We start from the raw sequence: 226,169 nt of genomic DNA on the forward strand, positions 1-226,169 counted from the left end.
GCATCGGCCGGACCACCGCCGCCGTGATCACCGAGGCGGCGCGCGGCGAGTCCCCCGCGTACCTGCAGCGACTCCTGGCAGGCGGGCTGACGCCCGTGGCGGGCGGCGAGGCCATGCGTGCGGAGCTGCGGGGCGACTGCCACACCCACTCGGACTGGTCGGACGGCGGCAGCCCGATCAGGGAAATGGCGGAGACCGCCATCCTTCTGGGGCACGACTGGATGGTCCTGACGGACCACTCCCCCCGCCTGACGGTCGCGAACGGGTTGAGCGCCGAGCGGTTGCGCAAGCAGTTGGACGTCGTCGCGGGCCTCAACGAGGAGCTGGCGCCGTTCCGGATCCTGACCGGGATCGAGGTCGACATCCTCGACGACGGCGCCCTCGACCAGCTGCCGGAGCTGCTGGCCAGGCTGGACGTGGTGGTCGGCAGCGTGCACTCGAAGCTGCGGATGGCCCGTGCCGAGATGACCGCCCGGATGCTGGCCGCGATCGCCAACCCGCACCTGGACGTCCTCGGTCACTGCACCGGAAGGAGGGTCAAGGGCAGGCAGCGGCCGGAGTCGGAGTTCGAAGCGGAAGCCGTGTTCGCGGCCTGCCAGGCAGGCGACGTGGCCGTGGAGATCAACTCGCGACCCGACCGGCTCGACCCGCCGAGGCGGCTGCTGAGCCTCGCGCTCGAGATCGGCTGCGTGTTCACGATCGACAGCGACGCCCACGCGCCGGGCCAGCTCGACTGGCTGCCGTACGGCTGTGAGCGGGCCGAAGAGTGCGGAATACCACCCGAACGGGTGATCAACACGAGGTCGGCGGACGACGTCCTGGCGTGGGCGGCCGCTCACTAGAGTTCGCGGGCGGCGATACTCGGATGGTGGGGTACTCCCGCGGCGGTGGTGTCTGCGGGGCCGTGGCGGAGAGGTGGCAGCTGGTGAGGGAGCCGGACGAGCTGGCGGACGGCATCGCCGTGGTGTCCGGGGCGCAGCGGATCACGGTGCTGTCCGGCGCCGGCATCTCCACGGACTCGGGGATCCCGGACTTCCGGGGACCCAACGGGCTGTGGACCCGCGACCCGAAGGCGGAGCGGCTGTCGAGCTTCCAGGCCTACCGCGACGACCCGGAGGTGCGGCGCACGTCGTGGCAGGCGCGGCTGACGCACCCGGTGTGGCAGGCGCGGCCCAACGACGCGCACCGGGCGCTGGTGAAGCTGGAACGGGCCGGGCGGCTGGTGTCGCTGGTGACGCAGAACATCGACGGGCTGCACCAGAGCGCGGGTTCGACGTCGGTGCTGGAGCTGCACGGCACGATGCACGAGACCGTGTGCCTGCAGTGCAACGAGCGCAGGCCGATGAGCGAGGCGCTCGAGCGGGTCGCGGACGGCAACCCGGACCCGACGTGCCGGGTGTGCGGCGGGATCCTCAAGTCGGCGACGATCTCGTTCGGCCAGCCGCTGGAGATGACGGTGCTCGAGGCGGCCAGGGACGCCGTGCTGGCGAGCGACCTGATGCTGGCGGTCGGCAGCTCGCTTTCGGTGCAGCCCGCCGCCGGGCTGGTCGGTCTCGCGGCGCGGGCAGGGGCGACCGTGATGATCTGCAACGCGTCGGAGACGCCGTACGACGAGATGGCGGCGATCGTGCTGCGCGAGTCGCTGGGCGACGTACTGCCTGCGCTGGTCGGCTGACGCGGCCCTCTCAGCCGACGCGGACGCCCGCGGAGCGCAGCGCCTCCTCGACGCGGAGGCGTTCGACCTCGCGGTCCACGCCCTCGCCGAGACAGTGGAGCCGGTGCGGCACGTCGACCGCGGCGCATGCCTGCACCAGCAGCGCGTCGTAGGCCGCCCTGGTCGCGCGGCGCCGGACCGCGGGTGTACCCGGCGGGAACTCGGCGAGCGTCCGGTGGACCCTGCGCAGGTCGGCGGCGAGCCGTTCGATGGGCGGGCAGGCTGGTTCCGGTCCCCGGCGGCGCCTGCGGAGGTACGCGCCGACGGCGTCGACGGTCCTCGGCACCCGCGACAGGACCCAGAACAGCAGCGTGGGGGCGATCACCACGACCACCAGCAGGACCAGGTTGCCGACGGGCACCATAACTGGGAATGCTACTCCGTGGAGGATTGACGAAAACTCGATACTGTTGGTGAGTATGCGTCGAGTTCTCGTCATCCTGTTCGTCGTGCTCGCCGGGTTCTGTTCCGGCACCCCGGCACTCGCCTACCCGAACGCGTTCTTCCACACCCAGAGCACCGGCAACCGCGGCGCGGACGTGCTCGCGATCCAGCACCTGCTGACCCACGACGGCCACGCGGTCACGGCCGACGGCGTGTTCGGCCCGGCGACCACCACCGCGGTCCGCGCGTTCCAGTCCGCCAGGGGGCTCGCGGTCGACGGCATCGTCGGCCCGGCCACCTGGGGCGCGCTGGTGCCCCTCCTCCGCGAGGGCGCGAGCGGCGCGGCCGTCCGCGCGCTGCAGGTGGAGCTGAACGAGAAGCGCAGGCTGTCGTTGCCGGTGAACGGCGTGTTCGACGCGTCGGTGACGACGGCGGTCCGCGGCTTCCAGTCCCACGCGGGCATCGGCGTCGACGGCGTGGCCGGTCCGACGACGTGGCGGAACCTCGTGTGGCACTACGGCTATCCCGACCTGGCGGCCGGGCTCTGCGACAAGGACCCGGACGGCAACGGCACCGCGAACTGGGCGACGGCGGCGGCGGTCGCCCAGCTGGAGCGCGCGGCCCGCACGTTCGCCGCGACCGGTCAGGGCCAGGTCCCGTTGGGCGACGCGGGTTTCGAGCACGGCGGCTCGATCCCCGGCCACGGCAGCCACGCGGTCGGCCTGGACGTCGACCTGTGGCCGGTCCGCACCGACAACGCCCAGTGCACGGCGGGCCGGATCACGTGGCAGTCCGCGACCTACGACCGCGCCGCCACCCGCGCACTGGTGCAGGCCATCCGCTCGTCCGCGTCCGGGCACGTACGCCTGATCTTCTTCAACGACCCGGTCCTGATCGGCGAGGGCCTGACCACGCAGTACGCCAACCACGACAACCACCTGCACGTCCGCTACTGCGAACGCGTGCACCCCAACAGCCTCTACACCTGCTGACCGAGCCAGGCGAGCACGCCGGACGCTGCGCCCTTCCCCATCGGTCGCAGGCCGCACGGCGGCGTCACCGCTCGCGGCGGGTCGGCTCGACCGGCTTCTCGCCGCGTGGGGTCAGCAGCGTCGCCGGGCGGATGGCGGCGCCGCCGAACTTGGCACGGGCCTGGTCGGCGGCCTGGTCCGCGTCGCGCCAGCCGCGTTCCGGGGCGTCCAGGAACAGCTGCTGACCACCCGCCGCACCCTCCTCCAGTTGTTCCACCCGCACGCCGATCAGGCGGACCGCACCCGGCGGGGTCTGTTCGTCGAGCAGGCGGCAGGCGGCGCGGTAGAGCTCCTGCGTGACGTCCATGGCCACCGGCAGCGTCCGGGAGCGGGTGATGGTGGTGAAGTCGCCGAAGCGGACCTTGATCGACACCGTGCGGCCGCGCAGACCGCGGCGCCGCAGCGTCGCCGCGGTGCGTTCCGACAGGCGTAGCAGCTCCTGTCTGAGCACCTCGCGGTCGGTCTGGTCGACCTCGAACGTCTCCTCCGCGCCCACCGACTTGTCGACCGACTCGGGCACCACGGCGCGGTCGTCGTGCCCGTTGGCCAGCGCGTGCAGGTGCTCGGCCGCCGCGACGCCGACCGCCCGGCGCAGCCGCGGCAGCGGCATCGCGGCCACGTCGGCCACCCGGTTCAGCCCGATCGCCGACAGCCGCTCCGCCGTCTTCCTGCCCACCCCCCACAGCGCGGACACCGGCAGCGGGTGCAGGAAGTCGAGGAGGTCGGCGTGCGGCACCACGAGCATCCCGTCCGGCTTCGCGAAACCGGACGCGAGCTTCGCGACGAACTTCGTCGACGACACCCCCACCGAGCAGGTGATGCCCCACTCGGCCGCCACCCGCGCACGGACCTGCTCGCCGATCTCCCCCGGCGTCATCCGCAGCCGCCGCAGCGCACCGGCGACGTCGAGGAACGCCTCGTCGAGGCTGAGCGGCTCCACCAGCGGCGTGATCTCCCGGAAGATCGCCATCACACCGGAGGACGCCGCCGTGTACAGCGCGAACGTGGGCGGCAGGAACACCGCGTGCGGGCACAGCCTGCGCGCGTGCGCCGTCGGCATGGCCGACCGCACCCCGTACGTGCGCGCGAGGTAGTTGGCCGAGCTGACCACCCCGCGCCCGCCCGTGCCGCCCACCACGACCGGCTTGTCGGCCAGCTCCGGCCGCTCCCTGATCTCCACGGACGCGAAGAACGCGTCCATGTCCACGTGCAGCACCGGACAGCCGGTGTCGTCCGGCCACCGCCCGTCCCGCGCCTTGTAGCGATCCACCAGCCCCCGTGGCAGATCCCCGCTCCGACCCATGCGGAAAGCTAATCAGAGCCCACCGACAACGGGCGACCGCGCGCCGGCACGAGTCCGGACGAATGTCCCATCCGTTCGGCCCGGTGCTCAGGCGCGGCGGGCGATGACGTGCAGCCGGGCCGCGATGTCCCGCAGTGGCGCCGCCGGGGCCAGCTTCAGCTCCAGCGCCGCCAGCGCGTCCTGCGCCGAGGTGTCCTGCTGCAGCACAGAGCCCGGCACCAGCTCGCTGAGTACCCCGTGCCCCTGCACCAGCTCCACCGTCAGCCCGGCGTCGGTCAGCAGCGAGACCAGGCCGTCGGTGTCGAAGCGGCGCAGCAGCGACTCCTCCGGCAGCCTGCCCGCCGGGTCGTCGGCCAGTGCCGCCGCCTCCCCCAGCCTGCCCGCGATGGCGCGGTGCAGCAGCGCGGCGGTCCGGTTGGCGGCGAGCACCGAGACGATCCCGCCCGGCGCGACCGCGTCGGCCATCGCCGCGACCGTGTTCTTCGGGTCGTCCACCACCTCGAGGAGGCCGTGCGCGAGCACGACGTCCGCCGAGCCCGCCGACACCACCTGCCCGAGGGCGTCGCTGTCGGCCTGTACCGCCGTGATGCGATCGTGCACACCCGCGTCGGCCGCGCGACGGGACAGCGTCGCGAGCGCGTTCGGGTTGGGTTCGACGACGGTCACGGCGCAGCCGGCGGCCGCGAACGGCACCGCGAGCACGCCGCTGCCGCCGCCGACGTCGAGGACACGCGGTGGCTCGCCGTCGCGGCGCCGCCGCGCGGCGGCCAGCTCGGTGTCGAGCGCGAGTCGAACTGCATCCGGTCGCATGAAGCGAAAGGGTAGGCCCCGTAGGGTGCATAGCGTGCAAACGGTGGCGGTGCTCAGCCTCAAGGGTGGTGTCGGCAAGACGACCATCGTGCTCGGCCTTGCCTCGGCGGCGCAGCGCCGCGGCGCGCGCACCCTGGTCGTGGACCTCGACCCGCAGTGCAACGCGACGGCGACCCTCGACCCGGACGACACGGACGCGACCCTCGCCGACGTGCTCGAGACGCCGAGGGCCGCGGTGCTGCGGGACGCGATCGCGCGCAGCGGCTGGGGCGACGAGGTCGACGTCCTGGTCGGCTCGGAGGACCTCGAGCTGCTCAACGACCAGGACCCCGACCCCCGGCGCCTCGAGAAGCTCAGCAGAGCCCTCGAGGAGCTCGGGCACCTGCTGACCGACGACGAGCTGCCCTACCAGCTGGTGCTGCTCGACTGTCCCCCGTCACTGGGCAGGCTGACGAAGTCGGCGTTGATCGCCGCGCACGGTGCCCTGCTGGTCACCGAGCCGACGCTGTTCGCGGTGTCCGGCGCGCAGCGCGCGTTCGAGGCGGTCGAGCAGGTCGCGGCGGAGCACAACCCGGGCCTGTCGCCGCTCGGGGTGGTGGTGAACCGGGTGCGGCCGCAGTCCTACGAGCACCAGTACCGGATCCAGGAGCTGCGGGAGCACTTCGGGAACCTCGTCATGCCGGTCGCGCTGCCCGACCGGCTCGCGGTGCAGCAGGCGCAGGGCGCGTGCCTGCCGATCCACGCGTGGGGAACGCCGGGGTCGCGCGAGGTGGCGCTGGCGCTGAACCTGCTGCTGGCGCGGGTGCTGCGCAGTGTCGGCAGGCCGAGACCACGTCCGGTGATCCGGACCGACGAGGACATCGACGAGGACACCGACACCGAAGTCGACACCGACGAGCGGGTCGTCCAGGACGGCTGAGGACCGGCTCAGTCGACGCAGATCACCCACCGGCAGGTGGTGGTGGTCGTCGGCGGCGGCGGAGCCGTGGTGGTCGTCGTGGTCGTCGTCGTGGTGGTGGTCTGCTCGGGCGTTTCGGCCGTGGTCGTGGTCGTCGTGGTCGTCGTCGTGCTGGTGGTCGTCGTGGTGGTCGTGGTGGTGCTCCGGGCCGACGACGAGGACGAGGACCTGGACACCTTCGTCGTGGTCGCGGTGGAGCCTGCCGACTGCGAGGTGGGCGGGATCGGCTCCACCGCGCCCAACTCGGACGGGTCCTGCTCCGGGCGGTCCGCGTCGTCGAGCGCGCCGAACGTGAAGAGCGTGCAGGTGATCGCCCCCACGACGGCCCCGACGGCCAGCCGACCGTGACCGCTTTGCGGGGTCGACCCCATCTGTGTCCTTTGGGTGAGCGTCCGGCGACCACTGGTAGTTGGCTGACGAATCTACCTCACCCGAACGGGGGAGACGCCGTCGCACCTCGTGCCATTGTTCCCTCGTTCGCCGTGAGTTGAATCGCCGGAAATCTCTTTGCCGGTCCGTGCGAACGGCCGTAATGTCGGCTGTACACGAGAGAGGAGGTGGTCCAACGGTGAATTCCCATAGGACGCGTGAGGTGGCTGTCCGCTAAGGACCACCCAACCGGACATGGTTTGGCCGGCCGCGCTACACGGCATTGACACCGGTTCGCCCGGTGCCGGAGACGCGCGGTGTGGTCGGCGAATACCAGGCAGTCACCCAGCCCCCGGTGCTCTCAGGGACCTCGTCCGCCCCTGGGCCTGCGCGAGCAGGAGAAAGCCCGGGGGCTGTTTTATTTCCCCAGTTCGTCCAGTTTCTGCTCGGCCTGCTGCACGAGCCGCCACGCCTGCCCGGCCCTGCGCTCGGCGTCCTTCACCGACCGGCTCGCCGACCCGACACGGCGCCGCGCCTCCTTCTCCTCGGCCTCCGCGGCGTCCAGCTCCTCGTAGATCCGCCGCACCCGCTCGGTCGCCGCGTCGGCGGCCTTCTGCGTCTCGGCGAGGATCCGTTCCTCCTCCTTGCGGTCGGCCTCGGCCTCCTTGACCGCGGCCCGCGCGTCGTCCAGCGCCTGCTTCGCGGCCGCCCGCCCGCGCTCCAGCTCGGCGTCCTCGCGGGGGGTGCGTTCCTTCTTCTGCTGCTTGGGCGGGCGCCGGGGCACCACCCCTGTCGGCGTCGCGGCCGGGTCGGCCGACGGCCACGCCGCGGCGGCCGCGGCCAGGTCCTTCGCCGACGTCAGCCTGCCCGCGATCAGCACGCGCGCGACCTCGGCGTCGGCGATCGCGGTCGTGAAGATCTCCTCCAGCTCACGGGTGACGCCCTCGGTCAGCGGCGCTCCGTTGAGCTTGCCCGCCCCCTGGACCAGCGAGTTGACGAGCTTGGTGCGCCGCTGCGACAACGTCCGCAGGTCGGCGCCCGCCAGGTTCGCGTGCGCCTCCCGGAACTCGTCGCCCAGCCTGGCGACCTCGTCGACGTCCGCGTCCGGGTCACGGGCGAGCTGGTTCGCGAGGTACGCGGATGTGGTCGGCTTCGCGAGCTTCTCGATGGCGGCCGCCAGCTTCGCGTCCCCGGCGGCCTTGGCTTCCTTCGCCAGCTCCTTGCGACGCGGCGTGAAGTCCTCGCGGGCACCGGCGTACAACTCGTCGGCGGCGGCATCCAGGTCGGCTGGCACACCCCCATCCTGCCGCGTGCCGGGCGGTGAAACGATGTCCGGGTGGTCTACCAGCGGGTTGTGCGGCGGGCGTTGTTCCGGATGGGTGGCGGCGACGCCGAGGTGGCGCACGAGCGCACGGTGCGGATGGCCGCCCGGCTCGGTGCCGTGCCACCGGTCGTGGCGGGGCTGCGCCGGTACTTCGGCGGGGGCGCGCGCAGGACCGTGTTCGGCATCCCGTTCCCCGGCCCGGTCGGCCTGGCGGCGGGGGTGGACAAGGACGGCCGGGCGCTGAAGGCGTGGCCCGCGTTCGGGTTCGGGTTCGTCGAGGTGGGCACGGTGACGTGGCACCCCCAGCCGGGCAACGAGAAGCCGAGGCTGTTCCGGCTGCCGGCGAGCGAGGCCGTGATCAACCGGATGGGCTTCAACAACGACGGCGCGGCGGCGCTCGCGGCGCGGCTGAAGGCGCTGGGGCCGTTGCCGGTGCCGCTGGGCGTGAGCATCGGCAAGTCGAAGGCCACGCCGGTCGAGGACGCCGTCGAGGACTACCGGCGGTCGCTGCGGACACTGGAGCCCTACGCCGACTACTTCGCGGTGAACGTCAGCTCCCCCAACACGCCCGGTCTGCGCGGCCTGCAGGACAAGGCGGCGCTCGACACGCTGCTCGGCGAGCTGACGACGTCGGTGCCGCTGCTGGTGAAGATCGCCCCGGACCTGACGGACGAGGCCATCGGCGAGGTACTGGAGGTGTGCGCGGCGCACCGGGTGGCCGGCCTGATCGCGACGAACACGACGCTGTCCCGCGACGGCCTGGCACCCCGGGACGAGGCCCGCGGCGCCGAGACCGGCGGACTGAGCGGCCGCCCGCTGACCGCGCGTGCGCTGGAGGTGGTGACGTTCGTGGCGAAGGAGACGGGCGGCGACCTGCCGATCATCGGCGTCGGCGGCATCCACACCGCGGCCGACGCGCTCCGCATGCTGGACGCGGGCGCGGCACTGGTACAGGTCTACACGGGCTTCATCTACCGCGGCCCCGGCCTGGTCCGGGAGATCAACCGCCGGACCCGGTGAGTACGGGTCAGCGGGGCTCTGACAACTCGCGGAGTGCGACCGCCAGGCCTGCGAGGTGGTCGGTGGCGTCGGCCAGTTCCTGCTTCGGGCCCGCCGACGAGCTGGCGGCCACGACCCGGCCTGCCGCGGCCACGAGGCTGCGGAAGCCGTTGAGGCCCTCCTCGAGCTGCTCGCGCAGGCTCCGGACGCCCTCGATCAGCGGACCGCGTTCCATCGGCGGTGCGTGGTCACGGGCCAGTTCGACGGCAGCGAGCTGGGCCGCGACGGCCCGCAGCGCCTGCGCGGCCTCGGCACCGGTCTGTTCCGCGTGTGCCACCGACTCGAGCGGGACCGACGCGGGAGTGCCGTCGGTGCCCGCGAGCTGGCGGACCAGCTGGTTCAGTGCGTCCTCCGCCTCACCCAGCCGCTGCATCGGCTCGTAGGCGGCGGAGTCGCGGGGCGGCATCGGCGGTCGCGCCGGTGCCACGGCCGGGGGCCGGTGCTTCCGGTCGAACTCCTCGCGGGCCCGCTTGAGCAGGACCATGCGGCGGGTGGAGCGGACCGACAGCGCGCCGGTCGCGGCCACGGCGGCGACGCCACCGGCGATCATCGCCGCGTCCGGACCGGGGCCGACCATGCCGGTGAACGCCATCGCGACGTACACGACGAGGAACAGGCAGACGAGCGCCCAGGCGAGCGCCCACCGGGACGCCCACATGCGCTTGCGTTCCAGCCTGCGGCGCTGCCGCTCGATGCGGACGGACTCGTCCTGTCGCCGCGCGAGTGCCTCCTGCACCTGCGCGACGACGGACGTCCGCATCTGGTTGTTGTTGAGGTACTTCCCGACCATCTGGGTCAGCTGGTAGATGTCCCGGCCACGCGGCGCCATCGGCGGCCTCCCCTGCTAGTCGAGCACGAACCCTGTCCAGGACGTCAGTTGCCCTGCGGGTTCGCCTTCTGCTCCTGCGCGACCCGCTGCGCGATCTCCGCCTGGATGTTCTGGGGAGCCGGCGTTGCCGCCGACGAGCCACTGGTGACCTGCGGCGTGGCCGCGCCACCACCCATCGAGGCCCGGATCTGGTCGAGGCGCGACTTGCCCGCCATCTCCGTGGTGGAGGCCTGGACCTCCATCATGCGGCCCTGAACCGAGTTCGACGCGAGCTCCGCCGAGCCGAGCGCGGTGGTGTACCGCTTCTCGATCTTGTCGCGGACCTCCTCGAGCGACGGCGTGTTGCCGGGGGCGGCCAGCTCGCTCATCTGGTTGAGCGACTTGGACACCTGCTCCTGCATCTTCGCCTGCTCGAGCTGGCTCAGCAGCTTCGTACGCTCGGCCAGCTTGTTCTGCAGCATCATCGCGTTGCGCTCGACCGCGCTCTTGGCCTGGGTCGCGGCCTGCAGCGCCTGGTCGTGCAGCGTCTTCAGGTCCTCGATGTCCTGCTCGGCGGTGACGAGCTGGGCCGCGAACGACTCGGCGGCCTGCTCGTACTGGGTCGCCTTCGCCTCGTCACCGTTCGCGCGCGCCTCGTCGGCGAGCACCAGCGCCTGCCGTGCGGAGGACTGCAGCTTCTCGACGTTGCCGAGCTGCCGGTTGAGCTTCATCTCCAGCTGGCGCTGGTTGCCGATCACGGCCGCGGCCTGCTGGGAGAGCGCCTGGTGCTGCCGCTGGGCCTCCTCGATGGCCTGCTGGATCTGTACCTTGGGATCGGCGTGCTCGTCGATCTTCGACGAGAAGGCCGCCATGAGGTACTTCCAGAACTTCACGAACGGGTTGGCCATCTCCTCCGCCTGCCTTACTCCGCGCTGGTCGCAGTTCGTAACTCGTATCCCCGGCTGCCGCTCCCACCGTTCACCGGTTGGTATGGCAACGCCCCGTCATCACTGTGGGTTCCATCGTGTCAGGTGCCCGGCGCTCCCCACCACTCAACCCGGCATAAATCAGGAACTGATCAGGGATGGCCCTGACCTTCCGGACCGATCTCGGGGTCGGTGGCCCGTCGCACCTCGACCAGACCCTCCCGCAGGCCGTCGAGCCTACCCGTGAGGTCGGCCGCCGCGTCGGTGTTCACCGACAACGCGCTGGTCGTGCCCGTGATCAGCTCCGCGAGCTCGTCCCTGGCCCGCTCGAACTCCATGACGGTCGCCTGCATCTTCGCGAGCAACGCGTCCCTGGTCTCCCGCTGCCGCGCCGCGGCGGCCAGCCGAGCGGAAACCGCCTGGTGCGCCCGCACCAGATCGGCCTCGGCGAGAGCCCCGTTCGCCTCGGCGATCGAGCCCGCCAGCGAGGCCTGCTCCTCCTCGAGCGACGGCACCGGGATCCGCGCGATGACGTGGTCGAGGTCGGCCACCTGCCCGGCTGTGATCCGCAACTCCATGACCACCTGCTCGGCGTCCGAGGCAAGCGTGGCGAAGCCGGGCTGTTCCCCGAGCGAGGCGGTCAGCTCACGCAACACCCGCTCCCCACGGGACACCCACACCTGGGCGGCGCTCCCGAGCAACGGCTGTCGCCCACCGACGGCAGGCGGGACAGCCAGTCGCTGCTTTCGGGTGCTGACGATCATCAACGGCACCGTGACCAGCGCGAGCAGACCGATCACGACGAGCACGAACACCAGGGCGGCCACCCCCTGAGCCTAGCCACCCAAAGCCAGTGCCCTGAAAGGCGCTTGCGGGACACCCGACGCCCCGTAAGCGTCTCTCAGGGCACGAGAGCCCCTTCGGGCACTGAGTACCTGCGCGGAGATCACGCGGCGAAGATCGCTCCAGCCCCGTGCAACGAGGACTCCATCCGGTGGCTGAGCACCGGCTGCAGCCGCAGGTCCGCGAGGTTCTCCCCGACGACGGCGGGCACGAGCCGTCCGCCTTCCACCGAGCCGACGGACGCGCGCGGAGCCGAGTTGTCCGCCTCTGCCCGCTCCGCGGTCTCCGGCAGCTCCACCGACTCGAGCGCGCCGATGTCGGTCGCCACGTTGGCCAGCAGCACCGACAGCGGCAGGTCCAACGCCTCGCAGATCGCGGCGAGCAGCTCGCTCGACGCCTCCTTGCGGCCGCGTTCGACCTCCGACAGGTAACCCAGGCTCACCCGGGCGGCTCGGGAGACCTCACGCAGCGTGCGTCGCTGGTTGGTGCGGGCGTGCCGGAGCCGATCACCGATCGCCTCGCGCAACAGCACGGTCATCGCGCGCCTCCCTTCAAGATCAATCCGCCGGACCGGGAAGGTCCGGCATGGTGACCACGTTACCGAGACCTCGCGATCATCGGCAGCGACATCACCGTCCGTACGCCAAGGGCGAACGAGTGAACCCGCCCCGGGGTTCCCTCCATTATGACGGCAACACTTGAGCGCCGCCCTAGTCCCGCTGGTCCGCCAGCCTGCTGAGCAGGTCCAACGCGGCCACGACGGCCCCCGCACGGACCTGGTGGCGGTTGCCGTCGATCCCGATCGTGCGCACCTGCGCGACCGCCGGTCCCGACACGCCGATGTGCACCACCCCCGGCTCGATCCCGTCCTGTGGGTCCGGTCCGGCCACGCCGGTGAGCCCGACGCCCCAGGTCGCGCCACACGCGATGCGCGCGCCGTCGGCCAGCTGGGCGGCCACGTCCTGGTGCACCGCGCCCTGTTCGGCGAGCAGCTCGTCGTCCACACCGGCCAGCCCGTGCTTGAGCGAGGTGGCGTACACCACGAGCCCACCGCGGACCACGGCCGACGATCCGGGCACGCTGGTCAGCACCGCGGCGACCAGCCCACCGGTGAGGGACTCGGCGGTGGCCACCGTCTCGTGCCTCTCTTTCAACGCCGCGACCAGGCCCGCCAATTCCACCGGATCGACACCGACGTGCTCGGCGAGGGGATTTCTCGGGCTCGGGGGTCCGGGGGTCGCTCCCCGGAGGTCACTGGCCACGGGCGGCCCGCAGGCGCAGCGCACGCACCACGTAGTCGACGCCGGTCACCACGGTGAGCGCGAGCGCGATGCCCATGCCCGCCCACAGCAGCGGGTCGAGCGCGGCGGGCAGCGGCAGCAGGTACAGCCCGATGGCGATGATCTGCGCGAACGTCTTGACCTTGCCGCCGTAGCTGGCCGCGATCACGCCGTGGCGGATCACCCAGAACCGCAGCAGCGTCACCAGGAGCTCCCGGCCCGCGATCGTCAGCGTCACCCACCACGGCAGCTCGCCGAGCACGGAGAGACCGACGAGCGCGGCACCGGTGAACGCCTTGTCGGCGATGGGGTCGACGACCTTGCCGAAGTCGGTGACGAGCCCGTACTTGCGGGCCAGGTGGCCGTCGACGTAGTCGGTGAGCGAGCCGACGGCGAACACGACGAACGCCACCATCCGCCACCCGTCGGAACCGCCGCCGTCGGCGAACAGCGCCAGCAGGAACACCGGCACCAGTACGAGCCTGGTGACGGTCAGGATGTTCGCGATGTTGACCAGCGGCACCTGCGCGACGGCCGGGCCGAGCGCCTCCGACGGCGTCGTGCCGTCGGCGGGCGTGGCACTCATCGGAGCACCTCTAACGGCCGCACCACCAGGTCGACGCCTTCCGACTCGACGACCTTGCCGACCACGAAGTCACCGACCGCCACGTCCGCGTCGTCGGAGCCGGCGTCGAGCACCAGGCACTCGCCGTCGACCTCGGGCCCCTGGTGCGCGGCCCGGCCGGCGACTCCGTCCTCGTCGTTCCGTTCGACGAGCACCCGCACCTCGTCCCCGATGCGGTCCTCCGCGCGCTGCGCGGTCAGCTGTTCGACCAGGTCGGACACCCGCGCGACCCGGGCGGCGACCTCCTCGGGGGCCAGCTTGCCGCCGAGCCGCTCGGCCTCGGTGCCGTCCTCGTCGGAATAGCCGAACACGCCGACCACGTCCATCCGTGCCTCGGTGAGGAACTGCTCCAGCTCGGCCAGCTCCTCCTCGGTCTCGCCGGGGAAGCCGACGATCACGTTGCTGCGGATGCCCGCGCCGGGGGCGAGCGCGCGGATCTGGTCGATCAGCGCGAGGAACGACTCGGTGCCGCCGAAGCGGCGCATCCTGCGCAGCACGGTCGAGCTGGCGTGCTGGAAGGACATGTCGAAGTAGTCGGCGACGCCGTCCGTGCCCGCGATGGCCTGGAGCAGCGCGGGGCGGGTCTCGGCGGGCTGCAGGTAGGACACGCGCACGCGGGCGATGCCGGGCAGCGCGGCGAGGCGCGGCAGCAGCAGGGACAGCGCGTCCGGGCCGCCGTGCTCGCGGCCGAGGTCCTTGCCGTAGGACGTCGAGTTCTCGCTGACGAGGAACAGCTCACGCACGCCCTGCTCGGCGAGCCACGCGCCCTCGGCGACGATCTCGTCCGGGGTGCGGGACACGAACGCGCCGCGGAAGGAGGGGATCGCGCAGAACGAGCAGCGCCGGTCGCAGCCGGACGCGATCTTCAGCGACGCGACCGGGGCGTCGTCGAGCCGCTTGCGCAGCACGCGCGGGCCCCAGCCGTGCCCGGGCACCGACAGGTCGGCGGGTTTGCGCTCCACCGGGGTGATGGGCAGCAGCGTGCGCCGGTCCACCGGGGCGTGGGATGCGATCGCGCGGCCGGCGACCACGTCGTCGAGCCGCTCCCCCAGGTTCGGGTAGTGGTCGAAGCCGAGCACCGCGGCCGCCTCCGGCAGGCTCTCGGCCAGCTCGGTGCCGTACCGCTGCGCCATGCAGCCGACGGCGACCACCTTCGCGCCGGTCTCGGCGGCGTCGAGCAGCACGTCGACCGAGTCCTTCTTGGCCGACTCGACGAAGCCGCAGGTGTTCACCACGACCACGTCGGCGCCCTCGCTGTCGTCGGTGACCTCCCAGCCGCCCGCCGTGAGACGCCCGGCGAGTTCCTCGGAGTCGACCTCGTTGCGGGCGCACCCGAGGGTGAGCAGGGCGGCACGACGCGACGGTGGTGGTGTTGACACGTGCTTCAGGGTAACCGGCAACCGCGCCACCAGGGCCCGATGTGTCCGCGATGGGTCTCACGTGGCAGGTTGGGTGCTTGTGAGTGAAGACGCGGTGGTGGTGCGCCGGGCGCGGATCAGCGACGTGCGAGGGATCAAGTCCATCATCGACACGTACGTCGGCAAGGTGCTCCTGGCCAAGGAGCTGGTCACCCTGTACGAGGACGTGCAGGAGTTCTGGGTGGCCGAGGTGGACGGCGAGCTGGTCGGCTGCGGCGGCCTGCACGTGCTCTGGGAGGACCTCGCCGAGATCCGGTCGATCGCGGTGCTGCCGAACGTGGCACGGCTGGGCATCGGCGGGCTGCTCGTCGAGCGGCTGGTGGCGGTGGCGAGGGACCTTGGCCTGCAGCGGGTGTTCGTGCTGACCTTCGAGACGAAGTTCTTCGCGCGGTTCGGGTTCGTCGAGATCGACGGCACCCCGGTGAACGCCGAGGTGTACGAGGAGATGCGGCGCTCGGCGGACGAGGGTGTCGCCGAGTTCCTCGACCTGCCCTACGTCAAGCCGAACACCCTCGGGAACACGCGGATGCTCCTCGAACTCCAGACGAGCGATTCCGCGAAGATCATGTGAAGAGGTTCCGGCACACGGGCACGTCCTTCAGGCGTTGAGCGCCGCCAAAGCGCCGTTGACGGCATCGCGGGTACCGCACAGCAAGCCCCGCGCGGCGGGACTTCAACCCCACGCAACCCCGATGGTGGCCCGAGCCCACCCCCAAGGGGCTCCCTGCCCGAACCGGGGCCAAACAGCCCTTCGCCACCCCCCGAGACCTGCCCGCCCAGCGGGGAAACCCACACCAACCTCGCGGATCAATCACCCAGGTGTTCCCCGATCGATACCAGGATTTGAACCGATCAGGGGTTTCCCGATCATCTGGGAACAGGCGTAATTGATCAGACCCTGTTCACAGAACCGCGAGGGAGATCATCCGTGGCCACGTCAACCCTGCGCCGTGCCGCCCGGGCAGCTGTCACCACCGCCGTCGTCGCCGGCACCGTGTTCGCCGGCAGCGCCACCGCGTCCGCCGCGCTCGACCCGGCGAAACTGCGCCAGGTCACCGACAGCTACCTGTACTCCTACAGCCTCAACGGCTTCCAGAACGTGCGTGCGCAGCAGCCGTACGCGAGCCAGCTCGACTGGAGCTCCGACGGCTGCTCCAGCTCGCCGGACAACCCGTTCGGCTTCAACTTCGTGAAGGCCTGCTACCGGCACGACTTCGGGTACCGCAACTACAAGCGGCAGAGCCGGTTCAACGAGTCGACGCGGCTGACGGTCGACAACAACTTCAAGGAAGACCTGTACGAGATCTGTGCCGGCAACTGGTCGTGCAACCGGACCGCGGACGTGTACTACGCCGCCGTCCGGCAGTTCGGCGCCAGCTCGGTCTCGACCGCCCAGGCCCTGGCCAAGGCGAGCTGACCCGCCGGATGCCCTGAAAGACGCTTTCGGGACGTCGAACGTCCCGAAAGCGTCTTTCGGGGCGGTTCAGCAGTTGCCGGTCGTGGCGCGGCCCGCCAGGCGGTCGGCGACCCAGCTCGTCACGCTGGGACTCATGACCGCCGCCGTGACGAAGTGCGGGCCGGTGTTGGTGCGATGGAAGGTCACGTTGCCACCGCCGGCGCACCACGCGGACCGCAGGCTCACGCTGACCCGCACTGGCAGGATCTCGTCGCCGTTCGAGTGGTACAGCAGCACGGGCGCCCTCGGGGTGGTGGCGCCGAGCTTCTGCTCGTCCACCCTCGCCGACCACTCGGGACGGCTGAGCACGTCCTCGGTCGTGTAGTCGGCCATCGAACTGCCCGAGTACTTGGTCTGCAGCTCGTCGGTGCAGTCGTCGCGGATGTCGGTGATCGCCGCACGACCGGTGTCGTTGAGGAACGGTGTGATGTCCAGCTCCGGGTAGGTGACGTCGAGGCCGTAGCCCGCGGCCAGCACCAGGCCCGCGTTGTCGCCGCCGTCGTTGTGGTCGGCGACCACCTTCAGGTCAGCGGGCGGGGCGCCGACGGCGTACGCGGCGATGTTCAGGCCCGGCGCGTACGTCGGCGCGAGCTGCGCGGCCCACCCCGCGGCGTGCCCGCCCTGGGAGTAGCCGACGATCGCGACCTTGGTGTTCGCGGACAGGCCCGTGCCGGGCAGCCGGAGCGCGGCGCGGACGGCGTCGAGCGTGGCGTTGCCCTCGGCGCGGCCGGCCATGTAGGTGTGCTCGCCGGGAGTGCCGATGCCCTCGTAGTCGGTCACCGCGACCGCGAAGCCACGGGTGGCGTACTGGTGGATCAGCAAGCCCTCGGTCTCGTCGCCCGCCTCGAGGTGGCGGGACGGCGCGCACTGGTCGCCGAGGCCGTGGGTGCCGGGCGCGTAGCCGACGACCGGGGTGCTGGCGTTCGCTCCCTTCGGGACGATCACCGTGCCGCTGACCGTGATCGGGGCGCCGGTCGCGGACGTGGACCGGTAGGTGATCGTCCAGACGTTGGCGTAGAAGAAGCCCGGCGCACCGACGGCACGGGCGGAGAGCACGTCACCCGGCGCGGCGACCGCGGCGGGTTCGGCGACTGCTTGTGGGGCAACGGAAAGCGCGGCCGCGAGCAGGGCTCCCGCGAGGGCGCGGCGAAGAAGCATCTTTGCCTCCATTGGTATGGACCTATCCCAATGTAACCGGCCAGTAACCTGTTGTGAAGCCGTACTATCTCGTGGATGCGGCTGCTCGTGGTGCTTCTGGTCCTGGTACTGGCCGGGTGCTCGGCGGCGCCTGCGCCTCCGGCGCCCTCCGGTCCGCCGCCCGACACCACGTCGCTGCGCCAGCTGGACGACCACCCGCTGTGGACCATGCGGTACGACGGCGACTACGACCGGATGAAGAACGTCACCCAGCCGACGCCCACCACCCCGTTCGGCTGCTCGCTGTTCGCCACCAACGACGCGAACGACCCGCTGTTCGCCCGCAACTTCGACTGGGACCCCGCGCCCGCGATGCTGCTGTTCACCGACCCGGACGACGGCTACGCGTCGGCGTCCATGGTCGACCTGTCCTACCTGGGCGTCACCGACCCGGCCGAGGAAGCCGGCAAGCTGGCGGACGCCCCGCTGCTGCCGTTCGACGGCATGAACGAGAAGGGCCTCGCGATCGGACTGGCCGCGGTGGACGACGCGCAGGCGGGCACCCGGCCGGACCGCCCGACGGTCGGCAGCATCCGGATCATCCGGCTGGTGCTGGACACGGCGGCGACGGTCGAGGAGGCCAAGCGCGTGTTCGAGGAGCACAACGTCGACTTCGACGGCGGCCCGCCGCTGCACTACCTGGTGGCCGACGCGACCGGCAAGTCCGTCGCGATCGAGTTCGTCGACGGCGAGGTGGTCGCGCTGCCGACGCGGACGGCGGTCAACTTCACGCTGTCCGGCACGGACGAGGCCACCCGCCGCGCGGACAACCGCTACCGCACCGCGACCGACGGCCTCGCTCCCGGCATGGACTGGCGCGCCGCGATGGACCTGCTGAGCGAGGTGCAGCAGGGGCAAACGCAGTGGTCGGTGGTCTACGGGCTCAAGGACCGCTCAGTGCACGTGGCGACCGGCAAACGGTTCGACCAGGTGCACGAACTGAAGCTCCAGTAGATGATCGGTTCCGTGACGCTCATGTGAAGTAACTCTGGCGTGTGAACACACCATTGAGGACATGACACCCGCCCCGCGCAGCCGGGCGCCGGGCACGCACCCACAGGCCGACCCGGCGCTGTGTATGGCGCGTCGACGGCATAACCAGTGCCGTGAACGGGCCATTCAGGGCGCTCAGCGCCCTGAACGCGCCTTTCAGGGCATTGCCACGCCGTCAACGCGCCTAAGCACCAAAGCCCCGGGCGCTACGTGCCCGACCAGCAGACACCCGACACCAACGACCTCGCGAATCGATCGTCGTGTCCGGTGCTAGTCCTCGTCGAAGTCGTCGTCCGACGGGGCGGGCCCGCCGCCGCGGATCGTGTAGAGGACCGAGTCCAGCTCGTCCGGCTTCACCAGCACGTCGCGGGCCTTCGAGCCCTCCGACGGGCCGACGACGCCCCGGCTCTCGAGGAGGTCCATGAGCCGGCCGGCCTTCGCGAAGCCGACCCGCAGCTTGCGTTGCAGCATCGACGTCGACCCGAACTGCGAGGTCACGATCAGCTCGGCGGCCTGCAGGAGCACGTCGAGGTCGTCGCCGATCTCCTCGTCGATGTCCTTCTTGTCCGCCGCCTTCGCCGCCGTGACACCGTCGGTGTACTCGGGCTGCGCCTGCTCCTTCACGAACGAGACGATCGCGTTGATCTCCTCGTCGGTGATGAACGCGCCCTGGATGCGGATCGGCTTCGACGCGCCCATCGGCAGGTAGAGCCCGTCACCCATGCCGATCAGCTTCTCCGCGCCCGGCTGGTCGAGGATGACCCGCGAGTCGGTGAGCGACGACGTGGCGAACGCGAGCCGCGACGGCACGTTGGTCTTGATCAGGCCGGTGACCACGTCGACCGACGGGCGCTGGGTCGCCAGCACCAGGTGGATGCCCGCGGCACGTGCCTTCTGCGTGATGCGGACGATCGCGTCCTCGACATCGCGCGGCGCGGTCATCATCAGGTCGGCCAGCTCGTCGACGATCGCGAGGATGTACGGGTAGGGCCGGTACTCGCGTTCCGACCCCGGCGGCGCGGTGATCTCGCCGGAGCGCACCTTCTTGTTGAAGTCATCGACGTGCCGGACCCGGTTGGCCTGCATGTCCTGGTAGCGCTGCTCCATCTCCTCGACCAGCCACGTCAGCGCGGCCGCGGCCTTCTTCGGCTGCGTGATGATCGGGGTGATCAGGTGCGGGATGCCCTCGTAGGGCGTCAGCTCCACCATCTTCGGGTCGATCAGGATCATCCTGACCTCGTCCGGGGTGGCCCGCGCCAGCAGTGACACCAGCATCGAGTTGACGAAGCTGGACTTGCCGGAGCCGGTGGAGCCCGCGCACAGCAGGTGCGGCATCTTGGCGAGGTTCGCGGTGACCATGTGGCCCTCGATGTCCTTGCCGAGGCCGATCACCATCGGGTGGGTGTCCTTGACGGCGGTGGCCGAGCGCAGCACGTCGCCGAGGAGGACCATCTCGCGGTCGGAGTTGGGCACCTCGATGCCGACCGCGGACTTGCCGGGGATCGGCGCGAGGAGCCGCACGTTGTCGGTGGCCACCGCGTACGCGATGTTCTTGGTCAGCGCGGTGATCTTCTCGACCTTCACGGCGGGACCGAGCTCGATCTCGTAGCGCGTGACGGTCGGGCCCCTGGTGAAGCCGGTGACCTGCGCGTCGATGGAGAACTGGTCGAGCACCCCGGTGATCGCCTCGATCATGGCGTCGTTGGCGCGGCTGCGGGTCTTGGGCGCGTCGCCTGCCTCGAGGATGTTCGGGTCGGGCAGCGTGTAGTCGCCGTCGACGACCCTCGGGGTGAGCGCGAGCTGGCCCTGGCCGCCCGAGTCCTTGGCCTGCGGGATCTCGGCGACCTCGGCGGGCTTCTTGCGCTTGCGCGGCGGCGTGGCGACGGCGGGGGAGGCGGGCGAGGGCTCCGGCGGGGGCGGGATCGCCTCGCCGACGCCGGTCTCGGCGAGTGGCTCGGCGTCGCCCTCGGACATCGCGGCCTGACGGCGGCGCGACGGGCGGCGCAGCCGGACGGGCTCCGGTTCGGCCGCCTGCTCCTCCTCCTGGCCGGGCAGGTCGAGGCCGTCGTCCTCGTAGCCTTCGCGGTCCTCCGGGTCCATGCCCAGCTCACGCAGCCGGTTCGGGATGTCGCGGAAGCGGGTGCCGGTGAACACCAGCACGCCGAAGCCGAGCACGAGCGCCAGTAGCGGCAGCGCGACCCACGCGGTGACGCCCTTGGCGAGCAGCCCGCCGGAGGTGTACCCGAGCGCACCGCCCGCGTACATGCGGCCGAGGTTGTCGGCAGGCTGGTCGGCGAAGATGTGCAGCACGCCGAGGATCGCGAGTACGAACAGCAGCGAGCCGATGACCAGGCGGGGCCGTTTCTCCGGCTGCGGGTCGGACCGCATGAGCGTGATGCCGACGACGAGCAGCGTCAGCGGCAGCGCCATGGCGGCGGCGCCGACCACGGACCGCGCGCCGACCTCCAGGTAGTGGCCGACCGGGCCCGCGGCGCGCCACCAGATGCCCGCGCCCGCGATGACGCCGACGGCGAGGAGCCCGAACGCGAGGCCGTCCCTGCGGTGCGCCGGGTCGAGCTCCTTGGTGCGGCCGACGGTGCGTGCGATGCCGCCGACGCCCTTGGCCAGCAGGTTCCAGCCGCCGCGCAGGCCACGGCCGAGCGCGTGGGTGACCGAACCCTTGCTCGCCGGTTTGCGTGCCGGTGGGCGGCGGCCCGCGGGCCGGGTGGCCGGTTTGGCCGAGGACCTGGTGGCGGGTTTGGCCGAGGACTTGGCTGGTGGCCGCGACGACCGGGCCGCCGTGCCCTTCGAGCGGGCAGCGCTTCCGGAGCCGCCACTGGAGGCGCGGCCCTTCGGGCTTCTGGAAGCTGATGTCCGGTTCGCCACAACCCCCCAAGGTAGTCGCATCAGCCACAGGAGTCACTCTCGGCACACGGACACCGTCATCGTGAGATCCGCTGCCCGACCCCGGCGGAGGCCGTGCGATGCTCCGCTCATGGTCGCGCTGTCACGCCGTTCTTCCGAGTCGACACGCCGGTGGCCCCGCCGCGGGCCGTTCGCACGACGACCGGGGCCGCAGCGGGTCTCGCCGCTCTGGCGGGCGATGACGTGGTTGGACGTGCGGCTCGTCCGGCTGGTCGGGAAGATCGAGATCACCGGCTCGCTGCCCGCGGAACTGCGCCACCGGCCCATGCTGATCGCGGCGAACCACATCGGCATGTTCGACCCGTTCGTGCTCACTGCCGCGCTGCGGCTGGCCGGGGTGAACCCCAGGTTCATGCTCACCGGCGGGCTGCTGGACGCGCCGGTGGTCGGGTGGGGGCTCCGTCAGGGCGGCAGCCTGCGGGTGGACCGGGGCAAGGCGAACGTCATCGAGGCGTTCGACCGGGCCACGACCGCTCTGCGCGAGAACCCCGGCCCCGTGCTGGTCTACCCGGAGGGCCGGGTGAGCCGGGACCCGGGGCTGTGGCCGGAGCGCGGGAAGAGCGGCGTGGCGCGGATGGCGCTGACCGGTGACGTGCCGGTGCTGACGATCAGCCAGTGGGGCGCGCACGAGGCCGTGTACTGGGGCACCGAGGTCGTGACCGGCTGGCGGGACCTCGTGCCGGGGCTGACGTCGTTGCTGCGCGCGATCCGCGACCGGCCGACGTTCAAGGTCCACTTCGGGCCGGTCGTGGACCTGTCCGACCTGTCGGCCGCGAAGCCGGGCGACGCGATCCGCGCCCACAAGCGGATCATGCAGACCATCTCGGACAACCTCGTGCCGCTGCGCGCCGACGAGCTGGACGAGCCGAGGTTCCACGACCCGACCCGGCCGACGGACAGCAAGAGCCCATGGAAACCCACGTCGTAGCTACAGCTTCAGCGCGCGGGTCGGGATGGCCGAGCCCGTGCGGATGGGGTCGAGCACGAACAGCGTCGAGTACCGGCGGACGTTGGGCGCGCCGGTGAGCAGCCGCGCGGCCACCTCGTTGTGGTGGGCCATGCCCGAGGTGGCCAGGACCACCACGTAGTCCCACTCGCCGTACACCGAGTAGAGCTGTTGCACCTCGGGCGCGGCGAGCAGCCTGCGCTGGAACGCGTCGTGCAGGCGGACCGACTCGCGTTCCACCGCGACCAGGCACACGGCGAACACCAGGTCGTGGCTGACCTTCGGGTCCAGCACGGCGGCGGTGCGGGCCAGCAGCCCGCTCGCGCGGTAGCGCTCCATCCGCCGCTGCACCGCGCTCGGCGACAGCCCGACGACCTCCCCGAGCTCGCGGAGGGTGCGGTTCGCGTCGGTCTGCAGCTCGTCCAGCAGGAGGTGATCGATCTCGTCCAGCTTCACGCAAAAATATTGCGTGATCGCGGGAAAGAATTCAATTGCGGTCCGCGCCCCCTGACATACCGTGCAGGCAGTGCCAGGGAAGGGAAAGAGCCACGATGACGAGTACCGCCGCGACCGGGTCGACCGGGTCGGTCACCGGTGAACCGAACACGATGGTTACGCGCGGCACGGTGCTCATCGTGCTGGCGTCGTTCTGCTTCGGCACGTCCGGTCCGCTGGTGAAGCCGACGATGGACGCCGGGTTGTCGCCACAGCAGGTGGCGAGCTTCCGCATCGGGCTCGCCGCGGTGCTGCTGCTGGTGTTCGTGGCGGCCACCCGGCCGCGGCTGCTGCGCGTGCGCCGCTCGGACCTGCCGCTGCTCGTCGGTTACGGCCTGGTCGGGGTCGCGGCGGTGCAGTTGCTGTACTTCGCCGCGGTGTCCCGCATCCCGATCGGTGTCGCGATGCTGCTGGAGTTCACCTCGCCGGTGCTGGTGGCGCTGTGGGTGCGGTTCGTGCGGCGGGTCGTCCTGCCCGCCCGCATGTGGGTCGGCACCGCGCTGGCGATGCTGGGCCTGGCGATGGTCGCGCAGGTGTGGCAGGGGCTGCGGCTCGACGCGCTCGGCATGCTGTTCGGCGTGGCGGCGGCGCTGTGCGCGGCCGCCTACTTCCTCATCGGCGAGCGCGGGGTCCACACGCTGCCCGCGCTGGGCCTCGTCACGTGGGGCATGGTCATCGGCGCGGTGGCGATCGCCGTGATCGCGCCGCCGTGGGGCCTGCCCGGCGAGATCATGGCGAGTGGCGCGGAGTTCGGCGGGCTGATCGTGCCGGTGTGGACACTGCTGGTCACGTGCGCGGTGGTCAGCACCGCCATGGCGTACCTCCTGTCGATCAGCGCCATGCGGTACCTGCCCGCGAACGTCGTCAGCGTGATCGCGGTGTGCGAGCCGATCGTGGCGACCACACTCGCGTGGCTGGCGCTGGGCCAGGTGCTCACCGTCGCGCAGGTGATCGGCGCGGCGGTGCTGCTCGCCGGGGCGACCGTCGTGCAGCTCGCGTCCCGCCGGCCCAAGGTCGTACCGACAGGGGACCTGGTTCACCCTCAGGTCTGATGACGTGGCACCCGTCACAGCGAGACGCTTCTGGCGATACAACAGCCAAACGAGCGGGTGGAGCGGGTGAGCGACATGAGGCCGACGAGGCGAGAACAACGACAGGCGCGGCGGGCACTGCTGCGGCAGGTCTTCACCGTGGGCTGCGCCCTGGTCGTCGCGCTCGCGAAGCGCTGACTCACGCACCGAGCGCGGCGACCTCGCGGACCGCGGGCGGGATGCCCTTGGCCGGAGTGAACACGCCGTCGGGGTCGTGTTCCGCCTTGACCGCGCGCAGCCGCGCGTAGTCGGCGGCGGTGTACGCGGTGTGGGTGCGGGCCGGGTCGTGCAGCCAGTTGAGGAACGAGCCGCCGGTGGCGTGCGCGACGACCGGTGCGGCGGCCTCGCCCGCGCCGTCGACGACCACGGAGAACGGCACGTCGCGGTGGCCTGCCGGTCCTGCGTCGGCGGCGGGCCGGGCGATGGCGCCGCCCCACCTGCGCACCTCGACGGTGTTCGCACCGAGGCGCACCGCGTCGAGCACGGCCCCGACGGGCAGGTCGCGCTGCAGGGTGAAGTGGCGGGGCGCGGTGCCGCCGACCGTGCCGCTCCCGGTGTAGGACATCGTGCGCCAGCCGTCGGTGAGCGGCTCGCCCGCCGCCCGCCACAGCGGCGCCAGCGCACGCCGGGCGTCCTGTGCGGCACCGGCGTACATGCCGCGGATCGCGAGCGAGTCGCCGGTGAGCACGATGTTCGCGGTCAGCTCGTCCGGCAGGTCGGTGTCGCGGTAGGCGGCGAGCACGTCGGCGGCCCTGGCGGGGTCGAACGTGGCGGTGCCCGCGTGGACCGAGGCGACCGGGTGCAGCCGGAACTCGAGGCCGGTCACGACACCGAAGCTCGCGCCGCCGCCGCGGATGGCCCAGAACAGGTCCGGTTCCCGGTCGGCCGACACGGCGCGCGGCTCGCCGTCGGCGGTGACGATCTCGGCCCGCAGCACACTGTCCGCGGCGAGACCGAACCGGCGGGACAACCAGCCCATGCCGCCGCCGAGCGTGTAGCCGACGACCCCGACCGTCGGCGAGGTGCCGGACAGCGGCGCCAGCCCGAACGGCGCCGCCGCGGCGATGACCTCACCCCAGCGAACCCCGGCCCCGACGCGGGCGACGCGCCGCTCCGGGTCGACCAGCACCCCGGTCATCCCGGCGGTCGTGATGACGACGGAGTCGTCGCCGGCGGGCATCGGCCCGCCGTGCCCGGTCGCGTACACCGCGACCGGCAGGTTCGTCTCCCGCGCGCTGCACACGGCGGCACGCACGTCGGCGGGGGTGGCGGCGTTCACGATCATCGCCGGGCTCCTTCTGTGGTTTCCGTAGCGGTCAACCACACGTCGGACGCGCCTGCGCGAAATCGACACGGAGCCGAAAAGAATCCTGGACCTGTCTCCAGGCGGCGGCTCAGACCGGGATCACCGTCGGGACGATCATCGGGCGACGGCGGTAGGTGTCGGCCACCCAGCGGCCGACTACCCGGCGCACGGACTGTGCGATGCGGTGGGTGTCGGTGATGCCCTCCGACTCGGTGTGCGACAGCTCCATCTCCACCAGCGACACGACCTCGTCGAGCGCCTTCGGGTCGTCGGAGAAGCCGCGGCCCGAGACGGTCGGCGGCGCCACGGCCCGGCCCGTGGTCGAGTCGACGGCGACCGTGATCGCGATGAAGCCGCCCTCGCCAAGGATGAGGCGGTCGGACAGGGTGGACTCGCCGACGTCGCCGACGGACAGGCCATCCACGTAGACGTGACCGACCTCGACGCGGCCGCTGATCGTCGCGCGCCCGTCGACCAGGTCGACGACGACGCCGTCCTCGGCGATCACCACGTGGTCGGCGGGCACCCCGGTCGCCACGGCCAGCGCCGCGTTGGCCCGCAGGTGCCGCCACTCGCCGTGCACCGGCATGACGTTCGACGGGCGGACCGCGTTGTACAGGAACAACAGCTCCCCCGCCGACGCGTGCCCGGACACGTGCACGCGCGCGTTCCCCTGGTGCACGACGGAAGCACCGAGCCGCGCGAGCCCGTTCACGACCCCGAACACGGCGGTCTCGTTGCCGGGGATCAGGGAGCTGGCCAGCACCACCGTGTCACCCGCGAGGATCTGGATCTGCCGGTGCTCGCCCCGCGCCATCCGCGACAACGCCGACAGCGGCTCGCCCTGCGACCCCGTCGACACGAACAGCACCTCGTGCTCGGGCAGCTCCAGCGCCTCGTTCAGGTCCACGAGCAGACCCGCCGGCACGTGCAGCAGGCCGAGGTCGACCGCGATGCCCATGTTCCGCACCATCGACCGGCCGACCAGCGCGACCCGCCGTCCGGACCGGGCGGCCACGTCGAACACCTGCTGCACGCGGTGCACGTGGCTCGCGAAGCACGCCACGATCACCCGCTGCCTCGCCCGCGAGATCACGCCCTCGAGCACCGGCCCGATCTCGCGCTCGGCCATCACGAACCCGGGGACCTCCGCGTTCGTCGAGTCCACGAGGAACAGGTCCACACCCTCGTCGCCGAGCCGGGAGAACCCGGCCAGGTCGGTGAGCCGCCCGTCGAGCGGCAGCTGGTCCAGCTTGATGTCACCGGTGTGCAGCACCAGCCCCGCCGGGGTGCGGATGCCGACCGCCAGCGCGTCCGGAATGGAGTGGTTGACCGCGAAGAACTCGCACTCGAAGTCGCCGTATGAGACCCGGCCGCCCTCGGCGACCTCGGCGAGCTTCGGGTTGAGCCGGTGCTCCTTGCACTTCGCGGCGACCAGCGCGAGCGTGAACCGCGAGCCGACCACCGGCAGGTCCGGCCGGTGGCGCAGCAGGAACGGCACCGCCCCGATGTGGTCCTCGTGGCCGTGCGTCAGCACGACCGCCTCGATGTCGTCCATCCGGGACTCGATCGCACGGAAGTCCGGCAGGATCAGGTCCACGCCGGGTTGCTGGTCCTCGGGGAAGAGCACGCCGCAGTCGACGACGAGCAGGCGGCCGCCGTACTCGAAGACCGTCATGTTGCGGCCGACTTCGCCGATCCCGCCCAGCGCGACGACGCGCAGCCCCCCGTCGGCGAGCGGGCCTGGTGCGGCCAATGGCTTCACTGATGAACCTGCCCGGCGCTGGTGTGGGTGGTGGTGGCGATGTAGGCGGCGGCCGCGTCGGCCTGCGCCACCCGCGCGGCGGCGACGTCCGATGGCGCGGCGTCGGACAGCGGCACCCCGGCGTCGCCGAGGTCGGAGGCGATCAGCGCGACCTGTTCCCGCGTCGCGGGCGGCAGCGGAAGCCTGGGGTTACCGGCCTCGTAGCCGCGCAGCCGCAGCGCGGCCTTCGAGAAGATCACGCCGCCGACCCGGCCCATGGCCCGGTAGACCGGCAGCAGTCCACGGTGGACGGTACGGGCGGTGCTGACGTCGCCGTTCTCGTACGTCTCGACCATGCGGCGCAGCCTGCCCGCCACTACGTGCCCGATGACGGAGACGAAGCCGACGCCGCCGACCGACAGCCACGGCAGGTTCAGCGCGTCGTCGCCCGAGTAGTAGGCGAGGTCCGTGCTCGCGATGACCTCACTGCCCGCGAGCAGGTCGCCCTTGGCGTCCTTCACCGCGGCGATCCTGGGATGCTCCGCGAGCCTGCGCAGCGTGTCGACCTCGATCGGCACGACCGAGCGCGGCGGGATGTCGTAGAGCATGTTCGGCAGGCCGGACGCGTCGGCGACGGCCGTGAAGTGGGCGATCAGGCCGGCCTGCGGCGGCCGCGAGTAGTACGGGGTGACCACGAGGAGCCCGTGTGCGCCCGCCTGCTCGGCCTGCTGCGCCAGGTGCACGGAGTGCGCGGTGTCGTACGTGCCGACCGACGCCACCACCGTGGCCCGGTCCCCCACCGCGTCCACGACCGCGCGCACCAGCTCGGCCTTCTCGGTGTCCGAGGTGGTCGGTGACTCGCCGGTGGTCCCGCTGACCACCAGACCGTCGTTGCCGAGGTCGACGAGGTGGTTCGCGAGGCTCTGCGCGGCGACGAGGTCGAGCTTGCCGCTCGAGTCGAATGGGGTCACCATCGCGGTGAGCACCTGGCCGAACGGCCGTCCTGGCTTGGCGGTCGGGCACGCGTTCATGACGAAGACGCTACTCCACGACGCGGTACGACTTGTCGAGCTGGTGGTTGTCCGCGGAGTAGAGCACACAATGGGAGGCACGGTGTTCCCGCCATGTGTCCTCTGTGGGCACCACGGCGCGGTAGCGCAGCCCGGACGTGGTGGTCTCCGGCAGCATCGCCGCCGACTCGAAGATCATCCGGCAGACCGCCTCGGTGTACTGGACCAGCCCGTCGTGGCCGGGGTAGTCGATGTCCGGCCACGTCTCGTGGTCGGCGGGCGGGCTGTAGAAGGTGCGGCTCTGGAAGACCTCGAACACGTGCGGCTGGTCGCACTCGACGTGCGCGCTCTGCGTGATGCGCCTGCCCTCGGTCAGGTCGCTGGTCATGCAGCCGCCCTCGGGGTAGCGGTCCCAGGACAGCTCGGGGAAGTAGCCGCCCTCGCCGTAGGTGAGCGCAGACGCCATGTTCGCGGGGCGGTCGTCCCCCGGCGCGGGCTCGGTGGCGACGCGGGTGCCGAAACCGGCCGCGAACAGGCCGGCCGCGAGCACCAGTACGACCGCCGTGACCGCGCCCCACCGTCTGCGGGGCGCGGCCGGGGGTGCGTGGTGCGCGGTCGCATGGGACGCCAGGTGCGCGGTCTGTGCCGCGAAGCCGTTCGCGGGGGTCATGGTGACCTGCGAGAGCAGCCCGGCGACCTGGTCCGCCCTCGGCCTGGCCTCGGGGTGCGCGTTGAGCAGGCCCATGATCACCGACGCGAGCGGGCCCTGGCAGCGGGTGAGGAACGGGACCTCGTTGAGGATCGCGTGCATGGTCGCGGCGGTGGACGCCCGCTCGAACGCCGCGTACCCCTCGACCGCGAAGAACAGGACCGCGCCGAGCGACCACAGGTCCGAACCCGCGTCGGCGTCCTGGCCGCGCAGCCGCTCCGGTGCCATGTAGACCGGTGAGCCGACGAGGACACCGCTCGTGGTCAGGCGCGGGTCGTCGGTGGACTGCGCGATGCCGAAGTCGGTCAGCTTCACCCGCCCGTTGGCCTGCACCATGATGTTCGACGGCTTCACGTCCCGGTGCACCACGCCCGCCGCGTGCGCGGCGCGCAGCGCCGACAGCAGCTGCTCGGCCAGCCTGGCGACGACCTCCTGCGGCAGCGGCCCCCGGTCGCGGACCAGGTCGGTCAGCGTGGTGGCCTCGATCAGCTCCATCACGATGAACGTGGTGTCCTGGTCGCGGACCACGTCGTAGACGGTGACGACGCCGGGGTCGTTCAGCCGTCCGGCCGCGCGGGCCTCGCGGAGCACCCGCTCCTCGAACACCTCGCGCTCGGCCGGCGCCACCCCGTCCGGCAGGTGCAGCTCCTTGATCGCGACCCGGCGCCCGATCGTGCGGTCCTCCGACAGCCACACGACACCCATGCCGCCGCGGCCGATCTCCCGCAGCAGGGCGTACCGGCCGGCGACCACCCGTTCGAGTTGCTCTGTCACCTCGGTCTCCTCCCACCCCTGCCCGGTCACTCGGACCGGTGGAGAGGATCCCAGGTTCCGTCGAAAGGGAGACGGGCGGTCAGAGACCGCGGTTGAGACCGCGCACGGCGGCGATCGCGGGCTGGTCGCCATCGAACTCGACCACGGCCGCGTCCCGGCCGAACGCGAAGAGCAGCAGCTCGCCGGGCTCACCGGTGATCGTCACGGTGTCCGGGCCGCGTTTGACCACGACCGAGTCGCCGCCGGGCGGGCCATGCGAAGCGGGCGTCGACTCGGGCCGCCGCAGGACCAGCCCGACGGGTGAGCGGCGCAGCGTCATCCGCCCGGCCCGCTTCAGCCCGGTCCACACGGCGGCGTCCCGCTTCGCGTCCGGGTCGCGCGGGGCCCAGCCCTCCTGGCCGCGGCGCACGTCCTCGTGGTGGACGAACATCTCGACGCTGTTGACCAGCTCGCCCACCGCCGGGACGCGGGTCGGCCACCACACCGGTGGGCCGCCGCGGACCTGGGCCACCAGCTCGGGCCACGGCCTGCGCGCGTAGCTGTCCTGCACGCGCTTGGTGTGCCCGGCGAACACGGGGAGCAGGATGCCGGGCGCCGCGTCCGGCCGGTGCTCCCGCACGACGAGGTGCGCGGCGAGGTCCCGCGTGCGCCAGCCCGCGCACAGCGTCGGCTGGTCGGGGCCCAGTTCCTCGAGCAGGTCGCACAGCGCGGCGCGCTCGTCAGCGGCAACAGACATGCCCAGAGCCTACCGACGAGTAGCTCATTCCTCCGGGCCAACCGGGGCGGTCAACTGCCTGCGGTCGGCGTCGCGGACCGCGCAGAGCGTGCTCTGCACCGGGTTCTCGGAGTCGGTCCACGCCGCCGGGGAGGGGATGAGCGTGACGTAGACCAGGCCGGCGCGCTCCTCGTCGAGGACGTAGGCGGGGTCGTTGAACGCGGTCGCGCACGTGGCCTCACCCACCGCGGCGAGCCGCTCGACACCCGGGTACGCCATGGCGTCCGACTGGTACAGGTCGCTGCCGTAGACGACCTCGAAGTCGTGGGTCTCGTCGCAGCCGACGCTCGACGGGACACTCCGGCCCTTCTGGAGCGGCGACCCACCGCAGGTGCCGGCGCGGACCTCGAACTCCTCGATGTCGCCGCCGTCGCCGTAGGTGAACGTCTCGCCCTTCGCCGGGTCGACGACCGGCTCGACCAGACCGGCGCGGCCGGAGAACCAGCCACCCGCGAACGCGCAGGCCAACACCAGCGCGGCCACGGCGACGAACGGCCAGACCTTGCGCCTGGGCCGTGGCCCGGGTGCGAGCCGGGTCGCGTGCGGGCCCGGGTACATCGCGGTCGCGGCGTGGGCCACGGTGTGTTCCCCGGTCGGCGTCCCGACCTGCGCGAGCAGCCCGCGCACCTGCTGCGCGGACAGCCTCGCCTGCGGTGTCGCGTTGAGCAGGCCCATGATCGCCGACGCCAGGGGGCCGTGGCCGCGGGTCAGGTACGGCACCTCGCTGATGATCGCGTGCATGGTGGCCGCCGTGGACGAACGCCCGAACGCCGCGTTGCCCTCGACCGCGAAGAACAGCGACGCGCCGAGCGCCCACAGGTCGGAACCCGCGTCGGCCTGCTGGCCGCGGATCACCTCGGGCGCGAGGTAGGTCGGCGAGCCCAGCAGCACTCCGCTGCTGGTCAGGCGCGGGTCGTCGGTGGTCTGCGCGATGCCGAAGTCGGTCAGCTTCACCCGCCCGTTGGCCTGCACCATGATGTTCGACGGCTTCACGTCCCGGTGCACCACGCCCGCCGCGTGCGCGGCCTCCAGCGCGGAAAGCAGCTGCTCGGCGATCCGCGCGACCGCCTCCTGGGGCAGCGGGCCCTGGCGGGCGACGATGTCGGACAGCGTCGGCGCCTGGATCAGCTCCATGACGATGTAGGTCGTGCCCGCTTCCTGCAGCACGTCGAACACCGTGACCACGCCGGGGTCGTTGAGCCGCCCGGCCGCCCGCGCCTCGCGGAGCACCCGCTCCTCCAGCACCCGCCGCTCCTCGGTCGGCACGCCGGCCGGCAGGTGCAGCTCCTTGATGGCGACCCGCCTGCCGATCGTGCGGTCCTCGGCGAGCCACACGACGCCCATGCCACCCCGGCCTATCTCGTCGAGGATGGCGTACCGGCCTGCGATCACCCGCCGGTGGGTCAGTTCGGGCTGCTGTGTCACCCGCAGGATGTTAGATGGCGGTATGGCGGCATGGGTGCTCCACGTCGACCTCGACCAGTTCATCGCGGCGGTCGAGGTCCTGCGGGACCCGTCGCTGGCCGGGAAACCGGTGGTCGTCGGCGGGCGTGGCGACCCGGCCGAGCGCGCGGTCGTGGCCACCGCGTCGTACGAGGCGCGGGAGTTCGGCGTGCATTCGGGCATCCCGCTGCGGCTGGCGGCCAAACGCTGCCCCGACGCGATCTTCCTGCCGCACGACCCACCCGCGTACGACGCGGCGTCGGCCGAGGTCTACGCGGTGCTGCGGTCCTTCGACGACGTCGTGGTCGAGGCGCTCGGGTGGGACGAGGCGTTCCTCGGTGTCACCACCGACGACCCGGTCGCGTTGGCCCGCACCGTGCAGGGCGCGGTCAGCGAACACACCCGGCTGTCCTGCTCGGTCGGGATCGGGGACAACAAGCTGCGCGCCAAGCTCGCCACCGGCTTCGCGAAACCGGCCGGGGTGTTCCAGTTGACCAGGGACAACTGGTTCGCGGTGATGGCGGACCGGCCGACCACCGCGCTGTGGGGAATCGGCACCAAGACCGCCCGCAAGCTCGCCGAGCTGGGGTGCACGACCGTCGCCGAACTGGCCCGCGCCGAACCGGAGGTGCTGGCCTCGCGGCTGGGTCCGAGGATGGGCCCGTGGTACCGGGGGCTGGCGCGCGGCGCGGGCAGCGCGGAGGTCACCGCGACGCCGTGGGTGGCGAAGTCCCGCAGCCGCGAGACCACGTTCCAGTCGGACCTGACCGACGGCACGGAGATCGCGGCGGAGGTGGCGGCACTGGCCGGACGGGTCGCGGCGGACGTGGTCGACGAGGGCCGCCCCGCCGCGAGGGTGGCGGTGAAGGTGCGGTTCGCGCCGTTCTTCACCCACACCCACAGCATGACGCTGCCGTCACCGACCGACGACGCCGCGGCGCTGACGGCGGCCGCGCTCGAGGTGCTGGCGATGTTCGAGCTGGACCGCCCGATCCGCCTACTGGGGGTGCGGGCGGAGTTCTAGATGATTGATTCCGTGAAGTCGGTGTGAGTGGGTGGCCGGTCGTCGTGTGCCGGTCGCGTCGGACCGGCCCGGGTTCGGTTCGCGTTGTGGCCCAGCCTGGGCCCGCTGCCCGGGTCCGGGGCGCGTAGCGCCCGGGCTTTGGCGCTAAGGCGCGTTGACGGCGTGGCAATGCCCTGAAAGGCGCGTTCAGGGCGCTGGGCGCCCTGAACGGCCCATTCACGGCATTCGTCTAGCCGGTTTCGTGCCCCGCCTCGCGGAGCGCCTGCACCGCACGTTGCAGGTCGGTCGCCTTCACGAGTACGTGATCGGTGTCGTAGGCGGAGACCGCGAACAGGCTGACCCCCGCCGCGGCCAGCTCACCCGCGAGGGCCGCCATCACACCGGTCAGGTCGAACTCGAGCGGACCGCGGACGGTGAGGAGGCGCCAGCCGGGGTGGGCGTGCTCGGTCTCCGGCGCGACGTCGCTCGGGCAGACGACCGACACCCCGGTCGGCGTGCTGGTCACCGACACCAGCCCCGCCCCCTCGATGCGGGGCGGCTCGGTGCCGGCGGGCAGACGGCAGACGGTGTAGTCCCCCGGCACGATGTCGATGGTGAGCCGCTTCACCCGCGTCAGCCCTCGGTGACGAACGGGCTCGACGCGACCTCGGTGCCGTCCGGCAGCGTGGAGATGACGAAGTCGTCGAACACGTTCGTGGCCGCCTTCTGCAGCTGGCGCAGGCATTCGACGGCCAGCTCGCGGATCTCGACGTCGGCGTGCTCGCTCGCGCGCATGGCGACGAAGTGCCGCCACGCGCGGTAGTTGCCGGTGACGACGATGCGGGTCTCGGTCGCGTTGGGCAGGACCGCGCGGGCGGCCTGGCGGGCCTGCTTGCGGCGCAGGGTCGCGTTCGGCACGTCGGCGAAGCGCTCCTCGAGGCCCTCGAGCAGCTCGGTGTACGCGGCGACGCTCGCCTCGGCGGCCTTGAGGAACTTCTCGTGCAGCACCGGGTCGTCCGCGATGACGGCCGGCTCGACCATGGCGGCCGTGCGCTCCGGCACGTAACGCTGCGAGAGCTGCGAGTACGAGAAGTGCCGGTGGCGGATCAGCTCGTGGGTCAGCGAGCGGGAGATGCCGGAGATGTAGAAGCTCACGGAGCCGTGCTCCAGCACCGAGAGGTGGCCAACCTCGAGGATGTGACGCAGGTAGCCGGCGTTGGTCGCGGTGGCCGGGTTGGGCTTCTTCCACGACTGGTAGCAGGCGCGCCCCGCGAACTCGGCCAGCGCCTCACCGCCCTCGGCATCGGTCGACCACGGGACGTCTTCCGGCGAGAAGAACTCCGTCTTCGCGATGAGCTGAACCTTGGGCGACACCGTCTCCGTCATGCCGAAAAGAGTAACCGCCGCCCGTCGCGGGCCAGCGCATCGACGCGTGCTGTCAGCGGTGACACTTGCTTGATGTCATATGTGGTGTCATAGTGACATCATGGATCTCACACCGTATATCGCCTCGCTGCGGGAGGACCTCGCCACGGCCGCGTCGGCCGGCGACGAGTCCACCCGGCGCACGGCGGAGGTGCTGGCGGCGGCGCTGGAGCCGGCGGCACGCCTCGCGATCATGAACGCGCTGTCCGACCTGGCCGCCGAGGTGACCGCCGCGCAGGAGGACCACGTCGTCGACGTGCGCCTGTCCGGCCGCGACGTCCAGGTCGTGGTCACGTCGAGGGCGCAGCCGCACGACGACCCGCGCGCGGACAACGTCCCGCCGGTCGACGACACGGCCGGCGGCGACATGAGCCGCATGACGCTGCGGCTCTTCGAACAGCTGAAGTCGAAGGCCGAGCAGGCGGCGGCGGCGCAGGGGGTGTCGCTGAACACGTTCGTGCAGCAGGCGGTGCAAGGGGCACTGCACGGCAGGAACAAGGCGTTCGGCGGCAAGGAGTGGGGCGGCGGCCAGCGTGGCTTCGGCGGCCCCGAGCGCGGGCAGAGCGGCTCCCGCGTACACGGCTGGTACGAGGGGTGACGGGGATGACTGACGAGAACGTGGTGCGCAGACAGAGTTTCGACGCCGAGGGCCCGGTCGAGCTGGACCTGGGCACCGGAGGCGGCGGGGTCACCGTGCGCCTGGCCGACGAGCCGGGCGTGCACGTGGAGATCCGCCACGACCCGAATGCCGCGAGCCCGTGGGCCCAGGGCGTGACGAACCTGATGAGCTGGGTCAGCACCCAGTTCGGCAGCCAGCTTGGTGGCCAGTTCGGCGAGACGGTGCCCGAGGGCTCGAACGCCGAGGCCGAGGCGGTGCGCCAGACCCGGGTCGACTTCACCGCGGGCCGCCTGGTGGTGCGCACGCCGAAGGAGATCCAGCTGAGGAACGTGCCGATCCTGGTGTCGGTCCAGGCACCGGCCGGCTCCCACGTCGAGGCCCGCACCGGTTCCGGGGACGTCACGGTCACCGGCGCCGCGGGCAGGCTGAACCTCAACACGGGTTCGGGCCGGATCAGCGCCGACCAGGCCGAGGGCACCGTCCACATCGACACCGGCTCCGGCACGGTCCGCCTCGGCCCGATGGCCGCCGGCCTGCGCGCGAAGACCGGCAGCGGCGATGTCGAGGTGACCGCCATCGGCGCCGCGAGCACGGTGGTGACCGGCAGCGGTGACGTCTGGCTCGGCGCGGTGGCCGGCGACGTCCTGGCCCGCACCGGCAGCGGCCGGGTCACCGTCGCGAACGCCGCGGCTGGCGAGCTGGAACTCCACACCGGTTCCGGCGCCATCCACGTCGGGGTCCGCAAGGGCAGCCCGGCGGAGGTCGACCTGTCCTCCGGCTCCGGCGAGGCCCGCAGCGACCTGGACCTGACGACGAACCCGCCGGAGTCCAAGCCACCGCTGCGCATCCGCGGCCGCACCGGCTCGGGCAACGCACTGGTCACCCCCGCCGCGACGGAGTAGGCCACTTCCACAGGGGGAAGAAACCTGAGCGGCGCCTCCGCTCCCGCACAAGAGGCGCCGCTCAGGCCTGCCCGGTCCGACTCGGCTCGGCCTGATCTCGCCGGCCGCCAGGCTCAGGACTTCAACGCCCTCGCCAGGGGCCTGGCCAGGTTTCCCCTGTCGCCCACCGCGACCGAGTCCAGGCCAAGCCACCCGGCCATCGTGCGCAGTTCGGCTGCCAACTCGCCCGCCACGCGGGCCTGGTCCGTGCCTGGTTCCGCGTACACGCCCCGTGCCCGCAGGACGCCCGCGACGCGGTCGGTCTTCAGGTCCACCCGGCCCACCAACTCGCCGTCCAGCAGGAACGGGAAGACGTAGTAGCCGTAGATCCGTTTCGGTTCTGGGACGTAGATCTCGATGCGGTAGTGGAAGCCGAAGATCCGTTCCGTGCGTTCGCGGCGCCAGATCAGCGGGTCGAACGGGCACAGCAGCGCGCGGCCGGTCACCTTGCGCGGGGTCCTCGCCGCCGTGTGCCGGTACGCGGGGTGCGACCAGCCCGGTACCGCCACCCGTTCCACCAGGCCGTCGGCCACCAGCCCGGCCAGCGCGGCCTGGCTGCGGGCCGGTTTCAGGCGGTAGTAGTCACGCAGGTCGGGCTCGGTGCCGATGCCGTGCGCCGTGGCCGCGCGCAGCATCAGCTCGCGGGCCGCTTCCTCGTCCGGCACCGGCGGGGCCGCCAGCACCTCCGGGGGCAGCACCCGTTCCGGCAGGTCGTACAGCCGCTGGAAACCGCGGCGGGTCCCCGTCGTCAGCTCGCCGGTCGCGAACAGCCACTCGCACGCGTGTTTCACCGACGAGCGGTTCCACCAGCCACCCGGCGCCTTCTTCGCGCGGCCCTCCCCCAGGCCCAGCTCGTCCTCCAGCGGGCCGGCGCCGATCGGGCCCAGTTCCTTCACCGCCGCGAGGACGTCGTCGAACAGGCCCGGCGCGTTCTTCAGCAGGGCGGCGTAGCGGGTGGCGTACTTCGCCTCGTACTCGCGCATGCGCCAGCGGAACAGGGGCCAGTCCGCGACCGGCAACAGGCTCGCCTCGTGTGCCCAGTACTCCACCAGCAGCCGAGGCCTGCGGGCGTGGTGCGTCCACGCCGCGTCGTCGACGAGGTCCATCGGGTAGGCCCCCAGCCGGGAGAACAACGGCATGTAGTGCGCGCGCACGGCCACGTTCACCGAGTCGAGCTGGATCAGCCGTACCCGGTCCAGCACCCGTTTCAGGTGCCGCCGCGACACCGCGCCACTGGCGCCGTCCCCCGCCCTGGGCTCGGTGAAACCCTGCGCTCCCAACGCGATCCGCCGCGCGGCGTCCGCACCGAGCACGGTCATCGTGGACTTCCCTCCGTCACGCTCGACAACTCCTCCTTCACCCGCTGTTCGCCGCGCACCACCAGCACCACCGCGCACAGCACCACCAGACCGCCCGCGAACTGCGCCGGGCCGAACCGCTCCGCGGCGAACAGCACCCCGAGCAGCACGGCGATCACCGGGTTCACGTACGCGTACGTGGCCACGGTGGACACCGGCAGCCGCCCGAGCGCGTACACGTACGAGCTGAACGCCAGCGCCCCGAACAGCACGCAGTACCCCCACGCGAGCCACGACGCCGTCGACACCTCGGCGAACACGACCTGCTCGGCACGCACCGCGCCGAGGGCCGTCAGCACCGCGCCGCCGACGAGCATGCCCACCGCGGAGAACGTCACCGGGTTCGGCGGTGTCGGCAGCCGCGACCCCGCGACCGTGCCCGCCGCCCAGCCCAGCGCCGCGAGCACCACCAGCCACGGCCCCCACCACGCCGTGCCGTGGGCGCCCGCGACCGGACCGCCGAGCAGCAGCACCGCCAGCCCGACCAGCCCGAGCGCCACCCCGGCGACCGTCACGAGCGGCGGCCGCTGCCCGGTCAACCGCCGGAACACCACCACGAACAGCGGCACGCACGCGACCAGCAGCGCCGCGAGCCCGGACGCCACCTGCTGCTCCGCCACCACGACCAGCCCGTTGCCCCACGCGGGCAGCAGCAGCCCCACCAGCGCCGCCGTGCCGAACTGCGGCCGCGTCATCCGGAACGCGGCCGGGCCCGCGAACGCCAGCACGGCGAGGCACAGCAGCGCACCGGACACCAGGAACCGCGAACCGGCGGACAGCAGCGGCGGCATGGTCTCGACGCTGACCCGGATCGCCAGGTAGGTCGAGCCCCACACCACGTAGACCACGCCGAGCGCGGCCCAGGCCAGCCAGGCCCGGGCACGGGGCGGCGCCGTCACACCGGTCGCGGAAGTGGTCACGGCGACACCATGGCACGGACCACCGACAGAACCGGCGCGGAGTGTCCGGCGGCACGGGACTCAGCGCGGGCGGAAGGCCGACCCCGTGGTGCCGGTGATGTCGGCGATCCTGCCCACACACCGGTAGACGCCCAGGTCACGGGACACGTCGTCGCTCGAGGGCGGCAGCACCTCGAACTCCCAGCGCTCCGGCCCGTACCGCAGCGCGTCCCCGAACCGCGACGCCAGCAGGGTGTCCATCGAGCACACCTGCTTGACGACCGGGTGCTCGGCCAGCACGTCCTGGTAGGGGTCCGCCACGTCGCCGGGCACCACCGCGATCGCGAAGACCTCCCAGATGTGTCCCTGCTCACAAGGGAGCTTCCGGATGCTGTTGATCTCCCCGTTGATCATGACCCACCCGGACCAGCACTCGGCCTTCCGCACGCACTGGGCCTGCCCGTCCGGCACCGCGGCCGCCGGGCAGTCCGCCGTCACGGTCGCGACGCCGTAGATGTCGGTCGACGACGGCGCCGGACTGGTCGTCGTCCCGGCACCGCCGGGCGACCCGGCCGCCTGCTGTGCGCCGTCGGTGTCCCGCAGCGCGAAGTACCAGACCCCGGCCAGCACCAGCACGGCGGCGAGCGCGGCGCCCAGCCAGATCGCGGCCCGGTTCCGCTCCGGCGGCGCGGTCGGCTGCCCGAACGGCGGCGGCCCCGACCGCGGCCCGGGCGGCCCGGGTTGCGGGAAGCCGGGCGGCGGCGTCGAACGGGGGTTGGCGACCGTGACCACCGGTGTGGTCGCCACGTGGCGGGGCCCGCTGAAGCCGGCCACGGTGAGCTGTGACAGGTCCGCCCGCAGCGCGGCCGCCTCCGGGTACCGGTGCGCCGGGTCCCTCGCCAGCCCGCGCCGCAGCACCGCCATGAACTCCGGCGGCACGTCCGGGATGTCCTCGACCGGAAGGTCGTGGCGGCGGATGATCTCCGGCACGCTCAGCTCGCCGTCGTCGGGGTACCGCGGCGGCCGCCCGGCGAGCAGCGTGTAGAGCGTGGCGCACAGCGCGTACACGTCCGACTGCGGCGTCGGCGGCGCGAGGTGGAACTGCTCCGGCGCCGCGTAGGCGGGTGTCAGCGCGGCGAGGGTGACCGACGTGTCCCGGCCGGTCTCCATCAGCGCGGCGAGCCCGAAGTCGGCCAGCCCGACCGTCCCGTACCGCTTGACCAGGATGTTCGCCGGTTTGATGTCGCGGTGCAGCACACCGAGGTCGTGCGCAGCGGCGAGCGCGTCGGCGATCTTCTGGCCGATCTCGGCGACCTCGCGGGGTGCCGCCGGTGCGCGCCGGTCGGCGAGCGAGCCGCCGGGACACAGCTCCATCACCAGGTAGGGCCGGTGGTCGGGCAGCACACCGGCGTCGTAGATCTCGACCACGTGCGGGTGCCCGGACAGCCGTCCCGCGGCACGCACCTCGCGCAGGAACCGGCGCTGGTCACGGTCGTCGAGGATGACGCGGGTGTCGACCTTGAGGGCGACCTCGCGGTCGATCGTGAGCTGCCGGGCGCGGTACACCACGCCGAAACCGCCGCGTCCCACCGCGTCGACGATCTCGTACCCGGGGACGGAGACGGTCACGGTCGGAGAGCGTAGCCGAGCACTGTCCGGGAACGGTGCCTGCCGGAGCACCCCGGCAGGACACCGTCTAGTTTTCTGTGCATGGCCGAAGCCACCGTCCGCCCAGCCGAGCCGTCCGACGCGGCCGGGATCGCCGGGATCCAGCTCGCCACGTGGCGCGCCGCGTACACCGGCCTGCTGCCTGCGGAGGTCCTCGACGGACTGGACGCCGACGAGGCCGCCGCGACCTGGCTGCACACCATCGAACAGGGCCCGGCCAGGGTGTTCGTGGCGTTCGAGGGCCAGTGGTGCGTGGGGTTCTGCGCTGCCGGGCTCGCGCCGCAGGACGATTCCGCCGACGCGAACGGCGTGCCGGTGCCCGACGCCGAGCGGGTCGCGCTGGTCAGCACGCTGCTCGTGGAACCGCGATGGGGCCGCAGGGGCCACGGCGGACGGCTGCTCGCCACGGCGGGCAGTGCGATGCTGGCGGCGGGTCTGGCCCGCGGGATCACGTGGGTCGCCGAGGCGGACAAGGCGTCGCTGGGGTTCTGGGAGCGAGCGGGATGGGTCGTCGACGGAACTGTGCGTACATTGGACGCAGGTGGCACACCGTTGCGTGAGGTGCGCCTGACGGGCACGCTCCGCTTCGAACTGGAGGACTGAGCGTCACCGCCGGAAGAAATCCGATACAACCGTCCGGGCTCGCGCGACGTCTCAGTGGTGGGCGACCGTTCGCCCCGAGTCCGCTCCGGATCCCCCGGCGGCTCAGGTACGCTGCATGCCGTTTCTCGACCTCGGCTGGAGGTTTGCTGGTGATCGCTTGGCTCGGACTGGCGCTCGGCGTCGCCTTCGGGTCCGCGCTCCTGCCGCTCGTGAGCATCGAGATCTTCCTGGTCGGGCTTGCCATGCAGCAGCCGCACATCCCGTGGCTGTGCCTCGGCGCGACCGTCGCGGTCGGCCAGGTCGCGGGCAAGCTGCTGTACTACTACGCGGCGAAGGGCACGCTGCGGCTGCCCGCGTTCATGCACCGCAAGGACAAGGTGGAGACCCCGCGCAAGGTCGCTTGGCGGCGGCGCACGAAGCGGTTCCGCATGTGGGTCGAGTTCCTGCGGGAGAAGTGCCACCGCCACCCGCGCTGGATGGTCGGGACCTACGGGATCAGCTCGGTGATCGGCCTGCCGCCGTTCATGGCCACCTCGGTGCTGGCCGGCATGGTGCGGATGAGCCTGTCCGCCTTCCTGAGCGCGGGCCTGATCGGGCGCTTCATCCGGTTCAGCATCGTCGCCGCGTCACCGGCCGTGTGCGCGAACTGGATCCTCTGACGGGATGGGGCGACGAGGTCTCCCCCGCCGCCCCACCGTTCACACCAGTGCCTCCTGTTCCTCCGGCACCATCGCCAGCCGCACGTCGTCGGGCCGGTAGTCCAGGCGCGGCACCGCGAACACCGCGGTCGCCGGCCCGGACGGGGTGCGGGCCGCGTACACCAGGAGCCGCCACTCGCCCTCGTCCCAGTGGTCCAGCAGGTCCGAACTGAGCTGCTTGACCACCGACTGGTGGACGGCGCTCTTCAACAGCTGCTGCACGGTCGACTCCAGCGGGACCACGACCTCACCACCCGCCAGCGGGTGGCTCATCCGCAGCCGCCAGCGCCGCAGCGGGAACAGCCAGCGGTGGTCCAGTTCCGGTGACAACGCCGCGAAGACGGCCAGCTCGGCGACGACCAACCCGGCCGTCGCGAGTGGACGTTCGGTCGGCCACCACACGGCACCCGCCGCGGCCGACAGGGAAAGCGCCACCAGCAGCCCGGCACGGACGAAACCGCGGGCCGTGATCGGCGCCTCCTTGTCCCCGAGGCAACCGCACGAGGCGTCCGGCACCTTCACCTTCCCGTAGGCCAGATAACCGAGCATGCCAACGGAAAGCGCCGCCGCCGCGTACGCCTCGACGGCCAGCACGGGCGGCGCCAGCAGGAGCAACCCGATGAGCCCCTCCACCGCGCCGACCGCACGGTACGCGCCGACGGCCCGTTCCTTGCCGGTGAGCCGCGCCAGCACCGACCGCCGCGCCGCGGCGGAAGCGTTGCGGTGCACCAGTTTGAACGCACTCGCCCACAGCAGCACGCCGCCGACCACGGCCTGTTGCGCACTCGCCAACCACTCGATCACGATGTCGGTCCCTTCTAGGCGGCCGCGTAGACCGTGGCGAGGTCGACCTCGTTCGTGTCCGGCCGCCACGCACCGATCACCTGCGCGTGCCTGCCCACCTGCAGCAGCGACAGGTCGCTGACCGCGGGCGTGCTGTTGTAGACGGCAGCGGTGGTGCCGGACACGACGTGGCCGACGATCCGGTCGCCGCGGTGGTCCATGTGCAGCACGCTCCGGCCGATGGAGGTGATGTGCACCTGCAGGTTCACGATGTTCAGCCAGATCGCGTCGGCCGCGAGGGTGCCGTCGGGCATCCGCACGCCGCGCGCGTAGAGGCCGTCACCGACCGTCGCCGCGTCCGATGTGGTCGGTCGCAGCTTCCACACGCTCGTCGCCTTGGTCAGGTGGATCTGGTTGATCGCGCGGTCGGAGTCGGTCACGATCAGCAGCCCGCCCGCGATGCCGGTGATGCGGCCCTCGACGAAGTTCGGGTCGGGGGCACCTGCCTCCACGTCGAGTTTCGTGCTGAGCAGCGGATCGGCGACGGCCTCGGGGGCGACCGTGCCGATCGTCGTCGCGGTGATCACCGTCGCGGTGGTGCCGAGCACCGCACCGGACAGGAAACGCCTACGTCCCAGGATGTCTGACACGGCTCAGCTCCGAATCGTCACGGGCATGACGCCACTGGACAGGTTGCCGATCGCGCTGTACGCCGCGGGCGTCAGGTCGATCAGCCGGTTGGTGGCGCAGTTGCCGCTGCAGCAGGAGCGCTCGCCGCACCACAGGTCGGTCTGCGGCCCGCAGTCGGTGATCCGCACGCCGATCTCCGTGTTGCCGCACAGGTTCTTGACGTAGAACGTGTGCCCGCACGTCCTGCGCAACAGCGTGTCGCCACACTTGTCGGGGCGCGTGATGGCGAAGCAGTTGTCGGACGTGTTCGGCCACGCGCAGTGGCGGCTGCCGGAGCGGCAGTCGCCGCACGCGCCACCGCCGGCGGAGCCACACGGGCCCCAGGCGGCGCCGCAGCAGAACCACGACGCCTCGGCGGTCGTAGGTGCCCTCGGCTCCAGCTGAGCTGAGCTTGCGTAGCGAACATCTGGTTGTGCCATGGTCATTCCCTTCGGGGGATGCCCTGGCCTCCCAGCGATCCGCACACGATGTCGGACCAGTAGGCGAGCAGGGGTGAGCTCGCGCGGGAGCGCGAGCTCACCCTCGTCTCTCGTCTGGCCCTCATCGCGCGACGATCCCGGCAGGGAAGGCAGGGTGGGACTTTCGCACGAACAGACAAGAGTTGGTTAGCTACTGACAGCTCTCGACGCTACTGCGTGATTCCTTGATCACGTACCGGCCAACCGGAGCAGACTCGTGGAGCAAGTGGACCAATCCGGTCACAGTTGGCGTCCACAAGACTGTGATCTGGGACAACACGACGCGACGCGACCGGTTCGCGCAACATTGGTTGATCTTGCTGCGCGAACGGCCGGTGCTCAGAGCGTCAGCACGTTCTCCAGGCCCACCGTCAGGCCGGTGCGGTCGACGACCGCACGCACGCCGAGCAGCACGCCGGGCATGAACGACTTCCGGTCCAGCGAGTCGTGGCGGATGGTCAGCGTCTCACCCTCGCCACCGAACAGGACCTCCTGGTGCGCCACCAGGCCCGCGAGCCGCACCGAGTGCACGCGCACGTCGTCGACCAACGCCCCGCGGGCGCCATCGAGTGCCGACGTGGTCGCGTCCGGGGCTTTGTCCAGCCCCGCCGACGTACGTGCCCCGGCGATCAGCGACGCCGTGTGCGCCGCGGTGCCCGACGGCGCGTCCGCCTTGCCGGGGTGGTGCAGCTCGATGATCTCGGCCGACGGGTAGTACCGCGCCGCGAGCTGCGCGAACTTCATCGACAGGACCGCGCCGAGCGCGAAGTTCGGGGCGATCAGCACACCGGCGGACGGCCTGTCCGCCAGCCACCCGCGCACCGTGTCCTGGCGCTCCGGCGTGAAGCCCGACGTGCCGACCACGCTGCGGATGTCGTGCTCGACGCAGAACCGCAGGTTGTCCATGACGACGTCGGGGTGGGTGAAGTCCACGACCACCTCGGCGCCGACCTGCGTGAGGTCGTGCACCGACTCGTCGGCGTCGATCCGCGCGACGATCTCCATGTCCGGCGCCGCCTCGACGGCCTGGCACACCTCGGCACCCATGCGCCCGCGCGCGCCGAGCACACCCACCCGGATCGTCACAAGATCACCTTACCTCTGAGCGGAGCTTGCGGAGCGCACATCCCTCTGAGCGGAGCTTGCGGAGCGCGCATCGAGCACTTCGGCAGGCACGTCGTCCGGGCCCTCGTAGGGACCCACGAGCGCGGTCGCGACGGGCCGGTCCAGCAGCACGGCCGCGAGCGACGCCACCTCGTCGGCGGTCACCGACTCGATCTTCTCGAGGGTCTGCTCGACGGTCAGGTACTCGCCGAAGCTCAGCTCGCCCTTCCCGATCCGGGACATGCGCGAGCTGGTGTCCTCCAGGCCCAGCACGAGACTCCCCCGCAGCTGACCCTTCGCCCGCGCCACCTCGGCGTCCGAGAAACCTTCCTTGGCCACATCCGCCAGCACCGTGTGCACGACCTCCGCGACCGAACCAAGCCGGTCCGGTTGACAGCCCGCGTACACCGAGAGGTGCCCGGTGTCCGCATAGGACGCGACCGACGAGTACACCTGGTAGGCCAGGCCCCGCCGCTCCCGCACCTCCTGGAACAGCCGCGAGCTCATCCCGCCACCCAGCGCGGCGTTGAGGACTCCGAGCGTCCACCGGCGCGGGTCGTGCCGGTCCAGCGCACGGACACCCAGCATCAGGTGCGCCTGCTCGGTGTCGTCGGTGTGCAGCGCCAGCTCCTGCGGCGCCGCCACCCGCGCCCGGCCCGACCGGGGCGGGACGGGCGTGTGCTCACCGGTGAGCCGGTTTCGCAGCAGACGCCGCGCGTGCCGCAGCACGGTCGCGTGGTCGATGTTGCCCGCCGCGGCCAGCACCATCCTCGGCATCGAGTACCGGCGCCGGTAGAACCCGTTCAGCGCGGTACGGCTCATGCCGGTGATCGACTCCTCGGTGCCGAGCACCGGCCGCCCGAGCGGGTGGTCGTTCAGCAGCGCCGCGCAGAAGTTGTCGTGCAGCAGGTCCTCGGGGTCGTCGTCGCGCATGGCGATCTCCTCGAGGACCACGCTGCGCTCGATCTCCATGTCGCGCTCGGCGAGCCGCGCGTCGAAGACCACGTCGCACACCAGGTCCATGGCCAGCGGCAGGTCGCTGTCCAGGACGTGCGCGTAGTAGCAGGTGTGCTCCTTGGCGGTGAACGCGTTGAGCTCACCGCCGACCGCGTCGATCTCCTCGGCGATCGACACGGCGGAACGTTTCGCGGTGCCCTTGAACAGCAGGTGTTCGAGGTAGTGGGCGGCCCCCGCGACGGACTGCTGTTCGTCGCGGGAACCCACACCCACCCAGATGCCGACCGAGGCCGACCGCACACCCGGCACGTGCTCGGTGATCACCCGGAGGCCACCCGGCAGCACGGTGCGCTTGACCTCGCACCCGCTGTCGGTCCGTTCGAGAACCCGGGTGCCGGAGCTAGCAGCCAACGTGCTTACGCCTCGGCCGGTGCGTCGGTCTTCGGCGCGTCGGCGGACTCGTCCGCCGGCTTCTCGGCGCCCTTGTCGGCGTCCTCCTTGACCGGCACGAGGCTGATCTTGCCGCGCTGGTCGATGTCGGCGATCTCCACGCGGAGCTTGTCACCGACCTTGACGACGTCCTCGACCTTGCCGATGCGCTTGCCGTTGCCCAGCTTCGAGATGTGGACGAGGCCGTCCTTGCCCGGCAGCAGCGAGACGAACGCGCCGAACGCGGCCGTCTTCACCACGGTGCCGAGGAAGCGCTCGCCGATCTTCGGCAGCTGCGGGTTGGCGATGGCGTTGATCAGGTCGATCGCGGCCTCCGCGGACGGGCCGTCCGAGGCGCCGACGTAGATGGTGCCGTCGTCCTCGATGGAGATGTCGGCACCGGTCTGCTCGGTGATCGAGTTGATCATCTTGCCCTTGGGGCCGATGACCTCGCCGATCTTGTCGACCGGGATCTTCACGCTGGTGACGCGCGGCGAGTACGGGCTCATCTCGTCCGGCGTGGCGATGGCCTCGGCCATCACCTCGAGGATCGTGAACCGCGCGTCCTTCGCCTGGTTCAGGGCAGCGCCCAGCACCTCGGACGGGATGCCGTCGAGCTTCGTGTCCAGCTGCAGCGCGGTCACGAACTCCTTGGTGCCCGCCACCTTGAAGTCCATGTCGCCGAACGCGTCCTCGGCGCCGAGGATGTCGGTCAGCGCGACGTAGCGGGTCTCGCCGTCGACCTCGTCGGACACCAGGCCCATGGCGATGCCCGAGACCGGTGCCTTCAGCGGCACACCGGCGTTGAGCAGCGACATGGTGGAGGCGCACACCGAGCCCATGGACGTCGAGCCGTTGGAGCCCAGCGCCTCGGAGACCTGGCGGATCGCGTACGGGAACTCGTCCCGCTTCGGCAGCACCGGCACCAGCGCCCGCTCGGCGAGCGCGCCGTGGCCGATCTCGCGCCGCTTCGGCGAGCCGACGCGGCCGGTCTCACCGGTGGAGAACGGCGGGAAGTTGTAGTGGTGCAGGTAGCGCTTGTGCGTCTCCGGCGACAGCGAGTCGATCTGCTGCTCCATGCGCAGCATGTTCAGCGTGGTGACACCCAGGATCTGGGTCTCGCCGCGCTCGAACAGCGCCGAGCCGTGTGCCCTCGGGATCAGCGCGACCTCGGCGGACAGCTGCCGGATGTCGGTAAGGCCGCGGCCGTCGATGCGCACCTTGTCGCGGAGGATCCGCTGGCGGACCAGGTTCTTGTTCAGCGACCGGAACGCGGCACCGATCTCCTTCTCGCGGCCTTCGAACGTGCCGCCCTCGACCGCGCCCACCTTCTCCAGGGTGGCGGCCTTGAGCTCGTCGATCTTCGCCTCGCGCTCCTGCTTGCCCGCGATGGTCAGCGCCTGGGCGAGCTCGGCGGACACGGCGGCCGTGACGGCCTCCATCGCGTCCGGCTGGTAGGCGGGGTAGGTCGGGTACTCGCGGGTCTCCTTCGCGGCGACCTCCGCCAGGCGCGACTGCGCCTCGCACAGCACCTTGATGAACGGCTTCGCGGCTTCGAGACCGGCCGCGACGACCTCCTCGGTCGGTGCCTTCTGGCCCTCGGCGATCAGGTCGAGCACGTTCTCGGTGGCCTCGGCCTCGACCATCATGATCGCGACGTCGCCGGAGGCGACCACGCGGCCGGCGACGACCATGTCGAAGGCGGCCTTCTCGAGCTGCTCGTGGGTCGGGAACGCGACCCACTGCTCACCGATGAGCGCGACGCGCACGCCACCGACCGGGCCGGAGAACGGCAGGCCGGCGAGCTGGGTCGACGCGGACGCGGCGTTGATCGCCACCACGTCGTACAGGTCCTGCGGGTTGAGCGACTGGACGGTGATGACGACCTGGATCTCGTTGCGCAGGCCGTCCACGAAGGACGGGCGCAGCGGCCGGTCGATCAGGCGGCAGGTCAGGATCGCGTCGGTCGACGGGCGACCCTCACGGCGGAAGAACGAGCCGGGGATCCGGCCCGCCGCGTACATGCGCTCCTCGACGTCCACGGTCAGCGGGAAGAAGTCGAAGTGCTCCTTCGGGTGCTTGGACGCCGTGGTGGCGGACAGCAGCATGGTCTCCTCGTCGAGGTAGGCCACGACGCTGCCGGCGGCCTGCCGGGCGAACCGGCCGGTCTCGAAGCGGATGCTCCGCTTGCCGAAGTTGCCGTTGTCGATCACGGCTGTCGTCTCGTGCACTCCAGCTTGGCTGAAGTCGGTCATGTAGTTGACTCCTCGTTACTCACGGGCGCGTGCACACCCCAGCGGGGGCGACAGGGCACGGAATCGCGGCTACGACGATGCGCGCTCCGCAAGCTCCGCTCATACGAGGCCGGTCTTCGATCGAAGCCCCCGGGGTTCGTATCACCCGGGAACCACTACCGAGGACCGGCGATCTGATCCCCGCACGTGGCGAGCGTCCGCCCTCTTTGTTGTTTCTGTCCGAACAGACGCGGGGGGAGCGGTCAGGTGACCACTCCCCCACGGGGTCCTATCGGCGCAGGCCGAGTCGCTGGATCAGCGACCGGTAGCGTTCGATGTCCACCTTCGTCAGGTAGTTGAGCAGCCGGCGGCGACGGCCGACCAGCAGCAACAGGCCACGACGAGAGTGGTGGTCGTGCTTGTGCACCTTCAGGTGCTCGGTCAGGTCACTGATGCGCTTGGTCAGCATCGCGACCTGGGCCTCCGGCGACCCGGTGTCCTTCTCGTGGACGCCGTAGTCGGCCAGGATGGTCTTCTTCTGCTCGGTGGACAGCGCCACGCGTCGTTCTCCTCGGGTTTGAGATGTGCCGTGTTCGGTGTTCCCCGCTGAGCGGGAGACGGGTGCCGGCCACCACGGACCGCAGCCGGACCCAAAGGACGAGGTTAGCAGGTGGTTCGTTAGCGCTGCGTACCGGGCGCGCCGGACAGCACGACCCGGTCGAGGGCCGTGTACACCGGGCCGTCCGGTGTCGGGTCGCTCCGGTACAGCACCACCTCGCTGGTCAGCCACCACTGACCACGATACCCGTCGAGTGCGGCGGCGGCCCTGGTCGCGACCTCGTTGCCGGCGCGGCCCCGCCGCCACCGCGCGACCGTGACGTGCGGGACGAACGCCAACTGGTCGAGCTGTTGGTCACCGAGCGTGCCGGCCAGCCTGCGCAGCACCGCCGCGTTGTCGCCGTCGAGCGCGTTGACGCCGACCCACAGCACGCCGGGGAACCGGCCCGCCGCCCGCAGCCGCACCCGCGCGGACCGCAGCGACCGCGCGCGTTCCCGGAACCAGGCACCACGCCGGTCGGCGTGCTCGCGGTCGCCGTAGAAGCCGAGGGTGATGTGCCACTGCTCCGGCGGGATCCACCGCAGGTCGGAGTTGGCGGCGCGAACCGCCGCGAGCCGGTCCGCCAGGTCGGCGCGGACCGGGTCCGGCAGTTCGATGGCCGAGAAGAGCCGCACCATGTCTTCTACTGCGGTTGGCCCGCCCTCCGCAGCAGGTCGGCCAGTTCGGGGAACCGCCCGTTCAGCATGGTCGCGGCCGCGGTCAGGTCGTTGGCCTCCGCCACCCGCCGCAGCGCGGCGACGGCCACCCGGTCGTTGCGCCCGATGTCGACGGGCAGATTGTCCCTGGTCACGGACGGACGCGAGGACCGCACCTCCTCCAGGGCACGCATGAGGGCTTCCTTCTTGCCCGCCGCCACGTCCGGCACGAGGATCTTGCGCTCGAGCATGATCAGCCGGGCCAGCACGGCCGGGTTGCCGATCTTCGCCCGGCGACCGCTCATGACCTGGCTCAACATGGGCGCGCTGATGCCCAGCACGTCGGCGAGGAAAGCCTGGGAGATGTCGAAGGCGACGACGAGACGACGGACCCGGTCGCCGAGCGGCTCTCCGTACCACTCCCGCTGCAGCGCGAGGTTGCGCTGGACGATCTTGTGGTCCTCCACGTTGGCTCTCCCCTGGTCCCGCTCACCCTTGACGCTCCGTGGTCGATCCCCGACCTCAGAGCATCTTGCCAGCCAGGAACGCCAAGCGCGGCAAATCCGGACAGCTGTTCGCATCTGCACGGATCACAGGGGGATCACGAGAGCAGGTCGCGAGTCCTCGCCACGTCCCGGTGCATTTCCTCGACCAGGGCCTCGGTCGTGTCGAACCGCGCCATGTCCCGCAGCTTCGCGACGAAGTCGACCGCGACCCGCTGGCCGTAGAAGTCCTCGTCGACGTCCAGGACGAAGGCCTCGACCCGCCGCTCCCGCCCCGAGAAGGTCGGGTTGGTCCCCACGCTGACCGCCGCGACCAACGGTGCCCGCCCCGGTGAGTTCAGCAGGGAGAAGCGCGCCGCGTACACCCCGTCGGCCGGGATGGCCGCGTACCGCGGCGTAGACAGGTTCGCGGTGGGAAAGCCCAGCTCATGGCCTCGCCGGTCACCCCGGACCACGATGCCTTCGAGCCGGTGCGGCCGCCCGAGGGCGGCCTCGGCGGCGGTCACGTCCCCGGCGTTGATGCAGGCGCGGATGTAGGTGGAGGAGAACGTGATCTCCTCCCCCGCGGCGTGGTTGGGCACCGTGACGAGCTTGGCGCCCTCGACGGAGAACCCGAACCGCTGCCCGAGGTGGTGCAGTGTCTCCACCTTGCCCGCGGCCTTGTGCCCGAACCGGAAGTTCTCCCCCACGACCACAGCGGCGACGTGCAGCTTCTCGACGAGGATCTCGTGCACGAACTCGTCGGGTGGCATCTTCGACAGCTCCGGCGTGAACGGCAACACACAGAACGCGTCCACGCCCAGTCTCTCGACCAGCTCGGCCTTGCGCCGAAGCGTGGTCAGCTGCGCCGGATGGCTCCCGGGCCGCACGACTTCGGACGGATGCGGGTCGAAGGTGACCACCACGCTCTTCACACCGCGTTCCTCGGCGAGCGTCACAGTCCGGTGGATGAGTTCCTGATGGCCGAGATGCACCCCGTCAAAGGTCCCGATGGTGACGACACACCGTCCCCACCCACCCGGCAGGTCCTCCAGCCCACGCCAGCGTTGCACAGCCCCAGCCTACGCAGCCGCGAACACCAGCCGACGGCAACTCACCCACCTGTGAGCGCGGCACACCACCACGATCCGCACCACCGCGCCACCCGGCGACACACCACCCGATCCCTGGAAGCCCGGACCCACTGATCAGCAGGATCTGAGCACCAAACGACCACCTCCCATCGGTCTTCCCCCTCGGCCCCACCGCTGGAAGCCGCGGGACGCTACCCGAACCAGGGCAAGGCAACAGCAGTCCCCTCGGCGCCCCGGCCCACCTCACTCCATCCCGGCCCCGGCCGACGGCCCCGACCCGCCGACCTGCCCCTGCCCGGCCTGGCCCCGTGCACCGACCCGCTCACCCGCGATGACAAGCGCAACCAGCAGCCACCGCCTCCCCCTCCGCAGCCGCCGCCGTCCTCTTCACCTCGGCAAGAACCCGCACCCGTTCCTCCGCGTCGATGTAACGTCCGCGAACCACCACGCCGGACAACCTCTGGGTGTTGCGGATCTCGTGCAGCGGGTTGGCGTCGAGAATCGCCAGGTCGGCCGCGTAGCCAGGAGCGACCCGCCCCGTTCGGGCCCCGAGGAAGGCCGCCGGTTCCGCTGTCGAGGCATATAACGCGGCCATCGGCGGGATGCCAGCCGCCACGAACAGTGCCAGCTCGTCGTGCACCGAGAACCCGGGCCACAGCGCCACGGCGCCGGTGTCCGTGCCGGTCATCAGCGGCACCCCGGCCTCGTGCAGGCGGCGCACGGTCCGCAGCCGGTGGTCGAACATCGCGGCCCATGCCGCGTCCTCGGCCGGGGCACGGTCCTTCAGGTAGAACTCCTGCCTCGCCATCTCCTGGCTCGCCAGTGCGGAGGCGGGCAGGTACTTGTTGCGTGGGTCGTTCATGTCGATCGTGCGCGCGAAGTCCAGCCCGCGGTGCATCGCCAGCGTCGGGACCTGGCGGACGCGGCGGCGGGCGAGCTTGCTGTGGAGGTGGCGGCCCTTCACCGGGCTGTAGGTGTGCGCCGCGGCCCACTCCAGCGGATGCAACGCGGCGAACCAGCCCGAATACTCCCCGAGCCCCAGGCGGATCCTCCGGATCTCCGCGCGGATCCACGCCTCCTTCGTGGACGTCTCGAACGGGGTCCAGAACAGGTGCTCGACGCTCGCCTGCCCCAGGTCCGCGGCTTCCTCCAGCGGCACCACGTCCGGGCAGTGGCCCACGAACGGCGCGTCGTGGCGGCGCGCTTCCGCCGCCAGCGCGCGGTAGGCGTCTCGCGGCACCCGCGAGTACACCTTGATGAAGTCGGCACCGCGGGCAATCTCCTCGCGCACCGCCGCGCGGGCCGCCACCGGGTCGCCCACCTGCACGATGTCGACCCAGTCGGGGTTCCAGATGGTCGGTGCGCCGTCGATCATCCTGCTGCCGACCGTGTACCGCGGGCCCAGCAAGGTGCCCGCCTCGATGCGGGTCCGCCATTCACGGGCCAGCGGCGAGCCCGCCATCTCGCGGACGGTCGTCACGCCGTTCGCGACGTACAGACCGCAGTCGATGCCTTCCGCCAGTGCGTGCGTGTGCATGTCCGCCAGGCCCGGGATGACGAACCGGCCGCGCAGATCCACCGCCCGCGCGCCATCGAGCCGCACGTGCCTGCCCACGTCGACGATCGTGTCGCCGTGGACCAGCACCGTCACGTCCGGGAGGACGCGACCCGAGGCCGGGTCGATCACGGTCACGTGCGTGAAAGCGGTGCCGCCTCCACGTCGTTCCGCCATCGCGGGCCGGGCCATGACCACCGTGGCGCCCGCGATGCCGGTGGCGCCCGCGACGAGCATGCCGCGTCGGGAGATGTTCCTTGTCATGCCGGAAATGCTGCCGAAATCCGGCGGCTCGCACACTGCGGAGCACCACCCAGTTCAGGTGGGGATTACCCCACCCTCGAACGGGTTACGAGGTGATCAGGACCACTACCGAGCGTGCCGCGGGGCCCTCGTCGATGGCGAGTGCGATCGCCCTGCCCCCGGGGTCGAAGACCCCGTACGTGCCCTCGATGCCCGCGGCGGGCAGGCGCTGGCCCATCAGCAGCGACTTGGCCTGCCGGTAGGGCACGTCGTGGCGCGGGAAGGCGGCGGCCACCGCCTCGTCGAGCGGCAGCGACAGCACCGGGTTCTCGGCGAGTTTCTCCAGCGTCGTCACCACCCGCAGGTCGAACGGGCCGACGCGGGTGCGGCGCAACGCGGCCAGGTGACCGCCGACGCCGAGGTCCGCGCCCAGGTCCCTCGCCAGGGCGCGCACGTAGGTGCCGGAACTGCACTCGACCATCACGTCCAGCTCCAGACCGTCCTCGCGGCGGGCCGAGAGCAGGTCGAACCGGGACACCTCCACCGGCCGTGCGGCGAGCTCAACCTGCTCGCCCGCGCGGACCCGCGCATAGGCCCGCTTGCCGTCCACCTTGACCGCGCTGACCGCACTGGGCACCTGCTGGATGTGCCCGGTCAGCTTCGCGATGCCGGCCAGCACCGCCTCGTCGGCGACCGCGGACACGTCCGAGGTGGACAGCGTCTCGCCCTGCGCGTCGTCGGTCGTCGTGGCCGAGCCGAGACGGATGGTCGCGAGGTACGCCTTGGTGTCCAGGGCCAGGTGCCCCAGCAGCTTCGTGGCGCGCTCGATGCCGAGCACCAGCACACCCGTCGCCATCGGGTCGAGGGTGCCCGCGTGGCCGACCTTCCTCGTGCCCATGATCCGCCGCACCTTCGCGACGACGTCATGGGAGGTCATCCCGTCCGGCTTGTCGACGACGACGAGCCCTGGCGGGACGGTGACACGTTGTTTGGCGGCTGCGGGTGACACGGTCGAACATCCTGACACGCCGCCACCACCGGCAGTCCGCCCACCCGGCAGTGCTTTCGCCCACCCCTGGCGGTCCGTGTACCTTGTACACATTGATGTACTACGTACACATCTTGATAATCTGCGTCCAACATGAACATGGATGTGGTGTGGTCCGAGGAACCCGCGTCGCGACACCGGGAGCCGCTGAGCCGCGAGCGGATCGTGGCGGCGGCGACCGAGCTCGCGGACGAGGAAGCGAGCGGCGAGGTCACCATGCGCACGCTCGCCAGCAGGCTTGGCGTGCGCAGCCCGATGGCGCTGTACCGCTATGTCGGCAGCAAGGACGGCTTGGCCGACCTCATGGCCGACCACGTGTACGGCCTGTTCGCGGTGACCCGCGGTGAGGGCTGGCGGCCGGCACTGCGCTCACTGGGCGGCTCCGGCTGGGCCGCGGTGCGCAGGCACCCGTGGTTCGCGCGGCTCGCGTTCAGCCGCCCGCCGCTGGGCCCGAACGCGCTGACGGTCCAGGACGCGGCCCTGGCCGAACTGGCGCCACTGGGCCTCCCGGCCGCGACCCGGATGGGCTTCGTCAACACCGTGCTGGGCCACGTACTGGGCTCCGGGCTCACACTGCTCGAGGAGCAGACGATGCGGGTGCGCGCGGGCATCACATCCGAGGCGGACATGGCGGTCACAACAGAGCCCTATCTGCCGCGGATCGCGGAGTCGGGCAAGTACCCGCACTTCAGCGAGTGGGCCGCCGACCCGGACCGGCTCGCCGCACAGCCCCAGGACTTCGACACCATTCTCGAGTGGCTGTTGTCGGGTCTTGCGACGATGACGAATGGCTGACCTGGCCTACCCGGCCGACCTCACGGACGGCACGGTCCGCCTGCGCCCATGGACACCCGGCGACCTCCCCTGTATCGAGCAGGCGGCGACGGATCCGCGCATCCCCGAGAACACCTCGGTGCCCGCCCGCTACTCGCCAGAGGAAGGGCTGGCGTTCATCCACCGGCAGCACCAACGGCTCACGTCTGGACAAGGCGTGTCTTTGGCCATCTCGCACCACGCCACGGGTGAAGCGCTCGGGCTGGTGATCCTCCAACCCCGTCCGCAATCGGGAGTGGCGGGGCTCGGCTACTGGGTCGTACCCGCGGCCCGGCGGCACGGCCTGGCAAGCCGCGCGGTCGGGCTCATGACGGAATGGGCGCTGGGCCGGTACGCGCGGATCGAGGCGTGGGTCGAGCCGGGCAACGACGCCTCGCGGTACGTGTTGGCGGAGAACGGCTTCCAGTGCGAGGGGGTGTTGCGCAGCTTCCTGGTGATCGGCCCACGGCGAGCCGACATGCTGGTCTACTCGAGGATTCGCGACTAGTTGGTGTTGGTGGGCGACTCACCTTCGCGGCACCACGCTCCGTGAAGCCAGTCAACACAGACTCTGCCGGACCCTGACTCGCGGATTGGCTGCCTTGCCGGAGTTTGCGGATCAATCACCTAGGCCGACGCCAGGTCCCACGAACGGCGGCGGATCTGCACGGGAACCTCCTCGCCGCGGGACGCCGCGTCGAAGACCGCCGCGCGGGCGCGGCGCCACCAGACCGACGTCCGCCACAGGCCCAGCACCAGCACCGCCACCACGGACAGGAACGCGATCCGGAACGCGGTCGCCGGGGCGGCCGTCCCGGCCACGTCCAGCAGCAGGCCGACGGCCAGCGCCGACACCGTGATCGCCACGAAACCGCCGACGTTCACCACACCCGTCGCGGTGCTCACGCGGCGCAGCGGGTTGTAGTCGCGGGCCAGCGCGAACCCGATGGTCGACGCCGGTCCGCCAACGGAAAGGAGACCGAAGCCCGCCACCAGCAACCACAGCGGCACCTGCCCACCGGGCCAGCCCAGCAGGACCGCCCACACCCCGAGCGCGGCGACGAGGTAGCCGACCACCATCGGGATGCGCCACTCCGGGTGGCTGCTGACCACCGTGCCCACCACGGGTCCGGTCAGGATCGCGCCCACCACCAGCAGCGACAGCAGCAGGCCCGCCGTCGCCGCGCCAAGGCCCTGTGCCCGCACCAGGTACGGGAAACCCCAGAGGAGGCCGAGCATCGCGGGAGCGAACATGGTCGAGAAGTGCACCCAGAATCCCAGGCGGGTGCCCGGGGTCCGCCACGCCTGGCTCACCTGGGTGAGCACCGTGCGGAGCGACTCGGTGCGGTCGACCGGTTCGGGGACGACGCCGACCGGGTTGTCGCGCACGCGCAGCACCAGCACGACCGAGTACAGGGCGGTCGCCGCGCCCGCGACGGCGAACGTGGCGGTCCAGCCCGCGTTCGCGAGCAGCAGCGACAGCGGGACGGTCGAGATCAGGTTGCCGAGCGCGCCGAGCGCGGTGGTGAACGAGGCGACCGCGGCGTACCGCCGTGCCGGGAAGTGCGCGGCGACCAGGCGGAGCACGCTGACGAACGTCATCGCGTCGCCGACGCCGAGCACGGCGCGGGCGACCAGACCGAGTGGATAGGAGGCGGCGAACGCGAACAACAGCTGCCCGAGACCCATCAGCACCGCGGCGACCGTGAGCACGCGGCGCGCACCGTAGCGGTCGACCAGCATGCCGGTCGGCACCTGCATCAGCGCGTACACCCCGACCTGCAGCACCGTGAACGTGCCAAGCGCGGCCGGGCCGAGACCGAACCGCTGGCTCGCCTCCAGGCTCGCGACGCCGAGCGAGGTGCGGTGGAACACCGCGGCCAGGTAGACCAGGACCGCGGTCCCCCAGATGATCATTGCCCTTCGGTGGTGCTGCGGGGCCAAAACTCTCCGTTCGCGTGGTCGGCGGGGTGTGTCCACCCAGGTACAGCGCCGCCGGCCAGGAAATCGTTAGCCAGGCTAAGCGTGCCCTTCACCACACCGTTACACGCGGACGGCACCCACCACTGCCCACCGGCCGGACCGGGCCCGCCAAACCACGGTGCCCAACCGCACCACCATGAACACCGACAGTCCGGTCCAGATGCCGGCGAGGCCCCAGTCGAACGCGAACGAGAGCCACACGAACGGCAGGAACCCCGTGACAGCGGCGAAAATCGTCGCCGTGCGCAGGAACGCCGCGTCGCCCGCGCCCAGCAGCACACCGTCCAAAGCGAACACGACGCCCGCGATCGGTTGCAGCGCGACGAAGAACCACCACGCGTGCGGTATCTCGCCGAGCACTGCGGCGTCCGAGGTGAACACGTGCGGCAGCACGCCGGCGAGTGCGGCGAACACCACGCCGAGGGCGCACCCGAACACCAGCCCGTACCCGGTGACCTGCCAGGCGAGGCCACGGGCCCGCCGGTCGTCTGCCGCGCCGAGCGCCGCGCCGACGAGCGACTGCGCCGCGATCGCCAGCGAGTCGAGCACCAGCGCGAGGAACGTCCACAGCTGCAGCACGATCTGGTGCGCCCCGACGGCGGCCGTCGAGTGGTGCGCCGCGACGGTGGTCGCGGACACGAAGCACGCCTGGAACGCGAGGCTGCGCAGGACGAGGTCCCGGCCGAGCGCGAGCTGCGCGCGCATCTTCGCCGGTTCCGGCCGCAGCGGCACGCGTTCGGCCCGCAACGCGCCGAGGAACAGCGAGGCGCTGATCACCTGTGCGGTGACGTTGGCGATCGCGGAACCCTCGAGCCCCCAGCCGAACTCGTACACGAAGAGTGGACACAGCAACGCCGAGATCCCGTTGCCCGCCAGCACATAACGCAATGGGCGACGGGCGTCCTGTACGCCGCGCATCCACCCGTTGCCCGCCATCGTGACGAGGATGAACGGCGTGCCGAACAAGGCGATGCGCAGCCAGCTCACCGCGGCGTCGGCCACCTCCCCCTGCCCGGCGAGGAGCTCCGCGATCGGTATCGCGAGCGCCTGGCCGGCGGCCACGAGCACGAGCCCTACCGCGAGCGCGAGCCAGGTCGCCTGCACACCCTCGGCCACCGCCTCTGCTCGGCGGCCCGCGCCGTGCAGGCGGGCGGTACGGGCCGTGGTGCCGTAGGACAGGAAGGTCAGCTGCGTCGAGACCTGCGCAAGCACGATCGCACCGACGGACAGCGCACCGAGCGGCACCGCCCCGAGGTGACCGACGACGGCGGTGTCGACCAGCAGGTACAGCGGCTCGGCCGCGAGCACCCCGAGAGCGGGCACGGCGAGGCCGAGCACCTGCCGCGGGCTCGCCCGATCCACCACCACAACTCCAGTAAGGTGTGCTTCAGATTTTCGCCCCTGACGGTAGCCGTAAGGACCGCCGATGGACAACGCCGATTACCTGGATGTGGCGCTCAGGTTGACCAACGCCACACTCGACGACGTGGCGGACCTGCGTGCGGCCCTGCACGAGGAGCCGTGGTGGTCCTCCCGCGCGGGTGAGGACGACCTCGTCGCGCTGCGCCCGGTCGCCGAAAGGCTGCGCAGAACGCTGGCGTGCGCGGTGGCGGGCGACAACGACGGCGTGCTGACCGAGATCAACGCGCTGCTGGTCACCCACCCGCCGGGCCCCCGCCTGTCGGCGGGACACACGGCCGAGCCGAACTGGCACATCCACATGGCCGACCCGGACGCCTCCCCGGCGACAGAGGTGGCGGCCGCGGCGGCGTGGGGCATCGCACACGGCGTCGTCCACCACGGGCTGAGCCGGTGGGGCCACTGCGGCGCGGCGGACTGCGACAACTACTACCTGGACACGTCGACCAACCGCGCCAAGCGGTTCTGCTCGCCGCGCTGCGCGAACCGCGTGCACGTGGCCGCGTTCCGCTCCCGCAGGAAGGCGGACTAGCGACCGGCCCCGGACACGGCGCGTGCCCATGAGGCGCGCGCCTGCCGGACACCCGACTGCGCCGCCCGACCGCCGCTCGACCCGAGACCGATGCCCTGAAAGGCGCGTTCAGGACGCTGAGCGCCCTGAACGGCCCATTCGCGACACCCCCTGACGGTGGCGCAAGCCCGGCCCCAAAGGGGCTCCCCGCCACCCCCGAGACCTGCCCGTCCGGCGAGGACAACCCACAACGCGAACCGGAGCCAGGCAACGCACCCGACCGAAAACCGGGTGGATCGGCAACGCGGCCAGCGGGAAGCTGGGCCGTCGAATCATGTGCCGGATTTCCGGCGCGGGACATTAGGTCAGGATGACCGAGCGGTCCAGGTTGCGTGGCCGGTCCGGGTTCAGGCCGCGGGCCGCCGCGACCGCCTCGGCCACGCGGTGGGCGCGGACCAGGGACACCAGTGGGTCGCCGTTCGACAGTTCCATGTGGGCTCCGGTGCGCCGCACCTCGTCGACCAGGCCCGGCGGCGGGGCGCCGAAGACCCACACGACCCGGCCGGGGGCGGCGATGGAGATCGGGCCGTGGCGGTACTCCATCGCGTAGTACGACTCGGTCCACGACTGGGTGGCTTCGCGCAGCTTCAGTGCTGCCTCGTTGGCCAGGCCGATGGTCCAGCCGGTGCCCAGGAACGTCCACTGGGTCGCGGCGGGCAACTCCTGCGGCAGCGGCGTCGCCAGTTCGGTGGTCGCCTCGGCGGGCAGGCCGTTGAGCTGCTCCCCCAGCGCCGTGCGCAGCAGGACCAGCGCCGCCGTGGCGAAGCGGGTCTGCACCACCGACTTCTCGTCGGCGAACTCCAGCGCCACCACCTCGTCGGCGGCGTCGGAGATCGGGGTCGCCGGGTCGGCGGTCACCGCCACCGTCGGCGCCTGCGTGCTGGCCAGCGCGGCCAGGACCTCAGTCGTCGTGCCGGACCTGGTCAGTGCGACCACCCGGTCGTACCCGCGGGCGGCGGGGAACTCGGAGGCCGCGAACGCGTCGGTTTCGCCGTGGCCCGCCGCCTCGCGCAGCGCCGCGTACGCCTGTGCCATGTAGTACGACGTCCCACAGCCGATGACCGCCACCCGCTCCCCCGAGGCCGGCAGCGCCGTGGTGGACACGGTCAGTGCGCGCTCCCACACGGAGGGCTGGCTGGCGATCTCGTCCCGCAGGTACGTCATGAACCACTCCCCTGTTGCGTGAATTTGCTCGTTTCATCATATCTTCGCGCATCTTCACGCAACGCCTTGTGGCGGCAAAAGCCCGGGACCAGCGATGGCCCCGGGCTTTCGCGGAAGACTGGCTCAGTCAGGCAGCCGGTCGCCGGTCTCGGCGTCGAACAGGTGCACCGCACCCGACTCCGGGACCAGGCCGACCTTGTCGCCGCGCTGGAACGCGGACATGCCCGGCGCGCGGACGGTGATCGAGGGCGGCGCGGTGTCGGTGTCGGCGGTCTCGTCCGTCGCCAGCTGCGGCGCCGAGGTGGAGCAGTACAGGAACTGCTCGGAGCCCAGCTCCTCGACGACCTCGATCGTCGCGGAGACGCCCTCGCCCGCCGGCTTCAGCGTCCAGCCTTCCGGACGGATGCCGACGACCACGTTCTTGCTGGTCAGCGCGGACCGCTGTGCCGGGGTCAGCGGGATGGCCTGCCCGCCGATGACCGCGCCGTCGCCTTCGACGGTCGCCGCGATCAGGTTCATGGCAGGCGAGCCGATGAAGCCAGCGACGAACAGGTTCTTCGGCTTGCCGAACAAGCCCATCGGGGTGTCGCACTGCTGCAGGAGGCCGTCCTTCAGCACCGCGACCCGGTCGCCCATGGTCATGGCCTCGATCTGGTCGTGCGTCACGTAGATCGTGGTGACGCCGAGCCGCCGCTGCAGCGAGGCGATCTGGGTACGGGTCTGCACCCGCAGCTTCGCGTCGAGGTTCGACAGCGGCTCGTCCATGCAGAACACCTGCGGGCGGCGCACGATCGCGCGGCCCATCGCGACGCGCTGGCGCTGACCACCGGAGAGCTTGGCCGGCTTGCGGTCCAGGTACGGCTCCAGGTCCAGCAGCTTCGCGGCCTCGAGCACGCGCTCCGCCCGCTCCGCCTTCGGCATCTTCTTGATCTTGAGGTGGAAGCCGATGTTGTCGGCCACCGTCATGTGCGGGTACAGCGCGTAGTTCTGGAACACCATGGCGATGTCCCGGTCCTTCGGCGGGAGGTCGGTGACCTCGCGCTCACCGATGCGGATCGCGCCCTCGTCGACGCCCTCCAGGCCGGCGAGCATGCGCAGCGTGGTCGACTTGCCGCAGCCGGAGGGTCCGACCAGCACGAGGAACTCGCCGTCCTCCACCTCGAGGTCGAGCTGGTCGACCGCGGGCCGCTCCGTGCCCGCGTAGTAACGGCTCGCGCCGTCGAAGGTCACTGTCGCCATGGTGATCCTTTCCATCCGCCGGTCAAGAGACCGCACCACGTTGTCGGCCCGGTCGACTGTGTCTGATGCTCGCTCCGCGAGCTCCGCGAAACCGGCGCGCGAGCATAATCTAGAGCAACAAACAACTGAACACCACGATTCAGAATCACGAATTCACTTCACCCCGCCCGCGGTGAGGCCGGAGACGAGATGCTTCTCGATCATCGCGAACAACGCGACGACCGGGAGGATCCCGATGATCGAGACGGCGAACACGTACTGCCACGCCGACTCGTACTGCCCGATGAACCTGGTCAGCGCCACGGTGAGTGGCTGGTTGGTGTCCGTCGGCAACAGGATCAGGCTCGCCGCGAACTCGTTCCAGCACGCGATGAACGTGAAGATGATCGCCGTGACGATGCCCGGCCACACCAGCGGCAGCATGATCTGCCGCATGGACTGGCCGCGCGAGCAGCCGTCCAGCCAGGCCGCCTCCTCGATCTCCTTCGGCACGGTCGCGAAGAAGCTGTGCATGATCCACACCGCGAACGACAGGTTGAACGCCGCGTTCACGAGGATCATCGCGAGCCACGTGTCGTTGATCTCCAGCGAGACGAACTCGCGGAAGAGTCCCGACGCGAGGACGGTCGGCTGCAGCATCTGCGTGACCAGCACGAGCAGCATGAACGGCAGCTTGAGCCGGAAGTTGTGCCGCGCGGTGTAGTAGGCGGCCGGCAGGGCGGCCAGCAACGCGAGCACGGTGCCGCAGAGCGAGATCACGACCGTGGACAGCAGGTTGTGCGGCAGCGGCGTCTCCGGCGTGCCCCACATGGTGACGAAGTTGTCGAACTTCCAGTCCGTCGGCAGGTACTCCGGAGGCACCTTCAGGATCTCCTGGCGCGACTTGAACGCACCGGAGAGCATGATCAGATACGGGGCGAGGAACACCAGCGCGACGATCCCGCCGACGATCGTGAGCCCCCAGCGCCTGCGGTCCCGCTTGCGTGGCGCGGTGGCGCGCCCGGTGCCCGCGATCGTCGTGGGCGGATCGAGCACCGCGCCCTTCGTGGCGACCTCACCCCGCGTCGATGGTTCGCTCGCGAGCTCACTCACGCCGACACCTCCCGCATGGGTTTGACCACCTTGAGGTAGACACCGATCACCACGATGATCACGGCGAAGTTGACCACCGACAGAGCGCTGGCCGTGTCGATCTGCCGGTCGTTCTGGATGAGCTTGAACATGAACGTGGTGGTGGTGTCCGCGTCGTTGCCGGGTATCGAGCCGGTCATCGTCTTGAGGATCGGCAGCGAGTTGAACACGTTGATGATGTTGATGATCGCGGCGACCGCGAGCGCGGGCCGCAGCATCGGGAACACCACCCGCCAGTACGTCTGGACCTTGCCCGCGCCGTCGATGGCGGCGGCCTCCAGCACGTCGTGCGGGATGGTCTGCAGCCCGGAGAGCACCACGAACGTCGTGAACGGCACCGAGACGAACACCGCGACCGCCATGGCGGACAGGAAACCGGACGTCGCGTTCTTGAGGAACCCGTACGGTTCGTCGATCAACCCGACGTCCACGAGAAGGCGGTTGATGATCCCGTAGAACGGGTCGAGGCCGTAGACGAACACCGTCGAGGTCATCACGACCGACGCGGCCCACGGCACGATGATGACCATCCGCAGGACTTTGCGGCCGGGGAAGCGCTTGTTCAGGAACTGGGCGAGGACCAGCGAGACCAGCACGGTCGCCAGGACCACCCCGACGGTCCACACCACGGTGTTCGTGAGCACCGTCGACAGCGGGTCGAGCCCGAACACGCGGACGTAGTTGTCGAGCCCGGCCCACCCGCGGTCCTTGCCGAACCGGGACAGGTCGCGGAACGACGTGTAGATCATGTAGCCGGCGGGGAAGATCACCACCCCGACGATCAGGACCAGCGCAGGCGCCAGCCAGGGAAGTGCCTGCAGCGTCGACTGCTTGCGCGCCTGCCGCCGCAACGCCTTGTTACGTGCTGTTGCCACCCGAGCGTCCTCCTGGGTACCGGTGCGGGGCCCTGATCAGCAGGGCCCCGCGCCGGGCGTTTCTTCGTGGTACGCCGCTCAGCCCTCGGCGTCCGCCTTGGCCTGGATCGACTTGATGACCTCGTCCACCGACTTGGTCTCGATCTGGCCGACATCGGACTTGAACGCACCGGAGGTCTGGCCCCACGCCGGGTTGGTGGCCGGGTAGAACTTCGCGTCCGGCAGCGACTCGAGGAAGATCTTCAGCTCCGGCTTGGCCGCGGCCGCCTCGGCACCCGACTTGGTGGCCGGGATGAAGCCCTCGTTGTCGTTGAACTTGACGTAGTTCTCCTGCTGGTAGAAGAAGTCCAGGAACTTGGCGATCGACTCCTGCTTGTCCTCGTCCTTGTCGAAGCCGACGAAGTAGTCCGCGACACCTAGGGTGACCGGCTCACCGTCCTTGGTGGGGCTCGGCGCGATCTCCCAGTCCAGGTCCGGGTTCTTCTCGTTGATCTGGCCGACGATCGGCGGCAGGCCCTCGATCATGCCGATCTTGCCCTGGATGAACACGTCCAGCAGCGGGGTGCGGTCGGTCGCGCCGGGGTTCGGCTGGGTGGCACCCTCGTCGATCATCTTCTTCATGAAGGTGAGGGCTTCCCTGGCCTCCGGCGTGTCGATCGTCATCTTGCCGTCCTGCTCCCAGGACGCGCCCGCGCCGTAGGCCCAGATGGACGTCTCGGCCTGCGCCTCCTCGGAGCCGAGCGGCATGCCGTAGCCGTAGACGCCACCGCCGAGCGCGGAGATCTTCTTGGCGGCTTCGAGCAACTCGTCCCACGTCTTCGGCGGCTCGCTGATGCCTGCCTGCTGGAAGAGCGTCTTGTTGTAGAACAGCGCGCGTGTGGAGGCGACCGTCGGCACGCCGTAGGCCTGACCGTCGATCTTGGCGCTGTCGATGAACGCCGGCTCGATGTCGTCGTAGGTCTCCGGGGAGACGATCTCCTCGGCCTTGTACAGCAGGTCGTCGGAGGCATACGCCGGGCCCGCGGCATCCAGCTCCAGGATGTCCGGCGCCTTGTTGTTCTGGATCTTCGTCGTCATGACGGTATAGATGTCGTCCCAGCTCTGGGTCTCGAGCTTGACGTCGATGTTCGAGTTCTCCGCCTCGAAGTCCTCGACCAACTGCTCCCAGTACGGCTTGGTCTTGTCGCCGTAGATGGGTACCAGCAGCTCCAGGCTGACGTTCTCGCCGTCGCCGCCGCCGGAGTCGCTGCCGCAGCCGGCGAGTCCGAGTGCCGCCGCGGTCGCCACCGCGACTGCCATTGTGACGCGCCTCAAGATGTCCTCCGTTTCCGCCTGGCCGGTCCGGTCCGCCTGGCTGGGTCGCTGTCCCGGTCGTTGGGACCCGGAACAGCGATTGGTTTATACCACTTGTTCACCCGAACGCCGCTCATCGTCCCCAAGTGGTTACGAGCGGGATCGGGTCCGCGGAGCTTGCGAAGCGATCACCGGCGGCTGTCGCAACATCTCCCGCACCCGGTTCACGACGTCCTCCGCCGTCCCGGTCGTCGTGAACCCGGCCGCGAGCCGGTGCCCGCCACCACCCATGCCGGCCGCGACGACCCGCACGTCGACCGCGCTCTTCGCCCGCAGCGACCCAGACCACTCGCCGGGTGCCATCTCCTTGATGACGAGCGCGACCTCGGCCTCGCTCGTCGCTCGCAGTATGTCCACGACGGACTCGACCTCCTCCAGCCGCACTCCGGTCATGTCGGCCATGGTCACCGCGGTGTGCACGAGCCCGCGCCCACCCACGGCGGCCTGTTCCAGCTCGGCCCGGCCGAGTACCCGTGCGAGCATCGGCAGCCACGCGAACGGGTGCGCGTCCATCAACTCCCGTGCGAGTACGGCGGGCTCGGCGCCCGCCTCGACCAGGCGGGCCGCGGTCCGGTGGGTGGCCGATGTGGCGCGGCGGAACGAACCGGTGTCGGTCATCAGTCCCGCGTACAGGCAGCGGGCGATGTCCGGATCGAGCGGAATGCCCAGTTCGTCGATCAACGCGAGCACGAGCACGGCCGTCGCCTCCGCCGTGTCGTCGACGACGTGGTGCGTGCCGTACCGGGTGTTGGAGGCGTGGTGGTCGACGACCAGCACCTGCCCGCTCGTGCCGACGCGGTCCGCGAGCCACCCCAGCCGGGCCGCGCTGCCTGCGTCGAGCGCGACCAGCAGCTCCGGGGCAGCCGGCACGTCGGCAGCGGGCACGACCAGCCCGGCGGGGTCGAGGCAGCGCAGCGAGTCGGGCACCTCGGCGGGCGGCCCGAACGACACCCGCACGGTCGCGCCCCGCTTCCGCAGCGCCAGCCCGAGCGCGAGCGCACTGCCCAGGGCGTCCGCGTCCGGGTTGACATGTCCCAGCAGGGTCACGTCGGCCGCGGTCCTGAGCAGGTCCGCGGCCGCGTGAAGATCGGCGGTCAGCACCCGCACAGCCTCACGCAACCTGGCGGTGACGTAAAGAGGTGATGTCATGGCGCTGCGCGGCGAGGAAGTCGACAACCGCACGCGTCACATGCAGGTGGTAGGCGGCCGCCCGCGCGACCTCCCCGCTCCGCAACCCGGTCACGATCCCACCCGCGCCGCGAGCGCGGTCAGGACCTCGATGTGCGGCTCCGCCACCGACACCGCGAGCGTCAGCTCCTCGGCCGACACGGTGCGGGTGAACGTGAAGAACGAGCAGCACGCGGTCTCCCGCGCGGCCAGCGTCGCCGCGGCGCCCGCCAGCTCGGGGGACGCGGGGAACGCGAACGCCAGCTCGCCGTCGGCGGGCCGCTCCACGCGCACGGCCTTCGCGAACAGGTCGTCGAACTCGGCCACCCGCAGCGGCTGTTCCACCGTCGGCAGTGTGCACGCCGAGGGCACCCACTCCAGCTCCATGACGCCACGGTAAGCCCGTACCCGGGTACCGGATGCAAGTCTCAGTCGCCGAACAGGGTGCGTGCCACGCCGCGGGCCGACGCCGTCAGGTCGTCGCCGAGGCGGGCGGGCAGCGCACCGGTCAGCCACAACGTCGCGAACCCGTGCATCAGCGACCACGCCGCCACGTCCGCGTACTCGCCGGCACGCTGCCGCGCGCCCTGCGCGAGGACCGCCCCGGCCCGCCCGCGCGCGGCGGCCAGCGCCGGGTCGTCGCGGTGGTGGGTGTCGGGGCGGAACATCACCTCGAAGTGCGCCGGGTGCGTGACCGCGAACCGGACGTACGCGACGCCCACCTCCGCGAAGTCGTCACCGGCCGAGGACAGCTCCCGCGCGAGCAGGTCGAAGCCTTCCTCGGCGAGCGCGGTCAGCACTCCAGCCTTGTCCCCGAAGTGGTGGACCGGCGCGGCGTGCGAGACCCCGGCACGACGAGCGACGTCTCGCAGGCTCAGGTTGGCCGATCCGACGGCCGTGATCGCCTCGACCGCCGCGGTCAGGATCGCGCGCCGCAGATCTCCGTGGTGGTAGGGCATACCGACGATCTTAACGCCGACAAGATCAGCGGCTCTGGTCGTCGTCTTCCTCGGCGTCGTCCTCGTCGTCGCGCGGTGCCCGGTACGGGTCCGGGTCACCCGCGGGCTTCGCGCCGTTGGCGAGCCGCGCCACCTCGGCGTCGGCGGCCGCCGCGCGGGCCAGCAGGTCCTCGATGTTCTTGGCGTCCTCCGGCACGGTGTCGGCCACGAACGTGAGCGTCGGCGTGAACCGGACACCGGTGCCCGCGCCGACCATCGACCGCAGCACACCCTTCGCGGACTCCAGCGCCGCTGCCGCGCCCTGCATGTCCGGCGTCGCGTCCAGCTTGTCGCCGAGCACGGTGTAGTACACCGTCGCGTCGTGCAGGTCCGCGGTCACCTTGGTGTCCGTGATCGTCACGCGGGCGAGCCGAGGGTCCTTCACCTCGTGCTCCAGTGCGGACGCGACGATCTGCGCGATCCGCTTGGCGAGCTTGCGGGCGCGTGGTGCGTCAGCCACGACGGTCTCCTTCTACAAGTCAGTCCTCGGGACCCAGCCACCGGCGGCGCGCCGACAGCAGGTCCAGCTCCGGCCGTCCCGCGACCATCCGCTCGCACGCGTCCAGCACGTCGTCCACGTGCGACGCCTCGGCGGCGACCACAGCGACGCCGATCAGCGTTCGCCGGTGCTTGTCCAGATGCCCGGCCTCGGCCACGGTCACCTCGAACCGCTTGCGCAGTTCGGCGATGACCGGACGGACGGCCGAACGCTTCTCCTTCAACGAGCGGATGTCACCGAGCAGCACATCCAGCTCGAGAGCCCCCACATACAAGGGAAATCCTCGAAAAGAGTAGGTCCCGGCGCCGCCGCACTCGACGGCGCCGGGAACGTCGACTCAGTCGCGCGGCTTCTCGCGCAGCTCGTAGGTCTCGATGATGTCCTCGACCTTGATGTCACCGTACGAGCCGAGCGTCAGACCACACTCGAAGCCCTCGCGGACCTCGACGGCGTCGTCCTTGAACCGCCGCAGCGAGCTGATCGGCAGGCCCTCCTGGATGACCGTGCCGTCGCGCATGAGCCGCGCCTTGGCGTTGCGCCGGATCTCGCCGGAGAGCACCATGCAGCCCGCGATCGTGCCGACCTTCGAGGACTTGAACACGTCGCGCACCTCGGCGCGGCCGAGCTCGACCTCTTCGTAGACCGGCTTGAGCATGCCCTTCAGGGCCTGCTCGATCTCGTCGATCGCCTGGTAGATGACCGAGTAGTACCGGACGTCGATGCCTTCGCGGTTCGCCTGCTCGGTGACCTTGCCCTCGGCGCGGACGTTGAACCCGAGGATGATCGCGTCGGACGCGATCGCCAGGTCCACGTTGGCCTTGGTGATGCCACCGACACCGCGGTCGATGACCCGCAGCTCGACCTCTTCGCCCACGTCGATCTTCGTGAGCGCGTCCTCGAGTGCCTCGACGGTACCCGAGTTGTCGCCCTTGATGATCAGGTTGAGCTGGCTGGTCTCCTTGAGCGCGGAGTCCAGGTCCTCGAGGCTGATCCGCTTGCGCCGCGAGGCGTTCGCCGCGTTGCGCATCCTGGCCGCCCGGCGTTCGGCGATCTGCCGGGCCGTGCGGTCCTCGTCGACCACCAGGAAGGTGTCGCCCGCGCCGGGCACCGACGTGAAGCCGATGACCTGGACGGGCCGCGACGGGGTCGCCTCGGTGATGTCCTCGTTGAACTCGTCGACCATCCGGCGCACGCGACCGTAGGCGTCGCCCGCCACGATCGAGTCGCCGACGCGGAGCGTGCCGCGCTGCACCAGCACCGTGGCGACCGGGCCGCGACCGCGGTCCAGGTGCGCCTCGATGGCGACGCCCTGCGCCTCCATCTCCGGGTTGGCCCGCAGGTCGAGCGCCGCGTCCGCGGTGAGCACGACCGCCTCGAGCAGCCCGCCGATGTTGATGTTCTGGCGCGCGGAGATGTCGACGAACATGGTCTCGCCGCCGTACTCCTCGGCCACGAGCCCGTACTCGGTGAGCTGCTGGCGCACCTTCTGCGGGTTCGCGCCCTCCTTGTCGATCTTGTTCACCGCAACCACGATCGGCAGCTCGGCGGCCTGCGCGTGGTTGATGGCCTCCACCGTCTGCGGCATGACGCCGTCGTCGGCGGCGACCACGATGATCGCGATGTCCGTGGAGTTCGCACCACGGGCACGCATGGCGGTGAACGCCTCGTGACCGGGGGTGTCGATGAAGGTGATCAGCCGCTCGTTGCCGTCGACGTCGACCGCGACCTGGTAGGCGCCGATGTGCTGGGTGATGCCGCCGGCCTCGCCCTCGTGCACGGTCGTCTTCCGGATGGTGTCCAGAAGTCGCGTCTTACCGTGGTCGACGTGACCCATGACGGTCACGACCGGCGGCCGTGCCTGCAGCTCCTCCTCGCCACCGGCGTTCTCGCCGTAGGAGATGTCGAAGGAGTCGAGCAGCTCGCGGTCCTCCTCCTCCGGGGAGACGACCTGCACCTTGTAGTTCATCTCGGTGCCGAGCAGCTCGAGCACGTCGTCGGAGACCGACTGCGTCGCGGTGACCATCTCACCGAGGTGGAACAGCACCTGCACCAGCGAGGCCGGGTTGGCGTTGATCTTCTCGGCGAAGTCGGTCAGCGAGGCGCCACGCGGGAGACGGATCGACTCGCCGTTGCCCTTGGGCAGGCGAACACCGCCGACGCTGGGCGCCTGCATGTTCTCCATGTACTCCTGGCGCTTCTGCCGCTTCGACTTGCGGCCACGCCGGGAAGGCCCACCGGGCCTGCCGAACGCACCCGCGGCGCCACCGCGACCGCCACCGGAGCCGGGACGGCCACCGCCGCCACCGCGGAAACCACCGCCGCCACCGGCCGGGGCACCACCGCCACCGCCGGGGCGGTAGCCACCGCCGCCGCCACCGCCGCCACCGGGACCGCCGCGGAAACCGCCGCCACCACCACCGGGACCGCCGCGTGCGCCGCCACCGGGACCGCCACGCGCGCCGCCACCAGGGCCGCCGCGTGCGCCGCCACCGGGACCGCCACGGCCGCCACCGGCCGGACGAGCCGGCCGAGGAGGCATCATGCCCGGGTTCGGGCGCGGCGGCATCGAGCCGGGCGAGGGCCGGGGACCGGCGGGTGCGTTGCCGCCACCGCCGCCACGCGGGCCGGGCGCGGGCCGGTCACCACCGGGCCGGGCGGCACGCTCGCCGCCAGGGGCGCCCTGGTTGCCGGGCCGGGGGCCGGGAGCAGGCCGGGCCGGAGGCGCACCGGCGCCGACACCGAACGGGTTGTTGCCCACCCTCGGCGCGCGCGGGCCGGGCTTGGGCGACTGCCGCTTGGGCGGCACGACCTGGCCACCCTGGTTGCCCTGGTTGCCGCCGGGCTGGTTGTTCTGCGCCGCCGCGGGCTGCTGCTGGGCGGGCTGCTGCGGTGCGGGTTGCTGCTGCGCAGGCTGCTGCTGCTCCTGCTTCGGAGCAGGCTTCGGAGCCGGACGCGGCGCCTCGGTCTCCACGTTCGCCGCCGGTGCGGGCGCGGGTGCGGGCGGCTTCGGCGCCGCCGGACCCGGCTTGGCCGCCGGCTTCGGGACAACGGTCTGTGCCACCGGTTCGGTGACCTCCGGCTTGCTCGGCCTCGGCGCCGGCTTGGGCTGCGCTGGGGTTGGGCCTGGGGTGGATGTCCTGCGCGAGTCGGACTTCCCCGACCCACCTGCCTTGGGGTACGCGTCCCGCAACCTGCGTGCGACCGGAGCCTCCACGGTGGAGGACGCGGACTTCACGAACTCGCCGAGCTCCTTGAGCTTCGCGAGAACGTCCTTGCTGGTGACACCGAGCTCCTTGGCGAGCTCATGTACTCGGGCCTTGCCTGCCACTGCTCTCCTCGTCTGAGTGAGGCCGGCGGCACTAGACCCGCGCGACCTCGTCCTATCGTCTGACGTTCATGGCTTCAGCTTCACGGCTGACTCATGACGGGTCGACCTGCTTTCGTTCGTCCAGCCCGGCCCGGGAATGTCCCGTGCCGGTCGTGCGGTGAACCAGTGCCTCCAGCTGGCCTCGGAGGCCACCGGTGTCGGGCGGCTGCCGCACGCGTAGCGCTCTCGCGAACGCGCGCCGCCGCTCGGCCTTGCTCAGACAACCGAGATCGGGATGTATCCACGCCCCGCGACCCGGAAGTGATCTTCGCAGATCGAGGGCGAGTTCCCCATCCGAAATCACGATCCGGAGCAACTCACCGGACAACGCCCTGGTCCGGCAGCCGATACAGGTGCGCACCGGGCCAGTGGCCAGTGCGGACGCGTGCGAGGTCGCCGGTCCAGATCGATGAACCACTGATGAGTCTATCCCGTCCGTGTCAGTCCGCCGAACCCGACGCCGGTGCGACCTGTCCCACTCCGCCGGGAGCGTCGTCGGGATCGGCCGGTGCGGCGTCGCTACGGATGTCGATCCGCCAGCCCGTCAGACGTGCGGCGAGGCGGGCGTTCTGGCCCTCCTTGCCGATCGCCAGCGACAGCTGGAAGTCCGGCACGACGACCCGAGCGGTCTTCGCTCGTTCGTCGACCACGCGGACAGAGATCACCTTCGCGGGTGACAGCGCGTTGCCGACGAAGGTGGCCGGGTCGTCCGAGTGGTCGATGATGTCGATCTTCTCACCGAGCAGCTCGCTCATCACGTTGCGCACCCGCGCACCCATCGGCCCGATGCACGCGCCCTTGGCGTTCACGCCGGGGACCGTGGACCGGACCGCGATCTTGGAGCGGTGACCGGCCTCACGCGCGACGGCCGGGATCTCGACGGTGCCGTCGGCGATCTCCGGGACCTCAAGCGCGAACAGCCGCCGCACCAGGTTCGGGTGCGACCTGGACAACGTGATCTGGGGTCCCCTTGTTCCCCTGCTCACCCCGAGCACGTAGCACTTGATGCGCGTGCCGTGCTCGTAGCGCTCGCCGGGCACCTGTTCGACCTGCGGCAGGACACCCTCGGTGTCGCCGACCTGGACCACGACCATGTTGCGGGCGTTGGCGCGCGCGTCCCGCTGCACCACGCCTGCGACGATCTCGCCCTCCTTGGCGGAGAACTCGCCGAACGTCTTCTCGTTCTCGGCGTCCCGCAGGCGCTGCAGGATGACCTGGCGTGCGGTGGTGGCGGCGATCCGGCCGAAGCCCTCCGGCGTGTCGTCCCACTCGGCGCCGGGCTCGCCGTCCTGGCCGACCTCGAACGCGATCACGCGGACGAGGCCCGTGCGCCGGTCGATGTCGATGCGGGCGTGCGGCTGGTGGCCGTCGGTGTGCTTGTACGCGGTGAGCAGCGCCGTCTCGATCGCCTCGATCACCGTGTCGAAGGGGATGTCCTTGTCACGCTCGATGGCACGCAGTGCCGCGATGTCGACATTCACCTCGACCCCTCCTCTTCATGTGTCAGTTTGGCGATCTCGGCCGCTGGTGGCTCTTTGAACTCCACCTCGATGACGGCGTGTTCGATCTCGGTGTATGGCACGTGGCGTAACCGTCCGTCGACCAGCAGCTCGACGCCGTCGTCACCGGCGTCGCCGACACGGGCGAGGAAGTTCACGTCCGCCTGCTTCACCGCGACCCTGCGCAGCCGTGCGCGGCGCCAGTGTCTCGGCTTGGTCAGCGGGCGGTCCAGGCCCGGCGAGGTGACCTCGAGGGTGTAGGCCCCGGCCAGGACGTCGTCGCGCGCGTCCAGTGCCGCCGACACCGCCCTGGACACCTCGGCGGTCTCGTCGAGGCTGATACCCCGGCCGTCCGCTCCCTCGCCGTCGACGACGACCTTGACGAGCTGTTTGCGGCCCGCCTGCTGGACGACCAGTTCCTCGAGCTCGAACCCGGCTCGTGCCACGGCGTCCGCGACGACCGGCTCCAGCTCCTCGCCGGCGCCGCCTGCGCGTTGTCGCTCACTTGGCACGTGCCGCTCCCTGCTGTTGTGGACGTTCACCTTGCGTGGTTGCCAAGCGTATCTCGTCTGCCCGGACGCCCTGGCCCCGAGCAGGCATGGTGCGTCCGACCGGGTGGCGGGACGGCCTGGCAGTATGACCGCCCGTGATGTTCACCCGTCGTGCCGCGCTGCGGTTGGGCACGCTGGCCGCCGTGGCGCCGCTGGTGGCGGCGTGTACGGAGGAGCCGTCCGCCCCGCCGCCACCCGACCCGCTCGCCGACCTCGCGGCGAAGGCCCGCGCCGACGCCGCGCTGGCGGAGGCGATCGCGACCGCGCAGCCCGCGCTGGCCGCCGCGGCGGGCGAGATCGCCAAGGCGCGGACCGAGCACGCGACGGCCCTGCAGGCGGAGGTGGACCGGGAGCGGCCGCCCGCGTCCTCGTCGTCGACCCGCCCGCCCTCGGCACCGGACGTGCCCTCGGACGCGGTCGCCGCGCTCGCCGACGCCCTCACGACGGCCGAGAAGCAGGCCGCCGACCTGGTCCCGTCCGTGTCGCGCTACCGGGCCGGGCTGCTCGGCTCGGTCGCCGCGTGCTGCGCGAGCCTGCGGGTGGTGCTCTCATGACCTCGCCGACGCCACCGCCTTCCCGGGGCCCGTCTTCGCTGCCGGACGAGGCGGCGCGGGCCACGCAGGACGCGCTGAGTGCCGAGCACGCCGCGCTGTGGGTGTACGGGCTGGTCAGCGCGTTCCTGCCCGACGACTACGGTGCCGCGCTGCGGGAGGGCTCGAACGCGCACCGCGCACGCAGGGACGCGACCGAGCTGCTGCTCAACGGCGCCGGGCAGGACCCGAGGTCCGCGGAGGCCGCGTACGTGCTGCCGCAGGAGGTGACCGACCAGCCATCGGCGCTCGCCGTGCTGGTGGTGGCGGAGACCGACGTGACCGTCGCCTGGCGCGCGGTCCTGGAACGCACGGACGACAGGACGCTGCGCGCCGGTGCGCTCGGCGGGCTCACCGACGCGGCCGTGCGGGCCACGCGGTGGCGGCGTGCCGCGGGTCAGACGCCCGCGACGCCACCGCTCCCGGGTACACCGGCCTGAGGCTCAACCGCTCTTGGTGTCGACCTGCTTCGCGAGCCGCAGCGCGTCATCGCAGACGGGGTCGAGGATCTCGTCCTCGTCCTTCTTCTTGGCCGCCTCGCCCTCGCTCTGGTCCTTCGGGTCCAGGTCGGCCTCGACGATGACGACCTCGCGGCCGTTCTGCTTCGCGGCGTAGCCGCCGCCAGCGCTGAGCCGGTCCATGCCCTCGACCGTGACGCCGCCGTCCCGCAGCACGTCGTTGACGTTGCCGGAGCCGTCCTCGTCGGTGAGGAGCCGCAGCTCGGCGGCCTTGTCCTCGTCGGGCATGGTGACCACCGAGACCGACGCGTACACGGTGCGCCCGTCGACCTCCGTGACGAACAGCTGCTGCGACAGGTGGTCGCACGGGTTGGCCTGCAGGTGCTCCTCGATACGGCCGTACGCGTGCTTCGCGCAGTTCTCGTCGGTCGCGGGCGAGGTCATGTCGGGGTGCGGCGAGAAGTCGAACCTGCCCTCGGTCTCCTGCTCGGTGCCGCTCTCGTCCGCCGCCGTGTTCGGCTGCTGACCGTCGTCGGTGATGTAGTACCAGACCACACCGGAGATGACCGCGACCGCGACGAGCCCGACTATCCGCAGTGCCCACTGCAGGGCGGGGTTGCCGGGCGGCCGGGGCGGCTCGTCCTGGCGGAACTGGATCGGCGGCGGCCGGTCGGGCCGCTGCGGGCCGTTGGCGGGCCACTGGGGTTGCCCTGGGCGGTAAGGAGCCGACACGGGAGGCACCGTAACCGGACATACGTTTGCCAACCAGGGCGAGGTGCCATTCCGGGCGCCGTCAGGATCTGGTAGCCAGTGCGCCGAGTACCCGGTCGACGTCGTCCTCGGTGTTGTAGAGGTGGAACGAGAGCCGGGTCCTGCCCGCCCGCTCCGCGCTCACGACGTCGGCCGCCGCGAGCCGTCCCCGCTGGTCAGCGGTGAGTTCGAGGGAGATGATCGCGGAACCGGCCGGTTCGCGGCCCACCTGCGCGAGCACGGTGTCGGCGAGGTGCGTGCAGTGGTCGCGGACGCTGGCCATGTCCAGTGCGGCGAGCCACTCCGTGGAAACGGCCGCGCCCAGTTGCGCGAACCAGACCGGCGAGAGGTCGAGGGCCCGCGCGCCGTCCGCGAGCCGCAGCGGCAGGCCGTAGACGCCGTCCCACGGGTCCTGTGCGGCGTACCAGTTGGCGGCCTGCGGGACCAGCGGCCGCGCGTCCGGGTGGACGGCGAGCCAGGCCGCGCCGCGGGGCGCGAACAGCCATTTGTAGCTGCCGCCGACCACGTAGTCGGCCCAGTCCAGCCGCAACGGCAGCCAGCCGGCCGCCTGTGTCGCGTCGAGGAGGACGGGGGTGCCCGCCGCCCGGAGCGCGGCCAGGTCGGCGAGCGCGCCGTCGGCGGACTGCACCACGCTCACTGCCACCAGGTCGGCGTCTGCGGCGGCCTCCGCGAGGTGGTCCGGCGGCACCTCGGTGACGGTCACGCCCCGCTTGTCCTGCGCCGCGAACGGGAAGGTGACGCTGGTGAACTCGCTGGCCACGGTCACGACCCGGGTGCGATCCGGCACGCTCGCGGCGACCAGGCCGACCAGCTGCGACACGCTCGCGCCGCTCGCCACGTGCTCCGGCGCGACCCCGGTGAGCCGGGCCCACGCCCGCCGCGCCGCGGCGACGTACCGGTCGTAGTGCGGTGGCCGCGCCGCGCCGGTGCGCCAGCCGGTGACCGCGTCGGCCACCGCGTCGGCGACCGCCGCCGACGGGATGCCGATGCTCGCGGTGTTCACATACCCGGCCGGCACCTCGAAGTGTGCCCCGAAAGCCTCTCGCACCGTTTCGAACCTACCGCGCCTCGGGATCGTGGCGGTCGGCGTGGCGTGAGGTAATGGGCGGCATGGAGACCACCGAGATCGAGGTGCGGACCGGCGGCAGCGAGGTCGTGCGCGACCTCACCGGGGAGTGCGCCGACTTCCTGTCGTCCGTCGGCGCAGAGGACGGGTTGCTGAACGTGTGGGTGCCGCACGCCACCGCGGGCATCGCGGTCATCGAGACCGGCGCGGGCAGCGACGACGACCTGCTCGCCGCGCTGCGTGACCTGCTCCCCGCCGACGACCGCTGGCGCCACAAGCACGGCTCGCACGGCCATGGGCGGGACCACGTGCTGCCCGCACTGGTCCCGCCGTCGACCACGGTCCCGGTCGTCGGCGGCAGGCTCGCGCTCGGCACCTGGCAGTCGATCTGCCTGGTGGACACGAACGTCGACAACCACACGCGGAAGGTGCGGCTCAGCTACCTGAGCTGACCAGCTCCCGCGTCCCGGCGGGGGCTTCCTGTTCCGGCCGCCGCCCCGGCCAGACCATCACGACGAGACCGGCGACCGCCATCGACGTGAGGACGATCAGCCCGGTCCGCACGTCCGGCGCGTCCGGCACGCCCTGCATGAGGCTGCGGAGTCCCTCCGTGGAGAAGCGGAACGGGGTCCAGGACCACAGCAGTGTGCGGTACGCCGGGTCGAGCATCTCCGGGACGGTGCCCGCGACCGCGGGGGCGAGCAGGTACAGCGGGCCCAGGATCGCGGCGGCACGCAGGTGGAGCAGGCGCAGCAGCGCGCCCTGGACGGACGCGAACGCGACGGCGGTCAGCAGCAGGAAGCCGAGGACGTCCCATCCGAGGTCCAGTGAGGAGTCCCACAGCTTCGTCAGCCCGGCGACCGCGCCGGTGGCGAGCACGCTGACCGACACGACCAGCGTCAGGCGCGCGCCGGTACGGGTACGCGTGCCGGGCTTGGCGACGAGCAGGCCGAACGCCATGGCCGCGACGAGGCCGCCGACCCACAGGAGCGCGCTGGCGGCCAGCGGCGCCGTCCGGCCCGCGGTGCTGGCGGCGTGCAGTGTCTCCACCTCCGGCGGTGCCACCCGCACGTTCTGCTGGGCGAGCGCGCCGGCGAGGCCCTGCGCGGCTCCGGTGAGCACCTGCTGGGCGACCTGTGTGCCCTGCGGGTTGACGGCGCCGGAGGTGACGATCGTGAGCGCGGGGCCCCCACCGAGCTCCAGGATCCCGTAGATCTCCTTGTCCGCCAGGAGCTCCCTGGCGTGCGCGGGGTCGGTGACCTGCCAGTCGACGGTGTCGCCGCCCTGGCTCGCGATCCGGTCGGCGGCCGCGCCGAGCTGGGGCGGGCCGTCCCGCGGGACGGCGATCGCCACCGGCAGGTGGTCGGGCGCGACTGTCGCCTGCACGCCGAAGGTGAGGAAGCCGAGCACCGTGGCGACCACCGCCCCCACAAGGCCCAGCCCCACCGCGACAGTGGTCGGGTTGCGCATCTCTCCTCGATTCATCGGACGTTGAATTCAAGGAGGAAGGTACGCCCGCTCCGGAAGATTGGTCAACTGGTGTTGAATTTCTTTTCACTGTCGGTGGTCCGTGTCACGATGGCCGGGTGAGGACGCTCGTGCTGTGGGACATCGACCTGACCCTCGTCGACTACTCGGGGGTCGGCAGGCGCTGGTACGCGGACGCGCTGGCCGAGGTGGCCGGCGTGCCGATCGCGCACCTGCCGTCGTTCCCCGGCCGGACCGAACGCTCACTCGCGCGCGAGTTCCTGGCGGCACACGGCTTCGAGCACTCGGACGAGCGGGTCGAGCAGTTCTTCGCCGCGCTCACCGCGCTGGCGGAGCAGGACCGCGCGGCACTGCCCACCCTCGGCCGCGCGCTGGCAGGCGCGCGGGAGATCCTGGCGGAGCTGTCGACCCGCGAGCACGTGGTGCAGTCGCTGGTGACGGGCAACCTGCCGGTGCTGGCGTCGTACAAGCTGGAGGCGTTCGACCTGCACCACCACATCGACTTCGAGATCGGTGGCTACGGTTCGCTGTCCGAGCACCGCCACGACCTGGTCGCGGCCGCGATCACGCAGGCGCAGACCAAGCACGGCACCGGTTTCGACTCGGTGGTCGTCATCGGCGACACGCCACACGACGTGGCCGCGGGCCTGCACCACGGCACGACGACCGTCGGCGTGGCCACGGGCCGCCACACGATGGCGGAGCTGACGGAGTCCGGCGCACACGTGACACTGCCGGACCTGTCCGACACGCCTGCGGTAGTCAAAACCCTTCTGACGTAAGGGTTCTCTGGCCTCCGGCCCCCCGATTCCCAGCCTACCGGAGACCACCGACGACGACGCGCGGCGCACAGCGAGTTGTCCACAGGGGAGCCGGTTGTCCCCAACCTGCCCGCACACCAACGGTTCCTGCCGACCCTGCCCCGTAGGCCGGCAGCCGGGGGCCGGAGGCCAAGCCGTGGAACGCGAACGGCCGCCGGACGCGGAACGTCCGGCGGCCGAACCCCAGCTCCGTCAGCCACGAACCAGCTCGGTCAGGTGCGCCACGATGTCGCCGACGGCGACCTCGGTCCGCTCCCCCGACCTGCGGTCCTTGACCTCGACGACCCCGTTCGCGAGCCCGCGCCCGACCACCACGATCGTCGGCACCCCGACGAGGTCCGCGTCCGCGAACTTCACCCCGGGCATCGCCGTCCGGTCGTCCAGCAGCACCGTCAGGCCCGCCGCGTCGAGGTCCGCCGCGACCTGCTCGCCGCCGGCGCGGATCTCCTCGCTCTTGCCCGCGATCACGACGTGGACGTCCGCCGGCGCGACCCCACGCGGCCACACCAGCCCGTGCTCGTCGTGCGACTGCTCGGCGATCACGGCGACGAGCCGCGAAACCCCGATGCCGTAGGACCCCATGGTGATCCGGATCGGCTTGCTGTCGGCACCGAGCGCGTCCAGCGAGAACGCGTTCGTGTACTTGCGGCCCAGCTGGAAGATGTGCCCGATCTCGATGCCCCGCGCGGCGACCAGCGTGCCGTGCCCGTCGGGCGACGCGTCGCCCGCACGCACCTCGGCGGCCTCGATCGTCCCGTCTGGGGTGAAGTCCCGCCCGCACACCAGGTCCACCACGTGGTGGTCGGTCTTGTCCGCGCCCGTCACCCACGCGGTGCCGGTGACGACGCGGGGGTCCACGAGGTAGCGAACCCCGTTGTCCTGCAGTGCCTTCGGCCCGATGTACCCCTTGACGAGGAAGGGGTTGGCGGCGAAGTCGGCCTCGTCGAGGATCTCGACCGCCCGCGGCTCCAGCGCGGCCTCGAGACGCTTCATGTCGACCTCGCGGTCACCCGGCAGGCCGACGGCGAGCAGCTCCCACTTGTCCTCACCGGGCGCACGCGTCTTCAGCAGGACGTTCTTGAGCGTGTCCGCCGCGGTGAACTCCCGGCCGAGCCCCGCCTTGTCGAGGAACGCGACGAGCGTCTCGATCGTGGGCGTGTCCGGCGTGTGGTGCACCTGCGCCGCGGGCTTGTCGTCGATCGGCTGCGCGGGCGGCGCGGGCGTCACCACGGCCTCGACGTTGGCCGCGTAGCCGGACCCGGTGCTGCGCACGAACGTGTCCTCACCGGTCTCCGCCTCGGCGAGGAACTCCTCGGACGCCGACCCGCCCATCGCGCCGGACATGGCCGACACGATCACGTACTTGAGGCCGAGCCGGTCGAAGATCCTGATGTAGGCGTCCCGGTGCTTGCGGTAGCTCGCCGCGAGGCCGTCGTCGTCCAGGTCGAACGAGTAGGAGTCCTTCATGAGGAACTCGCGGCCACGCAGGATGCCCGCCCTGGGCCGCGCCTCGTCCCGGTACTTCGTCTGCACCTGGTACAGCACGACCGGGTAGTCCTTGTACGAGCTGTACTCACCCTTCACGGTGAGCGTGAACAGCTCCTCGTGGGTGGGGCCGAGCAGGTAGTCCGCCTTCTTGCGGTCCTTGAGCCGGAACAGGTTGTCGCCGTACTCGGTCCAGCGGCCGGAGGTCTCGTAGGGCTCGCGGGGCAACAGGGCGGGGAACTGGATCTCCTGCCCGCCCATCGCGTCCATCTCCTCGCGGACGACGCGCTCGATGTTCCGCAGCACCCTCAGGCCGAGCGGCAGCCAGGAGTAGCCGCCCGGTGCCACGCGGCGGACGTACCCGGCGCGCACCAGCAGCTTGTGGCTGGGCACCTCGGCGTCCGCCGGATCCTCACGCAGCGTGCGCAGGAACAGCGACGACATCCTGGTGATCACGGCAGTTCTCCTTGTGCTGGAAACGTGCGGCAAAGGGTAGTGAACGACCCCCTGCCAGCGCAGGCGGGTTACGCGGGCCGTTCACCGGCCGCCGGCGCCACGAGCCGGTCCTCGGTCACGATCGCGGTGACGAGGTCGGCCGGGGTGACGTCGAACGCGAGGTTGAGCGTCGGGGTGTCCGGCAGGCCACCCAGTATCTCCCTGCCGTCCCGCACCTCGATCTCCACCTCCGCGCCGGACGCCAGCGCCGGGTCGATCGTCGACTCCGGCGCCGCCACGAGGAACGGCACACCGGCCCGTGCGGCCGCCAGTGCCAACGGGTAGGTGCCGATCTTGTTGACCACGTCGCCGTTCGCCGTGATGCGGTCCGCACCGACCACCACCGCCTGCGCGAGCCCCCTGGCCAGCACCGTCGCCCCGGCCGAGTCGACGACGAGCGTGTGGTCGACGCCCATCTCGGCCAGCTCCCAGGCGGTGAGCCGCGCGCCCTGCAGCAGCGGGCGGGTCTCGTCGACATAGACGTGGCGCAGGCGGTTCCTCAGGTGCAGGGACCGGACGACGCCGAGGGCGGTGCCCCATTCGACACAGGCGAGCGCACCCGCGTTGCAGTGCGTCTGCACCGCGATGGGGCCCTCGACCCGCGTGGTCAGCCAGTCCGCGCCGCGCTCCCCCAGCGCACGGTTGCGTGCGGCGTCGGACTCGAGGAGGGCCAGCGCGGCGGCGAGCACGGCCTCCTCGCCGTCCGGCAGCCGCGCCAGGACGTGGCCGACGCCCCACGCGAGGTTCACCGCGGTCGGCCGGGCGGCGCGGAGGGCGGCGAGGTCGCGGTCCCGGTGACGGGGCGCGCCGACGACCGCCATGGCCGCCCCCAGCGCACCGGCTACTCCCAGTGCCGGCGCGCCCCGGATCGCGAGTCGCTGGATCGCGTCAACCAGGTCCTCGACGGTGAAGATCTCCAGGACCACGACTTCACCGGGTAGCTTCGTCTGGTCGATCGCCACGATGTGGTCATCCTGCCAGTCAATGGTTCGCACGAGCCCCATTTTGTCGGTGGTCGCCCGTACCGTCCGCGCCATGAACCTCGATCTCGGCGGCATCACCATCGACAGCACCGACCCGCGCAAGCTCGCGGAGTTCTGGACACAGGCGCTCGGCCTGGCGGTCGTGTTCGACGCGGACGGCGAGTTCCTGCAGCTCTCCTCCTCCGGCAACCCGCGGCAGCCCTACCTCGGCCTGCAGAAGGTGCCGGAGAGGCGCACCGGCAAGAACCGCGTGCACGTCGACCTCGCGACCGACGACAGGGAAGGCGAACTCAAGCGCCTGGAGTCCCTCGGCGCGACGATCGGCGAGACACACGAGATGCCCGGCCTCACCTGGACGGTCTTACAGGACCCGGAAGGCAACGAGTTCTGCGTGGGTTCGGCGCACGACTGAAAACCGGTTGCGACACGGCCGCGGGGCCTGAGATCCTGTGAGCCGTCGTTGAAGCGCGCCGGTCGGTGACCGGTGGACGAGAAGGAGGTGCCCGATGACCAGCAAGGTCGCCTGGACGCGGCACGCCCTCGTCCGCCCGTCCCACTGAGAGTCGTCGCGACGCGCGCCTTGGTGGGGCGCTCACACCCTTTCCCAAGGAGAACCCACCAGTGCGCACGCACGACTTCGAAGACTTCCTGGACGACGAGAACCCCTACGAGGAACGCCGGTCCCGCCCACGCAGGGCCAGGCGCGACGACGCCGAGTTCGACCCGGTGCAGGCCCGAGCGGGCCGCCTGACCGAACAGGAACGCGTCCGGCTGGCCGCGGTACGCGAGAGCGCACTGGCAGGCCCGCCCCTGCCCGACGGCGCCGACCGCTGGTCCACCTGGGGCGACGGCGAACAGGGTCCACTGCCGAGGCCGGACTGGGTGGTGACGGAACTGGCCGCTGCCGACAGCGAGTTGGGAGTACTGAAGACAGGCAAGGAAGCGGATGTCCACCTGATACAGCGGGCGGTGCCGGACACCGGGCGAGGCTGTCTCATGGCCGCGAAACGCTACCGCTCGAACGAACACCGCATGTTCCACCGCGACGCGGGCTACCTGGAAGGACGCAGAATGCGCCGCAGCCGCGAAATGCGCGCGATGGCCAACAGGACGGCCTTCGGCCGCAACCTGATCGCGGAACAGTGGGCGGTGGCCGAGTTCGCGGCACTGTCACGCCTGTGGTCCATCGGTGCTCCGGTCCCGTACCCGGTACAACGCAGCGGCACCGAACTGCTGATGGAGTACCTGGGCGACGAGGACGGCACGGCGGCTCCGCGCCTGGCGGAGCTACGCCCGACAGGCGCGGAGCTGGAAGACCTGTGGCACCAGCTGACAGACGTGCTGACCCTGCTGGCGTCGGAAGGCGTGGCCCACGGCGACCTGTCGTCCTACAACCTCCTGGTCCACGACGGCAGGCTCATGCTGATCGACCTACCGCAGATCGTCGACCTGGTGGCGAACCCGCGAGGCCTGGAGTTCCTGGCAAGGGACGTGGCGAACGTGTCGGACTGGTTCAGGTCGAAGGGCCTCCCGGAAGACAAGGCAGACCCCACGGCGATGACAGAACACCTGACAGAGGCGGCGGGCCTGGACTGACCCCTGCCCTGGGGTGTCCCGCCGACACGGGCCGGCGGGACACCCCAGCACGCAGTCCCGCCCGCGCTGCTTGACCTCGCCCCTTGCCCGTCGCACCGGTTCCCGGTCCACGCGTGTGGCGAACCTCATGCTCCGGATCTCGACACGCGTCCCGGGAATCAAATCGGCGGTATGACGGTTCGTTCAGGAGGCGGGCCGCCAGATCCCATGGCCCGTCCAGGCAGGCGGTACGTCATGCCGCGTGCCGCGCGACAACGGGATCGAGTAGACTGAAGATCGCACCGCGAGCGGACCCTGTGCCGCTCCCCTAGCCCGGCGAGATGCGCCGGTTCGGCAAGCGGTGAACAGCACCCACTTTGGCGCAACGTGCGCCGGGCTCGTCCGTGCCCCTGAACACCAGGGTTCTCTGGGACGCGCCAAGTCCCGAGAGGACCTTTGTGACCGCAATGCACAACCGGTCGGCGTCTGCCGGCCGTAGCTCACGCAAGCCGCGCAGCCGAGTGAGCAAGACCCAGTTCGACCGCCGACCGCGGGTGAGTCACGCGCAGGCACTCGACGAGATCCCCCTCAGCCCCATCGCCGACGTCGACACGTTCGACGAGCTGGGCGTGTCCGCGAAGCTCTCCGCGGAGCTGGGACGTGCAGGGATCACCAAGCCCTTCCCCATCCAGATCGCGACGCTTCCCGACGCACTCGCCGGCCGCGACGTGCTCGGCCGCGCCCAGACCGGTTCCGGCAAGACGCTCGCGTTCGGGCTCGCGCTCCTATCCCGTCTCGACGGTGGCAAGGCCCGCCCGAAGCACCCCCGCGCGATCGTCCTCGTGCCGACGCGTGAGCTCGCGATGCAGGTCAGCGACGCGTTGACGCCGCTCGCGAAGGCACTCGGCCTGTGGTGCCGGACGGTCGTCGGCGGCATGTCGTTCTCGAAGCAGTCGGACGCGCTGCGCCGCGGTGTCGACCTGCTGATCGCCACGCCCGGCCGGTTGTCCGACCACGTCCGCCAGGGCACGTGCGTCCTGGACGAGGTCGCGTTCACCGCGCTCGACGAGGCCGACCAGATGGCGGACATGGGCTTCATGCCGCAGGTCCGCGCGATCCTCGACCTGACGCCCGTCGGCCAGCGCATGCTGTTCTCGGCCACCCTGGACGGTGACGTGCAGCAACTCGTCACCCGCTACCTGCACGACCCGGTGACGCACTCGGTGCAGTCCGCGAAGGCCAGCGTGACCACGATGGACCACCACGTGCTGCTGGTGTCCAAGGAGGACAAGGCGGCGGTGGTCGCGGAGATGGCCGCCCGTGAGGGCCGCACCATCATGTTCCTGCGCACCAAGCACCACGTGGACCGCCTGACCGCGAAGCTCCGTTCGATGGGCGTCCGCGCGGGCGCACTCCACGGCGGCAAGACCCAGGGCGCCCGCAACCGTGTCCTCGGCGACTTCAAGGAGGGCTCGCTCCCGGTGCTGGTCGCGACGGACGTCGCGGCCCGGGGCATCCACGTCGACGGCGTGAGCCTCGTCGTGCACGTCGACCCGCCCGCGGACTCGAAGGCGTACCTGCACCGCGCGGGCCGCACCGCCCGCGCAGGCGAGTCGGGCACGGTCGTCACGGTGGTGACACACCAGGAGCGCCGGACGGTGTCCCGCATGACCGATCAGGCAGGCGTCAGCCCGACGAGCACCAAGGTGACCCCGGGCGACGACGACCTGGTCCGCATCACGGGCGCCCGGGTTCCGACCGGTGAGCCGATCATCGAGCAGGAGCAGGCGAAGCGCCCGCCGCGTGCCCGCCATGCAGGCGCAGGCGGCTACCGCGGACAGGGCAACCGCAACCGCGAGCGCTTCAACCCGCGCCGCAGCCGCTCGGACCGCAACCGAGACCGCTGACCTAGTGTCCCGCGCCGGAAATTCGGTGCGTGAGTCGGCGGATCCAGGTTTCTGATCGCAAGGCACTCGCTGGGCCGTCGAATCATGTGCCGGATTTCCGGCGCGGGGCACTAGCACACCTTCGGCCCCCGGCATCCCAGCCGGGGGCCGAAGGTGTCTCAGCACCCTTGCGCCGAGGCCGCGGCCTCCGGCCCCCGTGCACCATTTTGCTCGGTGGGACCGACAGTTCCGGTGCGTGCGCGGGGGCGCTGTGGACAACTGGGGTCTGTGGACAGAAACTCCGGAACTGTCGGTCCTCGTCGGTACGCCCGAAATCGGGGGCCGGAGGCCACCGTCCTCAGTCGCCCAGTGCGGTCACCTCGCCGATCACCACGATCGCCGGGGGGCGGATGGCTTGCGCGGCAACGTCGTCCGCCAGCTTGTCCAAAGTAGACTTCAGGACGCGCTGGCCGGCTGTCGTGCCTTCCTGGATCACCGTTGCCGGTGTGTCCGGGGCCCGGCCGCCCTCGCGCAGGGCCTTGGTGATCGGGGTGATGCGTTCCACCGCCATCAGGAGGACCAGTGTTCCCCTGAGAGCAGCCAGTGCGGGCCAGTCGACCAGGGACGTGGGGTGTCCTGGCGGGACGTGGCCCGACACGACCACCACCTCGTGCGCGACCCCTCGGTGTGTCACCGGGACGCCGGCCATGGCGGGTACGCCGAAGGCCGAGGTGACGCCCGGGACCACCGTCACCGGGATGTCGGCCGCCGCGCAGGCCAGCAGCTCCTCGAAGCCCCGGCCGAAGACGTAGGGGTCGCCACCCTTCAGGCGGACCACGAAACGGCCGTCGCGGGCGTGTGTGACGAGCAGGTCGTTGATCGCTTCCTGGGCCGCCGCCCTGCCGTACGGGAGCTTGGCCGCGTCGATCACCGTCACCGAGGGGTCCAGTTCCTCCAGCAGCGCCGCCGGGGCCAGGTGGTCGGCCACGACGACGTCCGCCAGGCCCAGGAGCCTTCTGCCGCGGACGGTGATCAGGTCGGGGTCACCTGGGCCACCACCCACCAGGGCGACGCCGTGGGGGCGGGAGCCCGCCACCGGGACCGTGCCCGCCCGCAACGCCGACAGGAGGCCGTCGCGGACCGTTGCCGATCGGCGGAACACACCACCCGCGAGGACGCCCACCAGCAGGCCGTCGTGGTTGCCGGTCGCGGGCGTGACCGCGGTGCCCGCGGCGCCGTCGTCGGCCCGGACACAGAAGACCCCGCGTCGTTCGGCTTCCGCCGACACCGCCTCGTTCACCTGCCGGGACGAGGTGCAGCACAGCACGTACCAGGCACCATCGAGGTCACCGTCGGCGTAGGGGCGTTCGTGCCACACGACGGCACCGGAGGTCGCCATGGCCTCCACCGACGGGGTGACCGACGGGGAGATCACCTCCACCCGCGCCCCGGACGACACCAGCCTCGGCAGCCTGCGCTGCGCCACCGTCCCGCCGCCGACGACCACGACGCGGCGGCCTGCCAGGTCCAGTCCGGCCAGGTAGTGCGACTCACTCATGGCCGACAGCATGCCCGACGCACGTCGGTATCGTCGGGTCATGGTCGCCACACCCTCGACGATGGTCCCGCTCGGCACCACCGCCCCCGCGTTCGAACTCGCCGAGCCGGACGGCACGACCTGGACCTTCGACCGGATCGCCGGGCAGCGCGGCACGCTGGTCGCGTTCGTCTGCAACCACTGCCCGTACGTGCGGCTCATCGCACCCCGCCTTGGGGCGCTCGCGGCGCGGTGGCGGCAGCAGGGCCTCGGTGTCGTCGGTATCAACCCCAACCCGGACCGCGCGGACGAGGCGCCGGAGCACATGTCGGCGTACGCGAGCGCCTGGCGGTGGACCTTCCCGTACGTCATCGACACCGAACAGACCGCCGCGCGGGACTACCACGCCGCCTGCACACCCGACTTCTTCCTGTACGACGCCGCGAGACGGCTCGTCTACCGGGGACGGTTCGACGCCGCGCGGCCCGGCAACGGGGTGCCGGTGACCGGGGACGAGCTGGACGCGGCAGTCGGCTCGGTGCTCGCCGGCGAGGAGATCGAGATCGGGCAGCTGCCGAGCATCGGCTGCTCCATCAAGTGGAAGGACCGCCCCTGACCAGCAGGAGCGGCCCTCTCCGGCAGTAAAAGGTGACTCAGCGAAGCTGCCCCGACAGCTCGTCGTGGAACGCGGAGACGCGGCCGTAGACGCCGTAGTAACCCGGCTCGGCGCACCCCTGGCCCCACGACACGATGCCGATCAGCTTGCGGGTGCCGTCGGCGGCGACACCGACCAGCGGGCCACCGGAGTCGCCCTGGCAGCTGTCCTTGCCACCCTCGGCCAGGCCGGCGCACACCATGGAGGCGGCGTCGTACTGGTCGGCGTAGGAGCCGGTGCACGTCGCGTCCGACACGACCGGGACGTCGACCTTGCGCAGCGTGTCCGAAGTGGACCCGCTCTCGGTCGTGCCCCAGCCGAGCACCGTGCTGTTGGCGCCCTCGGCGTACAGGTCCGCGTCGTCCGGCGACGCCGGCGCGAGCGGTGCCTCGGTGAGCTCCACGTCGAGCGTGAGCACCGACGCGTCGTTCCGCAACGCGCTGGAGTTCCACTCGGGGTGGATCCAGACGTCCGTGACGCCCGCGGTGGTGCCGCCACCGGCGGACAGCGCGGTCCGGCCCGCGACCACCTGGATGTCCGATGGCGCGGTGCCCTCGGTGCAGTGGGCGGCGGTCAGAACCTTGTCCGGCGCGACGATCGTGCCGCCGCAGAACTGGAAGCCGTCCGGCGTGGTCAGCGCCACCGCGAACGGGTTCTCCTCGATGGTGGTCTCCTCGCCACCAATGATCATCGGTGTGACGTCGTCGGCGGCCGCGGTGGCCGTGCCCGCGACACCGACGGTTGCGAGAGCCGCTGCGGCAACCCCGATCAGGCGTAGCAGGCGCCTTGCCTCAGCCATGCCTCTTCTCCCTTGTTCAGGCTCGTTGTGCCCACGAGCTGACTCATGGCTACAAGGCGATCACCGTCGGCCACAACGGGAGAAGGTCGTAGGCCGGATGGGTGAACAAGCCCGAAAACTGGGCACTGACCAGTGGATTCGTCGCGCGAGATGGCGACCCGACGATCGGATGGACTTACCGCCGGGCCCGCTGCCTGCCCGCTGTCAGAGATCGGCCTTCTTGAACTCGAACTCCTTCGCGGCGTCGGACGAGAAGTTGTACTTGACCTTCTTCAGGCCGAACGGCTTGCTCGGGTCGACCCCGAAGATCGTGCTCGACCTTGGTGGGTTCCGGTCCTCGGGAGCGCCGTACCGGTAGTCGCCGGTGAGCCCGTCGAACGTCACGGTGCCCACTTCCCGCGACGCGCGCAGAATCCCCTCACGGGACAGGTCGCCCAGTTCCACCGCCTTCTCCAGGACGGCGGTCATCGCCCGCGCCTGGTTGTAGCCGAACGCGAAGTAGTAGTCCGGTTCCTGGTCGGCCGCGTACTCCTCCGCGTCGGCCACCATCTGCGTCATGCCGGACACCGACGAGTCACCCCATTCGGTGCCTTCGGACACGATCAGCACCGACTGCTGCATGTACGGGGCCACCGCGGACTTCGCGAGCGCGCCGGTGTAGCTCGGCGACTGCCCGAACCACTGCGGCGCGAACCTGGCCTGCGCAGCGGTGCCCCAGATCTTCGCCGCGTCCGACGGCGTGGCCACGAGGAACACCACCTGGCAGCTCGCACCCGCGAGCGCGCCGATCTGGCCCGCGTAGTTCTCGGTGCCCACCTTGAACTTCTGCGTGTTGGTGACCGTGAAACCGTACTTCTCGGCCGCGAAGTCGATGCCCTGCTGGCCCGCCTCGCCGTACACGTCGTCCTGGATCATCGTGCAGATCCGGTCGCTCGTGGTGCCGCCGCCGTCGTTGAAGTAGTACTCCATCGCGTTGATGGCCTGCACCTGGTACGGGCCGCCGACCGGAAGCAGGTTCTCCTCCCGCACCCACAGCGCGTCCAGCGACGCGGGCGCCGCGAGGATCTTGTCGGTCCGCAGCTGCGGCAGCACGGCCAGCGTCGGCGCGGTGCCCAGCACCTGGGTGAACGCGACGACGTCGCCCTTGACCTTGTTGTACTTCTGTACCGCGATGTCCGTCTTGTACTGGGTGTCCTCCTGGACCAGCTCGACCGGGTACTTGCCCGCGACGCCGCCCTCGGCGTTGAGCGCCTCGAACCACACCTCGTTGCCCGCGGTCAGCGGCTGCCCGATCACCGCGACCGTGCCCGACAACGGCGTGAGCACGCCGAGTTTGATGGTCTTGCCGTCGAATCCGGCGGTGTTGCCCGGCGCGCCTGCCGAGCCGCCGCCACCGTCGTCGTCCTCCCCCGCACCACCGCAGGCCGTGAGGACCAGTGTCAGGCCCAGTGCCAGCGCGGCAACCTTGCGTGTCATGACGCCTCCTTGCGTCAGTAGGAAAAGGGCCAGGCCTTGAAGTACGCCTTGACCCGGAACCAGATGCCCGCCAGGCCTCTGGGTTCGAAGACGAGGAACAACACGATCAACAGGCCGAAGATGGCCTGGTTGAGCGCGAACACGGAGATGAACCCGTCACCGCCCGCCTCGGTGGCGACACCGGGGATGGCCGACGAGTACTGGTCGATGAGCGCGGGCAGCGCCCCGACGAAGACCGCGCCGAGGATCGACCCGAAGATCGTGCCGAGACCGCCGACGATGATGATCGCGATGTACTGGATGGACAGCAGCAACGTCCAGTCGTCGGGACTGACGTGCTGCTGGTAGGACCCGAAGAGCGCACCCGCCATCGCGGCGATCGCGCTCGACACCACGAACGCGCCGATCTTGTAGCGGCCCGCGCGCACGCCGATGACCTCGGCGGCCTGGTCGTGGTCGCGGACCGCGCGCAGTGCCCGGCCCGGCCGGGTGCGCACGAGGTTCTTCGCCAGCAACGCGATGATCGCGACCAGTGCCCACACGAGCCAGAAGTAGCCCTGGTTGCGGGAGTAGTTCTCGCCTGCCAGCTCGAGCGCGCCGAGGTCGACGGGCCCGATCGTGGGCTGCGCACCGACGGACGTGCCGTTGTTGCCGCCGGTGACGTCCCGCAGGTTCCGCCACAGGTGCTCGCCGATGAAGATCAGCCCGAGGGTGACGATCGCGAGGTAGTGGCCGCGCAGCCGCAGCGTGAACGGGCCGATGAGCCCGCCGAGCACGGCGCCGACCGCCGCGGAGACCAGCAGCCACACGGGCAGCGGCAGCCCGAGGTCGCCACCGACGACGGCGGCCGCGTAAGCGCCCGCACCGATGAAGAACGCGTGGCCGAGCGAGATCTGACCGCAGTAGCCGGTGAGGAGGTTGAGGCCGATCGCACCGATCGCGGTGACGCCGGAGTAGATGAGCACCGACAGCCAGAAGTCGTCCCGCACCACGGTCGGCAGCACCAGCAGCGTCACGAGCATGAGCGCGAGACCGGCTTTGGACAGCGGTGAACCGAACAGGCGCAGGTCCTGCTCGTAGCTGCGGACGAGGTTGCGGTGCGGCCTGCTCATATGCGCCTCACGTCCTTGGTGCCGAGCAGCCCGTAGGGCCGGATCAGCAGGATCACGATCATGAGCAGGTACGGGACGATCAGCGACACGTTCGCGCCCGCCCACGAGAACAGCTGGTCCTGGTAGCCGCGGGTGAGCGCCTCGGCGAGGCCGATGATCACGCCGCCGAGCACGGCACCCGCCGGTGAGTCGAGACCGCCGAGGATCATCGCCGGGAACGCGGCGAGCGCGATGAAGCTGATCGACGGCGACAGCCCGCCCGGCCCGGCGGCGAGGGTGATGCCCGCGAGCGCCGCCAACGCGGCCGCGATGGCCCAGGAGGTCGCGTACACGCGGCGCGCGCTGATCCCCTGCGCGAGCGCGGCTTCCGGGTCGAACGCGGTGGCGCGCATGGCCAGCCCCATCCGCGTGTACCGGAAGAACAGGAAGAACGCGACGACGACAGCGGCGGTGATGCCGATGGTCCACAGGTCGCGCACGCCGAACACGAGCCCGCCCGCCTCGACGGTCCGGATGTTCCACGGGTTCGTCAGCGGCAGGTTGTCGAAGCCCCAGATGGCGGTGATGAGCGGCTCGATGACGAACAACAGGCCGATGGTGATCATGATGACGGCGAACGGCGGCTGGCCGACCATGCGCCGCAGCACCAGGCGTTCGACGCTCGCGCCGACGAGCGCGGCCGCCGCGCACGCGAGGAGGATCGCGAACCCGAACGCGATGGCGAGGTTGTCGGCGAACGTGTAGCCGAGGTAAGCGCCGAGCGCCAGCAGGCCGCCCTGTGCGAAGTTGATGACGCCGGTCGACTTGTAGATCACGACGAACCCGAGCGCGACGAGCGCGTAGGTGGACCCGAGCGCGAGACCGGCGAACACGTTGGTGAGAAAGGTGGTCACGGGTACATCGCCTCGATCTCGGGTTCGAAGCGGTGTTCCAGCGCTCTGCGCTTCACCTTCTGCGTCGCGGTCAGCTCGCCGTCCTCGTGATCCAGCTCCTTGGCGATCAACGTGAAACGCTTGATGCGTTCGACCTGCGCCAGGTCCTCGTTGGCCGCCGTGACCACCGCGTCGATCAAGCCGCGCACCTCGTGCTTGGTGGTCAGGTCGGCGTAGGTGGTGTACGGGATGCCCTTGCGGGACGCCCAGTTGCCGACAGTGTCCAGCTCGATGCCGATCAGCGCGGTCAGGTACCTGCGGCGGTCGCCGATCACGACCGCTTCCCGGACGTACGGCGAGACCTTCAGGCGGTTCTCGATCTCGGACGGGGAGACGTTCTTGCCGCCCGCCGTGATGATGATGTCCTTCTTGCGGTCGGTGATGCGCAGGAAACCGTCCTCGGTCAGCTCGCCGACGTCACCCGTGTGCAGCCAGCCGTCGTCGTCGACCGCCGCCCTGGTCGCCCCCGGGTCGTTCAGGTAGCCCTGGAACACCCCCGCCGAACGGGTCAGGATCTCGCCGTCCGCCGCCAGCCGCACCTCCACGCCGGGCAACGCCGTGCCGACCGCGCCGAGGCGGATGTCGTCTGCCGGGGTCAGCGTGCAGATCGCCGTGTTCTCGGTCTGCCCGTAGCCCTCGCGCACGGGAATGCCGATGGCCCACAGGTATTCCAGCACCTGCGGCGCGATCGGCGCGGCCCCGCTCAGCGGGACCCGCACCCTGGACATGCCGAGTTTCTCCCGCAGGGCACGGAAGACCAGCAACTCGCACAGCGCGAGCACCAGCCGGTCGGGCACCGGCAGCCGCCCCGCCATCCGCCGTGGCGCCACCCGGCGGCCCTGGCGCAGACACGCCCGGTACAGCAGGCGTTTGAGCCGCGACGCGTCCGCCATCCGGATCTCGACCGTCGCCAGCATCTTCTCCCAGACCCTTGGCACGCCGAGGAAAACGGTGGGCTGCACGTCACGCAGGTCGTTCGCGAACGACGGGCCGCCCTCGCCGAAGTTGACCACCGCGGGCACCCACACGCCGTCGATCACCGAGATCAGCCGCTCCGCGACGTGACACAGCGGCAGGTAGCTCAGCACCTCGTCGCCCTGCCGCGTGCCGAGCGCGACGGCCGTCTCCCCCGCCGCCACCAGGTTCGCGTGCGAGATCATCGCGCCCTTCGGCGGGCCGGTCGTGCCGGACGTGTACACGAGGATCGCCGTGGCCGCCGGATCCAGCGCGGTGACCGACTTCTCGTACGCGGCAAGGGAGTCCGGTGTGTCCTTCTCGAGGTCGGCGAACGTGCCGACCTCCGCGCGCACGCCACGCGGGTCCATCACCACCACGTGCCGCAGCAACGGGAGCCGCGAGCGCACCTCCAGTGCCTTGTCGAGCTGTTCCTCGTCCTCGGCGATCAGCACCGACGTCGCCGAGTGCGCCAGCACGTACTCCACCTCGGCCGGGGGTGAGGTCGGGTAGACACCCACCGAGCACGCGCCAAGGCCCTGCACGGCGAGGTCGGCGATCACCCACTCCGGCCGGTTCTCCGCGTGGATCGCGACCCGGTCTCCCGGGCCGACACCGAGGTCACGCAGGCCCGCCGCCACGTTCGCGACCCGGCGCGCGTACTCCGCCCACGTCCACTGGCGCCAGATGCCGCGGTGCTTCTCGCGGATCGCGGGTTGCTCCGCCCGCTCCCGCGCGTGCTCCAGCAGCCGTGCGCACAGTGTCGGCGTCCGGGTGGCCGTCACGCCGCACCACCGAGGTAGGCCTCGACCACCTTCGGGTCGCGCTGGATCTCCTCCGGTGAGCCCGTCGCGATCGGGGTGCCGAAATCCAGTGCCAGCACGCGGTCCGCGAGGTCCATCACGAGCCGGGTGTCGTGCTCGACGAGGATCATCGCGAGGTCCAGCTCGCGGCGGACCTCGATCAGGTAGCGGGCCATGTCCTCGGTCTCCTCGACGTTCATGCCGGCCACCGGCTCGTCGAGCAGCAGCAGCGTCGGCGACATCGCCAGCGCCCGGCCCAGCTCGGCGCGTTTCGCCACGCCGTAGGGCAACAGGCCGGCCGGGGTGCGGCGGTAGGGCTCCAGCTCCAGCAGCTCGACGATCTCCTCGCACGCGGCCCGGTGGTCGACCTCCTCGCGCTTGGCCCGGCCCCACCACGCCATGCCGGCGAGCATCCCGGTGCGCATCAGGTGGTGGCGGCCGAGCATCAGGTTCTCGATCAGCGTGAGCTGCTCGAACAGCCCGAGGTTCTGGAACGTCCGCGCGACGCCCATCCCGGCGATGGCCGCCGGCGCGCGGCCGTTGACCCGCCTGCCGTCGAGGGTGATCGTGCCGCGCTGCGGGCGGTAGACACCGTTGAGGCAGTTGAAGATCGACGTCTTGCCCGCGCCGTTCGGGCCGATGACGGCGAACAGCTCGCCGCGGCCGACGGTGAAACCCACCCCGTTCAGGGCCGTGACGCCACCGAAGCGCAACGTCAGGTCCCGCACCTCGAGCAGGGGCGTCACGCGCTCCATCGCTTCTTCCTCCGGTAGCTCTTGACCTCGGCGAACGAGCGCCTGCCGGTTCTGTCCGCGCCGTCGGCCGCCGACCCGAGGTAGAACTCGCGGATGTCCTCGTCGTCGAGCAGTTCGGCGGCCGGGCCGTCCCGCACGACCTTCCCGACTTCGAGGACGTAGCCATAGCTCGCGATGGACAGCGCCATCACCGCGTTCTGCTCGACCAGCAGCACGCTCGTGCCCTGGCCGTTGATCTGCACGACGATGTCGCGGACCTGCTCGACGAGCTTTGGCGCGAGCCCCAGCGACGGCTCGTCGAGCAGCAGCAGCTTCGGGCGGGCCATGAGCGCGCGGCCGATCGCGAGCATCTGCTGCTCGCCGCCGGACAGGTAGCCCGCCGTGCCCCGGCGGCGTTGCGCGAGCACCGGGAACAGGTCGAACACCCGCGTCACGTCCTCGCGGTACTCGGCCTTCCGCCTGGAATGCCCACCCGCGCGCAGGTTGTCCTCGACCGACATCTCGGCGAAGATCCGCCGCCCCTCCATGACCTGCGCGACGCCCCTGCGCACCACGTCGGCTGGGTCCGCGCCGGTCAGGTCCGCGCCCGCGACGGACACCGTGCCCTTGGTGATCTTGCCTCGGTGCGCGACGAGCAGGCCGGTGACCGCGCGCAGCAGGGTGGTCTTGCCCGCGCCGTTCGCGCCGAGGAGCGCCACGACCGCGCCGTCCGGCACGTCGAGGGACAGGCCGCGGAGGACGAGGACCACATCGTCGTACACGACCTCGAGGTTGTTCACCGACAAGACCGGCACCGTTGTCATCGCCACTCCGTGGTTGTGACGTCGATCACGCCAGAACCGGACGGTAACCGCCCAGATCGGTGCGGGCAAGGATCATGCCGAACCGTTACCAGCCGGGCCTGCCCGCGTTGCCGGGCCACGGGCCGACCACGATCAACGGGGTGTCAGACTCGACGCCGTGACCTCGGTTTTCGACTGGCTCGACACCCGCGCGGACGAGCGCCGCCGCGCCGGGCTCGCGCGGCAGGTGCGTCCCCGCCGGGCCGACTCCGACCTGCTGGACCTCGCGGGCAACGACTACCTCGGCCTGTCCCGCGACAAGCGGGTGACCGGCGCCTCGGCGGCCGCCACCCTGCGCTGGGGTGCGGGCTCGACCGGGTCGCGGCTGGTCACGGGCACCATCGAGATGCACACCGAGCTGGAGCACGAGCTGGCGAAGTTCTGCGGCGCGCAGGCGGCGCTGGTGTTCTCGTCCGGTTTCACCGCCAACCTCGGCGCGGTGACCTCGCTGTCCGGCAAGGGCTCGGCCATCGTCACCGACGCCTACCTGCACGCCTCGCTGATCGACGGCTGCCGCCTGTCCGGGGCGGACGTGGCGGTCATGAAACACGGCGACGTGGCGGCCGTCACCCACGCGCTGAAGACCCGCAGGACCGAACGGGCACTGATGGTGACCGACTCGGTGTTCTCCGTCGACGGTGACCTCGCACCACTGCGTGAACTGCACGACGCGTGCCGAGCACACGGTGCCGCGCTGGTGGTCGACGACGCGCACGGCCTCGGGGTGCTCGGCGATGGCGGCCGGGGCGCGGTCGCGGAGGCGGGCCTGGTCGGCGAACCGGACGTGGTGACGACCATGACGCTGTCGAAGGCACTCGGTGCGCAGGGCGGCGCGGTGCTCGGGCCCCGGCGGGTGATCAAGCACCTGGTCGACTCGGCCCGCAGCTTCATCTTCGACACCGGCCTTGCCCCGGCGAGCACGGCGGCCGCGCTGGCGGCGCTGAACATCCTCAAGGAGGAGCCGACGCTGCCCGAGCGGGTGCGCGAGGTGGCGCTGACCTTCTCGGCCCGGCTGCGGGAGGCGGGGCTGCGCGTGACCGACCCGGCGGCGGCGGTCGTTTCGGTGCTCGCACCCACTCCCGAACAGGCCGTCCAGTGGGCGGACGACTGCCGCGCGGCCGGCGTGTGGGTGGGCTGCTTCCGCCCGCCGTCGGTCCCGGACGGCGTCTCCCGGCTACGCCTGACCGCCCGCGCGGACCTGTCGGAAGCCGACATCGACCGCGCGGTCGAGATCATCGTCAGGCACGCGCCCCGCTGACGGCGCCACGGCGCATCGTCTGGTGTTCGATGCCGTCCTCCAGGTAGCGCTCGCCTTCGGGAACGAAGCCGAAGCGGGCGTAGAAGTCCAGGGCGTACGTCTGTGCCTCCAGCACGGCCGCCTCGTCGCCGACGTGTTCCATCGCCGACTTCATCAGCAGTGCGCCGAGGCCGCTGCCCCTGGCGGACAGGGCCGTGCAGACGCGGCCGATGCGGTGCGCACCGTCCTGGTCACGCAGTAGACGCAGGCAGCCGAGCACCTCCTCGCCCGGCTGCCACCACACGTGCACGGTCGTCGGCAGCAGGTCACGACCGTCCAGTTCGGGGTACGGGCACTCCTGCTCGACCACGAACACGTCCACCCGCAGCCGCAGCAGCGGGTACAGCTCGGCGACGGTGATCTCGTCGCCCTTCGCGGAGTACAGCACGACCCCTGGATATCAGATCCACTCACCGTCCCGCATGACGTCCCGGTCCTTGATCTCGTTGACCTCGCGCCACGCCTGGATCACCGTCGGCACCACCCGGAAGTACGGGTAGCGAGCCAGACGGCTCGGGTCGAACCCGGTGCGGGCCGCGAACGCGGTCACCACCGACGGCGACGGGGCCACCTCGGTCGCGGTGCCCTCGACCAGCACGACGTCCCTGGTCTCGCCGAGCGAGAGGCGCACCCGGCCGTTCGCCGCGAGGTTCCGCGCCGTCGGGTTCGTCTCCAGGGTCGACAAGTACAGCGCTTCCCCGTCCCAGTGAAACGACAGCGGCACGAGATACGGCACGTCGCCCGACGCGGTCGCCACCCAGGCGTCGACGTCGTTCTCGAGCCTGCGCAGGGTGTCCGCGCGGCGCTGGTCGCGGGTTCTCGCTTCGTCCATGGCCAGAGAATCTAGGGCGTGTCCTTTGATCTTCGTGCAAGGTCCCGGCCTGAGCAGCGGTTACCTCAGGGGAACGTGACGGCACCGGGCCAACGACTGCCCGCGGGTCACTGGGTCGGGACCGACACTTTTGACTCCAGGGCGGGCTCCTCGATGACATCGCGGTAGACCGCCACCCTGGTGTACACGCCCGGTTTGCCCGGCGCCGCGCAGCCCTCGCCCCACGACGTGATGCCCGCCAGCTTGCCGGCCACGATCAGCGGGCCGCCGGAGTCGCCCTGGCAGGTGTCCACACCGCCCTCGGGGAGACCGGCGCAGACCATGGTCTCCGGCTTGTACCCGGTGTAGGACTCGGCGCAGTCCGCGTCGGCCACGACCGGCACGGTCGCCTGCAGGAGGTACCGCGACGGCTGCCCGTCCGCCGCGACGCGGCCCCAGCCCAGGATCACGCCGGGGGCACCGGCCGCGTACAGGCCCTCCTCGTCCTTGTTCGGCAGCGGGAGCGGCCGGTAGGGCAGCGGCTTCGTGAGCGTCAGCACGGACACGTCGTTGCCGGAGCGGACGTTGGTGTACTCCGGGTGCACCCAGATCTTCTGGACCGGGGCGCTGACGCCCGCGCCGCTCTCCTTGTCCTCCCGGCCCGCGACCACGGCGATGTCGGCGGGCTGCTTGCCGACGGTGCAGTGGGCGGCGGTGACCACCTTCTTGTCGTCGACGAGCGTGCCCCCGCAGAACTGGAAGCCCTCCGCGGTCGCGAGGTACACGACGTAGGGGTGGTCGGCGATGCTGGCCCGGCTGCCGCCGACGATCCGCTGGTTGTCCTGGTCGGCGTTCGCCTGCGTGAGTCCGACCGCGACGGCGGCCGCGGCCAGTGCCGTCGCGAGCAGAAGCCGAGTGACCCTGGAGGTCGCCCCCATGTGTCGTCTCCTCAGTGTTGGGTTCCCTCGACCCTTCCGTCGGGTGCCGCGGTGGTCAACTTGACCATGTAGCTGGACCGGGTGAACTTCGGCATGAGGCATGCTGGGGCACGTGGTTCGTCTGCGCAGGCTCGTGGTGTTCGCCGCCGTGGTGCTGGCGGGGTGCACCGGTACGCCGGCGGCCACCTCGCCGCCGGGCTCGTCCTCGCCGTCCGTTTCGTCCGTGCCGCCGACGACTTCGCCGCCCGCGGCGGCCACGACACCGCCGGGTCCGGAGTGGACGGTCGGTGCGCGGCCGCTGCCGCCGCGGCCCGACGGGTTCGGTCAGGTGCTGCCGACGCCGCCGGAACTGGTGCACCGGCGCCTGCCGACCACCGACCTGCTGCCACCGCCCGGTGAGCACCGGTACGCCTCGACCGTCGCGCCGGTGCCCACCGTCGTACTGGCGCGCAGCACGTGGCAGCCGTCGTGTCCGGTCGCTGCGACGGATCTGCGGTACCTCACGCTGTCGTTCGTCGGCTACGACGGCAAGGCGCACACCGGTGAGATGATCGTCGGCGCCCGCGTCGCCGACGCCGTCACCCGCGTGTTCGGGCACCTCTTCGCGGCCCGCTTCCCGATCGAGGAGATGCGGATCGTGACAGCCGCCGAGCTGACCGCGCCACCGACCGGCGACGGCAACAACACGACCGCGTTCGTGTGCCGTCCCGCGGTGGGGAAGACACGCTGGTCGGCGCACGCGTACGGGCTCGCGATCGACCTGAACCCGTTCTGCAACCCGTACGTACGCGGTGACCTGGTGCTGCCGGAGCTCGCGTCGTCCTACGTGGACCGGGCGAACGTGCGGCCGGGCATGATCGAGCCGGGTGACGTCGCGGTCCGCGCGTTCGCGGCCATCGGCTGGTCGTGGGGCGGCGAGTGGACCACGCCGAGGGACATCCAGCACTTCACCGCGACCGGCGATTAGGACCCGAGCCCGCGCAGCACGACCGCCAGCCCCTTGGCGAACTCCGCGTCCCCGGCCAGGTTCCTGGCCGCTGCCGCGGTTTCGGCCAGCAGCGGGAACTGTTCCTGCGCCGCCATGAGCGCGGTGCCGTCGCCGGAGAGCGGACCGTGGTGCTCGTTCTGCAGCATGCCGAACAGGAACGCGACGATGGTCCGCTGCGCGATCACCCGCTGCTGCCCGGCGAAGCCCGCGTCGGTGAGGATCGCGAGCGTCGCCTCGATCAGCACCAGTGACGACGGCACGGAATGCCGGTGCCGCAACAACAGTGGCACGACCGCGGCGTGCGCGAGCACCGCGGAGCGCATGCGCGACAACAACTCCGTGATCCGCTCCTGCCAGTCGCCGGGCGGGACGGTCAGGTTGACGGTGGACAGGACGTGGTCCGCGACGAGCCGCTCCAGCTCGTCGCGGTCCGTGACGTAGCGGTACAGCGACATCGTCGCCATGCCCAGCTCCTTGGCGACCGCACGCATGGTGAGCGCGTCGAGGCCGTCGCGGTCGATCACCGCGAGGGTGGCGGTGGCGAGGCGGTCCGGGGTGAGGGAGCGAGGCCGGGGCACGAGTTGACAGCGTACGCGATACGCGCATACTCGTAGATGTACGATGTACGCCTACGTTGAGGAGGTCCGCATGGACCACGTGCCGGCCAGGCAGCTCCACGCGGTCGGCGGCGCACCGGTGCGCCTGCCCGACCCCGATCGCCTGGTACACCTGCAGTTCCGCCGCTTCGCGGGCTGCCCCGTGTGCAACCTGCACCTACGGTCGTTCGTCACCCGCCACCACGAGGTCGAGGCGGCGGGCGTCCACGAGGTGGTGCTGTTCCACTCCAGCGTCGACGACCTGGCGCCGCACGTCGCCGACCTGCCGTTCGACGTGGTCGCCGACCCGGGCAAGACGCTGTACCGCGAGTTCGGCGTCGAGGCCACGCCCAGGGCGCTGCTGCACCCGAAGGCGTGGCCCGCGATCGTGCGGGCGATCGCGGTCGCGCTGCCGGACGTCGTGCGCAGGCGCAGGCCCGCACCACCGAACAAGCCGGAAGGCGGCCGGTTCGGCCTGCCCGCCGACTTCCTGATCGCGCCCGACGGGCGCGTGCTCGCGAGCCACCACGGCACGCACGTCTACGACCAGTGGTCGGTCGACGAGCTGCTGAACCTGTTGCCGGCGAAGGAGAACAAGCCGTGATCACCATCGAGGTGCACGTACGGAAGGGCACGCTGACCGCGGCACGGCGGGAGGAGCTGGGCCGCGCGCTGCTCGGCAGCGTGACCGGTGGCGCCGGGGAGGAGGACGCCCCGGCCGTCGTGCTCGACACGGCCAGGACGTTGACGAACGTGCTGGTGCGCGAGGAGGAGACCTGGGTGACGCACGGCGACCAGCCGCGCTACCTCGTCCGCGTGACCGTGCCGGGTTCCTGGCACGGCAAGGAGTTCAACACGTACATGATCACCGCCGTCACCGAGGCGATCGCGGCGACGGAGGACGATCCGGGTCGCCTGTACCGCGAACCGCACTGCCAGGTGCAGGTCGTCGGCCTGAAGGAGCACGCGGTCGGCACACTCGGCAAGGCGATGACGGCGACCGGGATCACCCGCCTCATCACCGACGGCTACCGCACCGCTGGCGACCGGCGGGAAGCCGCCCCCGGCACGGCGATCGACCCGGTGTGCGGGATGACCGTCGACCTCGCGACCGCCACGATCACCCTCGAGCACGACGACACGCTGTACGCGTTCTGCGCACCGGTGTGCAAAAAGGTGTTCACCGAGGAACTGGCGGCGGGCTGACCGCCCCGGTCGGGTAGCGGTCCCGCGCACCGCGACGGCCCAGCTCGATCGCCGCGTCCGTCCGCCGTGCCGGTCGGCGTGCGGCGCGCCGAGCTGTGCCGTCGTCAGGTCACCGGTCCTCGGTGGCGTTCGAGCCGTTCGACCCGGTGCCGTTCGGCTCGTTGTCGTCCTGCTCGTTGCGGTTGCCCCCGCCGAACCGGCTGAACAGGTTGCCCGCCGCGCCCGAGACGGCCTCGCCGACGTCGCTCAGCACCTTGGCGAGCGGGTCGGTGGAGGCCGACCACGACTCCTTGTACGACCGGCCCGCCGCCTTGATGTCGTCCATCATCGACGAGGACCCCTGGTCGTCGGCGCGGCGCAGGTAGTCGCCTGCCAGGATCGCGCGGTACTCCTCCGACGCGGCCCAGCGCTGCAGCTGCGCGGCACGCACCACCGCGAACGGGTGGCTCATGTTCTCGACCGTCATCAGCTTCAGGATGCTGTCGCGGATGTCGTCGACCTCTTCGTACTCCTTGGCCTGCTGCATGAACTCGGGGATGTCGATGTCGGACATCGACGTGCCACCGGCCATGTAGACGTGCTGGCGCAGCGCGGCAGCCGGGTCCTGCGAGCACAGCAGTCCCGCGCGGTCGGCGGTCAGCTCCGCCTTGCGGTACCACTCCAGGAGCGCCGCGATCACCGCGCGCAGCCCCAGCGCGCCGATCGGCACCCACTGCACGGTGGCCTGCAGGCGCAGCAACCGCATGAGCAGCGTCCGCAGCACGTTGTGCCCGGACAGCACGTGCCCGGTCTCGTGCCCGATCACCACCCGCATGCTCTCGAGGTCGAGTGCCTCGACCAGCCCGGTCGTGACCACGATGAACGGCTTGTCGATGCCGATCGCGTACGCGTTGGCGACCGGGTGCCTGGTGACGAACAGGTCGGGCGTGGTGTCCAGGTCCAGCGTCTCCGCGCAGTCGAGCCGCAGCGCGTTGAGCTTCGGGTACTGCTTGTCCCCCACCCGGATCGCCGACGCGACCGTGTACAGCCGCTCGGCCCGCTCGTTCCACATGCCCGCCACGGCCTTCAGCACCGACGAGACTCCCGGCACGGCCCGCAGCGTCGCCATGGCGCCGCGGTCGGCGGGATGCTCGTAGGCCCTCGGGCTGATCCCCCGGAAGCGCACCCGCGTCGACGCACTGCGCTCGATGTCGTTGTTCTCGGTGTCGTTGTTCTCAGTCACCCTCGACCCCTTTGTCTCCCTCGGTCCGTGACGCCACCATAGGCCGCCCGGCGTGAACGGCGAGTCGGTTCGCGCGGGACTAGGGTGGACGCCGCCCCCGACGTGATCATCGAACGGAGACCCGATGAGCCTCGAGCGTCCCACCGCACCGGACCCGTACGAGCTGCTGCCCGCGGCCGGTTCGTTCACGGTGACGTCCAGCGACGTGACCGACGGGCAGCAGCTGCCCATGAGCGCCGTGCACGACAGCGCGGGTGGCGAGAACACCTCGCCCGCACTGTCGTGGGAGGGCGCGCCGGAGCAGACGAAGAGCTACGTGGTGACGTGCTTCGACCCGGACGCGCCGGTGCCCGGCGGTTTCTGGCACTGGATCGCGGTGAACATCCCGGCGAACACCGGCGAGCTGCCCGCCGGGGCCGGCGCCGACGACGCGAGCCTGCCCGGCGACGCGTTCCACGTGCGCAACGACTTCTCCACCAGGAACTACGGCGGCGCCGCGCCGCCGCAGGGCGACGTGCCGCACCGCTACTACTTCGTGGTGCACGCGGTCGACGTGGAGAAACTGGACGTCGACGAGAACGTCTCCGCCGCGGTGGTGAGCTTCAACCTGGCGTTCCACACGCTGGCCAGGGCGGTCATCACGCCCACGTACCAGCACTAGGGCGAATCCGCCGGAGGCGGTGCGGGTTGAATGACCATGTGACGAACTTCGACCTGGTCATCATCGGCACCGGCTCCGGCAACTCCATCCTCGACGAGCGGTTCCGCGACTGGCGTGTCGCGATCGTCGAGAAGGGCACCTTCGGCGGCACCTGCCTCAACGTCGGCTGCATCCCGACGAAGATGTTCGTGCACCCCGCGGACCTGGCCGCCATGCCCGCCGCGGCGGGACGGCTCGGGGTGGACGCCACGCTCGACGGTGTTCGCTGGGCCGACATCCGGGACCGGGTCTTCGGCCGGATCGACCCGATCGCCGCCGGTGGCCGGGAGTACCGGGCCAACCACACCGACAACGCGAACGTGACCGTGTACGAGGGCACGGCGCGGTTCACCGGGCCGCGCACCCTCGACGTCGACGGCGAGACCATCACCGCAGACCGGATCGTGCTGGCGGCGGGCGGGCGCGCACTGGTGCCGGCGGTGCCTGGCCTCGAGGAGGTCGGTTACCACACCAGCGACACCGTCATGCGGCTCGAGAAGCTGCCCAGGCGCATGACGATCATCGGCAGCGGGTTCGTCTCGGCGGAGTTCGCGCACGTGTTCTCGTCGTTCGGTGTCGAGGTCACCGTCGTCGCCCGCTCCGGTGCGCTGCTGCGGCGCCAGGACGGCGACATCAGCGCGCGGTTCACCGAACTGGCGGCCGGCAGGTGGGACGTGCGGCTGAACCGGAAGGTGCTCGGCGCGTCCCGTGACGCGGACGGCATCCGGCTCGACCTGGACGGCGAGTCGCTCTCGACCGACCTGGTGCTGGTCGCGATCGGCCGGGTCCCGAACTCGGACCTGCTCGACCTGCCAGCCGCCGGGATCGACGTGGCGCCGTCCGGGCACGTGGTGGTGGACGAGTTCCAGCGCACGACCGCGGCCGGGGTGTGGGCGCTCGGGGACCTCAGCTCACCGTTCGAGCTGAAGCACGTCGCGAACCACGAGGCCCGCGTCGTGCAGCACAACCTGCTGAACCCGGCGGCGCCGATCGAGGCCGACCACCGGTTCGTCCCGCACGCGGTGTTCACGTCGCCGCAGATCGCTTCGGTCGGGATCACCGAGGAACAGGCCCGTGCGCGCGGGCTCCGGTACGTCACGGCGAAGCAGGACTACGCGGGCATCGCGTACGGCTGGGCGATGGAGGACAACACCGGCTTCGCGAAGGTGCTCGCCGACCCGGCGTCCGGCCAGCTGCTCGGCGCGCACATCATCGGCCCGCAGGCCTCGACGCTGATCCAGCCGCTGATCCAGGCGATGAGCTTCGGCCTCGACGCCCGGTCCATGGCCCGCGGGCAGTACTGGATCCACCCGGCGATGCCGGAACTGATCGAGAACGCGCTGCTGAACCTCCCCCTGGACTGACGCTCTTTAGCAGAGCGGTTTCTTCACCATTCCCCGACCCCGGCCTTTCTTGTCGATTCAGAAGAATTCACCGTGATACGCATCACGGGTATCGAACACTTTCGTGATCGGCATGGTCACTCGTCCGAGTGAGACAGACGCCTGGTTGGCCCAGCGAGATGACAGGGGCAGCAGAGTCACATTCCGCGTTGTCGCAGGACATCGCGCAAAGATCACGAGTTGATAACGGCAACTGGAAATTGTGGGTGACACTTCCGAGCCGACGCTCACTCCTGTCCGCGAATTGACTTCACCGACGGTAATCACAATTCTGAGTGCCTTCCGTCGGGGAACCCATCCGCAGAAGAAACTGGAGATGACCTTGCGTCGTACCCGCATGCTCGCGTCCGGATGCAGCCTCGTGGGCGTCGCCGCGCTGGCAGCGGTCCTCACCGCGCCGCCGGCAGTCGCCGAAAGGGGACCGTCGGGCTCCGCCTACGCGCTGTCCGTCGCGACCACCCTGCTCAACCAGCCGCTGGTGAAGATCGACCCCCGCCCGACCGCGGTCTACCCGCGCGGCGGCAGCGACTCGCTGGTCGAGGTCGGCCCCGACGCGGCGGGCCTGGTGACCGCGAACGCGCTCAACGCCTCGTCCGTCCTCAGGGGGCGCACACTCATCAGCGAGGCCGGCATCGCCGACGTGACGGTGAAGAACATCCTGAGCGCGTCGCTGATCAGCGCGGACTGTGAAGCCGGTCCGTCCGGCGTCACCGGCACGTCGGCCGTCGCCGGGCTCACCGTGCTGGGCCAGCGGATCGACGTCACGCTGTCTGGCGAGATCGACGTGCTCGGCGTCGCGAAGGTCCGCGTCAACGAGCAGATCCGCACCGGCAGCACGCTGACCGTGAACGCCGTGCACGTGATCATCGGCGGCCCGGTCGGCAACATCACGAGCGCCGACATCGTGCTGGCGCAGGCGAAGTGCGCCTGGACGGGCGGCACGGCGCCGACCACGACACCATCCACCACGACCACCACGACCTCGGTGGGCGGCACCACCAGCCCGAGCGAACCACCGGTCACCGGCCCGAGCGAACCGACCTCGGGCACGACGACCGACCGCGCCGACGCCACCACTACCAGGCAGGGTGTCTCGAACGCGTCGAACGACGAGGACCTGGCCGACACCGGTGCGAGCGGCATCCTGCCGATCTCGCTGACGGGTCTGGCCCTGCTGGCCGGCGGCGGCGCCACGATGTTCGTCGCGAAGCGCAGGCGCGCCGCGAACCAGGACTGACCGCGCGATCCCGATGACTGCCGCGGCGGTGGGCCCGGTCCCCACGAACCCGCCGCCGCGGCATCGTCGTCGAGGCTCAGGTCGTTGTCACGACAAGATGTGGAAGGTCGCGTTCCGGGCCGCGCTCGATGAGCCGCACCAGCTCACCGGTGTCGAGGTGCGCGGCGACGAGGTCACCGAGCACGTCGAGTTGCGCGGCACGGGCGGCGGCGACCGACGTGTCCGGTGCGGGAACGAACCCGGCGCGCCCCGCGCGGGCAGCCGCCCAGCGCAGCACGTGCCTGCGGAAGGCGTCGTTGTCGAGGAGCCCGTGCCAGTGCGTGCCCATCACCCGGTCGGTGACCGCCCCTTCGAACGACCCGTCCGGCCGCTCGACGAGGCCGGGCGCGGCCTGCCGGACGACCCGGCCGTGGTGGATCTCGTAGCCGCTGACCGGGTGGCCGAACGCGGTCCCCACCGGACGGGCGAGGGTCTTCTCCTGCTCGAACTCGACGTCGAGGTCGAGCAGCCCGAGCCCGGCGGCCGCACCCGCGCCGGACTCGACATGGTCCACGATCCGGGTGCCCAGCATCTGGAACCCGCCGCAGATGCCGACGACGGGCACGTCCGAGCGGACGAGCGCGTCGGCGAACCCCCGCTCCCGCAACCACCTCAGATCGTCCACAGTGGATTTTGAGCCGGGGACGACGACCAGGTCCGCGTCCGTCAGCCGGGACGGCTCGGTGACGAACCGGACCGCGACACCGGGTTCGCAGGCGAGTGCTTCGACGTCGGTGGCGTTGGAGATGCGCGGCAGGCGGACGACCGCGACCCGCAGCCACTGGTCGCCGTGCGGGGGCGGCGGCCGGCCGATGACGCCGTCGGCCGCGTAGGACAGGGAGTCCTCCGTGTCGAGCCACAGTTCCTCGCGCCACGGCAGGACCCCGAGCACCGGGCGCCCGGTCGCGCCGGTGAGCCAGTCGAGCCCCGGCTGCAGCAGGCCGCGGTCGCCGCGGAACTTGTTGACCACGAACGCCTGGATCATGGCCTGGTCGGCGGGACCGAGGACGGCGAGCGTGCCGAAGAGGTGCGCGAGGACACCACCCCGGTCGATGTCACCGACGACGAGCACCGGCAGGTCGGCGGCACGGGCGAGCCCCATGTTGGCGACGTCGCCGTCCCGGAGGTTGACCTCGGCCGGCGAGCCCGCGCCTTCGCACACCACGACGTCGAAGTCCCGCCGCAGTCCGTCCAAAGTGGACAACACGGTGGCGCCGAAGTCGCGCTGCCGGTAGTCGCGGAGCGTGCCGACGGGCTTGCCGAGGAGCACGACCTGCGAACTGCGGTCCGACCCGGGTTTGAGCAGCACCGGGTTGAACCGGACACTGGGTTCGAGCCCGGCCGCGCGCGCCTGCGTGGCCTGCGCCCGCCCGATCTCACCGCCCTCGACCGTGACCGCCGAGTTGTTGGACATGTTCTGGGCCTTGAACGGCGCGACACGCACCCCCTGCCGCGCCAGCCACCGGCAGATCCCGGCGACCAGCACGCTCTTGCCCGCGTCCGACGACGTCCCGGCGACCAGCAACGCTCCCCGCATCCCCGTCCTCTCGTCCACCTGCCATCATCGCGGTCATGCCCGCCTCCCCGGTCACCGCCGTACTGGTGCACAGCCCGTTCCTCGGCCCGGCGAGCCTACGTCCGCTGGCCGACGCACTCGCGTCGCTGGGGCACCCGGCGGTGCTGCTGGACCTGCGCCCGTCGGTGGTGACCCCGCCCGTGCACCAGGTGCTGCTCGGCGCGTTCGCCGACGCCATGAGCGAGGAGCTGCTCGACGGATCCGTTGTGCTGATCGGCCACAGCGGCGCCGGGCCCTTGCTGCCCGGGTTCGCCGACGCGCTGGAGGAGGGGGTGGCGGGGCTGGTGTTCGTGGACGCCGGGCTGCCGACACCGGGCCGCGCGTGGCGGGACACGGTGCCTGCGTCGCTGTACTCGGAGCTGCGGGCGATGTCGCGGGAGGGGCAGCTACCGCGCTGGCAGCGATGGTTCTCGCCGGACCCGTTGTCGGTGGTGGCGGACCCCGCGTTGCGCGCGGAGATCGCGGACGAGGCACCTGAGGTGCCGGTCGCGTTCCTGAAGGAGGAGCGTCCGGAGGTGGAATGGACCGGGCCTGCGGGATACGTGCAACTGTCGCCGCCCTACGACGCGGACGCGGCCGCCGCGCAGGCGCAGGGGTGGCCGATCCGCCGCCTTGCCACGCACCACCTCGCCCCGGCGACCGATCCCGCTCCCGTGGCGCGAGCCATCCTCGAAGTGCTGGCGCAACTGCTCTAGATGAATTGATTCCGTGAAGTCGGTGTGAGTGGGCGGTCGGTCGTCGTGTGCTGGTCGCGTCGTTTCGGTTTTCGGTTGGGTGGGTTGCCTGCGGACGGCGTGGCTATGCCCTGAAAGGCGCGTTCAGGGCGCTGGGCGCCCTGAACGGCCCATTCACGGCATCGGCCCTGACGACGGGTCCGTACGCCAAGCCACTTCACATGATCTTCACGGAATGCTCGTTCAGGGCACGGCAACCGGCACCGGAAGCGAGCGCGGGCGCACAGCGCCCGGCGGGCACCCGCAGAGCGGGCCGGTGCTGCGAAAGGCGCTACGTCCCCACCCACCAACACCGACTTCACGGAGCAATCGTCTAGCCTCCCGCCATGATCACCCTCGACGGGCTGTCCGTCGCGCTGCCCCCTGGCCGGATCGTGCGCGCGAAGGAGGGCGACGGGCGCCCCGCCTTCTGGCTCAGCGACGGGCCGCTGCCGCCCCGGATGTGGGCGACGTTGCGGGCCGACCACCCGCGCTCGGGCCTGTGGCCGCTGCTGCTGACCGCGCTCGACCCCCACGACGAGTTCCGGCCGTGGGGCGACGGCGACGTCGACCCCGATGCCATGACGTCCCCTGCCTCGCACGACGTCGATGCGGTGCTGGCGCACTGGTGGGCGGGGCAGCAGCCGGTCGACGGATCGGAGTCGGACGTGATCGCTCCGTACGGCACGTCGTGGCCGGGCCGCTCCCCCCGGCTGGAGCCGTCGACCGACCCGGACGCGACGGCCGCCGAGCTGGTCGAAGTGCTGGCGTCGTTCGACGACGACACCAGGTTCGGACTCGTTCCCGCGGAGCGCGGCGCGGACGCGATCACGTCGGCGGGCTGGCTGGGCCCGGTCAACCACACCGGCGACACGGCGAAGCTGTCCGCGGTCCTGCGTGACTGGGAGGACCGGTTCGGGGCAAGGCTGATCGGAGCCGGCTTCGCGACGTTGCAGGTCAGTGTGGCTGCGCCGCCTGGTTCACGTGAGGAGGCGCTGTCGGTGGCGGCGGAGCATTTCGCGTTCTGCCCGGACAACGTGTGGCAGGGGCCGGAGGGGACGCTGGCCGGGTACGCGGAGCGGCTGGTCGGCGAGGACACCTGGTACTTCTGGTGGGATTAGGGCCGCTTACCAGCTCTGGCTGAAACGCCAGCTCGGGCTCCTGCGTCCAGCGGGTGCGGTGACCGCACCCGCACGGTGCCCGGCGCTCACGGCAGCGTCAGGATTTCCGCGCCGTTGTCCGTGACCACCAGTGTGTGTTCGAACTGGGCGGTCCAGCTCTTGTCCTTGGTGGTGACGGTCCAGCCGTCGTCCCAGATGTCGTAGTCGATGCCGCCCAGGGTGATCATCGGTTCGATGGTGAAGGTCATGCCCTTCTCGATGACCGTGTCGACCTTGGGCTCGTCGTAGTGCAGGATCACCAGGCCGCTGTGGAAGGACCGGGCGATGCCGTGGCCGGTGAAGTCCCGCACCACGCCGTAGTCGAAGCGTTTGGCGTACGCCTCGATCACGCGGCCGATGACGTTCAGCGCGCGGCCCGGCTTGACCGCCCTGATCGCGCGCATGGTCGCCTCGTGGGTGCGTTCCACCAGCAGGCGCACGTCCTGCTCGACCTCACCGGCCAGGAACGTCGCGTTGGTGTCGCCGTGCACGCCGCCGAGGTAGGCCGTCACGTCGATGTTGACGATGTCGCCGTCCTCGATGCGGGTGGTGTCCGGGATGCCGTGGCAGATCACCTCGTTGAGGGACGTGCAGCACGACTTCGGGAAGCGGCGATAGCCCAGGGTCGACGGGTACGCGTGGTGGTCGAGCAGGAACTCGTGCACCACCGCGTCGATGTCGTCGGTCGTCGCGCCCGGCTTGACGGCCTTGCCGCCCTCCTGCAGTGCCTGTGCCGCGATCCGGCCCGCCACCCGCATGGCCTCGATCGTCTCGTCGGTCTGCACCCACGGGTCGGTGTTCTTCGCGGGCGCGGGCTTGTCGACGTACTCCGGCCGCGGGATGGACGACGGAACAGGACGACGCGGTGACTGGACACCGGACTTCAGCGGCGTGCGAACGGGCATGCGTCCCAGCCTAAGTGGTCAGAATCGGAAGTCCTTCGTGGGTATCGGCGGATCCAGGTTTTCGCTGGGCGTGCGGCCGGAAGGTCCTCGTACTGGTTGTACTCGGGCCTTTCGGCCGTGCGTCCAGCGGGAAGCTGGGCCGTCGAGACCCCGAAGGACTTCCGATTCTGACCACTAAGACAGGCCCGACAGGAACCTGGCCGCGGCTGCCACCGCCTTGCTCGACACCTCCGCGCCCGTGAGCAGCACCGCGAACGCCAGGTCGCCGCGGTAGCCGACGAACCAGCCGTGCGCGTGCGTCCCGTCGCCGAACTGGGCCGTGCCGGTCTTGCCGCGCAGGTCGGGGAACGCCGCCAGCGCGGGCGTGATCGCCACCATCTCCCGCATCATCGCCCGCACGCCGGCCAGGACCTGCGGGGACACCGGCTCCACTGTCGAGTCGGCCTCGGTCGTGGCGTCATCCAGCAGTTTCGGCGTCGGCATCGTGCCCGTCGCGACCGTCGACACCAGCAGCGCCATGCCGAACGGGCTCGCCACCACCTTTCCCTGCCCGAAGCCGTCCTCGGCCCGCTCCACCACGTTCGAGGCCGGGGGCACCGAGCCGGTCACCGTGGTCGCGCCGGGCATGACGAAGTCGACGCCGAGGCCGAACCGCTTCGCGGTCTCCGTCAGCTCCGACGGGCCCATCTGCGTCGCGAGCTGCGCGAACGTCGTGTTGCACGAGAACGCGAACGCGCTCGACAGCGGGATGGTGCCCTTGTCGAACTTGCCGGAGTTCGGGATCTCGCGGCCCTCGACGGTGATCGTCGGCGGGCAGCCGACCGGGGTCGCTCCGGTGACCTTGCCGCCGGCCAGCGCCGCGGCCGCGGTGACGATCTTGAACGTGGAGCCCGGCGGGTACCGGCCCATCAGCGCGACCGGCCCCTCCTTGTCGGCGACGGGGTTCTGCGCGACCGCGAGCAGCTCCCCCGTCGACGGCTGCATCGCCACGATCATCGACGGGGCCGGCTCCGCGTCCACCGCGGCCTGCGCCGCGTTCTGCACCCCGACGCTCAGCGTGGTCCTCGCCGCCTTCGCCGGCTCGGCCGCCTTCGCGTGCAGCTCCTCGACCTCCGCGCCCGCCGGGTCGGTCGTGATGACCCGCCAGCCCGCCTTGCCGGTCAGATCGGCCTCGACGACCTTGCGGATGCCGGGCAGCAGCGTCGGCGCGAACGCCTTGTCGTTCGCGAGCAGCCTCGGCGCGGACGTGAACCGGACGCCGGGCAGGTCGTAGATGGCGGGCTTCACCACGTCGTAGTCGGTCTGCCGCAGCGCGGCCACCTGGTAGGGCTGCCCAGCGGGGGTCTTGTTCACGCCGTCGAGGATCGACGCCTGCGTGATCGTGCGGTCGAACCGGCCCAGTGCCGTGGCGAGCGCACCGGCGACCGCCCGCACGTTCCCGGCCTTCTCCTTCTCCAGCAGCACGGAGATCACCCGGCTGGGCGCGAGCACCAGGTTGCCGTCGCGGTCCAGCACCGGAGCCAGCTCCGGCTGCTGCCCCTGCACGGCGATCGCCTGCTGCCGCGCGAGCCTGGGGTGGATGACCGTGGGACTCCAGTGGACCTGCCACTGCTCGTCCGACTCACGCAGCTCGATGTGGTTCTCGTAGGTCCACGTCCGGCCGGGGCCGAGGTCCCAGGTGACCGTGTAGGAGACGTTCGCGGTCGACGCACCCTCGGCCTGGTTGACCTCCTCGACCTTCGTCCTCACCGACTTCGGTTCGAGGGCCTCGCGGACCGCGGCCATCTGGCTCTTCGCGGTGTCCGGCGAGTCGGTCTCCCCGGCCGCCGCGGCGAGGTCGCCCTTGGCGAACGCGGCGAGGAACGCGTTCGCCGTGTCGCCCGGTTGCGGGCCGGACACGCTGCAGCCGACGAGTGGGGCGACGAGGACGAGAACAGTCGCTAGCCGGGTGACACGCACGCCGGCGAGTATGCCGGAAGATCAGAACAGCACGGTGGCGTACTGGCCCACCCTGGTGAACCCGATCCGCTTGTACGCCGACTGGGCGACCACGTTGTACGCGTTCACGTAGAGGCTCGCGGTGCGTCCCAGCCCGCGCACGAGCCGGTCCACGACGGCGGCCGTGCCGGTCGAGCCGAGGCCGTGCCCGCGCCGGTCCGGGTGCACCCACACGCCCTGGATCTGCCCGACCGCCGACGACAGCGCGCCGATCTCCGCCTTGAACACGACCTCGCCGCTCTCGAACCGGGCGAACGCGCGACCGGCGGCGATCAGCTCGGCGACCCTCGCGCGGTAACTGGCGCCGCCGTCCCCGGCACGGGGGTCGACGCCGACCTCCTCGATGAACATGGCGATCGCGGCGGGCAGGTAGCGGTCCAGCTCGTCCGGGCGGACCGGCCGCACCAGCGGGTCGGGCGGGACGTCGGACACCTTGCCGGTCGACATCAGCGGCTGGTCGTCCCGAACCTCACGGGCCGGTCCCCAGTCCAGCTCCAGCTCCGACCAGAGCCCCATGACCTGCTCGGCGGGCCCGACGACCGACGAGCACACGCGCCGCCGCCGCAACGCCCGGTCGGCGAACGCACGCAGCGCGGACCGGTTGCCCTGCAACGGGATCAGGTTCGAACCGGCGAAGCACAGCGAGTCGAGACGGCCGGCGCGCAGCCCGCGCGGCTCGCAGCCCCACAGCTCACCGCCCAGCCGCCACGGGTCCATACCGAGGTTCTCGATCCTGGACGCGACCATGCAGGACGCGACGGGATCCGCCGTGAGCATCGCGCGCACGGCCAACCGATCCCGCTCGTCCAGCAGCCGTGCTCCTGCAAGCCGCAACACAAGCACAAGCGTGCCAGATGAACGGTCGCCAAGACAGTCGAGGTGCGATGAGTTCCGCTCGGCGCGGCAGTCTGACCACCATGGGCAAACTCATCTTTGGCATGAACGTGTCGGTGGACGGCTACATCGCCGACGCGAAGGGCGACATCGGCTGGTCCGACCCGGACGACGAGCTGCACCAGTACTGGAACGACGCGGCCCGCGAGATCGCGCTGTCGCTGTACGGACGACGGCTCTACGAGCTGATGTCGGCGTACTGGCCGACTGCCGACAAGGACCCGGACGCCTCCCGGGTCACCATCGACTACGCACGCGTCTGGCTCGCGACCCCCAGGGTGGTGTTCTCGAAGACGCTGGAGTCGGTCGGCTGGAACTCCCGGCTGGAACGCGGGGACGTCGTCGAGGTCGCGACCCGGCTCAAGGCCGAGACCGACGGGGTGCTGGAGGTGGCAGGCGCGACGCTGGCGGCTCCGCTCGTCCAGGCCGGGCTGGTGGACGAGTACCGGATCGTGTTGGGGCCCACCGCCGTCGGTGGCGGCACGCCGTACTTCCCGGCGCTGCCGTCGTGGCTCTCGCTGCGGCTGGTGGAGAACCGCGCCTTCCCGGGCGGCGAGGTGCTCCTGCGCTACGAGGCGAAGCGCGACTGATCGGACATACTGCCGTCCATGACCGGAACCACTGACCCGCGAACGGGCTACGCCGAGCTCGGTGACCTGCGGATGTACTACGAGGTCCACGGCGAGGGCGGGACACCCCTGCTCCTGCTGCACGGGGGCCTGTTCGACATCGACCAGCAGTTCGGCCCGCTGCTGCCGGGGCTCGCCCGCGACCGCCAGGTCGTCGCGGCCGACTTCCAGGCGCACGGCCGCACCAACGACATCGACCGGCCGCTGCGCACCGCGGACCTGGCCGAGGACGTGGTCGGGCTGCTGGCACACCTCGGGCTTTCCCGGGTGGACGTGTTCGGGTTCAGCGTGGGCGGCGCCGTGGCGCTGCACCTGGCCGTCCGCCACCCCGAGCTGGTGCGCAGGGCGGTGATCTCGTCGGTCTCGTTCCACCCGGACGGCCAGCGCCCCGAGAACAGCGAGGCGGTCGGGCAGATGACCGTCGACATGATCGCCGGGACGCCGATGGCGGAGGCGTACCTCGCCAAGTCGCCGCACCCGGACTCCGAGCACCTGCAGACGCTGCTCGACAAGCTGGGCGGCTACGACGATCCCGGGTGGTCCGACGACGAGATCGCGGGCATCGCCGCGCCGACCCTCATCACGGTCGGCGACTGCGACGCGGTGAAGCTGGAGCACGCCGTGCAGTTCCTGCGGCTGCGCGGCGGCGACGTCAACGGCGACTTCGTCGGCGTGCCGGCCTCGCAGCTGGCCGTGTTCCCCGGCACCACGCACTTCTTCGGCCTCGCCAGGACCGATCTGGTGCTGGACGTGGTGCGCACGTTCCTCGACGCGCCGGAGCCGGAGACGAGCGACTAGGAGACGGTGACGGTCGGGGTGCCCGCTTCAGCGGTCTCCCCGGCCTCCTCCGCGATGCGCATGGCCTCCTCGATCAGGGTCTCCACGATCTGGTGCTCGGGCACGGTCTTGATGACCTGGCCCTTCACGAAGATCTGGCCCTTGCCGTTGCCGGAGGCAACCCCGAGATCAGCCTCACGAGCCTCGCCAGGACCGTTCACGACGCAGCCCATCACGGCCACGCGCAGCGGGACCTCCATGCCCTCCAGCCCCGCGGTGACCTCGTCGGCCAGCTTGTAGACGTCCACCTGCGCCCGCCCGCAGGACGGGCAGGACACGATCTCCAGTTTGCGGGGCCGCAGGTTCAGCGACTGCAGGATCTGCGTGCCGACCTTGACCTCCTCGACCGGCGGCGCGGACAACGAAACCCGGATCGTGTCGCCGATGCCCTGGCGCAGCAGCGCACCGAAGGCCACCGCCGACTTGATCGTGCCCTGGAACGCCGGGCCCGCCTCGGTGACGCCGAGGTGCAGCGGGTAGTCGCACTGCTCGGCCAGGAGCTCGTAGGCCCGCACCATGACCACCGGGTCGTTGTGCTTCACCGAGATCTTGATGTCGTGGAAGTCGTGCTCGGCGAACAGAGACGCCTCCCACAGCGCCGACTCGGCCAGCGCCTCCGGGGTGGCCTTGCCGTACTTGCGCAGCAGCCGGGGGTCGAGCGAACCGGCGTTGACGCCGATGCGGATGGGGGTGCCGTGGTCACGCGCGGCGGCCGCGATCTCGGCGACCTTGTCGTCGAACTTCTTGATGTTGCCCGGGTTCACGCGCACCGCGGCACAGCCCGCCTCGATCGCCGCGAAGACGTACCTCGGCTGGAAGTGGATGTCCGCGATGACCGGGATCTGCGACTTCGCGGCGATCGCGGGCAGCGCGTCGGCGTCGTCCTGTGACGGGCACGCCACCCGGACGATGTCGCAGCCCGCCGCGGTCAGCTCGGCGATCTGCTGCAACGTCGCGTTGACGTCCGCGGTCAGCGTGGTGGTCATCGACTGCACGGAGATCGGGAACTCGCTGCCGACACCGACCTTGCCGACCATCAGCTGCCTGGTCTTGCGCCGCTCCGCCAGCACGGGCGGCGGGGTGGCCGGCATGCCCAGCATGATGCCTTCGGTCATGGGTTCAGCCTACTGGCCTATTCGGATGGGGTTGACGATGTCCGCTGTGATGGTCAGCAACATGACGGCGCCCCCGATGAAGATGAACACCATGGTGACCGCCGAGAGCTTGGTGTAGTCGACCGGGCCGCCGGCCGGCTTGCCGCGGAGTTTGCGCAGCCAGTCACGGATCTTCTCGTAGAACAGCACCGCGATGTGGCCGCCGTCCAGCGGCAGCAGCGGGAGCAGGTTGAACACGCCGACGAAGAAGTTCAGCGTGGCCAGGAGCAGCAGGAACAGCTCCCACACGCCGGCCTCGACCGCGTCACCGCCGATGATGCTCGCGCCGACGACGCTGACCGGGGTGTCGGGGTCGCGCTCACCGCCGCCGATGGCCTCGATGACCTTCGGGATCTTCTCCGGGAACGCCAGCAGCCCCTGCCAGACGCGGACGAACATCTCGCCGGTGAACTCGATCGAGCCGCCGACCGCCGAGGCCGCCGTGTAGGTGTAGATCGGGGTGCTGGTGACGCCGATCGCGCCGACCTCGACGAGCTTGTTGTCGTCGTTGTCGTTCGGTGTGTCGTCCGGCGCGATGCGCTGGACGGTCGCGATGTCGATGGTGACCGTGCGCTCGACGCCGTCGCGGAGGACGACGAACTCGTGCGTGCCGGAGAGCGTCTGCACCCGCGCCACCACGTCCGACCAGGTCGGGGTGGCCTTGCCGTCGATGCTGATGATCTCGTCGCCCTCGCGCAGGCCCGCGTCGCGCGCCGGGGCCGGGTCGTTCGGGCCGCAGTCGGCGTACTCCCCGGTCCTCGGGTCCTGGGTCGGCGCCGCGCAGTCGGTGCCGCTGATGACCGGGGTGCCCGCCACGTTCGGCAGGCCCATCGTCGCGGCCAGCAGGTACAGGATGATGAAGCCGAGGATGAAGTGGGTCACCGAGCCCGCGACCATCACCACGAAGCGCTTCCACGTCGGGTAGCGCCACATCGCGCGGGGCGCCTCGTCCGGGGTGACCTCGTCGAGCGCGGTCATGCCGGCGATGTCGCAGAAGCCGCCCGCGGGGATCGCCTTCAGGCCGTACTCGGTCTCACCGCGCCGGAAGGACCAGATCTTCGGGCCGAACCCGATGAAGTACCGCCGCACCTTCATGCCGAAGGCCTTGGCGGCCCACATGTGCCCGGCCTCGTGCAGTGCCACCGACACGCAGATCCCGAGTGCGAACAGCACGACCCCAAAGAGCCATGTGAGCAAGTTCCGTCAGTCCTTTCCTACCCCGCCGCGAGCCAGCAGCTCACGGGCGCGGGCGCGGGCCCAGTCCTCAGCCGCGAGCACCTCGTCGACGCTGCCCGGCTCACGGTGCCAGTCGTGCGCGTCGTCGAGGACGTGCTCGACAGTGTCCACAATCGTGGTGAAGGCCGTGTGTCCTTCCACGAAGGTCGCGACGGCTTCCTCGTTCGCGGCGTTGTAGACCGCGGGCAGACAGCCGCCGGCCGTGCCTGCCCGGCGGGCGAGCCGCACGGCCGGGAAGGTGTCCTCGTCCAGCGGTTCGAACGTCCACGCGGTCGGCTCGGCGAACGTGGCGGGCCGGGCCGCGGCGGGCACCCGGTCCGGCCAGCCGAGCGCCAGTGAGATCGGCAACTTCATGTCCGGCGGGCTGGCCTGCGCGAGGGTGGAGCCGTCGGTGAACGTCACCATCGAGTGGATCATCGACTGCGGGTGGACGACCACGTCGATGCGGTCGTACGGGACGCCGAACAGCAGGTGCGCCTCGATCAGTTCGAGGCCCTTGTTGACGAGCGTGGCCGAGTTGATCGTGATGACCGGGCCCATGGCCCACGTCGGGTGCGCCATCGCGTCGGACACCCCGACACCGGCGAGGTCCGCGCGCTTCCTGCCGCGGAACGGGCCGCCGGACGCGGTCAGCACCAGCCGCGCCACCTCGTGCGCCTGCCCGCCGCGCAGGCACTGCGCGATGGCCGAGTGCTCCGAGTCGACCGGCACGAGCTGTCCGGGCTTGGCGGCCTTCAGCACCAGCGGACCGCCCGCGATCAGCGACTCCTTGTTCGCGAGCGCGAGCGTGGCGCCGGTGCCCAGGGCGCGCAGCGTCGGCGCGAGACCGCGGGACCCGGTGATGGCGTTGAGGACGATGTCGGCAGGCGTGCCCGCGATCAGGTCGGTCATGGCGTCCGGGCCCGCGAGGATGCGCGGCATCTCGAACTCGCCCCGGTCGTAGCCCCGCTTCTGCGCCTCGGCGTAGATCGCGAGCTGCACGTCCTCGGCGGCGGTCGCCCGCGACACGGCGACGGTGCGGACCCGGTGGGTGAGCGCCTGGGCGGCCAGTGCGGCGGGGTCGGCGCCCCCGGCCGCGACGCCGACGACGTCGAAGCGATCCGGGTTGGCCGCGATCACGTCCAGGGCCTGGACGCCGACCGAACCCGTGGACCCCAGTACGAGCACGGTGCGTTCGTTCATCACCGCCATTGTTCCCGATGCCCTCGAACGCGCCGGTGCGGGGCGTTGTGGGAGCATGAGCGCGCACGAAACGAACGCTGAGGAGGGGACGTGGCAGGCTCACAGCTGGAGAAGCGGGCCAAGAACGCGGTCGACCCGCACGAGGAGCCCTCCGCGGAGTGGGGCTGGCACGGCCGCTTCCCGCGTGGTCGCGAGATCGGCGGCTGGATCACCGCGATCGCCATGTTCGCGATGGCCTTCATCGGCAACCACATCGCCGAGACCGAGCGCCTGTGGCTGCTCGGCATCGGCGCGTTCCTCGTGATCTACCTGATCTGGGCCCGCGTGCGGCAGCGCACGGCCTGGCGCCATTGATCCGAGCACTTCGTCAAGGAGCACGTCCCTCGTCGGGCGTGCTCCTTGTCGTATGTCCGGAAAAGGCTCTGGCGTCAATTTCTACCACCTGGTAGAAAACCTCTGAGAGCGCTTCCATAGCCGCGGGCACAGTCCAGGGGAGAGTGGTCATGAGCAAGCTTTCTGTACAGCTTTACTCCGTCCGTGAGGCGTTCGCCGCCGATCCCGGCGGCACGCTCGCCAGGCTGGCGGGCATCGGGTTCACCCAGGTCGAGCCGTTCGGGCTGGCCGAGCACGCGGCCGTGCTGCGCACCGCGCTGGCCGACCACGGGCTGACCGCGCCCACCGCCCACGCCAAACTCGTCGGTACCGACCAGGACGCGGTGTTCGCCGCCGCGCAGGCCTGCGGGGTGCGGGTCGTCATCGACCCGTTCGTGCCGGACGAGCAGTGGCGCACCGAGGCCGACGTGGCGGCGACGGCCGCCGCGCTCAACGCCGCCGCCAAGCGCGCCGCCGACCTGGGCCTGGTCGTCGGCTACCACAACCACTGGTGGGAGCTGCGGAACAAGATCGGCGACCGCACCGCGTTCGAGGTGTTCGCCGACCAGCTCGACCCCGAGCTGGTGCTCGAGGTCGACACGTACTGGGCCGCGGCGGGCGGCGCCGACGTGCCCGCCCTCCTGACCGGCCTTGGCGCACGGGTCCACGCGCTGCACGTCAAGGACGGCGACCTCGCCACCGACGCGTCCGGTCAGGTGCCTGCCGGGCAGGGCCGGGCCCCGGTCGCCGACATCCTCGCCGCCGCACCGGACGCCCTGCGGGTCATCGAGTTCGACGCCTACGCCGGCGACATCTTCGACGGCCTCGCCGCGAGCCACGCCTACGTCACCGGCCTAGCCTGATGGCCGGCGGACCGGTCGGCGTCGGCATTGTCGGCGCCGGCGTCATCAGCGACACCTACCTCGAGAACCTCACGTCGTTCCCGGACGTCCGGGTGCTGCGGATCGCCGACCTCGACCCGGCCAGGGCGGCCGCGCAGGCGGACAAGCACGGCGTCCCCAGGTCCGGCACGACGGCCGAGCTGCTCGCCGACGCGGACGTCGAGCTGGTCGTGAACCTCACGATCCCGGTCGCGCACGTGGAGATCGGCCTCGCCGCACTCGACGCCGGCAAGCACGTGTGGGCCGAGAAACCGCTCGCACTCGACCGGGCGTCGGGCCGCAAGCTGCTCGACCGGGCCCGCGAGAAGGGCCTGCGGGTCGCGAGCGCACCCGACACGGTGCTCGGCGCGGGCCTGCAGACCGCGCGCCGTGCCGTCGACGACGGCCGCATCGGCGAGCCGAGGACCGCGCTCGCGATGTTCCAGACACCCGGTCCGGAGAGCTGGCACCCGGCGCCGGAGTTCCTGTTCCAGACCGGCGGCGGGCCGCTGCTCGACATGGGCCCGTACTACCTGACCGAGCTGGTGCAGCTGCTCGGCCCGATCCGCCGGGTCACCGGCGCGGGCGGGCGCAACCGCGAGACCAGGGTCATCGGCTCGGGTCCGCGCGCGGGCACCGAGTTCGCGGTGACGGTGCCGACGACGGTCACCGCGCTGGTCGACTTCGAACGCGGCGGGTCCGCGCAGGTCGTGCTGAGCTTCGACTCGGCGCTGCACCGCACGCTGCTGGAGGTCACCGGCACGCTCGGCGCGGTGGTGGTCCCGGACCCGAACCGGTTCGACGGCCCGACGCTCGTCCACACGCTGGGCAGCACCGACCTGACGGAGCTGCCCGCGGCCGGCCACAGCGCCTCCCGCGGCACCGGTGCGCTGGAGCTGGCACGCGCGATCCGCGCCGGGGTGCCGGAGCGGGCGTCCGGTGAGCTGGCCTACCACGTGCTCGACGCGATGCTGGCCATCGAGGAGTCGATCGCCTCCGGCGAGCCGGCACCGGTGGAGAGCACGGTGGAGGTGCCACCCGCGCTTCCCGCGGACTGGGACCCGCATGCCAGGACGCTCTAGGTGATTTCCGTGAAGTTGGTGTGAGTGGGTCGTCGTGTGCTGGTCGCGTCGGACCGGTTTCGGTCGGGTGTGCTGGCTGCGGTTGACGTTGTGGGTTTGTCCTCGCCGGACGGGCAGGTCGACGGGATGGCAGGGAGCCCTTGCTGGTGGGCTTACGCCACCGTCAGGGTTGCGTGGGCTGGCCCCGCTTCGCGGGCCCTGGGCGCGCAGCGCCCGGGCTTCGGTGCGCGTTGACGGCGCGGGTAATGCCCTGAAAGGCGCGTTCAGGGCGCTGGGCGCCCTGAACGGCCCATTCACGGCACCGGCCCGTCGGGCGACCGCAGGGGGGTCGTGCCTGATGACGGGTTCGTACGCCAAGCCACTTCACATGATCTTCATGTGCCGGTTTCCGGCGCGGGGCACTAAAGCGGTTTGGCGAGCACGCTGCCGAGGAAGTGGCGCAGCGTCCCGACGAGGTCCACCTCGTCCGGGACGGTGAGCCACTGCACCTGCAGCCCGTCCATCAGTGCGACGAACATGAGCGCCGCGGCGGCGGGGTCGACGCCGTCGCGGAGTTCGCCCTGCTCGGCGAGCACCCGGAACGACTCGGACGTGGACTCGCGGGCGAGCCGGTAGTGCCGCACGAAGTAGTCGTGCGCCGGGTGGTCGGGCGCGACGGCCTCTGCCGCGAGCCGTGAGTAGAGGTCGACGATGCCGGGGTGGGTGACGTTGTGCTCGGCGAGCGCGACGAAATGGGCCAGCACCTCCCGGCCGGGGGGCGCGTCCAGCTGCTCCCGTTCCGAGTCCTCCGCGTCGCGCCGCTCCAGGACGGCCGCGAGCAGGGCCTCCTTGGTGGGGAAGTAGTACAGCAGACCCGCGTGCGTGATCCCGGCCCGCTTGGCCACCTCCCGCAGCGACGAGCCGTGGTACCCGGCCTCCCCGTACACGGCCACGGCCGCCGTGAGGATGTCCTCACGGCGGATCCGGCCCTTGGGGTAACCCCCGCCCTCCGCGGCGCGCACCCGCCCATCATGCCCGTCAGGGCAGCACCGAGCGCACTGTCTCCTCGGTGCGCCCCACCACGGTGGTGCCGTCGTCGGCGGTGATGATCGGCCGCTGGATCAGCTTCGGGTGCTCCGACAGCGTCGTGATCCACCGCGCGCGGTCGGCCGGCGTGCGCGGCCACGACCTGAGGCCCAGCTCCTTGGCGACGGGCTCGGTCATGCGTGCGAGGTCCCACGGCTCCATCCCGAGGCGCTCCAGCACCGCCTCGATCTCGGCGGCGGACGGCGGGTCCTCCAGGTAGCGGCGCACGGTGTAGTCGGCGCCCGCCCCGTCCAGCACGGACAGCGCGGACCGGCACTTCGAACAGGCGGGGTTGACCCAGATCTCCATCGACGTCTCCAGCCGTCAGGCGTCTACCGGGCATGAAGGTATACGCGGAGCGTTTCTGCTCGATCCCCGAGGACCGGGGACAGCCGTGGTGACGGTCGGCGCGCGGGGTAGCGACCATCCGGACGGAGCGGTTTCGGCCGAGCGGGGGATGACGTGTTCATCGACGGCAACGGCAGCTTCCGGCCAGATGAGTATCGTGTTAGTGAACTTTAAGGGCGCACCACTACCGTCCTTGCAGTGACAAGGATCGTGGTCGCGGCGGCGCTCATGCTGACCGGACTGGCCATCGTGCTGGGGGCCGTCGTGCTGGCCCGCCCCAGCTACACCGAGGTCGAGGTGGGCGGGTCCGCCATGGCGCCGACGCTGGAGGACGGCGACCTGGTCGCCGTCGAAAGCGGGGTCACACCGCGCCGGGGGGACCTGGTCGTCATCGACGGGGCCGCGCTGCCTGGCCAGGAGCCGGGACCACGCGTGCTGCGCGTCATGGGCGTCGGCGGCGACCGGCTCGAGTACCGGGATGGCAGGCTGACCGTCGACGGCGAACCGGTCGTCGAGGCTTCCGCGAACGGGACCCCGCCCAACGACTTCACCGTGACCGTGCCTGCCGACACCGTCTTCCTCGCGGGCGACGCGCGGGACGACGCCGTCGACTCCCGCATGTTCGTCGAGCACGACGGTCACGGCGCGGTGCCACTGACCGCCGTCGAGGGCCGTGTCGTCGGGGTCAACGGCACGCTGCTGGACAGCAGCGCCCGGCCGTGGCTCCTCTGGGTGGCGGGCGGGGCGGTCGTCACGCTCTGCGGGCTCGGCTGGCTCATCGTCGGCCTGCACCGGCGGACGGCGATCCCCTCGACACCGGCCGGCTGAGCACTCACTCACCGCAGGACCGGCGGGCCACCAGTGTCGGTGCGAACACCCTGCGCACCGGCTCGGCGGGCGCCTCCACCACCAGCGACGCCGCCTGCCTGCCCATGTCGTACGACGGCTGCGCCACCACCGTGATCCCCAGCGCGGCCGCCCACGTGAACTCGTCCATCGTCAGGAACGCGACGTCCTCGGGCACCGCGCGGCCCGCCGCGGTCAGCGCCTGGTACGTCGCGACCGTCAGCCTGCCGGTCATGCACACCACGGCGTCCGGCCGCCCTTCGAGCAACCCGGCGACGGCCGTCGGGACCTCCTCCTCCGTCGCCGCCTCGACCACCGCGGGCGACGGCAGGCCGGCGTCGACGAGACCGGCACCCAGCCCCGCGGTGCGCTCGACCTGCGACTGACGCTGCCCGGAACGCACAACGCCCACCGCCGACCGGCCGCACGCGGCCAGGTGCCCAGCCATCAGTCTGCCTGCCGCGACGTTGTCGAGGCTGACCGAGTGCAGTCCGGGCGGCGGGTCTGCGACCGTGCGCGCCACGACCACGCACGGGGTGCCGTTGGCGGTCATGCCGCGGGTGCGGCTGTCGGCGGGCTCGCCGGTGGTGACGATCAGCCCGCGCACCCGCTGTTCGTCCATCGTGCGCACGTGCGCGACCTCGCGGTCGGGCAGGCGGTAGGAGTTGGCGAACATGACGAGGCTGTCGTTCGCGCTCGCCACCTCGTCGATGCCGCGCATCAGGTCGAGGTAGAACGGGCTGCTCAGGTCGCGGATCACGACGCCGATCGTGGTGGAGCGCCCCGAGAAGATGCTCCTCGTCAGCGCGTTCGGCGTGTACTCGAGGGAGGTGACCGCCGCCAGCACCCGCGCCGCGGTGTCCTCCCTCACGGCACCGCCGTTGAGGACCCGAGACACCGTAGCCACGGACACACCGGCAGCGCTGGCGACGTCGCCGATCGTTGTTCGCTTGCCCATGTCCCCCTCAGACGCGTCGGCCGTCGCGGACCACCACCTCGCCACCGATCATGACGACCCCGACCCGGTCCAGCCGCGCCGGGTCGGTCACGACGAGGTCGGCGACCGCGCCCGGCACGATACGGCCCCGGCCCGGTGCGATGCCGGGGATGGCGTCCGCGACGTTCGCGGTGGCCATCGCGATCGCGGCGGGAAGGGTGACCACCCCGGCCCTGGTGGCCTCGTCGATCGCCAGCAGGATCGGGTCGTGGTGCCCGCCCGCGTAGTCGGTGGAGATCGTGTCGACCAGCCCCGCCTCGAACATCGCGTACAGCAGCTCCGGACCGGTGGTGAGCCGCCGCGCCCCGAACGTGTCCAAAGTGGACACATCGACGACGGCGCCGAGTTCCTTGAGCTGTTCCGCGTGCTCCAGCGCTTCCCTCGGCTCGAAGCTGGAATGGTTGGAGTGCCCGGCGATCAGCCGCACATCGGTCCTGGCGATACCGGCGACCTGCGTCATCGACGCGGCCGCGTTGTGCACCAGCACCGGCACCCCCGCGGCGCGCGCCTGCTCCGCGGCCTCCGCGAGCCCGGACAACGCGATGTCGAACGCGGGGAGGATGACGTCCGAGACGATCCCGCGGGTGTCCTCGACCGACAGCTTCCCGGCCAGTCCCGCCGCCGCCAACGCCTCCTCGACGGCGTCCCGGTCGAAGGCCGACGGCGAGATGTGCCTGCCGAGCACCGCGACCTTGAGCGCGTTCGACTGCCGGGGCGTGATCGTCACCCCGGTCCGCCGCGCCACCTCGGCGGGGATGTACAGGTAGCTCGCGCCACCGCCGCCGAGCGTGTGCCCCGCGCCGATCTCCCCCAGCGCGACCGCACCCGCCCGGACCGCCCGGTGCGCGGTGAACGCCCGGTTCTCGTCGGTGAGCCCGCCGCCGTCGGCGATCGTCGCCGCCGCGAGGCACGCGGGTGTGTTGCAGGACGCGAGCCGCACGTTGACCGGGTGCGCCTCGCCGGTGCGCGCGAGTGCCTCCTCGGTGACGAAACCGTCCACGCACAGGACCGTCGTCGTGCCTTCGAGCAGGTGCCGGTCGAGGTTGGCCAGTACCTGCTCGTGCGGAAGGCCTTCGTGCCCGCTGGGGAAGAGCGGACCGAACGCGGTGCCGTGCGTGTGGTTGTTGATCAGGCCGGGGACGACCAGCCCGTCCGCCGCGTCGACGAGGTCGGCCGCGGCGTAGTCCCCGGCAGGGCGGGTCGGCACGATCTCGCGGATCGCCCCGCCTGACACGACGACATCGACTCCGCACCGGTCGACGAGGTCGCCACCGTGCAGCACCGTGGTGGTCATCGGAACCTCTCGAACCGGAACGGGGCCAGCGCGTCGGCCACGTCCGCGCCCATGACCTCGGCGGCGACCAGGTCACCGGCGTGCACGCACAACGTCGCGGCGCTGTGCGACACCGCGAAGTGGAAGCCGGGCAGCGCCGCCACCCGCCCCAGGACCGGCCGCCCGTCGCCGGGGACCGGCCGCTCCCCCACCCGGACACTTTCCACCGCCCCGGCCCGGATCCCCGGGTAGAGCTCGCAGGCCGCGGCGAACACCGAGTCGGCGGCGGCCTCGTCGTGGCCGTGGAGCAGCAACCGCCCGGCACCGTCGGGCCGCACGTGGACACGCGGCGCGTGGATCACCCGCGAGACGGCCACCGCGACCGGAGACGTGTAGACGAGCCTGCCCTGTGTGTTGCGCATGGGCAGTGTCAGCCCGGCCAGTGCCGCGACCTCCGCGGCCCGCGGACCGGCGCAGTTCACCACGGCGTCCGCGGCCAGCCGACGCCCCGACGCGAGCCGCACCCCGCGAACCCGCTCACCGCCGACGTCGATGCCGACGACCGCGTCGTTGCGCACCACCTCCGCCCCCGCCAGCAGGAAGCCGATCATGCGGACCGGTTCGAGCCAGCCCTCCCTCGGGAAGAAGGCGATCTCGTCATCGGGCAGGGCCGTGGGGTCGAGGTCCGGTTCGAGGCGCAGCGCTTCGGCCCTGACGAGCCAGCGCGCCTCGTAGCCGTAACCGAGCACGCGCCGCACCTTGTCCCGCAGCCGCACACGGTCGGTCTCCTTGGCGGCCCACTCCAGGTTGCCGCCCTCGTGGTACCAGTCACCCGACAGCTTCTCGGCCAACTCCCGGTGCGCGACCATCCCCGCGACGTTGAGGTCGTGGTAGGCCCGCGGTTCCTTGCCGCAGGAGTTGAGCCAGGAGAACGTCACCCCGGACGTGCCGTCGCCGGGCGCTCCCGAGTCGACGACGGTGGCCCGGGCACCCCGCCGCCGCAGTGCGGCGCTCACGGCAGCCCCGTACACCCCCGCACCGATGACGACCACGTGACCGGCCATGACCACCCCCGCCATGCAACTGGTTTCTGTAACTAGTTACTGTAACTAGTTACGTGGCACCACGCCGGGCTTTCCGGGTCAATGCCGTCATTCGTCCGGCGGCTACCCCTCCGCGGCGAGCTGGCCGCAGGCGGCCGCGATCTCCTGGCCGCGGGTGTCGCGCACGGTGCAGGCGACGCCACCCTCGTTGACCCGGCGCACGAACTCGCGCTCCACGGCCTTGGGCGACGCGTCCCACTTCGACCCCGGCGTCGGGTTCAGCGGAATCACGTTCACGTGCACCAGCTGTGACAGGTGCTTCCGCAGACGCTTCGCCAGCAGGTCCGCTCGCCACGGCTGGTCGTTCACGTCCCGGATCAGCGCGTACTCGATCGACACCCGGCGCCCGGACGTGTCCGCGTAGTACCGCGCAGCCTCGAGGACCTCGTCCACCGACCACCTGGTGTTCACCGGCACCAGCGTGTCCCGCAGCTCGTCGTCGGGGGTGTGCAGCGACACCGCCAGCCGCACCTGCATCTTCTCGTCAGCGAGCTTGCGGATCGCGGGCGCGAGGCCGACCGTCGACACGGTCACCGAGCGCTGCGAGATGCCGAGTCCCGACGGCGCCGGCTCGGTGATCCGGCGGACGGCGGCCACGACCCGCTTGTAGTTGGCGAGCGGCTCGCCCATGCCCATGAACACGATGTTCGACAGCCGCCCCGGCTCGCCCAGCTCACCGTCACGCATGGCGGCGGCCGCGGCGCGGACCTGGTCGACGATCTCCGCCGTCGACAGGTTGCGCATCAGGCCGCCCTGGCCGGTGGCGCAGAACGGGCACGCCATGCCGCAGCCGGCCTGGCTCGACACGCACAGCGTGGTGCGGTCCGGGTACCGCATGAGGACGCTCTCGACCAGCGTGCCGTCGTGTGCGCGCCACAGCGTCTTGCGGGTGGTGTCGTCGTCGCAGCTCACATGCTTGACGACGGACAGCAGCGGCGGCAGCAGGGCGTCGGCGAGCTGGGTGCGGGACGCCGCGGGGATGTCGGTCATCGCGGCCGGGTCGGCGGTCAGGCGACCGAAGTAGTGGTTCGACAGCTGGTTCGCGCGAAACGGCTTCTCCCCCAGCTCGGACACGGCGGCACGCCGCTCCTCGGTGGAGAGGTCGGCGAGATGACGGGGAGGCAGGCCGCGCTTGGGAGCGTCGAAGACCAGAGGCAATGCGGTCATAACCACTCCAGTGTCCCATGGCCGGGGAGCTGCCCTGGTCAGCGGCCTGTTTCCGTTCGAACGTTGCATCGCGATACTTTCCGATATATCGTAAACCTATCGCGATACCACGCGATACATCCACAGGAGGAACTTGATCATGCGACACGAACACCACTTCAGAGGTGACCCGGGCGTCTTCGGCGACCCGCGCACCCACTTCCACGCCGAGGCACGCGGGGGTGTGCCCTTCCCCCCGTTCCCACCCGGCCCGCCAGGCCCCGGTGGTCCGTTCGGCCCCGGCTTCCCCAGTGGCTTCCCGGGTTTCCCCGGCTTCGGCCAGGAGCGGGGCAGGCGGCGCGGCAGGGGCCCTGAGCGGCACGGCAGGGGCAGGCGCTCCCGTCGCGGCGACATCCGCACGGCGATCCTCGCGCTGCTCCTCGAACGGTCCATGCACGGCTACGAGATGATCCAGGAGATCAAGGAGCGCAGCGCGGACCTGTGGCGGCCGAGCCCCGGCTCGGTCTACCCGACGCTCCAGCTCCTCGCCGACGAGGGCCTGATCAACGACGAGGGCCAGGGCTCCCGTCGCCTGTACGCGCTCACCGAGGAGGGCCGCACGGCCGCGGAGGCGATCGAGACCCCGCCGTGGGAGGAGATCGCACGCGACGCGGACCCCAGGGACGTCAACCTGCGCGACGCGATCGGCCAGCTCATGGGCGCGACGATGCAGGTCGTGCAGGCCGCGAACGACGAGCAGAAGAAGCGGGCCGCCGAGGTGCTCAACACCGCGCGACGCGAGCTGTACGCGATCCTGGGCGAGGCCCCGTCGACGGACGAGGACGAGTCCGACGAGGACTGAGTCTCGTCGCCGCCTCGGGGAACGTGACGGCGCTCAGCCACCGACCGCCCGCGATCGCGCACCGGCGCTGGGACGCGCCCTCAGGTACGGGGTGCGGTGGACTGGGTGATCAGCAATCCGGTCGGCTTCTGCCTGGTCAGCACCCGGTAGCCGACCGGGAACTCGAGCCCTGGCACGTCCCGGGCCGCCCGCTCCGCCACGCGTGCCGAGAACTCGATCCGCAGCACGGACTCCAGGCTCGCCCGGTCCGCGAAACGCCACCGCGTCTCGACGGACCGGCGATCGAACCCCATCCGCTCGAAGAACCGGTCGACCTCGACCGGGTCGTAGTCCGGCAGGTCGGCGCGCATCCAGTCGCCGTAGGGCCGGTGCCGCACATCGAGGTCCACGATCACCAGCACACCGCCGGGGCGGAGCACCCGCTCCGCCTCGGCGAGCCCCTGCTCACAGCCAGGACCGAAGAAGTACGCGGTCCGCGCGTGCGCCACGTCCACACTCGCGTCCGGAAGCGGCAGCCGCTGCGCCGACCCGGTCAGCACCTCGACCGTCGGCAGCATGGTCACCCGGTCCTTCGCGAGCCCGACCAGCGGCTCGTGCGGCTCCACCCCGGTGACGTGCCGCGCGGTCGCCGCGAACCTCGGCAGGTGGAAACCGGACCCGCAGCCGATGTCCAGCACGTCGCGGCCCGCCCAGTCGGCCACCGACCCCAGGACGCGCCAGAGGTCGTCGTGCACGTCCTGTGCCCGGTTCTCGACCTCGTAGACGTCCGGCCAGTGCCAGATGTTCGGGCTAGGCAACGTCTCGACACCGCGGCGCACCGCGGCAAGGCGCTCACGAGCGCGCGACACCAGTCCCACACCGTCCAGCAATACCACGTCAGCCGGTGATGAACAGGCTCAACAGCAACCAGGACACCACCGCGGACGGCAGCAGCGAGTCGAGCCGGTCCATCAGCCCGCCGTGGCCGGGCAGCAGCGTGCCCATGTCCTTGATGCCCAGGTCCCGCTTGATCAGCGACTCCACCAGGTCGCCAACGGTCGCGGTGCACACGATCGCGGCGCCGAACAACGCGCCCTGCCACCACTGGCCGTCCAGCGTGAAGGTGACGGCGAGCGTTCCCGCGACGACGCCGAAGACCATCGAGCCGATGAAGCCCTCCCAGGACTTCTTCGGGCTGATCGTCGGCGCCATCGGGTGCCTGCCGAGCTTCGCGCCGGTCGTGTAGCCGCCGACGTCGTTGCACACCACCACGATCAGGAAGCACAGCACCCGCGCGACGCCGTCCTCGGCGACCACCAGCATCGCCGCGAACGACGCGAACAGCGGCACGTACGCGGCGGTCAGGATCGACGAGCTCACGTCCCGCAGGTAGTTCTCCGCGCCGCCGCGGAACCGCCACACCAGGCAGGCGAGGATCGTCACGACGAACGCCGCCAGCAACCCCTCGCGGCCGAACGGCCACGACAGCCAGACCATCGCCTGGCCGCCGATGAGCACCGGCCACAGCGTGACGCGGAGGTCGGCGCCGCGTTTCAGCGCACCCGCCAGCTCGTAGGTGCCGACCGCGACCGCGACCGCGACGATCCCGACGAAGATCTGCCGCACGGTCAGGAGCGACACCAGGACCGTGGCGCCGAGCAGCACCCCGACGGCGATCGCGGCGGGCAGGTTGCGCCCGGCCTTCGGGGCTGGCGCCGGCTCGGCCACGTCGCCGGTCGTCACACGGTTCTCCTCGGCGGGTCCTGACCCGGTGGGTGCGCTGATCATGTCGATACCGGGGCTCAGACTTCGAGCAGTTCCGTTTCCTTGTGCTTCACGAGCTCGTCGACCTGGGCGACGTACTTGTCGGTGAGGTTCTGCAGCTCCTTCTCGGCGCGGTTCACGTCGTCCTCGCCTGCCTCGCCGTCCTTGGCGATGCGGTGGAGCTCCTCGTTGGCCTTGCGGCGGACGTTGCGGATGGCGACCTTGGCGTCCTCGCCCTTGGCCTTCGCCACCTTCACCATTTCCCTGCGGCGCTCCTCGGTCAGCTGAGGGATGACCACACGGATGAGCGCACCGTCGTTGCTCGGGTTGACCCCGAGGTCCGAGTCGCGGATCGCCTTCTCGATGGCGGCGAGCTGGCTGGCGTCGTAGGGCTTGATCACCGCCATCCGCGCTTCTGGCACGTTCACACCCGCGAGCTGGTTCAGCGGCGTCGGCGAACCGTAGTAGTCGACGACGATCCGGGAGAACATCCCGGAGCTGGCGCGGCCCGTGCGCACGGAGGCGAGCTCCTCCTTCGCGTGCGACACCGCCCTCTCCATCTTCTCCTCGGCGTCGAAGAGTGTTTCGTCGATCAAAGCCTGCTCCTGTTTCTCAGAGTCCCTGTCTTCCACCGGTGTCGATCAGGGAGTGCTGACCACAGTGCCGATCCTCTCACCACGCACCGCGCGGGCGATGTTCCCCTCGGTGAGCAGATTGAACACGATGATCGGCATGTTGTTGTCCATGCACAGGCTGAACGCGGTGGCGTCCGCGACCGCGAGTCCCTGTTCGAGTACCTCGCGGTGGGTGATGTGCTCGTACATCTTGGCGTCGGGGTCGGTCTTGGGGTCAGCGGTGTAGACGCCGTCGACCGACTTGGCCATCAGCACGACCTCGCAGCCGATCTCCAGCGCGCGCTGCGCGGCCGCGGTGTCGGTGGAGAAGTACGGCATGCCGACACCGCCCGCGAAGATCACCACGCGGCCCTTCTCCAGGTGCCGCTCGGCGCGGCGCGGGATGTAGGGCTCTGCGACCTGGCCCATCGTGATGGCGGTCTGCACGCGGGTGTCGATGCCGAGCTTCTCCAGGAAGTCCTGCAGGGCGAGGCAGTTCATGACGGTGCCCAGCATCGCCATGTAGTCGGCGCGGTCGCGGTCCATGCCGCGCTGCGACAGTTCCGCGCCGCGGAAGAAGTTGCCGCCGCCGATCACCACGGAGACCTGGACGCCGTCGCGCACGACCTCGGCGATCTGCTTGGCCACCGTCGCCACCACATCGGGGTCGACACCGACCTCACCGCCGCCGAACATCTCGCCGCCCAGCTTGAGCAGCACTCTGCGGAAACCGTGTCGCGACAGTTCCATGGGTCTCCCCTCAGTGGTGGGTCTTTCTACAGGCGAGTGCCCCGCCCTCAGTGATTCGTCGAGGGCGGGGCACCGCCTGGGGTCCAGGCTCCCGGGATCAGGACTGGCCGATCTCGAAGCGGGCGAACCGGGTGACCGTCACGCCCGCCGCGTCGAGGAGCGCCTTCACGGTCTTCTTGGAGTCCTGCACCGAGGACTGCTCGGTGAGCACGACGTCCTTGTAGAAGCCGTTGACGCGACCCTCCGTGATCTTGGGGAGGGCGGCCTCCGGCTTGCCCTCCTCACGGGCGGTCTCCTCGGCGATGCGCCGCTCGTTGGCCACGACGTCCTCGGGGATCTCGTCCCTGGTGACGTAGCGCGGCTTCATCGCGGCGACCTGCATGGCGGCGCCGCGGGCGGCCTCCGTGTCGTCACCGGTGTACTCGACCACGACGCCGACGGTCGGCGGCAGGTCGGGGTCCCGGCGGTGCAGGTACGTCGTGACGGAGCCGTCGAACACCGCGAGCCTGCGCAGCTCCAGCTTCTCGCCGATCTTGGCGGACAGCTCCTGCACGGCGTCGGCGACGGTCTTGCCGTCGAGGTCCGCCTTGAGCAGCGTGTCCAGGTCGGCGGGCTTGGTGGCCTTGGCGACGTTCACGATGCTGTCGGCGAGGCCGGTGAAGTCGGCGTTCTTCGCGACGAAGTCCGTCTCGCAGTTCAGCTCGATCATCACGCCGCCGTCGGCTGCGACCAGGCCGTTGGCGGTGGTGCGCTCGGCACGCTTGCCGACGTCCTTCGCACCCTTGATGCGCAGGAGCTCGACAGCCTTGTCGAAGTCGCCGTCGGACTCGTCGAGGGCCTTCTTGCAGGCCATCATGCCCGCGCCGGTGAGCTCACGGAGCCGCTTGAGGTCAGCCGTGGTGTAGTTAGCCATTGTGGCTCTGTCCATCCTTCTTTCGGGTAGGTCGCTTACTCGGAGTCAGCAGGCTTCTCCGCCGCCGCGGGCGCGGCGTCGCCGCCACCCGCCGGAGCGGCCTGGCCGACGAGGAGCTCCTGCTCCCACTCCGGCAGCGGCTCGTCCGAAACGCCCGGCTGCGGCTTGTCCTCGCCGTCCGGCACACCGTTGCGCACACCCGAGCGGGCCATGAGACCAGCGGCCGCGGCCTCGGCGACGACCTTGGTCAGCAGCGCGGCGGAGCGGATCGCGTCGTCGTTGCCCGGAATCGGGTAGTCGACCTCGTCGGGGTCGCAGTTGGTGTCGAGGATCGCGACGACGGGGATGTGCAGCTTGCGCGCCTCACCGACCGCGATGTGCTCCTTCTTGGTGTCGACGATCCACACCGCGCTGGGCACCTTGGCCATGTCGCGGATACCGCCGAGGGTCCGCTCCAGCTTGTCCTTCTCGCGGGTCAGCATCAGGATCTCTTTCTTGGTGCGACCCTGGAAGCCACCGGTCTGCTCCATCGTCTCCAGCTCCTTGAGGCGCTGGAGGCGCTTGTGCACGGTCTGGAAGTTGGTGAGCATGCCGCCCAGCCAGCGCTGGTTCACGAAGGGCATGCCCACGCGGAGCGCCTCGTTCGCGATCGCTTCCTGCGCCTGCTTCTTCGTGCCGACGAACAGGATCGTCCCGCCGTGCGCGACGGTCTCCTTGATGAACTCGTAGGCGCGGTCGATGTAGGACAGCGTCTGCTGCAGGTCGATGATGTAGATGCCGTTGCGCTCGGTGAAGATGTAGCGCTTCATCTTCGGGTTCCAGCGGCGGGTCTGGTGCCCGAAGTGCACGCCGGAATCGAGCAGCTGCTTCATGGTGACGACGGCCATGGCCTGGTTCGCACCTTCTTCTTCTCTTGCGCGTCGGGGTGTCGTGCCGGCGCGATGTCGGTTGCCGCGGGACGGCGTTTGCCTCCCGCCCTGGTGCCGGTGCCGGCAGCCGGACCCTCGACTGTGCTCCTACGTCGTCTCGGGACCGCCGGATGCCGCCTGCCGCGAGGCAGGCGCACTGGCACGCGAAGTCGACCCGCGTTGCCACGGGGCGCGAAAGAAGTGTACGCGCTCCACCCGACCGGGGCCGACACCGGTCGGCCGTTTGCGGGCAGTTGTCCACAGCCCGACCAGTTGTCCACAGCCAGCGCCCCACCACCCCCTCCCCGTCGGTCCCCCGGTGCATCGTTGACCCCATGCCCACCCTCCTGCTCCTCCTCGCCCTCCTCACCACCGCCCTCACGGTCCCCGTGGCCGCCTCGGCGACGGCGGGCGCCGCACCGCCGGCGCAGGCCCGGCAGTACGGCTGGCCACTGGCGCCGCCGCACCCGGTGATCCGGCCGTTCGTCGCGCCCGCCACCCCGTACGGCCCCGGTCACCGCGGCGCCGACCTGGGCGGACAACCCGGCGCCCCGGTGTCCGCGGCGGGCGAGGGCGTGGTGGTGCACGCCGGTCCGGTCGCGGACCGGGGCGTGGTGTCGATCGACCACGGCGACGGTCTGCGCACCACGTACGAGCCGGTCACGGCTCGGGTGGTCACGGGTCAGCGGGTCGCGCGCGGCACGGTCGTCGGCCGGTTGGTGCCCGGCCATCCGGGGTGCGCGGAGGCGGTCTGCCTGCACTGGGGCGCTCGCCGCGGCACGGAGTACCTCGACCCGCTCGGACTGCTGTCGGCGGGCCGGGTGCGATTACTGCCGTGGGAAGGTCTGGCGCCACGGCCGTGAACGTGCCGCGCCAGGTCAAGTCGGGCGGTCGGTGGTCGTGTGCCGGTCGTGTCGGATCGGCTCGGTTTTCGGTCGGGTGGGTTGCCTGGTTTCGGGTTTGGTGCTGTAAGGCGCGTTGACGGCGTGGCAGTGCCCTGAAAGGCGCGTTCAGGGCGCTGGGCGCCCTGAACGGCCCATTCACGGCACTCGTTGTGCAGTGAGCGCGTCTACGGCATCGGCCCAGCCCCGTCGGGCGACCGCAGGGGTGTGGGGGTCGTGCCTGATCACGGGGGCCATACGCCAAGCCACTTCACATGATCTTCACGGAATCAATCGTCTAGACCTCGGTCTTCTCCAGCAGCTTCGCCCGCAACCGCAGCACGGCGCGGGTGTGGAGCTGGCAGACCCGGGACTCGGTGACCCCGAGGACCCGGCCGATCTCCGCGAGAGTGAGGTTCTCGAAGTAGTACAGGGTGACGACGACCCGGTCCCGCTCCGCGAGGTGCGCGATGGCCTGCGCGAGCTGCCGCCGGTTGTCCTGGTCGACCAGCAGCGCGACGGGATCGAGGGCCTCCTGGTCCTCGAGGATGTCGGCGAGCGGCGTGGTCCCACGCCCTGCGGCGGCGAGCTCGTCGAGCGCGACGACGCTGGTCAGCTGCAGCTGGGCGTAGACGTCCCGCAGCTCGTGCACGGAGAGCCCCAGCTCCTCGGCCAGCTCGGCGTCGGTGGGCGTGCGGCGCAGCTGCGCCCCGAGCCGCTCGAGCGCGCGCTCCACCTCGCGGGCGCGGCCACGCACCGAGCGGGGCACCCAGTCCTGCGCGCGCAGGTCGTCGAGGATCGCGCCGCGGATCCGCTGCATCGCGTACGTCTCGAACTTCAGCCCACGCTCCGGCTCGAACTTCTCGATGGCGTCGACCAGCCCGAAGATCCCGGACTGGATCAGGTCGGCCACCTCGACGTGCGCGGGCAGCCCGGTCCCGACCCGCCCGGCGACGTACTTCACGAGCGGCGCGTAGTGCAACACGAGCCGGTCCCGCAGCGGCTGCTCCCGCTGCTCCCCGAACTGCCGCCACAGTGCGACGATGCCCGCCTCGACGTCGTCGAAGGTCCGCTGGTCACCAGGCAGGACCCCGGCGGTCTCCCCGAAGCCGAAGGGCATCGAGTGCCCGTTGGCCACAGTCACGTCCTGCCCAGCGGCACCGTTCACCACGGCACCCCCCACATCGTCGGCACCAGCGCCTCCCCCGGAGACCCGCGCACCGCCGAATCCGCCCTCGACGACGGCGCGCTCGTCAGCCCCCTGACGCCCCTCACCGACGACCGTACCGCCACGCGCAGCGGCCGCACCCGCGCCGTCGTTACCGGAGACACGCCCACCAGCGGAAATCCCGTCACCGTCCGCCCCAGCAACCCCCCATGAGGCAGTCGTACCGTTCGCGGCCACCTCCCCGTCGAATGCCTCGTGCCCCACAGCGGACCCACCGCCAGAACGTGCCGCCCGCTCGCCGCTGGCGGCGGGCTGGTCGGTCGCGGCCGTGCCGCAGGGTGTGCCGGGAGCACCGTTGGGCGTGTTGGCCGCGGCCGAGGGCCGGTCGGTGTGGCGTGCTTCCGTCTCGTCCCTGCCGGTGGGTGCGGGTCGGCCGTTGGTGGTCGTGCCGTCCTGCCCGGCGCGGGGGTGGTTGCCGTTCGGCGGGGCGGGCTTTGCGGTGCCGTTCGTTCGTGGGTGGTGGGAGCGGGCGCCGTTGGTTCGGCGGGTGTCGTCACGCTGCGTGTTCGTCGGCTGACCGTCGCTTTGTTCGCGGGGAGCCGGGGGATGTGGGTCGAGTGCGACAGCGGTGCGGGCACCGCTGTGCCGGGCGCTGTCGACCCGCGCCCTGGTGCTGGGCGCAGCCGACGCTCGCGAACCTTCCCCTGGCTCATCGGGAACGGGGGTGCGTTCGGTCATGGATTGCCTTCAGCCGTTCGACGGTCACATGGGTGTAAAGCTGCGTTGTTGCGAGCGTAGCGTGACCAAGTAGCTCCTGGACGCTACGAAGATCAGCACCACCTTCGAGCAAATGTGTCGCAGCAGAGTGACGCAGACCATGCGGTCCCATGACGGGAACACCCGGAATTGCGTCCAACGCCTCGTGCACGATACGTCGAACGCTGGCCGGTTGGAACCGGCCGCCGCGTACACCCAGTAACAACGCGGGCGGCGACTTGGGCCTCGCGAGAGCATGCCTGCCATGGCTCAGCCACTCGGTGACGGCGCGGAGCGCGGGCTCGCCGAACGGCACGGTGCGCTCCTTGCCGCCCTTGCCGAACACCACGACCAGGCGCTTTTCGAGATCGACATCGTCGACGTCCAGGCCGCACAGCTCGGACACCCGGATGCCCGTCGCGTACAGGAGCTCCAGGAGAGCGTGATCACGGAGAGCTACCGCATCCAGCTCGGCGGCGCCCGTCTTCGACGCCGCCAGCACCTCGCCCGCCTGGTCCTGTCGCAGCACCGACGGCAGCTTGCGGTGCGGCCTCGGTGACGCGAGCCGGGCGCCGGGATCGGTGGCCAGGTGCCCGCGCCGGTGCGCCCACGCGGTGAACGTCCGCGCGCTGGCCGACCGCCGCGCCATCGTCGTGCGGCTCACCCCCGCGGTCCGCTGCGCCGCGAGCCACGCACGCAGTGCCCTCAGGTCCAGCGCCGCGACGCCCTTGCCCCGGCTCCGGTCGATGCTGCGGGTACCGCCGACCGCCGGCAGGCCGTGCAGGAACCCGAGCAGGGACACCACGTCCGTGAGGTAGGCCCGGACGGTGTGCGCCGACAGGCCGCGCTCGAGGCCGAGGTGCCGTTCGTAGGCCGCGACGACCTCACCGACATCCTGGGGCAGCTCGTCCCGGATCCGGTGCAGATCGACTCTCGCGCGTGACTCTGACACCCATTTCACGCTCCGCCATCACGTCTGCCCGGTCAAGTACCGCCACGCACGTTCAGGCGTGCCGGTCACCTCCCTTCTGCTGCCGCCAGCCGTCGTCGTGCCGGGTGGCATGGCCGGTGAACTCCAGTTCCGACAGCAGCGCGCGGACCCTGGCCGGCGGCACCCCGGACTCCACCGCGAGTTGCTCTGCGTCCCTGCTCTCCTCCCTGAGCAGCGCGTCGTGGACGCGTAGTGCCTGCTCGCCGAGCCCGTCGGTGGCACGCCTGCGGTCCCGGCGGGCCGGGTCGAGGTTCTCGCCGACCGGCCCGACGGCCTCGATGATCTCCGGCACGGACCCCGCGACCATGGCACCACCGGTCCGCAGCAGGTCGTGGCAGCCGACGGACATCGCCGACGTGATCGGTCCCGGCACCGCCAGCACGACCTTGCCCAGCGCCCCCGCGGTGGTCGCGGTGTTGCGGGCGCCGCTGCGGATACCGGCCTCGACGACCACCGTCGCGGACGACAACGCGGCGATCAGCCGGTTCCGGACGAGGAAGCGGTGCCGCGCCGGGGTGGTGCCGGGCGGGTACTCGCTGACGACGAGCCCGGCCGCGGCGATGCCGTCGAGGAGGCCGCTGTGCCCGGCCGGGTAGGCGATGTCGACGCCACACGCGAGCACGGCGACGGTCGGGCCGCCCGCGCTGAGGGCACCCCGGTGCGCGGCGCCGTCGATCCCGTAGGCCGCTCCGGACACGACGGTCATGCCTGCCCGGGCCAGGCCGTACCCCAGCTCGGCGGCGACGTGCTCGCCGTAGCCGGTGGCCGCGCGCGCCCCGACGACGGAGACCGCCCGGTCGAACACGTTCGCCACCGGAACCGCGCCCCGCACCCACAGGCCGAGCGGCGGGCCCGCGCCGCGCAGGCCGCGGTCGGTGGGCGGGGCCAGGCACAGGAGCTGCCAGGCTGGCCAGTCGGGATCCTCCGGCACGACGAGCCGGGCGCCGGCCTTCTCCGCGTTGCCGAGGTCCTCGCCTGCCAGATCGAGGTCGCGCCGGGCCTCGGTCTCGCTCTGGACGGCCTCGGGGACGTCGCCGTGCCGTACCCGGTCCGCCGCCTCGACCGGGCCGACGACGTCGACGAACGCGTGGAGCGCGAAGGCGGGCGGCTCGGCGACGCGCATGAGGTAGGCGCGGGCAAGGACGACCTCCTCGTCCGGCGGTGCGCTCATGCCGCCCTCCGCACGTCCGCCGTGGCCGAGGCGGCGCAGCAGCCGGGTCCCCTGGTGAGGCAGGTGAGGGTGTCGGGTGGCGGCAGGGACGGGTTCATCAAACGCCAGTACATGCGCGGGCAGACAGCCGTCGTGGTCGTAGCGTCGGTGAGGCGTGCGGGCTGCCAGTTGTCCTGGGTACGCATCGGGAATGGGTCCTTTCTTGGCTTTCGGCAAAGGGCGTTGCGACGCCCGGCGAGATCGAGCCGGCCGTTCCTCGTGGCGGTGTGGCTGGTGGTCAGGCGACTCTTCGGTCACGGAATTCCAGGGCTGCCGCCACGTGGTCCGAGGTGGGGAGGTCCTCGTCGGCCAGGTCCGCCAGGGTCCAGGAGACGCGCAGGCAGCGGTCGGCGCCTCGTGCGGTCACCGCGCCGATGTCCAGGCCGCGGTCGAGGATCGCCGTTGCCTTTCTCGGCAGGGTGAACTCCCGGCGCAGCGTCGGGCCCGGGGCCTGGGCGTTGGTCAGCCAACCGTGTTTCTTCCAGCGCTCCACCGCACGTTCCCTCGCCTTCAGGACTCGGGCCCGCACCGCCGCCGTCGGTTCCGGTTGCGCCAGGTCGGCCCTGGCCATCGCGGTGATCGGGCGCATCCGGACTCTCAGGTCGACCCGGTCCAGGAGTGGGCCCGACAACCTGGACAGGTACCTGCGTTTGGCGATCGGGGTGCAGGTGCAGTCGAACTCGCGGGGTGGGGCGCACGGGCACGGGTTCGTCGCCATGACCAGTTGGAAGCGGGCCGGGTAGCGGACCACGCCGTCTCGCCTCGCGAGCCGCACCTCTCCTTCCTCCAGCGCGGTCCTCAGCGCTTCCAGTCGGTCCGCCACGAACTCGCATGCCTCGTCCAGCAACAGGACGCCGTTGTGGGCGGCGCTGATCGCACCCGGTTTCGCCAGACCCACCCCGCCGCCCACCAGCGCCGGGACCGAGCTCGAGTGGTGCGGGGCGATGAACGGGGGCGTGACCACCAGCGGCGCCTCCGGGGTCAGCAGACCGGCTATCGAGTGGATCGCCGTGACCTCCAGTGCCTGGTCGTCCGTCAGCGGAGGCAGCAGGCCGGGAAGCCGTTGTGCCAGCATCGTCTTGCCGGTGCCCGGTGGACCGGTCAGCAGCAGGTGGTGGCCGCCCGCCGCCGCCACCTCCAGCGCCCAGCGGGCCTCCGGCTGGCCGATCACGTCCGCCAGGTCCGGGACGTCCGCCGGTGTCCGCGGTGGCTGCGCGGCCGCTTCGCGCAGCGTGTCCGGTTCGCCGCGCAGCCAGTCGAGGATCTCCGTCAGGTGTTCCGCGCCCAGGATCTCCAGGTCGGTGACCAGTGCCGCCTCCGCGAGCGCCGCGGCCGGGACGATGGCCCGGCGCAGCCCTGCCTTTCGTGCCGCCAGGAGACCCGGCAGCACGCCCCGGACGGTGCGGACCCGGCCGTCCAGCGCCAATTCGCCGAGCAGGACCGTCTTCTCCAGGCGCTCTCCCGGTTCCAGACCCGCGGCGACCAGGACCGCGCAGGCCAGGGCCACGTCGTAGCTCGAACCGCCCTTCGGGAGGGCCGCCGGGGACAGGGCCAGGGTGATGAGCTCGTCCGGCCACTTGCGTTGGCTGTTGCGGACCGCGGCCCGGACACGTTCCTTCGCCTCGTTCAGGGAGGCGTCCGGAAGGCCGACTATCTGGGTTCGCGGACGGCCGCCGCCGATGTCGGCCTCGATCTCGACCACCACGCCGTCAACGCCGAACAGGGCCACTGAGAAGGCTCGTGCCAGCGGCATCAGAACACGCCCCTCAGGTGGCTGACCTTCGGGGTTTCGCCCGGCGGCCACAGGATCGCCAGGATGTCGTAGCGCGTCGGGACGTGCGGGACGCCGTGGTCGGCGCGCCATCGACGGGTCAGCCTGCGTATTCGGGCGGCCTTCCGGTCGTCCACCGCTTCCGCGGGCGGGCCGTAGTTGTCGGTGGTCCTGGTCTTGACCTCGCAGACCACCAGGGTCTTGCCGTCGGTCAGGACGAGGTCCAGCTCGCCCTCTGGGCAGCGCCAGTTCTTCGACAGGACCGTCAGGCCCTGTTCCTCCAGGTAGCGGGCGGCCAGGGCCTCTCCGCGTTCGCCGGTACGCAGGTGCGCCGGCCTCGGACGTGTCGCCTCAGTCGTCATGACCACGACCATGCCCCGCGGGCAAGGTCACGGCCACGGCTCGAAGATCAACTGTGGACAACCTGACCGGCTGTGGACAACCCGGTCTTCCCGCGGTCTTCCACGGACTTCTCGTCGGTGCTCTGTGCTAGGAGCCGAACGGGCCCTCTTCGGGGAGCCGCAGGTCCGGCTTGTCCAGTTCCTCGACGTTGACGTCCTTGAAGGTGATGACCCGGACGTTCTTCACGAACCGGGCAGGCCGGTACATGTCCCACACCCAGGCGTCGGACATCCTGACCTCGAAATACACCTCGCCGTCCGAGTCCCTGACCTGCACGTCGACACCATTGGCCAGGTAGAAACGCCGTTCTGTCTCCACCACGTACGAGAACTGGCCGACGATGTCGCGGTACTCCCGGTAGAGCTGCAGCTCCATCTCGGTCTCGTACTTCTCGAGATCCTCCGCGCTCATGCGGTCTCGCGCTCCTCCTGGTCGACGGACGTCGGCGGCTGGCCCGGCAGACTCCCAATCTGACCATTCTGGACCACGGCGGCCGCCGCCACACTCAAGGCCACCGGGTGTGGCGCGCGCAGGCCGTGCGCGAGGCCCGCCGACGCCACGTTCACGAACGACCACCGGTGGGCCCTGCTCGGCCCGTGGACGGTCAGCGCGGCGCTGTGGGTGCCGGTGCAGTAGCCCTTGTGCTCGTCGAAGCCGTACTCGGGGAACTCCTCGTGCAGCTCGGTCATCATCCGGTCCCTGGTGACCTTCGCGAGGATCGACGCCGCCGCCACACAGGCCACGGCCTGGTCACCCTTGATGACCGGCATCGACGGCGCGGTCAGGCCAGGCACCCGGAAACCGTCCACCAGCACGTAGCCGGGGTGGGTGCGCAGCCTGGCGATCGCCCTGCGCATGCCCTCGATGTTGCTGACGTGAACGCCCTTGAGGTCGACCTCCTCGACCGGGATGACCACGACCGCGTAGTCGACGGCACGGCGGACGACCTGTTCGTACATCCGCTCGCGGGACGCCGCGGTCAGGAGTTTCGAGTCGGTCAGGCCGTCGAGACGCGCAGAATCACCCGGTCGGAGGACGCACGACGCCACGACCAGCGGGCCGGCACACGCTCCCCTGCCCGCCTCGTCGACCCCTGCCACGGGCCCCAGTCCGCGCCGGTCCAGCGCGGACTGCAGTGCCCAGTTCCCTGACTCACGCCTCAGCACGGGCCGGGGCGGGCCGGACTCCAGCCACCCCGGACGCCCCCGTCGGGCCACTGTCACTTGCTGACTCCACCGGATCGGATCGCCGTGCGCACCCGCTTGCCCAGCCACACGGTCGGGACCGCGGCAGCGAAACCCAGACCGAGCGGCACGAACGGCATCGCGTTGTTCGTCGCGGCGCTCTGCGGGTTGTGGTCGCCGACGCCGCGCCACCGCGACGGGGGCAGCACGATGTAGCGCACCTTGCCGATGACATTGTCCACCGGCACGAGACCGTTCTTGCCGCCACCGCCCTGGCAGCGCGAGTCACACGAGTTGTTGCGGTTGTCGCCGAGCACCCAGAGCATGCCCGCCGGCACCTTGATGGGCGGGAACGACTCCTGCGTGTTGTTGCCGGGAAGCCAGTAGATGTACGGCTCGTCGAGCGGCTCGCCGTCGACGAGGACCCGGTTCTCCTCGTCGCAGCACTCGACGGTCTGGCCGCCGACCGCGACGATCCGCTTCACCACGTCGTCCTCGTTGGGGGACGCCAGGCCGAACGCGGCGCCGACGTCCTGCAGCCATGCCACGAAGCCGTTGCTGGAGCGCTCTGCGGTGAACTCCGACTGGTTCCACGTGTTCGGCCGCTCGAACACCACGACCTCGCCCGGCTCCGGCTCGCCGAAGGTGTAGACGAGCTTGTCGACCAGCACCCGGTCGCCGTAGCAGCCGGGGCAGCCGTGCAGGGTCTGCTCCATCGACTCGGACGGGATGACGAACACCCGCGCGAGGAACGTCTGGATGAGCAGGGTGAGCAGCAGCGCGACCCCGATGAGGATCGGGAGTTCCTTCCAGAACGAGCGCGGCTTCTTCTTGCCACTGGCTTTTCTGCCCGACGTGGCTGGGTCGCCGGGTTTGTCCTGGTCAGCCGGGCCGTCCCCCTCGTCCTCGTTGTCCCTGCTGTTACCGGAGCGTGCGACATCGACCACTAGGGCAGAGTACCGGTGCCCGCGCGAGGGCTGCGGAGCGCACGGAAGTGCCGGCTACCCGCGCCGTTCGCGGATCTTGCGTCCCAGCCACAGAGTCGGCCACGCGACGAGCAGACCAAGGCCAAGCGGTGCGCCCTGCTGCCAGGCCGGGGCGCCCAGCGCGGCCGCGTCGGCCTCCTGCGGGTTGTGGTCGCCAACGCCGCGCCAGCGGGACGGGGGCAGCACGATGTAGCGGGCCTTGCCGATCACCTTGTCGATCGGGACCACGCCGCGGACCCCGCCGCCGCCCTGGAAGCGGGAGTCGGACGAGTCGCTGCGGTTGTCGCCCATGACCCAGAGCGTGCCCTGCGGGACCGTGACCGGGTCGAAGCGCTGGCGGGCGTCCGGGGCGCCGTTCTGCCAGTGGACGTACGGCTCGTCGAGGGGTTCGCCGTCGACCAGGACGCGCCACTCCTCGTCGCAGCACTCGACGGTCTGGCCGCCGACCGCGATGACCCGCTTCACGAAGTCGCGCTCGTCGGGTGGGGCGAGGCCGATCAGGGAGCCGACGTACTGGATGCCGCGGACCAGGACGTTGCCGGACCTTGGCGTCGCGACGTCGTTCTCGGTCCAGGAGGCCGGACCCTCGAAGACGATCACGTCGCCGGGTTCGGGGTCCGAGAAGTCGTAGACGAGCTTGTCCACCAGCACACGGTCACCCGTGCAGCCGGGGCAGCCGTGCAGGGTCTGCTCCATCGAGCCGGACGGGATGGAGTACACGCGCCCCAGGAACTGCTGGATCAGGAACGTGAGCACGAGCGCGACGGCCAGCAAGGTGAGCAGCTCACGCCACAGCGGTTGCTTCTTGGGCGGCTTGCGGTGCTTGCCGTGCCTGGTATCGCTGCGGTCCTCCGTGCCGCCCTCGGCCCGCGACACCGGCGTCGAGTCGGCGTCGCGGACCTCGGGGATCAGGTCTGTGCGCTCCGGGTCGTCCTCTGGCGTCGGAGCGTGCACGGGGTTTACCACACAGCCCAGGTTACCGGGCTACGCGAAAAAAGCAGGTCAGGCTGTCGGCGCCGGCTCGCGCTTCTCCTTGATCTTGGCGGCCTTGCCGCGCAGCTCACGGAGGTAGTACAGCTTGGCGCGGCGCACGTCACCGCGGCGGTCGACCTCGACCTTGGCGATGTTCGGGGAGTGCATCGGGAAGGTGCGCTCGACACCGACACCGAAGGAGATCTTGCGGACCGTGAAGGTCTCGCGGATGCCACCGCCCTGGCGACGGATCACGACGCCCTTGAACACCTGGACCCGCTCACGGGAGCCCTCGATGACGCGGACGTGGACCTTCAGCGTGTCGCCCGGGCGGAAAGCCGGGATGTCGGAACGCAGCGACTTGGCGTCCAGAGCGTCCAGGGTGTTCATCGGTGTATCCGTCCTCAACTGTTGTTTCGTTCATCCCAAGGCGCGAGGCGAGTCCCTAGTCAACATCTTGGGGAGTCCGTGTGAGTGCGCCAGGCGTCACCCGGTCGCAACAACCGGTCCAGTATGTCAGACCGATTTCCCCGGGTCGAAATCGGGATCTCGGACGCGGGCCAGCTGGGCGCGGTCGTGCTTGTCGAACGCCTCGTCCGGCAGGGCGGCCAGCAGGTCGGGGCGGCGCCGATACGTCCTGGCCAGGGCCTGGTCACGGCGCCAGCGGGCGATGGCGCCGTGGTTGCCGGAGCGGAGCACGTCCGGCACCGCCAGGTCGCGCCACACCTCCGGCCGGGTGTAGCTGGGGCCCTCCAGCAGGCCGTCGGAGAACGAGTCCTGTTCCGCCGACGCCGGGTTGCCGAGCACGCCGGGCAGGAGCCGGGCGACGGCCTCGACGATGGTCATCACGGCGACCTCGCCGCCGACCAGCACGTAGTCGCCGATGGAGACCTCGTCGACCGGCATGCGACGGGCGGCGTCGTCGAGGACCCGCTGGTCGATGCCCTCGTAGCGGCCGCACGCGAACACCAGCCAGTCCTCCCGCGCGTACTCGCGGGCCATGGCCTGCGTGAACGGGCGGCCCGCCGGGGTCGGGACGACCAGGCGGGGGGTGCCTCCTGCGCACACCTCGTCGAGCGCCTCGCCCCACACCTGCGGCTTCATCACCATGCCGGGGCCGCCGCCGTACGGGCTGTCGTCGACGGCCTTGTGCACGTCGTGGGTCCAGCGGCGCAGGTCGTGGACCTCGACACTCAGCAGGCCGCGCTCGATGGCCCGGCCAAGCAACGCCTGGCGGAGCGGGTCGAGATACTCGGGAAAGATGGTGACGACGTCGATACGCACTAGTCCACCTCCCCGGGTTTCACAGTGTTGGTCCCGTCCCGACGAACCGGCGCGAATGGCGGGTGGATGGTGGCTGGGTGCCGTCACGGTCCCCTTAAAGCAGACCCTCCGGTGGGTCGATGACCACGCGGCCGCCCTCGACGTCCACCTCGGGGACGATCGCGCGGACGAACGGGACGAGGCCCTCCGTGCCGTCCTTCATCGTGAGCACGAGCAGTTCGCCGCCCGGACCGCGTGCGATCTCGGTGACCGTGCCGACCTCGGTGCCGTCGGTGAGCACCGCGGCGAGGCCCTCCAGCTCGTGGTCGTAGAAGGCGTCCGGGTCGTCCGACAGCGGCAGCTCGTTCACGTCGACCAGCAGCTGCGCGCCACGCATCGTCTCGGCGGCGTTGCGGTCGGGGACCTCGTCGAACCGCACGAGCAGACGGCCCGAGTGGTGACGGACCGTCGAGACGGTCACCGGGCGAACGGAACGGTCCCGGAGCCGCGCGGTGAGCACGGCTCCGGGAGCGAAGCGTTCGTCGGGCTCGTCGGTGTGGATGTCGACGGCCAGCTCGCCGGCGATGCCGTGAGCCTTGGCCACCCTGCCGACCAGGAGAAGTTCAGCCTGCGTCATCTGTTCGCTCCGCAAGCTCCGCTCACTGGTCGGTGTCGACGACGTCCACTCGGATGCCCCGGCCGCCGATCCCGGCCATGACGGTTCGCAGCGCGGTGGCGGTGCGGCCGCCGCGGCCGATCACCTTGCCGAGGTCGTCCGGGTTCACGTGCAGTTCGAGCGTGCGGCCACGGCGGGTGGTCACCAGCTCGACACGCACGTCGTCCGGGTTGTCGACGATGCCGCGCACCAGGTGCTCAAGAGCGTCCGCGAGGAAACTCACGAGGCGTCCTTGGCACCCTCATCCGACTTCGCGTCGGCCTTCTCGTCGACCTTCTCGTCGGCCTTCTTCGGCTCGGCCTTCTTCGCGCCACCCTTCTTCTTCGGGGTGGTGGCGTCGGTGGTCGGCTCGGAGCCGGCCTCCTTCAGTGCCTGCTCGAACAGCTCCTGCTTGGAGGTCTTCGCCTCCTTGACCTTCAGCGTCCCCTCGGTGCCCGGGAGACCCTTGAACTTCTGCCAGTCACCGGTGATCTCGAGGATCCGCTGCACCGACTCGGTCGGCTGCGCGCCGACACCCAGCCAGTACTGGGCGCGCTCGGAGTCGACCTGGATGAAGCTCGGCTCCTCCTTCGGCCGGTACTGGCCGATCGTCTCGATGGCCTTGCCACTGCGCCGAGTGCGGGCATCCGAGACGATGACGCGGTAGTACGGCGCCCGGATCTTGCCGAGACGCTGCAGCTTGATCTTGACTGCCACGGGTTGTGGTGCTCCTGTCGAATCATGGTTGGACCTCGGCGGACCGCGTGGGGTTGCGGCCCGCTGATGCCCCAAGTTGATGGCGCCATGGCACGGTGAGAGGGTCCGGCCACGACGGACAGCTAGCCATTCTGCCAGACGGCCCCGCTCAGGCGGGCATCGCCCCGAGCGCGACGAGCAACGTGGCGACCGCGGGCAGGAAGTTGTTGACCTGGTGGGCGATGATGCTGGCCCCCAGACGGCCGGTGAACAGGCGTGCAAGGCCGATCGGGATGCCGATGACCAGCAGCAACGACGTGCGCAGCGGTTCGAGGTGGCTGACCGCGAAGATGATGGTGGTGAGGAAGAACACGGCCCAGCGGCCCCACTTGAGCCGTTCGAGGGCGCCCCACAGCAGGCCGCGGTAGATGATCTCCTCGCACAACGGGCCGATCAGCCACACGAACAGGAACATCGCGATCGCCGGCCCGACCGGCATGAGCTGGTTGTCCACGAGCGCGCCGACCGCGGACTGCGCGTTCTGGTCGCCGACGACGTTCGTCCACACGAACGCGGCCACCGTCGTGCAGATCAGGCCGATGAGACCCCACTTGATCCCGACCTTGACGTCCTCGGCGCGCATGGACCAGCGCAGGTCGATCCGCGGGCCGTTGCCGCGGATCTTGGTGACGAGCAGGGCCACACCGGCGGCGAGCAGCGTGGGCACCATCGTGCCGATGACGATGACCGACGGCGAGCCACCCGAACCGGGCGCGATGATGCCGACGAGCGCGCCGATGACGACGGCGGAGAGCACGAAGACCGCGAAGACGAACAGGAACGCGCCGAAACCCCATTTGTGGGTGCGCGTTTCCGAGGGGTCGTCGACGTCCTGGGTGGGCGTCGCTTCCCGCTCGGTCGTCACCTAGCTCAGCGTAGTGCGTCCGGGACGGGCGATCCGGTCGGAGCGGGTCGTCAACATCAGTGCCTAGTGAATGACACGACCCCGGAGCACGACGCGGCTCGGAGCGCGCAACGCCGCGAGGTCGGTCCTCGGGTCGGTGTCGTAGGCGATGACGTCGGCGGCCGCGCCCTCTTCGATGCCGCGGAAACCGAGCCACTCACGGGCGGTCCACGACGCGACGCCCAGCGCGTCCGCACGGGACAGTCCCAGCTCGTGCAGTGCCACGATCTCGTCGACGATCCGGCCGTGGGCGATGCCGCCGCCCGCGTCGGTGCCCGCGTAGACCGGCACCCCGGCCTCGACCGCGGCGCCGACGGTCTGGCGGACGCGGCCGTACAGGTCCAGCATGTGGCTCGCGTACACCGGATACTTCGAGGCACCCGCCGCGAGGTCGGGGAACGTCTCGATGTTGATCAGGGTGGGGACCAGCGCCGTGCCGTGGTCGGCCATCAGGTCGATCGTGTCGGCGGTGAGGCCGGTGCCGTGCTCGATGCAGTCGATGCCGGCACGGATCAGGCCGGGCAGCGCGTCCTCGCCGAACACGTGGGCGGTGACGCGCGCGCCCGCGTCGTGGGCGACCTTGATCGCCTCGGCCAGCACGTCGTCCGGCCACAGCGGGGCCAGGTCACCTGCCTCGCGGTCGATCCAGTCGCCGACCAGCTTGACCCAGCCGTCGCCGACCGCGGCCTGCTCGGCGACCACGGCGGGCAGCTCCGCCGGGTCCTCCACCTCTTCGCTGATGTAGCGGATGTACCGCTTCGGCCGCGCGATGTGCCTGCCCGCGCGGATGATCCTCGGCAGCTCGAGCTTCTCCTGCAGCGGCCGGGTGTCCAGCGGGGCGCCGCAGTCGCGGACCAGGAGCGTGCCTGCGTCCCGGTCGGCGAGCGCGTGCCGCTCGGCCTCGGCCAGGTCCTCGGCGGCGAGGCCGATGTGGCAGTGCGCGTCGACGAGACCGGGCACGAGGAAACCGCCGTCGGAGATCGTGTCCGCGTACGGGACCGGCGTCAGGCGGATGCGGCCGTTGACGATCCACAGGTCACGGGGCTCCCCCTCGGGGAGCACCACGCCCCGCATGTGGAGCGCCGGCATGCGCTACTTGTCCTTCTTCGGGAACTTGAGCTTCGACGGGTCGAAGCCGGGCGGGAGACCCTGGTCGAGTCCGGCCAGGCCCGGAGGCAGCTCGCCCCGGCCGGGCGGCATCTTCGACAGGTCGGGCACGCCGCCGGGGAACGCAGGCAGGCCGCCGCGCACCTTCGGCTGGGTCGGGCCCCGCCCCTTGCCCTTCTTGCCCTTCTTGCCCTTGCGTGACTTGCTGCCGCCGCGGTTGGCGCCCGGGAAGCCGAAGCGGCCCGCCATCTGCTGCATCATCTTGCGGGCCTCGTAGAAGCGGTTCACGAGGTCGTTGACCTCGCGGATCGCGACGCCGGAGCCGCGGGCGATGCGGGCGCGACGGGACGCGTTGATGATCTTCGGGTTGTCGCGCTCCGCCGGGGTCATGCCGCGGATGATCGCCTGCAGGCGGTCGAGGTGCTTGTCGTCGACCTGCGCCAGCTGGTCCTTCATCTGTCCCGCGCCGGGGAGCATGCCGAGCAGGTTCGCGATCGGGCCCATCTTGCGGACCGCGAGCATCTGCTCCAGGAAGTCCTCCAGCGTCAGCTCGCCGGTGCCGATCTTGGCGGCGGTGGCCTCGGCCTGGTCCTTGTCGAACGCCTGCTCGGCCTGCTCGATGAGGGTGAGGACGTCGCCCATGCCGAGGATGCGCGAGGCCATCCGGTCGGGATGGAAGGCGTCGAAGTCCTCGAGCTTCTCGCCGTTGGAGGCGAAGAGGATCGGCTGGCCGGTGACCTCACGGACCGACAGGGCGGCGCCACCCCGGGCGTCGCCGTCGAGCTTGGTGAGGACGACACCGGTGAAGCCGACGCCGTCGCGGAAGGCCTCCGCGGTGGTGACGGCGTCCTGACCGATCATCGCGTCGACGACGAACAGCACCTCGTCGGGCTGTACGGCCTCGCGGATGTCGGCGGCCTGCCGCATCATCTCCTCGTCGACACCCAGCCGGCCCGCGGTGTCGACGATCACGATGTCGTGTTGTGCGCGCTTGGCCTCGTCGATCGAGCGGCGGGCCACGTCGACCGGATCGCCGACGCCGTTGCCCGGCTCCGGCGCGTAGGTCGGGACACCGGCGCGCTCACCGACGACCTGCAGCTGGTTCACCGCGTTCGGGCGCTGCAGGTCACAGGCCACGAGCAGCGGGGTGTGCCCCTGCGAGGTCAGCCACCTGGCGAGCTTGCCCGCGAGCGTGGTCTTACCGGAACCCTGCAGGCCGGCGAGCATGATCACCGACGGTGGGGTCTTGGCCAGGTTCAGCCTGCGGGTCTCGCCGCCGAGGATCTTGACCAGTTCCTCGTTGACGATCTTGACGACCTGCTGGGCCGGGTTCAGCGCGCCGGAGACCTCCGCGCCCTTGGCGCGCTCCTTGACGTTGGCGATGAACGTCCGGACCACCGGAAGCGCGACGTCTGCCTCCAGCAACGCGATCCTGATCTCGCGCGCGGTGGCATCGACGTCGGCCTCGGACAGCCGGCCGCGGCCGCGGAGGTTCTGCAGGACCGACGTAAGCCGATCGGAGAGAGTGTCGAACACCCTGTCGAGGGTAGCCGGTTGCGAAAGCCGGTCGCCGGGATGGGCCCGACCCCTCGACGGGCCCAACCCCGGCCTACCCAGTTGCGCTCCCTCCCGGTGCGCAGGAACAGCCTCTCCCCTCCACCCCCCAAAGGGCAGCGCGAACTCCCCCGGTTCGCCCTAGGGGTAACTACTCAACCCGCGAGTCCCCGGTTCAGAACCCGCGAGTCCCGCGTTCAGGACCCGCGAGTCCCGCGTTCAGGACCCGCGAGTCCCGCGTTCAGGACCCGCGAGTCTCCCGTTCAGAACCCGCGAGTCCCCTGTTCCGGACCGGCGAGTCGGCCGTTCGGGTGTGCCGGTGTCCCGACGCGAACTGCCGACTCGGCGGTCCCGAACGCGGAACACGCGAGTTCTGAACCGGGGACTCGCGAGTCCCGAACGCGGAACACGCGGGTTCTGAACCGGGGACTCGCGGGTTCTGAACGGGGGACTCGCGGGGGTTGGTGGGGTTTGGGGGCGGGGGGGTGGGTTAGCAGGTGGAGAGGATGGCTTTTTCTATTTGGGTTCGCCAGGGTTTGCTTTTTGTGTCGCCGTTGGTGGGGCTTGTGGCGGCCAGGCTGAAGCTTGCGATCGCGGTGCCGCCCACCTGCATGGCACGTGCCCACAGGACGTCGGCGCCGCAGCGTTCCAGGGCCTCCGCGACGCCGTGCAGCAGGCCGAGGCGGTCGGCCGCGCGGAGTTCCAGGACCACGTCCTTCGACTCGGCACCGCCGTCGGCCTCGTCGTCGAACCACAGGACGCGGGCCGCGGGCGGGTCGTCCTGTTCCTCGGCGTAGTCACGTTCCTTCGCCGCGAGTTTCTCCGCCAGCGGCAGTGAGCCCGACACCGCGCGGGTGAACTGTTCGCGGAGCAGGCCCGCGTCCGGCAGGGAACCGAAGCGCGGAGACACCGAGAACACGTCCACCGCCGCGCCCGCGTGGGAGCGCAACTCGGCCGCGTTGACCTTCAGCGAGTGCAGCGCGAGCACACCCGCCGCCCTGGACAGCAGGCCGGGCCGGTCCGGTGCCACGAGCGTGATCGTCGCGTAGGACCGGTCCCGCGCGACGATGATGTCCGGTTTGCCGGACGCGGCGACGGCCTCCGCCAGCGCGCGCTGCTCGGCGGTCAGCGGAGCCGGCGGCTCGTGCCGCTCCCCCGCCATGAGCCGCCCGCACCGCACCACCAGGTCCCCGACCAGCGACGCCTTCCAGTCCGACCACACTCCCGGCCCGGTCGCGAGCGAGTCGACCTTGGCGAGGGCGTGGAGCAGCTCCAGCAGCACCGGGTCGCCGTCGAGGGTGTCGACGACGCGCTGCACGGTCGCCTCGTCCTCGATGTTGCGGCGGGTCGCGGTGTGCGGGAGCAGCAGGTGGTGGCGGATCATCGCCGACAGCGTCGCCACGTCCGGCGCCGGCAGGCCGAGGCGCTCCCCCACCTGCTTGGCGAGCGCGGCGCCCACCACGGAGTGGTCCTGGTCGCGGCCCTTGCCGATGTCGTGCAGCACGCTGCCGATCAGCAGCAGGTCCGGCCGCGACACCCTGGTCAGGAGCTTCGCGGCGTTGGCGGTGGCCTGCACGAGGTGCCGGTCCACCGTCCACACGTGCGCGGCGTCGCGGGGCGGCAGGTCGCGCACGGCGCCCCACTCGGGGAACAGCCGCGCCCACAGCCCGGTCCGGTCCAGCGCCTCGACCACGTCGATGAGCCCCTCACCGGCACCGAGCAGCGACACCAGCTCCTGCCGCACCTCCTCCGGCCACGGCGCGCGTGGCTCCGGCGCGGACTCCCCCAGCCGGGACAGCGTCCCCGGCGCGATCGGGCGGCCCGTGCGGGCGGCCGCCGCCGCGACACGCAGCAGGAGCGCCGGGTCCTTGCCGGGGTCGACGTCACGGGCGAGCATGATCTCGTCCCCGTTGAGCACGACCCCCTCCGCCAGCGGTCGCCGCTGCGGCTGCCTGCGCAGGACGCCGAGCACCTTGCGGCTCTGGCGGGCGGGCTGGATCGCGCGGAACGCGACGTCCAGCGCGTACGCGACCGCGCGGCCCGCCCCGGACAGGGCTCTGGCCAGTGTGAACCGGTCACCGATGCCGAGCACGGCGGCGATCTCGTCGCCGTCCTGTGGCATGAGCACGTCCCGGGGCCTGCCCGCGATGCGGCGCAGTTCGGTACGGGTGTCCAGGAGCAGCCTGCGTGCCGCCGACACCTCGCCGGAGGGCCGGTCGACCAGCTGTGCGAGGGCGAGCGCGTCGAGCATCGCCAGGTCGCGCAGGCCGCCGCGGCCGTGTTTGAGATCGGGTTCCACCCAGTGGGCGACCTCGCCGCTGCGCTGCCACCTGGCGCGTGCCGATTCGACGATGTCGCCAACCCGCCGCCGCACGCCGGTGCGCCACGCGGCACGCGCGGCCTCGGCGAGCCCGCGGGAGAGTTCGGGGTCACCCGCGAGGTGCCGTGCGTCGAGCAGCCCCATCGCGGTGCGCAGGTCGGCGGCGGCCACGTCGATGGCCTCGGACACGGTCCGCACCGAGTGGTCGAGGCCGACACCGGAGTTCCACAGCGGGTACCACAGCCGCTCGGCGACCTTCTCGACGCGGCCGTCGCGTCTGGTGTCGTGGACCAGGACGAGGTCGAGGTCCGAGTACGGCACGAGTTCGCGCCGCCCGAGCCCGCCGACGGCGACCAGTGCGATCCCCTCGGCGGCCGAGCCGATGCCCGCCTGCGCGGCGTGCACGGTGAGCCAGAACTCGTGCAGGTCGGTCAGGGCCTCCCGCAGGACGTCCGGGCCGAGCCGGCCGGTCTGGTGCGCGGCGCCCCGGCCGAGGAGCCGGTCACGAGCCAGCACCAGGTCGGCGGCAGTGGGGGCGGCCGGGACCTCACGGCCGGCCGCCCCCTCCCCCTGGGATGTCATCAGAGCGCGTCGGTGCCGCGCTCTCCGGTGCGCACCCTGACCACGGTGTCCACCGGCGTGACCCAGACCTTGCCGTCACCGATCTTGCCGGTCCGCGCGGCCTCGACCACGGCCTCTACCACCTTGTCGCCCAGCGTGTCGTCGACCAGGACCTCGACCCGCACCTTCGGCACGAAGTCGACCGAGTACTCCGCGCCGCGGTAGACCTCGGTGTGGCCCTTCTGCCTGCCGTAGCCCTGCACCTCGCTGACGGTCATGCCCAGCACACCGACCTGTTCCAGTGCGGCCTTGACGTCGTCGAGCGTGAACGGCTTGATGATCGCCGTCACCAGCTTCATGGTTCAGCCTTCCTTGCTCGCGTTTGCCGAGACCTTGTTACCGGACAACGCGTCCGCGGCCTTGGAGATCGGCGACGACCCGCTGCGCAGACCGGAGAACTCGTAGGCGCTCTCCGCGTGCTCCGCCTCGTCGATGCCGGTGGCCTCCTCCTCGTCGGTGACCCGCCAGCCCATCGTGACCTTGATGGCGAAGGCGATGATCGCGGTGACCACGAACGAGTACGCGAGCACGGCGAACGCGCCGAGCGCCTGCTTGCCCAGTTGCGACACCCCACCGCCGTAGAACAGGCCGTTGACGCCCGTGTCGTTGACGTAGGTGGTCTGGAACAGGCCGATCGCCAGCGTGCCCCACAGGCCACCGACCAGGTGGACGCCGACGACGTCGAGCGAGTCGTCGAAGCCGAGCCGGTACTTGAGGCCGACCGCGAGTGCGCAGATCGCACCGGCGATCACACCGATTGCCAGCGCGCCCCAGGTGTCGACGAACGCACAGGCCGGGGTGATGGCGACCAGGCCGGCGACGACACCGGACGCCGCACCGAGGCTCGTCGCGTGCCCGTCGCGGATGCGCTCGATGACGAGCCAGCCGATGATCGCCGCGGCGGTCGCGGTGAAGGTGTTGATGAACGCGACACCGGCGAGGCCGTTGGCGGCCAGCGCCGAACCGGCGTTGAACCCGAACCAGCCGAACCACAGGATCGCGGCGCCGAGCATCACGAACGGCAGGTTGTGCGGCTTCATCGGCTCCTTGGGCCAGCCGCGCCGCTTGCCGACGACGATGGCGAGCGCGAGTGCCGCCGCACCGGCGTTGATGTGCACCGCGGTGCCACCTGCGAAGTCGAACGCCACGAGGTCGTTGGCGATCCAGCCGCCGACGTGCCCCGAGTCGTTGCTGAAGTCGAACACCCAGTGGGCGACCGGGAAGTACACGATCGTGGCCCAGATACCGGCGAACAGCAGCCAGGCGCCGAACCGCACGCGGTCGGCGATCGCACCGGCGATGAGCGCGACGGTGATGACCGCGAACATCCCCTGGAACGCGACGAAGCCCGTGGTCGCGAGTGCGTCCTCGTTGCCGATCAGGCCGGAGAGGCCCAGGTACTGGGTGATGTCACCGACGAGCCCGCCACCGACGTCGTCACCGAAGGTGAGCGAGTAGCCGTAGATGACCCACAGCACACCGACGACGGCGATCGCACCGAAGCACATCATCAGCATGTTGAGCACGCTCTTGGTACGCACCATGCCGCCGTAGAAGAACGCCAACCCCGGCGTCATCAAGAGCACCAGGGCGGCACTGGTGAGCAACCAGGCCGTGTTCCCTTCCACGCTTTCCTCCTCTGCCTTCGCCATCGACTTGCGGAGGAGCATTCAAAAACCACGTTTCGCAGGATCGCGTGCTGTGTTTCACACCGGTGAACTGTCCGAGTGTTCGTGTTACGAGCAGGTTTCCGCCTCCTCGCCGCTACCCTCGCGGCATCACCGTTCTGCAGCCGGTGCCCGCCGAGGCGGTCACCGATCCGGGCTGGCTCGGCGGCGCGCTTTCCGCGACGGCGAGCCGGTTCCGGCTGGCCAGACAGGCCGCGACGGGCGTGCTGTGGTGGTACTCGGCCAGCTCGGTGCTGCTCGGTCCGGTGGCCGAGACGTACGTCCGGGGCGGCCCGGCGGCTGATCCGGAGCTGGCCGCCATGACGCTGTACGTGCACCGCGACGGCAGGGTGCTCGACGCGCGTTCTTCGTCCACTGTGGACCGCATGGCGGCGGCGGCCCGCGTCGCGGACGTGGTCGCGACGTGTGTGTCGGCCGTGGTGGCGGCTTCGGGTGCGGCGGAGCGGTCGTTGTGGGCGATCGCGACGGACTCGCTGGCGAACCGGGTGCTGTGGGCCGGTGGCACCGACGCCGACGCGGTCGAGCTGGCGGCCGACGGGCGGTTCCCCGTGCCGCGTTACGTCACGGTCGGCGGGCAGCGCGCGGTGCGGCGGGCGTCGTGCTGTCTCGTGTACGAGGCGCCGGGACAGCAGAAGTGCGTCAGCTGCCCACGCCAGAGCCCAGACGATCGGTCACGACGGTTGCGGGCGGCGCTGCGCGGTCAGGCGACGTAGACCGGCAGCGCGCGTTCCCGGACACGGAACGAGAACCGGCGGCCGAGCGGGCCGACCTCGCCGTCCAGCGCGATCCTGCGGTGCCCGTCGAGGAACAGCACGTCCACCCTCGCCACCTCAGCGTGCCGGTACACGTGCGAGGTGCTCAGCGTGCCGGTGAGCAACGCGAGCAGGAACCGTGCGCGGGAGTACGGCAGGTCGGCGCGTAGGTACCGCACGTCGAGCAGCCCGGACGCGAGCGAGGAGCGGCGGGCCGCGCCGAAGCCCTTCGGCTCGTACGGGCCGTTGCCGACGAACAGCATCCACACCAGCCGCTCGTGCCCGTTCAGCATGATCCTCATCGGCCGCGCGCTGCGCAGGGTGCGGGTGGTCGCGAGCAGCACGGCCGCCCACTTGGGCCAGCGCGTCTCCAGCTTCTCCCGCAGCCGCACCGTTTCCGGGTAGCCCCCGAGGCTCGCGGTGTTCACGAACGGCACCCGTTCGGTGTCGTCGTCGCGGTAGGACACCTCGACCTCGGCGATGTCGCAGACCACCACCGAACCCGCGCGGGACGCCGCCTGCGCCTCGTCGAGGTTCTGGACGCCGACGTCGCGGGCGAAGTGGTCGAGCGTGCCGGCCGGGACCAGCACCAGCGGCAGCCCGTACTCGGCGGCGACCCTGGCCACGCACGAGACCGTGCCGTCGCCGCCGACCGCGCCGAGCGCCCTGACCTCGTCGTTCTCGACCTTCTTGGTCAGCTCGGCGACCACGTCGACGTCCGGGAGGAACTCGATGACCGCCGCGCGGGGCCACGCCTTGCGGACCTCCGCACCGGCCTCCCCGCTGGCGCCCGCGCCGGGGTTCACCACGAGTACGAGCCCCTCGCCGTCCCCCAGCTCCGGCGCGGTGTCGCGCCGCTGCGGACCGGGCGGCAGGTCCCGCTGGTGCGGCCACCAGTGGCGGGTCGCGTAGGCGGCGCCGACGCCGATGGCCGCGCCCGCGACGACGTCCGAGGGCCAGTGCACCCCGGTGTGGACGCGGCTGTAGCCGACCGCGGCGGCCAGCGGGAACACGGCGGCCGCGGCGCCCCGGTGTTCCATGGCGAGTGCCGAGGCGAACGCGAACGCGGACGCCGCGTGCCCGGACGGGAAGGACGACGAGGTGGGCCGTTTCGCGATGCGCCGGTACAGCGGCAACAGGTCGGCGGCGGGACGGCGGCGCGGGAACAGGCGCTTGCCGACGCCACTCGCGGCGAAGCTCGCGAAGCCGATGGCCGCGATCCCGCGCAGCCCCGCCCTGCGCGGCGCGCCCTTCCTGGCCAGAAGCAGCGCCGCGATGGCGAACCAGAGCTTGCTGTGGTCACCCGCGCGGCCGAGCAGCCGGATGCCCCGGTCGGCCCGCGAGGGCGGGAGCTTTCCGCTGCGCCGGACGAGTTCGGCGTCGAACCGACCCACCCGGCCGAATCGGCGCCTGAACTGTCTCCGCACCGGCGAGGTGTACCGCACGCCGGGGCGGCCGAAACATCATCAGCCGGTCGAGGTGGGCCGCGGGGGCGGTCGTGGTGTCGACACCCCTGGCGAAGGCGGCGTGCCCTGTGCGGTCAGTGCGCCGACGGGATCTCGGTGAACGGACGGGTCGCCACCAGCTCCGCCGCCGCCTGTTCCGACAGGCCTGCCTCGATCAGCGCCGCCTCCGCCTTGGCCGCCGGGAGGGTGTTGAGCCACCGGCACACCAGGTCGTTCTGGCCCGCTTCGGTCAGCGCGCCGTGCAGGCGCAAACGGGCCATGCCGCCGTCCGGGTAGACGTCCATGCGGACGTGGGTCACGGCGGGACCGTTCAGGCGGAAACGGTGCCGGGTGTCCGGCTGCAGGCGGGTCCTCTGCAGCAGCTCGAACCACTCGTCACCGACGCGGCCCGCGAGCGACGCCCAACCCGGCGCGTTTCCCTTGAAGTGACTGGTGTCCAGCTCGGCCATGCGCACGGTGCCCTCGGCCGCGAGCGCGACGGTCACCCAGTCGTTGTCGTCGTCGCGGCGGCGGGCGGTCTCCCAGCCCTCCCCCATCACCCGCGCGAAACCGGGCGAGATGAGGTTCGCGGGCGAGGAGTAGAACATGTTGCTGCAACCGTCGATCGACGCGCCGTGCTCCAGTGCCGCGAGGTCCAGCGACGCCAGGTCGAGGAACCTCGGGTCGGCCACCGGGGTGCCGTGCACCCGCAGCCGCGCGACGCCGCCGTCCGGGTCGATGGTCAGCCGCACGTGCGTGAACCGCCGCCCGTCGGTCACCTCGAACGGGTTCTTCGTGTTGCCCAGCAAGGGAGAACGCGGCACGAGCGGCTGCCAGTCGAGTTCGGCCAGCTCGTCGGGCGACGGGTAGCCGTCCACCGCGGCGCCCTCGATCCAGCAGAACGGCGGGTAGTTTCCGGTGAAGAACGCCGTGTCCACGATGACACCCTCGACCACGCCGGGCAGCCCGAGCCGGAGCACGGCCCGGTCCACCCCCGGTTCGCGGCGCCGCCGCGTCTCCCAGCCGTCGTAGACCTGTCCCTTGTGGCCGAACGTGGCGGCCTGGAACACCGGTGCCTCCGGCCGGATCAGGTTCTCCCGCTCGGCGAACAGCTCGTCGTTCGCCCACAGCACGCTGCCACCCAGCCCTCGGGAGGCGAGATCCGGCAGTCCCGTGAAGTCCATCAGCGCTCCAGCAGTTTCCCGTGCGGTGCCGCACCCGTCACCTCGCGGCCACGCAACCACGTGCGGCGCACGACGCCTGTCAACCTCCGGCCGTGGTAGGCCGAGACCGCGTTGCGGTGGAACAGTTCCGCCGCGTCCACGGTGAACTCGCCGTCCGGGGCGAACACGCACAGGTCCGCGTCCCGGCCGACCTCGATGGCGCCCTTGCCCGCCAGCCCGGCCAGTTCCGATGGCGCCCGCGCCATCCACCGCACCACCTCGGTCAGCGGCACACCGCGCCGCCGTGCCGCCGTCCACACCGCGGGCAGGCCCAGCTGAAGACCCGCGATGCCGCCCCACGCCGCGCCGAAGTCGCCGGTGTCGGAGCATTTCAGGTCGGCGGTGCACGGCGAGTGGTCGCTCACCACGCAGTCGATGACGCCGTCGGCGAGGCCCTGCCACAGCACGTCCTGGTTGGCCGCGTCGCGGATCGGCGGGCAGCACTTGAACTGCGTGGCGCCGTCCGCGATCTCCTCCGCGGTCAGCGTGAGGTAGTGCGGGCAGGTCTCCGCGGTGATCGCCACCCCGTCGCGGCGCGCGGCCGCGATCATCGGCAGCGCGCCCGCCGACGACAGGTGCAGCACGTGCACCCGCGCACCGGTGCGCCTGGCGAGGTCGACGAGCGTCGCGATCGCGCGGTGCTCGGCCTCCTCGGGCCGGGACGCGAGGAAGTCGCGGTAGGCGCGGCCGTGCGGGTCCGGCGCCCGCTCGATGAGGTCCGGGTCCTCGGCGTGGACGATCAGCAGCGCGCCGATGCGGGCCAGTACCGCCATCGCGGGGGCCAGCTCACCGGTCGACAGGTGCCCGAACTCGTCGACACCCGAGTGCAGCAGGAAGCACTTGAAGCCGAACACGCCCGCCTCGTGCAGCGCGGGCAGCTCCGCCAGGTTGCCGGGCACGGCGCCGCCCCAGAACCCGACGTCGACGTGGGTCCGGCCGAACGCGGTGGCGCGCTTGAGGTCCAGCGCCGCGACGTCGGTGGTGGGCGGCACGCTGTTGAGCGGCATGTCGACGATCGTGGTGACCCCGCCCGCGGCGGCCGCGCGGGTGGCGGACGCGAAGCCCTCCCACTCGGTGCGGCCGGGGTCGTTGACGTGCACGTGGGTGTCGACCAGGCCCGGCAGCAGCACCTCGTCGTCGGCGAGGTCGACGAACGCCGGGCCGTCCAGCTCGGGCTCGACCGCGACGATCACGCCGTCGGCGATCCCCACCGCGCCCGCCCGCTCGCCCTCCGGGGTGATCATCCGGCGGGCGCGGACGACGAGCTGCGGTCGCGTCACAGGGACTCCCTGCGGACCAGCCTGCCGAGACCCGCCTCGGACAGCCCGCACAGCTCCTCGACGTCGGCGGCGGACAGCGCGCCGCAGTCCATCGCCCGCCGCATCGACATGGCAAGCGCTTGCGCGGTCGCTGGTTCGTCCAGCACCCCGGCCTCGACCTTGTCCACATAAGCGCGCAAACGTTTGGCATCGGCCGCCGCGTTGCCGAGGTAGAACGCGTAGTTGGCGGCGTAGCGCGTGACGAGCTGTGCCGGGTGCATGTCCCAGCCCTGGTGGAAGCCGTGCGTCAACGACCGCAGTGTGTACCCGAAGTGCGTGCGCCACGCCGCGTGCACGGCGTCCCGGTCGCCGACCGGCAGCACGTTCGTCGAGCCGTCCGAGAGCCGCACGCCCGTGCCCGCGGCGCTGACCTGCATGACGTGCCGGGCGAAGTCGCACGCCGGGTGCCCGAGGTGCTGCTCGGACGCGGACAGCCCGCACGCGGCCGTGTAGTCGTAGGTGCCGAAGTGCAGCCCCGAGACCCGGCCCCTGCCCGCCGTGATGAACCCGGGGATGGCGAACCGGCCCGTCGCGTCCACTACCGACTGCGTGGTCTCGATCTGGATCTCGAACCGCAGCCGCCCAGCGGGCAGGTCGAGCCGGTCCTCGATCAGCTCCAGCAGCTCCACGAGCGCGGTCACCTGTTCGACCGCGGTGACCTTCGGGAACGTCAGCACGAGCCCGGCGGGGATCTCGGGCAGCTGGGTCAGGAACAGGTCGAGGGTGCGGACGCCGCGCTCGAACGACTCGAACGACTTGAACCGCAGGCCCGCCCACGGCACGGCGAGCGTGGGCGTCAGACCGGCGCACCGGACCGCGTCGGCGTCCTCGTCGGCGTCGGACCGCGGCCCGTAGCCGTCCTCGAAGTCCATCCGCAGGTCCTCGACCGGCTCCCGGCGCAGCTTCGCGACCACCTTCTCGTGCACGGGCTCGGCCAGTTCGGCGGGCAGGCCGAGCACCTGGGTGAACGCGTGCGGGCCAGGCGCGTACTCGGCCAGCGCGGCGAGCGCTGCCTGTCCCCACCGCTGCGGCAGGTCGCCGGTGACCTGGTCCGCCGGGATGTAACACGTGTGCACGGGCTGCCTGCCGCCCGCGTCACCGGGGTACCGCGCCGACCGCGCGGCGTCCACGGCGGACAACCGGCGGGCCACCGAGGCGAGCAGCGACCCGTCGAGGGACGTCCGCACCTCAGATCCGCTCGTAGGCTGGCAACGTCAGGAAGTCGGGGAAGTCGTCGGCCAGCGCGACCTGCTCGAACAGCTCGACGGCCGGGCCGAGGTGTTCGGCGGGGACCACGCCGGTGAGCGCCTCGCGCACGTCGGACAGCAGCCCGCGCACCAGGTCGGCGGTGACGGTGGCGCCGGTGTCGAGCTTGACCTCGTTGCGCACCCACTGCCACACCTGCGAACGGGAGATCTCGGCGGTCGCGGCGTCCTCCATGAGGTTGTGGATCGCGGCCGCGCCGTTGCCGCCCAGCCAGGACGCGAGGTAGCGGACGCCGACGTCGACCGCGCCGCGCAGCCCGGCCGCGGTGGCGTTGCCCGGCGTGGACCTGATGTCCAGCAGCTGCGCGGCGGTCACCGAGACGTCCGCGCGGAGCCTGCCGAGCTGGTTGGGCTCGGCGCCGAGGACGGCGGTGAACTCCTCGTCGCAGATCGCCACCAGGTCCGGGTGCGCGACCCAGGAGCCGTCGAACCCGTCGCCTGCCTCGCGCCGCTTGTCGTCGTGCACCTTGGCGAGGGCGGACTCGGTGACCTCGGGGTCGCGGCGGTTGGGGATGAACGCGGCCATGCCACCCATCGCGAACGCGCCCCGCTTGTGGCAGGTGCGGACGAGCAACTCGGTGTAGGCCCGCATGAACGGCGCGGTCATCGTGACGTCGTTGCGGTCGGGCAGCACGAAGTCGGCGCCCGCGTCGCGGAAGTACTTGATGATGCTGAACAGGTAGTCCCAGCGGCCCGCGTTGAGACCGGACGCGTGGTCGCGCAGCTCGTGGAGGATCTCCTCCATCTCGAACGCGGCCGGGATGGTCTCGATCAGGACGGTGGCGCGGACCGTGCCGTGCGGGATGCCCAGTGCTTCCTGCGCGTGGGTGAAGACGTCGTTCCAGAGGCGGGCCTCGAGGTGGCTCTCCATCTTGGGGAGGTAGAAGTACGGCCCGCTGCCGCGTTCGAGGAGCGCCTTCGCGTTGTGGAAGAAGTAGAGCCCGAAGTCGACGAGGGCACCGACCGCGCGGCGGCCGCCGACGGTGATGTGCCGCTCGTCCAGGTGCCAGCCGCGGGGGCGCATCACGATGACCGCGTGCCTGCCTGGCTTCAGCGCGTACTCCTTGCCTTCCGGCGAGGTGAACGCGATGGTCCCGCGGACCGCGTCGGCGAGGTTGACCTGCCCGCCGACGACGTTGTGCCAGTGCGGGGTGTTGGCGTCCTCCAGGTCGGCGAGCCACACCCTGGCACCGGAGTTGAGCGCGTTGATCGCCATCTTGCGCTCGGTCGGCCCGGTGATCTCGACGCGGCGGTCGACGAGGTCCTCTGGCGCACCGGCGACCCGCCAGTCGGACTCCCGCACCTCCCGGGTCTCGGCGAGGAAGTCCAGCCTGCCGGTCCTGGACGCCTCCTCCCGCCGCGCGGCCCGCGCCGCGAGCAACTCGTCACGCCTGCCCGCGAACCGCTCGTGCAGACCCGCGAGGAACTCGAGGGCCTCGGGGGTGAGGATCTCCTCGCTTCGCTCGACGGCACCGCCGAGCACCTGGATGTCGACCATGGGTTACACCCTAGGTTCACCACCGGTCACAGCGCACGGTCCCTCGGCGGTCGGGTCGTCTGCTCGGCCATGGCGGCGCTCCACAACCGCCGCACGATCGCCGCGCCGCCCACCGCGACCAGCGCCACTCCGCAGTAGATCCCGGCCACCAGATCGATGGTCAGGTGCGGCGCGTCGAGGATGTAGCCGTTGGTGAACCGCCAGTCGTAAGCGCCGCCCGCCACCAGGCTCAGGCCGGCGAACAGCAGGTCCAACGCGAGTGACAGGGCCGCGATCGACACGCTGCCGAACAGCAGCAACCAGAACGGCGTGGTGATGAGCAACCACAGACCGGGCGTCGCCGCGTTCTTCCGGTACGCGCGCAGCAGGGCGACGATCGTCACCAGCACGTAGGAGACGGAGAAGGCGTCGGTGGCCAGGAACTGGGCGAGGAAGACCGGGTCGACGAACAGGAGCGGCGACGCGCCGTAGGCGTCGTCCAGCGCCTGCCACCGCACGGGATCGAACGGGGTCGCCACGATGCTGCCGCCCACGTAGCTGAGGCGGACCATGAGGACCTGCGCGACCAGCACGGTGACGGAGGTGGCGATCGCGACGGCGATCCGCACAGGCCGCTGCCCGGTGAGCCAGCCACCCCCGCGTGCGACCGCACCGCCCACCACGGTCGCGGTGCGGGCCACCCGCTTTCCGTTGGAGTACCAGGACTCGAGCGCGAACGCGAGCAGCACCGCACCGATGAGCACCGGGTCGACGCCGATGAACTCGAGCACGGCCTGGAGTGCGACCGTGAAGTCGGGGACGGGAGAGGTCACCTGCTGGGCGGTCACACGCCCTTCATCGCCGGGTCCGACCGCCTTGTTTCGACGGCGGCCCCGTCACCAGCGGCCGTAGTGCACCACGTCGTCGGCAGAGCGGCGGCCACGCTTCTTCGGGGAGCCGGACTGCTCCGGTTCGTCGGAGTAGCCGATGGCGATCGCGCCGATGGGCTCGTGGTCGTCGGGGACGCCGTACAGCTCCCGGAACGGGGGCACGTCGTCGGGCTGGATGCCGAAGTACAGCGCGCCGAGGCCCTCGTCGACGACGGTCTGCAGGATCAGCAGCGCCGCCATGCCGGTGTCGATGTGCCAGAACGGGACCGGCCAGCGGGACTCGTCGCGGTCGGTCCAGCCCTTGTCCGGTTCGGCGTAGCGGTCCAGGTACACCCGCTTGCACGAGAACGGCACGATCAGCAGCGGCGCGGTCGACAGGCCGTTGTCGTGCGGGCGCAGCGCCCAGAACTTCGCCAGGTCCTCGCCTTCCAGCACGAGGAACGCCTGCCCCTGCGAGAAGCCCGCCGACGGGCCGCGGGTCGCGTTGTGCAGGATCCGGTCGACGATCTCCTTCGGCACCGGCCGGTCGGCCTGGAACCGGCGGACCATCCTGCGTTTGCGGACGACGTCCTGGAACTCCATCGAAACCCCCCTCAGTTCAGCAGCGCGTCGACGAACGCGCCCGGCTCGAACGGTGCCAGGTCGTCGGCGCCCTCGCCGAGCCCGACCAGCTTGACCGGCACCCCCAGCTCGCGCTGCACCTGGAAGACGATGCCGCCCTTCGCGGTGCCGTCGAGCTTGGTGAGCACGATGCCGGTGATGTCGACGACCTCGCCGAACACGCGGGCCTGGGTGAGCCCGTTCTGCCCGGTGGTGGCGTCGAGGACCAGCAGGACCTCGTCGACCTTCGTCTGCTTCTCGATCACCCGCTTGACCTTGCCCAGCTCGTCCATCAGGCCGGTCTTGGTGTGCAGACGGCCCGCGGTGTCGACGAGGACCGCGTCCACGCCTGCCTCGACGCCGCGCCTGACCGAGTCGAACGCCACCGCCGCCGGGTCGGCGCCCTCCTTGCCGCGCACGACCTCGGCACCGACCCGCTCGGCCCAGGTGGCGAGCTGCTCGACGGCGGCGGCGCGGAACGTGTCGGCGGCACCGAGCATGACGGTCCGCCCTTCCGCGACGAGCACGCGGGCGAGCTTGCCGGTCGTGGTGGTCTTCCCGGTGCCGTTGACGCCGGTGACCAGCACGACCGCGGGGAGCTTGGTGCCGTCGACCTCGTGCGGGAGCGCGCGGACGGCCCGGTCCATGTCGGGATGGAGCGCGTCGACGAGCACGTCGCGGAGCAGCGCGCGGGCCGCGTCGGCGGTGCGGACCTTGCGGGAGACCAGCTCGGCGCGGAGCCGCTCGACGATCTCCGTGGTGGTGGCGGCGCCCAGGTCGGCGAGCAGGAGGGTGTCCTCGACGTCGGTCCAGGAGTCCTCGTCGAGGTCACCGGCGCCCAGCAGGCCGAGCAGCCCCTGACCGAAGGTGGACCGGGAACGGGACAGGCGGCCGCGGAGCCGCTCCAGCCGCCCGGCGGCGGGATCGATCTCCTCGACCGGTGCGGGCGGTTCGGTCGGCGCGACCTCGTCGACCACCGCGGGTTCGGCGGGGACGACCTCGGGCCCCGCCTCGACGGCGGCCTCGGCCTCCGCCGGTGCGGCCTCCTCGACCGGCTCCGGCTCCGGCTCTGGCTCCGGCTCCTTGGGTGGGGCGACGGTCCTGGGGCCGCCCTGTGTGAGGCTGATGCCGCCGCCGGTCTGGTAGCCGCCCTTGGCGGGCTTCTCCTCGACCCGCGGCTTCTCCGTCAGGTTGATCCGCCGCCTGCGGTTCAGCACGACGCCCGCGACAACCACGAGCGCGAGCAGCACGACTACGGCGACGATGATCACTATCACGGTGCTCGACACGCCGCCATCCTCGCATCACCCACCGACCGCGTCGTCAGCGGTCGAGACGGCCCGCCTTCACCACGGCCACCAGCGCCGACACGTCGACGGCCAGGGCCGATGCCGGGTTCTTGGAGTCCCGCACCCGGGCCGCACCGTCGGACAAGCGCACCTCGACGCAGTTGTCGTTCGCCGTGCCGCTGAACGTGCTCTTGAACCACCCGGTGTCACGCATGCTCAGTCCTCCTCGTCGATGCGGCGGATCAGCCGGACCGACTCGTCCGGGTCGAGCGCCAGCTCTTGCAGCCGCTGGAACACCCGCAACAGATCCGCGATGTCGGCTTCCTGGTCCAGATACGTGGACGGTCCGAACACTGTCGGAGTGAACCCGATCGGTGAGCCCCGGCCACCGAAGCCCAGGATCGTCATCCCGCCACCACGGGCAGGGTTGCCGTAGGTGTCCGACCGCAGCACCTGAACTGTCAGATTGTCGTTGCTCTCCAACAACTTCAGGATATGCCGCCGTTGCTCGCGCATGACGTCCGGACTGCCGACCGCTCCGGTGAGCGCGTCCTCGGTGAGCACGAAGCGCAGCGTCTTCGCCTCGGCGGAGCCGAAGGTCCGCTCCTGGCGGTCGAGACGGAACGCGATCCGCTCGCTCAGCTCCGCGTGCGATGGCTGCCACCAGACGCCGTCACCGTCGTCGATCATGGCGCGCACATAGCCGAGCGACTGCAGGAGGCCGGGGACGATGCCGAACTCGTAGCAGTTGATCTCGGTGGCGTTCGCCTCGAGATCGGCGAAGCGCTGGAAGGAGCCGGGCAGCAGGTCGGTGTGGGCGCGGCGCTTCGCCCGTGCCCGCGCGAGGGCTCCGAGCTCGATGACGGTGGCCCGCTCGTCGTCGGTGACGCCGTAGAGGTCGAGCAGGTTCTCGAGGACGTCGGCCGCGAGTGTGCCCCGCCCGTCCTCCAGCTCCACGAACTGGGAGCGGGCCTTGCCGATCCACGCGGCCGCCGCCTGCTGCGACTTGCCCGCCTCCTCGCGGAGCCGCCGCAGCGTGAGCCCGAGCTGCCGCCGCTCGAACGTCTGGCGCGCCTTGCCCACGGAACGACCTCGACTTTCACCCGATTGAACGCAACATGAAACACCGACGATCGAGTACATTCAGCTCGACAGTCGAGACTCGACGATCGGTGTGCGACAACCTTATCCAGGGGAAAGAGAGCGATCATGAGCATGGCCCTGAACTCGGCGCCGGACGTCTACCACTCCTCGTGGATCGAGTTCCGGACCGGGATCGCGATGCGCTACGAGGTCGAGCACGAGAGCGGGTCGGCGACCCTGTACTTCGGCCACCGGGACGACTACGTGCTCGCCCTCGACCGCGAGAGCCTGGCACAACTCGTCGAACTGGGCACGGCCGCGCAGCGGGAACTCGCGGCGACAGCCCGAAAGCGGACATGAACCGGCAGATCTGTCGATCCCGTTGAATTATTTCCACTCTCGCAAATCTGGCGACCACGCCGAGAAGGACCCGGCGGCAACGAGTGGGTCGACAAATTCACACACCGCGGCGACAACCTCGGTCAGAGTCGCGGGCAACTCCAACCCATCCGGACCAAGGCGTCTGCGGAACGCGCCGTAGGCGGACTGGCGGATCGACCCGAAGCCGCCAAGCGCCTGGGACAACGGCCTGAGCGACACACCCCGGTGCGACATGGTCGCGTTCAGCGCCGCGCACATCGTGTAATACGAAACAGGATGCCTGCCAGTGAGGGTATACAGGTCCGCATAGTCGCGAACACGCGTGTTGGCCTCACCGAGGGCGATCGCGGTGCTCGTCTTTTCCGCGAGAACGGTTTCGATGGGATAGCCGAGAATGCGCACCGCCGTGAGATCGGCGCGTTGGGACTTCATGTCGATCAGCCGCGGAGCCGGCGTGACCGGATCGCCGATATTGATGTCCAGTTTCAGCTTCACCGTGGCCGTAGCGAGGTGGCAATCCATCGTGATGCGCACGCCTGCGTAATCGGCGTCGTCCCGGATCGTCTGCGCTGTGATCGTGTCCGGAAGGTAGATGACGCCGTCGTCCTCATCGAAAGTCACCGCCGTGATCTCACGGACCCGGCGGATCACCGTCTCCTGGTCGTTGGCCAGGTTTCGGGCCAGCAGGTCGGCGTCAGCGGTCGGGCGGCGGGCGTCGAACACGGACAGCAGCAGGCCACCCTTCAGCACAAAGGCCTGGACGTGACGCGACGCCGCCAGCCGGGCCAGCCAGCGCTCCAGGACGTAGAGGGTGAGCAGTTCCTGGGTGGTGCGCTTTTCTCGCCGGGCGCGGTTCTGGAGATCGAGGTACGCCCGGCCTCCGGCGGTCTGCCTGGTTGGTCGGTTCACTCCGCGCTCGCTACATCGACGGCGGCGCGCACCGGCCCGAACACGCCGAGATCGCGTGCGAGCGCGAGGAGTTGACCAGGGCGTGCGTCCCCGCGCCGCAGGTAACGGCGCAGTGCGCCGAGCGCGAGCGGCTCACCCAATCGATGACGGAGGCGCATGACATCGATGACAGTCCGCTCACGACCATAGACACGGACGCTCTCACCTGGGGCGACCTCGACGGCGGAGACCCCCAGCTCGAAGGTGGCATCAGCGAATCGGAAGACCTCCGTCGGCGGATGGTCGATGCGTGGCGGTCGACTCGATCGCCGCACAGCGAGCTGCACAGCCGACGGGATCTCATCGGTCAGGTCGTGCACAGCCAGTGCGGACACACAGCACACGACGGCGGCCGGGGCACGGTAGGCGACCGCGAGCAGGTCCGGCCAGTGCGGTGCGGCGGCGTCAGCCTGCCGGAACACTCCGCGGGACAGCTCGACAAGATCCCCATCGTCACGGAGCCGGTAGAGGTCACGCGGATGCAACCCGAACTCGCGCGCGGTTCGCGTGGTGAAGGTCAGGGGCAGCTCGCTCACCTCGACAGCCATGGATAGAAGTGTCTCCACCAGAGTAGTAGATGGCAACACTTCTATCCAATCGACCGCCTGAGCTACTTCAGCACGCCTGCCGTGAGGCCCGCCTGTACCTGTCGCTGGAACAGGACGTACACGATCAGCACCGGAAGCAGAGCGATCACCAGACCGGCGAACAGCGCCGTCCAGTCACCGCGGTAGCCCTGACTGATCGCCAGTGACGCCAGGCCCTGCGCGAGGACCTTCTTGTCCGTCTCGTTCATCAGTACCACCGGCAGCACGTACTGGTTCCAGTGTCCCAGCACGTTGAACAGGCCGATGCTGATCAGTCCCGGCTTGGCCATCGGCAGCATGACCCGGAAGAACAGCCCGAAGTGCGAGCAGCCGTCGACGATCGCCGCCTCGGCGATGGACGTCGGCTGGGTGCGGAAGAACGCGGTCAGGAAGAACACCGTGAACGGCATGGAGAACGCGGCGTACACCAGCGCGAGCGACAACAGGCTGTTGAGTCCAAGGAACTCGCCGATCACCGGGATGGTCCCGAGGTTGCGCACCACGAAGAACAGCGGCACGAGCGCCAGGAACACCGGGAAGATCATCCCGCCGACGAACACGAAGTAGATGGTCCGGTTGCCGGGGAAGGTGTACCTGGACAGCACGTACGCGGCCATGGCGCCGAGCATCATGGTGAGCGGCACCGAGATGACCACCACGATGATGCTGTTCACGAAGTACTGCCCGATGTTCGCCACGGTCCACGCCCGCGCGAAGTTGTCGAACCGCGCCACCGCGGGCAGGCCCCACGGGTCGGACAGGAACTCCGTGTTCGTCTTGAACGACGACACGATGGCCCACAACAACGGCAGCACCGTCAGCAGGCCCCAGAACAGCAGGAACCCGCCGTTGAGCAGGTTCAGCGCACCCGTTCCCGCCCCGATTCCCTGGCGCCGGGGCGCCGGGGCCGGGGCGACCGGACGTTCGACAGTCGTCGTCATGACAGCTCCACCCGTTCCCGCCGGGCCACTCGCAGGAACAGCACCGCGACCACCAGTGTCAGTACCAGCAGGACCACGCCGAGCGCGGAGGCGTAGCCGAACCGGTAGTCGTTGAAAGCGCTGCGATACAGCGCGACGCCGAGCACGTCACCCGCGCGGGACGGGCCACCCGAGATGCCGAGCATGATGTGCACGAAGGCGAACGCGTCCATGGCCTGGATCGCGAGGTACACCCAGCCGACCTGCACGGTGTCCCACACCAGCGGCAGTGTCACGTGCCGGAAGGTGGTGTACCGGTTCGCGCCGTCGAGCAGCGCCGCCTCGTAGATCTCCTTCGGGATCGACTGCATCGCCGCCGAGAACAGCACGACGTAGAAGCCGACGAACGACCAGATCATGACCACGACGACGCACCAGAACGCGAAGTCGGGGTCGCCGAGCCACGGGATCGCCAGCGCGTCGAGGCCGATCGCGCGCAGGAAGCCGTTGAGGATGCCGCCCGCCTCGGTCGGGGCGAAGACGTACTTGAACAGCACGCCGACGATCGCGACCGACAGCACCTGCGGGAAGAAGTAGACGATCTTGTAGACGCCCGACCCGCGCACGCCCTGGATGCCGGACCTGCCGCGCCGCCCGACGTTCAGCATCGACGCGAAGAACAGCCCGAGCACCACGGTCACGGCGGGCACGACGAGCAGCAGGATGGCGTTGTTCTTCAGTGCCACCAGGAACTGGTCGTCGCTGAACAGCTTCACGTAGTTGTCGAAGCCGACCCACTTCTGGCTCGCGGTCAGGCCGGTCCAGTCCGTCATCGAGATGAAGATGGCCTGCACGTACGGGGAGACCACGAACAACCCGTAGATCCCGACCGGGAGCGCCAGGAACGCCACGATGAAGAGGAACTTGCCGTGCTGCAGGGCGGGCCCCGGTTTCGAGACCCGCCCACGCACGGCCTGCTTGCCCGCCACCGCTAACGCGTGTACTTCGTGATCGAGTCGTCGTCGCGGACCTTCTTGGCCTCGCCGTCGCACGCGGCGGTGAACTCGTCGACCGACGTGCGGCCGGCGAGCAGGTCGCCGATGTGCGCGTTGATGCCCGGGTTCCACATCTTCGCGTACCAGGTCTGGTACATCCAGCTGACGACGTCGTCGCCCGCCGCATCCAGTGCCGTCTTCGCGGAGGTGAGACCGGCGGGCAGGTCGACGCCCTCGGCGGAGCCGTTCACGACGGTGAGGCTGGAGGTCTCCTTGGTGAAGCCCTTCGCGCCCTCCTGGGAGAGCATGATCCGCATGTACTCCAGGCCACCACGCGGGTTCTTCGCCTGCTTGGGCACGATGTAGGGCTCACCGGGCGCGGCGTAGATCGTCTCGAACGGCATCGCGGCGTCGTCGGACAGCAGCGGCTCCGGCGTGAACGCGAACTCGAAGCCCTCCGGCGTGACGTCCTTCTGCTCGCTCTCCAGCCAGGAACCACACGGGATGAACGCGGCTTTGCCCTCGCTCCACGCGTTCTGGGACTGGATGTGGTCCATGCCCTCGGTGCCGGCGAGGTAGTACCCGGCCGAGCGCAGACCGGCGAGCGCGTTGGCGGACTCCTTGACCGCCTCGTGCTGCCAGGCACCGTCCTCCAGGTTGTCGATCGCCTTGAGGACGTCCTGGCCGCCGAGCTTGGCGGCCATGGTGAGCAGCGGCCAGGTCATGTACCTGGCGTGGACGCCCTGGTAGGCCCACGGTGCGATGCCCGCGGTCTTGATCTCCTTGCACAGGGCCGTCATCTCGGCCCACGTCTTCGGCGGGGTCCAGCCCTTCTCGTCGAAGAGCGTCTTGTTGTACCAGAGGCCGAAGACCGTCAGCGCCATGTGCATCGCGTACGGCTTGTCCCCGAACGTGCCGGACAGGGCCGCGTTCGGGACCAGCGTGTCCCGCACCTTCTTGTTCGGGTCGTCCCAGCTCGGGGCGTCGTACAGGTCGGTGAGGTCGTACAGCTGGTCGTCGGACACCAGCTGGCCGAGCGGGATCTGGCCGTCCCCGGAGTCGTTCACGAAGTCCGGCGGGTTGCCGCCGACGAAGCGGGACTGCAGCGCACCCGCGATGTCCACCTCGGCCTTGTGGTTGATCGTGGCGTCGGGGTACCGCTCCTTGTACATCGGCTGGTGGACGTCGGTGGCGTACTTGTCACCGAACCCGCCGTTGAAGATGTAGATCTCGAGGGGCTGATCGGTCGGCACACCGAGCGGGTTGTCGGCGGTCTTCTCACCCTCGGTCTGTTCCTGACCACCGCCGGAGGTGGCGCACCCGGCGAGGAACCCGGTCCCCGGCAGCACGAGCGCGCCGGTGGCGAGTGCCCCCCGCAGGAAGGCCCTCCTGCTCCAATCTGCCGAAAATCTGGTCATGCTCGCTCCTCGTGTTTCGTGGCAACGCCGTCGCCGGCGAACACCGCCGGCGACGGCAGGGTCACACATTATCGCCCTGGTCTATACCTTCAACCGCCAACACTCAACCACTCTGGACATCGATTTGGTCAAGAACTAACCTGGCGTCTTGCGTGGTCCGGCGGTGTCCATTAGCCACAGAACCGTGACTTCGTGCCGGGTGATCGGGCTCCTGTCCGGAACGTCCATGGACGGTGTGGACGCGAGCGTCGCCGAACTGCGGCTGATCGGCGACACCGTCGAGTTGTTGCCCGTCGGGCACATCGAACTGCCCTACCCCACCGAGCTCCGCACGGCGCTGCTGGACGTGCTGCCGCCCGGCGAGACCAGCGCGGCGCAGGTGTGCAGACTCGACACCGCGGTCGGGCAGGCGTTCGCGGCCGCCGCGGCCCACGCGTACGCCACGATCGCCGACGGGCGCGCCGACCTGGTCGCCTCACTCGGGCAGACCGTCTACCACTGGGTCGAGCGCGACCGCGCGCTCGGCACGCTGCAACTGGGCCAGCCCGCGTGGATCGCGGAGGCGACCGGGCTGCCCGTGGTGTCGGACCTGCGGGCCCGCGACATCGCGGCGGGCGGGCACGGCGCACCGCTCGCCGGTGTCCTGGACCGGCTGTGGCTGCGGGACAGCACCGAGACCACGGCCGCGCTCAACATCGGCGGGATCGCCAACATCACCGTCGTCGCCCCGGACGCACCGGCGCTCGCGTTCGACACGGGCCCGGGCAACGCGCTGCTCGACGCGGCGGCGCGGATGATCTCCGGCGGGGTGTGGCACCAGGACGTCGATGGCGACCTCGCCGCGCAGGGCACGGTCGTGCCGGAGCTACTCGACGTCCTGCTGGCCGACCCGTTCTACGCGCTCGCCCCGCCGAAGTCGACCGGCAAGGAGCACTTCCACGCCGGGCACCTCACCGCCGCGCTCGACGAGGTTGGGCACGTGGCGGGCGACGACCTGCTCGCCACGCTCGTGGAGCTGACCGCGGTCACGGTCGCCGACGCGTGCCGCGCGCACGGCGTGACCAGGGTCGTCGCGTCCGGTGGCGGCGTGCGCAACCCGACGCTGATGGCCGCGCTGCGCGGCAGGCTCGCCCCGGCCACGCTCGACACGAGCGACGCGCTCGGCCTGCCATCGGCCGCCAAGGAGGCGTACCTGACCGCACTGCTCGGGTTCCTGACCTGGGCGGGCTCCCCCGCCGACACGACCGGCACCACGGGCGCACGCGGCCCCCGGCTGCTGGGCGCCATCACCCCGGGCAGCGTTCCGCTGCGGCTGCCCGTGCCCGCGACGACCCAGGTCACGCGCGTGCGTGTGCGTGCGAACGTGACCGAGAAGGTGGGAGAGACCAGTGCGCGCGCTTGACATCGCGATCATCGTGATCTTCCTGATCGGGATGCCGCTGCTCGGCGTCCTGATCGGCGGCCGGCAGAAGTCCGCGACCGACTACTTCGTCAGCGAGAAGAAGATCTCGTGGTGGGTCGTGTGCCTGTCGGTCGTCTCGGCGGAGACGTCGACGCTCACCGTGCTGTCGGTGCCGGTGGTGGCCTACCTCGCGCCACCCGCCGCCGGTGGCATGACGTACCTGACGCTGGCGCTGGGCTACATCGCCGGGCGGATCATCGTGTCGTTCGTGCTGCTGCCCCGCTACGTCGCGGGCGACCTCGTGACCGCGTACGCGTTCCTCGGCAAGCGGTACGGCGACGGCATGCGCGCGACCGCGTCGGTGACGTTCCAGTTCACGCGGCTGCTCGCCGACGGCATCCGGCTGTTCGCCACCGCCATCCCGATCAAGGTGGTGCTGGCCGCGTACGGCGTGAACGCGTCGTACTGGGCGATCGTGATCGTGCTCGGCATCGCGATGGTGTTCTACACGTTCGTCGGCGGTGTGCGCGCGGTCGTGTGGGTCGACGCGATCCAGATGCTCTGGTACGTCCTCGGCGGTGCCATCGTGATGGTCGCGCTGGCGCGGGCGCTGCCGTCCGGGTGGTTCGGCGACGCCGTGGACGCGTCGAAGTTCCAGCTGTTCGACTTCTCGTCCGACCCGCTGACCGGCGGCTTCCCGTTCCTGGCCGCGTTCTTCGGCGGCACGCTGCTCGCGATGGCCTCCCACGGCGTCGACCAGCTGATCGTGCAGCGGCTGATGTCGACCGGCGATGTCCGCGCGGCGCAGAAGGCGCTGATCGCGAGCGGTGTCGTCGTCTTCCTGCAGTTCGCGTTCTTCCTGGTCATCGGCGTGATGATGTGGGCGTTCTACCAGGCCGCGGTGCCGACCGACCCGGTCGCCGACGGCGGTCTCGGGCTCGGCAACAAGGACGAGCTGTTCGCGAACTTCATCGTGACCGAGCTGCCGTCCGGACTGTCCGGGTTCGTGATCGCGGGCATCCTGGCGGCCGCGCTGTCCTCGTCGCTGGGCGCGCTGGCGTCGGCGACCGTGACCGACGTGTACGAGCGGGTCTCCCGCCGGACGCTGTCGGAGACCGACCGGCTGCGGCTGGGCCGGATCTGGACCGTCGTGTGGGCGGGTTTGCTGATCGTGTGCGCCGGCCTGTTCGCGACGGCCAACCGGACGACCGCGGACCCGATCGTCGTGCAGGCGCTGGGGATCACCGGGTACACCTACGGCGCGCTGCTCGGCGCGTTCCTGCTCGGGCTGATCTTCAAGCGCGCCAGGCAGTTCGACGGACTGGTCGCGTTCCTGACGACGGTCGCGGCGATGACGTTCGTCATCCTCGGCGTGAAGTTCGTCGGCCCGTCGGCGGCGGCGGACCCGGTCGCCAACGGCTACGCGGAGTGGACCTCGATCCGGATCGACTTCTCCTCGGCGGTGCCCGCGGAGGGCGTGCGCACGCTGACGGCCTGGTGGTACACCCCGCTCGGCGTCATGGTGACGCTGGTGGTCGGCGGGCTGCTGTCGCTGCGCCACCCCCGCCGACCGGAACCGAACACCAAGGAGCCAGCCGCCACGAAGGCCGCGTAACCACCGCCAGGACCTGGAGCCCCCATGAGAGGTGGCTCCAGGTCCTTGATCTTTGTGCGAAGTCCCGGCCCGATCAGCAGTTACCTCAGGGGAACGTGACGGCGCCCAGCCACGAACCACCCACGGTCCGCGGGTGCCGCCGGGTCGAGACCAACACTTCAAATTCCGGGGAGGCGGGCTAGTTCGCGGAGCGGGCCTTGTGTGCGGCGGTGCGGGCGGTCTTCGCGACCTGCTTGTCCGGGTGGTGGGCACCGATGAGGCCGAGGACCTCGTAGGTCTCCGGGTGCGGGAGGCGCCAGGCAGCGTCCAGGACCTCCTGTTCGGCCCCGGCGGGCACGATCGCGCCGAACAGGTCGGGCACCGCGGCCGGGTCGTAGGTGCCGAGCTGGTCGGCGGTCGACGCCAGCAGGTCCACCACGAGCCACGCGAGCTCCGCCGGTTCGAGCTCGCGGTCCAGCGCCGCCAGTGCGTACGGGCGCAGCGCCACGTTGTCCAGCGCCGACTCCCACGGCGTGCCGGACACGTCGCCCAGCACCGTCGTCGCGTGGACCCGTGCCTCCGGGTGCGCCTCCGCCGCGGCGGCGAGCAGTTCGGCGGCGGCCTGCTCACCTGCATGCGCGAGCCACGCGTCGGTCAGTTCGGTCAGCTCGTCCTCGGTCAGACCACCCACCGCGGACAGGAGGTCCGCGGCCGTCATGTCCGGCAGCGGCGGCACGAGCGGGATCTCGATGCCGCCCTCCACCAGCTCCTCACGCATCGCCAGCAGGCCCAGCGGCGTCAGCAGGGCCACCTCGTCGTCCATCCCGACCGCGCGGTGCTGGACCAGGCGGGTCAGCAGGGCGTCGGCCGGGTCGCCGTGGGCGGCCACCCACGCGTCCCAGACGGCGTCGTCCTCCAGGTGCTCGGTCGCGATGTCGTGTGCCATGCCGCGCAGCTCCGCGACCGGCACGCCGAGGGAGCGGGCGAGGAACATCGGCAGCACCAGCGACCCGAGCGCGGCGAAGTCGAGGTCCACCTCGCCGACCAGCTCGGCGTCGATCTCCAGGCTCGGCAGGGTCTGGGTGAACGCGGCGATCCACGTGCCGACGTCCTCCCGGTCGTCGCCGGTCGGCCACAGGTCCGGGTTCGCGTCGGCCTCACCCTCGTCGGCGGACACCACGACGAGGTCCGTCGCCAGCGCGGCCTCCCAGCACAGCAGCAGCTCGGCCGGGGTGACGCCGAGGAGCTCCGCCGCCTCCGCCGCGTCCGGCTCGGTGAGGTCGCCCTCCTCCGTGACCGCCCGCCGCTCCCCCACCCACGTGGCGAGCGCACCGGCGCGACGCAGCAGCTCACTCTCCCGCGCGGCCGCGGCCAGCTCGGCGATCGGCGGCACCCGCAGGGCAGGCAGCCGGTCCGGCAGGCCGAGCAGCTCGGCCAGGTCCTCGGCGTCCTCGAAGTCGTCCAGCTCGACGGTCATCCGCCCAACCTAGTGCCTGGCCTACACGGCGGGTCGGTGCGCGGTCGTGCTGTCCGCCCGGTAGCTCACCAACTCCTCCGTCAGCTCGAAACCCAGCTTCGTGAACATCCGCTCCGACGGGTCGTTCCCCGACCGGATCAGCGCGGCCGCCCGGTCCCGGACCCCGTCGGCGGCGGCCAGCTCACCGAGCAGCCGCCGCACGAGCGACCTGCCGACCCCGCACGAACGCGCGTCCTCCGCGACGCCCACCACGTCCACGTAGTACTCCTCCGCCTGCGTGTACCCGCCGGCGTAGCCGAGCAGCCCGTTGTCCCCGGACAGCACCACCACCGTGTGCCGTTCCCCGGCCACCAGCTGGGCGCCGGTCGTCGGCGCGCCGGGGAAACACCGGTCGTGCAGCGCGGCGACCGCCGCGCGGACCGCCGGTTCGGCGGGCAGCGGGACGACGCGGTCGTCGGGGGTGTGGCGGACGAGCAGGCTGCGCAGCGGCGCGGCCGTGAGCGTGAAGCACCGGGTGGTGATGGCCGGGCGGATGCCGTGCCGGTCGGCGAAGCCGGCGAGCAGCCGGTTCTCGCGGTGGGCGAACAGTTCGAGAACGTGCACACCCGCGAGCGCGGGCAGCGCTCGCGCCTCGTGGAACATCGCGTCGGCGGTGGCCTGCCACAGGTTGCCTGCCGCCGGGTGGTTGGCCGGGACGTCCACGAACGGGCCGTACAGGTAGGCGCGGCGCTGCCCGGTGTCGACCTCGACGGACAGGACGCCCCGCAGACGACCGTTGCGGTCCTCCGCGACCACGGCGGCGGCGGGCCATTCCGGTTCGATGGCGGCCAGCTCCTCGGCCACCTCCTGCGGTGTCTCGCCGTGGAAGGCGATCCGGTGTGCCGGCTCCTGCTGCAGCCGCGTCACCAGAGCGATCACGGCCTCCCGGTCGGCCGGGTTCGCGGTACGAACGTCATACATGTCCGAAATCCTGAACCGCCGCACCCACTGCGCGCCAACCATTTCCTGCCCGCTCGGGCGACACCCCGTGACCGACCGGGCACACCTGCGCATTCGATGCCCATCCGTTACTTCACCAGGCGAAAGTTGCCCCATACTTGCTCGTCGTCATCGTCCACGTCGGACGGTCACTTTCACCAGACGAAAACCGGAGTTGTGTGATGGCTGAATTCGATGTCAAGCGGGTTACGACCCTGGAGTGGGCAGGCATCGGCGCCGGCCTCGCAGCGTTCATCTTCAGTTTCCTGCCGTGGCACTCAGTGAGCGCAGGAATCGTCAGTGCCAGCGCGAACGCTTGGAGCACCGGGTTCTTCTCCTTGTTCGCTGTGTTGCTCCTGATGGCCGCTGGCGGTCTTGTCCTGGCTCCGCACCTCGGCGTCGAAGTAGCCCGCCTGCCACTGATCTGGCTCGCGTTGTCCGGGGTGGCCGTCCTGTTCATCCTGCTCCAGTGGCTGATCATCCCCAACGACGGCGTCGCCGAGTACGGTTTACTCGGTGCCGGCATCGAGTCCGGTGCCGGGTTCGGCCTGATCCTGGGCCTGATCGCCGCGATCGTGTCGACCGTGGGCGCGGTCCTCACCTTCCGCGCGGCACCGAAGAGCGTCGGCGGCGCACACCCGTCGGCTGCCTGACCCCCTGACGCCGGGAAGGGCACCTTCGCGAAGGTGCCCTTCCCGGCGTTTCACGCCTGTGGCTGGGGTTGTGGCTCCGGTGCCGCCACCGGCCCGGGCTTCGGGCTGTCCTCGCCGTGCATGCGCTGCGAGATCACCTGTGTGATGCCGTCGCCGCGCATGCTGACGCCGTACAGGGCGTCGGCGATGTCCATCGTCGGCTTCTGGTGGGTGATGATGATCAGCTGCGAGTTGTGCCGCAGCTCCTGCAGCAGACCGATCAGGCGGCGCATGTTCACGTCGTCCAGCGCCGCCTCCACCTCGTCCATCACGTAGAACGGCGAGGGGCGGGCGCGGAAGATCGCGACCAGCATGCCCACCGCCACCAGCGACTTCTCACCACCGGACAGCAGCGACAGCCGCTTGATCTTCTTGCCGGGCGGGCGGGCCTCGACGTCGACGCCGGTGGTCAGCATGTCCTCCGGCTCGGTCAGGATCATGCGGCCCTCGCCGCCGGGGAACAGTGTCGAGAACACGGTCTCGAACTCGCGGGCCACGTCGTGGTAAGCGGACGTGAAGACCTCGAGGATCTTGTCGTCGACCTCCTTGACGACCGTCAGCAGGTCGCGCCGCGTCGCCTTCAGGTCCTCCAGCTGCGTGGACAGGAACTTGTAACGCTCCTCCAGCGCCGCGAACTCCTCCAGCGCGAGCGGGTTCACCTTGCCGAGCAACGTCAGGTCGCGCTCGGCCCGCTTCGCGCGGCGTTCCTGCGCGGCCCGCTGGTACGGGATCGGCTGCGGCTCGCTGACGGCGTCGCCCGCCTCCTTGGCGGCCTCGTACTCGGCGATCTCGGCCGGGCTCGGCGGCACCGGCACGTCCGGGCCGTACTCGGCGACCAGGTCGTCCAGGCCGATGCCGAAGGACTCCGCGATCTTGGTCTCGAGCTGTTCGAGGCGCATCCGCTGCTCGGCGCGCAGCACCTCGTCGCGGTGCACGGCGTCGGTCAGCTTCTCCAGCTCGGTCGACAGCTCACGGACCCGGTTGCGGACCTCCTGCAGCACCCGCTCACGGTCGTACCGCTCCGACTGCACGGTGTCGCGCTCACGAGCGGCCGCCGTCAGCGACTGCGCGATCCGCTCCAGTGCCAGCTCGCCGTTCTCCACCACCGCACGCGCCACCGCGGCGCCGTGCGCCCGCTGCGCCATGGCCCGCGCCGCCCGCTCCCTGGCCTCCCGCTCGGCACGGGCGGCGCGGCGCAGCTCCTCGGCCTTGCCGTACAGCGCGCGGTGCCGCTCCTCCGCGGTGCGCAGCGAAAGCCGGGCGTCCATCTCCTGCTGGCGGGCGGTGGCCAGTGCGACGGTCGCCTCGTCCCGCTCCGCGGTGTCCGGCTCGTCGTCGAGCACGGTCTCGTCCTCGGCCACGGCCAGGCGCTCCTCCAGCTCGGCCAGCTTGACCAGCGCCTGCTCGCGCGCCTGCTCGACCTGGGTTCGCTGGTTCTGCACGCGCTCGGCCTCGGCCTGCGCGGACCGCACCGCGGTCTGCATACGCGACAGCCGCTCCGCGGACCGGGCGGCGCGGACCTTCGCCTCGTTCTTGGCCTCCGCGGAAGCCTGCGCGTCCTGGAGCCTGGCCGTCGCCTCGGCGCGGGCACCGGCCAGCGCGGCGGACGCCCGCTCGGCGGCGCTCTCGGCGGCGGCGAGCTTCTCGTTGGCCTCGTCGACCGCGGCCTGCACCTCGATCACGCTCTGCGCGCGGGAGGTGCCGCCGACCGCCCAGTGCGCGCCAAGCACGTCACCCTCGTGGGTGACGGCCCGGACCGAAGGGTGGGCGTCGACGATCAGCCGCGCGATCGGCAGCGACTCCACGACCGCGACCCGGTCGAGTGCCGTCGCGACCGATGGCCGCAACGCCTCCGGCGCCCGCACCAGGTCGACGGCCCAGCGCGCGCCCTGCGGGAGGGCCGGCCAGCCGGACCGGTCGTACTGGCCGTGACCGCCGACGACGATCCCCGCGCGGCCCGCGTCGGAACCACGCAGCAGCTCGAGTGCCGCCACGGCGTCGTCACCGGAGGCCACCGCCACCGCGTCGGCGACCGGGCCGAGCGCGGCGGCCAGCGCCGCCTCGGCACCGGGCTCGACGGTCAGCAGCGCGGCGACCGAACCGAGCAGACCCGGCAGCCGGTCCCCGGCGGCGAGCAGCACACCGGCACCGTCCTTGCGGTTCAGGCCCATCGACAGCGCGTCGACCCTGGCCTTCCACGACGCGATGTCCTTCTCCGCGGTCCGCTCGGCCCGCACCAGCTCCTCGACGCGGGCCTGCGCGGCCTTCTGCGCCTCGACGGCCCGCTGGTGCCGCTCGGCCAGCCCGGCGTCGTCGGAGTCCTCGATGCCGGTCTCCTCCTGCGCCTCGGCCAGCTCGGTGGCGGCCAGCTCGGCCCGCTCGGTGGCCTCGGCGAGGGAGACGGAAAGGCGCTCGATCTCCTCCGCGGTCGCGTTGGTCTTGCTGCGCAGCGCCTCGACCTGCCCCGCGAGGCGCGCGAGGCCCTCACGGCGGTCGGCGACCGCCCGGACGGCGGCCATGTGCGCCCGCTCGGCGGCCTGGACCTGCTGTTCCAGCTCGGCCCGGCGCTCAGCGGTCTCGCCGAGCATGCCGCGGGCCACCTCGACGTGCTCGCCGAGCTCGGCCTCGCGGACGGCGGTCTCCTCGGCCTCGAACTCCAGCTCCTCGGGGTCACGCCCGGAGGACTGCATGTCGACGGCCGAGGACAGGTGCCGCTCACGTTCGACGGCGAGCCGGACCGTGCCGCGCAGCCGCTCCTCCAGCGCCGAGAGCCGGTACCAGGTGTCCTGTGCGGCGGCGAGCCGGGGCGCGTCGGCCGCGAGCTGGTCCTCCAGGGAGGTCTGCTTGGCGTCGGCGACCTCCAGCAGCTGTTCGACGTCGTGGCGGCGGGCGCGGGCGGCGGCCTCGTCGGCCTGCTCCTTCGCGATCTCCGCGCGCTGCGTGACCAGGTCGTCGGCGTGCAGGCGCAGCCGGGCGTCGCGCAGGTCGGCCTGCACGGCCTGGGCCTTGCGGGCGATCTCGGCCTGCTTGCCCAGCGGCTTGAGCTGGCGGCGCAGCTCGGCGGTCAGGTCGGTCAGGCGGGTCAGGTTGGCCTGCATCGCGTCGAGCTTCCGCAGCGCCTTCTCCTTGCGCTTGCGGTGCTTCAGAACGCCGGCGGCCTCCTCGATGAACGCGCGGCGGTCCTCCGGCTTCGACTCGAGGATCTGCGACAGCTGACCCTGACCGACGATGACGTGCATCTCCCGGCCGATGCCGGAGTCGGAGAGCAACTCCTGGATGTCCATCAGGCGGCAGGAGTTGCCGTTGATCTCGTACTCGCTCGCGCCGTCGCGGAACATGCGGCGGGTGATCGACACCTCGGTGTACTCGATGGGCAGCGCGCCGTCGGTGTTGTCGATGGTGAGGCTGACCTCGGCACGGCCCAGTGGGGCGCGGCCCGCCGTGCCGGCGAAGATGACGTCTTCCATCTTGCCGCCGCGCAGGTCCTTGGCGCCCTGGGTGCCCATGACCCAGCGCAGCGCGTCGAGCACGTTGGACTTGCCGGAGCCGTTCGGGCCGACGACACACGTGATCCCGGGTTCGAAACGCAGCGTGGTCGCCGAGGCGAACGACTTGAAGCCCTTGAGCGTGAGGCTCTTCAAATGCACGAGACCCTGGACCTCTCAGGTAGCCAATAGTGGCCGCTCTATCCGCCCGAGGGTACCCGTGGGTCGTTCGTGGACGTGGGAGGTGCCGCCGAGTCCGCTCAGCGGCCGGGTGCCTGGATGGTCGCGACCACCGTCTCCCTGTCGTCGAGCAGGTACTCCAGCTTGGCGATCTTGCCGCGCTGTATGGAGGTGCTCGACGGGATCTCCACGTTCGGGTCGTGGTCGGTGCCCCACCAGCCCGCGATCTCCCACTTGCCGTAGTGGTCGTACACCTTCAGGTAGCACCCGCGACCTGGCGGAGCGCCGTGGATCTCGGACTGGATCTCGGTGCCCCAGTCGTGGTCGATGAGCCGCGCCTGCACACTCGTGGCACCGGCCTCGTAACTCCACGTGACCCCGGCCGCGGCCGGCGGCGCCTCCTCCTCGCGCACCGCCCCCCAGCCGAAGACGCCGGCCACCGCGAGGACCACGACCGCGGCGGCCGCGGCGGCGACCCGCCAGTACCGCCGCTTCCCCTGCGGCTCCGGCAGCACGTGCACCGGCGCGTCGCGTGGCTCCTGGACCGGCGGCAGCGGCACCGGCTCGGTGACCGGCTGCGCCCGCGTGGCGACCGCTCCGGCGGCCACCTCCGTCGACGGGAGATCGTCGGCGAAGTCCTCCGGCGTGACCTGGTTGAGCAGGCCGGGCAGCGGCGAGAGACGGACCAGCTCGCGGCGGCAGACGTCGCAGGAGGACAGGTGCGCCTCGAACGCGAAGCGCTCCGCCGGGTCGAGGGCACCGAGCAGGTAGACGCCCAGGGTCATCGTGTGCTGACAGGTCACGGCTCGGTCACCCCTCTCTCCTCCAGCGCGTCGCGCAGCGCACGCAACGCGTAGAACGACCTCGACTTGACGGTGCCCGGCGGGACCCCGAGGACCTTGGCGGTCTCCGCGATGGTCCGCCTGCGGTAGAACAGCTCGCCGATCACCGCGCGGTGGTCGGCGGACAGCGCCCGCATGGCCTCGGCCACCTGCCAGCCCTGCAGGACACGGTCGAAGTCGTCGGTGGGGCGCGGCCAGTCCCGCTCCAGGATCGGCACCTCGTCGACCCGCGCGCTCTGCTTGCGGTAGCCGGAGACCACGAGGTTGCGCGCGACCGTGTACAGCCACGGCCCCGCGTGCTCGGGGTTCAGCGCGTCGCTGTTGCGCCACGCGCGGAGCAGCGTCTCCTGCACGACGTCCTCGGCGTACTGGTGGTCGCCACCGACCGCACGCAGCACGTAGCCGTAGAGCGGCCGGCGGTACCGGCTGTAGAGCTCGCGGATGAGCTCGTCTTCCTGGTCCGGGGTGTTCCCCACGCACCAGTCATACGCGAAGGTCGCCGGAAAGGTTCAGGTGGTGTGGGCACTAGCGCTCTGCGAACCCGGTCACATTGCCCTTGGCGTCCGACCAGCGCTCGACGACGAGTGCGACGTGCCCGGGCGTGGTACCGCCGCGCAACAGCTCGAGCAGCTGTTCGCAGTCCTGCCTCGGGCCCTCCGCGACGACCTCGACCCGGCCGTCGGCGAGGTTGCTCGCGTAACCCTGGAGGGCCAGCTCGGAGGCGCGGCTGCGGGTCCACCAGCGGAACCCGACACCTTGTACTCGGCCGTGTACCCAGGCCGTCAACCGGACGTGTTCGTCAACCACGGAACGTGAGATTCCTGCTCGTCTGATGTTGCGTTCGGTAAGGCTGCTAAGTTACCCCGCTGTGATGCGCTGCCTGCGGTGACCGAACGGTCGCGCAGCGATTCTAGGAGGGCTTCGGGGATGCTCGGACCAGAGGACCGCATGGACGACGCACCGCCCGCGGAAGAGGGAGGCGGCTTGCGCCGCACGCCCTACCTGGCTCTGAGCGCCGCGGGACTCGTCGTGTCGACCGCGTTCGCGACCGTGGCCATGCTCGCGGGAGGGCAGACCGACGAGGCGCAGCCGGAGCGCACGAGCGACTCCATCGAGGTGCGGGACACGACGTCGACGGACGGCAGCACGTCCGTGACCACGACGTCGTCGACCACCACGTCGGCCACGACCACGTCGACCACCACGACCACGACGACGACCACCACGAAGAAGCGCACCACCACCGAGGACGACCCGACGGACGACAACCCGTCGCCGGACCCGACAACACCGCGCCCCACGACACCAAAGCCGACCACCCCAAAACCCACGACACCAAAACCGACGACCACCACCACGACGACGACCCCGACCACACCGCCCACGACCACGGAACCCAGCATCCCGCCGGGCGACAGCAGTTCAGGCGGCTCGACAACCCCCTGACCACAAACACGCAACGGCCCGCCAACCCCCGGCGGGCCGTTCTGCTACCCCCACCCACCCCAACCGCACACCCCCCGTAGAGAACCCGCGAGTCCCCCGTTCAGAACTCGCGAGTCCCCCGTTCAGAACTCGCGAGTCCCCCGTTCAGGACTCGCGAGTTCCCCGTTCGGGACCGGCGAGTTGACGGTTCGAGCACTGACGCAGTCCGTCGCGACCGCCAGCTCGGGGGATCCCGAACGGGAGACTCACCGGTCCCGAACGGGAGACTTGCGAGTCCCGAACAGGGGACTCGCGGGTTCCGAACGGGAGACTCGCGAGTCCTGAACGGGGGACTCGCGGGTTCTGGACGGGGGACTCGCGGGGTTTGGTGGGGGTGGGGGTTCTGGTGGTTGTTTTGTGGGGGGATTGTCATTCTTCTGTTATCGAGTTCGCTCGATCGTGGTACGTTTTCGCGCCGTGGCCTTGTCCCGTGCACGGAGACCCGTGCTGCCGACCCTGACGGCTGTGCTCGCGGGTGCGCTCGTCGCCGGTACCGCGACGATGCTCGCGAACCCCGCAGCCGGGTCGTCCGCCGACCAGGACGACCTGAGCATCGGGCTCACCGACGAGCAGGTCGTCGCCGACTCCCCCGGTGACCTGGTCCGGCCGACGCCCGGCAGCGCGCGTCCCTCCGGTTCCACCGCCCCGACCAGCACACCGACCACGTCGTCCGCCCCGTCGACGACGTCGTCGACCACCACCGAGCCCCCCGCGCCACCGCCCCCGCCCACCACCTCAGAGGAGCCGCCCGCCCCGCCGCCCACCGCCACCGGCGGCACCGCGCAGGACCAGGTCGTGAGCCTCGTGAACACCTTCCGCGGGGAGGCGGGCTGCGGGCCCGTCAGCGTCGACGCCCAGCTCACCGCGGCCGCCCAGGGGCACGCCGAGGACATGTCGGAGCGTGACTACTTCTCCCACACCTCCCTCGACGGCAGGACCTTCGACCAGCGGATCCGTAACGCCGGGTATCCAAGCCCCGGTGCGGAGAACATCGCCCGCGGCGCGCGCACCGCGGAGCGGGTCATGCAGATGTGGATGGAGTCCGACGGCCACCGCCGCAACATCCTCAACTGCGACCTGGCGACCATCGGCGTCGGCCTCGAACGCGACGGCTTCTACTGGGTCCAGAACTTCGGCTTCTGACCCCGGGAGCACGACCGGCACGAGCAATCCCGCACGGTCAAACGCCAGGAGGCGGACCGGCCGCACGCACCAGGCAGAACGGGTGCCCCGCCGGGTCCGCGTACACCCCGCCACCCCGCGCTCCGAGTCGTCCAGCGGCACAGCACCCGCCGCCAGCGCCTCCTCGTGCGCGGCGTCGAGGTCCGGCACGCCCAGATCCAGGTGCGACTGCTGCGAATCTCCCGGGTCCGGCCAGCGGGGCGGGCGGTGGTCGGCGACCCGCTGGAAGCACAGCACGAACCCGGTCGGCAGGTGCGGCGTCGACCACCCGTCACCCAGCGACCACCCGCGGTCCGGCCGGTTCACCTCGCCGCCGGGCAGCGCGTGGTGGAACCGCACCAGCTCCTCGTCGTCGGGACCCGTCGAGCACCACGCACTGCAAGGTCATCCTCATGCCTCGAACCGGTAGCCCATCCCGGCCTCGGTGAGCAGATGGCGCGGCCGCGACGGCTGCGGCTCCAGCTTGCGCCGCAGCTGCGCCAGGTACACCCGCAGGTAGTGCGTCTCCGACGCGTACGACGGGCCCCACACCTCCTGCAGCAGCTGCTTCTGCCCGACGAGCTTGCCCCGGTTGCGCACCAGCAGCTCCAGCACGCCCCACTCGGTCGGCGTCAGGTGCACCTCGGCGCCGTCGCGGATCACCTTCTTCGCCGCCAGGTCCACGGTGAACGCCTGCGTCTCGACCACGGCCTCCTCACCGGCCTGCCCGGTCGCCGCGCGCCGGACCGCGGCCCGCAGCCGGGCGAGCAGCTCGTCCATGCCGAACGGTTTCGTCACGTAGTCGTCGGCACCGGCGTCCAGCGCGGCCACCTTGTCACCGGAGTCGGTGCGCGCCGACAGCACGATGATCGGCGTGCTCGTCCACCCGCGCAGCCCCGCGATGACCGTCGCGCCGTCGATGTCGGGCAACCCGAGGTCCAGCACCACGACGTCCGGGTGCACGGCGGCGGCGACCCGCAGCGCCTCCTGCCCGGTCGCGGCCGTCGACACCTCGTAGCCCCGCGCGGTGAGGTTGATCCGCAACGCCCGCACGATCTGCGGCTCGTCGTCGACCACCAGAACCTTCGTCACGCCTGCACGCTCCCGTCCACCGGCAGTGACAGCACGACCGTGAGCCCACCGCCCGGGGTGTCCTCGGTGCCGATCGTCCCATCCATCGCGTCCATGAAACCCTTCGCCACCGACATGCCGAGCCCGATCCCGCTCGTGCTGTCCCCGAGCCGCTGGAACGGCGCGAACAACTTCTCCGCGGCCCCCTTCGGCAGGCCGCGGCCGTGGTCGACCACGCGCAGCTCGACCCGGTCGTCGTGGGCGCTCGCCCGGATCGCGATCGGCGGCTCGGCAGGCGGCACCGCGTCGGTGCGGCCGGGCCACCCGTGCCGCAGCGCGTTGTCGACGACGTTCGCGACGACCCGCTCCAGCAGCCCGACGTCGGCACGCACCGCGGGCAGCGCCTCGTCGACGTCGACCGCCACCGCGGCCTGGCCGTCGAGCCCGGCGAGCGCCCGGGCAACGACCTCGTCGTAGGTGACGGCCCGCAGCCGGGGCCGCACCGCGCCGGTCGCGAGCCGCGACGAGTCGAGCAGGTTGTCGATGATCGCGGACAGCCGGTCCGCGGACTCCTCGATGTCGGCCAGCAGCTCGGCACTGTCCTGCGCGGACAGCGACAGGTCGGGCGCACGCAGGCTGCCTGCCGCCGCCTTGACCGCCGTCAGCGGCGTGCGCAGGTCGTGGCCGACCGCGGACAGCAGCGCGGTGCGCAGCTCGTTGGTCGCGGCGGTGCGCCTGGCCTCGGCCGTCTCGGCCGCCATCCGCTGCTGGCGCAACGCGAGGAGTGCCTGCCCCGCGACGGTTTCCAGCACGCCCCTGGCGTCGGCGGGCAGGGCCCGCCCCCGCAGCGCCAGGTGCACGTCCGGGGTCACGGCCACGTCGGTGTCGGCGTCGTCCGGCCCGTCGCACGGGGACGCCCCGGCGCAGGCGACCCGGTGCCACTCGCCGTCGCGCCGCTCCAGCAGCGCCACCGACAACAGCCCGAAGTTCTCCCGCACCTTCTCCAGCAGCCGGTCGACCGGCCGGGACGACGTCAGAACCGTGCGGGCGTACGAGGTGAGCAGCGCCGCCTCGGTGCGTGCCTCCGTGGCCTGCACGGTGCGCCGCGCCGCGCGGTCGACCACCAGCGCCACGAGCACGGCCACGAACACCATCACGACGAGCGTGACCATGTTCTCCGTCTCGTCGACCGAGAGCGTGTGCAGCGGCGGGGTGAAGAAGAAGTTCAGCAGCACGCCGCAGAACACCGCGGCGAACAACGCGGGCCCGAGCCCGCCGATGAGCGTCACCGTCACGATCACGAGGAAGAAGCCGACCGCGTCGGTCGACAGCGAAAGGTGCGGCGCGAGCAGCACCCCGGCGACGGTCACGAGCACCGGAAGGACCACCGCCGCGACCCACCCGGTGACCCGTCTCGACAGCACGAGCGCGCTGCGTTCGGCCCGCAGCCGCCACCGCCGGTTCGCCTCGGCGTGGGTGACCATGTGCACGTCGATCGGCCCGGACCGCTGCACGACGGTCGCGCCGATGCCCTCGTCGAACAGCCGCGCGAACCGCGACCGCCGCGACGTGCCGACGACGAGCTGTGTCGCGTTCACGCCGCGGGCGAAGTCCAGCATCGCGTCCGGCACGTCGTCGCCGACGACCGTGTGGAACGTCGCGCCGAGGTGGCGGGCGAGGCCGCGGATCTCGGCCACCGCGTGCGGCGACGCGCCGGCCAGCCCGTCGCCGCGCAGGATGTGCAGCACGAGCAGCTCGGCACCGGCCCGCACGGCGATGCGGCTGGCGCGGCGGATCAGTGTCTCGGTCTCCAGCCCGCCGGTGACCGCGACGACCACCCGCTCACGAGCCTCCCAGGTGTCGGTGATCTGCTGCTCGGCCCGGTACCGCTGCAGGGCGACGTCGACCTGGTCGGCGACCCACAGCAGCGCCAGCTCGCGCAGCGCGGTCAGGTTGCCCGGCCGGAAGTAGTTGCCGAGCGCGGCGTCGATGCGCCGCGCCGGGTAGACGTTGCCGTGCGCGAGGCGGCGGCGCAGCGCCTCCGGCGTGATGTCGATCAGCTCGAGCTGCTGCGCGGACCGCACCACCTCGTCGGGCACGGTCTCCTGCTGCCGCACACCGGTGATCCGCTCGACCACGTCGTTGACGCTCTCCAGGTGCTGGACGTTGAGCGTGGACACCACCTCGATGCCGGCGTCGAGCAGGACCTGGATGTCCTGCCAGCGCTTGGCGTTGGCCGAGCCCGGGGCGTTGGTGTGCGCGAGCTCGTCGACCAGCACGACCTCGGGTGCGCGGGCGAGCACGGCGTCGAGGTCCATCTCCTCGAACACGCGGCCCTGGTGGGTCACGGACCGGCGCGGCACGACCTCCAGGCCATCGAGCAGCTGGTCGGTCCTGGCGCGCTCGTGGGTCTCGACGAAACCGACGACCACATCGGTGCCTCGTTCGAGCCTCCTGTGCGCTTCGCCGAGCATCGCGTAGGTCTTGCCGACCCCCGGTGCCGCGCCGAAGTAGATGCGCAGTTCGCTCACGGACACCAGCCTGCTCCCCCCTGGCCGGAAGCGGTGGGACGTTGACGACTTCTTCACACGTGCGGTGATGCGGCCGACATCTGGACAAGAAGCCGACAACCTGTCGAATATGTGACTTCCGACTCGGCATTCGTTGCTTCGGCAACCAGTACCGCTGGACAGCTCACATTACGGTGACAACCGAAGGAACGGCCTCCGGGCAAGGCATCATGAACGATCTTCCGAAGCCCCGCCGGACTCGCGCGGACGCGGTCCGGAACCGCGAGCAGATCCTTCGCGCCGCCGTCGACCTGATCGTCGAGCAAGGTGCGGCCATCCCGCTCGAGATGATCGCGCGCCGGGCAGGGGTCGGCATCGCGACGCTGTACCGCCATTTCCCGGACCGGACGGTCCTGCTACGCCAGGTCGCGCTGGACGTGCTGGCCCAGTCGGTGGCCGCGGCGAAAGCGGCGCTCGAGGAGGAACCGGACGCGTTCACCGCGCTCGCCCGCTACCTGCACGACACGATCGACCTGCGCAGCGGGGTCGTGCTGCCGATGCTGGCCGAGCGGGTCATGGCGGACGAGGAGCTGCTGGCCGCCCGCGAGGCGGCACAGGACGCGCTCGCCGAGGTGGTGCGGGCCGCGCACGACGAGGGCTCACTGCGGCCGGACGTCGGGTCCGGTGACATCGGTCTGCTGATGATCAGGATGACCCCGCCGCTGCCGGTCGCCATCGCGGCGGAGGACAACCACCGGCTCAGCCACCGCCACCTGGAGCTGGTGCTCGACGGGCTGGTGCGGTTCCTCGCCGTCGACTCGCTGCCGGGCAGGGCGCTGGACATCGAGGAGCTCTGCGCCATCCCGCGCGACGAGGACGGCAACCACCTGCCCGTGATGGAGGACGGCGGGTCCCGCTGCAGGCAGGGCGGTGTCAGGAACGGGAACGGCGCTGACAGCGCGGACAGAAGAACGACGAACGATTCATGAACGGCTCACGCCGGATCGCCGTGCCGCATCGCGTACAGGGCAGGCCTTCCTGGCCGTAGACGGCGAGTGACCGGTCGAAGTAGCCGGACTGGCCGTTCACGTTGACGTACAACGCGTCGAACGAGGTGCCGCCCTGACCCAGCGCCTCTCGCATGACGTCGGTGGCCGCCGCGAGCACCTCGGTCGCCTTGGCCGGGGAGAGCCGCTCGGTCGGCCGCGTCCAGTGCAGCTTCGCCCGCCACAGCGCCTCGTCGGCGTAGATGTTGCCGATGCCGGACACCAGCGTCTGGTCCAGCAGCGCCCGCTTCAGCTCGGTCTTCTTCCTGCGCAGCGCGGCGACCGCGGCGGGCACCGAGAAGGCGGGGTCCATCGGGTCGCGGCCGATGTGCGCGATCGCGGCCGGCAGCCGGGCACCGTCGACGGTCACGAGGTCGTCGACGAGGAAACCGCCGAACGTGCGCTGGTCGACGAACCGCAGTTCCGGCCCGTCGTCGGTGAAGTCGAAGCGGACACGCAGGTGCTTCTCGTCGGGTGCGCCCTCCGGCTGGACCAGCAGCTGCCCGCTCATGCCGAGGTGCGCGATCAGCGCGATGTCCGGGTTGGCCGGGTCATCGGCCGCGGACAGCTCCAGCCACAGGTACTTGCCGCGCCGCCGGGCGGCCACGATCGTGCGGCCCGCGAGCCTGCCGGAGAAGTCGGCGGGCCCGGGCAGGTGCCGCCGGATGGCTCTCGGGTGCAGTACGTCGACCGTGGCGATCGTGCGGCCGGTGACGTGCCCGTCGAGGCCCGCCCGCACCACCTCGACCTCGGGTAGCTCAGGCACCCTTGCCGCGCTGCTGCTCGCCGCCGGCCTTCTCCGCGCCGGCCTTGATGATCTCGGTCAGCGTGCGCCAGGCCGCCTCGGCGGCCTTCTGCTCGGCTTCCTTCTTCGTGGTGCCGTCGCCGCTGCCCCGGTCCTGACCCGCGACGATCACCGTGGCGGTGAACTCCTTGCGGTGGTCGGGACCTTCCTCCTGCACGCGGTACTCGGGCACGCCGAGGCTCGCCGACGCCGTCAGCTCCTGCAGCGACGTCTTCCAGTCCAGCCCGGCACCGAGCAGCGGCGCCTCCGTCAGCAACGGGTCGAACAGCCGGTGCACGAGCTCGCGCGCGACCTCGATGCCGTGCGCGAGGTACACCGCGCCGATCACGGCCTCCATGCCGTCGGCGAGGATGCTCGCCTTGTCCCGGCCGCCGGTCAGCTCCTCGCCCTTGCCGAGCAGCAGGTGCGCGCCGAGCCCCTCGTCGCCGAGGCCGCGGGCGACGCCCGCGAGCGCGTGCATGTTCACCACGCTCGCCCGCAGCTTCGCGAGGTGTCCCTCCGGCATGTCGGGGTGCGTCCGGTACAGGTGGTCGGTGACCACCAGCCCCAGCACCGCGTCGCCGAGGAACTCCAGCCGCTCGTTCGGTGGCAGGCCACCGTTCTCGTACGCGTACGAGCGGTGCGTCATGGCGAGCTTCAGCAGCTCGGCATCCATCTCGACGCCCAGCGCCTCGAGCAGCTTCCTCGGGTCGGCCGTCGGACCCCTCGCCGCTCTACCCCCCACAGTGGCCCACCACCCTCACCGTTGTGGATCAGGCTGGCTCGGTGACCTGACGGCCGCCGTACTGACCGCACTCGGGGCAGACGACGTGCTGGGGCTTGGGCTTGCGGCAGGCGCGGTTCGAGCACTCCACCAGGTGGACGGCGCTGGTCTTCCACTGCGACCTGCGCGCGCGCGTGTTCGAACGCGACATCTTCCGCTTGGGGACGGCCACGACTAGTTCTCCTTCAATGCTGCTGGTGGCGGGACCGGACAGCCCTGGGCTGCACGAGCTCAGGCGTCACGATCCGTGCGGAACCGCTCCGTTAGCGCGGCCCACCGAGGGTCAATCGTCTCATGCCGGTGATCGGGACCGAGATCGGCCCACCTACCACCGCAGTCCGGGCACAGTCCCGCGCAGTCCTCCTGGCACAGCGGCGCGGCGGGCAACGCCAGCACGATCGCGTCCCGCACCACCGGTTCAAGATCAACCTTGTCGTCGACCAGGCGATGGATCTCGTCCTCGTCGGTGGTCTCCTCGGTGATGCTGTCCGGGTAGGCGAACAGCTCGGTGAACTCCACCTCGACGTCGTGGCCGGCCGCCGAGATCGGGTCGAGGCAGCGCGAGCACTCCCCCTCGGTCGGCGCGACGGCCGTGCCGGAGACGAGCACCCCCTCCACGACGGACTCGAGGAGCACGTCAAGCTCGACCCGCGCGCCCTTGGGCACGGTGATGACGCCCTCGACCCCGAGGGCGTGCCGGGTCTCCACGGTCCGCTCGAACTTGCGGGAGACACCGGGCCTGCGGGCCAGCTCCCGCGTGTCCATGGTCCATGGGCTGTTGCGCTGTTCGGACATGACGAACTTCAACGTCCCTGTGTTCGGAAGGATTCCCGCGACTCGCGGGTGCCCGACCAGCGTACGCGGGTCAGGCGGAGTAATCGAACGGGACCGCTGGAGCGGGCTCCGGGGCGGGCGGCGCGGACGGGGGCATGCCGATGCCGCCGCCACGCAGGTGCGCGCGCCCCTTGCTGACCGTGCGCAGCGTGTGGGACAGCAGGTCGGCGAACTCGGCCAGCTTGCCGTCCACGTACTCGTCGCACTCCCCGCGCTGGCGGGTCACCTCGTCGGCGGTCGCGTCCAGGATCCTGGCCGACTCGAGGTGCGCGGCCTGCACGACCTCGGTCTCGGACACGAGCCGGGCCTGTTCGATGCTGCCGTCCTCGACCGAGCGCTCGTAGGACTCGCGGCCGGCCTGCATCATCCGGTCGGCCTCGACCTGCGAGCGGCCCACCAGGTCGTCGTACTTGGCCTGACCCGCGGCGATCGTGCGGTCGGCCTCGTTGCGGGCGTCCTGCACGAGCCGGTCCGCGTGCGCCTGCGCCTCCGCGACGAGCCGCTCGGCCTCGGCGCGCGCCTCGGCGATCGTCTGCTCGGCCTCCAGGTTCGCCTTGCTGATGGTCTGTTCCGCCTGGTGCTCGGCCTGGCCGACGATCTCGTCCTTGCGGTCGAGCACGTCCTGCGCGTCGTCGACCTCACCGGGCAGCGCGTCGCGGACCTCGTCGAGCAGCTCGAGGATGTCACCCCGCGGCACGACGCAACTCGAGGTCATCGGAACGCCACGCGCCTCCTCGAGGATCGTGACGAGCTCGTCGAGGGCCTCGAAAACCTTGTACACGCCTTTGCTCCCTCCAGCACCCCGGCACACGCCATGCGGAACTCCAGTCTGCCGGGTGTGCCCGGGTGATGTGTGGAGGTCGGCGGAGATCGGTGTGTCAGCTGTTTGAATGCGGTCGTGACCAACATCGAGATCAGGCGCGCGGTCGCGGAGGACGTGCCCGCGATCGTGGCGATGCTCGCCGACGACCCGCTCGGCGCCGAGCGGGAACAGCCGGGCGCCCCCGCCTACGCCGAGGCGTTCGCCGAGATCGACGCCGACCCGCGGCAGTTCCTGGCGGTCGCCGTCGCGGACACGGAGGTCGTCGGCACGCTGCAGCTCACGTTCATCCCCGGCCTGTCCCGGCTCGGCGCGACGCGGGCACAGATCGAGGCCGTGCGGGTGCGGTCGGACCAGCGCGGCGGCGGCCTCGGCAGGCGGCTGTGCGAGTGGGCGATCGACACCGCGCGCGAACGCGGCGCCGCCATGGTCCAGCTGACCACGGACGCCAGCCGCGAAGACGCCCACCGCTTCTACGAACGCCTCGGTTTCGCCGCCTCGCACGTGGGCATGAAGCTGCCACTGCGTTAGGACGAGGGCCGTGAATGGGCCGTTCAGGGCGCTCAGCGCCCTGAACGCGCCTTTCAGGGCATTGCCATGCCTTTCGCAGCACCAAGGCCAGGGCGCTACGCGCCCGGCCCGCGCAACAGGCCCCACGAAGCCGCACCCCTGCCCCGGCGCAGCGGGGCCCTGCCCACGCGAACCGGAACCAGCACACGACGACCGGCCGCCCACTCACACCGACTTCACGGATAAATCGTCTAGGGCTCGCGACCCGTACGGCGCACGACGTCCTTCACGAACTCGACCGTCGGTCTGCCCGCGTCGACGATGCCCTTCTCCTCGTTGAAGCTCCACGCGAACAGGCCGTCGGTGGCCAGCGCGGCGATCGAGGCGTCGGTGAGCAGCGTGCGCATGTCCTTGTCGATGACGTCGGGTGGCACGTCGTCGTTGGCATGGGCCGCGACCATGACCGGGCCGTACTCGCCGAGGATGCGCACGGCGCGCCGGATCTGTTCGACGTTGCCGGCCTTCTGCCAGCTCAGCACGGCGTTGTAGTCGGAGGCCGCCAGCACGTCGGCGAAGTTCTCGAACATGGACGGACCGCCACCCGCCTCGGGATGGTCGTCCAGGGTGGCCTGCCACCCCTGCCAGCCGAGGCCGACCCGCGCGTTGGGCGCCTGGGCGTGGAAGATGTCCCTGATCTCCAGGTACCGGTCCTTCAGCGCGCGGAAGTACGCCCGCGTCGCCGGGGTGTTCTCGTAGTACCCGTCGTCACCGCACGCGAACGCGCTGACCTCGTGGAACACGGTGACGTACAGCGGTGGCCCCTCGGCCCGGCCCGCGAAGGTGCGGGCGAGCGTGCGCATGTCGTCGCGGAAGGTGTCGGTGAACGGCTCCTTGCGTCCGCAGGCGTGCCCGTAGCCCGTCCTGAACGGCACCTCGGGGTTGTCGTCGTCCCGCCAGCTCGGGATGAGCAGGTGGAGCGCGAACCCCTTGTCGTAGGCGTCGGGCACCACGTTGTGGCGCCAGCCGGACAGCGTCGCCAGCTCGCTCGACTGGTGGAACGTGGTGGTGAGCATCCTGGTCGGCGCGTCGCGCACCAGCTCGCTCGCCTGCGCCAGATTGGCCCCGCCGCTCAGGCCGTACAGCAGCCTGGCCGCAGCGCCCGCGCCGGGCACGTCGCGCTTCGGGGCCGGGTCGGCCGGCGCCTCGGCCGTGGCGCCGCCCGACTTGTCACCGGCCGCGTCCGGCAGGATCTTCGGCACGACGATCAGCCCCGCGGTGACCACCACGGCCGCGCCGAGCGCCAGGAGCACCCGGCGGGAGACCCGGCGGCGGGGTGCCGCCGTGCCACCGGCGGCCTTACGGAGCCTGCCCGCCGCCACCTCCGCCGACAGCCGCCGCGACGGGGTGTCGTCGGTCAGTCTGGACAGCACGTCGTGCAGCCCGGTCCCGTGCTCGCCGCCCTCGACGGCCGCCGCCAGCGTCACCCCGAGCGCGTACAGGTCGGCGGCCGGGGTGGCGGCCGAGCCCCGCGCCACCTCGGGCGCCAGGAAACCTGGGGTGCCGGGGGTCTGTGCCGAACCGGTCAGGGTGACCTCGGACCACATCGCGATGCCGAGGTCGGCGAGCTTCGCCGTCCCGTCCTCGGCGACGAGGACGTTGGCCGGGGTGACGTCCCGGTGCACCATGCCCTTGGCGTGCATCGCGGCCAGCGCGGTGGCGACCTGCGCACCGACGTGCGCGGCGCCGGCCGGGGTCAGCGGGCCGTCGGTCCGCAGGATCTCGGCGAGGCTGCGCGCGGGCAGGTACTCCATGATCAGCCAGCGCTCGCCGTCCTCGACCACGACGTCGAACACGGAGATCACGTTGGGGTGCTGCAACCCCGCGCCGATCCTGGCCTCTCTGCGCAACTGCTCGCCGTCGCCGGTGCTGGTCCGTTTGACCGCCACCACCCTGCGGAGTTCGAGGTCGGTGGCGCGCCACACCACGCCCATGCCACCCGCCCCGACGGTGTCGTCGAGGCGGTACCGGCCGGCGATGACGTCCCCACTACGCACCGCTCCAGCGTAGTTACCGAGCGCCGCCGTCCGTAAGGCGTTCGACCAAACGGCGGTGCACGGTCGCCGGCAGCAGGTGCGACACGTCGCCGCCGTAGGTCGCCACCTCCTTGACCAGGGAGCTGGAGAGGAAGCTGTTGAGCGGCTTCGTGGGCATGAAGAGGGTCTCCACGCCGGAGAGCTGCTGGTTCATCTGCGCCATCTGCAGCTCGTAGTCGAAGTCACTGATCGCGCGCAGGCCCTTCACGATGGCCTGGATGTCGTGCTGGCGGCAGTAGTCGACGAGCAGGCCGTGCCACGAGTCGATCCGCACGTTGCCGAGGTGGCTGACGGACTCGGCGAGCAGTTCGATCCGCTCCTCGACCGTGAAGAGACCCTTCTTGCTCTTGTTGATGAGCACGGCGACGACGACCTCGTCGAACAGGCCTGCCGCTCTCTCCAGGATGTCCAGATGCCCGTTGGTCGGTGGGTCGTAGGAACCGGGGCAGACGGCGCGCCTCATGCGCGGAAGGTATCAGCCCTCACCTGCGATGACCTGCCGACGGTGGCCTTGGTCACGCCCACCTCGCCCAGTGCAGCGACGTCTCGCCGTAGTGCTTGACACGCATGGGTTCCAGTGGTTCGGACCACACGACGTCGGGTGCGCGCCGCGACCGTTCGACGATCACCACGGAGTCCTCGGCGACCCAGCCCCCGGACACGAGCAGGCCAAGCTCGCCGCTCAGGTCCTCGACCGCGTAGGGCGGGTCGGCGAGGACCAGGTCGAACGGCGCGTCGGTGCCCGCCGCGAGCACGGTCGCCACCTTGCCCGCCCGGACCACACCGGGCAGCCCGACGGCGGCGACGTTCTTGCGCAGCACGGCGAGCGCCCCGGCGGACGACTCGACGAACACGGCCTGCTCAGCACCCCTGGACAGGGCCTCCAGCCCCAGCGCACCGCTGCCCGCGTACAGGTCGAGGACCCGGGCGCCGTCGAGGTCCACAGCGGACTCCACGGCGCTGAACAGGGCCTCCCGCACCCGGTCGGACGTCGGCCGGGTGCCCTTCCGCGGCACCGCCAGCCGCCGCCCGCCTGCCCTGCCCGCCACGATCCTCGTCACAGTGCCATCGTCCCAGGGCTTGTCGATCGAGGTGGCCGCCACCTCGTCCGCGCATTTCGCGTAGGCTCGCTCTTCCACCCAATCGCTGGCACTCACAGGAGCGGTGCGTGTCGCAGACCTCCGACAGGCAGACCGAGATCGCGGTCGAACAAGCCCACGTCGACATCGTCTACAAGCGTGTCGATGAGATGCGCACCGAGGCGCAGGCCATGCGCAGACGTGGCGACCAGCTCGCCCACGGCGCGCGCAACGAAGCCATCTTCGAGCAGGCCGCGATGCTGTTCGAACGAGACGTGATGGTGCGGCACGCCACACAGATCCTGCGCACCCTCGACGCGGAACACGAGGGTCTCGTCTTCGGCCGCCTCGATGACACCGACGGCGAGACCATGTACGTCGGCAGGCTCGGCATCCGGGATGTGAACTTCGACAACCTGGTCACCGACTGGCGGGCGCCCGCCGCCGCCGCCTTCTACCAGGCGACGGCGGAGCAGCCGATGAACGTCGTGCGGCGCCGCGTCATCCGCTCCACCGGCCAGTCCGTTGTGGACATCGACGACGACCTGCTCGCGCCCGAGAAACGACCGGCCGGCATGGCGGTCGTCGGCGAGGGCGCGCTGATGGCGTCGCTGACCCGGGCCCGCGGCGACAGGATGCGGGACATCGTCGCCACCATCCAGCGCGAGCAGGACGAGGCGATCCGCGCGCCGTGGAAGGGCGTCACCGAGATCACCGGCGGCCCCGGCACCGGCAAGACGGCCGTGGCACTGCACCGGGTCGCGTACCTCCTGTACCGGGACCGGCGCCGCATGGGCGGGGCCGGTGTGCTGGTGATCGGGCCCTCACCGGCGTTCACCTCCTACATCTCCCGGGTCCTGCCGTCCATGGGCGAGGACACGGTCGAGCTGCGGTCGCTCGGCGAGGTGCTCGACGGGGTCCGCGCGGCAGGCGTCGACCCGGCGGAGGTGGCCAGGGTCAAGGGCTCGCTGCGGATGCGCAGAGTGCTCAAGCGGGCACTGCGCGAACCGCCACCGGACGCGCCGACCGAGCTGCGCACCACCTACAAGGGTGAGGTGCTGAAGCTCGACGCGCGGGACCTCGCGAAGGTGCGGCGCGTGGTGCAGGGCATCAACCGGCCGCCGAACCAGTCGCGGGTGGACGCGGCGGAGGCACTGCTGGAGGCGCTGTGGCGCAAGGCGGACTCCTACGAGCTCGGCTTCGACCGCAACGAGCTGATCACCGAGCTCGGTGAGCGGATCGAGTTCCACCGGTTCGTGGTGGTGTGGTGGCCGATCCTCACCGAGCAGGAGGCGTTGCGGCTGCTCGCCGACCGCGACCGGCTGCGCCGCGCCGCTGGCCGGTCGTTGAGCCCGGCCGAGGTCGACGCGCTGGTCGGCTCGTGGGCCGACCCGTCGGCACCGCCGACGGTCGCGGACGTGGCACTGCTCGACGAGCTGCGGGTGCTGCTGGGTCCGCCGCCGAAACGGCACCGCCGCCGGACCCGCGCGGAGAACCCGAACTGGTCGCCGTCGCCCCGGCGCGGCGAGCACTACGACGAGTACTCGCACATCGTGGTCGACGAGGCGCAGGACCTGTCCCCCATGCAGTGGCGGATGATCGGGCGCCGCGGCAAGTACGCGAGCTGGACGGTCGTCGGCGATCCCGTGCAGTCGTCGTGGCCGGACCCGGCGGAGGCCGAGCAGGCCAGGGTGTCGGCGGTGGGCGCGCGTGCGCAGCGGCGGCAGTTCCGGCTGCGCACGAACTACCGCAACTCGGCGGAGATCTTCGAGCTGGCCGCACAGGTGGTGACCGACGTGTCGACACCGGACCAGCTGCCACACGCGGTGCGCACCACGGGTGTGAAGCCGTCGGTCCGCGTGGTCGACCCCTCGGAGCTGGCAGAGGCGCTGCGGGTCGCGACCAGGCAACTGCTCGCCGAGATGGACGGCACGGTCGGCGTGATCACCGCGGCGAGCAGGCTCACCGAGGCACGCACGATGCTGGCGGAGATCACCGACGACCGCCTCTCCGTCGTGGACGGCATCGAGGCGAAGGGCCTCGAGTACGACGCGGTGGTGCTGGTCGAACCGACGGAGCTGGTGACCGAGTCGACGACCGGCCCGCGCACGCTGTACGTGGCGCTGACCAGGGCCACCCAGCGCCTGACCGTGCTGACCAGCGACCCCGACTGGCCGTGATGCCCTGAAAGACGCTTTCGGGACGTTGAACGTCCCGAAAGCGTCTTTCAGGGCATGGCCGCTCGCCCGGGGTCAGCGGACCCGGATCAGCCCCCAGATGCCTTCCGTCAACGCCCACCGCAGCACACCGGTCCGGTACGCGTAGTCACCGGAGGGCCCGGCCGTGAACCGCAGCGAGCGGACGCTGCCCACCGACAGCGCACCGATCGCGCCGACCCTCGGCTGGTCGAGGTGCTCCTCCATCGGCCAGGTGCGGCCGTGCACCAGGAACCCGTGGTTGCGGGCGCGGTCCGTGCCGAGCACCAGGTGCAGCCGCACCGTGTCACCCTCGCGGCACTCCAGCAGCGGCGTGTGGGGCACCCCCGCGAGCGATGGGTCGCGGGGCAACAGGTGCGCACTGCGGAAGTTGAGCGCCTTCTGGCCGGTGTCGGCGGGTTCGTCCGCCAGGTCCCGCACGGGCTGGGTCGGGTCGCCGTCGTGGTACAGCCGGACCCCGTCCTGCACCAGCAGCACCAGCTCGTGCTCGCGGGTGCCGTCGCGGCGCCACAGCTCGACCCGCTCCCCCGTCCACTTCGGACGCCGGTGCACCATCGGGGTCACGTCGGCGGGCTCCACCACGAGCGCACCGATCAGGCCGCGGTGGCGGTGGGTGCGGATGTCGGCGCGGTCCTGCAGCAGCACCACGCCCTCGCGGTCGGCGTACCAGCGCTGGGTGATCGTGTCGCCCGGCTTGATCGTCGTGTCCGGGTTGCGGCCGACCCACGAGCCGTCCGCGGTGCGGACGTCGGACCGCAGCAGCGCACCGGCGTGCAGTGACACCCGTGCCGAGATCTCCCGGTTCGCCGGGTCGTCCTTCGCCGAGAACACCGGGTCGAACGGGGTCGCCTCCGCTGGGCCGGGGAGTTCGTTGCGCAGCACGATCTCCACCCACTCGCCGACGCGGCAGCGCAGCACCAGCGGGCCGCGTTCACCGTTCACTGTGTACACCACGCCGAACGGGTCGGTGCGCTGCCTGCTGTAGCGCAGCTCCCTCGGCTCGACCAGCACCTCGTACCGGCGTGCGGTCCCCGGATCGAAGGGCGGCAACGGGTTCGTGAACGCGCCCGGCAGCGGCGGCAGGTCCGGTTGTTCCGACTCGTGCAGCCGGAACAGCCCCCACGCGCCCATCCACGTGTCGTCCGCGGTGGTCAGCGACCACAGGTGGTCGCCGGGGCTCGCGACCGGGTCGACGTGGAAGCTGAACGCCTCGGAGATGCCCAGCGTCTGCTGGTCCCGCAACGGTGACGCCGGGTCGTCGCGCCAGGCGTGCCAGCGCATGCCGTGCACCCCGAAGCTGTGCTGTTCCTCGTGCGAGCCCTGGTACAGCCGGATGCGGACGTCCTCACCCGGATACGCCGACAGCAACGGGGTTCGCGGGTCGCCGTGCACCGCCGAGGCGAACCAGTCGGCCGGGTCGCCCGGCCGTTCGTGCAGCGGCTGGCACCGGTAGCCGACACCGATCGCGCCGTGGTCGGCCAGCGAGCCGGGGAACGCGGGCGGGTTGATCGGCTCGCCTTCCTCGCCGTGACCGTGCTCGACGAGCGGCACGAAGTCGGCGATGCCGAGCACCTGCTCCCGGAAAGCGCTGCCGTCCGGCAGTTTCACGACGGCCTGGTTGTCGTTGCGGACCTCGCGGTCGTGGTCGTGCTGGTCCACCCAGACCGCGCCCTCCGGTTCGGCGATCATCGCGCCGAACAGGCCGTGCCGCTGCCGTTCGTTGGCGAGGAGGTGGTCGTGGAAGAAGACGACCCCGAACTCCTCGTCGCAGTACCAGCGGTACACCCAGGACTTGTACCGTTCGCGGATCTCCGCGCCCTGGTCGAGGGTCGCGGTGCCGGACAGGTAGTTCCAGCCGACGCTGGCGCCGTCGGCGACGAGCGGGTCGAACTTCACGAGGTGGACGTGCAGCCCGCACTCCGGCTGGAACGGCAGCACCGGGTCGAACGCGGTGGCCTCGTGGCAGCCGACGGGCAGTTCGTTGGTGAGCGTCAGCTCGACGACCTCGCCCTTGCGGGCCCGGATCGCGATCGGCCGCACCTCGCGCGTGCCCGCCGCCAGCTGCCGCTGGAACTCCGCGACATCACCGGCCTCGTCGATCTCCTCACGCAGCACGTAGAACACGCCGCGGTGGTCGTGCCAGCTGTTCTCATGGCCGCCGCTGTGGCCCTCGTAGTAGTCGACGGTGCCCTGCAGCACCACGAGGTCGTAGTGGCGGACCGGCGCGGCCGGGTCCGTCGTGGTCTTCGTGAACGCCTCCCCGGGTTGCGGGTCCTGGCAGAACGCGTTGCGCTCCAGCTCGGTCGGCTCGCGGCCCATGCCCGCAGGCAGGTGCGGGGTGCGTGGCGGGCGCGGCGACTTCTGCGGGAACTCGCCGGGGATGAACACCGGAAACCCCGGCCGTTCCAGTGTCGGCGCGGGTGGCGGTTCGTGGCCGGGAAGCGACCGCAGCGCACGGATCCGTGACCCGTCCGGATAGGACCCGGTGCCGTCCTGGTGCACGTCGAACACCCGCCACATGCCCCACATGCCGGAGTGGAAGTGCGGATAGAGGTGGCAGTGCCAGATGATGTCGCCGGTCGCGCGCTGCGTCGAGCCCGCGCCGTCGATCGGCTCGATCGTGAACGCCTGCTGCGGCGTGATGGAGATCGAGTCGATGATCGGCGACGCGTCAGCCCCGTCGCCACTGCCCGGCACCGCGCGCCACTGGTGCAGGTGCAGGTGGAAGACGTGGGTCTCCTTGACCCCGGCGTGGACGAGCCGGATCTTCGCGCGGTCTCCCCGGTACGCCTTGAGGACCGGCGTCTCCGGGTCACCGAAGAGCCACGAGCTGTGGTGCTGCTCCTCACCGACGATCGCGTCCCGCGCCGGGTCGATCCGCCCGGACTCGAGCAGCCGCTCGTAGGCGAGCGATCGCCAGCCCATCGGCTCGGTGCGGTAGCTCATGAGCATCATCGAGTGGGCCGCCTCGCCGGGCCCGTGCCCGGCGTCGCCGTGGTCGGGGAAGATCACCGGCGGGAGCCGCTCCTCGCCGCGGGCGACGGAGTGGCCGTGCGGGCGCGGCAGTTCGCACTCGTAGGCCGGGTGCGGCGGCTGCACCGGGTTGTCGTTGGGTGTCTCGTCCTGCATGAACACCACGTACTCGCGGAAGCTCGGCTCGCCGGGCACGTGGATGTCGGCATAGAGCCCGTCGGTGACGGGTTCGCCGGTCTCCTGGTCGGTCCAGGTGGAGCCGGGCGGCTCGACGACCAGCGCGCCGAAGAGGCCGTGTGCGTTCGATCCCTGCTCGCCGCCGCGCAGGTCGGCGATGTCGGAGAGCAGGAAGACGCCCTCGTCGCCGCACTCCCAGACATACCGGCGGCGGCCGCCGTTCGGGGCGGCCGACGAGTCCGGGTTCTTCCCGACCATGCCACCGTCGGCGGTGTGCACGTCGTATCCGGCACCCTGCGGATGAATGCCGGCCCGCCGGTCCAGCTCGTTGCGGAAACGGACCACCACGCGGTCGCCGACGTGTGCGCGCAGCACCAGCGGGCGGACGAGCGGGTGGGTCCTGGGGAGCAGGCCGGGCTGCTCCACCGGGTCGGGGAACGGCGATGGCCAGGTCGCACGGATCCGGTCGAGCGTGTCCTCGTGCTCGGCCAGCGTGTAGACGGTGCCGTTCCGGTCATGGTCGCCGTAGTTGTCGTACGCGATGGGCACACGCACAGCTACGACATCATAAGTACGCACGGTCATCTGAATCCCCCCAGATTCCCCGGCTGGCCCCCAGCCAACCGAACCGAGTGACTTACCGTAACCACATAGCGGCCATGATCGCCATAACCATCCGCGGAATTCCCGCCGGACCGGCACTGTTCATGCGGTTATGGACGACGTGGAAGCGACCGGGGAAGCGCCGGTTCTGGTGACGGTCGGGGACGAGAACGTGCCGGTGTGCGAGGACGGGGGCTGCGCACTGTGAAGATCGAGGTCTGGTCCGACATCGTGTGCCCGTGGTGCTACATCGGCAAGCGGCGGCTGGAGACCGCGCTCGCCGGTTTCGACCACCCGGTGGACGTGGAGTGGCGCAGCTTCCAGCTCGACCCGGCGTTCCCGCGCGACCAGGCGATCCCCGTGTACGAGGGGCTGGCGCAGAAGTTCGGCGCGGCTGACGTGCGCGAGATGACCGAGCGCGTGACCGAGCTGGCCGCGGTGGAGGGCCTGCACTACGACTACGACCACGCGGTCATGGTCAACACGTTCGACGCGCACCGCCTCACCCACCACGCGAAGGCACAGGACCTCGGCGGCGAGATGCACGAACGGCTGATGCGCGCCCAGCTCGTCGAGGGCGAGACGGTCAACGACGTCGACACGCTGGTGCGGCTGAGCGAGGACATCGGCGTCGAGGGTGCGCGGGCCGTGCTGACCGGCGACCGGTACACGTCCGAGGTGGAGGCCGACATCCGCGAGGCTCGCCTGCTCGGCGCGACCGGGGTGCCGTTCTTCGTGCTGGACCGCAGGTACGGCGTGTCGGGCGCACAACCGGTGGAGGTCTTCGAGTCGGCGCTGCAGCAGGCTCTCGGCTGATGCCCGCGGCCCGCGCGTTCGGCACGCGCGGGCCGCGGACCGCCTCAGCTCAGCACGACCAGCAGGTCGCCGCCTTCGACCTGCTGCACGGCCCCGATCGCGACGCGTTCCACCGTGCCCGCCCTGGGCGCGGTGATCGACGCCTCCATCTTCATGGCCTCGATCGTCGCGACCGTGTCCCCCACCTCGACGGTGTCGCCCTCGGCGACCGCCAGCGTCACCACCCCAGCGAACGGGGCGCCGACGTGGCCGGGGTTGGCCCGGTCCGCGCGCTCGGCCACCGGCACGTCCGACGCCACCGACCGGTCCCGCACCTGGGTCGCGCGCAGCTGGCCGTTCAGCTTGGCCATGACGGTGCGCACGCCGCGCTCGTCCGCCTCGCCGATCGCCTCCAGCTCGATCAGCATCCGGACGCCCTTCTCCAGGTCGACCGGGTACTCGATGCGCGGCCGCAGCCCGTAGAAGAAGTCCTTGCTCGCCAGCACCGACGTGTCGCTGAACTGCTCGCGATGCGTCATGAACTCCTTGGCCGGCGCCGGGAACAGCAGCCGGTTCAGCGTCGCGCGCCGGTCGGACACCAGCCCTGACCGGTCCTGTTCGGACAGGCCGGGTGGCTCGGGCGCCGGTGCGCGCCCCTGCAACGCCTTGGTGCGGAACGGTTCCGGCCACCCACCGGCCGGGTCGCCGAGCTCGCCGCGCAGGAAGCCGATCACCGAGCCGGGCACGTCGAACCGGCCGGGGTCGGCCTCGAACTCCTTCGGGTCCACCCCGGCGCCGACCAGGTGCAGCGCCAGGTCGCCGACCACCTTGGACGACGGGGTCACCTTGATCAGGTGGCCCAGCATGCGGTCGGCCGCCGCGTAGGTCGACTCGATCTCCTCGAACCGGTCCGCGAGGCCCAGCGCCGCCGCCTGCGTGCGCAGGTTCGACAACTGTCCACCCGGGATCTCGTGGGTGTACACGCGACCGGTCGGCCCCGGCAGCCCGGCCTCGAACGGCGAGTAGATCTTCCGCACGATCTCCCAGTACGGTTCGAGGTCGCACACCTTCCGCAGGTCCAGCCCGGTCTCCCGCTCACCGTGGTCGGTGGCGGCGACGATCGCCGACAGCGACGGCTGCGACGTGGTGCCCGCCATCGACGCCGACGCGCCGTCCACCGCGTCCACCCCGGCCTGGATCGCGGCGAGGTAGGTCGCGAGCTGGCCGCCCGCGGTGTCGTGCGTGTGCAGGTGGACCGGCAGGTCGAACTCCTTGCGCAGCGCGGTGACCAGCCGGTGCGCGGCGGGCGGGCGCAGCAGGCCCGCCATGTCCTTGACGCACAGCACCTGCGCGCCCGCGCCGACGATCTGCTCGGCCAGCTTCAGGTAGTAGTCCAGTGTGTACAGCCGCTCGTTCGGGTCGGACAGGTCGGCCGTGTAACACAGGGCCACCTCGGCGACGGCCTTCCCGTTCGACAGCACGGCCTCGATGGCCGGGCGCATCTGCTCGACGTCGTTGAGCGCGTCGAAGATGCGGAAGATGTCGATGCCGGTGGCCGCCGCCTCGTCCACGAACGCGGCCGTCACCTCGGTCGGGTACGGCGTGTACCCGACGGTGTTGCGGCCGCGCAGCAGCATCTGCAGGCACAGGTTGGGCATCGTCTCGCGGAGCTTGGCGAGCCGCTCCCACGGGTCCTCGGCGAGGAACCGCAGCGCCACGTCGTAGGTCGCGCCGCCCCAGCACTCGACGGACAACAGCTCCGGGGTCATCTGCGCGACGTACGGCGCGACCGTCACCAGGTCCTTCGTGCGCACGCGGGTCGCGAGCAGCGACTGGTGCGCGTCGCGGAACGTCGTGTCGGTGACCCCGACCGCCTTCGACTCCCGCAGCCAGCGCGCGAAGCCCTCCGGGCCGAGCTCGTCGAGCTTCTGCTTCGACCCGGCAGGCGGGTTGGCCAGCTCGATGTCCGGCAGCTTCTCGGCCGGGTCGATGATGTCCGGCCGCTCGCCGTGCGGCTTGTTGACGGTGACGTCCACCAGGTAGGACAGCAGCCGGGTGCCGCGGTCGGCGGAGCTGCGCGCGGTCAGCAGGTGCGGCCGCTCCTCGATGAACGACGTGGTGACGTTGCCCGCGATGAAGTCCGGGTCGTCCAGCACGGCCTGCAGGAACGGGATGTTCGTCGAGACACCGCGGATGCGGAACTCGGCGACCGCGCGGCGGGCGCGGGCCACGGCGGCCGGGAAGTCACGGCCCCGGCAGGACAGCTTCACCAGCATCGAGTCGAAGTGCGCGCTGATCTCGGTGCCCGGCGAGGTCGTGCCGCCGTCGAGCCGGATGCCCGCGCCGCCCGGCGAGCGGTAGGCGCTGATCTTCCCGGTGTCCGGCCGGAACCCGTTGGCGGGGTCCTCCGTGGTGATGCGGCACTGCAGCGCGGCGCCACGCAGCCGGACCGTGTCCTGCGACAGGCCGAGGTCGACGAGGGTCTCACCACTCGCGATCCGCAGCTGCGACTGCACGAGGTCGACGTCGGTGACCTCCTCGGTGACCGTGTGCTCGACCTGGATGCGCGGGTTCATCTCGATGAACACGTGCTGCCCGTCCCGGGACAGCAGGAACTCGACGGTGCCCGCGTTGCGGTAGCCGATGTGCCGCGCGAACTTCACCGCGTCCTCGCAGATCCGCTCGCGCAGCGCGGGGTCGAGGTTCGGCGCAGGCGCGATCTCGATGACCTTCTGGTGGCGGCGCTGCACCGAGCAGTCGCGCTCGAACAGGTGCATCACGTTGCCGTCGCCGTCGGCGAGGATCTGCACCTCGATGTGCCTCGGGTCGACCACGGCCTGTTCGAGGAACACCGTCGGGTCGCCGAACGCGGACTCGGCCTCGCGCATGGCCGCCTCGAGCGACTCACGCAGCACCCTGGCCTCCAGGACGCGCCGCATGCCGCGCCCGCCACCGCCCGCGACGGCCTTGACGAACAGCGGGTAGCCGAGCTCCTCACCCGCGGTGAGCAGCTCGTCCAGATCGGATGAGGGCGGCGACGACCGCAGCACCGGGATCCCCGCCTCGCGTGCCGCGGCGACCGCGCGGGCCTTGTTGCCGGTCAGCTCGAGGATCTCGGTGGACGGGCCGACGAACGTGATGCCCGCGGCCTCGCACGCCCGCGCCAGCTCCGGGTTCTCCGACAGAAAGCCGTAGCCGGGATACACCGCGTCGGCCTCGGCCTTCCGCGCCGCCTTGATGATCTCCTCCACGGAGAGGTAGGCGCGGACCGGATGGCCGGGTTCGCCGATCTCGTAGGCCTCGTCGGCCTTCATGCGGTGTGCTGAGTTGCGGTCCTCGTGCGGGAACACGGCGACCGTGCCGGCTCCCAGCTCGTATCCGGCGCGAAATGCCCGGACGGCGATCTCGCCACGGTTGGCGACGAGCACCTTGCGGAACATGCCGTACCTCCTGCCAGGGGGTCGGGAACTGCCGGGAACGTTACCGGTGGCTCCCGCCTGTCGGGAGAGATGTCCCACGTGACGGGCCTGACTGTTTGACGACCAATCATCCGGAAGGGTGATGTCCACGATGGCCTCGCCGGCCGGGCGGCGCGGCCGCCGCACCTCTTCATACCCCGTCCGGCCCGGCGCCGAACCCGCCCGGCAGAAGCCCGGCCGACGACAGAAGCGCGCCCAACGGGCGAGTGCCGCCCCGCCGAAGAGACGCAGGCTTCGCCGCGCGGCCCTGCTCGTCGTCGCGCTCCTCCTGACGAGCACCCGCGGGGCAGCCCGGTGCCGTGAAAGGCGCGTTGACGGCACAACCACTGCCGTCAATGGGCCGTTCACGGCGCCCAACGCCCTGAACGCGCCTTTCACGGCACCACCCACGCCGTCAATGCGCCTTTCACAGCACCGAAGCCCCGGGCGCCACGCGCCCGACCCACGCAGCGGCCCCCCTTGGCGCGGTGTGATAGCCCCTGGGAGGTCGACGGGGTGGCAGGCAGACCCGTCCAAACCGCAGCCGACCTGCCCCTCCGCCACCCCCGAGACCTGCCCGTCCGGCGAGGACAAACCCGCCGAACAGGAAGCCTTCACGGAAGAGACCGGCTAGCCCACGTACAGCAACCGGTTCGCCGTCCCGGGTGGGACGTTGCACAGCCGGTTCTTCGTCGACGCCGCGACGAGCGCCGCGTGCACGTCCGCCGCCGTGGCGGCCGGGTTGGCCTGCAGGTGGATGCCGGCGGCGCCGGCCACGTGTGGTGCCGACATCGAGGAGCCGGACAGCGTCGCGGTGGCCGTGTCGTTGGTCGGCCACGGGCCCACGATGCTCACGCCCGGCGCGAACATGTCCACGACGGAGCCGCGGTTGGTGCTCGACGAGATGCAGTCGTTCGGGCCGCTCGCCCCGATCGTCAGCGCCTCGGTCACCCTGGCGGGCGAGGAGTTCCCCGCGTCCGTCGCCGACCCGCCCGCCGCGACCGCGTAGCTGATGCCGGACGCGATCGAGTTGCGCACCGCGGTGTCCAGCGCGACGTTCGCCGCGCCGCCGATGCTCATGTTCGCCACCGCGGGCTTCACGGCGTTGGCGGTCACCCAGTCGACGCCCGCGATCACGTCGGAGATCGAACCGGCACCCGAGTCGTTCAGCACCTTCACCGGCACGATCCTGATCTTCTTCGCGACCCCGTACTTCGTGCCGCCGATGATGCCCGCGACGAACGTCCCGTGCCCGTTGCCGTCGCTCGCGTCGGTGTCGTCGTCGGTGAAATCGTAGCCCGGCAGCACCCGGCCGCCGAAGTCCGTGTGCGTCGCCCGCACCCCGGTGTCGAGTACGTAGGCGTGCACGCCCTGCGCCTCGTTCGGGTAGCGGTACCGGCGGTCCAGTGGCAGGTCGCGCTGGTCGATCCGGTCGAGTCCCCAGGACGGCGGGTTGTACTGCACGCCCATGGCGCGCACCGGCGTGTCCGGCACCACGGCGTCCACACCGGACTCACGCGCGAGTGCCGCCGCCTGCTTCTCGCTCAGCCGGGCCGAGAACCCGGACAGCGCGGAGGAGTAGACGTGTTCGACCGACGCGAACCGGTGGGTGAAGGCACCGACTCCCGCGTCCTGGTCCAGCACCACGATGTAGTCGCCGTACCGTTCGGGCTCCGCGTTCGCCGGGGCCGCCCACAACGTCCCGAGCAGGCACGCGACCCCGACTTCCGCCATCAGCTTGCGCAGGTTCATACCTCTGTCGGTACGCGACGCGACATATGTGAGCAAGCTTCACCATTTGCCATGCGGGGGGTAGGGCTGCCCCCACCCCCGGTCCGGGGGCGCACCCCCGTGTGCGGCACCACCGGTTCCGAAACGATCGGACCTGTTGGGACACAGGGGAAAGGACATCGCATGCGCAGGCAGCCGGCAACGGTTCGGGTGGCCAGGTGGAGCGCGACCCATCCGTGGCGCGCGATCGGGATGTGGGTCGTGTTCGTGGCCGTGTGCTTCGCGGCGGGCGGGTGGGCCGGCACGAACGAGGCGACCGGCGCGGACATGGCCATCGGGGAGTCCGGCCGCGCCGCCACCATCGTCGCCGAGGGGGACTTCGCGGAACACGCGAAGGAGAACGTGCTCATCACGGCCCGCTCCGGGTCGCTCGACCAGGCCGCGGCGCGGGCGGCCGCGGACGAGGCCGCCCGCAGGCTGTCCGGCCTGGCCGAGGTCGAGGCGGTCGGCGACCCGGTGCCGTCGCGGGACGGCTCCGCCCTGCTCGTGCCGGTCACCATGGCCGGCGAGCCGGACGCCGCGAGCGATCACGTCGGCACGCTCGTCGACGAGACCGCGGCCGTGCAGCGCGACCACCCGGACGTCCGTGTCGAGCAGGTCGGCGGCGCGTCGATCGACAAGGGGATCAACGACCAGGTCGCGGACGACCTGTTGAAGGCAGAGCTGATCAGCGTGCCGGTCACGCTCCTGATCATGCTGATCGCGTTCGGCGCGATCATCGCGGCGGGCGTGCCGGTGCTGCTCGCGATGTCCGCGGTCGGCGCCGCGTTCGGGCTCGCCGGGCTGGTGTCGCACTTCGTGCCCGCCGTCGAGTCGGCGAGCAGCATGATCGTCCTGATGGGCATGGCGGTCGGCGTCGACTACTCGCTCTTCTACCTCAAGCGGGAGCGGGAGGAACGGCAGAAGGGCGCGTCGCACACCCGTGCCGTGGAGATCGCGGCGGCCACGTCCGGCCACTCGGTCGTGGTGTCCGGGGTCGCGGTGATCGTCTCGATGGCCGGGCTGTACCTGACGAACGACGCCGTGTTCGCCTCGCTCGCGACCGGCTCGGTGATCGTGGTCGCGGTTGCGGTGCTCGGGTCGCTGACCGTGCTGCCCGCACTGCTCGCGAAGCTCGGCAGGCGGGTCGACCGGCCGCGCGTGCCGCTGCTGTGGCGGCTCACCAACCGCACCGGCCCGCCCCGCGTGTGGCCGAAGCTGCTGCGGCCCGCGCTGCGGTTCCCGCTGGTCACGCTGCTGCTGTCGGTCGCGGCGCTCGGCGCGCTCGCGCTGCCCGCGCTGGACATGAAGCTGAAGTCGACCAGCGAGTCCGACCTGCCGCGCGGCATGCCGGTCATGCAGACCTACGACCGGCTGACCACTGCGTTCCCGAGCGAGGGCACGAACCACGTGATCGCGGTGAAGGCGGCTCCCGCGCAGGCCGACGAGGTGCGGGCGGCGCTGACCGCCCTGTCCGGCCGCACCCAGGACGACCCGTTGTTCACGAGGGTCGACGCGCCGGCGATCACGGTGTCGGCCGACGGGCGGGTCACCACGCTCGACCTTCCGACCACGGCCGAGGTCGGCACCGACGATGGCGCGCGGTCGCTCGACGCGCTGCGCACGACCCTGGTGCCCGCGACGATCGGAGCCGTCGGCGGCGCCGAGTACGCGGTCGGCGGGGGCATCGCGGAGAACGAGGACTACACCGGCAACCTCGCCGACCGGATGCCGGTCGTGATCGGTTTCGTCCTGCTGCTGACGTTCCTGGTCATGGCGGTCACGTTCCGCTCGCTGGTGGTGGCGCTCACCGCGCTGCTGCTGAACTCGCTGTCGGCGGCGGCCGCGTTCGGCACGCTCACGCTCGTGTTCCAGCACACCTGGGCGGAGGGCGTCCTGGACTTCCGGTCCAACGGCGCGCTCGTCGCGTGGATCCCGCTGTTCCTGTTCGCGGTCCTGTTCGGACTGTCCATGGACTACCACGTGTTCGTGGTGAGCCGGATCCGGGAGGCGGCGCGGGCCGGGATGTCCACCAGGGACGCGGTGGCGCACGGCATCAGCCGGTCGGCCGGGGTGGTGACGTCCGCGGCGGTCCTCATGGTGTCGGTGTTCGCGATCTTCGCGACGCTGTCGTTGAACGAGATGAAGCAGATGGGTGTCGGGCTCGCGGTCGCCGTGTTCGTCGACGCCATGATCATCCGGGTGCTGGTGCTCCCGTCGATCATGACGCTGCTCGGCAGGGCGAACTGGTGGCCGGGCCGAATCCAGCGTGACACCGGGTCACCGATATCCCCAATTGATGATCACTCGACCGGGCAGCAGCCCACGGTGGTAATGCAGCGCGGCTGATTAGTCCCGCCGAAGACCATCCCGCCGCTCGACGAGACGGGATGGTCTTCGGCGGCTTATCACCCGCCTGCCGGAGTGACCCGGCGGAGGGACCATCTAAAGTGTGGCAACATGCCCGATGGCGAGTCCGACGCGAATCTCCGCGTTCCACGTTTTGACACTGTCCTCCGCGGCTACAACCCGCGACAGGTCAACGAGCGGGTCACGCGCCTCTCGTTCGACCTGAGCCACGTGACGAAGAGCCGCGACGAAGCGGTGGCCAAGGTCGCCGAGCTGACCAAGGCTCTCGGCAGCGCCCAGCAGCAGCTGCTGGACGCCAAGGAGCAGCTGCACCGCATCACCGTGAACCCGACGTCCACCGAGGCGATGTCGGAGCGGCAGCGGCTGATGTGGCAGCTCGCCGAGGAGGAGATCGCCGAGTTCAAGCGCGACGCCGACAACTACGACCGGTCGACGAGAGCCGACGCGGACGAGTACTCGCACTCCACGCGCGCCAAGGCGGACGCCCACGCCTCGACGACGCGGGAGGAGGCGGACGCCTACTCGGCGAAGACCAGGCACGATGCCGACGAGCACGCGGCGGCGACCCGCCAGAACGCGGACACCTACGTCGCGCAGACGAAGACGGCGGCGGACGAGTACGCGGCGAGTGTCAAGGCCGACGTGCAGAAGTACGCAGGCGAGCAGAAGGTCAAGCAGGACGGCATCACCGCGGAGCTGGCGGAGCGGCGCAAGACGCTCGAGGCCGAGTACGCGAAGAACCACGCGACGCTCGAGAACGAGTACGAGCAGCTCAGGGCCCGCAACGCCACCGAGCACGAGCAGTTGATGGCCGAGGCGCGCGGCGAGATCGAGCGGGCGACGAAGGCCAACGAGACCCGGATCGCGCAGCTGGACGCGGAGGCGAAGCAGCGTCGCGACCAGCGCGACGCGGACGCCCTCAAACAGCGTGAGCTGCTCGACCAGAAGGCCGCCGAGAAGCGGGCCTCGCTGGAGCAGGAGACGGAGGCGGCCCTCAACCAGCGCCGGGCGGAGCTGGAGCGGGAGCTGTCCGAGCGCGCCGCGGTCGCGAAGGACCGTGCGGCGAAGATCATCGGCGACGCGGAGCGCGAGGCCGTGAAGCTCCGCGAGACGATCGCCGCCGAGCGCGCCGAGGCCGACCAGCAGATCGCCCAGCGCGAGTCCGCGGCGAAGGCCAGGGCGGCCAAGATCGTCGGCGACGCGGAGGTCGAGGCAGGCAAGATCCGCGAGACGGTCGCGAGCGAGCAGGCGGAGGCGGAGAAGCAGATCGCCGCACGTCAGCAGGCCGCGCAGCAGCAGGCCGCCAAGATCATCGAGGAGGCGAAGCGCCGCACCGACGAGCAGGAGCGCACGCTGGCCGAGAAGAAGGCCTCGGTGGAGAAGAACCTGGCCGAACTCGAGTCGATGGCACAGCAGCAGGCGGACAAGACCGTCGCCGACGCGGAGGCCCGCGCCAAGGCGTCGGACAAGGCGCTGACCGCCAAGCGCACCGAGGTCGAGAAGGAGCTCAACGAACAGCAGGCGAACGCGAAGATCCGCGCGGCCAAGATCGTCGAGGACGCGGAACAGCGCCTCGCCGAGGCCGCGGACCGCATCCGCCAGGCCGACGAGTTCGAGCGCCGGGTGTCCGACCACGTCAACACGACGTTCTCGATCCTGGAGGACGCGAAACGGCACTTCGCGGCCGCCCAGAAGGCAACGGCCCGCCAGGCGCCCACCCCGCAACCGCAGCCGCAGCCCAAGGCGGCTCAGGTGAACGGCAACAGCAAGTAGGACAGCGGAAAGCCCCCGTCAGACGCGAGTCTGACGGGGGCTTTCGGCTATTCGGGAACCCTCGAATCCCCGCTCGGGCAACGCGGTCACGCACGTCGACGAACAGAAGGTCGCGCCGACAAGGGCCCAAACCAGCCCCAGAAGACACCCCCGGGTCCGTCGGCGAATCAACTCCGGCAACCACCGGCCAACTTGCGCAAAAGGGGGGAAACAAACCGGCTTGAATCAAGCCTGCCGTGAATCCATCCCCGCGCACCTGACCCGAAACCCGGCGAAAAAGAATCACGCCTTCTCGAGATACTCGGCCTTCGTCCCGGAAACCAGCGAAGCCACCATGGCGGCCAATCCGGGATACAAGGACAGGTCCGGTGTCCGAGCCACCAGCTCCTGCGCCTCCGTCCGCGCTTCGGCGATCAACTCCTCGTCCCGGAGCAGGGAAAGCAACTTCAACGCCGACCGCTTCCCCGACTGGGTGGCACCGAGGATGTCGCCTTCCCTGCGCATCTCCAGGTCCACCCTGGCCAGCTCGAAACCGTCCAGGGTGGACGCCACAGCGTCGAGACGTTCCCTGGTCGCGGTGCCCCCGAGGGCTTCGGTGACCAGGAGGCACACCCCCGGCGCCTTGCCCCGGCCCACACGGCCACGCAGCTGGTGCAGCTGCGACACCCCGAACCGGTCGGCGTCCATGATCACCATGGCCGTCGAGTTGGGGACGTCGACCCCCACCTCGACCACCGTCGTCGCCACCAGTACGTCGATCTCACCGGCGGCGAAGGCACGCATCACGGCGTCCTTGTCGTCCGCAGGCAGCCTGCCGTGCAGCAGCGCGAGGCGCAGGCCCTTCAGCGGGCCCTCCGCCAGCATCTCCGCGACCTCGACCACCGACAGCGGCGGACGGCGGCCGTCGTCGTCGGTGCTCACGTCCTCGGCGGCGTCCTGGTCGCCGATCCGCGGGCACACCACGTAGGCCTGGTGCCCGCCCGCGACCTCCTCGCGGATCCGCTGCCACGCCCGGTCCAGCCACGTCGGCTTCTCCGCCGCGGGCACCACCGCCGTGCTGATCGGCGAGCGGCCCGCCGGCAGCTCCCGCAGCGACGACGTCTCCAGGTCGCCGTACACGGTCATGGCGACCGTGCGCGGGATGGGTGTCGCCGTCATCACCAGCACGTGCGGGCTGCTGTTCTCCCCGGCCCTCGTGCGCAGCGCGTCCCGCTGCTCGACACCGAACCGGTGCTGCTCGTCGACCACCACGAACCCGAGGTCCGCGAACTGCACGGTGTCCTGGATCAGCGCGTGCGTGCCGACAACGATGCCCGCCGCCCCGCTCGCCGCGTCCAGCAGCGCCTGCTTGCGCAGCGCCGCCGGCAGCGAACCGGTCAGCAGCGCGATGCGCGTCGACTCCTCCGCCGCGCCCAGCTCGCCCGCCATCGCCAGGTCACCGAGCATGTTCCGCAGCGACCGGGCGTGCTGCGCGGCCAGCACCTCGGTCGGCGCCAGCAAGGCCGCCTGCCTGCCCGCGTCCACGACCTGCAGCATCGCCCGCAGCGCCACGATCGTCTTGCCGGAACCGACCTCGCCCTGCAGCAGCCGGTTCATCGGGTGCGCCACCTCGAGGTCGGCGGCGATCATCTCGCCCACCTCCTGCTGGCCCGCGGTGAGCGTGAACGGCAGCCGCCTGTCGAACGCCGCCCGCAGCCCGTCGTCGCGCCGCTTGCACTCCGGCGCGGGCCGGGACACCGCACCGTGCCGCCGCTGCGCCAGCGCGAGCTGGACCGCCATCGCCTCGTCCCACTTCAGGCGAGCGCGGGCGACCTGCACCCCCGCCCAGTCGGTGGCCGTGTGGATCTTGCGGATGGCCTCGTCGTAGTTGTCGAAGCCCCGGCGCAGGCGGAGCTCCGGCGGCATCGGGTCCTCGATCTCGTCGAGCATCGACAGTGCCTGCCGCACGCACTTCGCGATCTGCCACGACTGGATCGACGCCGCGGCCGCGTACACCGGGATGAGGCCGGTGAACTTCTCGACCGTCTCCGCGGTCTCGCTCGCGTCGCCCTCGGTCTCCTCGGTGAGCAGCTGGTAGTCGGGGTTGGTGAGCTGCAGCTTGTTCCGGTACCGCGACACCTTGCCGGCGAACAGCGCGTTCGTGCCCGGCGTCAGCGCCCGCTTGTGGTGCCGCTGGTTGAAGAACGTGCACTCCAGCGTGCGGCTGCCGTCGGTGATCACGACCTCGCTGATCCAGCCGGACCGCTGCCGCATCCGCCGCTCGTTGAACGACTGCACACGCGCCATCACGGTCGCGTGCTCGCCGATCTCCAGCCCCGCGATGTCGGTGAGCTCCCCGCGTTCGGCGTACCGCCGCGGGAAGTAGCGGACCAGGTCACCGACGGTGTGCAGGTCCAACGCGCCGGCCAGCGCCTTGGCCGACTTGGCGCCCACCGCCGCCTCGAGTTTGCTGTCCATGGAGAGCATCGAGGCGATTATGTCGCGCCCCACCGACAATCGCGGGGCGGCCGGGCCGTCACCGCCAGGACAACGCCTCGTCCAGCTCGCGCAGCAGCGTCGCCTTCGGTTTCGCACCCACGATCGACCGCACCGGCTCACCACCCGCGAACAGCAGCATCGTCGGCAGACCCAGCACGCCGTACCGCTGCCCGATGGCCGGTTCCTCGTCGTAGTTCACCTTCACCACGTCCAGACCGGGCCGCTCCACCGCGATCTGCTCCAGGACGGGCGCGACCATGCGGCACGGCCCGCACCACGTCGCCCAGAACTCCACCAGCACCGGCCTGTCGTGCCCGAGCACCCGGCCCTCGAACGTCGACTCCGTCACCGCGTCCATGTCAGTTCCCCTCTCCCCTGCGCGAGCGCGCGTCCGCGAGCTTGGCCCGCAGCTCGTCACGCACCACGTTCAGCTGTGCCAGGTACGCCTCGACCTCGGCGATCTTGCGGCGGTACACGGCGATCGCGTCCGGGCACGAGTCACCCTCCTCGTACCCGGCACGCAGACACTCGACGAACGGCCGGGTGTCCTCGAGCGCGAAGCCGACCTCCTGCAACGTCTGGATCTCCCGCACGACCCGCAGGTGCGACTCGTCGTAGTCCCGGTACCCGTTGGTGCGCCGCGGGGCGTCGAGCAGCCCCCGCTCCTCGTAGTAGCGCAGCGCCTTCGTGGAGATGCCCGCACTGCTCGCGAGCTCACCGATCCGCATGCGACCGACTGTAGACATTCCCCCCGACAGGAACGCCAGCCCGCTTTTCGGGGCGGCCGACCGTCACTCCACGCCGAGCACCAGCACCGCGTCACGCTGTCCGCCCTGGTAGACCACCAGCTCGGTCTCCGGGTGGACACGCCGGAGGTAGTCCTCGAGCTCCGTGGCCAGCTCGTCGGACGCTTCCGCGCCGAGCAGCGCGGTGACCAGCTCGCCACCCATGGTCAGCATCCGTGACACCACACCCGTGGCGGCGCGGTCCAGTGCCGCGACGTCCGCCGGGCCGGGCTCGATCAGCACGACCTCGCCGTCGGCGAAGCCGAGCACGTCGCCCGCCTCGCACGCCCCGATCCAGGTGATCGCGTCCTCGGTCGCCACCACGACCTCGCCGCGCCTGGTGGCCGCGGCCGCCTCGGCCATGGCCACGACGTCGTCACTCGCGCGGCGGCGCGGGTCGTGCACGGCGACGGCGGCCAGCACCTGCACCGCCGACGCACCCGGCACGACGACGACGTCCTGGCCGGCGGCCACCGCGCGGATGGCCGCCTCGTCGGCGGCCTCGACCAGCGCGGGGTCGGCTGGCAGCACGGTCACGTGCGCGGCCGAGGTGCCGGTGATGGTCGCGAGCAGGCGGTGGGCGGCACCGTCGCCGTCGTCGTCGCCGACCCGGCAGACGGTGACGCCCTCGCTGATCAGCAGGTCGGTGAACTCGGTGCTGCGGGACGGCACGACCACGGCCCGGTCCTTGGCGAACCGGTTCGACTCCGCCGACGGCGCGTCGGCGAACCGGGCCACCCGGATCTGCCTCGGCCTGCCGGCGTCGACCCCCGCCTCGATGGCGGCGCCGATGTCGTTGCAGTGGACGTGCACGGTCCACAGCCCGTCGCCGTCGCCGACGACGGAGACGGAGTCGCCGAGACCGACGAGGGTGTCGCGCAGCCCGTCGGCGGCGTGCTCGTCGGCGACCTGTTCCAGCAGGTACATGACCTCGTAGGCGAACGCGTCCGAGCCGGACTCACGGGAGGTGTACAGCGAGCTCTCCTGCGGGCGGACCACCCGCTCCTCGGTCGCGCGCTGCGCGGCGGCGAGCGCGGCCGGCTGCCCGGTCAACACCGCGAGCAACGCGTCGAACAGCACCACGACCCCGCGCCCGCCCGCGTCGACGACCCCGGCTTCGGCGAGAACGGCGAGCTGGCGGGGGGTTTCGGCCAGCGCGGCCGCGGCGGCGGTGGCGGCCGCGGCGGCCACGTCCTGCAACGCGTCGGACGACTCGTCCCGCGCGGCACGCGCGGCGGCCTCGAAGACGGTGATCATCGTGCCGGGGACCGGCTCGGCCATGGCGGCCCGCGCCCGTTCAGCGCCCGAGGTGAGTGCGGCACGCAGGCCAGGCCCGAGCACCGCGCCGACGTCGGCCAGTGCGTCGGCGGAGCCACGCAGGAACTGGGAGACGATCACCCCGGAGTTGCCGCGCGCCCCGGTCAGCGCACCGCGGGCGAGCACCGAAACGGCGGCCCCGGCGTCGGTGCGTGCCCTCGCGGGGGCCCGCAGCAGCGCGTCGAGCGCCGCGCGCATGGTGTGCAGCAGGTTGGAGCCGGTGTCGCCGTCGGCCACCGGGTAGACGTTGATGCTGTCGATGGCCTCGCGGTGCGCGTCCAGCGCCTGCACACAGGCCACGGCCCAGCGACGGACCTGGGCAGCGTCGAGCGCCTGCAGCATCACGCCTCCCAGCGTTGGGTCTGGCCGGACATCCAGCAGACTAGTGGGGCGGTTTGGTGGCCCGGATCGTGAGCCGTTACCCTGGTCAAGCCTGCCCGGCGTGAGCCGGGCCGCGAGCTTGCTGGCCAGTCGGCCAGTTTCCACTGTTGAAAGGAGTGCCTGACGTGGCTGCCGTCTGCGACGTCTGTGGCAAGGGGCCAGGCTTCGGCAAGTCGGTCTCGCACTCGCACCGGCGTACGAGCCGCCGGTGGAACCCGAACATTCAGACCGTGCACGCGAAGATCGGCATCTCGCAGCGCAAGCGTCTGAACGTGTGCACCTCCTGCCTGAAGGCAGGCAAGGTCACGCGCGGGTAGAACCCGAGCGCCACTGGATCACAGAACCGGGCCCTGGCGATGCCAGGGCCCGGTTTGCTGTGCCCGCCCGACCACGATGCGGGTTGGCGCCATCATCGGGGTTACGCGGGCAGGTTCCCGCTTCCGGCTTTGGTGCCGTGAATGGGCCGTTCAGGGCGCTGAGCGCCCTGAACGCGCCTTTCGCGGCACCATCTGGCGCCGGAGGCCTACGGGAGCTTCCAGTCGATGGCCGTGGCGCCCTGCTTCTCCAGCAGTTCGTTCGCGCGGCTGAACGGGCGGGAGCCGAAGAAGCCGTTGTGCGCGGACAGCGGGCTGGGGTGGGCCGACTCGATGCACGGCACCGGGTCCAGCAGTGGCTTGAGGTTGCGTGCGTTGCGGCCCCAGAGGATCGCCACCAGCGGGCCACCACGGGCGGCCAGCGCGCGGATCGCCTGCTCGGTGACGTCCTCCCACCCCTTGCCCTGGTGGGAGTTCGGGCGGCCGGGCTGCACGGTCAGCGCCCTGTTCAGCAGGAGCACGCCGCGTTCGGTCCACGGGCCCAGGTCGCCGTTGGACGGCAGCGGGTGGCCGAGGTCCTCGCTGTACTCCTTGAAGATGTTCACCAGGCTCTTCGGGAGCGGGCGGACGTCGGGGGCCACCGAGAAGCACAGGCCGATGGGGTGGCCCGGCGTGGGGTACGGGTCCTGGCCGACGATGAGCACGCGCACGTCCGCGAACGGCTGGTTGAACGCCCGCAGCACGTTCTCCCCCGACGGCAGGTACTCGCGGCCCGCGGCGATCTCCGCGCGCAGGAACTCCCCCATGGCGGTGATGCGGTCGGCGGCGGGCGCGAGCGCTTCCGCCCAGCCTGCTTCGACGATCTCGTGCAGTGGTCGTGCGGTCACCGCGCGACCTTATCCCCTCGCCTACGACAGCCTGCGCAGCCCCGCCTTGTACTCGGAAATCCGCTGGACGTAGTTCTCCACGATGCCCGACACCATGTCGGCGGGGACCTCGTAGCCCTCGCGGACCTTCGCCGGGACGCCCAGCGCCATGCGGCCCGCCGGCAGGTGGCCGTTGAACGACATCACCGCTCCGGCCCCGAGGACGGCACCGTCCTCGACCACGGATCCGTTGAGCAGCACCGAACCCGACGCGATCATGCACCGTTCGCCGACCGTGGCGCCCTCGATGTGCGCGTTGTGGCCGACCACCGAGTCCGCGCCGATGACGGTGGGGTGCCAGCCGGTGCAGTGGACGACCGTGCCGTCCTGCACCGAGGTCCGCGCGCCGACCGTGATCGAGCCCGCGTCGCCACGCAGCACCGCTCCCGGCCACACCGACGCGAACGCGCCGATGGTCACGTCGCCGATCACCGTCGCGTCCGGGTGCACGTAGGCGTCCGGGTGGATCGCGGGTTCCTTGTCGCCTAGGGCGTAGATGGGCATGCCGCCTCCAGTTCCTTGCCGAGGTGCACGGCTTCCGGCGCGTCGGCGTAGGTCCCGAACCGGGTCACCGGTGTGTAGCCGGCCGACGCGTACAGCGCGAGTGCCTCCGGCTGCTTCTGCCCGGACTCCAGGATCACCCGCTCGTACCCGGCGCCGGCCGCCGTCCGCTCCAGTTCGGCGAGGACGGCCCGCGCGAGTCCGCGGCCGCGGAACGAGGGGCGCACGTACATCCGCTTCAGTTCCGCGTCCGTGTCGTGGGCGCGCCAGCCACCGCAGGCGGCCGGCTCGTCACCGACGTAGGCGACGAGGAACAACCCCTTGGGCGGCGAGAACTGGGCCGGGTCGACCGGCGTCCGGTCCTGCTGGCCGTACCGCACGACGTACTCCTGCTGCACGTCGGCGATCAACGCCATCGCGTCGGGGTGGTCGTAGGTCCGCACTTCGATCCGCACGCCGGGATTCTGACCTACGCACCGCCCTCACCGGAAATGCTGCCAGCCGGCCCCGCCCGAGTACTTCCCGCCATCGACGGTCACCGCACCTCCCCTGGTCACGGTGCCGATGGTGCGCCAGCCGGCGGGCACGGCGGCCGGTTCGGGGAACGTCGCGGCCAGCGCGTGATCCTCGCCACCGGTCAGCACCCAGTGCACGGGGTCGGCGCCGAGCGCGGTCGCGACGTCCACCAGCCGTTGCGGCACCTCGACCAGGTCGGTCCGCACGTCGATGGCCACATTGGACTCCTCGCAGATGTGGCCGAGGTCGGCGAGCAGCCCGTCCGAGACGTCGATCATCGCCGTCGCGCCGGCGAGCGCGGCCTGCGGACCGGCCTCGTACGGCGGTTCCGGCACCCGGTAGGCGCCGACCACCTGCACCGGGGAACGGAACCCGCGGCCCAGTACGGCGAGCCCGGCGGCGGACCAGCCGAGGCGGCCTGCCACCGCGACCACGTCGCCCGGCATGGCGCCACCTCTCGTGACCGGTTCACGGCCCTGCAGGTCGCCCAGTGCGGTGACAGAGATCACGATCTCGCTCGCGGTGACCACATCGCCGCCCACGAGTCCCGCCCCCGCGGCGGCCGCCTCCTCCCACATGCCCGCGGCGAGCGCCTGTGCCACGTCGGCGCGGGTCGACCTCGGGCAGGCGAGGCCGACGAGCAGCGCGGTGGGCACCGCGCCCATCGCCGCGATGTCGGCCATGTTGACCGCGATCGCTTTGCGCCCAACGTGTTCCGGGGTCGACCAGTCCAGTCTGAAGTGGACGCCCTCGACCAGCACGTCGGTGCTCGCGACCACCCTGGCGTCCGGCGCGGCGACGAGCGCGGCGTCGTCACCCGGCCCGATCAGCGTGGTCGGCGGCTGCCTGCGCCCCGCCGTCACGCGCCCGATCAACCCGAACTCGCCCACGTCCGCGACGGTCTCGGGTGGATCATGAGCTGGGCCTCCTCTATTGTCGGCCACGACACCTCCGATAGTCGGATCCCCAAACGATCCGGAACTGCGGTACCTTTTGCTGCTCACGTTCCTACCTCTTGAGTCCGGCTAGACACGAAGGGGCGCGCCGTGGTCCACGCATACATCCTCATCCAGACCGAGGTCGGTCAAGCCGCCGCGGTCGCAGCGAAGATCGCACAGATCGACGGTGTGACGACCGCAGAGGATGTCACCGGGCCCTACGACGTGATCGTGCGGGCGGAGGCCGACAACGTCGACCTGCTCGGCCAGCTCGTCGTGGCCCGCATCCAGAACGTGGACGGGATCACCCGAACCCTCACCTGCCCGGTGGTCCACCTCTGAGCCGTGCTGTAGTTGTGGCGTGTCCGAGCAACCTCTGTCCCGTGTGACGTTGTTCGTCGCGGCCGGACTGGCCGCGGTGCTCGTGGTGGGTGTGATCGTCGCGAGCCAGGTCCTCGGTGGCGGGACCGACGAGACCGCGCCACCCTCGACGTCGTCCGGGTCGTCCACCCGCAACGGCCCGCTCGCGCTGGCCGGGGTGGACGCGCCGGACGCGGACGCACCCGAGTGCGCGAAGCTCGTCGACTCGCTGCCCGCGAAGCTGCCCAGCAAGGGCAAGGAGCTGGCACGGCTGCCGCTCGCCGACCCCGCTCCCCCCGGCGCGGCCGCGTGGGCCGGTGACCGGGGCGAGCCGGTCGTACTGCGCTGCGGGCTGCCCAAGCCGGCCCAGTACGCGCCGACGGCACAGCTGCGGCTGGTCTCGAAGGTGAACTGGCTGCCGGTCGAGGGCGCCGGCGCGAGCACCTGGTACACGGTCGACCGCCCGGTGTACGTCGCGCTGACGATCCCCGAGGACGCCGGAACCGGCGTGGTGCAGGAGATGTCGGAGACGATCGCGAAGGTCCTGCCCGCTACCTGAGGCCGGTGCCGCGGGCGATGGCCGTGTCGACCAGTGTCGACAGGAGCGTGCGGTAGTCCAGGCCCGTGACCGACCACATCTTCGGGTACGCCGACACCGGGGTGAAGCCGGGCATGGTGTTCAGCTCGTTGATGATCAGCGTGCCGTCGGTGCCGAGGAAGAAGTCGACGCGGGCCAGGCCCTGGCACTCGAGTGCGTGGAAGGCCCGCACCGCCATGGTGCGCAGGCGTTCGGTGACCGCGTCGTCGAGCTTGGCCGGGATGTCCAGTTCCGCGGCGTCGTCGAGGTACTTGGTCTCGAAGTCGTAGAACTCGGGCGAGTCGTCGACGATGCGGATCTCCGCGGGCAGGGACGCCTCGACGTGGCCGTCGGGGAACTCCAGCACGCCGCACTCGATCTCGCGGCCGACGATCATCGCCTCGACCAGCACCTTCGGGTCGATCGTGCGGGCCGTCGCGATGGCCTCGTCGAGCTTGGCCCAGTCCGAGACCTTCGTGATGCCGGTCGACGAACCCGCACGCGCCGGCTTGACGAACACCGGCAGGCCGAGGTCGTCCTTCTGTTCCTCGGTGAGGGTGGCCTCGCCGCGGTGCAGCACCGCGTACGGGCCGACCGGCAGGCCCTCGACCATCAGGACCTTCTTCGTGAACTCCTTGTCCATGGCCACGGCACTCGCGAGCACGCCGGGCCCCACGTAGGGCAGGCCGACCATCTCGAGCAGGCCCTGGATGGTGCCGTCCTCGCCGTACGCGCCGTGCAGCACCGGGAACACCACGTCCACACCGGACAGAACCTCGCCCTCCCGGCCGCGTTCGAGCACGACGAGGTTCGCGGCCGTCGGGTCGGCGGGCAGGGTCAGCGGGGTGCCGGACGTGACCGTCGGCAGCGTGCGGCCCTCGATCGCGAGCGTCGCGGGGTCGGCCGGGCCGAGCACCCACGAGCCCTCCGGCGTGATGCCGACCGGCAGGACCTCGAACCGCTCCTGGTCAAGGTTCCTGAGCACGCTCGCGGCGGACACACAGGACACCGCGTGCTCCGTGCTCTGCCCACCGAACACCACTGCGACGCGGACGCGTTCTTGGCTGGCCATGGCTCGCGACCCTACCCGGCTCCCGGTCCCACCAACTCGACGAGCACCGGCAGTGCTCGTTTGAGCTGGTCGCGGGAACAGGCCGCGTAGCCGAGCGCCACGCCGAACCAGCGGGCGCGGCCGACGTGGTGGCGGGCGAGGCCGTCGAGCAGCAGCCCGCGCTCCAGCGCGGCGTGCACGAGCGCGCGTTCGTCGTCGGCGGTCGGCACCGGGACCACGACGTGCGCGCCCGCGTCGTCGCCGAGCACCCGGACCCCGCCGCGCACCAACGTCTCCACGACCAGCGTCCGGCGCTCCGACAGCTCGCGCCGCAGCCTGCGCAGGTGCCTGCCGAGGTCACCGCCGCGCGCGAGCTCCACGACCACGAGCTGACCGGCGGGGGCCGGCCCGATGCCGGTGGCGTCGCGGTGCGCGAGCACGGCCGAGACCACCGGCGGCGGCGCCACCAGCCAGCCGATGCCGAGCGTCGGGGTGAGGATCTTGCTGGTGGTGCCGAGGTGCACGACGACGTCCGGGGCGAGCGCGGCCAGCAGCGGCAGCGGCGCCACGTCGTAGCGCAGCTCGCCGTCGTAGTCGTCCTCGACCACGAGCCAGCCCTGGTCGCGGGCCCGTTCCACCAGCGCGACCCGGCGGGCGGCGGACATGCGGCCGCCGAGCGGGTACTGGTGTGCCGGCGAGCAGTACACCGCCCGCACGTTCGCCGGGATCGCGTCGACGAGCAGCCCGTCGGCGTCGACGGTCGCGGGCACGACCCGCAGGCCCGCGGTGCGCAGGGCGCCGACCGCCCGCTGGTAGCCGGGTTCCTCGACGGCCACCACGTCACCGGGCCGCAGCACGGCACGGCCCAGCTCCGCGACCGCCGAGCTGGTGCCCGAGGTCGCCAACAGCACGTCGCTGTCACCGACACGCAGACCGCGGTGGCGCAGCAGGTGCTCGGCGACCGCCGCCCGGTACTCCGGCAGTCCTGCCCGCTGGGGCCGCACCATCGGCGTCACGTGCGAGGCCGCGCGCCACGCCCGCCGCCACGCCGCCTGCTCGATGCCCTCCGCCCACGGCGAACCGGGGGTGAGGTCGACGACGTCGTCGCGCCCGGTCTCGCGGCGCGGCGGTTTGCGGTCGGCACGCAGGGTGCCCGGCGGCGAGGTGGTGACGTACGTGCCCGACCCGTGCCTGCCCGCGATCCAGCCCTCCGCGTGCAGCTGCTCGTAGGCCGCCGCGGTGACGGTGCGGCTGACGCCCAGCTCGCCGGCGAGCGCGCGGGTCGACGGGAGCCGGTCGCCGCTGCGGAGCCTGCCGTCGCCCGCCGCCGCGCGGAGCTGTTCGGCCAGCTGCACGGCCAGCGGCGTCGGCGACCCGCGGTCCAGCGTCACCGGGAGGACGGGTGTCTCGGCCATGAAAGTGGCCTTCCAGAATCAGGGGGTCGTGGCCCTTCAATGATGCCACTCGGCTCGGCACAGTAGGGGACGTGACGCTCTCACCGACACCACGCAGCACCATCCGCCGCGGCAAGGACCGCGCGGTGACCGACCGCGCCGCACTCGAGCAGGTGCTCGACGCGGGGATGGTCTGCCACCTCGCGTTCGTCACACCGGACGGCCACCCGATGGTCGTGCCGACCGGGTACGGCCACGAGGACGGCACCCTGTACGTGCACGGCTCGACCGGCGCGTCGAGCCTGCGCGCGGGTGCCGGAACGCAGGTGTGCGTGAACGTGACGATGCTCGACGGGATCGTCTACAGCCGCTCGGTGTTCCACCACTCGGTCAACTACCGGTCCGCCACCGTCCACGGCGAGGCGAGGCAGGTCACCGACCCGGACGCGAAGCTGCACGCGCTGCGCGTGATCACCGACCACATCGCCCCCGGCGCGTGGGACCACGCGCGCGGCCCGAGCCCGCAGGAGTTCGCGAAGACCGCCGTGCTGGCGCTGGACCTGCACGAGGCCGCCGTGAAGATCCGCACCGGCGGACCTGGCGAGGACCCGGACGACCTCACCCCCGACCGCGTCGGCGCGACCTGGGCCGGGGTGCTGCCGCTCGTGCGCACCTGGGGCACACCGCAACCGTGCGAACTCCTGCCCGCCGACGTGGCCGTCCCGGACTACGTCACCCGGCGAGCCCGGCAGGACGGTCCGCGGTGGTGACCGGACGGTTGGTGCGCACCGCCCGGTAGACGTGCAGGCTCACCGCCGGGTCCTGGCCGTCGTTGCGCACGTGGTGCGCGTAGCCAGGCCCGAACACCCGTGACTGCCCGGCGGACAGGGACAGCGTCTCCCCTCGGTGCAGCACGTGTTCGGTGAGGACGCCCGACACGACCGTGAACGCGCCGGTGGCGCCGCCGTGGTCGTGGCGGTCGGTCTCCTGGCCGGGCAACCAGCTCATGAGCCAGATCTCCTGCTCGTCGGTCGCCTCGACGAGCACGGCGAACCGTTCGTCCGGGTCGTAGCGGAGCAAGTGGGCCCACGTCGCGCGCTCGTCGGCGTAGGCGCGGGCGATCAGCGCGGGGTGGACGGTCGGGGCGATGGCGCAGGACGCGATGGTGTTGGCCGGCACGGCGAACATAGGGGAAGAACCTTCTCGGGAGTGCGGGAGAGGACGCGACAACTCACCGAGGTTGACACAGCGCGCTGGCGGCACGACGGAGCGCGACATAACCCCGCCTGTGGTTCAGCACACTCGTCAGCACACGAACAGTGAAACAGCCGCCGTCCGGGGCGGCAAACCGGTCCACTCCGTGGGATCGTCGTGGGCAATCCGGCCTCGCACCGGCTCCGAAAGCCGTACGAGACGAGAGCGGGTGGTCATGGCCGAACGGGTGCGCAGGGTGCGGGAAGCACGCACCGAACCGGTGAACGAGATCGGCGCCGAGCTGCTGCAGCGCGTCGCACGCGGCGACGAGCCCGCGTTCGAGCAGCTGTACGACCTGCTGGCGGGACCGGTCTTCGGGCTGGTGCGCCGGATCGTGCGCGATCCGGCCCAGTCGGAGGAGGTCGTGCAGGAGGTCATGGTCGAGCTGTGGCGCACCGCCGCCCGGTACTCGCCGGACCGCGGCAGCGCGACCACGTGGGCGATGACGCTGGCGCACCGCCGTGCCGTGGACCGGGTCCGGTCCGCACAGGCCGCCGCCGACCGCGACGAGACCATCGGCAGACGCGACGTGGACAGGCCGTTCGACGAGGTGGCCGAGCAGGTGACGACGCGGCTGGAACAGGAACAGGTGCGCAGGTGCCTGCGCACGCTGACCGACCTGCAGCGCGAGTCGGTGCTGCTCGCCTACTACGGCGGCCGCACGTACCGGGAGGTCGGTGAGCTGCTGGACACGCCGCTGGGGACCATCAAGACCAGACTGCGGGACGGCCTCATCCGGCTGCGTGACTGCTTGGGGGTGGCCTGATGACGACGGCGGACATCCACGCGCTGACCGGTGCGTACGCGCTGGACGCGGTGTCCGGCGCGGAGCGGGAGGCGTTCGAACAGCACCTGTCCGAGTGCGACTCGTGCGCGCAGGAGGTGCGGGAGCTGCGGGAGACCGCGACCCGGCTGGGGCTCGCCGCGGCGAGCGACCCGCCAGCCGAGCTGAGGGCCAGGGTCCTCGGCCAGGTCAGGACGGTGCGGCAGGAGCCCCCCAGGACCACGGTGACGCCGCTGCGGCGCCGGGACCGCGGCGGCCTCGCGCTGCGGCTCACGAGCGTGGCGGCCGCGGTGCTGTTCGCGGCCGCGGTCGCGCTCGGCGTGATCGTGGTGCGGCAGAACGACGAGCTGGACCAGACCAGGGCGCGGGCGGCGGAGATGTCGGAGATCCTGCGCGCAGGCGACGCGCGGGTGGTGACCGTGGACAAGGGCGAAGACGGCCGCATGACCGTGGCCATGTCCCGGTCGGCGAACCGGATGCTGCTGCTGACCGACGGTCTGCCGGACCCGCCTGCCGGCAAGGATTTCCAGGTGTGGACGGGCCACGGCGGCACGATGGTCTCCGCCGGTGTCCTCGATCCGAGCGACGGCGAGGCGCTGCTGGAGATCTCGGACTTCGGTGACGCCGACGCGATCGGGGTGACCCTGGAACCGGAGGGCGGCTCCGAGGAACCGACACTGCCCCCGGTCATGGAGGTCCCGCTCCCCGCATGACCCCCGCCCCTGCCATGAACGACGCTCCCGGGACGTCGCGTGTCCCGAGCGCGTCGTTCATGGCACCCGGCGGTCAGCGTTCCGGTTTGGTCTTGCGGCCGATCAGTTCGTTCGCCATCTCGCGGGGGTCGAAGCCGTCGTGGCACACCCGGTGCACCACCTCGGTGATCGGCATCTCGACGCCGTTGCGCAGCGCCAGCTCACGGATCGACGAACAGGACTTCACGCCCTCGGCGACCTGGCCGTGCATCGCCGCCTGCGCCTGCGCGACGGTCTCACCACGACCGAGCCGCTCGCCGAAGGACCGGTTGCGCGCGATCGGCGACGAGCAGGACGCCACCAGGTCGCCGAGCCCCGCGAGACCGGCGAACGTCATCGGGTCCGCCCCCAGCTTCGCACCGAGGCGCGCGGTCTCCGCGAGCCCTCTGGTGATGAGCGTGGCGAGCGTGTTGTCGCCGAACCCCAGCCCACCGGCCATGCCACAGGACAGCGCGATCACGTTCTTGCACGCACCGCCCAGCTCGCAGCCGACCACGTCGGTGTTGGTGTACGGGCGGAAGTAGCCGGTGGTGCACGCCTTCTGCACGGCGACCGCCCGGTCGTGGTCGGTGCACGCGACCACCGACGCGGTCGGCTGTTCCGCCGCGATCTCCGGCGCCAGGTTGGGGCCGGTCACCACGGCCACCTGGTCGTCCGGCACGCCCATCACCTCGGTGATGACCTCGCTCATCCGCTTCAGCGTGCCGAGCTCCACGCCCTTCGCGAGGCTGATCAGCGTGCAGGACGGGTCGATCAGGCCGCGCCACGCCGTGAGGTTGTGCCGCAGGCTCTGGCTCGGCACGGCGAGCACCACGTCGGTCGCACCGTCCAGCGCCACCCTCGGATCCGATGTGGACTCGAGGTTCGCGGGCAGCGGCACGCCCGGCAGGTAGTCCGGGTTCTCCCCGCGCTGCGCGACCGCCTCGGCCACCTCGCGGCGCCGCGCCCACAGGACCACGCTCGTGCCGGCGTCGGCGAGCACCTTCGCGAACGTCGTGCCCCACGACCCCGCGCCGAACACCGCGAACCGCATCTCACCCATCGGTGCCTGCGCTCTTCTTCTTGGCCCTGGCCGGGCTGTAGAACCCGTCGGGCGCCGGCTCGTCCCGCAACCCGGCGAGCTGTTCGCGGACCCGCGTCATGAGGAAGTCGGTCACCTCGCGCAGCAGGTCGTTGTCCAGCTCGCGGCCCTTGAACCGGGACAGGTCGACCGGCTCCGACACGTCGAAGGTGACCTTCTTGCGCGGGAACGGCCGGAACTTCTTCGTGTAGCTGTGGAGGATGTCCCTGGTGCCCCAGCGCGCCGCGGTGATCACCGGTACGTCGTTCTCGAGGCAGTGCACGGCCAGGCGCGCGACCCCGGTCCGCGACCGCATGGGCCAGCCGTCGGGGTCCTTGGTGATCGTCCCCTCCGGGTAGATCACGATGAGCTTGCCGTTGTCCAGGGCCTCCCGCGCCGCGACGAGGCTGTCACCCGCGCTGGCGCTCTCCCGGTACACCGGGATGCTGCCCGCACCGGAGATCATGCGCTTGAAGACAGGCACGCGGAACAGGCTCGCCTTGGCGAGGAACCTCGGCACCCGTCCGTTGCGGTGCACGAACACCGCGTCCATCGGCGGATCGAGGTGGGAGATGTGGTTCATCACCAGCAGGATGCCACCCGAACGCCGGATGTTCTCCGCGCCGTTCATGGTCGTCTTGCCAAGCCAGGCGATCGGGTAGAAGACCACCGCCGTCATCCACACCCAGAAGCCGCTCTTCTCCAGTCGCGCCGGCACCCGTCCTCCTCATCAGCAACACATTCCCGCCCCGCAGCACCGCTCGGAGTTTCCGATGAGTATGCCCCGGCGTCGGCGAAGGGCCGCCGGGTCCTGCACGATGGGCAGGTGGAGCGTGGAGCAGACCTGGTCGTGCCGATCAAGCGGCTCGACCGCGCGAAGTCCCGGCTGCGTGGCGCCGTGTCCGATGTCGAGCACGCCGAGTTGGTGCTCGCGCTGCTCCTGGACACGGTGACGGCCGCGCTGTCCGCCGAGGGCGTGCGCCGGGTGCTGGTGGTGTGCGAGGACGAACGGGTCCCCGCCGCGCTGCGCGGCACCGGCGT

222 protein-coding genes and 1 pseudogene (2 of these 223 running past the window's edge) are annotated in these 226,169 nt (G+C 71.1%); 63 read left to right on the forward strand and 160 right to left on the reverse strand.

What is annotated here, in order from left to right:
- Together ACFPCV_RS22445 and ACFPCV_RS22450 are read left to right on the forward strand one after the other, a co-directional pair.
- Nucleotides 1–842, forward strand: the 3' portion of a protein-coding gene (locus ACFPCV_RS22445; protein WP_378058253.1) for a PHP domain-containing protein. Its footprint begins 166 nt before the window's first position; 842 of the gene's 1,008 nt are visible here — the last part of the coding sequence; the start codon falls outside the window, past its left edge; its stop codon occupies nt 840–842.
- 80 nt (nt 843–922) lie between these two features.
- Complete coding sequence (locus ACFPCV_RS22450; protein ID WP_378058729.1) at nt 923–1,675, forward strand: SIR2 family NAD-dependent protein deacylase; 753 nt, start codon at nt 923–925, stop codon at nt 1,673–1,675.
- Nucleotides 1,676–1,685: 10 nt separating this feature from the next.
- On the opposite strand, the gene ACFPCV_RS22455 is transcribed toward ACFPCV_RS22450, so the two are convergent.
- Nucleotides 1,686–2,078, reverse strand: coding sequence for a hypothetical protein (locus tag ACFPCV_RS22455; protein ID WP_378058254.1), 393 nt, complete (start codon nt 2,076–2,078; stop codon nt 1,686–1,688).
- A 55-nt stretch (nt 2,079–2,133) separates the two neighbouring features.
- Here ACFPCV_RS22455 and ACFPCV_RS22460 point away from each other — a divergent pair, with 55 nt between their 5' ends.
- The gene (locus tag ACFPCV_RS22460) at nt 2,134–3,090 is read left to right on the forward strand and encodes a penicillin-insensitive murein endopeptidase (protein ID WP_378058255.1); all 957 of its coding nucleotides are present in this window, start codon (nt 2,134–2,136) and stop codon (nt 3,088–3,090) included.
- Between the two features lie 64 nt (nt 3,091–3,154).
- On the opposite strand, the gene ACFPCV_RS22465 is transcribed toward ACFPCV_RS22460, so the two are convergent.
- Together ACFPCV_RS22465 and ACFPCV_RS22470 are read right to left on the reverse strand one after the other, a co-directional pair.
- Nucleotides 3,155–4,432 carry a DNA polymerase IV gene (locus ACFPCV_RS22465; protein WP_378058256.1) on the reverse strand — a complete coding sequence of 426 codons (1,278 nt, stop codon included), beginning with the start codon at nt 4,430–4,432 and terminating at the stop codon, nt 3,155–3,157.
- An 87-nt stretch (nt 4,433–4,519) separates the two neighbouring features.
- Nucleotides 4,520–5,242 (reverse strand): class I SAM-dependent methyltransferase, encoded by a 723-nt coding sequence (locus ACFPCV_RS22470; protein ID WP_378058257.1) that lies wholly within the window; start codon nt 5,240–5,242, stop codon nt 4,520–4,522.
- 34 nt (nt 5,243–5,276) lie between these two features.
- Between ACFPCV_RS22470 and ACFPCV_RS22475 the strand changes: the two genes are divergently transcribed.
- Both ACFPCV_RS22475 and ACFPCV_RS22480 read left to right on the forward strand, forming a co-directional pair.
- Nucleotides 5,277–6,161, forward strand: coding sequence for a ParA family protein (locus ACFPCV_RS22475; RefSeq protein WP_378058258.1), 885 nt, complete (start codon nt 5,277–5,279; stop codon nt 6,159–6,161).
- Between the two features lie 36 nt (nt 6,162–6,197).
- Nucleotides 6,198–6,548 carry a hypothetical protein gene (locus tag ACFPCV_RS22480; RefSeq protein WP_378058259.1) on the forward strand — a complete coding sequence of 117 codons (351 nt, stop codon included), beginning with the start codon at nt 6,198–6,200 and terminating at the stop codon, nt 6,546–6,548.
- A 439-nt stretch (nt 6,549–6,987) separates the two neighbouring features.
- Here ACFPCV_RS22480 and ACFPCV_RS22485 read toward each other — a convergent pair whose 3' ends face one another.
- Nucleotides 6,988–7,863: a hypothetical protein gene (locus ACFPCV_RS22485; protein ID WP_378058260.1), complete on the reverse strand. Its 876-nt coding sequence runs from the start codon at nt 7,861–7,863 to the stop codon at nt 6,988–6,990.
- Nucleotides 7,864–7,905: 42 nt separating this feature from the next.
- On the opposite strand from ACFPCV_RS22485, the gene ACFPCV_RS22490 reads away from it, so the two are divergent.
- Nucleotides 7,906–8,913 carry a quinone-dependent dihydroorotate dehydrogenase gene (locus ACFPCV_RS22490; protein ID WP_378058261.1) on the forward strand — a complete coding sequence of 336 codons (1,008 nt, stop codon included), beginning with the start codon at nt 7,906–7,908 and terminating at the stop codon, nt 8,911–8,913.
- Between the two features lie 7 nt (nt 8,914–8,920).
- Here ACFPCV_RS22490 and pspM read toward each other — a convergent pair whose 3' ends face one another.
- From pspM to rimO, 7 genes are all read right to left on the reverse strand, one after another.
- On the reverse strand, nt 8,921–9,781 hold the full coding sequence (gene pspM, locus ACFPCV_RS22495) for a phage shock envelope stress response protein PspM (RefSeq protein ID WP_378058262.1): 861 nt from the start codon (nt 9,779–9,781) through the stop codon (nt 8,921–8,923).
- Nucleotides 9,782–9,825: 44 nt separating this feature from the next.
- A complete protein-coding gene (locus ACFPCV_RS22500; protein WP_378058263.1) occupies nt 9,826–10,668 on the reverse strand; it encodes a PspA/IM30 family protein in 843 nt (280 codons plus the stop codon).
- Nucleotides 10,669–10,838: 170 nt separating this feature from the next.
- Nucleotides 10,839–11,513, reverse strand: a complete 675-nt coding sequence (locus tag ACFPCV_RS22505) for a hypothetical protein (protein ID WP_378058264.1) — start codon at nt 11,511–11,513, stop codon at nt 10,839–10,841.
- Nucleotides 11,514–11,632: 119 nt separating this feature from the next.
- Nucleotides 11,633–12,067 (reverse strand): helix-turn-helix domain-containing protein, encoded by a 435-nt coding sequence (locus tag ACFPCV_RS22510; RefSeq protein WP_378058265.1) that lies wholly within the window; start codon nt 12,065–12,067, stop codon nt 11,633–11,635.
- Between the two features lie 172 nt (nt 12,068–12,239).
- Complete coding sequence (locus ACFPCV_RS22515; RefSeq protein WP_378058266.1) at nt 12,240–12,683, reverse strand: CinA family protein; 444 nt, start codon at nt 12,681–12,683, stop codon at nt 12,240–12,242.
- Nucleotides 12,684–12,780: 97 nt separating this feature from the next.
- Complete coding sequence (gene pgsA / locus ACFPCV_RS22520) at nt 12,781–13,395, reverse strand: CDP-diacylglycerol--glycerol-3-phosphate 3-phosphatidyltransferase (RefSeq protein WP_378058267.1); 615 nt, start codon at nt 13,393–13,395, stop codon at nt 12,781–12,783.
- Nucleotides 13,392–14,813: a 30S ribosomal protein S12 methylthiotransferase RimO gene (rimO, locus tag ACFPCV_RS22525; protein WP_378058268.1), complete on the reverse strand. Its 1,422-nt coding sequence runs from the start codon at nt 14,811–14,813 to the stop codon at nt 13,392–13,394. The genes pgsA and rimO overlap by 4 nt, the downstream gene beginning before the upstream one ends.
- 79 nt (nt 14,814–14,892) lie before the next feature.
- Between rimO and ACFPCV_RS22530 the strand changes: the two genes are divergently transcribed.
- On the forward strand, nt 14,893–15,423 hold the full coding sequence (locus ACFPCV_RS22530) for an amino-acid N-acetyltransferase (protein ID WP_378058269.1): 531 nt from the start codon (nt 14,893–14,895) through the stop codon (nt 15,421–15,423).
- Nucleotides 15,424–15,780: 357 nt separating this feature from the next.
- Nucleotides 15,781–16,269: a phospholipase gene (locus ACFPCV_RS22535; RefSeq protein WP_378058270.1), complete on the forward strand. Its 489-nt coding sequence runs from the start codon at nt 15,781–15,783 to the stop codon at nt 16,267–16,269.
- A gap of 66 nt (nt 16,270–16,335) precedes the next feature.
- On the opposite strand, the gene ACFPCV_RS22540 is transcribed toward ACFPCV_RS22535, so the two are convergent.
- On the reverse strand, nt 16,336–17,466 hold the full coding sequence (locus ACFPCV_RS22540; protein ID WP_378058271.1) for a lipase family protein: 1,131 nt from the start codon (nt 17,464–17,466) through the stop codon (nt 16,336–16,338).
- A 75-nt stretch (nt 17,467–17,541) separates the two neighbouring features.
- On the opposite strand from ACFPCV_RS22540, the gene ACFPCV_RS22545 reads away from it, so the two are divergent.
- Nucleotides 17,542–18,459 (forward strand): carcinine hydrolase/isopenicillin-N N-acyltransferase family protein, encoded by a 918-nt coding sequence (locus tag ACFPCV_RS22545; RefSeq protein ID WP_378058272.1) that lies wholly within the window; start codon nt 17,542–17,544, stop codon nt 18,457–18,459.
- Nucleotides 18,460–18,768: 309 nt separating this feature from the next.
- On the opposite strand, the gene ACFPCV_RS22550 is transcribed toward ACFPCV_RS22545, so the two are convergent.
- A complete protein-coding gene (locus ACFPCV_RS22550) occupies nt 18,769–21,384 on the reverse strand; it encodes an FtsK/SpoIIIE family DNA translocase (RefSeq protein WP_378058273.1) in 2,616 nt (871 codons plus the stop codon).
- A gap of 217 nt (nt 21,385–21,601) precedes the next feature.
- On the opposite strand from ACFPCV_RS22550, the gene ACFPCV_RS22555 reads away from it, so the two are divergent.
- Nucleotides 21,602–22,351, forward strand: coding sequence for a lysophospholipid acyltransferase family protein (locus tag ACFPCV_RS22555; RefSeq protein WP_378058275.1), 750 nt, complete (start codon nt 21,602–21,604; stop codon nt 22,349–22,351).
- Here ACFPCV_RS22555 and ACFPCV_RS22560 read toward each other — a convergent pair whose 3' ends face one another.
- Nucleotides 22,352–22,825, reverse strand: coding sequence for an Lrp/AsnC family transcriptional regulator (locus tag ACFPCV_RS22560; protein WP_378058276.1), 474 nt, complete (start codon nt 22,823–22,825; stop codon nt 22,352–22,354).
- Nucleotides 22,826–22,920: 95 nt separating this feature from the next.
- Between ACFPCV_RS22560 and ACFPCV_RS22565 the strand changes: the two genes are divergently transcribed.
- Entirely contained in the window at nt 22,921–23,916 is a 996-nt protein-coding gene (locus tag ACFPCV_RS22565; RefSeq protein ID WP_378058277.1) for an EamA family transporter, read from the forward strand.
- Nucleotides 23,917–24,094: 178 nt separating this feature from the next.
- Here the strand turns inward: ACFPCV_RS22565 and ACFPCV_RS22570 are convergent, their stop codons facing one another.
- The 6 genes from ACFPCV_RS22570 to ACFPCV_RS22595 form a co-directional block, all read right to left on the reverse strand.
- On the reverse strand, nt 24,095–25,240 hold the full coding sequence (locus tag ACFPCV_RS22570; protein WP_378058278.1) for an FAD-binding oxidoreductase: 1,146 nt from the start codon (nt 25,238–25,240) through the stop codon (nt 24,095–24,097).
- 109 nt (nt 25,241–25,349) lie between these two features.
- A complete protein-coding gene (locus ACFPCV_RS22575) occupies nt 25,350–27,026 on the reverse strand; it encodes a ribonuclease J (protein ID WP_378058279.1) in 1,677 nt (558 codons plus the stop codon).
- Nucleotides 27,023–28,036, reverse strand: a complete 1,014-nt coding sequence (gene dapA / locus ACFPCV_RS22580; RefSeq protein WP_378058280.1) for a 4-hydroxy-tetrahydrodipicolinate synthase — start codon at nt 28,034–28,036, stop codon at nt 27,023–27,025. The genes ACFPCV_RS22575 and dapA overlap by 4 nt, the downstream gene beginning before the upstream one ends.
- A gap of 10 nt (nt 28,037–28,046) precedes the next feature.
- Entirely contained in the window at nt 28,047–29,498 is a 1,452-nt protein-coding gene (locus ACFPCV_RS22585) for a serine/threonine-protein kinase (protein WP_378058281.1), read from the reverse strand.
- 79 nt (nt 29,499–29,577) lie between these two features.
- On the reverse strand, nt 29,578–30,234 hold the full coding sequence (locus tag ACFPCV_RS22590; RefSeq protein ID WP_378058282.1) for a TIGR03085 family metal-binding protein: 657 nt from the start codon (nt 30,232–30,234) through the stop codon (nt 29,578–29,580).
- Between the two features lie 24 nt (nt 30,235–30,258).
- Entirely contained in the window at nt 30,259–31,698 is a 1,440-nt protein-coding gene (locus ACFPCV_RS22595) for a serine/threonine-protein kinase (protein WP_378058283.1), read from the reverse strand.
- 22 nt (nt 31,699–31,720) lie between these two features.
- On the opposite strand from ACFPCV_RS22595, the gene ACFPCV_RS22600 reads away from it, so the two are divergent.
- Complete coding sequence (locus tag ACFPCV_RS22600) at nt 31,721–32,740, forward strand: DNA polymerase IV (protein WP_378058284.1); 1,020 nt, start codon at nt 31,721–31,723, stop codon at nt 32,738–32,740.
- Nucleotides 32,741–32,969: 229 nt separating this feature from the next.
- Here ACFPCV_RS22600 and ACFPCV_RS22605 read toward each other — a convergent pair whose 3' ends face one another.
- The gene (locus tag ACFPCV_RS22605) at nt 32,970–33,347 is read right to left on the reverse strand and encodes an ACT domain-containing protein (RefSeq protein ID WP_378058285.1); all 378 of its coding nucleotides are present in this window, start codon (nt 33,345–33,347) and stop codon (nt 32,970–32,972) included.
- A gap of 5 nt (nt 33,348–33,352) precedes the next feature.
- On the reverse strand, nt 33,353–34,105 hold the full coding sequence (gene thyX, locus ACFPCV_RS22610) for an FAD-dependent thymidylate synthase (protein WP_378058286.1): 753 nt from the start codon (nt 34,103–34,105) through the stop codon (nt 33,353–33,355).
- 100 nt (nt 34,106–34,205) lie between these two features.
- Between thyX and ACFPCV_RS22615 the strand changes: the two genes are divergently transcribed.
- Together ACFPCV_RS22615 and ACFPCV_RS22620 are read left to right on the forward strand one after the other, a co-directional pair.
- Entirely contained in the window at nt 34,206–34,742 is a 537-nt protein-coding gene (locus tag ACFPCV_RS22615; protein WP_378058287.1) for a toxin-antitoxin system HicB family antitoxin, read from the forward strand.
- A gap of 5 nt (nt 34,743–34,747) precedes the next feature.
- Nucleotides 34,748–35,665: a DUF4097 family beta strand repeat-containing protein gene (locus ACFPCV_RS22620; RefSeq protein WP_378058288.1), complete on the forward strand. Its 918-nt coding sequence runs from the start codon at nt 34,748–34,750 to the stop codon at nt 35,663–35,665.
- A gap of 113 nt (nt 35,666–35,778) precedes the next feature.
- Here ACFPCV_RS22620 and ACFPCV_RS22625 read toward each other — a convergent pair whose 3' ends face one another.
- The 3 genes from ACFPCV_RS22625 to ACFPCV_RS22635 are packed head-to-tail and all read right to left on the reverse strand — an operon-like array spanning nt 35,779 to nt 39,590.
- Entirely contained in the window at nt 35,779–37,023 is a 1,245-nt protein-coding gene (locus ACFPCV_RS22625; RefSeq protein ID WP_378058289.1) for a winged helix-turn-helix domain-containing protein, read from the reverse strand.
- On the reverse strand, nt 37,020–37,982 hold the full coding sequence (locus ACFPCV_RS22630) for an EamA family transporter (protein WP_378058290.1): 963 nt from the start codon (nt 37,980–37,982) through the stop codon (nt 37,020–37,022). Before ACFPCV_RS22630 ends, ACFPCV_RS22625 begins: the two co-directional genes overlap by 4 nt.
- Before the next feature lie 60 nt (nt 37,983–38,042).
- Entirely contained in the window at nt 38,043–39,590 is a 1,548-nt protein-coding gene (locus ACFPCV_RS22635) for a serine/threonine-protein kinase (RefSeq protein WP_378058291.1), read from the reverse strand.
- 81 nt (nt 39,591–39,671) lie between these two features.
- Here ACFPCV_RS22635 and ACFPCV_RS22640 point away from each other — a divergent pair, with 81 nt between their 5' ends.
- Both ACFPCV_RS22640 and ACFPCV_RS22645 read left to right on the forward strand, forming a co-directional pair.
- The gene (locus ACFPCV_RS22640) at nt 39,672–40,232 is read left to right on the forward strand and encodes a GNAT family N-acetyltransferase (RefSeq protein ID WP_378058292.1); all 561 of its coding nucleotides are present in this window, start codon (nt 39,672–39,674) and stop codon (nt 40,230–40,232) included.
- Nucleotides 40,233–40,381: 149 nt separating this feature from the next.
- Nucleotides 40,382–40,891 (forward strand): hypothetical protein, encoded by a 510-nt coding sequence (locus ACFPCV_RS22645; protein WP_378058293.1) that lies wholly within the window; start codon nt 40,382–40,384, stop codon nt 40,889–40,891.
- A gap of 39 nt (nt 40,892–40,930) precedes the next feature.
- On the opposite strand, the gene ACFPCV_RS22650 is transcribed toward ACFPCV_RS22645, so the two are convergent.
- From ACFPCV_RS22650 to truB, 12 genes are all read right to left on the reverse strand, one after another.
- Nucleotides 40,931–41,734 carry a MauE/DoxX family redox-associated membrane protein gene (locus ACFPCV_RS22650; RefSeq protein WP_378058294.1) on the reverse strand — a complete coding sequence of 268 codons (804 nt, stop codon included), beginning with the start codon at nt 41,732–41,734 and terminating at the stop codon, nt 40,931–40,933.
- A 14-nt stretch (nt 41,735–41,748) separates the two neighbouring features.
- A complete protein-coding gene (locus ACFPCV_RS22655) occupies nt 41,749–42,363 on the reverse strand; it encodes a cell wall protein (protein ID WP_378058295.1) in 615 nt (204 codons plus the stop codon).
- A 3-nt stretch (nt 42,364–42,366) separates the two neighbouring features.
- Nucleotides 42,367–42,822, reverse strand: coding sequence for an RlpA-like double-psi beta-barrel domain-containing protein (locus ACFPCV_RS22660; RefSeq protein ID WP_378058296.1), 456 nt, complete (start codon nt 42,820–42,822; stop codon nt 42,367–42,369).
- Nucleotides 42,823–43,200: 378 nt separating this feature from the next.
- Nucleotides 43,201–43,947: a 4-hydroxy-tetrahydrodipicolinate reductase gene (gene dapB, locus ACFPCV_RS22665; protein ID WP_378058297.1), complete on the reverse strand. Its 747-nt coding sequence runs from the start codon at nt 43,945–43,947 to the stop codon at nt 43,201–43,203.
- A gap of 9 nt (nt 43,948–43,956) precedes the next feature.
- Nucleotides 43,957–45,333 (reverse strand): M16 family metallopeptidase, encoded by a 1,377-nt coding sequence (locus ACFPCV_RS22670; protein WP_378058298.1) that lies wholly within the window; start codon nt 45,331–45,333, stop codon nt 43,957–43,959.
- Nucleotides 45,334–45,338: 5 nt separating this feature from the next.
- A complete protein-coding gene (locus ACFPCV_RS22675) occupies nt 45,339–47,606 on the reverse strand; it encodes a polyribonucleotide nucleotidyltransferase (protein ID WP_378058299.1) in 2,268 nt (755 codons plus the stop codon).
- Between the two features lie 268 nt (nt 47,607–47,874).
- Nucleotides 47,875–48,144 (reverse strand): 30S ribosomal protein S15, encoded by a 270-nt coding sequence (gene rpsO, locus ACFPCV_RS22680; protein ID WP_324919423.1) that lies wholly within the window; start codon nt 48,142–48,144, stop codon nt 47,875–47,877.
- Nucleotides 48,145–48,263: 119 nt separating this feature from the next.
- The gene (gene thpR / locus ACFPCV_RS22685; protein ID WP_378058300.1) at nt 48,264–48,821 is read right to left on the reverse strand and encodes an RNA 2',3'-cyclic phosphodiesterase; all 558 of its coding nucleotides are present in this window, start codon (nt 48,819–48,821) and stop codon (nt 48,264–48,266) included.
- Between the two features lie 5 nt (nt 48,822–48,826).
- A complete protein-coding gene (locus ACFPCV_RS22690; RefSeq protein ID WP_378058301.1) occupies nt 48,827–49,306 on the reverse strand; it encodes an XRE family transcriptional regulator in 480 nt (159 codons plus the stop codon).
- 134 nt (nt 49,307–49,440) lie between these two features.
- A complete protein-coding gene (locus ACFPCV_RS22695; protein WP_378058302.1) occupies nt 49,441–50,394 on the reverse strand; it encodes a bifunctional riboflavin kinase/FAD synthetase in 954 nt (317 codons plus the stop codon).
- A 343-nt stretch (nt 50,395–50,737) separates the two neighbouring features.
- Nucleotides 50,738–52,234, reverse strand: a complete 1,497-nt coding sequence (locus ACFPCV_RS22700; RefSeq protein WP_378058303.1) for an amidohydrolase family protein — start codon at nt 52,232–52,234, stop codon at nt 50,738–50,740.
- Nucleotides 52,235–52,319: 85 nt separating this feature from the next.
- The gene (gene truB / locus ACFPCV_RS22705; RefSeq protein WP_378058304.1) at nt 52,320–53,222 is read right to left on the reverse strand and encodes a tRNA pseudouridine(55) synthase TruB; all 903 of its coding nucleotides are present in this window, start codon (nt 53,220–53,222) and stop codon (nt 52,320–52,322) included.
- 132 nt (nt 53,223–53,354) lie between these two features.
- On the opposite strand from truB, the gene ACFPCV_RS22710 reads away from it, so the two are divergent.
- Together ACFPCV_RS22710 and ACFPCV_RS22715 are read left to right on the forward strand one after the other, a co-directional pair.
- Complete coding sequence (locus ACFPCV_RS22710) at nt 53,355–54,056, forward strand: TetR/AcrR family transcriptional regulator (RefSeq protein WP_378058305.1); 702 nt, start codon at nt 53,355–53,357, stop codon at nt 54,054–54,056.
- A complete protein-coding gene (locus ACFPCV_RS22715) occupies nt 54,049–54,582 on the forward strand; it encodes a GNAT family N-acetyltransferase (RefSeq protein WP_378058306.1) in 534 nt (177 codons plus the stop codon). Before ACFPCV_RS22710 ends, ACFPCV_RS22715 begins: the two co-directional genes overlap by 8 nt.
- A 119-nt stretch (nt 54,583–54,701) precedes the next feature.
- Here the strand turns inward: ACFPCV_RS22715 and ACFPCV_RS22720 are convergent, their stop codons facing one another.
- Both ACFPCV_RS22720 and ACFPCV_RS22725 read right to left on the reverse strand, forming a co-directional pair.
- A complete protein-coding gene (locus tag ACFPCV_RS22720; protein ID WP_378058307.1) occupies nt 54,702–55,991 on the reverse strand; it encodes an MFS transporter in 1,290 nt (429 codons plus the stop codon).
- Between the two features lie 126 nt (nt 55,992–56,117).
- On the reverse strand, nt 56,118–57,422 hold the full coding sequence (locus ACFPCV_RS22725) for an MATE family efflux transporter (protein ID WP_378058308.1): 1,305 nt from the start codon (nt 57,420–57,422) through the stop codon (nt 56,118–56,120).
- A gap of 61 nt (nt 57,423–57,483) precedes the next feature.
- Between ACFPCV_RS22725 and ACFPCV_RS22730 the strand changes: the two genes are divergently transcribed.
- Complete coding sequence (locus tag ACFPCV_RS22730; RefSeq protein ID WP_378058309.1) at nt 57,484–58,008, forward strand: CGNR zinc finger domain-containing protein; 525 nt, start codon at nt 57,484–57,486, stop codon at nt 58,006–58,008.
- Between the two features lie 339 nt (nt 58,009–58,347).
- Here ACFPCV_RS22730 and ACFPCV_RS22735 read toward each other — a convergent pair whose 3' ends face one another.
- The 14 genes from ACFPCV_RS22735 to rimP all read right to left on the reverse strand — a co-directional run bounded on the left by ACFPCV_RS22735 (nt 58,348) and on the right by rimP (nt 71,851).
- Entirely contained in the window at nt 58,348–59,211 is an 864-nt protein-coding gene (locus ACFPCV_RS22735; protein WP_378058310.1) for an SIS domain-containing protein, read from the reverse strand.
- Between the two features lie 123 nt (nt 59,212–59,334).
- Nucleotides 59,335–60,450: an ABC transporter ATP-binding protein gene (locus tag ACFPCV_RS22740; protein ID WP_378058311.1), complete on the reverse strand. Its 1,116-nt coding sequence runs from the start codon at nt 60,448–60,450 to the stop codon at nt 59,335–59,337.
- Nucleotides 60,451–60,603: 153 nt separating this feature from the next.
- Nucleotides 60,604–61,542 (reverse strand): carbohydrate ABC transporter permease, encoded by a 939-nt coding sequence (locus tag ACFPCV_RS22745; RefSeq protein WP_378058312.1) that lies wholly within the window; start codon nt 61,540–61,542, stop codon nt 60,604–60,606.
- Entirely contained in the window at nt 61,539–62,456 is a 918-nt protein-coding gene (locus ACFPCV_RS22750; protein WP_378058313.1) for a carbohydrate ABC transporter permease, read from the reverse strand. Before ACFPCV_RS22750 ends, ACFPCV_RS22745 begins: the two co-directional genes overlap by 4 nt.
- 78 nt (nt 62,457–62,534) lie before the next feature.
- Nucleotides 62,535–63,755 (reverse strand): extracellular solute-binding protein, encoded by a 1,221-nt coding sequence (locus ACFPCV_RS22755; RefSeq protein ID WP_378058314.1) that lies wholly within the window; start codon nt 63,753–63,755, stop codon nt 62,535–62,537.
- A gap of 144 nt (nt 63,756–63,899) precedes the next feature.
- Nucleotides 63,900–64,958, reverse strand: coding sequence for a DHH family phosphoesterase (locus ACFPCV_RS22760; protein ID WP_378058315.1), 1,059 nt, complete (start codon nt 64,956–64,958; stop codon nt 63,900–63,902).
- Nucleotides 64,959–65,048: 90 nt separating this feature from the next.
- Nucleotides 65,049–65,363, reverse strand: a complete 315-nt coding sequence (locus ACFPCV_RS22765; protein ID WP_378058316.1) for a hypothetical protein — start codon at nt 65,361–65,363, stop codon at nt 65,049–65,051.
- A 41-nt stretch (nt 65,364–65,404) separates the two neighbouring features.
- Complete coding sequence (locus tag ACFPCV_RS22770) at nt 65,405–65,935, reverse strand: TetR/AcrR family transcriptional regulator (RefSeq protein WP_378058317.1); 531 nt, start codon at nt 65,933–65,935, stop codon at nt 65,405–65,407.
- Nucleotides 65,936–65,960: 25 nt separating this feature from the next.
- A complete protein-coding gene (gene rbfA, locus ACFPCV_RS22775) occupies nt 65,961–66,434 on the reverse strand; it encodes a 30S ribosome-binding factor RbfA (RefSeq protein WP_378058318.1) in 474 nt (157 codons plus the stop codon).
- A gap of 19 nt (nt 66,435–66,453) precedes the next feature.
- A complete protein-coding gene (locus ACFPCV_RS22780; RefSeq protein WP_378058319.1) occupies nt 66,454–66,747 on the reverse strand; it encodes a DUF503 domain-containing protein in 294 nt (97 codons plus the stop codon).
- A gap of 63 nt (nt 66,748–66,810) precedes the next feature.
- On the reverse strand, nt 66,811–69,801 hold the full coding sequence (infB, locus tag ACFPCV_RS22785; RefSeq protein ID WP_378058320.1) for a translation initiation factor IF-2: 2,991 nt from the start codon (nt 69,799–69,801) through the stop codon (nt 66,811–66,813).
- Between the two features lie 91 nt (nt 69,802–69,892).
- Nucleotides 69,893–70,258 (reverse strand): YlxR family protein, encoded by a 366-nt coding sequence (locus tag ACFPCV_RS22790; RefSeq protein WP_378058321.1) that lies wholly within the window; start codon nt 70,256–70,258, stop codon nt 69,893–69,895.
- Between the two features lie 22 nt (nt 70,259–70,280).
- A complete protein-coding gene (gene nusA, locus ACFPCV_RS22795; protein WP_378058322.1) occupies nt 70,281–71,321 on the reverse strand; it encodes a transcription termination factor NusA in 1,041 nt (346 codons plus the stop codon).
- Nucleotides 71,318–71,851, reverse strand: a complete 534-nt coding sequence (rimP, locus tag ACFPCV_RS22800) for a ribosome maturation factor RimP (protein ID WP_378058323.1) — start codon at nt 71,849–71,851, stop codon at nt 71,318–71,320. The genes nusA and rimP overlap by 4 nt, the downstream gene beginning before the upstream one ends.
- Nucleotides 71,852–71,988: 137 nt before the next feature.
- On the opposite strand from rimP, the gene ACFPCV_RS22805 reads away from it, so the two are divergent.
- A complete protein-coding gene (locus tag ACFPCV_RS22805) occupies nt 71,989–72,444 on the forward strand; it encodes a hypothetical protein (RefSeq protein WP_378058730.1) in 456 nt (151 codons plus the stop codon).
- Entirely contained in the window at nt 72,441–72,920 is a 480-nt protein-coding gene (locus tag ACFPCV_RS22810; RefSeq protein ID WP_378058324.1) for a ferritin-like domain-containing protein, read from the forward strand. Before ACFPCV_RS22805 ends, ACFPCV_RS22810 begins: the two co-directional genes overlap by 4 nt.
- A gap of 3 nt (nt 72,921–72,923) precedes the next feature.
- Here the strand turns inward: ACFPCV_RS22810 and ACFPCV_RS22815 are convergent, their stop codons facing one another.
- Together ACFPCV_RS22815 and ACFPCV_RS22820 are read right to left on the reverse strand one after the other, a co-directional pair.
- On the reverse strand, nt 72,924–73,670 hold the full coding sequence (locus ACFPCV_RS22815; protein WP_378058325.1) for a hypothetical protein: 747 nt from the start codon (nt 73,668–73,670) through the stop codon (nt 72,924–72,926).
- A 61-nt stretch (nt 73,671–73,731) separates the two neighbouring features.
- Entirely contained in the window at nt 73,732–74,757 is a 1,026-nt protein-coding gene (locus ACFPCV_RS22820; protein ID WP_378058326.1) for an aminotransferase class V-fold PLP-dependent enzyme, read from the reverse strand.
- A 62-nt stretch (nt 74,758–74,819) separates the two neighbouring features.
- Here ACFPCV_RS22820 and ACFPCV_RS22825 point away from each other — a divergent pair, with 62 nt between their 5' ends.
- Nucleotides 74,820–75,227 carry a secondary thiamine-phosphate synthase enzyme YjbQ gene (locus ACFPCV_RS22825; RefSeq protein WP_378058327.1) on the forward strand — a complete coding sequence of 136 codons (408 nt, stop codon included), beginning with the start codon at nt 74,820–74,822 and terminating at the stop codon, nt 75,225–75,227.
- Here ACFPCV_RS22825 and ACFPCV_RS22830 read toward each other — a convergent pair.
- On the reverse strand, nt 75,211–76,245 hold the full coding sequence (locus ACFPCV_RS22830; RefSeq protein WP_378058328.1) for a YhgE/Pip domain-containing protein: 1,035 nt from the start codon (nt 76,243–76,245) through the stop codon (nt 75,211–75,213). The genes ACFPCV_RS22825 and ACFPCV_RS22830 overlap by 17 nt on opposite strands.
- Nucleotides 76,246–76,361: 116 nt before the next feature.
- Between ACFPCV_RS22830 and ACFPCV_RS22835 the strand changes: the two genes are divergently transcribed.
- Nucleotides 76,362–77,045 (forward strand): HAD family hydrolase, encoded by a 684-nt coding sequence (locus tag ACFPCV_RS22835; RefSeq protein ID WP_378058329.1) that lies wholly within the window; start codon nt 76,362–76,364, stop codon nt 77,043–77,045.
- Nucleotides 77,046–77,276: 231 nt separating this feature from the next.
- Here ACFPCV_RS22835 and ACFPCV_RS22840 read toward each other — a convergent pair whose 3' ends face one another.
- Together ACFPCV_RS22840 and mtnA are read right to left on the reverse strand one after the other, a co-directional pair.
- Entirely contained in the window at nt 77,277–79,025 is a 1,749-nt protein-coding gene (locus ACFPCV_RS22840; protein ID WP_378058330.1) for a proline--tRNA ligase, read from the reverse strand.
- A 68-nt stretch (nt 79,026–79,093) separates the two neighbouring features.
- Nucleotides 79,094–80,068 (reverse strand): S-methyl-5-thioribose-1-phosphate isomerase, encoded by a 975-nt coding sequence (gene mtnA / locus ACFPCV_RS22845; RefSeq protein ID WP_378058331.1) that lies wholly within the window; start codon nt 80,066–80,068, stop codon nt 79,094–79,096.
- A gap of 31 nt (nt 80,069–80,099) precedes the next feature.
- Here mtnA and ACFPCV_RS22850 point away from each other — a divergent pair, with 31 nt between their 5' ends.
- From ACFPCV_RS22850 to ACFPCV_RS22860, 3 genes are all read left to right on the forward strand, one after another.
- Nucleotides 80,100–80,459: a VOC family protein gene (locus tag ACFPCV_RS22850; protein ID WP_378058332.1), complete on the forward strand. Its 360-nt coding sequence runs from the start codon at nt 80,100–80,102 to the stop codon at nt 80,457–80,459.
- A gap of 209 nt (nt 80,460–80,668) precedes the next feature.
- Nucleotides 80,669–81,643, forward strand: coding sequence for a serine protein kinase RIO (locus ACFPCV_RS22855; RefSeq protein WP_378058333.1), 975 nt, complete (start codon nt 80,669–80,671; stop codon nt 81,641–81,643).
- Between the two features lie 446 nt (nt 81,644–82,089).
- On the forward strand, nt 82,090–83,529 hold the full coding sequence (locus ACFPCV_RS22860; RefSeq protein WP_378058731.1) for a DEAD/DEAH box helicase: 1,440 nt from the start codon (nt 82,090–82,092) through the stop codon (nt 83,527–83,529).
- 337 nt (nt 83,530–83,866) lie between these two features.
- Here ACFPCV_RS22860 and cobA read toward each other — a convergent pair whose 3' ends face one another.
- A complete protein-coding gene (gene cobA, locus ACFPCV_RS22865; protein ID WP_378058334.1) occupies nt 83,867–85,066 on the reverse strand; it encodes a uroporphyrinogen-III C-methyltransferase in 1,200 nt (399 codons plus the stop codon).
- 40 nt (nt 85,067–85,106) lie between these two features.
- Here cobA and ACFPCV_RS22870 point away from each other — a divergent pair, with 40 nt between their 5' ends.
- The gene (locus ACFPCV_RS22870; protein ID WP_378058335.1) at nt 85,107–85,661 is read left to right on the forward strand and encodes a thioredoxin family protein; all 555 of its coding nucleotides are present in this window, start codon (nt 85,107–85,109) and stop codon (nt 85,659–85,661) included.
- 37 nt (nt 85,662–85,698) lie between these two features.
- Here the strand turns inward: ACFPCV_RS22870 and ACFPCV_RS22875 are convergent, their stop codons facing one another.
- From ACFPCV_RS22875 to ACFPCV_RS22905, 7 genes are all read right to left on the reverse strand, one after another.
- On the reverse strand, nt 85,699–86,499 hold the full coding sequence (locus ACFPCV_RS22875; RefSeq protein ID WP_378058336.1) for a S1 family peptidase: 801 nt from the start codon (nt 86,497–86,499) through the stop codon (nt 85,699–85,701).
- A 204-nt stretch (nt 86,500–86,703) separates the two neighbouring features.
- A complete protein-coding gene (locus ACFPCV_RS22880) occupies nt 86,704–87,975 on the reverse strand; it encodes an ABC transporter substrate-binding protein (RefSeq protein ID WP_378058337.1) in 1,272 nt (423 codons plus the stop codon).
- Nucleotides 87,976–87,989: 14 nt separating this feature from the next.
- A complete protein-coding gene (locus ACFPCV_RS22885) occupies nt 87,990–89,087 on the reverse strand; it encodes a branched-chain amino acid ABC transporter permease (protein ID WP_378058338.1) in 1,098 nt (365 codons plus the stop codon).
- Nucleotides 89,084–89,980 carry a branched-chain amino acid ABC transporter permease gene (locus ACFPCV_RS22890; protein ID WP_378058339.1) on the reverse strand — a complete coding sequence of 299 codons (897 nt, stop codon included), beginning with the start codon at nt 89,978–89,980 and terminating at the stop codon, nt 89,084–89,086. The genes ACFPCV_RS22885 and ACFPCV_RS22890 overlap by 4 nt, the downstream gene beginning before the upstream one ends.
- On the reverse strand, nt 89,977–91,758 hold the full coding sequence (locus tag ACFPCV_RS22895; protein WP_378058340.1) for an AMP-dependent synthetase/ligase: 1,782 nt from the start codon (nt 91,756–91,758) through the stop codon (nt 89,977–89,979). The genes ACFPCV_RS22890 and ACFPCV_RS22895 overlap by 4 nt, the downstream gene beginning before the upstream one ends.
- The gene (locus ACFPCV_RS22900; protein ID WP_378058341.1) at nt 91,755–92,531 is read right to left on the reverse strand and encodes an ABC transporter ATP-binding protein; all 777 of its coding nucleotides are present in this window, start codon (nt 92,529–92,531) and stop codon (nt 91,755–91,757) included. Before ACFPCV_RS22900 ends, ACFPCV_RS22895 begins: the two co-directional genes overlap by 4 nt.
- Nucleotides 92,519–93,334 (reverse strand): ABC transporter ATP-binding protein, encoded by an 816-nt coding sequence (locus ACFPCV_RS22905; RefSeq protein ID WP_378058342.1) that lies wholly within the window; start codon nt 93,332–93,334, stop codon nt 92,519–92,521. Before ACFPCV_RS22905 ends, ACFPCV_RS22900 begins: the two co-directional genes overlap by 13 nt.
- Before the next feature lie 157 nt (nt 93,335–93,491).
- On the opposite strand from ACFPCV_RS22905, the gene ACFPCV_RS22910 reads away from it, so the two are divergent.
- Nucleotides 93,492–94,631: an 8-amino-7-oxononanoate synthase gene (locus ACFPCV_RS22910; RefSeq protein WP_378058343.1), complete on the forward strand. Its 1,140-nt coding sequence runs from the start codon at nt 93,492–93,494 to the stop codon at nt 94,629–94,631.
- Here ACFPCV_RS22910 and ACFPCV_RS22915 read toward each other — a convergent pair.
- The 3 genes from ACFPCV_RS22915 to ACFPCV_RS22925 all read right to left on the reverse strand — a co-directional run bounded on the left by ACFPCV_RS22915 (nt 94,612) and on the right by ACFPCV_RS22925 (nt 96,419).
- Nucleotides 94,612–95,055: a GNAT family N-acetyltransferase gene (locus ACFPCV_RS22915; RefSeq protein WP_378058732.1), complete on the reverse strand. Its 444-nt coding sequence runs from the start codon at nt 95,053–95,055 to the stop codon at nt 94,612–94,614. The two genes, ACFPCV_RS22910 and ACFPCV_RS22915, sit on opposite strands and share 20 nt — an antisense overlap.
- A gap of 15 nt (nt 95,056–95,070) precedes the next feature.
- Nucleotides 95,071–95,502: a pyridoxamine 5'-phosphate oxidase family protein gene (locus ACFPCV_RS22920; protein ID WP_378058344.1), complete on the reverse strand. Its 432-nt coding sequence runs from the start codon at nt 95,500–95,502 to the stop codon at nt 95,071–95,073.
- A 107-nt stretch (nt 95,503–95,609) separates the two neighbouring features.
- On the reverse strand, nt 95,610–96,419 hold the full coding sequence (locus ACFPCV_RS22925; RefSeq protein ID WP_378058345.1) for a S1 family peptidase: 810 nt from the start codon (nt 96,417–96,419) through the stop codon (nt 95,610–95,612).
- Nucleotides 96,420–96,531: 112 nt separating this feature from the next.
- Here ACFPCV_RS22925 and ACFPCV_RS22930 point away from each other — a divergent pair, with 112 nt between their 5' ends.
- A complete protein-coding gene (locus tag ACFPCV_RS22930; RefSeq protein WP_378058346.1) occupies nt 96,532–97,386 on the forward strand; it encodes a M15 family metallopeptidase in 855 nt (284 codons plus the stop codon).
- On the opposite strand, the gene ACFPCV_RS22935 is transcribed toward ACFPCV_RS22930, so the two are convergent.
- A complete protein-coding gene (locus ACFPCV_RS22935) occupies nt 97,383–97,985 on the reverse strand; it encodes a TetR/AcrR family transcriptional regulator (protein WP_378058347.1) in 603 nt (200 codons plus the stop codon). The two genes, ACFPCV_RS22930 and ACFPCV_RS22935, sit on opposite strands and share 4 nt — an antisense overlap.
- A gap of 43 nt (nt 97,986–98,028) precedes the next feature.
- Here ACFPCV_RS22935 and ACFPCV_RS22940 point away from each other — a divergent pair, with 43 nt between their 5' ends.
- On the forward strand, nt 98,029–98,607 hold the full coding sequence (locus ACFPCV_RS22940; protein WP_378058348.1) for a peroxiredoxin-like family protein: 579 nt from the start codon (nt 98,029–98,031) through the stop codon (nt 98,605–98,607).
- Complete coding sequence (locus ACFPCV_RS22945) at nt 98,604–99,209, forward strand: hypothetical protein (protein ID WP_378058349.1); 606 nt, start codon at nt 98,604–98,606, stop codon at nt 99,207–99,209. The genes ACFPCV_RS22940 and ACFPCV_RS22945 overlap by 4 nt, the downstream gene beginning before the upstream one ends.
- Before the next feature lie 109 nt (nt 99,210–99,318).
- Here the strand turns inward: ACFPCV_RS22945 and ACFPCV_RS22950 are convergent, their stop codons facing one another.
- A complete protein-coding gene (locus tag ACFPCV_RS22950) occupies nt 99,319–100,431 on the reverse strand; it encodes a M48 family metallopeptidase (RefSeq protein WP_378058351.1) in 1,113 nt (370 codons plus the stop codon).
- 124 nt (nt 100,432–100,555) lie between these two features.
- Here ACFPCV_RS22950 and ACFPCV_RS22955 point away from each other — a divergent pair, with 124 nt between their 5' ends.
- The 3 genes from ACFPCV_RS22955 to ACFPCV_RS22965 all read left to right on the forward strand — a co-directional run bounded on the left by ACFPCV_RS22955 (nt 100,556) and on the right by ACFPCV_RS22965 (nt 103,771).
- Nucleotides 100,556–101,092, forward strand: a complete 537-nt coding sequence (locus ACFPCV_RS22955; RefSeq protein ID WP_378058352.1) for a YbhB/YbcL family Raf kinase inhibitor-like protein — start codon at nt 100,556–100,558, stop codon at nt 101,090–101,092.
- A 38-nt stretch (nt 101,093–101,130) separates the two neighbouring features.
- Nucleotides 101,131–102,495 carry a mycothione reductase gene (locus tag ACFPCV_RS22960; RefSeq protein ID WP_378058353.1) on the forward strand — a complete coding sequence of 455 codons (1,365 nt, stop codon included), beginning with the start codon at nt 101,131–101,133 and terminating at the stop codon, nt 102,493–102,495.
- 355 nt (nt 102,496–102,850) lie between these two features.
- On the forward strand, nt 102,851–103,771 hold the full coding sequence (locus ACFPCV_RS22965) for a choice-of-anchor P family protein (protein ID WP_378058354.1): 921 nt from the start codon (nt 102,851–102,853) through the stop codon (nt 103,769–103,771).
- A gap of 76 nt (nt 103,772–103,847) precedes the next feature.
- Here the strand turns inward: ACFPCV_RS22965 and ACFPCV_RS22970 are convergent, their stop codons facing one another.
- Nucleotides 103,848–105,347, reverse strand: coding sequence for a cobyric acid synthase (locus tag ACFPCV_RS22970; RefSeq protein ID WP_378058733.1), 1,500 nt, complete (start codon nt 105,345–105,347; stop codon nt 103,848–103,850).
- 35 nt (nt 105,348–105,382) lie between these two features.
- On the opposite strand from ACFPCV_RS22970, the gene ACFPCV_RS22975 reads away from it, so the two are divergent.
- Nucleotides 105,383–106,081: an alpha/beta fold hydrolase gene (locus tag ACFPCV_RS22975; RefSeq protein WP_378058355.1), complete on the forward strand. Its 699-nt coding sequence runs from the start codon at nt 105,383–105,385 to the stop codon at nt 106,079–106,081.
- Between the two features lie 365 nt (nt 106,082–106,446).
- On the forward strand, nt 106,447–107,220 hold the full coding sequence (locus ACFPCV_RS22980) for a DUF4253 domain-containing protein (RefSeq protein WP_378058356.1): 774 nt from the start codon (nt 106,447–106,449) through the stop codon (nt 107,218–107,220).
- An 86-nt stretch (nt 107,221–107,306) separates the two neighbouring features.
- Here ACFPCV_RS22980 and map read toward each other — a convergent pair whose 3' ends face one another.
- From map to ACFPCV_RS22995, 3 genes are all read right to left on the reverse strand, one after another.
- Nucleotides 107,307–108,164 carry a type I methionyl aminopeptidase gene (gene map / locus ACFPCV_RS22985; RefSeq protein ID WP_378058357.1) on the reverse strand — a complete coding sequence of 286 codons (858 nt, stop codon included), beginning with the start codon at nt 108,162–108,164 and terminating at the stop codon, nt 107,307–107,309.
- Between the two features lie 174 nt (nt 108,165–108,338).
- Nucleotides 108,339–110,123 (reverse strand): penicillin-binding transpeptidase domain-containing protein, encoded by a 1,785-nt coding sequence (locus ACFPCV_RS22990; RefSeq protein ID WP_378058358.1) that lies wholly within the window; start codon nt 110,121–110,123, stop codon nt 108,339–108,341.
- Between the two features lie 21 nt (nt 110,124–110,144).
- On the reverse strand, nt 110,145–110,999 hold the full coding sequence (locus tag ACFPCV_RS22995; RefSeq protein WP_378058359.1) for a GNAT family N-acetyltransferase: 855 nt from the start codon (nt 110,997–110,999) through the stop codon (nt 110,145–110,147).
- Nucleotides 111,000–111,079: 80 nt separating this feature from the next.
- Here ACFPCV_RS22995 and ACFPCV_RS23000 point away from each other — a divergent pair, with 80 nt between their 5' ends.
- Together ACFPCV_RS23000 and ACFPCV_RS23005 are read left to right on the forward strand one after the other, a co-directional pair.
- Complete coding sequence (locus ACFPCV_RS23000; RefSeq protein WP_378058360.1) at nt 111,080–111,646, forward strand: dihydrofolate reductase family protein; 567 nt, start codon at nt 111,080–111,082, stop codon at nt 111,644–111,646.
- A gap of 18 nt (nt 111,647–111,664) precedes the next feature.
- Nucleotides 111,665–112,483, forward strand: coding sequence for an alpha/beta fold hydrolase (locus ACFPCV_RS23005; RefSeq protein ID WP_378058361.1), 819 nt, complete (start codon nt 111,665–111,667; stop codon nt 112,481–112,483).
- On the opposite strand, the gene ispG is transcribed toward ACFPCV_RS23005, so the two are convergent.
- Genes ispG through dxr form a run of 3 tightly spaced genes read right to left on the reverse strand, consistent with a single transcriptional unit; the run spans nt 112,480 to nt 116,103 of the window.
- Nucleotides 112,480–113,637 (reverse strand): flavodoxin-dependent (E)-4-hydroxy-3-methylbut-2-enyl-diphosphate synthase, encoded by a 1,158-nt coding sequence (ispG, locus tag ACFPCV_RS23010; protein ID WP_378058362.1) that lies wholly within the window; start codon nt 113,635–113,637, stop codon nt 112,480–112,482. The genes ACFPCV_RS23005 and ispG overlap by 4 nt on opposite strands.
- A gap of 9 nt (nt 113,638–113,646) precedes the next feature.
- Complete coding sequence (locus ACFPCV_RS23015) at nt 113,647–114,873, reverse strand: M50 family metallopeptidase (protein WP_378058363.1); 1,227 nt, start codon at nt 114,871–114,873, stop codon at nt 113,647–113,649.
- Nucleotides 114,874–114,879: 6 nt separating this feature from the next.
- The gene (gene dxr, locus ACFPCV_RS23020) at nt 114,880–116,103 is read right to left on the reverse strand and encodes a 1-deoxy-D-xylulose-5-phosphate reductoisomerase (protein WP_378058364.1); all 1,224 of its coding nucleotides are present in this window, start codon (nt 116,101–116,103) and stop codon (nt 114,880–114,882) included.
- Nucleotides 116,104–116,184: 81 nt separating this feature from the next.
- Between dxr and ACFPCV_RS23025 the strand changes: the two genes are divergently transcribed.
- The 3 genes from ACFPCV_RS23025 (at nt 116,185) to ACFPCV_RS23035 (ending at nt 118,429) form a co-directional block, all read left to right on the forward strand.
- A complete protein-coding gene (locus ACFPCV_RS23025) occupies nt 116,185–116,448 on the forward strand; it encodes a DUF2631 domain-containing protein (protein WP_378058365.1) in 264 nt (87 codons plus the stop codon).
- A gap of 149 nt (nt 116,449–116,597) precedes the next feature.
- Nucleotides 116,598–117,329 (forward strand): sugar phosphate isomerase/epimerase family protein, encoded by a 732-nt coding sequence (locus ACFPCV_RS23030; RefSeq protein WP_378058366.1) that lies wholly within the window; start codon nt 116,598–116,600, stop codon nt 117,327–117,329.
- Complete coding sequence (locus ACFPCV_RS23035) at nt 117,329–118,429, forward strand: Gfo/Idh/MocA family protein (RefSeq protein WP_378058367.1); 1,101 nt, start codon at nt 117,329–117,331, stop codon at nt 118,427–118,429. The genes ACFPCV_RS23030 and ACFPCV_RS23035 overlap by 1 nt, the downstream gene beginning before the upstream one ends.
- 401 nt (nt 118,430–118,830) lie before the next feature.
- Here the strand turns inward: ACFPCV_RS23035 and ACFPCV_RS23040 are convergent, their stop codons facing one another.
- Entirely contained in the window at nt 118,831–119,430 is a 600-nt protein-coding gene (locus tag ACFPCV_RS23040) for a TetR/AcrR family transcriptional regulator (RefSeq protein ID WP_378058368.1), read from the reverse strand.
- Between the two features lie 16 nt (nt 119,431–119,446).
- Nucleotides 119,447–119,803, reverse strand: a complete 357-nt coding sequence (locus ACFPCV_RS23045; RefSeq protein WP_378058369.1) for an ArsC/Spx/MgsR family protein — start codon at nt 119,801–119,803, stop codon at nt 119,447–119,449.
- Nucleotides 119,804–120,040: 237 nt separating this feature from the next.
- Here ACFPCV_RS23045 and lepB (ACFPCV_RS23050) point away from each other — a divergent pair, with 237 nt between their 5' ends.
- On the forward strand, nt 120,041–120,670 hold the full coding sequence (lepB, locus tag ACFPCV_RS23050; protein ID WP_378058370.1) for a signal peptidase I: 630 nt from the start codon (nt 120,041–120,043) through the stop codon (nt 120,668–120,670).
- A gap of 4 nt (nt 120,671–120,674) precedes the next feature.
- Here the strand turns inward: lepB (ACFPCV_RS23050) and ACFPCV_RS23055 are convergent, their stop codons facing one another.
- The 4 genes from ACFPCV_RS23055 to rlmN form a co-directional block, all read right to left on the reverse strand.
- A complete protein-coding gene (locus ACFPCV_RS23055; RefSeq protein WP_378058371.1) occupies nt 120,675–121,646 on the reverse strand; it encodes a LacI family DNA-binding transcriptional regulator in 972 nt (323 codons plus the stop codon).
- A gap of 7 nt (nt 121,647–121,653) precedes the next feature.
- Nucleotides 121,654–122,979: an amidohydrolase family protein gene (locus tag ACFPCV_RS23060; RefSeq protein ID WP_378058372.1), complete on the reverse strand. Its 1,326-nt coding sequence runs from the start codon at nt 122,977–122,979 to the stop codon at nt 121,654–121,656.
- Nucleotides 122,976–124,037 (reverse strand): NAD(P)/FAD-dependent oxidoreductase, encoded by a 1,062-nt coding sequence (locus ACFPCV_RS23065; RefSeq protein WP_378058373.1) that lies wholly within the window; start codon nt 124,035–124,037, stop codon nt 122,976–122,978. The genes ACFPCV_RS23060 and ACFPCV_RS23065 overlap by 4 nt, the downstream gene beginning before the upstream one ends.
- Before the next feature lie 87 nt (nt 124,038–124,124).
- Nucleotides 124,125–125,228: a dual-specificity RNA methyltransferase RlmN gene (gene rlmN / locus ACFPCV_RS23070; RefSeq protein ID WP_378058374.1), complete on the reverse strand. Its 1,104-nt coding sequence runs from the start codon at nt 125,226–125,228 to the stop codon at nt 124,125–124,127.
- Between the two features lie 139 nt (nt 125,229–125,367).
- Here rlmN and ACFPCV_RS23075 point away from each other — a divergent pair, with 139 nt between their 5' ends.
- The gene (locus ACFPCV_RS23075) at nt 125,368–126,069 is read left to right on the forward strand and encodes a PadR family transcriptional regulator (protein ID WP_378058375.1); all 702 of its coding nucleotides are present in this window, start codon (nt 125,368–125,370) and stop codon (nt 126,067–126,069) included.
- An 80-nt stretch (nt 126,070–126,149) separates the two neighbouring features.
- On the opposite strand, the gene ACFPCV_RS23080 is transcribed toward ACFPCV_RS23075, so the two are convergent.
- From ACFPCV_RS23080 to rpsB, 6 genes are all read right to left on the reverse strand, one after another.
- Entirely contained in the window at nt 126,150–126,917 is a 768-nt protein-coding gene (locus ACFPCV_RS23080) for a class I SAM-dependent methyltransferase (protein ID WP_378058376.1), read from the reverse strand.
- A gap of 28 nt (nt 126,918–126,945) precedes the next feature.
- Nucleotides 126,946–127,836 carry a phosphatidate cytidylyltransferase gene (locus tag ACFPCV_RS23085; protein ID WP_378058378.1) on the reverse strand — a complete coding sequence of 297 codons (891 nt, stop codon included), beginning with the start codon at nt 127,834–127,836 and terminating at the stop codon, nt 126,946–126,948.
- Between the two features lie 14 nt (nt 127,837–127,850).
- Entirely contained in the window at nt 127,851–128,408 is a 558-nt protein-coding gene (gene frr, locus ACFPCV_RS23090; RefSeq protein ID WP_378058379.1) for a ribosome recycling factor, read from the reverse strand.
- Between the two features lie 45 nt (nt 128,409–128,453).
- On the reverse strand, nt 128,454–129,176 hold the full coding sequence (gene pyrH / locus ACFPCV_RS23095; RefSeq protein WP_378058380.1) for a UMP kinase: 723 nt from the start codon (nt 129,174–129,176) through the stop codon (nt 128,454–128,456).
- Nucleotides 129,177–129,273: 97 nt separating this feature from the next.
- Nucleotides 129,274–130,089, reverse strand: a complete 816-nt coding sequence (tsf, locus tag ACFPCV_RS23100) for a translation elongation factor Ts (RefSeq protein ID WP_378058381.1) — start codon at nt 130,087–130,089, stop codon at nt 129,274–129,276.
- Nucleotides 130,090–130,124: 35 nt separating this feature from the next.
- Entirely contained in the window at nt 130,125–130,976 is an 852-nt protein-coding gene (gene rpsB, locus ACFPCV_RS23105; RefSeq protein WP_378058382.1) for a 30S ribosomal protein S2, read from the reverse strand.
- A gap of 356 nt (nt 130,977–131,332) precedes the next feature.
- On the opposite strand from rpsB, the gene ACFPCV_RS23110 reads away from it, so the two are divergent.
- Entirely contained in the window at nt 131,333–131,860 is a 528-nt protein-coding gene (locus ACFPCV_RS23110) for a M23 family metallopeptidase (protein WP_378058384.1), read from the forward strand.
- A 316-nt stretch (nt 131,861–132,176) separates the two neighbouring features.
- Here ACFPCV_RS23110 and ACFPCV_RS23115 read toward each other — a convergent pair whose 3' ends face one another.
- The 21 genes from ACFPCV_RS23115 to ACFPCV_RS23215 form a co-directional block, all read right to left on the reverse strand.
- Nucleotides 132,177–132,998 (reverse strand): FliA/WhiG family RNA polymerase sigma factor, encoded by an 822-nt coding sequence (locus tag ACFPCV_RS23115; protein WP_378058734.1) that lies wholly within the window; start codon nt 132,996–132,998, stop codon nt 132,177–132,179.
- A gap of 757 nt (nt 132,999–133,755) precedes the next feature.
- Nucleotides 133,756–134,727: a tyrosine recombinase XerC gene (locus ACFPCV_RS23120; protein ID WP_378058735.1), complete on the reverse strand. Its 972-nt coding sequence runs from the start codon at nt 134,725–134,727 to the stop codon at nt 133,756–133,758.
- A gap of 79 nt (nt 134,728–134,806) precedes the next feature.
- Entirely contained in the window at nt 134,807–135,964 is a 1,158-nt protein-coding gene (gene dprA / locus ACFPCV_RS23125; protein ID WP_378058385.1) for a DNA-processing protein DprA, read from the reverse strand.
- On the reverse strand, nt 135,961–136,149 hold the full coding sequence (locus tag ACFPCV_RS23130; protein WP_378058386.1) for a hypothetical protein: 189 nt from the start codon (nt 136,147–136,149) through the stop codon (nt 135,961–135,963). Before ACFPCV_RS23130 ends, dprA begins: the two co-directional genes overlap by 4 nt.
- Before the next feature lie 92 nt (nt 136,150–136,241).
- Complete coding sequence (locus tag ACFPCV_RS23135; protein WP_378058387.1) at nt 136,242–137,756, reverse strand: YifB family Mg chelatase-like AAA ATPase; 1,515 nt, start codon at nt 137,754–137,756, stop codon at nt 136,242–136,244.
- Nucleotides 137,756–138,136: a YraN family protein gene (locus ACFPCV_RS23140; protein ID WP_378058388.1), complete on the reverse strand. Its 381-nt coding sequence runs from the start codon at nt 138,134–138,136 to the stop codon at nt 137,756–137,758. Before ACFPCV_RS23140 ends, ACFPCV_RS23135 begins: the two co-directional genes overlap by 1 nt.
- Nucleotides 138,137–138,263: 127 nt before the next feature.
- Nucleotides 138,264–138,587, reverse strand: coding sequence for a DUF2469 domain-containing protein (locus ACFPCV_RS23145; RefSeq protein ID WP_133908662.1), 324 nt, complete (start codon nt 138,585–138,587; stop codon nt 138,264–138,266).
- Nucleotides 138,584–139,366 (reverse strand): ribonuclease HII, encoded by a 783-nt coding sequence (locus ACFPCV_RS23150; protein WP_378058736.1) that lies wholly within the window; start codon nt 139,364–139,366, stop codon nt 138,584–138,586. Before ACFPCV_RS23150 ends, ACFPCV_RS23145 begins: the two co-directional genes overlap by 4 nt.
- 29 nt (nt 139,367–139,395) lie before the next feature.
- The gene (gene lepB, locus ACFPCV_RS23155; RefSeq protein WP_378058389.1) at nt 139,396–140,307 is read right to left on the reverse strand and encodes a signal peptidase I; all 912 of its coding nucleotides are present in this window, start codon (nt 140,305–140,307) and stop codon (nt 139,396–139,398) included.
- Between the two features lie 54 nt (nt 140,308–140,361).
- A complete protein-coding gene (gene lepB / locus ACFPCV_RS23160) occupies nt 140,362–141,312 on the reverse strand; it encodes a signal peptidase I (protein WP_378058390.1) in 951 nt (316 codons plus the stop codon).
- A 36-nt stretch (nt 141,313–141,348) separates the two neighbouring features.
- The gene (gene rplS / locus ACFPCV_RS23165) at nt 141,349–141,708 is read right to left on the reverse strand and encodes a 50S ribosomal protein L19 (protein ID WP_378058391.1); all 360 of its coding nucleotides are present in this window, start codon (nt 141,706–141,708) and stop codon (nt 141,349–141,351) included.
- 126 nt (nt 141,709–141,834) lie between these two features.
- Nucleotides 141,835–142,602, reverse strand: a complete 768-nt coding sequence (trmD, locus tag ACFPCV_RS23170) for a tRNA (guanosine(37)-N1)-methyltransferase TrmD (RefSeq protein WP_378058392.1) — start codon at nt 142,600–142,602, stop codon at nt 141,835–141,837.
- 94 nt (nt 142,603–142,696) lie between these two features.
- Nucleotides 142,697–143,218, reverse strand: a complete 522-nt coding sequence (rimM, locus tag ACFPCV_RS23175; RefSeq protein WP_378058393.1) for a ribosome maturation factor RimM — start codon at nt 143,216–143,218, stop codon at nt 142,697–142,699.
- Nucleotides 143,219–143,240: 22 nt separating this feature from the next.
- On the reverse strand, nt 143,241–143,480 hold the full coding sequence (locus tag ACFPCV_RS23180; RefSeq protein WP_075128707.1) for an RNA-binding protein: 240 nt from the start codon (nt 143,478–143,480) through the stop codon (nt 143,241–143,243).
- Nucleotides 143,477–143,953: a 30S ribosomal protein S16 gene (gene rpsP, locus ACFPCV_RS23185; RefSeq protein WP_378058394.1), complete on the reverse strand. Its 477-nt coding sequence runs from the start codon at nt 143,951–143,953 to the stop codon at nt 143,477–143,479. Before rpsP ends, ACFPCV_RS23180 begins: the two co-directional genes overlap by 4 nt.
- 148 nt (nt 143,954–144,101) lie before the next feature.
- Nucleotides 144,102–144,857, reverse strand: coding sequence for a CPBP family intramembrane glutamic endopeptidase (locus tag ACFPCV_RS23190; protein ID WP_378058395.1), 756 nt, complete (start codon nt 144,855–144,857; stop codon nt 144,102–144,104).
- A 63-nt stretch (nt 144,858–144,920) separates the two neighbouring features.
- Complete coding sequence (locus ACFPCV_RS23195; RefSeq protein WP_378058396.1) at nt 144,921–145,985, reverse strand: amidohydrolase family protein; 1,065 nt, start codon at nt 145,983–145,985, stop codon at nt 144,921–144,923.
- A 3-nt stretch (nt 145,986–145,988) separates the two neighbouring features.
- Nucleotides 145,989–147,539 (reverse strand): signal recognition particle protein, encoded by a 1,551-nt coding sequence (ffh, locus tag ACFPCV_RS23200; protein WP_378058398.1) that lies wholly within the window; start codon nt 147,537–147,539, stop codon nt 145,989–145,991.
- 508 nt (nt 147,540–148,047) lie between these two features.
- Entirely contained in the window at nt 148,048–150,459 is a 2,412-nt protein-coding gene (locus ACFPCV_RS23205; protein ID WP_378058399.1) for a [protein-PII] uridylyltransferase, read from the reverse strand.
- On the reverse strand, nt 150,459–150,797 hold the full coding sequence (locus ACFPCV_RS23210) for a P-II family nitrogen regulator (protein ID WP_378058400.1): 339 nt from the start codon (nt 150,795–150,797) through the stop codon (nt 150,459–150,461). Before ACFPCV_RS23210 ends, ACFPCV_RS23205 begins: the two co-directional genes overlap by 1 nt.
- Nucleotides 150,798–150,800: 3 nt before the next feature.
- Complete coding sequence (locus ACFPCV_RS23215) at nt 150,801–152,168, reverse strand: ammonium transporter (RefSeq protein ID WP_378058401.1); 1,368 nt, start codon at nt 152,166–152,168, stop codon at nt 150,801–150,803.
- A gap of 125 nt (nt 152,169–152,293) precedes the next feature.
- Between ACFPCV_RS23215 and ACFPCV_RS23220 the strand changes: the two genes are divergently transcribed.
- The gene (locus ACFPCV_RS23220; protein ID WP_378058402.1) at nt 152,294–152,899 is read left to right on the forward strand and encodes a (2Fe-2S)-binding protein; all 606 of its coding nucleotides are present in this window, start codon (nt 152,294–152,296) and stop codon (nt 152,897–152,899) included.
- On the opposite strand, the gene ACFPCV_RS23225 is transcribed toward ACFPCV_RS23220, so the two are convergent.
- From ACFPCV_RS23225 to ACFPCV_RS23270, 10 genes are all read right to left on the reverse strand, one after another.
- Entirely contained in the window at nt 152,887–154,365 is a 1,479-nt protein-coding gene (locus ACFPCV_RS23225) for a bifunctional phosphatase PAP2/diacylglycerol kinase family protein (RefSeq protein WP_378058403.1), read from the reverse strand. The two genes, ACFPCV_RS23220 and ACFPCV_RS23225, sit on opposite strands and share 13 nt — an antisense overlap.
- Before the next feature lie 113 nt (nt 154,366–154,478).
- Entirely contained in the window at nt 154,479–155,567 is a 1,089-nt protein-coding gene (gene alc / locus ACFPCV_RS23230) for an allantoicase (RefSeq protein ID WP_378058404.1), read from the reverse strand.
- On the reverse strand, nt 155,567–156,886 hold the full coding sequence (allB, locus tag ACFPCV_RS23235; protein ID WP_378058405.1) for an allantoinase AllB: 1,320 nt from the start codon (nt 156,884–156,886) through the stop codon (nt 155,567–155,569). Before allB ends, alc begins: the two co-directional genes overlap by 1 nt.
- Nucleotides 156,883–158,112: a DUF6986 family protein gene (locus ACFPCV_RS23240; protein WP_378058406.1), complete on the reverse strand. Its 1,230-nt coding sequence runs from the start codon at nt 158,110–158,112 to the stop codon at nt 156,883–156,885. Before ACFPCV_RS23240 ends, allB begins: the two co-directional genes overlap by 4 nt.
- 1 nt (nt 158,113) lies before the next feature.
- Nucleotides 158,114–159,688, reverse strand: a complete 1,575-nt coding sequence (gene aceB / locus ACFPCV_RS23245) for a malate synthase A (protein ID WP_378058407.1) — start codon at nt 159,686–159,688, stop codon at nt 158,114–158,116.
- A gap of 26 nt (nt 159,689–159,714) precedes the next feature.
- Nucleotides 159,715–160,515, reverse strand: a complete 801-nt coding sequence (locus tag ACFPCV_RS23250) for a hypothetical protein (protein WP_378058408.1) — start codon at nt 160,513–160,515, stop codon at nt 159,715–159,717.
- Between the two features lie 48 nt (nt 160,516–160,563).
- Nucleotides 160,564–161,139, reverse strand: a complete 576-nt coding sequence (locus ACFPCV_RS23255; RefSeq protein WP_378058409.1) for a nitroreductase family protein — start codon at nt 161,137–161,139, stop codon at nt 160,564–160,566.
- 11 nt (nt 161,140–161,150) lie between these two features.
- Nucleotides 161,151–162,446 carry a signal recognition particle-docking protein FtsY gene (ftsY, locus tag ACFPCV_RS23260; RefSeq protein ID WP_378058410.1) on the reverse strand — a complete coding sequence of 432 codons (1,296 nt, stop codon included), beginning with the start codon at nt 162,444–162,446 and terminating at the stop codon, nt 161,151–161,153.
- Nucleotides 162,447–162,480: 34 nt separating this feature from the next.
- Nucleotides 162,481–162,660 (reverse strand): DUF397 domain-containing protein, encoded by a 180-nt coding sequence (locus ACFPCV_RS23265; RefSeq protein ID WP_378058411.1) that lies wholly within the window; start codon nt 162,658–162,660, stop codon nt 162,481–162,483.
- A gap of 2 nt (nt 162,661–162,662) precedes the next feature.
- The gene (locus ACFPCV_RS23270; protein ID WP_378058412.1) at nt 162,663–163,529 is read right to left on the reverse strand and encodes a helix-turn-helix domain-containing protein; all 867 of its coding nucleotides are present in this window, start codon (nt 163,527–163,529) and stop codon (nt 162,663–162,665) included.
- A gap of 126 nt (nt 163,530–163,655) precedes the next feature.
- Between ACFPCV_RS23270 and ACFPCV_RS23275 the strand changes: the two genes are divergently transcribed.
- Nucleotides 163,656–163,889 (forward strand): hypothetical protein, encoded by a 234-nt coding sequence (locus ACFPCV_RS23275; RefSeq protein WP_378058413.1) that lies wholly within the window; start codon nt 163,656–163,658, stop codon nt 163,887–163,889.
- A 27-nt stretch (nt 163,890–163,916) separates the two neighbouring features.
- On the opposite strand, the gene ACFPCV_RS23280 is transcribed toward ACFPCV_RS23275, so the two are convergent.
- The 5 genes from ACFPCV_RS23280 to ngcE all read right to left on the reverse strand — a co-directional run bounded on the left by ACFPCV_RS23280 (nt 163,917) and on the right by ngcE (nt 168,778).
- Nucleotides 163,917–164,819: a nucleotidyl transferase AbiEii/AbiGii toxin family protein gene (locus ACFPCV_RS23280; protein ID WP_378058414.1), complete on the reverse strand. Its 903-nt coding sequence runs from the start codon at nt 164,817–164,819 to the stop codon at nt 163,917–163,919.
- A complete protein-coding gene (locus ACFPCV_RS23285; protein WP_378058415.1) occupies nt 164,816–165,406 on the reverse strand; it encodes a type IV toxin-antitoxin system AbiEi family antitoxin domain-containing protein in 591 nt (196 codons plus the stop codon). Before ACFPCV_RS23285 ends, ACFPCV_RS23280 begins: the two co-directional genes overlap by 4 nt.
- Before the next feature lie 62 nt (nt 165,407–165,468).
- Nucleotides 165,469–166,386, reverse strand: a complete 918-nt coding sequence (locus ACFPCV_RS23290) for a carbohydrate ABC transporter permease (protein ID WP_378058416.1) — start codon at nt 166,384–166,386, stop codon at nt 165,469–165,471.
- On the reverse strand, nt 166,383–167,354 hold the full coding sequence (locus tag ACFPCV_RS23295) for a carbohydrate ABC transporter permease (RefSeq protein WP_378058417.1): 972 nt from the start codon (nt 167,352–167,354) through the stop codon (nt 166,383–166,385). The genes ACFPCV_RS23290 and ACFPCV_RS23295 overlap by 4 nt, the downstream gene beginning before the upstream one ends.
- 2 nt (nt 167,355–167,356) lie before the next feature.
- On the reverse strand, nt 167,357–168,778 hold the full coding sequence (ngcE, locus tag ACFPCV_RS23300) for an N-acetylglucosamine/diacetylchitobiose ABC transporter substrate-binding protein (RefSeq protein ID WP_378058418.1): 1,422 nt from the start codon (nt 168,776–168,778) through the stop codon (nt 167,357–167,359).
- Nucleotides 168,779–169,004: 226 nt separating this feature from the next.
- Here ngcE and ACFPCV_RS23305 point away from each other — a divergent pair, with 226 nt between their 5' ends.
- Nucleotides 169,005–170,180, forward strand: coding sequence for an anhydro-N-acetylmuramic acid kinase (locus tag ACFPCV_RS23305; RefSeq protein ID WP_378058419.1), 1,176 nt, complete (start codon nt 169,005–169,007; stop codon nt 170,178–170,180).
- Entirely contained in the window at nt 170,167–171,795 is a 1,629-nt protein-coding gene (locus ACFPCV_RS23310; protein WP_378058420.1) for a sodium:solute symporter, read from the forward strand. Before ACFPCV_RS23305 ends, ACFPCV_RS23310 begins: the two co-directional genes overlap by 14 nt.
- Nucleotides 171,796–171,973: 178 nt before the next feature.
- Here ACFPCV_RS23310 and ACFPCV_RS23315 read toward each other — a convergent pair whose 3' ends face one another.
- Together ACFPCV_RS23315 and ACFPCV_RS23320 are read right to left on the reverse strand one after the other, a co-directional pair.
- Entirely contained in the window at nt 171,974–173,251 is a 1,278-nt protein-coding gene (locus ACFPCV_RS23315) for a hypothetical protein (RefSeq protein ID WP_378058421.1), read from the reverse strand.
- A 21-nt stretch (nt 173,252–173,272) separates the two neighbouring features.
- Nucleotides 173,273–174,346 carry a GNAT family N-acetyltransferase gene (locus ACFPCV_RS23320; RefSeq protein ID WP_378058422.1) on the reverse strand — a complete coding sequence of 358 codons (1,074 nt, stop codon included), beginning with the start codon at nt 174,344–174,346 and terminating at the stop codon, nt 173,273–173,275.
- Nucleotides 174,347–174,348: 2 nt separating this feature from the next.
- On the opposite strand from ACFPCV_RS23320, the gene ACFPCV_RS23325 reads away from it, so the two are divergent.
- Nucleotides 174,349–174,882: a hypothetical protein gene (locus tag ACFPCV_RS23325; RefSeq protein ID WP_378058423.1), complete on the forward strand. Its 534-nt coding sequence runs from the start codon at nt 174,349–174,351 to the stop codon at nt 174,880–174,882.
- Between the two features lie 50 nt (nt 174,883–174,932).
- Here ACFPCV_RS23325 and smc read toward each other — a convergent pair whose 3' ends face one another.
- The 5 genes from smc to ACFPCV_RS23350 form a co-directional block, all read right to left on the reverse strand.
- Nucleotides 174,933–178,568, reverse strand: coding sequence for a chromosome segregation protein SMC (gene smc / locus ACFPCV_RS23330; protein ID WP_378058424.1), 3,636 nt, complete (start codon nt 178,566–178,568; stop codon nt 174,933–174,935).
- A 98-nt stretch (nt 178,569–178,666) separates the two neighbouring features.
- Nucleotides 178,667–179,389 (reverse strand): anti-sigma factor family protein, encoded by a 723-nt coding sequence (locus ACFPCV_RS23335; protein ID WP_378058425.1) that lies wholly within the window; start codon nt 179,387–179,389, stop codon nt 178,667–178,669.
- On the reverse strand, nt 179,386–179,904 hold the full coding sequence (locus ACFPCV_RS23340; RefSeq protein ID WP_378058426.1) for a sigma-70 family RNA polymerase sigma factor: 519 nt from the start codon (nt 179,902–179,904) through the stop codon (nt 179,386–179,388). Before ACFPCV_RS23340 ends, ACFPCV_RS23335 begins: the two co-directional genes overlap by 4 nt.
- Before the next feature lie 49 nt (nt 179,905–179,953).
- Nucleotides 179,954–180,235: an acylphosphatase gene (locus ACFPCV_RS23345; RefSeq protein WP_378058427.1), complete on the reverse strand. Its 282-nt coding sequence runs from the start codon at nt 180,233–180,235 to the stop codon at nt 179,954–179,956.
- A 191-nt stretch (nt 180,236–180,426) separates the two neighbouring features.
- On the reverse strand, nt 180,427–180,819 hold the full coding sequence (locus ACFPCV_RS23350; protein WP_378058428.1) for a hypothetical protein: 393 nt from the start codon (nt 180,817–180,819) through the stop codon (nt 180,427–180,429).
- A gap of 538 nt (nt 180,820–181,357) precedes the next feature.
- Here ACFPCV_RS23350 and ACFPCV_RS23355 point away from each other — a divergent pair.
- Entirely contained in the window at nt 181,358–182,056 is a 699-nt protein-coding gene (locus ACFPCV_RS23355; RefSeq protein WP_378058429.1) for a CAP domain-containing protein, read from the forward strand.
- A gap of 168 nt (nt 182,057–182,224) precedes the next feature.
- Here ACFPCV_RS23355 and ACFPCV_RS23360 read toward each other — a convergent pair.
- The 3 genes and pseudogenes from ACFPCV_RS23360 to ACFPCV_RS23370 form a co-directional block, all read right to left on the reverse strand.
- Nucleotides 182,225–182,434: pseudogene (locus tag ACFPCV_RS23360) on the reverse strand (VOC family protein); the annotation flags it as partial.
- A gap of 51 nt (nt 182,435–182,485) precedes the next feature.
- On the reverse strand, nt 182,486–183,166 hold the full coding sequence (locus tag ACFPCV_RS23365; RefSeq protein WP_378058430.1) for a response regulator: 681 nt from the start codon (nt 183,164–183,166) through the stop codon (nt 182,486–182,488).
- The gene (locus ACFPCV_RS23370) at nt 183,163–185,676 is read right to left on the reverse strand and encodes a DUF4118 domain-containing protein (protein WP_378058431.1); all 2,514 of its coding nucleotides are present in this window, start codon (nt 185,674–185,676) and stop codon (nt 183,163–183,165) included. The genes ACFPCV_RS23365 and ACFPCV_RS23370 overlap by 4 nt, the downstream gene beginning before the upstream one ends.
- Nucleotides 185,677–185,885: 209 nt before the next feature.
- On the opposite strand from ACFPCV_RS23370, the gene ACFPCV_RS23375 reads away from it, so the two are divergent.
- The gene (locus ACFPCV_RS23375; RefSeq protein ID WP_378058432.1) at nt 185,886–186,644 is read left to right on the forward strand and encodes a TetR/AcrR family transcriptional regulator; all 759 of its coding nucleotides are present in this window, start codon (nt 185,886–185,888) and stop codon (nt 186,642–186,644) included.
- Here ACFPCV_RS23375 and mutM read toward each other — a convergent pair.
- From mutM to ACFPCV_RS23400, 5 genes are all read right to left on the reverse strand, one after another.
- Entirely contained in the window at nt 186,589–187,467 is an 879-nt protein-coding gene (mutM, locus tag ACFPCV_RS23380) for a bifunctional DNA-formamidopyrimidine glycosylase/DNA-(apurinic or apyrimidinic site) lyase (RefSeq protein ID WP_378058433.1), read from the reverse strand. The genes ACFPCV_RS23375 and mutM overlap by 56 nt on opposite strands.
- Nucleotides 187,460–188,230: a ribonuclease III gene (rnc, locus tag ACFPCV_RS23385; RefSeq protein ID WP_378058434.1), complete on the reverse strand. Its 771-nt coding sequence runs from the start codon at nt 188,228–188,230 to the stop codon at nt 187,460–187,462. Before rnc ends, mutM begins: the two co-directional genes overlap by 8 nt.
- A 28-nt stretch (nt 188,231–188,258) precedes the next feature.
- Nucleotides 188,259–188,441 (reverse strand): 50S ribosomal protein L32, encoded by a 183-nt coding sequence (gene rpmF, locus ACFPCV_RS23390; RefSeq protein WP_378058435.1) that lies wholly within the window; start codon nt 188,439–188,441, stop codon nt 188,259–188,261.
- A 59-nt stretch (nt 188,442–188,500) separates the two neighbouring features.
- Nucleotides 188,501–189,064: a YceD family protein gene (locus ACFPCV_RS23395; protein WP_378058436.1), complete on the reverse strand. Its 564-nt coding sequence runs from the start codon at nt 189,062–189,064 to the stop codon at nt 188,501–188,503.
- A 70-nt stretch (nt 189,065–189,134) separates the two neighbouring features.
- Nucleotides 189,135–189,884 carry an SPFH domain-containing protein gene (locus tag ACFPCV_RS23400; RefSeq protein WP_378058437.1) on the reverse strand — a complete coding sequence of 250 codons (750 nt, stop codon included), beginning with the start codon at nt 189,882–189,884 and terminating at the stop codon, nt 189,135–189,137.
- Between the two features lie 126 nt (nt 189,885–190,010).
- Between ACFPCV_RS23400 and ACFPCV_RS23405 the strand changes: the two genes are divergently transcribed.
- On the forward strand, nt 190,011–190,454 hold the full coding sequence (locus ACFPCV_RS23405; protein WP_378058737.1) for a GNAT family N-acetyltransferase: 444 nt from the start codon (nt 190,011–190,013) through the stop codon (nt 190,452–190,454).
- A gap of 230 nt (nt 190,455–190,684) precedes the next feature.
- Here ACFPCV_RS23405 and ACFPCV_RS23410 read toward each other — a convergent pair whose 3' ends face one another.
- From ACFPCV_RS23410 to rsmD, 3 genes are read right to left on the reverse strand one after another with little or no spacing between them, the layout of a single operon-like run.
- Nucleotides 190,685–192,487 (reverse strand): protein kinase domain-containing protein, encoded by a 1,803-nt coding sequence (locus tag ACFPCV_RS23410; RefSeq protein ID WP_378058438.1) that lies wholly within the window; start codon nt 192,485–192,487, stop codon nt 190,685–190,687.
- 13 nt (nt 192,488–192,500) lie between these two features.
- Nucleotides 192,501–192,989 carry a pantetheine-phosphate adenylyltransferase gene (coaD, locus tag ACFPCV_RS23415; protein ID WP_378058439.1) on the reverse strand — a complete coding sequence of 163 codons (489 nt, stop codon included), beginning with the start codon at nt 192,987–192,989 and terminating at the stop codon, nt 192,501–192,503.
- A gap of 52 nt (nt 192,990–193,041) precedes the next feature.
- Entirely contained in the window at nt 193,042–193,587 is a 546-nt protein-coding gene (rsmD, locus tag ACFPCV_RS23420) for a 16S rRNA (guanine(966)-N(2))-methyltransferase RsmD (protein WP_378058440.1), read from the reverse strand.
- Between the two features lie 107 nt (nt 193,588–193,694).
- Here rsmD and ACFPCV_RS23425 point away from each other — a divergent pair, with 107 nt between their 5' ends.
- Nucleotides 193,695–195,785, forward strand: coding sequence for a HelD family protein (locus tag ACFPCV_RS23425; RefSeq protein ID WP_378058441.1), 2,091 nt, complete (start codon nt 193,695–193,697; stop codon nt 195,783–195,785).
- Between the two features lie 72 nt (nt 195,786–195,857).
- Here ACFPCV_RS23425 and ACFPCV_RS23430 read toward each other — a convergent pair whose 3' ends face one another.
- Nucleotides 195,858–199,526, reverse strand: a complete 3,669-nt coding sequence (locus tag ACFPCV_RS23430; RefSeq protein WP_378058442.1) for a multicopper oxidase domain-containing protein — start codon at nt 199,524–199,526, stop codon at nt 195,858–195,860.
- A 252-nt stretch (nt 199,527–199,778) separates the two neighbouring features.
- On the opposite strand from ACFPCV_RS23430, the gene ACFPCV_RS23435 reads away from it, so the two are divergent.
- Nucleotides 199,779–200,390: a DsbA family oxidoreductase gene (locus tag ACFPCV_RS23435; protein WP_378058443.1), complete on the forward strand. Its 612-nt coding sequence runs from the start codon at nt 199,779–199,781 to the stop codon at nt 200,388–200,390.
- 44 nt (nt 200,391–200,434) lie between these two features.
- Here the strand turns inward: ACFPCV_RS23435 and ACFPCV_RS23440 are convergent, their stop codons facing one another.
- Together ACFPCV_RS23440 and ACFPCV_RS23445 are read right to left on the reverse strand one after the other, a co-directional pair.
- The gene (locus tag ACFPCV_RS23440; protein WP_378058444.1) at nt 200,435–203,809 is read right to left on the reverse strand and encodes a pyruvate carboxylase; all 3,375 of its coding nucleotides are present in this window, start codon (nt 203,807–203,809) and stop codon (nt 200,435–200,437) included.
- A 648-nt stretch (nt 203,810–204,457) separates the two neighbouring features.
- Nucleotides 204,458–205,579, reverse strand: a complete 1,122-nt coding sequence (locus ACFPCV_RS23445) for a S8 family peptidase (RefSeq protein ID WP_378058445.1) — start codon at nt 205,577–205,579, stop codon at nt 204,458–204,460.
- A gap of 162 nt (nt 205,580–205,741) precedes the next feature.
- On the opposite strand from ACFPCV_RS23445, the gene ACFPCV_RS23450 reads away from it, so the two are divergent.
- Both ACFPCV_RS23450 and ACFPCV_RS23455 read left to right on the forward strand, forming a co-directional pair.
- Nucleotides 205,742–207,946, forward strand: a complete 2,205-nt coding sequence (locus ACFPCV_RS23450) for an MMPL family transporter (protein ID WP_378058446.1) — start codon at nt 205,742–205,744, stop codon at nt 207,944–207,946.
- 111 nt (nt 207,947–208,057) lie between these two features.
- Nucleotides 208,058–209,740, forward strand: a complete 1,683-nt coding sequence (locus tag ACFPCV_RS23455; protein ID WP_378058447.1) for a hypothetical protein — start codon at nt 208,058–208,060, stop codon at nt 209,738–209,740.
- Nucleotides 209,741–210,022: 282 nt separating this feature from the next.
- Here ACFPCV_RS23455 and recG read toward each other — a convergent pair whose 3' ends face one another.
- The 4 genes from recG to ACFPCV_RS23475 form a co-directional block, all read right to left on the reverse strand.
- Complete coding sequence (gene recG, locus ACFPCV_RS23460) at nt 210,023–212,206, reverse strand: ATP-dependent DNA helicase RecG (RefSeq protein WP_378058448.1); 2,184 nt, start codon at nt 212,204–212,206, stop codon at nt 210,023–210,025.
- A gap of 49 nt (nt 212,207–212,255) precedes the next feature.
- A complete protein-coding gene (gene trxA, locus ACFPCV_RS23465) occupies nt 212,256–212,576 on the reverse strand; it encodes a thioredoxin (protein ID WP_378058449.1) in 321 nt (106 codons plus the stop codon).
- Between the two features lies 1 nt (nt 212,577).
- Complete coding sequence (locus ACFPCV_RS23470) at nt 212,578–212,946, reverse strand: MerR family transcriptional regulator (RefSeq protein ID WP_378058450.1); 369 nt, start codon at nt 212,944–212,946, stop codon at nt 212,578–212,580.
- Nucleotides 212,947–213,009: 63 nt separating this feature from the next.
- On the reverse strand, nt 213,010–214,662 hold the full coding sequence (locus tag ACFPCV_RS23475; RefSeq protein ID WP_378058738.1) for a DAK2 domain-containing protein: 1,653 nt from the start codon (nt 214,660–214,662) through the stop codon (nt 213,010–213,012).
- A gap of 164 nt (nt 214,663–214,826) precedes the next feature.
- Between ACFPCV_RS23475 and rpmB the strand changes: the two genes are divergently transcribed.
- Nucleotides 214,827–215,018 carry a 50S ribosomal protein L28 gene (gene rpmB / locus ACFPCV_RS23480; RefSeq protein WP_324925623.1) on the forward strand — a complete coding sequence of 64 codons (192 nt, stop codon included), beginning with the start codon at nt 214,827–214,829 and terminating at the stop codon, nt 215,016–215,018.
- 206 nt (nt 215,019–215,224) lie between these two features.
- Here the strand turns inward: rpmB and ACFPCV_RS23485 are convergent, their stop codons facing one another.
- The 4 genes from ACFPCV_RS23485 to ACFPCV_RS23500 are packed head-to-tail and all read right to left on the reverse strand — an operon-like array spanning nt 215,225 to nt 217,902.
- Nucleotides 215,225–215,902 (reverse strand): uracil-DNA glycosylase, encoded by a 678-nt coding sequence (locus ACFPCV_RS23485; protein WP_378058451.1) that lies wholly within the window; start codon nt 215,900–215,902, stop codon nt 215,225–215,227.
- 21 nt (nt 215,903–215,923) lie between these two features.
- Complete coding sequence (locus ACFPCV_RS23490) at nt 215,924–216,445, reverse strand: gamma carbonic anhydrase family protein (protein WP_378058452.1); 522 nt, start codon at nt 216,443–216,445, stop codon at nt 215,924–215,926.
- Nucleotides 216,427–216,891, reverse strand: a complete 465-nt coding sequence (locus tag ACFPCV_RS23495; RefSeq protein WP_378058739.1) for a GNAT family N-acetyltransferase — start codon at nt 216,889–216,891, stop codon at nt 216,427–216,429. The genes ACFPCV_RS23490 and ACFPCV_RS23495 overlap by 19 nt, the downstream gene beginning before the upstream one ends.
- A gap of 33 nt (nt 216,892–216,924) precedes the next feature.
- On the reverse strand, nt 216,925–217,902 hold the full coding sequence (locus tag ACFPCV_RS23500) for a thiamine-phosphate kinase (RefSeq protein WP_378058453.1): 978 nt from the start codon (nt 217,900–217,902) through the stop codon (nt 216,925–216,927).
- A 102-nt stretch (nt 217,903–218,004) separates the two neighbouring features.
- Here ACFPCV_RS23500 and ACFPCV_RS23505 point away from each other — a divergent pair, with 102 nt between their 5' ends.
- Nucleotides 218,005–218,238, forward strand: coding sequence for an Lrp/AsnC ligand binding domain-containing protein (locus ACFPCV_RS23505; RefSeq protein WP_378058454.1), 234 nt, complete (start codon nt 218,005–218,007; stop codon nt 218,236–218,238).
- Between the two features lie 19 nt (nt 218,239–218,257).
- On the forward strand, nt 218,258–218,815 hold the full coding sequence (locus tag ACFPCV_RS23510; RefSeq protein WP_378058455.1) for a DUF3515 domain-containing protein: 558 nt from the start codon (nt 218,258–218,260) through the stop codon (nt 218,813–218,815).
- Here ACFPCV_RS23510 and ACFPCV_RS23515 read toward each other — a convergent pair.
- Both ACFPCV_RS23515 and pdxR read right to left on the reverse strand, forming a co-directional pair.
- Nucleotides 218,808–219,905, reverse strand: a complete 1,098-nt coding sequence (locus ACFPCV_RS23515; protein WP_378058456.1) for a D-alanine--D-alanine ligase family protein — start codon at nt 219,903–219,905, stop codon at nt 218,808–218,810. The two genes, ACFPCV_RS23510 and ACFPCV_RS23515, sit on opposite strands and share 8 nt — an antisense overlap.
- Before the next feature lie 11 nt (nt 219,906–219,916).
- Nucleotides 219,917–221,299 (reverse strand): MocR-like pyridoxine biosynthesis transcription factor PdxR, encoded by a 1,383-nt coding sequence (gene pdxR, locus ACFPCV_RS23520; RefSeq protein WP_378058457.1) that lies wholly within the window; start codon nt 221,297–221,299, stop codon nt 219,917–219,919.
- A 71-nt stretch (nt 221,300–221,370) separates the two neighbouring features.
- On the opposite strand from pdxR, the gene ACFPCV_RS23525 reads away from it, so the two are divergent.
- Nucleotides 221,371–222,048: a pyridoxamine 5'-phosphate oxidase family protein gene (locus ACFPCV_RS23525; RefSeq protein WP_378058458.1), complete on the forward strand. Its 678-nt coding sequence runs from the start codon at nt 221,371–221,373 to the stop codon at nt 222,046–222,048.
- On the opposite strand, the gene ACFPCV_RS23530 is transcribed toward ACFPCV_RS23525, so the two are convergent.
- Nucleotides 222,011–222,466 carry a cysteine dioxygenase gene (locus ACFPCV_RS23530; protein ID WP_378058459.1) on the reverse strand — a complete coding sequence of 152 codons (456 nt, stop codon included), beginning with the start codon at nt 222,464–222,466 and terminating at the stop codon, nt 222,011–222,013. The two genes, ACFPCV_RS23525 and ACFPCV_RS23530, sit on opposite strands and share 38 nt — an antisense overlap.
- A gap of 241 nt (nt 222,467–222,707) precedes the next feature.
- On the opposite strand from ACFPCV_RS23530, the gene sigK reads away from it, so the two are divergent.
- Both sigK and ACFPCV_RS23540 read left to right on the forward strand, forming a co-directional pair.
- Nucleotides 222,708–223,298, forward strand: a complete 591-nt coding sequence (sigK, locus tag ACFPCV_RS23535) for an ECF RNA polymerase sigma factor SigK (RefSeq protein ID WP_378058460.1) — start codon at nt 222,708–222,710, stop codon at nt 223,296–223,298.
- Complete coding sequence (locus tag ACFPCV_RS23540) at nt 223,298–224,029, forward strand: anti-sigma factor (protein ID WP_378058461.1); 732 nt, start codon at nt 223,298–223,300, stop codon at nt 224,027–224,029. Before sigK ends, ACFPCV_RS23540 begins: the two co-directional genes overlap by 1 nt.
- A gap of 73 nt (nt 224,030–224,102) precedes the next feature.
- On the opposite strand, the gene ACFPCV_RS23545 is transcribed toward ACFPCV_RS23540, so the two are convergent.
- Nucleotides 224,103–225,110, reverse strand: coding sequence for an NAD(P)H-dependent glycerol-3-phosphate dehydrogenase (locus ACFPCV_RS23545; protein WP_378058462.1), 1,008 nt, complete (start codon nt 225,108–225,110; stop codon nt 224,103–224,105).
- Nucleotides 225,103–225,807 carry a lysophospholipid acyltransferase family protein gene (locus tag ACFPCV_RS23550; RefSeq protein WP_378058740.1) on the reverse strand — a complete coding sequence of 235 codons (705 nt, stop codon included), beginning with the start codon at nt 225,805–225,807 and terminating at the stop codon, nt 225,103–225,105. The genes ACFPCV_RS23545 and ACFPCV_RS23550 overlap by 8 nt, the downstream gene beginning before the upstream one ends.
- A 147-nt stretch (nt 225,808–225,954) precedes the next feature.
- On the opposite strand from ACFPCV_RS23550, the gene cofC reads away from it, so the two are divergent.
- Nucleotides 225,955–226,169, forward strand: partial view of a 2-phospho-L-lactate guanylyltransferase gene (gene cofC, locus ACFPCV_RS23555; RefSeq protein ID WP_378058463.1) — the 5' end (the start) only. It continues 427 nt past the right edge of the window; the window shows 215 of its 642 coding nt (coding positions 1–215); the start codon lies at nt 225,955–225,957; the stop codon falls past the right edge of the window.

This window comes from Actinophytocola glycyrrhizae (assembly GCF_042653545.1).
GTDB lineage: Bacteria > Actinomycetota > Actinomycetes > Mycobacteriales > Pseudonocardiaceae > Actinophytocola > Actinophytocola glycyrrhizae.

Excerpts from the sequence above, each read along its gene's own strand:
- ACFPCV_RS22925 (WP_378058345.1), bottom strand. The coding sequence starts at position 96,419 with ATGGGGGCGACCTCCAGGGTCACTCGGCTTCTGCTCGCGACGGCACTG.
- ACFPCV_RS23290 (WP_378058416.1), bottom strand. The coding sequence starts at position 166,386 with ATGACGACGACTGTCGAACGTCCGGTCGCCCCGGCCCCGGCGCCCCGG.
- ACFPCV_RS23055 (WP_378058371.1), bottom strand. The coding sequence starts at position 121,646 with ATGGGCAAGCGAACAACGATCGGCGACGTCGCCAGCGCTGCCGGTGTG.
- ACFPCV_RS22720 (WP_378058307.1), bottom strand. The coding sequence starts at position 55,991 with ATGATCATCTGGGGGACCGCGGTCCTGGTCTACCTGGCCGCGGTGTTC.
- ACFPCV_RS23315 (WP_378058421.1), bottom strand. The coding sequence starts at position 173,251 with ATGACCGTCGAGCTGGACGACTTCGAGGACGCCGAGGACCTGGCCGAG.
- pdxR (WP_378058457.1), bottom strand. The coding sequence starts at position 221,299 with ATGGCCGAGACACCCGTCCTCCCGGTGACGCTGGACCGCGGGTCGCCG.
- ACFPCV_RS22940 (WP_378058348.1), top strand. The coding sequence starts at position 98,029 with ATGTACGCCTACGTTGAGGAGGTCCGCATGGACCACGTGCCGGCCAGG.
- ACFPCV_RS22600 (WP_378058284.1), top strand. The coding sequence starts at position 31,721 with ATGGCGGCATGGGTGCTCCACGTCGACCTCGACCAGTTCATCGCGGCG.
- ACFPCV_RS22545 (WP_378058272.1), top strand. The coding sequence starts at position 17,542 with ATGCGGCTGCTCGTGGTGCTTCTGGTCCTGGTACTGGCCGGGTGCTCG.
- ACFPCV_RS22860 (WP_378058731.1), top strand. The coding sequence starts at position 82,090 with ATGCACAACCGGTCGGCGTCTGCCGGCCGTAGCTCACGCAAGCCGCGC.
- alc (WP_378058404.1), bottom strand. The coding sequence starts at position 155,567 with ATGGACTTCACGGGACTGCCGGATCTCGCCTCCCGAGGGCTGGGTGGC.
- ACFPCV_RS23140 (WP_378058388.1), bottom strand. The coding sequence starts at position 138,136 with ATGACGACTGAGGCGACACGTCCGAGGCCGGCGCACCTGCGTACCGGC.
- ACFPCV_RS23000 (WP_378058360.1), top strand. The coding sequence starts at position 111,080 with ATGGGCAAACTCATCTTTGGCATGAACGTGTCGGTGGACGGCTACATC.
- ACFPCV_RS23035 (WP_378058367.1), top strand. The coding sequence starts at position 117,329 with ATGGCCGGCGGACCGGTCGGCGTCGGCATTGTCGGCGCCGGCGTCATC.
- ACFPCV_RS23450 (WP_378058446.1), top strand. The coding sequence starts at position 205,742 with ATGCGCAGGCAGCCGGCAACGGTTCGGGTGGCCAGGTGGAGCGCGACC.
- ACFPCV_RS23490 (WP_378058452.1), bottom strand. The coding sequence starts at position 216,445 with ATGCCCATCTACGCCCTAGGCGACAAGGAACCCGCGATCCACCCGGAC.
- ACFPCV_RS22900 (WP_378058341.1), bottom strand. The coding sequence starts at position 92,531 with ATGGAGCGCGTGACGCCCCTGCTCGAGGTGCGGGACCTGACGTTGCGC.
- ACFPCV_RS23550 (WP_378058740.1), bottom strand. The coding sequence starts at position 225,807 with ATGACGGCGGTGGTCTTCTACCCGATCGCCTGGCTTGGCAAGACGACC.
- ACFPCV_RS23210 (WP_378058400.1), bottom strand. The coding sequence starts at position 150,797 with ATGAAGCTGGTGACGGCGATCATCAAGCCGTTCACGCTCGACGACGTC.
- ACFPCV_RS22830 (WP_378058328.1), bottom strand. The coding sequence starts at position 76,245 with ATGCGCAACCCGACCACTGTCGCGGTGGGGCTGGGCCTTGTGGGGGCG.
- ACFPCV_RS22810 (WP_378058324.1), top strand. The coding sequence starts at position 72,441 with ATGACCTCGCCGACGCCACCGCCTTCCCGGGGCCCGTCTTCGCTGCCG.
- ACFPCV_RS22555 (WP_378058275.1), top strand. The coding sequence starts at position 21,602 with ATGACGTGGTTGGACGTGCGGCTCGTCCGGCTGGTCGGGAAGATCGAG.
- ACFPCV_RS23475 (WP_378058738.1), bottom strand. The coding sequence starts at position 214,662 with ATGCTGCAGGCGCTCGACGCTGCCCAGGTCCGTCGCTGGGCCGTGGCC.
- ACFPCV_RS23205 (WP_378058399.1), bottom strand. The coding sequence starts at position 150,459 with ATGACATCCCAGGGGGAGGGGGCGGCCGGCCGTGAGGTCCCGGCCGCC.
- ACFPCV_RS22870 (WP_378058335.1), top strand. The coding sequence starts at position 85,107 with ATGGTCGCCACACCCTCGACGATGGTCCCGCTCGGCACCACCGCCCCC.
- ACFPCV_RS22735 (WP_378058310.1), bottom strand. The coding sequence starts at position 59,211 with ATGACGTACCTGCGGGACGAGATCGCCAGCCAGCCCTCCGTGTGGGAG.
- ACFPCV_RS23265 (WP_378058411.1), bottom strand. The coding sequence starts at position 162,660 with ATGCGTGACACCGGGTGGTTCAAGAGCACGTTCAGCGGCACGGCGAAC.
- ACFPCV_RS23135 (WP_378058387.1), bottom strand. The coding sequence starts at position 137,756 with ATGCCGCTGGCACGAGCCTTCTCAGTGGCCCTGTTCGGCGTTGACGGC.
- ACFPCV_RS22675 (WP_378058299.1), bottom strand. The coding sequence starts at position 47,606 with ATGACCGACTTCAGCCAAGCTGGAGTGCACGAGACGACAGCCGTGATC.
- ACFPCV_RS23085 (WP_378058378.1), bottom strand. The coding sequence starts at position 127,836 with ATGATCAGCGCACCCACCGGGTCAGGACCCGCCGAGGAGAACCGTGTG.
- ACFPCV_RS23255 (WP_378058409.1), bottom strand. The coding sequence starts at position 161,139 with ATGGAGTTCCAGGACGTCGTCCGCAAACGCAGGATGGTCCGCCGGTTC.
- pyrH (WP_378058380.1), bottom strand. The coding sequence starts at position 129,176 with ATGGAACTGTCGCGACACGGTTTCCGCAGAGTGCTGCTCAAGCTGGGC.
- ACFPCV_RS22825 (WP_378058327.1), top strand. The coding sequence starts at position 74,820 with ATGGAGACCACCGAGATCGAGGTGCGGACCGGCGGCAGCGAGGTCGTG.
- pgsA (WP_378058267.1), bottom strand. The coding sequence starts at position 13,395 with ATGAGTGCCACGCCCGCCGACGGCACGACGCCGTCGGAGGCGCTCGGC.
- cobA (WP_378058334.1), bottom strand. The coding sequence starts at position 85,066 with ATGAGTGAGTCGCACTACCTGGCCGGACTGGACCTGGCAGGCCGCCGC.
- ACFPCV_RS23470 (WP_378058450.1), bottom strand. The coding sequence starts at position 212,946 with ATGCGGATCGGTGAGCTCGCGAGCAGTGCGGGCATCTCCACGAAGGCG.
- ACFPCV_RS22460 (WP_378058255.1), top strand. The coding sequence starts at position 2,134 with ATGCGTCGAGTTCTCGTCATCCTGTTCGTCGTGCTCGCCGGGTTCTGT.
- ACFPCV_RS23110 (WP_378058384.1), top strand. The coding sequence starts at position 131,333 with ATGCCCACCCTCCTGCTCCTCCTCGCCCTCCTCACCACCGCCCTCACG.
- ACFPCV_RS22565 (WP_378058277.1), top strand. The coding sequence starts at position 22,921 with ATGACGAGTACCGCCGCGACCGGGTCGACCGGGTCGGTCACCGGTGAA.
- ACFPCV_RS22615 (WP_378058287.1), top strand. The coding sequence starts at position 34,206 with ATGGATCTCACACCGTATATCGCCTCGCTGCGGGAGGACCTCGCCACG.
- ACFPCV_RS23515 (WP_378058456.1), bottom strand. The coding sequence starts at position 219,905 with ATGGCCAGCCAAGAACGCGTCCGCGTCGCAGTGGTGTTCGGTGGGCAG.
- ACFPCV_RS22770 (WP_378058317.1), bottom strand. The coding sequence starts at position 65,935 with ATGCCCTACCACCACGGAGATCTGCGGCGCGCGATCCTGACCGCGGCG.
- rimM (WP_378058393.1), bottom strand. The coding sequence starts at position 143,218 with ATGACGCAGGCTGAACTTCTCCTGGTCGGCAGGGTGGCCAAGGCTCAC.
- ispG (WP_378058362.1), bottom strand. The coding sequence starts at position 113,637 with ATGACCGAAGGCATCATGCTGGGCATGCCGGCCACCCCGCCGCCCGTG.
- ACFPCV_RS23005 (WP_378058361.1), top strand. The coding sequence starts at position 111,665 with ATGACCGGAACCACTGACCCGCGAACGGGCTACGCCGAGCTCGGTGAC.
- ACFPCV_RS23275 (WP_378058413.1), top strand. The coding sequence starts at position 163,656 with ATGAGCATGGCCCTGAACTCGGCGCCGGACGTCTACCACTCCTCGTGG.
- ACFPCV_RS23440 (WP_378058444.1), bottom strand. The coding sequence starts at position 203,809 with ATGTTCCGCAAGGTGCTCGTCGCCAACCGTGGCGAGATCGCCGTCCGG.
- ACFPCV_RS22640 (WP_378058292.1), top strand. The coding sequence starts at position 39,672 with ATGGCCGAAGCCACCGTCCGCCCAGCCGAGCCGTCCGACGCGGCCGGG.
- ACFPCV_RS22755 (WP_378058314.1), bottom strand. The coding sequence starts at position 63,755 with ATGGCAGTCGCGGTGGCGACCGCGGCGGCACTCGGACTCGCCGGCTGC.
- pspM (WP_378058262.1), bottom strand. The coding sequence starts at position 9,781 with ATGGCGCCGCGTGGCCGGGACATCTACCAGCTGACCCAGATGGTCGGG.
- ACFPCV_RS22850 (WP_378058332.1), top strand. The coding sequence starts at position 80,100 with ATGAACCTCGATCTCGGCGGCATCACCATCGACAGCACCGACCCGCGC.
- ACFPCV_RS22540 (WP_378058271.1), bottom strand. The coding sequence starts at position 17,466 with ATGCTTCTTCGCCGCGCCCTCGCGGGAGCCCTGCTCGCGGCCGCGCTT.
- ACFPCV_RS22590 (WP_378058282.1), bottom strand. The coding sequence starts at position 30,234 with ATGTCTGTTGCCGCTGACGAGCGCGCCGCGCTGTGCGACCTGCTCGAG.
- trxA (WP_378058449.1), bottom strand. The coding sequence starts at position 212,576 with ATGGACGCGGTGACGGAGTCGACGTTCGAGGGCCGGGTGCTCGGGCAC.
- ACFPCV_RS22975 (WP_378058355.1), top strand. The coding sequence starts at position 105,383 with ATGCCCGCCTCCCCGGTCACCGCCGTACTGGTGCACAGCCCGTTCCTC.
- ACFPCV_RS22965 (WP_378058354.1), top strand. The coding sequence starts at position 102,851 with ATGACCTTGCGTCGTACCCGCATGCTCGCGTCCGGATGCAGCCTCGTG.
- ACFPCV_RS22905 (WP_378058342.1), bottom strand. The coding sequence starts at position 93,334 with ATGACAACGGTGCCGGTCTTGTCGGTGAACAACCTCGAGGTCGTGTAC.
- ACFPCV_RS22470 (WP_378058257.1), bottom strand. The coding sequence starts at position 5,242 with ATGCGACCGGATGCAGTTCGACTCGCGCTCGACACCGAGCTGGCCGCC.
- ACFPCV_RS22570 (WP_378058278.1), bottom strand. The coding sequence starts at position 25,240 with ATGATCGTGAACGCCGCCACCCCCGCCGACGTGCGTGCCGCCGTGTGC.
- ACFPCV_RS22955 (WP_378058352.1), top strand. The coding sequence starts at position 100,556 with ATGAGCCTCGAGCGTCCCACCGCACCGGACCCGTACGAGCTGCTGCCC.
- ACFPCV_RS22620 (WP_378058288.1), top strand. The coding sequence starts at position 34,748 with ATGACTGACGAGAACGTGGTGCGCAGACAGAGTTTCGACGCCGAGGGC.
- ACFPCV_RS23075 (WP_378058375.1), top strand. The coding sequence starts at position 125,368 with ATGCGACACGAACACCACTTCAGAGGTGACCCGGGCGTCTTCGGCGAC.
- rpsB (WP_378058382.1), bottom strand. The coding sequence starts at position 130,976 with ATGGCCGTCGTCACCATGAAGCAGCTGCTCGATTCCGGCGTGCACTTC.
- ACFPCV_RS23030 (WP_378058366.1), top strand. The coding sequence starts at position 116,598 with ATGAGCAAGCTTTCTGTACAGCTTTACTCCGTCCGTGAGGCGTTCGCC.
- tsf (WP_378058381.1), bottom strand. The coding sequence starts at position 130,089 with ATGGCTAACTACACCACGGCTGACCTCAAGCGGCTCCGTGAGCTCACC.
- ACFPCV_RS23285 (WP_378058415.1), bottom strand. The coding sequence starts at position 165,406 with ATGGCTGTCGAGGTGAGCGAGCTGCCCCTGACCTTCACCACGCGAACC.
- ACFPCV_RS22980 (WP_378058356.1), top strand. The coding sequence starts at position 106,447 with ATGATCACCCTCGACGGGCTGTCCGTCGCGCTGCCCCCTGGCCGGATC.
- ACFPCV_RS22465 (WP_378058256.1), bottom strand. The coding sequence starts at position 4,432 with ATGGGTCGGAGCGGGGATCTGCCACGGGGGCTGGTGGATCGCTACAAG.
- ACFPCV_RS23195 (WP_378058396.1), bottom strand. The coding sequence starts at position 145,985 with ATGCCGGCGCTCCACATGCGGGGCGTGGTGCTCCCCGAGGGGGAGCCC.
- ACFPCV_RS22970 (WP_378058733.1), bottom strand. The coding sequence starts at position 105,347 with ATGCGGGGAGCGTTGCTGGTCGCCGGGACGTCGTCGGACGCGGGCAAG.
- ACFPCV_RS22660 (WP_378058296.1), bottom strand. The coding sequence starts at position 42,822 with ATGGCACAACCAGATGTTCGCTACGCAAGCTCAGCTCAGCTGGAGCCG.
- ACFPCV_RS23455 (WP_378058447.1), top strand. The coding sequence starts at position 208,058 with ATGCCCGATGGCGAGTCCGACGCGAATCTCCGCGTTCCACGTTTTGAC.
- ngcE (WP_378058418.1), bottom strand. The coding sequence starts at position 168,778 with ATGACCAGATTTTCGGCAGATTGGAGCAGGAGGGCCTTCCTGCGGGGG.
- ACFPCV_RS23305 (WP_378058419.1), top strand. The coding sequence starts at position 169,005 with ATGGACGGTGTGGACGCGAGCGTCGCCGAACTGCGGCTGATCGGCGAC.
- ACFPCV_RS22760 (WP_378058315.1), bottom strand. The coding sequence starts at position 64,958 with ATGACATCACCTCTTTACGTCACCGCCAGGTTGCGTGAGGCTGTGCGG.
- ACFPCV_RS23320 (WP_378058422.1), bottom strand. The coding sequence starts at position 174,346 with ATGGGGCAACTTTCGCCTGGTGAAGTAACGGATGGGCATCGAATGCGC.
- ACFPCV_RS23540 (WP_378058461.1), top strand. The coding sequence starts at position 223,298 with ATGACGACGGCGGACATCCACGCGCTGACCGGTGCGTACGCGCTGGAC.
- mtnA (WP_378058331.1), bottom strand. The coding sequence starts at position 80,068 with ATGGGGCTCGTGCGAACCATTGACTGGCAGGATGACCACATCGTGGCG.
- ACFPCV_RS22715 (WP_378058306.1), top strand. The coding sequence starts at position 54,049 with ATGGCTGACCTGGCCTACCCGGCCGACCTCACGGACGGCACGGTCCGC.
- ACFPCV_RS23115 (WP_378058734.1), bottom strand. The coding sequence starts at position 132,998 with ATGCCCTTCGGCTTCGGGGAGACCGCCGGGGTCCTGCCTGGTGACCAG.
- ACFPCV_RS23065 (WP_378058373.1), bottom strand. The coding sequence starts at position 124,037 with ATGGCGGGGGTGGTCATGGCCGGTCACGTGGTCGTCATCGGTGCGGGG.
- ACFPCV_RS22500 (WP_378058263.1), bottom strand. The coding sequence starts at position 10,668 with ATGGCCAACCCGTTCGTGAAGTTCTGGAAGTACCTCATGGCGGCCTTC.
- map (WP_378058357.1), bottom strand. The coding sequence starts at position 108,164 with ATGCCCGTTCGCACGCCGCTGAAGTCCGGTGTCCAGTCACCGCGTCGT.
- coaD (WP_378058439.1), bottom strand. The coding sequence starts at position 192,989 with ATGAGGCGCGCCGTCTGCCCCGGTTCCTACGACCCACCGACCAACGGG.
- ACFPCV_RS22710 (WP_378058305.1), top strand. The coding sequence starts at position 53,355 with ATGAACATGGATGTGGTGTGGTCCGAGGAACCCGCGTCGCGACACCGG.
- sigK (WP_378058460.1), top strand. The coding sequence starts at position 222,708 with ATGGCCGAACGGGTGCGCAGGGTGCGGGAAGCACGCACCGAACCGGTG.
- ACFPCV_RS23395 (WP_378058436.1), bottom strand. The coding sequence starts at position 189,064 with ATGTCCGAACAGCGCAACAGCCCATGGACCATGGACACGCGGGAGCTG.
- recG (WP_378058448.1), bottom strand. The coding sequence starts at position 212,206 with ATGCTCTCCATGGACAGCAAACTCGAGGCGGCGGTGGGCGCCAAGTCG.
- ACFPCV_RS22625 (WP_378058289.1), bottom strand. The coding sequence starts at position 37,023 with ATGACCGTGCTCGGTGCGGACGCCGCGCGGCGGATCGCGTTGGGAGCG.
- thpR (WP_378058300.1), bottom strand. The coding sequence starts at position 48,821 with ATGGTGCGGCTCTTCTCGGCCATCGAACTGCCGGACCCGGTCCGCGCC.
- rplS (WP_378058391.1), bottom strand. The coding sequence starts at position 141,708 with ATGAACACCCTGGACGCTCTGGACGCCAAGTCGCTGCGTTCCGACATC.
- ACFPCV_RS23375 (WP_378058432.1), top strand. The coding sequence starts at position 185,886 with ATGAACGATCTTCCGAAGCCCCGCCGGACTCGCGCGGACGCGGTCCGG.
- ACFPCV_RS22510 (WP_378058265.1), bottom strand. The coding sequence starts at position 12,067 with ATGACCGTGCTGTTGCGCGAGGCGATCGGTGATCGGCTCCGGCACGCC.
- ACFPCV_RS22880 (WP_378058337.1), bottom strand. The coding sequence starts at position 87,975 with ATGACACGCAAGGTTGCCGCGCTGGCACTGGGCCTGACACTGGTCCTC.
- ACFPCV_RS23045 (WP_378058369.1), bottom strand. The coding sequence starts at position 119,803 with ATGGAGATCTGGGTCAACCCCGCCTGTTCGAAGTGCCGGTCCGCGCTG.
- ACFPCV_RS22920 (WP_378058344.1), bottom strand. The coding sequence starts at position 95,502 with ATGGACGAAGCGAGAACCCGCGACCAGCGCCGCGCGGACACCCTGCGC.
- ACFPCV_RS22765 (WP_378058316.1), bottom strand. The coding sequence starts at position 65,363 with ATGGAGCTGGAGTGGGTGCCCTCGGCGTGCACACTGCCGACGGTGGAA.
- rlmN (WP_378058374.1), bottom strand. The coding sequence starts at position 125,228 with ATGACCGCATTGCCTCTGGTCTTCGACGCTCCCAAGCGCGGCCTGCCT.
- thyX (WP_378058286.1), bottom strand. The coding sequence starts at position 34,105 with ATGACGGAGACGGTGTCGCCCAAGGTTCAGCTCATCGCGAAGACGGAG.
- dxr (WP_378058364.1), bottom strand. The coding sequence starts at position 116,103 with ATGGCGGTGATGAACGAACGCACCGTGCTCGTACTGGGGTCCACGGGT.
- ACFPCV_RS22740 (WP_378058311.1), bottom strand. The coding sequence starts at position 60,450 with ATGGCGACAGTGACCTTCGACGGCGCGAGCCGTTACTACGCGGGCACG.
- dapA (WP_378058280.1), bottom strand. The coding sequence starts at position 28,036 with ATGAACGCGTGCCCGACCGCCAAGCCAGGACGGCCGTTCGGCCAGGTG.
- ACFPCV_RS23130 (WP_378058386.1), bottom strand. The coding sequence starts at position 136,149 with ATGCGTACCCAGGACAACTGGCAGCCCGCACGCCTCACCGACGCTACG.
- ACFPCV_RS23060 (WP_378058372.1), bottom strand. The coding sequence starts at position 122,979 with ATGACCACCACGGTGCTGCACGGTGGCGACCTCGTCGACCGGTGCGGA.
- ACFPCV_RS22875 (WP_378058336.1), bottom strand. The coding sequence starts at position 86,499 with ATGGCTGAGGCAAGGCGCCTGCTACGCCTGATCGGGGTTGCCGCAGCG.
- aceB (WP_378058407.1), bottom strand. The coding sequence starts at position 159,688 with ATGGTCGACATCCAGGTGCTCGGCGGTGCCGTCGAGCGAAGCGAGGAG.
- ACFPCV_RS22805 (WP_378058730.1), top strand. The coding sequence starts at position 71,989 with ATGTTCACCCGTCGTGCCGCGCTGCGGTTGGGCACGCTGGCCGCCGTG.
- ACFPCV_RS22700 (WP_378058303.1), bottom strand. The coding sequence starts at position 52,234 with ATGACAAGGAACATCTCCCGACGCGGCATGCTCGTCGCGGGCGCCACC.
- ACFPCV_RS23445 (WP_378058445.1), bottom strand. The coding sequence starts at position 205,579 with ATGAACCTGCGCAAGCTGATGGCGGAAGTCGGGGTCGCGTGCCTGCTC.
- ACFPCV_RS22730 (WP_378058309.1), top strand. The coding sequence starts at position 57,484 with ATGGACAACGCCGATTACCTGGATGTGGCGCTCAGGTTGACCAACGCC.
- ACFPCV_RS23545 (WP_378058462.1), bottom strand. The coding sequence starts at position 225,110 with ATGGGTGAGATGCGGTTCGCGGTGTTCGGCGCGGGGTCGTGGGGCACG.
- ACFPCV_RS23530 (WP_378058459.1), bottom strand. The coding sequence starts at position 222,466 with ATGTTCGCCGTGCCGGCCAACACCATCGCGTCCTGCGCCATCGCCCCG.
- dprA (WP_378058385.1), bottom strand. The coding sequence starts at position 135,964 with ATGAGCGCACCGCCGGACGAGGAGGTCGTCCTTGCCCGCGCCTACCTC.
- ACFPCV_RS22455 (WP_378058254.1), bottom strand. The coding sequence starts at position 2,078 with ATGGTGCCCGTCGGCAACCTGGTCCTGCTGGTGGTCGTGGTGATCGCC.
- ACFPCV_RS23145 (WP_133908662.1), bottom strand. The coding sequence starts at position 138,587 with ATGAGCGCGGAGGATCTCGAGAAGTACGAGACCGAGATGGAGCTGCAG.
- ACFPCV_RS23215 (WP_378058401.1), bottom strand. The coding sequence starts at position 152,168 with ATGCTCCTCCGCAAGTCGATGGCGAAGGCAGAGGAGGAAAGCGTGGAA.
- ACFPCV_RS22885 (WP_378058338.1), bottom strand. The coding sequence starts at position 89,087 with ATGAGCAGGCCGCACCGCAACCTCGTCCGCAGCTACGAGCAGGACCTG.